We start from the raw sequence: 229,128 nt of genomic DNA on the forward strand, positions 1-229,128 counted from the left end.
GGCTGAGCGATGGCAACGCGGTCATGGCGTAAAAGATTCGTTTCGTGCACCAAGATTTGCCTGGCGGCTTTAGCGCGGTGGTCCCACCTGACCCCATGCCGAACTCAGAAGTGAAACGCCGTAGCGCCGATGGTAGTGTGGGGTCTCCCCATGCGAGAGTAGGGAACTGCCAGGCATTAAATAAGTGAAGAAGCCCCGCACGAAAGTGCGGGGCTTTTTTACGTCTGCACTTTGCCACGTTAAGCTGAAACATTTTCATTTTCTGCATCAAACCTCGACATCTTACATCGATCAGGCTAATGTTGGGCATCCAGATGTCTAAACGTTTATATGGTTGTAAGAGGTGAGCAGGTTATGCCAATCAGGGTTCCCGACGAATTACCGGCAGTGAATTTTTTGCGTGACGAAAATGTCTTTGTGATGACATCGTCGCGCGCCAGTGTTCAGGAGATCCGCCCGCTTAAAGTGCTCATACTGAATCTGATGCCGAAAAAGATCGAAACGGAGAATCAGTTTCTGCGTCTGCTTTCCAACTCGCCCTTACAGATCGATATTCAGCTGCTGCGCATCGACAGCCGTGAGTCACGCAATACACCCACTGAGCACCTCAACAACTTCTACTGCAATTTTGAAGATATCCAGCATGATAACTACGATGGCTTAATCGTGACAGGTGCGCCACTCGGGCTGGTTGATTTTAATGATGTCGCTTACTGGCCACAGATTCAGCGCGTTCTGCACTGGGCAAATGAGCATGTCACCTCAACCCTGTTTGTCTGTTGGGCGGTTCAGGCTGCGCTTAACATTCTGTATGGCATTCCCAAGCAAACCCGGCATAACAAACTGTCTGGCGTCTATGAGCATCAGATACTGCATCCCCATGCGTTACTGACCCGCGGTTTTGATGATAATTTCCTCGCACCGCACTCACGCTATGCTGATTTCCCCACCCATTTGATTACGGATTACACCGATCTTGAGCTGTTTGCTGAATCGGAAAAAACCGGGGCCTATCTGATGGCGAGTAAAGACAAACGTCTGGTGTTTGTTACCGGTCACCCGGAATATGATGCCCTGACGTTGTCTGGTGAGTATCATCGCGATTATGAAGCGGGGGTGAATCCGGAAGTCCCTTATAACTATTTCCCGCAGGATAATCCGGTATTGCCACCCCGCGCCACCTGGCGCAGTCACGGCAATCTGCTGTTCTCGAACTGGCTCAACTACTACGTTTACCAGATCACGCCGTTCGATCTGCGTCACATGAACCCAACGCTGGAATAGTCCCGTCTGAAGATCAACTGAACCGTGTTAGCCGATGGCAACACGGTTTTTTTTCGCCTTTAAAACGTTAACTGAAAGCGATTCCTTTAATGGATTAAAGTTTTATTGCAGATAAAACATCAGGATAGGTTAATTTGTATTTAAAAATGGAAATAGTTTTTGATTTAAAAAAATAAATGCTTATGCTCTGATCCTGTAGCTCACAAAATAAACACCGTGTGGATCCGCTGCTTTCGATCCTTTGAATACAGGAGAACGCCAGCATGACAGACTCAGTGATCAGCCATACCCTGATTTTCAGCCAGCCCTTTAGCCATGCAGAACAGCAGCTGTTAACGCCCGAGGCTGTTTCTTTTTTAGAGTCTCTGGTCGCACGCTTTGCACCGCAACGCGAAGTGCTGTTATCGGCTCGCCAGCAGCGTCAGCAGCAATATGACCAGGGCTATCTGCCAGACTTCGATATGGAAACGGCTTCCATAAGGGCCAGTGAATGGCGTATTCAATCTATTCCGGCAGATTTAGAAGATCGTCGGGTCGAGATCACCGGTCCACCCGATCGGAAAATGGTGATTAACGCCCTGAACTCAAACGTTAAAGTCTTTATGGCCGACTTTGAGGATTCGCTCTCTCCGGAGTGGTCAACGTTGATTGAAGGGCAGCTGACACTGCGCGAAGCAGTACAGGGCACCCTGAGTTATACCAGCGACAAGGGCAAAATTTATCAGCTCGGCGCTACCCCTGCGGTGCTGATGTGCCGGGTGCGTGGTCTGCATCTGTCAGAAAAACATGTCAGCTGGCAGGGGAAGGCAATTCCGGGCGGGCTGTTTGATTTCGCGCTCTATTTCTTCCACAACGTCCGGCCATTACTGGCCAAAGGCAGCGGGCCTTATTTCTATCTGCCGAAAACCGAGAGCTGGCAGGAGATCGCCTGGTGGCGTGAGATCTTCAGTTTCAGCGAGGATCAGTTCGATCTGCCGCGTGGCACGATCAAAGCCACTGTCCTGATCGAAACCTTACCCGCCGTGTTTCAGATGGATGAGATCCTGTGGAATCTGCGCGATCACATTGTTGGCCTCAACTGTGGCCGCTGGGATTACATCTTCAGCTATATCAAAACCCTGAAACAGCATGCGGATCGCGTGCTGCCGGATCGCCAGTCCGTCACCATGTCTCAGCCGTTTCTGGACGCTTATTCGCGACTGCTGATTAAAACCTGTCATCGGCGGGGGGCTTTTGCGATGGGCGGGATGTCAGCGCTGATCCCCGCTAAAGATCCCACGCGCAATGCCTGGGTACTGCAGCGCGTGACGGAAGATAAGCAGCGGGAGGCAGGTAACGGGCATGACGGCACCTGGATTGCTCATCCTGGTCTGGCAGAGACCGCGATGGCGGTCTTCAACGCTGCGCTGGGCGACCGGCCAAACCAGCTGCAGGTCATGCGGAAAGAGGATGCGCCGATCACAGCGGAGCAGTTGCTGGCGCCCTGTCAGGGTGAGCGCACCGAAGCCGGTATGCGCGCCAACATCCGTGTTGCGCTGCAATACCTTGAGGCGTGGATCAGCGGTAACGGCTGTGTCCCGATTGACGGACTGATGGAGGATGCCGCCACCGCTGAGATCGCACGCACCTCAATCTGGCAATGGATTCATCATCAGCAAATGCTGAACAACGGCCAGCAGGTCACAGCTGAACTGTTTCTGCGCTGGCTTAACGAAGAGCTGCATCTGCTGCAAAACGCGCTGGGCGAAGCCCACTTCAGCGCCGGTCGCTATGACGACGCGGCGCAGTTGATGGCTCAGATCACCACCGAGCGCGAGCTGGTTTCCTTTCTTACCCTGCCAGGCTATCGCCTGATCCCCTGAACAGAGGAGCTATTGCCATGACACGTACTCAACAAATCGATCAACTGGAACAACTCTGGCAGACCGCACGCTGGCAGGGCATTACCCGCCCTTACAGCGCAGCAGAGGTCGTCAATCTGCGCGGCTCGGTCTTGCCCGCCTGTACACTGGCAGAGCGCGGTGCGGAAAAATTATGGGCGTTGCTGAATGGCGAGGCGAAGAAAGGGTATATCAATAGCCTGGGTGCGCTGAGCGGCGGGCAGGCACTGCAGCAGGCCAAAGCGGGCATCGAAGCGATCTACCTTTCTGGCTGGCAGGTAGCGGCGGATGCCAACGTGGCGGGCCAGATGTATCCCGATCAGTCGCTCTACCCGGTGAACTCGGTGCCGGAAGTGGTGACGCGCATTAATCAGACTTTTCAGCGCGCCGATCAGATTCAGTGGTCCAGCGGCATTGAAGCGGGGGACAGCCGGCACACCGATTTCTTCCTGCCAATTGTGGCCGATGCTGAAGCCGGTTTTGGCGGTGTGCTGAATGCGTATGAGCTGATGAAGGCGATGATTCAGGCGGGCGCGGCGGCGGTCCACTTCGAAGATCAGCTGGCAGCGGTAAAAAAATGCGGTCACATGGGCGGCAAAGTTCTGGTACCGACTCAGGAAGCCATTCAGAAACTGGTGGCGGCACGGCTGGCTGCCGATGTGATGGGCGTGCCAACCGTGCTGCTGGCACGAACTGATGCCGACGCCGCCGATCTGATTACCTCAGACTGCGATGAATACGATCGTCCCTTTATCCAGGGCGACCGGACGGCAGAAGGCTTCTTCCGCACCCACGCCGGCATTGAACAGGCGATCAGTCGCGGGCTGGCCTATGCACCTTATGCTGACATCCTGTGGTGTGAAACCTCAACGCCGGATCTGGCGATGGCGCAGCGCTTTGCCGACGCCATTCATGCGCGTTTCCCCGGCAAGCTGCTGGCCTACAACTGTTCACCGTCGTTCAACTGGAAGAAGAACCTCGACGATCGCACCATCGCGAAGTTTCAGCAGGCGCTCAGCGACATGGGCTATCGCTTCCAGTTCATCACGCTGGCGGGCATCCACAGCATGTGGTTCAACATGTTTGATCTGGCCCACGCCTACGCCCAGGGCGAAGGGATGCGTCACTATGTTGAAAAGGTTCAGCAACCTGAGTTCGCTGCCCGCGATCGCGGTTACAGCTTCTCATCGCATCAGCAGGAGGTGGGCACCGGCTATTTTGATCAGGTAACCAATATCATTCAGGGCGGTAAGTCCTCGGTCACCGCGCTCACCGGTTCGACCGAAGAGCATCAGTTCTGACCCTTTTCCTCTGACTGATTCCCCGTCCGAAAACCGCGGGCGGGCGTTTACCGGAGCTGATTATGCCGCCACGCGAATCATTGATCGCCCACACTATCCTGCAGGGTTTTGATGCACAGTATGGTCGCTTTCTCGACATCACTGCTGGCGCGCAGCAGCGGTTTGAGCAGGCGGAATGGCAGGCGGTGCAACATGCCATGAAGGCCCGTATTCATCTCTATGACCATCACGTCAGCCTGGTTGCCGATCAACTGCGGGTGCTGAACGGTGCGGCCAGCTGGGATGAGATGTTCTGGCTGCGGGTTAAGGACCACTATCAAAGCCTGCTGCCCGGCTATCCACGGCATGAAATTGCCGAAAGCTTCTTTAATTCTGTCTACTGCCGGTTACATGGACATGCCGATCTGCAGCCTGACCGGCTGTTTATCTTCAGCTCTCAATCCCTGACCGCACCGGTCACACCTTTGCGCCCGTTATCGCGCCGTTATCAGCCGGAGCGGGGCTGGCTGGCACTGGTGGATCAGGTGTTGAGCGATTTACCGCTGACGTTGCCGTGGCAGCAGCGCGCTCGCGATGTCGGCTGGATTGTCCGCCACCTGCAGTCGCATTTTCCCCGGCTGAACCAGGGCTGGCTCGAGGTCAACAGTGAACTCTTCTATCGTAACAAAACCGCCTGGCTGGTGGCGCGGCTGCATCTGCCGGAAGGCATCTTGCCCTGTCTGCTGCCGATCCAGCGCAGTGAAACGGGCGAACTGTGGATCGACACCTGTCTGACCGATGTGAATGACGCCAGCATTGTCTTTGGTTTTGCCCGCGCCTATTTCATGGTTTATGCGCCGGTGCCTGCGGCGCTGGTCGCCTGGCTGCAACCGATTCTGCCTGGCAAAACCCTGGCGGAGCGCTATATGGCGATTGGCTGCCAGAAGCACGGTAAAACCGAGAGCTATCGCGAGTATCTTCAGGCGCTGGCAGAAAATAAGACGGCCTTTGAGATCGCACCCGGCGTGCGCGGCATGGTGATGCTGGTCTTCACGCTGCCGGGCTTTGACTGGGTGTTCAAGGTCATCAGGGATCGCTTCGCGCCGCAAAAAGAGGTGACGGAAGCGCAGGTCCGCGCCTGTTATCAGCAGGTCAAAGAGCACGATCGCGTGGGACGTATGGCGGATACGCAGGAGTTCGAACAGTTTGCGCTGCCGCTGTCGCGCATATCACCGGCGCTGCTGGCAGAGCTCCACGCCTGCGTGGCTGAGAAGCTGCATATTGAAGGCGAGCGCCTGATTATTCGTCACCTGTGGCTGGAGCGCCGTATGCAGCCGCTTAATCTCTACCTGGCCCAGGCAAATGCCGCAGAGCGGCGTCACGCGATTGAAGAGTATGGCAACGCCATCCGACAGCTGGCGGCGGCCAATATCTTTCCCGGAGACATGCTGTTTAAAAACTTCGGCATCACCCGCCATGGCCGGGTGATTTTTTACGATTACGATGAGATTCGCCCGATGCAGGAGCTGCACTTCCGGGAGGTGCCCGCGGCGCGCTATGAGGAGGATGAACTCAGCGCCGAGCCCTGGTACAGCGTCGGGCCGGACGATGTCTTCCCGGAAACCTTCCGCTATGCGTTATGCAGTGAAGCCGCTACCGGCGCATTGCTGTTGCAACTGCATCCGGAGATATTCGACGCCCGCTGGTGGCGCGCGCAGCAGCAGCGCATCGCCCAGGGCCATGTGGAAGAGGTGATCGCCTGGCGGCAGACGCAGCGTTTCAGCGTCTGCTACGGCGCAGATAAAGTTAACGACCGCTGTACGCCAGCGTAACCTGGCGCGCTTCGCGGATGACCAGTGCACCTAATTCAGTAATCCGATCGTCAGTCATGCGGGCGATGGGGCCGGAGATAGAGAGCGCGGCAAACGCCTCGCCATGTTCGTCATAGATTGGCGCGGCGACACAACGCAGTCCAAGCGCATGTTCTTCATCATCAAATGAGAAGCCCGCTTTGCGCACCAGCGCCAGATTCTCTTTCAGACTCTGCGGCGACATCAGGGTTTTCGGCGTGTAGTAATGCAATCCTTTCTGATGCAGCAGGGCGGTGACCTGCTCATCGCCCAGATGGGCCAGAAACGCTTTGCCTGCGCCAGACGCATGCATCGGCAGCTTGCCGCCAATCGGCGCGGACATTCGCATCAGCTGGGTACACTGCACCTGATCAATGATCACCGCCTGGTGATCGCTGAGATCCAGCACCGCCAGATTCACCGTTTCACCGGACTGCTCCATCAGGCTACGCAGCACCGGGTGTACCAGCGCCAGCAGGTTACGGCTCTGCAGGAAACTGCTGCCGACCACGAAGGCGTGTGCGCCGATCGTCCACAGCCCGAGATCGCCCACCTGCCGGACAAAACCCTGCTGCTGCATGGTGCTGAGCAGGCGATGCGTGGTGGAGTTAGGCAAACCCGCCTGCTGAGCCAGCTCGGTCAGCGCTACGCTGCCATGTGAGTCAGCAATCAGCTCCAGCAGCGTCAGGCCGCGGGTCAGCGATTGCACCTGACCGCCCGCGGGTGCGGCGACAGGGGTGCCACGGGGTTTCTTGCCGCGCTTAACAGGAACCGGGGTTGCCATCATTGTTTCTCCTTTTACATTGTGGAAATCATTTTCGTTTTAATCACACGCATTGCAAACGCTGGTTTTCTGGTCAGACCTGTACAGCCGTGAGCTGAAAATCTCTCAGTCGAGGTTACTTTGTCGCCTGACCAGCTTGTGCCAGAATGAAAAACGGGCTTTTCCGCCAGCAGACTGACGTGAATGGGGCAACAGTGAGCAATAAAATCGACGCGTTAAAACAGCAGCTCGCACAACGCATTATGGTGCTGGATGGTGGTATGGGCACCATGATCCAGAGCTATAAGCTGGAAGAAGAGGATTATCGCGGCAGCCGTTTTGCTGACTGGCCTTGCGATCTCAAAGGCAACAACGATCTGCTGGTGCTGAGTAAACCGGCGGTGATCCGCGAGATCCACGACGCCTATCTGGCGGCGGGTGCGGATATCCTCGAAACCAACACCTTTAACGCCACGTCGATTGCGATGGCGGATTACCAGATGGAAAGTTTATCGGCGGAGATCAATTTTGAAGCGGCCCGCCTGGCGCGAGCCTGCGCCGATGCGTGGACGGCGAAAACGCCGGATCGTCCGCGTTATGTTGCGGGTGTGCTCGGCCCGACCAACCGCACCTGCTCGATCTCACCCGACGTCAACGATCCTGCCTACCGTAACGTTACTTTTAATCAGCTGGTGGAGGCGTACCGCGAATCGACCCGCGCGCTGGTGGAGGGCGGTTCCGACATCATCATGATTGAAACGGTGTTCGATACGCTGAATGCCAAGGCGGCTATCTATGCGGTGCAGACCGAGATGGAAGCGCTTGGCGTGGCGCTGCCGCTGATGATCTCCGGCACTATCACCGACGCCTCCGGCCGAACGCTCTCCGGCCAGACCACCGAAGCTTTTTACAACTCGCTGCGTCACGCCGAACCGCTCTCTTTTGGCCTGAACTGCGCACTGGGACCCGACGAACTTCGTCAGTATGTGGCGGAACTGTCGCGCATCGCTGAAGGCTACGTGACCGCCCATCCCAACGCCGGTCTGCCCAATGCCTTTGGCGAATACGATCTGGATGCGGAACTGATGGCGCAGCAGATTGGTGAATGGGCCACCGCCGGATTCCTGAACATTATTGGCGGCTGCTGTGGCACCACACCGCAACATATCGCTGCCATGGTGGCGGCGGTTGAAGGCGTCGCACCGCGTCAGTTGCCGACGATCCCGGTGGCCTGCCGTCTCTCCGGTCTGGAGCCGCTTAACATCACCGCAGAGTCACTGTTTGTTAACGTCGGTGAGCGCACCAACGTCACCGGCTCGGCAAAATTTAAACGGCTGATCAAAGAAGAGAAGTATAACGAAGCGCTGGAAGTGGCGCTGCAGCAGGTGCAGAGCGGCGCGCAGATCATCGATATCAACATGGATGAAGGCATGCTCGACGCCGAGGCGGCGATGGTACGCTTTCTGAATCTGATTGCTGGCGAACCCGATATTGCCCGCGTGCCGATCATGATCGACTCCTCAAAATGGGAGGTGATTGAGAAAGGGTTGCAGTGCATTCAGGGCAAAGGGATCGTGAACTCAATTTCGATGAAAGAGGGTGAAGCGGCCTTTATCCATCATGCCCGTCAGGTCCGGCGTTACGGCGCGGCGATGGTGGTCATGGCGTTTGACGAAGTGGGTCAGGCGGATACCCGCGCCCGAAAAATTGAGATCTGCCGCCGTGCTTACCGGATCCTCACCGAACAGGTCGGCTTCCCGCCGGAAGATATAATCTTCGACCCCAACATCTTTGCGGTCGCCACCGGCATCGACGAACACAACAACTACGCCATGGATTTCATTGGTGCCTGCGAAGATATCAAGCGCGAGCTGCCCCATGCGATGATCTCCGGCGGCGTCTCCAACGTATCGTTTTCATTCCGTGGCAACGATCCGGTGCGTGAAGCGATACATGCCGTCTTTCTCTATTACGCCATCCGTAAAGGCATGGATATGGGCATCGTCAACGCAGGCCAGCTGGCGATTTATGATGATTTGCCGGCAGAACTGCGCGAGGCGGTAGAGGATGTGATTCTTAACCGGCGGGATGATGGCACCGAGCGGCTGCTGGCGCTGGCGGAGAAATACCGTGGCGGCAAAAGCGATGGCTCGCAGGAAAAACAGCTCGCGGAATGGCGCAGCTGGGACGTGGTGAAACGGCTGGAGTATTCGCTGGTCAAGGGGATCACCGAGTTTATCGAGCAGGATACCGAAGAGGCGCGCCAGCAGGTACCACGGCCGATAGAGGTGATTGAAGGCCCGCTGATGTCTGGCATGAACGTCGTCGGTGACCTGTTCGGTGAGGGCAAGATGTTCCTGCCGCAGGTGGTGAAATCGGCGCGCGTGATGAAGCAGGCGGTGGCGTATCTGGAGCCCTTTATCGAAGCCAGCAAAGAGGCGGGGCGCAGCAACGGTAAAATCGTGCTGGCCACGGTCAAAGGCGACGTACACGACATCGGGAAAAATATTGTCGGCGTGGTGCTGCAGTGTAATAACTACGAAATCATTGACCTTGGCGTGATGGTGCCGGGTGAAAAAATTCTTAAAACGGCGCGCGAAGTGAATGCGGACATCATCGGCTTATCAGGCCTGATTACGCCGTCGCTGGATGAGATGGTCAACATGGCGAAAGAGATGGAGCGTCAGGGCTTTACCTTACCGCTGCTGATTGGCGGCGCGACCACCTCGAAGGCGCATACCGCTGTCAAAATTGAGCAGCATTACAGTGGCCCGACGGTCTACGTGCAGAACGCCTCACGCACCGTTGGCGTGGTGTCGTCGCTGCTTTCCTCCACGTTAAAAGAGGATTTCGTCGCCCGAACCCGCAAAGAGTACGAGACCGTGCGCATTCAGCATGCACGCAAAAAGCCGCGCACGCCGCCGGTCTCGCTGCAGGCGGCGCGCGATAACGCCACCTCAATTGACTGGGAGAGTTACACGCCACCCGTGCCGCATCGTCCCGGGGTCAGTCAGGTGGAGGCCAGCATTGAAACGCTGCGCAACTACATCGACTGGACGCCGTTCTTTATGACCTGGTCGCTGGCGGGCAAATATCCCCGCATCATGGAGGATGAGGTGGTGGGTGAAGAGGCGCAGCGTCTGTTTGCCGATGCCAATGCGATGCTCGACAGATTAAGCCAGCAGTCGCTGCTGAAGCCACGTGGCGTGGTCGGTATTTTTCCGGCTAACCGGGTCGGCGATGATATTCATCTCTACAGTGATGAGCGGCGTGATGAGATTTTGTGTGTGAGTCATCACTTACGCCAGCAGACCGAAAAAACCGACTTCGCCAACTACTGTCTGGCGGATTTTTTGGCCCCGAAATCGAGCGGCAAAGCGGACTATCTCGGTGCTTTCGCGGTGACCGGCGGGCTGGAAGAGGATGCGCTGGCGGAGGCGTACGATCGTCAGCATGACGACTACAACAAGATCATGGTGAAAGCGCTGGCTGACCGTCTGGCGGAAGCCTTTGCCGAATACCTGCACGAGCGGGTACGTAAGGTGATCTGGGGCTTCGCGCCCAACGAAAATCTTAGCAATGAAGAGCTGATTCGGGAAAATTATCAGGGGATACGTCCGGCGCCAGGCTATCCGGCCTGCCCGGAGCACACTGAGAAAGCCGCCATCTGGCGTCTGCTGGCGGTGGAAGAACAGACCGGCATGAAGCTCACCGAATCCTTTGCCATGTGGCCGGGCGCGGCAGTCTCTGGCTGGTACTTCAGCCATCCTGACAGCCGCTATTTCGCCGTGGCGCAGATCCAGCGTGACCAGGTGGAAGATTATGCGGCACGCAAAGGGATGTCGGTTATGGAAGTGGAGCGCTGGCTGGCGCCGAATCTCGGCTACGACGCGGACTAAATAAAAAAGCGGCCTGAGGGCCGCTTCAGACTGCTGACAAATCCAGCTCCGGTTAAATCTGGCAGCAATAATGAAGAAACTCAACGCGCAGGGAACCCGGTCAGAGGAGGAAAGCGTCCCGCGCCAGGGACGGCGCGGGCCGAGCGGCCAGGGATGGCATTAGCGCCTTTCCGATCTGACCGGGTTCCCTGAGCAGGCGCGATCTCATTGCTATGCTTTGCTTCAGGTGTATGCTCCCTGAGCCTGCTTTCTGTTAACCGCATGAAACGGCCCTGAGGCCGCCATCTGCTTAGTTAAAGCGCGCGTCGCGATCGGACGTCAGATCATACAGCTGGTACTTGCGACCCAGCATCTGACCGCCATCACGCGTCAGCGGCACCCAGTTCACCTGCGCGCGACCGCGCGTTGGCGTCACAGTGAACAGATCCATTGGGATGGAGATATAGAAGCCTTTGGTGAAGTCGCCTTCGCCATACTCTTCAGACGAGACGTTGGTTTTGGTGGCATAGACACCCACCATCACGCCACTGTCGAAGCGCTTCGACACATCGACCGTCACGCCTTTATCTTTCGCCAGATACTGACCGACGCTGGTTTTCACCAGTACATCCTGCATGAACCATGGACGCCAGTAACCCGTCAGGTTGCCGGTTGAGGCTTTATAGCGATTGAACTGCATCATGTTGTCCCAGTCACGCTGACGGACATAGTTGGCATCGACGCCCACCGCCCAGTTCGCATCGACCGGACGATAGAGCAGCTCGCCGCCCACGCCGCCATACATCGTCTCCAGGTACCCGCCGTAAACCTGACCATAGAAGCCGTTACCGAGGTGGCCCATATAGTTCGCCTGCAGATCGTTAACGTAGACGTTGTTCTCAACGTAGTCGCGGATATGGGTACGCACGCGCGGCAGCGAAGAGTCCGCCGGTGCGCCGTTGTAGTTGAACTTGTCGTAGTTGTTGGCGAGGTTACCAAACAGACTACCGCCCACCAGCAGGTGATCCGTCAGCCAGTAATCAGCGCTGGCCATCACGCCGACCTGATACATATAGAAGCTTTCCGGGCCGCCCACCGACTGATTCAGCACCGGCGACAGACTGTAGTTCAGGCGATCCTGACGGATAAACATCCCCTGCTCAGTGGTACCCGGATCGACCGGTTCTTTGCGGGTCTGTTGCAGTGGCTGCTCATGGCCCAGCGGATAGCCTTCCAGATTGTTACGCAGGCTGGCGACCTGCGTCTCAGTCGTCACCTGTGGCATGTTAAAGCGCGACTCGGTGACATTGATGGTGTCGATGCCGTCAGGCAGGTGGTTCATGATGATGCGGTTCGCACGATCCACCCCTTCACGGGTATCGCGATACTTCGTCTGCTCGCCTGACACATAGATCGTGTGACCCTGAGTCTGAATACGCGGACCATCGAGACCGGCATTGTATTTCAGATCGGTCAGCTGAGTGCCCACCACCGTCGGCTCCAGCAACTTAGGTTGCGGCTGCGGATTGTAGGAAGGCTTCTCGCTGTCGATGTGCGCCTGACGCAGATCGTTGAAGTTGGTGCGAATGGTGACACCAAACATAAAGGTGTTACCGCGTTCGTAGCTGGCGTTGATGTCAGCCCAGTCGGTTACGCGATAAATCGCGCCGACGTTGAGCTTGCTGCGCTGCTCAAGGCGGCCAGCAAAGTCATTCTGGTAGTCGTTGCCCTCATACTCCATTTTAAGGCGCAGCGGCTGCCAGGGCGTCTGATACTCCACGCCGCCAAACAGCGCCGTCGGACCGTGGAACATCTGCGAGCCGTTGATTGAACCCGCTTCGCCCACCTGCGGACGCTGGCAATAGCTGTCGCTGTATGAGCAGAAGGGGTTCTTCACGGTGCCGCTATTGCCGAGATAGCCCCAGCCAAGCCCCAGGGTAAAGTCGAACGGTCCCCATGCTTTGGTCGCCACCAGGTATTCGCTGTCGAACAGACCGGTACCGCCCAGATCGCGGGTTCCCACCGCCACTTCCGGCAGCCAGAAGCCCTCCTGCCACAGACGGAGTTTCAGGTCGAAGGCTTTATCTTTATAGCTCTGCGTGCCGCTGAATTCTGAGACCGCACTGTACTGACGGGTGCGCACGTCGGTATACCGCACAGTGGTCTCCAGCCAGGGAAAGAGCTGCAGTGACGCGGAGTAGTATCGGTACTGATCGTTGTCGCGCGCGTTGAGGCTGAACTCGCCCTCTTTGGCCATGCGCGCCGTCGGCACCTGCATCAGACCCACGCCGCCGAAATCGGATTGTGAAGGGCCCACCGGCTCGGGCCAGGTGTCAGCCTGCGCCTGACAGGCTGCCGCCACGGAAACAGCCAACAGGCTGAAGAGATAACGTTTTTTCATCAGTCTGGTATCCGGTGAGTCAGTACGGAAAGGATGCGTTCATTAAGGTCTTCATAGCTGCCTGGCAGGCTCCATGACGAAAAGCCGAGCCAGATAATGCTGCCTGGCTCCACTTCCGCGTGGCGATGATTCCAGTAGGCAACCGGCACCTGCTGTGTGGCGCCTGAAGGTGCAATCACGGTGACAAAATTGCGTTCTGCCCCGGAGAGTGCGTCATGACCATCCAGATAGTCGCGTACTGATTTACCCGGCTGCCAGCTCACTTTGCCTGCGCCGCTCAGCGCGCCGAGCAGCAGTACAGAATCTGAGGGGGCCTGCAGATAGAGGTCATAGCTGCCTTCCAGCCGACGGTTGTCAGCCGGATGCAGACGGATCCAGTCCGGGTCGAGCGACGTGAACTGGCGACCTGCTACTTTGATGGCGCTCAGCTGGCGGATCACCTCATCAATGGCCGCCGCCCGATCGCCGCTGCTGTCGGCACGCCAGGCACGTAACGCGCCCAGCGTCTGTTGATAGTGCTGCTGTGCCACTGCGCTGGCACCGCGCTCGGCAATAAAGGTCGCACGCCAGTCAGTGTTGACCTGCAGTGGAGGCAGAGTCACCAGCTGGGAGAGATCCGCGACCTGGCTCAGCTCAGCCTGACCGCCGTTGTGCGGTGCATGAACGATAACCTGCGCAGTTGCCTGCGCTTCTGCGGCGCTGAACAGGCTCAGCCCGGCCAGCAAAAAAGTGATTTTTTTCATGATTTCGCCGGCTTCAGAATAGTGATATCTACAGGGAAGGCGTCTGCCGCCAGCATCTGATGGGCCTGCACCACATCGCCGCTGCTGTTATCGATCCAGAAGGTGTTTTCCCACTCGCGGTTACTGCTGTCGATGCTCACCTGCTCATGCCAGACGCGGCACGGAATGCGGTTGCCCGCCACGGTCAGGACTTCGTCGGTGCCGCGCTGGAAGGTTGAACGCACAGTCGCGCCGCGAACCTTGCCCTGTTCGGTCCACTGCACGATGCGGGTCCAGCCTGCACCGTTGCTGATATGCAGGCTGTCAGCGAGCGGATCCTGTTGCAGATTGCTGACGCTCAGCAGGTTATCCGGCAAGCCCAGGGTTTTAACCAGGCGGCCATGCTGTGTCACCAGCATCGCCTGATCCTGTGTCACCCATTTCTGCTGACCTTTCTCGTTGTAGCCGAGCACTACAAAAATGCGCGGACCTTCATTCAGGCGAGCATAGAGACTGGCATAGGGAAGATTGTTGACCTGTTGATCGGTAACGGTCACGTCGTCCGGACCGTTAACCGCAAGCAGCAGAGTCTGTTCAAGACCTTTTTGCGTTTGTGTACAGGCCTGCAGCAGCAGGCAAGCGAGCAGCAGAGGAAGTTGGCGCACTGTGTGTCCCTGATAAGTCATGCCAAAGTAAAAAATAACCACACAGGCGTGTGGTTATGTTTAAAGGTGCTCTGCCCGTCCCGTTCCGGCTGCAGAAATACAGGTTACGTGGCTCAGCGTCCTCACTCACCGAAGTCAGTGGTTCAGCCTCTGCCCGTTTGCTGCAGATCAGCAATCAGACGGGGGTCGGGCATCCATCAACGAGTGGTGCTCGTCGTGGTCGTGGTTGTTGTACCGGTATTTGCACCGTCACCACCGCCAGAAGCGGCAATGCCGAGCCCGACCAGCGCGCCAAGTGCACCGATACCCACAGCGGTCGACGTGCCAGCAGAGATTGCTCCCGCCTGCGCGCCAGCTGCGGTACCAGCTTCTTCCGGCGCAGCAAATGCGCTGGAAGAGACGGCAACGAAGATCAAGGCTGCACCGGCAACCATAGTTTTTTTCATAACAGCGTTTCCTGCATTGAGTGAATGAAGGATCTCTGTCCGCTGAGGTTGCAACGCAGTCAGACTGCGGCAAAATCGACAGACAGTCCCATTGCGGGCGCGTTCAGTATAGGGCAACAAAATATCAGAGTTCAGCACCGGAAAAACCAGGGTGAATAGCGGGGTGGGCGCGTGATTTAATTAGCTGGATTGGGGATAACTACTTTTTATATCGGAATATTTCGGGCTGATGCCAGATATTTCGCTGCTGGCGAATCAATTGCAAAGCGTAATGTTCTTTTTTATTAATATCTGGTACGGAATAAGAATAATCAGAATTTACTCAGGATTGCTGAAACTGAATATGATTATGAATCAATAGCTAACAATAGAGATTACCCGATTTCAGGACCATTTTATACTTTATGCTGGCCCGTTCAGCGCATCGATGTTCAGAATTATCTTAGGTTATTTTAAGACTTTTCCCTGACAACCCATGCTCTCCAACGATATAAACAGCCCATTCAGATGTAAAAACAGTCAAAAAAAGGGCGGCAAAGTGGCCGCCCGATGAAATTAACGCCGATTAACGCCAGGATTTATAGCGGTTAATTAAGGCATTAGTGGAGCTGTCGTGAGTGGTAACTTCGTCCTCGTTTTCCAGTTCCGGCAGAATACGGTTCGCCAGCTGCTTACCTAATTCCACACCCCACTGATCGAAAGTGAAGATATTCAGGATGGCACCCTGAGTGAAGATTTTGTGCTCATACAGGGCAATCAGCGCGCCCAGGCTGTAAGGGGTAATCTCACGCAGCAGGATGGAGTTAGTCGGGCGGTTACCTTCAAACACCTTGAACGGCACGATATGGGCTACAGACTCTGCAGATTTACCGGCATCGGTAAACTCTTTCTCTACGACGTCGCGTGACTTACCAAACGCCAGCGCTTCAGTCTGGGCAAAGAAGTTAGAGAGCAGCTTCGGATGGTGATCCGCGAGCGCATTATGGGTAATGGCCGGCGCAATAAAGTCGCACGGAACCAGCTTGGTACCCTGGTGGATCAGCTGATAAAACGCGTGCTGACCGTTGGTGCCAGGTTCGCCCCAGATGATTGGGCCAGTCTGGTAGTCCACCGGATGACCGGCACGATCCACATACTTGCCGTTTGACTCCATATTGCCCTGCTGGAAATAGGCGGCAAAGCGGTGCATGTACTGGTCGTAAGGCAGAATCGCTTCGGTTTCAGCACCAAAGAAATTGTTGTACCAGATGCCAATCAGTGCCAGCAGCACCGGCAGGTTCTGCTCAGCCGGCGCAGAGGCGAAGTGCTGGTCCATGGCATGTGCGCCGCTCAGCAGCTGCTCGAAGTTATCGAAACCAATCGAGAGAATGATCGACAGGCCGATCGCTGACCACAGTGAATAGCGGCCGCCAACCCAGTCCCAGAATTCAAACATGTTGTTGGTGTCGATACCAAATTCGCCCACCGCTTTGGCGTTGGTCGACAGCGCAGCAAAGTGTTTCGCTACGTGCTGCTGGTCGCCTGCCGTTTTCAGGAACCAGTCGCGCGCGCTGTGGGCGTTGGTCATGGTTTCCTGGGTGGTGAAGGTTTTCGATGCCACCAGGAACAGGGTGGTTTCCGGGCTGAGGTCTTTCAGCGTTTCGGCGATGTGGGTGCCGTCAACGTTAGAGACAAAATGCATGTTCAGATGGTTTTTGTACGGGCGCAGCGCTTCAGTCACCATAAACGGGCCGAGGTCAGAGCCGCCGATACCGATATTCACCACGTCGGTGATCGCTTTACCGGTATAGCCTTTCCATTCGCCGCTGATGATGCGCTCAGAGAAGCCTTTCATCTTATCCAGCACCGCGTTGACCTCTGGCATCACATCTTTGCCATCCACCAGAATCGGCGTGTTACTGCGGTTACGCAGCGCGACGTGCAGCACCGCACGATCTTCGGTGCGGTTAATCTTCTCACCCGAGAACATAGACTTAATGGCACCGCTCAGGTCGGTCTCTTTGGCCAGCGCCTGTAACTTATCGAGGGTTTCCTGGGTGATGCGGTTTTTGGAGAAATCCACCAGCATCTGATCATCAAAGGTGGCAGAGAATTTGGCAAAACGATCGGCATCCTGGGCGAACAGATCGGCAATTTCTACCGACTTCATCTGCTCAAAATGCTGTTGCAGCGCTTTCCAGGCTGCGGTTTGTGTCGGATTGATATTTTTCATGGCAACACTCTTGTTGATATTAAGAACCGTCATTCCATCGGAGGCACATCATGCCCGTTTAGCGTTTCAGTATGACCACAGTTGTAACTGAAAGGAAAAATTTTGTCAGCGCGCGCCGGACAGGCGATCTGAACGCCGCTGTTTATCGCCAGCATTCACTGGCGCGAACAGCCAGCGGACCGCAGAGGCAACGCGCGGTAAAGTGTGACGCGAAAGTCTGCGCAAAACGTTGTGCCGTATCAGGGATTGCTGCATGGGCTGAACCCATTAAGCACTGTAGCCGCTGCGACGCAGAGTCATTTGTTTTCTGATGCGGCGCTCCGGGCATCGCTGACATTGACAGCAGGTCCAGAAAAGGCTAGATCTATGCGCCTACTTGCGCACCTGTGCGCAAGCCAGAAGAGGCGCGTCGCCCAGGCAGTGTGTTGGAGGAACCGTATCCGGTGAAAACACATGATGGGGAGCGACGCCGAGGTGGGTCAGCACGCGGTGTGCTGCCTGTCGGCTACAGGGGCTGAATCCTCTGGGTTGTCACCAGAAACGTCTGCAGTCGACGTTTCGCAAGGTGGGGCGCTTCTGGGTGACTCGTCTATCCGATCTTGTCCGCCCGTTTCTGCTCTTTCCTTGTGCCTGGCTGAAAGAATGTTTCTCGACCCTTTCATCGGCGAGAACAAGATAACCTGACACGAGGTCCTACATGTCTCAAACACTGATAGTGGCAAAATTCGGCGGCACCAGCGTAGCCGATTTTGAAGCGATGAACCGCAGCGCCGATGTGGTGTTGCAGGACGCCAGCACGCGTCTGGTGGTGCTCTCTGCTTCGGCGGGCATTACTAATCTGCTGGTTGCGCTGGCTGAAGGCCAGCAGGCTCCTCAGCGCGCTGTGCTGCTTGATGATATCCGCCGTATCCAGTACGCCATTGTTGATCGCCTGCAGCGTCCGGAAGTGATCCGCGATGAAATCGATCGGATGATCGACAATATCAGCATGCTTTCCGAAGCCGCCTCACTGGCAACCTCGAATGCCCTGACCGATGAACTGGTCAGCCACGGTGAGCTGATGTCATCACTGCTGTTTGTGGAAATTCTGCGTGAACGCCAGGTTAACGCGGAGTGGTTCGATGTCCGCAAGGTAATGCGTACCGACGATCATTTTGGCCGGGCAGTACCGGATGTACAGGTGCTGGCGGAGCAGGCGACGGCGCAGTTACAGCCGCGCATTGAGCAGGCATTAGTTATTACTCAGGGTTTCATCGGCAGTGAAAGCGAAGGGCGCACCACCACCCTGGGTCGCGGCGGCAGTGATTACACCGCCGCGCTGCTGGGCGAAGCGCTGAACGCGGCGCGTGTGGATATCTGGACGGATGTACCGGGCATCTACACCACCGACCCGCGCGTGGTGCCGACGGCGAAGCGTATTGATGAAATTACTTTTGAAGAAGCCGCTGAAATGGCGACGTTCGGTGCGAAAGTGCTGCACCCGGCGACGCTGCTTCCCGCTGTACGCCGGGGTATTCCGGTATTTGTCGGTTCCAGTAAGGATCCGGCAGCCGGTGGAACCCGCGTCTGCAATGAAACCCGCAACCCGCCGCTGTTTCGGGCGCTGGCGTTACGCCGTAAGCAGACGCTGTTAACGCTGCACAGCCTTAACATGCTGCATACGTTTGGTTTTCTTGCTGAACTCTTCAATATTCTGGCGCGTCATAACGTCTCGGTTGACCTGATCACCACCTCCGAAGTGAGCGTGGCGCTGACGCTCGACACCACCGGATCGACCTCAACCAGTGCCAGCCTGCTGACCCAGGCTTTACTGACTGAACTTTCGTCGCTGTGCCGGGTTGAAGTGGAAGAAGATCTGGCGCTGGTGGCGATTATCGGTAACCAGCTGTCAAAAGCGTGCGGCGTCGGCAAAGAGGTGTTTGGTGTGCTCGACCCGTTCAACCTGCGGATGATTTGCTACGGTGCCAGCAGCTACAATCTCTGCTTCCTGGTGCCGGGCAACGATGCGGAAAGCGTGGTACGTACGCTGCATCGCAATCTGTTCGAGTAGGCTTCTGTGGCATTCAGGCCGCGTCAGCGCGGCCTGAAAAGCGGCAAAAAAGGTTCATATCTCCCTCATTACTCCCCGGCACGCGACTTCCGATAAATCCCATTAATACAGAAAGTTACAGCCTGTTATTGCCAAATGGCAATCCCTTTCTCTGCGCATTTCGTGCACCTGCATTGCGCTCCCTTTCCGCAGATTTATAATCCCGCCGCTGAATCAATTCACCCAAATTTAGGAAATATCATGAAAAGGTTAGTCGCAGAGGCGCTGGGTACCTTCGTGCTGGTGGCCGGCGGTTGTGGTAGTGCCGTGCTGTCAGCTGCGTTCCCGGAGCTGGGCATTGGCTTCATGGGCGTGGCGCTGGCTTTCGGGCTGAGCGTGCTGGTCATGGCGTATGCGGTCGGTCACATCTCAGGCGGGCACTTTAACCCGGCGGTGACCCTGGGATTAGTGGCAGGCGGACGTTTTCCCGCGTCTCAGGCCATTCCTTACATCATCGCGCAACTGGCTGGCGGCATTGCCGCTGGCGCGGTGCTCTATCTGATCGCCAGCGGTAAAGGTGACTTCAGTGCAGCGGCCAGCGGCTTTGCGGCGAATGGCTACGGTGAACACTCGCCGGGCGGCTTCAGCCTGCAGTCAGGTATGATCGCCGAAGGGGTGATGACCGCTATCTTCCTGATTGTGATTATGGGTGCCACCAGCGAACGCGCGCCGAAAGGCTTTGCACCTATTGCGATCGGCCTGGCGTTAACCCTGATCCACCTGATCAGCATTCCGGTAACCAATACCTCGGTTAACCCGGCACGCAGCACCGCGGCAGCCCTGTTCCAGGGTGACTGGGCGATCTCTCAGCTGTGGATGTTCTGGTTAATGCCGATTATCGGTGCCGTGATTGGTGGTTTGATCTACCGCGGTTTAGAGGAAAAAGCAGCGTAATTTCGTTAATATTCAGCGGATCGGCAGCAGTCGATCCGCATTTTCCCGCCTCGCCCCATCTTCGCCTTACGCCATGATAATGAAATGTTATGATCCGGCCTTCGTCACGGCAGTCGTTCCTGCATGATGACTCTCTATGGCAAATCTGCATAAAACATAACATTCTTATAAGGAAGTCTGGCTATGCTCGCCACGTTAACCCGCCTGTTCCCGCTCTGGGCCGTGCTGTTGTCTGTCGCCGCTTATTACTCTCCAGGTACGTTTCTCGGCATCGGACCCTGGGTCACTTATCTGCTGATGCTGATTATGTTCGGCATGGGTGTGACCCTGAATATCGACGATTTTAAACGGGTCCTGACCCGACCTGCGCCGGTGATTGCCGGAACCTTTCTGCACTATCTGGTGATGCCGTTAGCCGCCTGGGGACTGGCAAAACTGTTTCATATGCCGCCCGATCTGGCTGCCGGTATGATTCTGGTCGGCTCAGTTGCCAGCGGCACCGCCAGCAACGTCATGATCTATCTGGCGAAGGGGGATGTGGCGCTGTCGGTGACCATCTCGTCAGTCTCTGCGCTGGTGGGTGTGTTCGCCACGCCGCTGTTAACCCGCTTTTATGTTGATACCCACATTCAGGTTGACGTGGCTGGCATGCTGCTGAGCATCGTGAAGATCGTCGTGATCCCCATCTCCCTGGGACTGATCATTCATCACAGTATGAACAGCGTGGTTCGCCGGGTGGAACCCTGGCTGCCTGCGTTTTCGATGGTCTGTATTCTGCTGATCATCAGTGCGGTGGTGGCGGGCAGTCAGGCCTTTATTGGATCGGTGGGTCTGATGGTGATCGCGGCGGTGATCCTGCATAACGCGATTGGCCTGCTTGGCGGCTACTGGGGCGGCAAGCTGTTTGGCTTCGATGAGTCAACCTGCCGTACCCTGGCGCTGGAGGTCGGCATGCAAAACTCCGGTCTGGCGGCGACGCTGGGCAAACTCTACTTCTCACCACTGGCGGCATTGCCAGGCGCGCTGTTCTCGGTGTGGCACAACCTGTCAGGTTCACTGCTGGCGGGTTACTGGTCAGGAAAGCCGATTAAGAAGAAGTAACAGTGGCGGCGCATTATTACACTGCGCCGCATCTCACTGCTGCCGCGCCGGACGATCGCCGCTCCGGCGCGGCAGGTTATTCACTCCGCTCAGTTTTATTCATAGTCACGTTCATCGTCGGGCTGTTCCAGCACCGTGTAGGCCACACTACAAAACAGTGAATTCAGGCGCTTCATGTCGCCCAGTAAACCGAGATGCAGCGAACTGGTCTCAATACTCTGCACGTTCTTCTGGTGCAGGCGGTCAACATGCGCATGAGAGTAGCGGCGGATCATCAGACGGAAGCGATGTTTAGCGCGACGCAGACGTTTAGCGCTGGTGATATCGTGTGACAGAAACACCGACAGACTCATTCTGAGGTTAGCGATCAGCAGCTCATGCAGCTCCTGCAGCTCTTTTAATCCCTCGGCAGAGAACGCGCGGCCCGCTGCCAGCGACTTGTCAGCGACATCGCCGCTCATCCGCTCGATGATGTCCCCGGCCTGCTCCAGATTAAGCGACATTTCAATGATTTCACCCCAGCGACGCGAGTCCTCTTCGGGGAGATCCTCTTTTGGCATCCGCGCCAGATAGAGTTTGATGGCGGTATAGAGCACATCGACATCATCATCCAGCCTGCGCACCGTGCGTTCCTCGCGGGATTCGCCATGTACCACCTTATTAAACGCCTCCAGCATCTGCTCCAGCACGTCGCCCATGCGTAACGCTTCGCGGGCGGCATTCACCAGCGCCAGCGCCGGCGTATCCAGCGCGCTGCGATCGAGGTGCTTCGGCTTGAGGTGCAGGGCGTTATCCACGTCGTCGGCGATCATACGGCGACAGAGGCGCGCCATCAGGTCAGCAAACGGCACCATCGCCACGCAGCGGATCAGGTTGTAAAACACATGGAAGAAAATCACTAACTCTTCATCGTTGACCGGCAGCTTATCCAGCCACTCCGCCACAATATCGACAAACGGCAGGATGAACACACAGCCGATCAGCTTGAACAGCAGGCTGCCGAGCGCCACGCGCTTGCCCGCAGCATTCGAGCCGCTGGCGTTGATCATCGCCAGCAGGCCGCTACCGAGATTGGCACCAATCACCAGACAGAGCGCCACCTTAAACGAAATCACGCCGGTGGCGGTGAGCGTCGCGGTGATCAGCACCGCGGCCAGGCTGGAGTAACTGATGATGGCAAATACCGCCCCCAGCAGCGCATCGAGCATCACGTCGCCGGTCAGGCTGGAGAAAAGCACCTGGACACCGGCGGCCTGGGTAATCGGGCGAGCCGCTTCGACAATCAGCTGCAGCGCCAGCAATATCAGGCCCAGGCCGATACTGGCCCGGCCTAACTGACCCGCACGGGTCTGCTTGCGGCTGAGGAAGAACACCACGCCAAAGAAGATAAACAGCGGTGAGAGCCAGGAGAGATCAAATGTCAGGATACGCGCCATAATCGCGGTGCCGACATCCGCGCCAAGAATCACCACCAGCGCGGGCGTCAGGCTGACCAGATTCTGCGCCACAAAAGAGGTCACCAGCAGCGTGGTGGCGTTGCTGCTCTGCACCAGCGTGGTCACGCCAATGCCCGCCAGAAACGCCATCGGTTTTTTTTCTATGCTGCGACTCAGGACGCGGCGCAGATCGGCACCGTAGACCCGCATGATGCCGGTTCGTACGATATGCGTGCCCCAGACCAGCAGGGCCACCGCAGAGAGTAAATTAAGCAGGGTTAACACGTGGTGTCGCTCCTCGAATGTCAGGCTTAAAGCACAGACTGCCAGCCTGACGGAAGAGAGCAATCTGTGAAGGGGATTGCCGTGCTATGCGTGATTTTTTCCTGTGTTTTAAGCCACCTGGCGCAAAGTCGACATCTCCAATTGTAGACCAATCTTCCTGCCAGCGGGATGCAAATCCGCCGCCGATCGGTTAAGCACATCAACCGAAAGTTCCACATCATGCGCCCGGATACGATAGCGGATCACGTTGCCCAGCAGGCTGTGGCTGAGGATTTCCGCAGGAATGCCCTGGCCCGGCGCGGTGAACAGCATTGATTCCGGGCGAATGGCCACCTGGCTGTGGAAAGGCTGACCGGTCAGTCGCGTCGCCTGCTCAGCGCTCAGCAGGTTGTAGTTGCCAATAAATCCGGCGGCGAAGAGATCGACCGGTTGGGTATAGAGCGCTTCGGCATCGCCATTCTGCACGATTTTGCCCCGGTTCATCAGCACGATACGATCGGAGAGCGTCAGCGCCTCCTCCTGATCGTGGGTGACGAACAGGGTGGTGAGATTCAGCTCGCGCTGGATGCGCCGGATTTGATCGCGCAGATGGCGGCGAATACGCGCATCCAGCGCCGACAGCGGTTCATCCAGCAGCAGCAGACGCGGACGCGTCACCAGCGAACGTGCCAGTGCCACGCGCTGACACTGCCCGCCTGACAACTGGTGCGGATAACGGCGTGCATAATCATTGAGTTCAACCAGCTCCAGCACCTCCAGCACCCGCTGGCGAATCTGCGCTTCGGGCAGTTTCTGCATCTTCAGGCCAAATGCGACGTTCTTCTCTACCGTCATGTTGGGAAACAGCGCATAGCTCTGGAACACCATACCGATGGCGCGCTTCTGCGGGGCCAGCGGCACGATATCTTTGCCCTCCAGCCTGATTTCACCGCTGTCGACGCCGGTTAATCCCGCCAGACAACGCAGCAGCGTCGATTTACCGCAGCCGCTGGGGCCGAGCAGGGTGACAAATTCCCCTTCAGCGGCGCTGAAATCGATCTGCTCAAAAATGGGCGTGGGTCCATAGGACTTGTTCAGCTCTCTGACCTCAAGGTAACTCATATTCAGCCTCGTTCGGGATTCAGGGCGTTGGCCAGCCAGGTAACCAGCAGCACCACAAAGAAGTAGGAGATCACCAGGGCGCTGGTGAAGTGACCGCTGCCGTTACGCATGTTGAAGAGGTAAACCTGCAGGGTTTCATAGCGGTTGCCGACCAGCAGGTTAGCGAAGACAAATTCGCCAATCAGGAAGGAGAAAGAGAGCAGCACGGCAATCAGCATCCCTTTGCGCAGGTTGGGCAGCACGACCCACAGCGCCGCCTGCCAGGTGCTGGCACCCAGCAACTGCGCGGCATCAATCAGCTCTTTGAGGTTGATCGCCTGCATATTGTTCGCCAGCGCCCGGTAGATAAAGGGCAACGCGATAGTGAAATAACAGCCGATTAAGATCCACGGCGTGCCGGTCAGCATCAGCGGTGACGAAGAGTAGAGTTGCAGTAATCCCACTGACGACACCACCGGCGGCACGGCGAAAGGCATCAGGATCAGGACGTTCATCACCGCATCCAGTCGAGGAAAATAGTAAGCGATTACAAACATGGCAGGCATCACCAGCACCAGCGAGAACAGAAGCGCACCCAGGCAAATCAGCAGCGAATGGCTCAGCGCCGTCAGAAATCGCGGGTCGCTCCAGAGCTGGATGAACCACTTCAGGCTATAGCCCTGTGGCAGAATGGTGTTACTCCAGTCGGACGACAGTGCATAAAGCAGTGTGGCCAGTAAAGGCAGTGCCAGCAGGGTAAAGAGTAACCCGACCATTATCCGGTGATAGAGGTGCTCAGCACGTGACATGGCGGCTCCTTTCATGGCTGTTTCGCATTGAGATAGCTACGGCTCACCAGATACTGCTGCACCAGGGTGATCAGCGCCATAATCGCCACCAGCAGCATCGCCAGCGCACTACCGGTGTTGGGATCCAGCGAGATATCGCCGGAGACCAGCGCGGCAATGCGCACCGGCACCACGTTGAAATTACCCGTGGTCAGGGCATAAATCGTGGCGTAAGCGCCCAGCGCATTTGCCAGCAGGATCACAAAGGTCCCGAGCAGCGCCGGAAACAGAATCGGCAGGCCGATGTGCCACCAGTAGTGCCAGCGGCTGGCACCCAGCAGCGCAGCGGACTCCTGCCACTCTTTCTTCAGCCCGTCGAACGCCGGGTAGAGCAGCAGCACGCCCAGCGGGATCTGGAACCAGGTGTAGACCAGCACCATGCCATTGCGCGAGAAGAGTCTGAAGCTCTCAACCAGAACATAATGGCGCAACAGCAATGTCAGGCAGCCGTTCAGCCCCAGCAGAATCACAAAGGCAAACGCCAGCGGGACACCCGCAAAGTTGCTGGTCATATTGGTAAAAGCGATGAGAAAGCGCTGCAGTCGCCCGCCGCCGAGCTGATGCAGTGAATAGCCGGTGACCAGTGCAATCAGTAAGCCGTAGACGCTTGACCAGAGTGAGATATCCAGCGAAAAACGAAACGCCTGCTGGTAGAAGGGCGAGGTGAGAATGTCCTGATAGTTATCCCAGCCCCACTGGCTGTTCATCTCACTCCAGAAGCTGTTAATGGCGATCCACAACAGCGGTGCCAGCTGAAAGGCGACCCAGAACAGGGTGAACGGTAACAGCAGCAGCAGCGCGACTCCTTTTCCTCTCATCTCTTCGACTCCGCCAGCAGGCCGCGACAGACCGGCTTGTCATGCGCCACCTCAAGCAGTTCACACAGCGTGCCGCACAGATCGGTCTGCTGCGGTGCCAGGTCAGGCTGCAGCGAGAAAGCCCGGCCAAAGACAAACAGCGGCACCGTGGTCTCTTCCGGCAGAATGCCGCCGTGGGAGCGATCGTCATTCATGCCGTGATCGGCGGTCACCATCACCTGATAGCCCTCAGCCAGCCACAAGGGCATCCACTGCGACAGCAGGCCGTCGGCGATGCGTGCCCGGTTGCGGTACTGTGGCGAGAAGAGGCCCGATTTATGACCGGCATCGTCGATATTCATCGGGTGGATTAGCAGAAAATCGGGATCGTGACGCAGCCGCAGGCTCTCTGCATCTTCAAACAGATGCGAGTCGGGATAGCTATCATCAGAATAAAAATGGCCATACTGAATGGGCAGGTCCGGCGCGTCAGTGTGACGATCGCGCGCCGGAACGAACGGCGTTCGGTTATAAAGCTCACTCACCCAGTGGTAGGCCGCCGCCGCAGTCGTCAGTCCCGCCGATCGCGCAAAGTGAAAGATGCTACGCTCGCGACTTAACCGACTGACGCCATTATGAATAATGCCGCTTCTGACCGGCGGAACACCGGTCAGAATGCACTCATAAAGCGGGCGTGACAGCGAGGGTAATTCACAGGTCATACGGTAATAAAACCCGTTGCCCTGCGAACATTCGGCATGCAGGTAACCCATTGCATGTTGTGCGACCTGATTGCTCAGGCCGTCCAGCACTACCAGGATGGTCTTCATTCCGTTCTCCCTGCCGCGAATTACTGCTGCATGTTGATGATGACGTTTTCCTGCCACAGGCGCGGCAGCATTTTCGACGATTTATCCCAGGCAGCCTGATCCTTAACCGGACGGGCATTTTTATATTCAGATTGCGGCAGCAGGCGAGCCTGAACGTCCGCTGGCAGCGTCAGATGTTCAGCACGGATCGGACGGGCATAGCCCTTCGCCAGATTGATCTGTCCCTGGTCTGAGAAGATATATTCGCGCGTCAGTTTTGCGGCGTTAGGGTGTTTCGCATATTTGTTGATGACGGTGGTGTAGCCGGAGGTCACGGAGCCATCAGACGGGATCACCACTTCGTAGCGGTTTTTGTCGATCTGGTCCCGGTAGTTAAGGGCGTTAAAGTCCCACACCACCGCCATCTGCACTTCGCCTTTTTCGATATTGGCAATCACCGGATCGGTAACGCCAAGACGACCCTGTTTGGCCAGATCGGCAAAGAAAGCCAGCGCCGGTTTCAGGTTCTTCTCATCGCCACCTAAGGCGTAGTTTGCCGCCAGTACGCCGTTAGCCGCCTGAGCTGCCACGCCGACGTCACCGATAGTAACCACATACTTACCTTTTTTCAGATCGGCCCAGCTGTGGGGGATATCTTTAACCTGCTGCTTGTCGATCAGGAAGGCGATGGTGCCGGTATAGGCCAGCGCCCAGTGGCCATCTTTATCTTTAGCCCAGGCCGGAATCTGATCCCAGTGAGTGGGTTTATAGGGCTGGGTCACACCTTTAGCGACAGCGATCGGGCCAAAGGCGGCACCCACGTCACCGATGTCAGCGCTGGCGTTCTCTTTCTCTGCATCGAATTTCGCCAGCTCCTGCGCCGATGACATATCGGTATCGCTGTGCTTAAGGCCATATTTGCTGCTGATGTCGTTCCAGGTGTCTTTCCAGTTAGCCCAGCTATCCGGCATCCCGACGCTGTTGACCTGGCCTTCACTGCGTGCCGCTTTTTCCAGGGCGGCAAGGTCGTTATCGGCGGCCTGCGCAACGGGCAGGGTGAGCACTACAGCACTGGCTACTACAGAGGCGATAAACGCTTTCATCTCAGTTGCTCCGGGTGTAAGTTGATGGGCCTGGCTGGTCTAGTCCAGCAAGAACCGAGCCAATGTAGCCCCTGTATATGAACGATTTATGACAGGGCGGCGCTGTGCGGGGGATGGGCGATGAAAGATGTGACCCGTTCGCCTGTCACAGGCGCGTTTACCTGAACAGTAAGAGTGCGGAGTCGCACCAAAATGAGGCTACTGTTGTGGAGTCGATAGCACTCAAAACGGCGGATGCGATCGCCAGCGTCCTGCTGACGCGTATTCAGGCCGGAGAGTTCAGCGCCGGGCGACTGCCGGCGGAGCGTGCCTTAAGCGAAGCGTTCAGCACGACCCGGATTACCCTGCGGGAAGCACTGGGCAAGCTGGAAGCCCAGGGAATGATCTACCGGGAACTGCGTCGCGGCTGGTTTATCGCACCGCCGCGGCTGATCTATAACCCGCTGCATCACAGCCACTTTCATGCCATGGCAATGGAGCAGGGACGGCAGGCGGCCACCGAGGTCATCGCTGCCGAACAGGTCGCGGCGCACGACAGCGTGGCGACGGCGCTGCGGCTGGCCTCCGGTTCGTCGGTTTACTGCATCCGCCGCCTGCGGCGCATCGACGGGCGCGCGGTGCTCTATGTGGAACACTACCTCAATCCGCGTTTTTTCCCTGGTCTGCTTGATGAAGATTTGACCCGCTCACTGACCGATCTCTATGACCAGCGCTACGGCATTCGTTACGGCGGCGCGCGCTTCACCATCCTGCCCGGCCCGCTGCCGGAGGTCGCCGCACCCATGCTGAATGTGGCACCGGGCAGCCCCGGTTTGTTGATCACCCGCATCAATCGCAACCAGCAAAAAGAGGTGATTGATTGCGACTGTGAATACTGGCGTTACGATGCGCTCTGTGTTGATGTGGAGGCCTGAGGAGTTATTGTGATTTGCGTCACACTCGCGCATGATATCGCGCGCTAACAACTCCTTTTTTAAGGCGCAACATGAGTGACAAAAATCCTTTGGCCCGCCACCTTGCAACGGTACTGCAATGGGTGCTGAATCTGGGTCTGCTGAGTCTGGCGATCATCCTGATCGTCTTTTTAGGCAAAGAAACTATCCATCTGGCAAACGTGCTGTTTAACACCAGCGAGCAGTCATCCTCCTATCTGTTGATTGAGGGGATTGTCATTTATTTCCTCTACTTCGAATTTATTGCGTTGATTGTTAAGTACTTTCAGTCGGGATATCACTTTCCGCTGCGCTATTTTGTCTATATCGGTATCACGGCAATTATCCGCCTGATTATCGTCGACCATAAAAATCCCTTCGATACGCTCTGTTACTCTGCGGCGATTCTGATTCTGGTAATCACTCTGTGGCTGGCAAACAGCAACCGCCTGAAACGCGAGTAATCTCCCTGCCGTCTGTCATGACGGCAGGTGTTCGCATCGCGTCTCTGCGCTAAACTAGCGTCCTGAAAATTATTGGGAGTGGTGCTATGTCGCAAGACGCGCTCAGCTTATTACGTGCGCTCAACTGGCTTTCTCCGTCGCAGGCAACCCTTGCGCCGCCATTGCTCGACTGGCTGATGGAGGAGGATTCAATGACGCGCCGTTTTGAACAACATTGTCAGCGGGTCACGGTTCAGCCGCTGCGTGAAGGCTTTATCGACGCCAGCGAGTTGGGTGATGAAAAGGGCTTGTTGCCAGACGATCAACGCTTCTGGCTGCGTGAAGTGTTGCTGTTCGGCGACGATCAGCCCTGGCTGGCTGGCCGTACGCTGGTGCCGGAAAGCACCCTTAACGGGCCAGAAGCGATGCTGCAGCAGCTGGGCACCCGGCCGATGGGTCGCTATCTCTTCTCCTCTTCAACGCTGACCCGCGATTTTATTGAGCCGGGGCAGGTGGAGGGATTGTGGGGACGACGTTCACGCCTGCGTCTCTCCGGCAAACCCCTGTTGCTGACTGAACTGTTTTTACCGGCATCGCCGCTCTATCGCGATCTGGTCTGAGGATCCTGTGGTGCAAAATAGCTTAAGTATAAATAAATGGCGGGCCTACACGCGCCTGATGCGTATCGATAAGCCGATCGGTACGCTGCTGCTGATGTGGCCAACGCTCTGGGCATTATGGCTGGCTGACATGGCGATCCCGCCGCTGCCGGTGCTGGCGGTGTTTGTTGCCGGGGTCATCGTGATGCGTGCAGCTGGTTGTGTGATCAATGACTACGCCGATCGCAAAGTAGACGGTCATGTCGAACGCACGAAGCATCGGCCACTGGCCAGCGGCGCGGTGAGTGCAAAAGAGGCTAAGCTGCTGTTCGTGATCCTGGCTCTGGCGGCTTTTGCGCTGGTGCTGACCATGAACATGATGACGATTATGCTCTCAGTGGTGGGGCTGGCGCTGGCCTGGGTCTATCCCTTTATGAAGCGTTATACCCACCTGCCGCAGGTAGTGCTGGGTGCCGCCTTTGGCTGGGCCATTCCCATGGCATGGTCCGCAGTTAGTGAGTCCTTACCTCTGGTCTGCTGGCTGGTATTCATCGCCAACATCTGCTGGACGGTCGCCTATGACACTCAGTATGCGATGGTGGATCGGGATGATGACCTGAAAATTGGCGTGAAGTCGACCGCGATTCTCTTTGGCCGTTTCGACAAGCTAATCATTGGTCTGCTGCAACTGGCGACGCTGCTGCTGATGGCGCTGGTGGGCATCATGCTACATCTGAACAGCGCCTTCTACTGGACGCTATTACTGGCCGCCGCGCTGTTTGTTTATCAACAGAAGCTGATCGCCGGACGCGAGCGGCAACCCTGTTTTCAGGCTTTTCTCAATAATAACTATGTCGGGATGGTGCTGTTCCTCGGTGTGCTGATGAACACCCCGCCGTTCAGCCAGCTGTTCTGACAGGGGATTCAGGCACAAAAAAGGCGACCTCATGAGGTCGCCTTTTTACTATGCGCGCTGGGTCAGTCGTGCGCCACAGCGGTTTCAATCGTCATACGGACATCGCTGGTGACCAGGTCTGCCAGCATATGCCAGGTCGCCAGGGTCTGCGCAACATCGGCATCACCGCTGTCGCTGATATACCCTTCATCGCGCAGGGTCAGGACCAGTGAGGTAAAGACCGCTTTGTCGAAGAATTCCGGAGCATTGATACCGTGCAGCACCGACAGACGCTGTGCCAGCGTCCGGCTCTCTTTCTCCAGCGTACCGCGGTTAATCGTCGGCTTGGCGCTGAGAATGGAGAACGTAATAGCATAGCGCTGCAGTGTTTCACGCACACCGGCGGCCAGCAGTTGCAGTGTGCGATAGCGCGCTGAGGAAAAGCGCAATTCGCCGGCTTCGAGCGTAATCAGGCCCTGACGCGCCAGCTCCTGACTCAGTTCGGTCAGCAGTTGCGGCAGCTCATCGGTCTGCCAGCGCAGGAACAGCTCACTCTTCAGCATCGGGTAAATCAGGCTCACCTGACGCAGCAGTTCTGCTTCGCTCAGTGTCTGATGTTGCTGAACAATGGCGGCAATCAGCGACGGCATCACCAGCATGTGATGAATATTGTTGCGATAGTAGGTCATCAGTACCGCCTGCTCACGCGGCAGAATGATGATGTCGCCAATGCTGTCCTTTTCACTCTCAAACTTATTCATACCCATGGCGTGATCCAGCAGCGCTTCCGCTGAAAGATCGGGTACGGTCGCATTTGGCGAGTAAGGCACGTTGCGCAGCAACTGGGTATAGCACTCCAGTTGTTCAATCAGCTGTTCACGGGTTAGTGAGCGCTGACGTGACGCCAGCAGGGCGGTGACACAGAGGTTCATGGCGTTAGCCGCGCCCGCTTCATTGATACGCACCATCAGGCTGGCAGCAATATCGTTGACGGTTGGGGTTAACCAGCTGGGACGCTGCGGCTCAATCGGATCGATGGCATCGCGCCATTCCGGCACCCGCTTATTGAGATAGTTGACCAGCGGCAGGGGTTCGCCAAAGTTCACGTAACCCTGACCGAGATTGCGCAGCTTGCGTAAGCCGCGCACCATCTGCATGAAGCCCTCTTTCTCTTTCGCCGCGCCGCGCAGTTCTTTAGCGTAAGTGCCCACTTCCATCACGTGCTCATAGCCGATATAGATCGGCACCAGCGTGATGGGGCGATTTCCGCCACGCAGCATCGCCTGCAGCGTCATGGCTAAGGTGCCGGTTTTAGGATCCAGCAGGCGACCGGTTCGTGAACGGCCTCCTTCGACAAAGTACTCAACCGAATAGCCGCGGGTGAACAGCTCGCCGAGATATTCGCGGAATACCGTGGCGTAGAGCTTGTTGCCTTTAAAGGTACGACGAATAAAGAAAGCGCCCAGGCGACGGAAAATCGGGCCGGCTGGCCAGAAGTTGAGATTGATACCGGCTGCGATGTGCGGCGGCACCAGACCCTGATGATAGAGCACATAGGAGAGCAGCAGATAATCCATGTGGCTGCGATGGCACGGTACATAGACAATCTCGTGGCCATCCTGCGCCAGCTGGCGAACTTTTTCGCCGCCATTGACGTTGATGCCCTGATAGAGCCGACTCCAGAGCCAGCCCATCACGCGGTCAGTTACGCGGATGGCTTCATAGGAGAAGTTTGCCGCAATCTCCTCCATCATTTCGACGGCGTTCTGCTGCGCTTTCTCATGGGAGATTTTTTTGCTGCGAGCTTCATCTTCTACTGCTTTTTCAATCGCTTTGGATTGCAGCAGACGATTAAACAGATCCTGACGCGCCGGCAAGCGCGGGCCAATCGCCGCCAGCCGCTGGCGGGCAAAATGAATGCGCGCCACGCGAGCCAGCTTCTGGGCGATCGACTGATCCGTACCGTGTTCAGTTGCCATGCGGCGCAGCGACACCGTCGGCGAGAAGCGGACAAAACTGTCGCGCCCGTGCCAGATCACCGCAAAGAACTTCTGCACTCCGTTCAGCACCCGCAGGTGTGGCGTTGCTTCGCCCTGGACTTCACGTCCTGGTGCGCGGCCAAACATCACCGTGACCGGCAGCATCTGAATATCCAGCTTAGGGTTATTGCGATGCAGGTCCAGGTAATCGTGAAAAATTTTCACGGATTCAACGCTGGGCACAAAATAGGGGAAGACGCGAGGGCCATTGTGGATAAAGACGTGGCGCGGCAGCAGAGAACCATCAATCTCCAGCGGAGTGAGCGGGTCGGGCAGATGATGCCGCAGACACTGTGCGCGTAAAGTCAGTAAGTCGGCCTTCGAATCGTAAGGCAAAACATACATAATAGGTCGGGTCGGATCCAGACCATGTTCAGACACGGGATCGGCCGGAATGGCCTTACTTTTTACCAAAAACGACAGTGGTAAATTAAGCAGTTTGTAATAGAGTTTACGCCAACCTGACATAGACAACATGAAGCCTCTTGTTAGCAAAGCGCCGCAAGCATACCAGAAAGCGCAGCGAAGATCTGTGGTGGTGCCAATTGCACGCAGCCCAGACATTGACGTCAATCCGATGAAAGGGTTCCCACATCATGGCAAATAATGCCACCGGACTTATCAGAATAGTAAAAGCTGCAGGTTACTCATGGCAGGGACTGCGTGCCGCCTGGCAACATGAAGCGGCGTTTCGGCAGGAAGCGCTGGCTGCGCTGGCCGCTATTGTTATCGCGTGCTGGCTGGATGTCGATGTGGTCTCCCGCATCCTCATGATTGGGGCGGTGGTGCTGGTGGTCATTGTTGAAATCCTCAATAGCGCCATTGAAGCGGTGGTCGACCGCATCGGTCAGGAGCATCATCCGCTGGCGGGCCGGGCAAAAGACATGGGCTCGGCGGCAGTGCTGATCAGCATCTTACTGGCACTCTTCGTCTGGATCGCGCTGCTCTGGACACATTTGCGATAAGCCTTCCATAACGCGTCTGAGGGCGCGTTTTCCCTGACAATCGGTTTCCATTTCACCAATACCTGTATATACTCACAGCGACTGTATAAACAACCAGGGGGCGGGATGAAAGCATTAACCAGCAGGCAGCAGCAGGTCTATGACCTGATTCGCGACCATATTTCTTCAACGGGCATGCCGCCTACGCGTGCCGAGATCGCCGCGCAGCTGGGCTTCCGTTCGCCGAACGCGGCAGAAGAGCATCTGAAAGCGCTGGCGCGCAAAGGCGTCATCGAGATCGTTTCCGGTGCATCGCGCGGCATACGACTGTTAATGGAAGAAGAAGCCTCAGAAGGGCTACCGCTGATTGGCCGGGTTGCTGCCGGTGAGCCGATCATGGCGCAGGAACATATCGAAACCCACTACAAGGTCGATCCGGGCCTGTTTAAGCCGTCTGCTGACTTCCTGCTGCGCGTCAGCGGAATGTCGATGAAAGATATCGGGATTATGGATGGCGACCTGCTCGCGGTGCATAAAACCCAGGATGTGCGTAACGGCCAGGTTGTGGTTGCCCGCATTGATGATGAAGTCACCGTTAAGCGCTGGAAAAAGCAGGGTGCTATCGTGCATCTGCTGCCGGAAAACAGCGATTTTGACCCGATTGTTGTCGATACCCGTGCGCAGTCACTGACCATAGAAGGTCTGGCTGTTGGCGTGGTGCGCAACGGCGAGTGGCTCTGATTCTTCTGCCAGCGTGCATTCGCCTTCTCTGATGCTATTCTGTCTGCCCTAATTTTGTCGCTGCCTCTTTTGCGCAGCGACACTGAGCACGGAACGGCGAATGCGCTTTATTACGGCAACCGATAAAAATCTCTGGCGGCTTGCGCTGCCGATGATCCTTTCAAATATCACCGTTCCCTTACTGGGAGTGGTCGATACTGCAGTAATTGGTCATCTCGACAGCCCTGTCTATCTTGGCGGGGTTGCGGTCGGGACTACAGTGACCAGCTTCCTCTTTATGCTGCTGCTTTTCCTTCGAATGAGTACCACTGGCCTTACGGCGCAGGCATTTGGCGCTGGCGATAAAATGGCGCTGGCACGCGCGCTGACTCAGCCGCTGATCATTGCGCTGCTGGCGGGCGTACTGTTCATCGCTTTGCGTTATCCGATTATTCAGCTGTCGACCCATCTCGTTGGCGGCAATCCCGATGTACTCGAACAGGCGGCACTGTTTATTCAGATTCGCTGGCTCAGTGCGCCTGCCACGCTGGCAAACCTGGTCATTCTGGGCTGGCTGCTGGGCGTGCAGTATGCGCGCGCGCCGGTGATCCTGCTGGTGGTGGGCAACCTGGTTAACATCGTGCTCGATCTCTGGCTGGTGATGGGGCTGCACTGGGGTGTCGCGGGGGCGGCAACCGCCACGGCGCTGGCGGAATACATTACGCTGGTTGTCGGCAGCATCATGGTCTGGCGGGTGTTAAAACTGCGCGGAATTACGCTTAGCCTGTTGAAGCAGAGCTGGCGCGGTGACAGCGGCCGGCTGCTGCGACTGAACCGGGACATCATGCTGCGCTCTCTGATGCTGCAACTCTGTTTCGCCTCGCTGACCGTACTGGGTGCCCGGCTGGGTCCGGATGTGGTGGCGGTTAACGCAGTATTACTGATGTTCATCACTTTTACGGCTTACGCGCTGGATGGCTTTGCCTATGCGGTTGAAGCTTTTGCGGGTGAGGCGCATGGTGCAAAAGATGGCAGCAAACTCCTGCGCGTCTGGCACTCTGCCTGTCGGCAGGCGGTAGTGGTGGCGCTGTTCTTCTCGCTAATCTATGCCATTTTTGGCCCGCAGATCGTTACCCTGCTGACCTCTCTTCAGTCACTCCAGCAGACAGCGGACCGCTATCTGGTCTGGCAGATGATAATGCCGCTGATCGGCGTCTGGTGTTATCTGCTGGATGGCATGTTCATCGGAGCGACGCGCGGGCGTGAGATGCGTAACAGCATGGTAGTTGCCGCAGCAGGCTATTTTCTGACGCTGCTTAGCGTACCGGTGCTGGGTAACCATGGTCTTTGGCTGGCAGTCACGGTTTTCCTGGCGCTGCGCGGCCTGTCGCTGTGGCTCATCTGGCGTAAGCACTGGCGTCAGAACAGCTGGTTTGATGCCTGAGTCAGCCGTGGCTGCACGCAAGCCGATACGGATTATTCTGTATTATTCCACGGTTAATAAATTGGCTACTACAATTAACTCTATGCAGCGCAGTTAACCAGCGCTTTGTATCGTTATTTTGTTAAGTAGCAAGATAATCATTAAAACCCGAGGATTGGAGGTCTGCCATGAATAAAGATGAAGCAAGCGGCAACTGGAAGCAGTTCAAAGGCAAAATGAAAGAGAAATGGGGCAAGCTGACCGACGATGATATGCAGGTTATCGAAGGTAAACGCGATCAGCTGGTCGGCAAAATCCAGGAGCGTTACGGCTCTACGAAAGATGAAGCCGAGCGCGAAGTAACCGCCTGGGAAGGTCAGAACAAAGATCACCGCTGGTAATCAGACAATAGCTTGATAATCAGCTGAATGCGTTCCGGTGGGCCCTCACCGGAACCGCACAAGGATGTGCCGATTACCCGCGTTTCCCCCGCTTTTTACCCTCATCCTGATGGTCATGCTCGCAGCTTTCATGGTGCGTACAGGCTTCAACCGCAGCACAATTTTCACATAAACCATGCGCTTCAATCACGCTGTGGCGTAATGCAAACTGCGCTTCACCTGCCAGACCAGCAATAATCTTCTCTACGCCCTGCGCCTGCTTCTCTGTAACGGCGGCACAGCGGTCACAGACCAGCATCACCGATGTATGTGCTGGTGCCTCAAAATGGTGACACATGACGTAGCTGTTGTTGGATTCCACCCGATGAATGAAACCCTGCTCCAGCAGGAAATCGAGCGCCCGGTAAACCGTGGGTGGCTTGGCCTGCGGCTCGCTGACCCGGAGTTGATCCAGCAGATCGTAGGCGCTGATCGAGCCAGGCTGCTCGGCCATCAGGCGCAATACTTCAGCACGCTGCGAAGTCAGACGCACACCGCGCTGCAGGCACATCTTTTCGGCCTGAATCAAAATTTGCTGCGACGTCATGTTTGTCATGAAAATTCTCCGCTGGATAAGTGATGTTATTTTATCACACATAGTTTCGCGGCGCTGAGGTTGGTTTTCGTCTGAAAAAACAGCATCATTTGCCTGATAAAGCAGCATAATCAGAATTTAAGCCGTCTTCTATCTCAAATCTGACGACAAATCAGATCCATTCCGAATCCACCTGAAGCGGAATTTGTTGGCATTTTGCTTTGCATCTCACTGAGTTAAGAAGTAATGTTCAGAAAGACTTAAGAAAAGTCTGGCATTATTTGAAATATCCCAATGCAGTTTGAACAATTACAACGGTTTTTTGATTGGAAAACGTCCAATCCTTTGAATTAAGACACTGTTTCCTTTGAATTCACAGCAATAACGCGTTAGCCAGGGTTCACAATAGGGCTAACAAACTATTCAGTCATTGAATGTTTCAATGGCAATTTCTCAGGTGATGGCAGGCAAATGGTGAAAAAATCCGCTCAACGTTCAGCGCTGATCTACACGGCTGCAACGACCGCGCTTTTCCTTTCTTCTTCCGCCATGGCGGCAGGGACCTGGTATGATGCACGTAATGACGCCATGGGCGGCACCGGCGTAGCATCTTCTCTTTATGGCTCCGCAGTGCTGGCGAACCCGGCATTAATGACGCGCGCCAAACCCGACGATAGCGTCAGCATTATTTTTCCCTCAGCGGGCATTCAGGTGACCGACAAAGATCATCTGATCGACAAAGTGGATGACATCACCGATACCGTTGATCGCTACCGCGACGTGCTCAGTAATTTAACCTTCGCTGATTATCTGCGTGGCTATCCTGAAGTGCGCGCCGCCTCAGGCGATGTCGCCAACCAGCTAAATGATTTACGCGGCAACAAAGCGGACGGTAACGCCGGGGTTGCCCTGGCCGTCACTATCCCTGACGAGACGCTGCCTTTCGCCTTTATCACCAAAGCCTATGGCTCAGCACACGTGCGTGCCAATGTGGTCCAGAGCGATATCGACTATCTGCGCGGTGTGGCTAACGGCACAGTGCTTCCTCGTCCTGGCGATCAAAATAACCTGCGCTCCAGCGCGAATGGCTTAGCGGCGCTGGTCACCGATTATGGTGTGGCGGTGGCGCATGAGTTCACCATCGCTGGTCAGCCAGTATCGGTAGGCGTCACACCGAAAGTGCAGAAAACCTGGCTCTATAACTACACCGCCAGCATTTACAACTACGACAAAAGTGACATCAATAACAGCCAGTATCGCAGCACCGACACCGGCTTTAACGTTGATGCCGGCCTGGCGACCACCTTTGCTGAAAACTGGACGCTGGGTGTAACCGGACAGAACCTGGTTTCACGCGATCTGCAGACCAAAGAGGTCAATGGTTTCCGCGACACCTACCAGATCCGCCCGCTGGTCACCACCGGTCTGGCCTGGGATAAAGGTCCGTTTACCGTGACGGGCGATGTGGATCTGACTGAAACCAAACGCTTCAAAACTCAGGATAACAGCCAGTATGCGGCAGTGGGCGCGGAATACCGCGTACTTGACTGGCTGCAGCTGCGTGCAGGTTATCGTGCGGACATGCGTTCTAACGACGAAAATGTCGCTACGGCCGGTTTTGGCCTGTCACCGTTTAACAAAGCCGTCCATCTGGATCTGGCGGGCTCTGTAGGTGCTAACAACACCTGGGGCGCGATGATGCAGCTGGGCTTTAACTTCTAAGCGCGTTAATCAGACTGTTCGGGGGCGGGCGATGCACTATCGCCCGCCCTTGTGTTATCCTTGCACAGAATTCCATCACCCCTTAATTACCGGATTGTCTGCGCTTCATGCCTAATTTCTCTTCGCAACGTTTCTCTATCGCCCCTATGCTCGACTGGACCGATCGTCACTGTCGCTATTTTCATCGCCAGTTGACCGGTGACACGCTGCTCTACACCGAAATGGTGACTACGGGCGCAATCATTCATGGCAAAGGGGATTACCTGGCTTACAGTGAGGCTGAGCATCCGGTCGCGTTGCAGCTTGGCGGTAGCGATCCGGCGGCACTGGCGCAGTGCGCGAAGCTGGCAGAGCAGCGCGGTTACGATGAAGTGAATCTTAATGTCGGCTGTCCCTCTGATCGGGTGCAGAATGGCCGTTTCGGCGCCTGCCTGATGGCCGAGGCGAATCTGGTCGCAGATGCCGTTAAAGCGATGCGCGACGTGGTTTCAATTCCGGTCACGGTGAAAACCCGCATTGGTATCGATGAGCTGGACAGCTATGAATTCCTGACCGATTTTATCGGCACGGTGGCGGGACGCGGTGAGTGTGAGACATTTATCATTCATGCGCGTAAAGCCTGGCTCTCCGGCCTCAGCCCGAAAGAGAACCGCGAGATTCCACCGCTGGATTATCCCCGCGTCTATCAGCTGAAACGCGATTTTCCGCAACTGACTATCGCCCTCAATGGCGGCGTGAAAACCCTGGAAGAGGCACAGATCCATCTGCAACACCTTGACGGCGTGATGATGGGACGTGAAGCCTACCAAAACCCCGGCATTCTGGCGCAGGTCGATCAGACATTGTTTGGTCGTCAGCATCCGGCGGCGAACCCGGTTGAAGTGGTGCGCGCCATGTATCCCTATATTGAAGCGGAACTGGCGAAGGGGACGTATCTGGGACATGTCACGCGCCATATGCTGGGTCTGTTCCAGGGGATCCCGGGCGCCCGCCAGTGGCGACGCCATCTGAGTGAAAATGCCCACAAACCCGGTGCCGATGTCCGTGTGCTGGAGGCGGCGCTTGCGCTGGTAGCGGATAAAATCCCCCAGGAAGCCTGATCCGCAGTCCAACCCTGAAAAACCAGCCCTCAAGGCTGGTTTTTTTTACGCCAAAATATGGTTTTCCTGACCAGGTGGCGCACTTCTGTTTATCTCTTATCAGCAGAAAATCAATGAGTTAATTGTTGGCACGTTTTTTGTAATAGCTATAACAATCAATCTCAAAAAGGAGCGCTGACGTGGAAATTTTATTCGTATTGGGGTTTTTCCTGATGCTGTTGCTGACCGGCGTTTCGCTGTTAGGCGTGCTGGCGGCACTGGTGGTCGCAACCATCGTGATGTTTGTCGGTGGACTGTTTGCAATTGTTATTAAAGTGTTGCCGTGGCTGGTGCTGGCGGTGATTGCGGTCTGGCTGCATCGTGCCTTTTTTGGCGACAGCGATGAGCGAGCACGTCGCAAGCTGCGGCGTAAGATCAACAGGTTAGACCGCAAAGGCTGGCGCTAAATGCGGTGAAGATCACAGTGTGAGAGATTGGTCAGGGCTGATCTGCAATTAAACATATTTTTTACTTATGTTTTCTGGCAGGATGCCTGTCGTCAAATCGATGTGCCATCGACTAGACACGAATTCATCGCCGCTGTCCCTACACCAGCGCGAACAAAAAATAAAAAAAGAGAAGGGCTTCCCGCGGGAAGCCCTTTTTGTTGCTCACTATTATGGAATTAAGAGACAGGATCCCTGCGTGGCGCGGCTCTCCAGCATCTGGTGCGCTTTGCTGGCCTCTTTCAGCGCAAACTTCTGCTGCTCCGGCACATCAACTTTAATTGCGCCACTCGCCAGCAGCGAGAAAAGCTCGGCACTGGCGGTTTCCAGCTCCTGGCGGTTGGTGATATAGCCAAACAGTGAAGGGCGGGTCACAAACAGCGAGCCTTTCTTATTCAGAATGCCGAGATCTATCCCGGTCACCGGACCCGAAGCATTGCCAAAACTGACCATCAGCCCATGACGGCGCAATGAGTCCAGCGATGCTTCCCAGGTATCTTTGCCCACGGAGTCATAAACTACGCCCACTTTTTTCCCATCGGTCAGTTCGCTGACGCGTTGCGCAATATTCTCTTCGCGGTAGTTAATCGTCGCCCAGGCGCCGGCCTTTTTCGCCATCGCTGCCTTTTCTGCTGACCCGACTGTGCCAATCAAATGGGCACCCAGCGCTTTTGCCCACTGACAGGCAATTAACCCGACGCCGCCCGCTGCGGCATGAAACAGAAAGGTCTCACCGGCGCTGATTTTATAGGTCTGGCGCAGCAGATATTGTGTGGTCAGCCCTTTCAGGTAGCTGGCTGCGCCCTGCTCAAAGCTGATCGCCTCCGGGAGATGCATCAGGCGATCTTCCGCCACGTTGTGCACTTCGCTATAGGCCCCCATCGACGCCAGACAGTAGACCACGCGATCGCCGGGCTTAAATAATGTCACGCCACGTCCAACCCGCGACACCACGCCTGCGGCTTCTGTACCCAGGCCAGAGGGAAAAGCGGCGACCGGATAAAGCCCGCTGCGAACATAGGTATCGATGTAATTAATCCCGATAGCGCGATGTTCTACCTGCACTTCATGTTCGGCCGGGTCAGCAGGTTCAAAATCTGTCCACTCTAAAACGTCCGGGCCGCCCTGTGCGCTGAACTGAATACGCTTTGCCATTCTGACTCCTGTGATTGTTTCATCATGAGGGTGAGGCACGCACCCCAACTAAGGTATACTTGCGCGTCCCCACAGAAGATCGGTAATGCATTCACTATGGCAGGAAATAAACCCACCAACAAATCGAACGAAACGCAGGATCGCCAGCTCGCAGGCGTGAAAATGCCCCCGCATTCGCTGGAAGCGGAGCAGTCGGTGCTCGGTGGGTTAATGCTGGATAACGAGCGCTGGGACAATGTCTCTGAGCGCGTCGTCGCGAATGATTTTTTCAACCGCTCGCATCGGCTGATTTTTTCAGAGATGCAGCGGCTGCTGGAAAACAGCAAACCTATTGACCTGATTACGCTCTCCGAATCGCTGGAAACCCGTGGCGAACTGGAGATGGCGGGCGGCTTCGCCTATCTGGCGGAACTGGCGAAAAACACCCCGAGCGCGGCGAACATCGGCGCCTATGCTGACATCGTGCGCGAACGTGCGGTGGTGCGTGAGATGATCGCCGTCGCTAACCAGATTGCCGATGCCGGTTATGATCCGCAGGGGCGTAACAGCGAAGAGCTGCTCGACTTCGCGGAGTCGAACGTCTTTAAAATTGCGGAAGCGCGCGCGGATAAGGATGCTGGCCCGAAAAACATCGAGCAGATTCTGGAATCGACCGTTTCCCGTATCGAATCGCTCTATCAGACACCGCACGATGGCGTCACCGGCGTCGATACCGGCTATCAGGATCTGAATAAAAAGACCGCGGGCCTGCAGGGTTCTGATCTGATTATTGTTGCAGCACGTCCTTCGATGGGTAAAACCACCTTTGCGATGAACCTGTGCGAAAACGCCGCCATGCTGCAGGAAAAACCGGTGCTGATCTTCAGTCTGGAGATGCCCAGCGAGCAGATCATGATGCGTATGCTGGCGTCACTCTCCCGCGTCGATCAGACCCGCATCCGTACCGGGCAGCTGGATGATGAGGACTGGGCGCGTATTTCCGGCACCATGGGCATCCTGCTGGAGAAGAAGAACATGTACATTGATGACTCTTCCGGCCTGACGCCCACCGAAGTGCGTTCACGCGCCCGACGCATCTACCGTGAAAACGGTGGATTAAGCATGATCATGATCGACTATCTGCAGCTGATGCGCGTGCCGTCGCTGTCGGACAACCGTACGCTGGAAATTGCTGAGATCTCCCGCTCGCTGAAAGCACTGGCCAAAGAGCTGAACGTGCCGGTTGTGGCGCTGTCGCAGCTTAACCGCTCGCTGGAGCAGCGAGCCGATAAACGTCCGGTCAACTCGGATCTGCGTGAATCGGGCTCGATCGAGCAGGATGCGGATTTGATCATGTTTATCTATCGCGATGAGGTTTACCACGAAAACAGCGATCTTAAAGGGATCGCGGAGATCATTCTGGGTAAACAGCGTAACGGCCCGATCGGTACGGTACGCCTGACCTTTAACGGTCAGTGGTCACGCTTCGACAACTACGCTGGCCCGCAATACGACGACGAATAATCCCCGGTTTGTGCTGTCATGCACGATCTGTGCATGACAGCCCCCATCATCACAAAATAGTGTTGGACAACCTCTCGGGTTATCGGGTTATCTGTAACAAAGCGACGCCCATCACGCTGTGGAAACGGAATGACTCACGTAGACGATTACGACCTTAAAATCCTGACTTTATTACAATCCAACGGCCGTCTGACCAATCAGGAACTCAGCGATCTGGTCGGCCTTTCTGCCTCACAATGTTCCCGCCGTCGTATCAATCTGGAACAGGCTAATCTGATCCTGGGTTATCATGCCCGGCTGTCGCCCGATGCCATCGGGCTTGGCATGGTGGGATTGATTGAGGTGCGTTTAATTAACCACACCGCAGAATATGTTGAGAGCTTTCACCGGATGGTGGAGCAGGAACAGGCGATCGTGGATGCCTATAAAACCACCGGCGATGCGGACTATCTGCTTAAAGTGGCAGTGGCCGATCTCAATTCCCTTAGTGCGTTAATCAGCCAGTTAGTCGCGGGCCACCAGAGCGTTTCCCATGTGAAAACCTCGGTAGTGCTGGGACGCATGAAAGAGAACGGGCTGATGATGCTGCCTGAGCAGAAGACGCGCTAAAAAGGTGCGCGCTGTGCGCTTTTGGTGCACACTTGCGGCAATTAATGCGAAGAGCGCGCATAGAGTTAGACTTTAACGCATAGGTTGACGGTATCTGCCGGCATTTATGCACAAAGTTCTTTTTTAAAGCGCCTTAGATATCAATGGGATATCGCTGGCACCCGGTTTACAGCAGTTCAGTGCTGTGGCGATGGTGCGTTTTTTGCATCGAAACCGCATCCTTTGCACTGAGAAAACCCCATGGATAACATCGCAGAACCCTCCCGCGTCCCGCATTCGCGCATTGAAGATGCGCTGGCGATGGTGCTTGGCACCCTGATGGTCTCGTTCGGCGTCATTATGCTGAAACAGGCGGGGGCGCTGACCGGCAGCACCGCAGGCATCGCCTTTCTGATCAGCTACCTGTCGCCGCTTTCGTTCGGCAGCGCGTTTTTCCTGATCAACATCCCTTTTTACTGGCTGGCGGTAAAACGCATGGGCTGGGAGTTTACGCTGAAAACCTTCTGCGCCGTCGGTCTGGTGTCGCTGTTCACCCAGCTGCACCCGCTGTTCGTCCACTTTTCTGACCTTAACCCCTTCTATGCGACACTGTTCGGTAACGTCATCATGGGAATCGGGTTTATAGTGTTATTTCGTCATAAGGCGAGCCTGGGCGGCATCAATATTCTGGCGCTGTGGCTACAGGATCGCTTTGGGATCCGCGCGGGGAAGCTGCAAATGGTGGTCGATACCTGCGTCGTGCTGGCGTCACTCTTTGTGGTGAGTGGCCCCATCCTGCTCGCGTCGATTGCGGGTGCGGTGATCCTGAATCTGATTATTGCAATGAACCACCGTCCGGGACGCTATCGGGTTTAATCCGCCTCTTCCCTCTGGACCAATCATGGAGACCTACACCGTGTTTCAAAACGTTGATGCCTATGCTGGCGATCCGATTCTGTCGTTGATGGAAGCCTTCAAACAAGACCCACGCGAACACAAAGTTAACCTGAGTATCGGCCTCTATTACGACGAAAAGGGCATCATCCCGCAACTGAAGGCTGTAGCTGCTGCCGAAGAGCAGATCTATGCTGAGCCGCATCAGGCATCACTCTATCTGCCAATGGAAGGACTGAACAGCTACCGTAGTGCGATTGCACCGCTGCTGTTTGGTGCCGATCATCCGGTGTTAAACGCGGGCCGTATCGCCTCTATTCAGACGCTGGGCGGTTCTGGCGCGCTGAAAGTGGGCGCCGATTTCCTTAAGCGCTACTTCCCGCAGTCTGCGGTCTGGGTCAGCGATCCGACCTGGGAAAACCACGTCGCGATTTTTAATGGTGCAGGTTTTGAGGTAAATACCTATCCCTGGTATGACGCAGAGACCCACGGCGTGCGGTTTGATGCCTTTATCAGCACCCTGAAAACCCTGCCAGCGCAAAGCGTCGTGCTGCTGCATCCCTGCTGTCATAACCCGACCGGTGCTGACCTGACCGATGCGCAGTGGGATCAGACCGTTGAGGTGCTGAAAGCACAGCAGCTGATTCCTTTCCTGGATATCGCCTATCAGGGCTTTGGTGCCGGCATGCAGCAGGATGCCTATGCGCTGCGTGCAGTCGCGGCGGCGGGCCTGCCAGCCCTGGTGAGCAACTCCTTCTCCAAAATTTTCTCGCTCTATGGCGAGCGCGTGGGCGGTCTCTCTATCGTCTGTGACAGCGCCGAAGAGTCAGCGCGTGTGCTGGGCCAGTTAAAAGCCACGGTTCGCCGCAACTACTCCAGCCCGCCGAATTTCGGTGCGCAGGTTGTCGCGCGCGTACTCAACGATGACGAGTTGAAAGCCAGCTGGCTGGCTGAAGTGGAAGCGATGCGCTTACGCATTCTGGACATGCGTCAGTCGCTGGTGGACGTGCTGAGCACTGCACTGCCAGGTAAAAACTTCGACTACCTGCTGAAGCAGCGTGGCATGTTCAGCTACACCGGCCTGAGTGCGCAGCAGGTCGATCGTCTGCGCAACGAATTTGGCATCTATCTGGTGGGCAGCGGCCGCATGTGTGTGGCCGGTCTGAACAGCAAAAATGTGCATCAGGTGGCTGAAGCGTTTGCCGCCGTGATGTAACGGCCGCCAGGCTGTAAAAAAAACCGTCAGGGTGCTCTCTGGCGGTTTTTTTATGGGTCAGGGTTTACCTTTCGGCGACATGCTGCACACTTAAACGGGGTAACCGTTTCAGGAATAAGCTATGTGGCATCAACAAACTATTACGCTGAGCGCGAAGCCGCGCGGGTTTCATCTGGTCACCGATGAGATCGTGAACTCGCTCTCCGGACTGCGTGATATCAAAACCGGTCTGCTGCATCTGCTGTTGCAGCACACTTCGGCGTCGTTAACCTTAAATGAGAATTGCGACCCGACGGTGCGCAGCGACATGGAGCAGCATTTCATGCGGCACGTGCCGGAGAATGCGCCTTATCAGCACGATTACGAAGGGCGTGATGATATGCCGGCGCACATCAAATCGTCGATCTTAGGGGTTTCGTTGTTATTACCGGTTCAGCGGGGACGTCTGGTGCTGGGCACCTGGCAGGGTATCTGGCTGGGCGAGCATCGCATTGAGGGCGGTGCCAGGCGGATTGTCGCCACTTTACAAGGGGAATCGTAATGAATAACTCAGACTTTCTGACCTATTGCATGAGCAAGCCGGGCGCGGAGCAGAGCGTCCACAGTGACTGGAAAGCCACGCAGATTAAAAGCAACGGCGTGCTGTTTGCGATGGTACATGAGGCGAAAGGGCGGCCAGCGGTCTCGCTGAAATCGACGCCTGCGCTGGCCGAATTACTGCGCGAAGAGCATAGCGATATTATTCCCAGCGAGCATCTGAACAAGTCACACTGGAGCACGCTGTTCCTGGACGGTTCGCTGAAAGATTCGCAGATCTACTATCTGGTCGATGCCTCATTCCAGCAGGTTGCAACGGCCCGCTAAACGGCAATAAAAAACCCTCTTACCTGAGCAAGAGGGTTTTAGAGACCGCGGGTTACGCGGCAGGCTGCTCGCGCAGGGTATTAATGTCGATAACGAAGCGGTATTTCACATCGCTTTTCAGCATGCGCTCATAGGCTTCATTGATCTGGTCCATCGCGATCAGTTCAATGTCTGACGTAATGCCGTGCTCACCACAGAAATCGAGCATCTCCTGGGTCTCTGCGATACCGCCAATCAGTGAACCGGCGATGCTGCGACGCTTGAAGATCAGGTTAAATACCTGCGGTGCCGGGTGATCGTGCTCCGGTGCACCCACCAGCGTCATGTTGCCATCCAGCTTCAGCAGGGTGATGAAGGGGTTGAGATCGTGCTGAGCCGCAACAGTGTTCAGAATGAAGTCGAAGCTGTTGGCGTGCTGCGCCATCTGCTCCGGGTCTTTGGAGATCACGACTTCATCGGCACCCAGACGTTTGCCATCTTCAATTTTGGAAGGCGAGGTGGTGAACAGCACCACATGTGCGCCCATGGCATGGGCGATTTTCACGCCCATATGGCCCAGGCCGCCTAAGCCTACGATACCCACTTTCTTGCCCGGGCCGACATTCCAGTGGCGCAGCGGCGAGTAAGTGGTGATACCGGCACACAGCAGCGGTGCCACGCCCGCCAGCTCCAGGTTCTCGGGAATGCGCAGCACAAAGCTCTCATCAACCACCATCGACGTTGAGTAACCGCCGTAGGTAATGGCGCCGGTTTCACGATCTTCACCGTTATAGGTGCCAACAAAGCCGTTTTCACAATACTGCTCCAGACCCTGCTGACAGCTCGGACAGCTGCGGCACGAATCGACCATGCAGCCTACGCCGACCAGATCGCCGACTTTGTATTTCTGCGTCTGCGGGCCAACGGCCGTGACGCGACCGACAATTTCATGACCCGGAACCACGGGAAAAATGGTGTTTTTCCACTCATTACGGGCCTGATGCAGGTCTGAGTGGCAAACGCCACAGAACAGCACCTCAAGCTGAACGTCATGGGCGCGCAGCTCACGCGGCTTAAAATCGAACGGTGCCAGTTTGGATTTTGCATCCTGAGCAGCATACGCATGCGTAATATTCATGGTGTCTCCAGTTTCGATGTGTCGTGAGTGTTATTCGATGAAGTGCAGCAGCGTTGATGTGCTGCGAAAACAGGGCGACGCCAGGGGCGTGCCAAAGAGGAACCGCTTAAGGATAGTCAGCGTGGGGAAAAGCGTATATGCCTATACATGTCTGAATCTTGCCTGATTCTGCAATTTTCTGGCTGAATCGACAGGGGAGAGTAAAAGGCCCGCACGCGGCGGGCCTGACAGAATTACTTCTGTAACAGTGGCTTCAGGAAGCGCGCGGTATGTGATTTCTCACACTCCGCCACGGTTTCTGGCGTACCAGCCACCAGAATTTCACCGCCGCCGCTGCCGCCTTCCGGACCCAGGTCGACAATCCAGTCTGCAGTTTTGACCACATCCAGGTTGTGCTCAATCACCACGATGGTGTTGCCCTGATCGCGCAGCTTATGCAGCACTTCCAGCAGCTGCTGGATATCGGCAAAGTGCAGGCCGGTGGTCGGCTCATCCAGAATGTAGAGTGTCTGACCGGTGCCACGCTTCGACAGCTCACGCGCCAGCTTCACGCGCTGGGCTTCACCGCCGGAAAGAGTGGTCGCGGACTGACCGAGGCGGATGTAGGTGAGACCCACATCGATCAGCGTCTGCAACTTACGCGCCAGCGCCGGCACCGCATCGAAGAACTCACGTGCCTCTTCGATGGTCATCTCCAGCACTTCGTGAATGCTCTTGCCTTTGTACTTCACTTCCAGCGTTTCACGGTTATAGCGTTTGCCTTTGCACTGATCGCACGGCACATAAATGTCCGGCAGGAAGTGCATTTCGACTTTCAGCACGCCATCGCCCTGACAGGCTTCACAGCGTCCGCCACGCACGTTAAAGCTGAAGCGGCCCGGATTATAGCCGCGCGAACGCGCTTCCGGCACGCCCGCAAAGAGTTCACGCACCGGGGTGAAGATGCCGGTGTAGGTGGCCGGGTTGGAGCGCGGTGTACGACCAATCGGGCTCTGGTCGATGTCGATTACTTTGTCGAAGTGCTCCAGTCCCGCCACGTCACGGTAAGGTGCCGGTTCGGCGATGGTCGCGCCGTTCAGTGCCCGCTGGGCAATCGGGAAGAGCGTATCGTTGATCAGGGTCGATTTACCCGAGCCGGAAACACCGGTAATACAGGTGAACAGCCCGACCGGCAGCGTCAGCGTGACATCCTTGAGGTTGTTGCCGCGTGCGCCAGTAATCTTCAGTACTTTGGCCGGGTCGCCTTTGACGCGCTCCTCTGGCACTGCAATGCCACGCTTGCCGCTCAGGAACTGGCCGGTCAGTGACGCTTCCTGCGCCATGATCTGATCAACAGTGCCTTCAGCCACCACCTGGCCGCCATGTACGCCCGCACCCGGACCGATATCGATCACATGGTCAGCCGCACGAATCGCATCTTCATCATGCTCAACCACGATCACCGTGTTACCGAGGTCGCGCAGATGAATCAGGGTGCCGAGCAGACGTTCGTTGTCGCGCTGGTGCAGGCCGATTGAAGGCTCATCCAGCACATACATCACGCCGACCAGACCGGCACCGATCTGGCTGGCCAGACGGATACGCTGTGCTTCACCACCAGACAAGGTCTCGGCGGAACGCGACATCGAAAGATAGTTCAGGCCGACGTTGACCAGGAAGCTCAGGCGATCGCCAATCTCTTTCAAAATTTTCTCGGCGATCTGCGCACGCTGGCCGCTGAGTTTCATATTTTCAAAGAAGGACATCGCATGGCCGATGCTCATCTCAGAGATGGTCGGCAGCGTGGTGTTCTCCACGAAGACATGACGCGCTTCACGACGCAGACGGGTTCCTTCACAGCTGGCACAGGCGCGGTTGCTGATAAATTTCGCCAGCTCTTCGCGTACCGCTGAAGACTCGGTCTCTTTATAGCGGCGCTCCATGTTATTGAGTACGCCTTCAAACGGATGACGGCGTACCGAGGTGTCGCCGCGATCGTTGATGTACTTGAATTCGATGCTCTCTTTGCCTGATCCGTACAGAATCACTTTCTGTACGTTTTCTGGCAGGCTGCCGAACGACGCTTCGATATCAAAATCGAGGTGTTCCGCCAGCGAACGCAGCATCTGGAAGTAGTAGAAATTGCGGCGATCCCAGCCGCGGATTGCACCGCCCGCCAGCGAGAGTTCAGGATTCTGCACCACGCGGTCAGGATCAAAATATTGCTGTACGCCAAGGCCGTCACAGGTCGGACAGGCGCCCGCCGGGTTGTTAAACGAGAACAGGCGCGGCTCCAGCTCGCTCATGCTGTAACCACAGATCGGGCAGGCGAAGTTAGCCGAGAAGAGCAGCTCTTCTGCGGCGCTGTCATCCATGTCCGCCACGATGGCCGTCCCGCCGGAGAGCTCCAGCGTGGTCTCAAACGATTCCGCCAGGCGGGTTGCGAGATCTTCACGTACTTTAAAGCGGTCAATCACCACTTCAATGGTGTGCTTCTTCTGCAGCTCGAGTTTTGGCGGATCGGAGAGGTCACACACTTCGCCATCAATACGCGCACGGATATAACCTTGCGTCGCCAGATTCTCCAGCGTTTTGGTGTGCTCACCCTTACGATCTTTCACCACCGGCGCCAGCAGCATCAGGCGACGGCCTTCCGGCTGGGAGAGCACCTGATCGACCATCTGGCTGACGGTCTGCGCCGCCAGCGGCACATCATGATCCGGGCAGCGCGGTTCGCCAACGCGGGCAAACAGCAGACGCAGGTAATCATGGATCTCGGTGATGGTTCCCACGGTCGAGCGTGGGTTGTGTGAGGTGGATTTCTGTTCAATGGAAATGGCGGGCGACAAACCTTCGATATGATCGACGTCCGGCTTCTCCATTAACGAAAGAAACTGGCGCGCATACGCAGAGAGCGACTCCACATAGCGGCGCTGACCTTCCGCATACAGCGTATCAAACGCCAGTGAGGATTTACCGGAACCTGACAGGCCGGTTACCACAATGAGTTTGTCGCGTGGGATGGTCAGGTTGATGTTTTTCAAATTATGGGTGCGGGCACCACGAACTTCGATCTTATCCATTCACCTTTCCCGGATTAGCAGCACTCACCGCGCCTTGCCGACACGGCCAGAATAAACGTGTCATTATGGCACAAAAAATAGACTGAATAAATATCCAGTACTCTCAGCCTCTGGCGCGCAGCGGATTAAAACTGGAACCCCGCTCGAAAGTGGGAAACAGACCGCAGGACGTGTTAGAATTGATAGATTAGACTGTATGCATTAACTCATCGGGAGACAGCAACATGGCCAGTCGTGGCGTTAACAAAGTGATTCTTGTCGGGAATCTGGGTCAGGATCCGGAAGTACGTTATATGCCAAATGGTGGCGCTGTTGCCAACATTACGCTGGCTACGTCGGAAAGCTGGCGCGACAAGCAGACCGGTGAAAACAAAGAGATCACTGAGTGGCACCGTGTGGTGCTGTTTGGCAAACTGGCTGAAGTCGCGGGTGAATACCTGAAAAAAGGGTCGCAGGTCTATATCGAAGGCCAGCTGCGCACCCGTAAATGGCAGGATCAGGGTGGCCAGGAGCGTTACACCACCGAAGTCGTGGTTAACGTTGGTGGTACCATGCAGATGCTGGGTGGCCGTCAGCAGGGCGGTAATGCCGGTGCAGGCGCTCCAGCCGGTGGTGGCGCGCAGGGCGGTGGCAACAACAATGGCTGGGGTCAGCCGCAGCAGCCGCAGGGCAACAATAACCAGTTCAGTGGTGGCGCGCAGTCCCGTCCGCAGCCGCAGCCACAGAGCGCGCCGGCCAGCAACAACAACGAACCACCAATGGATTTCGACGACGATATTCCGTTCTGATTCCGTTGGCCAGAGAGTACAAAAAAAGCCCGCTTTGCGGGCTTTTTTTATGCGCGGCGTCTGGCGGCCAGCTACGACCATTCCGCCAGAATCGCCTCCGTGCTCAGCACACGTGGCACGTTGCCGGGGATCAGCAGTGAGGCCCACACATCATTGTGCTGGTTAATCAGTGCTTCGGCGCTGACCCAGCGGCGATCTGCCGTGGTGTGCGCATCGGCGGCAACGGTAATCGCATAGCCCGCACTGGCACCGACTTTTATCGTGGTATCCAGGCAGTAGTCAGTGGCACAACCGCACACCACAAATTCCTCTACCGCCAGCCTCTTTAACAGCGCGGCCAGGTCGGTGTGCCAGAAGCTGTCGCAGGCAGTTTTGGTCACATAGTGTGCGCCAGCAGGCTGAGCGATTTCTGGCAGCAGCTCGAAAGCCGCATTACCCTCGCACATCTCGCCTTCGCGGTGCTGGATAAATATTGTGATATCGGCGCGTTCGGTCAGCCGGTTAATCTGTGCAATCCTTCCCGCTGTGTCGAAGCGTGGCGTGCTGAAGACGCCATTCTGCATATCAATGACCACGACTACCCGCTGTGCCATGCTTAATCCCATCTGGTTTGAAAAAAGCAGTGTTACCTGAGGCATTGCGGAAAGCAATCTTTTGCATTTTCCCCCCTGTCACAGGCATGCTAAACCGACTGGTTAAATAAGGAGAGAGAAGTGGAAGGTGTTCCGGCGAGTTTTCCCTGTGAGAAAGACCGCGCCCGGTTTCAGCAACTCGCCGAGCTGCCCGGTGTGGAACTCTATCAGGCCCACATCTCCCGCTACGCATTTGAACCCCATACCCATGAAGCCTTTGGTATCGGCACCATTGAAGCGGGCGCGCAACGCTTTCGCTACCGCGGCACCGAATATACTGCGCCGGAGAACTCGCTGGTCATGATGAATCCGGATGAGCTGCATACCGGTGAGTCAGCGTGTGAAGAGGGCTGGCGCTACCAGATGATCTACATTCAGCCGCAGCTGATGGATGAACTGACCGGCGATCGCAGCTGGTGGTTCAACGAGGCGCTGTTGACCGATCCGCGCGTGGCGCGGCCGCTCTCCCGCACGCTGGCGACACTCTGGCAAGCGGAATCACCACTGGCGCGCCAGAGCCTGCTGGCTGAACTGCTGTTGCAGATTCGTCCGCTGGCACGCATGTCCTCACAGGGCAGACCGGATGCACGGCATCGTTTTGATCAGGTAAGAGATTTTCTGCGCGCAAACCTCGCAGAACCGGTGCGGCTGGATGAGCTGGCGGCGCTGGCCTCGCTTTCGCCGTGGCACTTCTTACGCGCCTTTCGTCAGCACTATCACGTTACGCCGCATCAGATGCTGATGGCTTTCCGGCTTTACGACGCCAAGCAAAGGCTGGCACAGGGTGAAGCGGCTGCCAGCGTTGCGGCGGCGGTGGGATTAACCGATCAGGCCCATCTGACCCGCGCCTTTGCAAACCGTTATGGCATCACGCCGGGCCGCTATCAAAAGCAGGTGCGCCAGCCCTGATACCACCGCAATCTGCTACAAGCATTCCCCGCCCGAACCCGCCACACTGAACGAAAAAGCTATATAAGGAAGAAATTATGTTTGCTGGTGTCATGTTTGCCGTCACCGCCGGACTGCTGTGGGGGCTGATCTTTGTCGGGCCGCTGCTGGTGCCTGACTATCCTGGCGCGCTGCAATCGGCGGGACGCTATGTGGCGTTTGGGCTGATTGCGCTGCCGCTGGCCTGGCACGGTCGTCATCGCCTGCGCAAGCTGGCCCGGGCTGACTGGCGTGAAGCGGTAAAGCTCTCGCTGGTGGGAAACCTCTTCTACTATGCGTTTCTGGCGAACGCCATTCAGCGCACTGGCGGGCCGGTCTCCACCATGATTATCGGCACGCTGCCGGTGGTGATCGCTGTGACGGCCAATCTCTGTTACGGCCATCTTGAAGGACGCCTGCCGTGGCGGCGGCTGTTTCCGGCACTGGTCATGATGGCGGCCGGATTACTCTGCGTGAATGCGGCGGAGCTACAGAGTCAGGGCCACACGCTTGATCTCAGCCGTTATCTGACCGGTATCGCGCTGGCGCTGCTGGCTGTGGTCTGCTGGACCTGGTATCCGCTGCGCAATGCCCGCTGGCTGCGTACACATCCCGAACTGCGGCCCTCGACCTGGGCAACAGCGCAGGGAGTCGTGACGCTGCCGATGGCGCTAATCATGTACGCGCTGGTCAGCGCGCAGCTTGCCTGGCAACAGCCGGCTTTTGCGCTACCGTTTGGGCCGCGTCCTGCAGTGTTTATCTCCCTGATGCTGGCGATTGGTCTGCTCTGTTCCTGGCTGGGGACCTTATGCTGGAACGCTGCCAGCCAGCGTCTTCCCACCGTACTGATGGGGCCACTGATTGTTTTTGAGATCCTTTTCGGCCTGTTGTGGACTTTTCTCTGGTATCAAAGCTGGCCACCCCTGCTCACCGTGACGGGGATTATTTGTCTGATGGCTGGTGTCCTGTGGGCAATGCGCATTAAACCGCAGCCTCTCGTCGTCGCGATTAAAGAGTAAACCGCGAAGATCGCCAAAAGACCTCTGCCGCGCGGATAACACGCCGCGCGGCTTTTTAAGATTAAACCCTACCCCGATTTGCTCGCTCTGCGGCAGATTTGTGCCGCGAAATCGATTTCATGCCTCTGCGTAATCGTGCCTTTATCCCCGAAAGCCTCTTTCATCCCCTGTTTGTCAGTGAAAAAACGGGACTGATGGTCTCCTGAACATAGCCATGTTTAGCGCTGCCAGGGAGGAACTGTTCAGATATCGGTCATTAATCAGGAAAAATCGCGCAGCATTATGGACGTTATGCTTTTATCAGCGGCTTTTTATTGCGGTATGGTCCTGAGAAAGGGAGGCTGAAAACCACTATTAACTTCACTCAGTAATGAATGAGTAAGAAAACTCCGCCGCTGCGTTAATAATTAAAGATTAATCTCTGGCATCAATGATGCGCAATGAAGAGAGCGAAAAGATAGACACATGACGTTAGTGATAAGGAGCAATAAACTATTTATCCTGGATTAATCCTGGAGAAAGTATATGCCATTAACCCATTCCCCGGAATTAAACGCAGCCGCAAAAATTTGAGTCAGGTCCAGCATTAACTCAAATGTATGGTGATTATTTTTTGCGCGATGTTTAAATTGGCTTAATGATATTGAGACGATTTAGTTCCGACGATTAGCTGGGCTTACGTAAGAAAGGGAGGGCCCAATCCCGCGTAAACGAGATTGGGAAGGGAAGAGTAGCCGTAGAATGCGAGACGTTTGCTGTTGTGAATCAATTTTACCGCAAAAAAAGAAGCTTAGCCGTGAAGCCATTCATTAGTTATAAATGGAGCGGAAAAGGGTGCCGCAATTGTCCTGTTAAATGATCTTCATCTCTTCTGGTAAGAACAAATCTCAGCGTTAAGTCTAAAAAGCGCGGTAGCATTGGGTTTAGCGGTTCTCCGTGCCTGACGGATAATGGTATACGCTGCGACTGATATCTAATAAGCGGCAGCTGCGACGGGTGCCGATGTCAAAGGTGGCCTGCAGGAAATCCACAGCCTGACGTTTTTCATTAGTGGTAAAGAAGTGCTTCAGAACGCTCTGCAGCATCTCTTTGTCCGAGTTGAGCGTCTGCAGTTCACGCGTAATGTTCTGCAGTTTTTCTTCCAGCTCTTTGATTTTTCTGCCTTCTTCCGAAGACAACCCAGAAAACTTCTTCTTCCAGCTGTAGAACGTGGCTTCAGAGATGCCTAACTCTTCACAAATCTCTCTGACTTTCACGCCCGATTCAGAAGCTTTAATGGCATTTGTGATTTGATCTTCGCTGTATCGTGACTTTCTCATAAATGCTCTTACCTTTCTTATCGATTAATGGATGAGAATGACTTTAATAATTTCTGGCACTGTAAGATTCTATTAAGGCAGTATTAAAGTGCGCGAATTGAATTGCGAAGCCTAAATTAAGATATTTAGAATAAATATCATCATGGGATAAATCTTATTTTATTCTTATCCGGTGGGCGTGCCTTCCTGGAGGGGGATTTTTGTTATAAATTCATCGCATCCAAAATACGAAAAAATTCTACGTACATTGGATATTTAGCCTGACCGACTTGATTAATATGGCGGGAAGGGCTCTTAAAGGTTGTTTTATTTTCAGCCTGAAATCGTTTCCATCTGAAGTGATTCGCGCCATTTATAATAAGAATTATCCTGAATTAACACTCCGGATCATGATTTACATCTCAATTTTCGGACCAGCTTGGTCTGAAGTCTTACATTTTCGCCAGGCCCACTGAGCGCTTATTAATTCGTTACAGGGATGTTGTACCGAAGCGGTTGTAGTTGAGTAATACTAAGGAAGAGTCGATGAAATTGAGCGTAATGTCTAATGCCGCCTGGATGATGTCTGAGAAGATCATCTCCGTTTTTGGCGTCATTTTTGTGACGTCTTACGTGGCGAAATCCTTTGGCCCAACGGTGTTTGGCCAGATGGCGTTTTCTACTTCACTATTTGCGATGGTGCAAACCGTTGCAATCTTTGGCACCGAAACCATTCTGTTTAAACGCGTCAGCAAAAATGCGTCAAAAGGCCTGCGCCTGATGACCATCGCCCGTACGATGAGAATGGTGCTGTTGCTGGTCACTTCGGTGCCAGTCTTAATCTGGGTCTGGTACAACATGCAGGAAAATTTCCTGGCGTTTGCACTGGCCTCATTTGTTGCCTCGGTTTTTGTCACCCAGGACACCTTCAGCGTTTATAACAACGCGCGTCTTGCCTCGCGTCTTAACACCATCGCCAACGCCGTGGGCATGCTGCTGAGTTTCGGCATCAGCTTCACCGTCGCCTGGCTGCGTCTTAATCCGCTCTGGCTGACGCTGTCGATTGTCGCAGTGACACTGGTGCCTTACCTGATTAAGCGTCACAACTTCTATCAGGACCATCAGGATCAGATGCCACCACGCGAAAAGCGCACGGCCTATCTGCGTTATCTGATGTATGCCGGTCTGCCGCTGGCGATCTCCAGCATCTTTATCTCTGTGCAGGTAAAAGCGGCGCAGATGTTCCTGGCAGGCACGGCACCCGCGCGCGACCTCGGGCTGTTTGCGGCGGCGAATACCATTTCCGCCTCATGGATTTTTATCCCGGTGGCGCTCATCACCTCCTGCTTCACTGAAATCTTCAGGGAGCGGGGCGAGGTCGCCATTAAGCTGGCTGCGCGGCTCAATGGCTATGTTATGGCGGTTTCATTGCTGATGCTGCTGATCATTTCGCTTTATGGCGAGCGGATCATCATTGCGTTGTACGGCCCGGAATTCACACAGTCAGGAAGTCTCATTACGTTGCTGTCGATAGCGACCAGCTTTTCGGCAATGGGGACCGTAGCGTATCGCTACATGGTCAAAGAGGGAGGATTTAACTACTTGCTGAGGAAAATCATCTGCCTGATGGTCATCAGTTTGCCGCTCTCCTGGTGGTTGATCCAGGGTCACGGCATCATGGGGGCCGCGTGGAGCGTTTTCCTTTCAGAACTTTTGTCCCTGACCGTAATGAATTACTTCTTTAAAAACGGCGTCATTCAAAAGATTCAGGTTTCCTCACTCAACTACAAAACATACAAATGAGGTCAGATATGCTCAAGTTGAAAGAAGAACTCAGAAGAAGTGTGCAGTATTTTATTAAGAAGATGCCCTGGGCTTATCAGGACCGCATCTACTACTTCCATAAGTTCAGAAAGCTGCCCAATCTGCGTCAGCCAAAAGTGTTCAACGAGAAGGTGTTGTATCGTAAGTTTATCTTCGGCGATTACCAGAGCTATGGTCGTCTGTCAGATAAGTACTCGGTGCGCGAATTCATTGCTGAAAAAATCGGTAATGAATACCTGATCCCGCTGGTACACGAAACCACTGACCCGACCACGCTGAACAGCTTACCCTGCTGGAAGGGGACGGTGATCAAGCCGAACCACGCCTCCAACATGGTAGAGATTCTGCTGGAGGAGCCGGACGCACTGCGCAAGCAGCAGATCATTCATGACTGCTATCGCTGGCTGAAGACCGACTTCGCCAACGAAGCGCGTGAGATTCACTATCGCTACATCAAGCCACGTATCCTGGTTGAGAAGTACATTGGTGATGGCAAAAGCGCGCCCATTGATTACAAGTTTCATATGTTCAATAAGCGTGATGGCAAGTTCGAATATGTGCTGCAGGTGATCTACAACCGCTGCCAGCCGCTGCTGTCGATGAATTTCTACGTGAATAACCTCAATGAGGCCTATCACAAGATTCGCGATACCGGTCTGGATGTCTCACCGATTATGCCGTCACTGGAACATGCGCTCGAACTGAGCAAGAAGCTGGCCAGTGATTTCGACTACGTGCGTGTGGACTGGTATATCCATGACGAGCGGATCTACTTTGGCGAACTGACCTTCACCCCAGGTGCAGGACTGGTCACCGGATTAGATCGTGGTTTAAATCAGATGATGGGAGATATGTGGATTCAGGACCGCCGCGGAACGCAGAGCCCGGGCGTTACAGTGCAGGATGTTAATATCCCTGCCATGTTGAAGAAAATTTAAGCACACACAGCAATATAAAAAACCCCGCTAAGCGGGGTTTTTTATGCGCAAAAATCAGGGCATCGGCCAGTCAGCAGGCGCCTGGCTCATCACATCGATAAAGGCATGCTTTGAGATTTCCAGAAAGTTATGCACGTTATCCATGCTCAGGGTAATGCCCATCAGACCGGTAACAAACCAGCAGGTCATGCCTAAACCAATCCCGCCACACATAAATGCCATCACGTGACGGCTATCCTGACGAAGTTTGGTTTTCAGGGTGCTGGCAAAAAACATCATGATTGCGCTCAGCAATTCCCAACGCATAACAAGTAAACTGGCGGTTAACGTAGCCATCGGCCGGACCTCAATATCAGTAAGTATTCCTGACAATCTGCGGACATCACCGGCGGCGGAAAAGTGTGTCAGGGGGTGCTTTTTCGCCGTCAACCCAGGTTCAAAGTGTGACTTGGGTCACATTATATCACCCGATTTTAAATTTTGAACAAAATTTGACTCTGGTATGGTAGCGGCGTGAGGGAATAGTGAGCAGTAGAAGAAGAACGGCGGGGAAATCAGTCAGATGCGCCCTGGCGGGCGCATCTGAGGGGTCAACGAACCGGACAGCACTCGCCGGTCGTGCGCTGGGTGAAGCTACTGATACCGTCATTGCAGCCAAAACTCAGCAGGCGAGGGCGCTGAATCGCCTGGCGGCGCATGGTATGGCGGTAAGCGGTAGGCGTCTGTGAAAACTGACGACGAAACACGCGGGAGAAGGTCTGCTGCGAGTCATAGCCATACTGCATCGCAATATCAAAAACCGGCCGCTGTGTCTGCGACAGGGCTTCTGCAGCCAGCGTCAGACGGCGCTCGCGAATATAGCCACCCAGCGTCTGCTTCGTTACCGAACGGAACATACGCTGCAGATGCCATTTCGAATAGCCCGATTTTGCGGCAACCTCATCGATCGACAGGCTCTTATCCAGGTTCTGGTCAATCCAGTGCGTCAGGGAATGAATGATCTCTTCTTGCATCATGGTCTCATCCTTCTGGTGCTTAATAAGCGGTAATGGGAGTTTAGTGGTTTTGATGGAGAGCGAGTATAATTCCTCAAGTTAACTTGAGGTAAAGAGCCTGATGAAAAAAGAACGCAACTATCCGAAACCGGTCTTAACACCGGGTGAAGTGGCGCGCCGCAGCGGTGTGGCGGTTTCGGCGCTGCACTTTTATGAGACAAAAGGACTTATTTTCAGCACCCGCAACAGCGGCAATCAGCGGCGATACAGCCGTGACGTGCTGCGACGCGTCGCGATTATCAAGATTGCGCAGCGTATCGGCATTCCGCTGGCAACGGTCAGTGACAGCCTGGATCACATTCCGCCTGACAAGCGTATGTCGACACCGGAGTGGGATGCGCTGACGCAGCACTGGCGCGAAGAGCTGGATAAGCGCATTGAAACCCTGACCCGCCTGCGTAATGACCTGGATGGCTGTATCGGCTGCGGCTGTTTGTCGATGCGCGACTGCCCGCTGCGCAATCCCGGCGACCGGCTGGGTCAGCAGGGCTCGGGTGCGGTGCTGCTTGACCCGGAACAGGATGATAAACATCCGGATGTGGAGTGACGTCTATACTTGGTGAAGGTCAAAACACAGGGAATCATGATGATCACCGTTCACCATCTTGAGAAATCGCGCTCACATCGGGTGCTGTGGCTGCTGGAAGAGCTGGAAGTGCCGTACCAGATTAAACGCTATCAACGCGAACCGACCATGCTGGCCCCGGAGGCGCTGAAAAAAGTGCATCCACTGGGAAAATCACCGGTCATTACCGACGGGAACCAGGTAGTGGCAGAGTCAGGTGCCATTCTCGAATATCTTGAAGAGAAATATGATCACGAGTTCCGGCTCAAAGTGAGTGATGAGGCATCACGACTGCAGTGCCGCTACTGGCTGCACTATGCCGAAGGCTCGCTGATGCCGCTGCTGGTGATGAAGCTGATCTTCGGTCAGATGGGTAAAGCACCGGTGCCGTGGCTGCTGCGCCCGGTCGGGGCGGCATTCGGTAAAGGCGTGCAGAAAGCGTTCCTGGATAAACAGCTTAAGCCACACATGCAGATGATCGAACAGCATCTGGCTGCAAATCCCTGGTTCGCCGGTCAGCGCTTCAGTATCGCTGATATCCAGATGAGCTTTCCGCTGCTGGCGCTTGCACGACGTGCCGGACTGGAGCAGATGCCCGCCAGCCAGAAATGGCTGCAGACTGTGCAACAGCGTGCCGCCTGGCAGCGCGCGATCGATCAGGGCGGCGAGCTTTCGCTGCCAGGTTAATTCCCCTCCTCCACTGGCGGGTCGTGTCTCATCACGGCTGCGCCAGTGCGCATCCCCCTGAAAATCGCGTTAACTTCAGGGCGTCAGCGTTTGACGTCGGCCTGGGCCACGTGGCTGCTGGCGACTTAAGCCTGATCTTTATGCTGAAGAATCTCCCTCTGACAGTTGAAAATGTGCCGCTAAACGCCGGATAATCGCATGCCTTTTTATCTGGCCGCTTCTGGCGGCCAACTATCTGCGGCAAGGTAAACGTTTGCCTGCCGGGTAAACCCGACAGTGACGCCGTCTACCCGCTTATTCCAGGGACAGCGATGGTCGCAGAGCGATCCACACAACAAAAATTTTTGAGGCTCAACTATGTCAACTGAATCACGCCCGGCCAGTGGAAAACTGGACGCCTGGTTCTCGATCTCGGCGCGCGGCAGCAGCGTGCGCCAGGAAATTCTGGCCGGACTTACCACCTTCCTGGCGATGGTCTACTCCGTTATCGTGGTGCCGGGAATGCTGGGCAAGGCCGGTTTTCCCCCTACTGCCGTGTTTGTCGCCACCTGCCTGGTTGCCAGCTTTGGTTCCATCATCATGGGACTGTGGGCCAATCTGCCGATGGCAATTGGCTGTGCAATCTCCTTAACCGCCTTTACCGCTTTCAGCCTCGTGCTGGGCCAGCACATCAGCGTGTCGGTTGCGCTGGGCGCGGTGTTCCTGATGGGCCTGTTGTTTACCCTGATCTCAGTGACCGGCATTCGAGCCTGGATCCTGCGTAACCTGCCGATGGGCGTGGCGCACGGCACTGGCGTCGGAATTGGCCTGTTTTTGCTGCTGATTGCGGCTGACGGTGTAGGCCTGGTCGTGAAAAACCCGGCACCGGGCCTGCCGGTGGCGCTGGGGCACTTCACCACTTTTCCGGTAATGATGACGCTGCTGGGACTGGCAGCAATTATTGGACTGGAGAAGCGCCGGATGCCCGGCGGTATACTCATGACAATTATCGCCATTTCGCTGTTGGGGCTGATTTTCGATCCGGCGGTGAGCTACAAAGGATTGTTTGCGCTGCCGAGCCTGCGTGATGCCAGCGGTGAGTCGCTGCTGTTCAGCCTCGACATTATGGGCGCGATGCAGCCGGTCGTGCTGCCAAGCGTGCTGGCACTGGTGATGACGGCGGTCTTTGACGCGACCGGCACCATTCGCGCGGTCGCGGGTCAGGCAAATCTGCTGGATAAACAGGGCCAGATTATCAATGGTGGCCGTGCGCTGACTAGCGACTCCGTCAGCAGCCTGTTCGCGGGTCTGGTGGGCGCGTCACCGGCTGCGGTTTATATCGAATCGGCGGCAGGAACGGCGGCGGGGGGTAAAACCGGTCTTACCGCGATTGTGGTCGGCCTGCTGTTCCTTGCCATTCTGTTTATGTCACCGCTGGCGTATCTGGTGCCGGCTTACGCCACCGCGCCTGCATTAATGTATGTGGGTTTGCTGATGCTCAGTAATGTGGCGAAAGTCGACTTTAATGATTTTGTCGATGCGATGTCGGGCCTGTTAACGGCGGTGATTATCGTGCTCACCTGTAACATCGTCACCGGCATTATGATCGGTTTCGCCAGCCTGGTCGTGGGGCGTCTCTTCGCGGGGGAATGGCGCAAGCTCAACGTCGGCACCGTCATTATTGCTATCGCGCTGGTGGCGTTTTACGCCGGTGGCTGGGCGATCTGACTGTACAACCGGGCGTGCGGCTGCACGTCCGGAATTTTTCACTATTTTCCCGCCCGGCGCACGCGTAGCTGACAATCTTCACCGCAGTTTGTTTTACACTTTAGCGCTTAACCAATGATTGAAAGAAACGACGCCTAAGGAAAGCATGGAAATCTTTTTTACAATTCTCATCATGACGCTGGTCGTGTCGCTCTCTGGCGTCGCGGCCCGCATTCTCCCTTTTCAGATCCCGTTGCCGCTGGTCCAGATCGCTGTTGGTGCGATGCTGGCCTGGCCAACTTTTGGTCTGCATGTCGACTTTGACCCGGAGCTGTTTCTGGTGCTGTTCATTCCGCCGCTGCTGTTTGCGGATGGCTGGAAGACGCCGATCAGTGAGTTCCTGCATCATGGTCGCGAGATAATTGGCTTAGCACTGGCGCTGGTCCTGATTACCGTGATCGGCATCGGCTATCTGATTTACTGGCTGGTACCAGGGATCCCGCTGATCCCTGCCTTTGCGCTGGCGGCGGTGCTGTCACCGACCGATGCCGTGGCGCTTTCCGGCATTGTCGGCGAGGGCCGCATTCCCAAGAAGATTATGTCGATCGTGCAGGGCGAAGCCCTGATGAATGACGCTTCGGGCCTGGTATCGCTGAAATTTGCTGTGGCAGTCGCCATGGGTACCATGGTGTTTACCTGGGGCGGTGCCAGCGTAGAGTTCCTGAAAGTGGCGGTGGGTGGTCTGATTGCGGGTGTCGCGATCTGCTGGCTCTACGGTAAGTCACTGCGCCTGCTCAGCCGCTGGAGCGGTGACGATCCGGCTACCCAGACCGTACTGCTGCTGCTGCTGCCGTTCGCCTCTTACCTGATTGCTGAACATCTGGGTGTCTCAGGCATCCTGGCGGCCGTGGCTGCCGGTATGACCATCACCCGTTCCGGTATTATTCGTCAGGCACCGCTGGCGATGCGCCTGCGTGCCAACAGCGTCTGGCAGATGCTGGAGTTCGTCTTTAACGGCATGGTCTTCCTGATGCTGGGCCTGCAGTTGCCGGATATTCTGCAGACCTCTGTTGATCAGGCGCAGGCCGATCCGAACGTCGAGCTCTGGATGCTGTTTGCCGATATCGGGCTGGTCTATGCCGCGCTGATGATCGTGCGTTTTGGCTGGCTGTGGATTATGCAGCGCTTCAGCAAACGCCTGCTGAAGAAGAAGCCGCTGGAGTTCTCCAACTACTCGTTGCGTGAACTGCTGATCGCCTCCTTTGCGGGTGTGCGCGGCGCGATTACCCTGGCCGGTGTCCTGTCGATTCCGCTGTTCCTGACCAACGGCGAGCCTTTCCCGGCGCGTTATGAACTGGTCTTTATCGCCACCGGCGTGATTCTCTTCTCGCTGTTGGTAGGGGTAGTGATTCTGCCGATTCTGCTGCGCGGCATTGATACTATTGATAAAGGCGCACACCGTCGCGAGTTGCAGAATGCGCGTGCGGTAATGGCAGGCGCAGCCATTGAGAGCCTGCACAAGATGGAAGAGCGGCTGGAGAATGAGTCGGAAGAGAACATCGATCCGGAGCTGCTTAAAGAGGTGAGTCTGCGGGTGATTGGCAACTTACGTCGTCGCGCTGAAGGGAAGAATGACCTTGAACACGCGCTGTTCGCCGAGAACCTGGAGCGTCGCTTCCGCCTGACCGGACTGCGTGCCGAACGTGCTGAGGTCTATCATCTGCGCGCCACCCAGCAAATCTCCAATGAGACGATGCAGAAGTTACTGCACGACCTGGATCTGCTGGAAGCGCTGCTGATCGAAAAAGAGGAGTAAGTCCTGACTGGCACGCCTGCGCGTTAATGCGGCGTGCCAGCCTTTCACACCGACAGGCGCGGCGGCTCATCCGGCCAATGCTCGCGACAACAGGCTATCCACGCCTGCGCACTGCGCGACAGATAACTCCCTTCCCGCCAGATCAATCCCAGACTCCACTTCAGCTCCGATTCCAGCGGCAGCCACAGCAGCGACTGCTTATCCAGCCGCTGACAGATCGGCTCCGGCAGAATCGCCAGCCCCATCTCCGCCTGCACCATCGCCGCCAGAAAATCCCACTGTCCGCTGCGAACCGCCACCGTTGGCGTCAGGTTGAGCCGCTGAAACGCCTGCATCAGCTGACGATTCAGCGAGAACTCCTCATTAAAAATCAGCAGTGGATGCTCTGCCAGTTCTGCCAGTCCAATCTGCTGGCGGCTGAGCCACTCCGGGCGACGCGGCAGCAGTACGCAGAGCGGATGATGCATCAGAGGCAGGGTGTTCAGCGGCAGCTCGGCATCGACCGGTAGCGCGGTCAGGGCGATATCCAGACTGCCCGCCAGCACCGCCTGCTGGACGGTCAGACCGCCGAACTCAGAGATTTTCAGCTTCACACCGGGATAGCGGCGGCGAAACGCGGAAATCGAACCGGCGATCTGCATACCGACCATCGGCGGAATACCCAGTCGCAGCTCACCGGTTTTGAGCTGGTTGATGTCACCAATCTCCGCTTCCAGCTGATGAAACTCCTGCAGGATCGCCAGGCCGCGCTGATAGACCGCCTGGCCGCTGTCGGTGAGGTGCAGACGACGACCATCGCGCAGGATCAGCGTGCAGCCCAGCTCCTCCTCCAGCTGGCGCAACATTTTGCTGATGGTCGGTTGCGTCACAAACAGCTTCTGCGCCGCACGGGTAAAGCTCTGCTGGCGTACGACTTCAGTAAAGTAACGCAGGGCGCGGACATCCATAACTATTCCTTTCAGGCATGATTTCGATAATTTTAATTCATTTTTTTCACCTTCTGTTGACGATTTATACTGGTGACATCAATTTAATCGGGGAGACAAGGTGATGGCGTTAGCGCTCACTTTACGCAGCAACCGCGCAGTGCAATGGCTCAGCCTGCCGCTCCAGCTGGGTTTCTATATCGGCCTGTTTATCGCCTGCGACCGGCTGGTGAGCTGGCTGCATCTGCCGCTGCCCGCCAATATCGTCGGGATGCTGCTGCTGCTGGCGTTAATCGTGACGCGGATTGTGCCGCTGAACTGGGTGAAAGCCGGATCACGCTGGCTGCTGGCCGAGATGCTGCTGTTCTTTATTCCGGCGGTGGTGGCGGTGGTGAACTATGGCGATCTGCTGCGGGTTGATGGCTGGCGCATCTGTGTGGTGATCGGCGTCAGTACGCTGCTGGTGCTGGCCTCGACTGCCTGGGTGGTGGACCGGCTTTATCAGTATGAAGTCGCGCGCGCCGCGCGTAAGCAGGATCCGCATGCGTGATTTTCTGCTCAGCCTGCTGTGTGTAGCCGTTACGCTGCTGGTTTATGCGCTGAATAAACGGCTTTACCGCCGCTGGCGGACGCTGCTGCTGATGCCACTGGTGATGACGCCGCTGGTGCTGGTGGCATTGCTGCTGCTGACGCATATCAGCTGGCAGGATTACATCGCCGAAAACCACTGGCTGCTCTGGCTGCTGGGGCCAGCGACGCTGGCGTTTGCGGTGCCGGTCTATGAGAACGTGGAGATTATTAAGCGCCACTGGCTGTCGCTGAGCGCGGGCGTAGTGACCGCGACGCTGGTCGCCGTCTGCAGTTCCGTCTGGCTGGCGCGACTGTTAACCCTGCCGGAGTCGATTCAGCGCAGCCTGGCCGTGCGCTCTATCACCACGCCGTTTGCGCTGGCTGCGGCGGGTCCGATTGGCGGGCAGCCCGATCTGGTAGCGCTGTTCGTGGTGATTACAGGCGTGTTTGGCATGGCAATCGGCGACGTGCTGTTTCTGCGGCTCGCCATTAAGCAGGGCGTGGCGAAAGGCGCGGGATTCGGTGCGGCGTCACACGGTGCCGGCACGGCACGCGCCTATCAGATTGGCGAGCAGGAGGGCGTGGTCGCCAGCCTGGTGATGATGCTCTCTGGCGTGGTGACCGTGGTGCTGGCCCCGCTGATTGGGCACCTGATGTGGACAATATAGGCTACACTCCGTCGCACAGACGCTGGTCTGCGCTGAGACACGTATTTTTACGTAAAGTTTTCCAGATTTTGTTGTCTCCCCATTTCAGGCTGTTAACCTTGCGGCCGAATTAATTGTCCTTTCACGGAGTGGAATCATGTTTAAGCAACTTGTTGCCGGGAGCGCCCTCGGGCTGGTTTTAATGAGCGGTGCCGCTCAGGCGATTGAAGGCAGTGTTGATGTCAGCGAACATAACACCAACCTGAATGTGGGTCTGGGCACCACAACACCCGGTCTGTTTCTGAAAGGTAACTGGCTGCGTAGCGACCATGACGGCAGCACCTACGGTGCCGGTCTGGGTTACAACGTTGATTTCGGACCGCTGCGTCTGGCGCCGACCGCAAAAGCGATCTTCACCCATCCTGAAGATGGAAAAGATGGATTTGCGGTGGCGCTGGGTGGTGCAGCACACTACAGCTTCAACAGCATGTGGGGCCTGTATGGCGAATATTATTACGCGCCAGAGTCTTTCACCGATCAGCTCGACAGCTATCAGGAAGCCGGTGGCGGCCTGAGCTTCACGCCGGTTTCACTGCTTAACCTGCGTGTGGGTTATCAGTACATCGAACTGAACAACAAAGATGGACGCAAAGATAACGTGCTGGTCGATGGCCCGTACGTGGGTGCATCGCTGCGCTTCTGATTCTGCTGCGCAAAAGAAGAGGGCGACTACTTCGGTAGCCGCCCTTTTTTATTGCCTGCTCTTTATGAACGAAAAGCCACGATCAGTGCGCTTTGCCCTGTTCGATGCCGGTGCCGGTCTGCGAGCGGATAAACTGTGCACGGAAGCGTGAACGTTCTTCTGCGCCCTGCTGCGAATGGTCGGTAATCGAGAAGATCCAGATGCCCACGAAGGCCACCGCCATGGAGAACAGCGCCGGATACTCATAGGGGAAAATCGCCTTCGCGTTGCCCAGCACCTGTACCCACACCGTCGGGCCGAGGATCATCAGGATGACGGCGGTCAGCAGACCGAGCCAGCCGCCTACCATCGCGCCGCGCGTTGTGAGTTTTGACCAGTACATCGACAGCAGGATGATCGGGAAGTTACAGCTGGCCGCAATCGAGAAGGCCAGCCCGACCATAAAGGCGATGTTCTGTTTCTCAAACAGAATACCCAGCGCAATCGCCACCACGCCCAGCGCCAGCACGGTAATTTTTGAAACCCGCAGTTCATCTTTCTCGCTCGCCTGACCTTTACGATACACGCTGGCGTAGAGGTCGTGAGACACCGCCGACGCACCTGCCAGGGTTAAGCCTGCGACAACGGCCAGAATCGTGGCGAAGGCAACCGCAGAGATAAAGCCCAGGAAGGTGCTGCCGCCCACGGCGTTCGCCAGATGTACCGCCGCCATATTGGTGCCGCCAATCAGCGCGCCGCTGGCATCTTTAAAGGCCGGGTTAGCGCCCACCAGCAGGATGGCGCCGAAGCCGATAATAAAGGTCAGGAAGTAGAAGTAGCCCATAAAACCGGTGGCCCAGAAGACGCTTTTACGTGCCTCTTTAGCATCCGCTACGGTAAAGAAACGCATCAGAATATGCGGCAATCCGGCCGTACCAAACATCAGCCCCAGCCCCAGAGACAGCGCCGAGATAGGATCTTTAACCAGTCCGCCAGGCTGCATAATCGCGATGCCTTTTGGATGGACCGCCATCGCTTCGGTGAACAGCGTATTAAAACTGAAACCGGTCGCCTTCATTACCATGACCGCCATGAAGGTGGCGCCAAACAGCAGCAGCACGGCTTTGATGATCTGCACCCAGGTGGTGGCTAGCATGCCGCCAAACAGCACATACATCACCATCAGAATGCCGACCAGGACTACCGCAACATGGTAGTTAAGGCCAAACAGCAGCTGGATCAGTTTACCGGCCCCGACCATCTGCGCGATCAGGTAGAGCGCCACGACCACCAGTGAGCCGCAGGCTGACAGGGTGCGGATCGGCATCTGCTTCAGACGATATGAGGCGACATCGGCAAACGTATAGCGACCCAGGTTACGCAGTCGCTCAGCGATTAAAAACAGAATCATCGGCCAGCCGACCAGGAAGCCGAGCGAGTAGATCAGTCCGTCATAACCGGAGGTGTAAACCAGCGCCGAAATGCCCAGGAACGAGGCGGCCGACATGAAGTCACCCGCCATCGCCAGGCCATTCTGGAAGCCAGTGATATTGCCGCCCGCGGTGTAGTAGTCATTACGTGATCGGGTGCGCTTTGAGGCCCAGTAAGTAATTCCCAGCGTGGCCCCGACGAAAATCGTAAACATGATAATCGCCTGGTAGTTGGTCGCCTGGCGCTGCACGGCACCGGTTATCGCATCGGCAGCCAGCGCTGAAAACGGCAGCATTAAGGCCAGCAGCCATAAGGTGAGACGAGTCATGATTTCACCTCGCTGAGGATCGCTTTCGTTAAACGGTCAAACTCACCGTTGGCACGCCAGACATAGACGCCGGTCAGCACAAACGACATCACAATCAGCCCGACCCCAATCGGGATACCGCGCGTGACGTTGGTGCCGGCATGCAGCGGGGTACCGAGCCAGCCGGGTGCAAACGCGATCAGCAGGATAAAGCCGACATAGAGCACCAGCATGATCAGCGACAGCAGCGTCGCGAACGCCTGGCGCTTACGGACTAACTCATGAAAAAGGGGATTACGCTCAATCTGTTGATTGATGGCATCCTGATTCGAAAGGGCGTCATTCATCACATTTTCTCCAGAGGGCTTGCAGGCGAGAACCTCGCGACAGGGCGCGGATTCAGCTGGTTATAATATTTGTGACTACCGAAACAGACTGCGTAGGGCGGGTGTGGCGGGAAGCGATCTTCCCGCCGGACAGCGTGCGCTTAAGGCATTTTGATCGACTGTTTCTCCTCAAGCAGTTTTTCTACTACGCCAGGATCGGCGAGCGTAGAAGTATCACCAAGATTACTGGTATCCCCGGTGGCAATTTTGCGCAGAATACGCCGCATGATTTTGCCGGAGCGGGTTTTCGGCAGTGAGTCGGTCCAGTGCAGTACATCCGGTGTGGCTATCGGGCCAATCTCTTTACGGACCCACTGGCGCACTTCGGTGTACAACTCCGGCGACGGCTCTTCGCCATGATTCAGCGTGATATAGGCATAAATCGCCTGGCCTTTGATGCTGTGCGGAATCCCCACTACCGCCGCTTCGGCAATTTTAGGGTGCGAGACCAGCGCCGATTCAATTTCGGCGGTGCCGAGTCGATGACCGGAAACATTGAGTACGTCATCGACGCGTCCGGTGATCCAGTAGTAGCCATCTTCATCACGACGGGCACCATCACCACTGAAGTAGACATTTTTAAAGGTAGAGAAGTAGGTCTGCTCGAAACGGTCGTGATCGCCATAGAGGGTACGTGCCTGACCCGGCCACGACTCGGTGATCACCAGATTGCCTTCACAGGCGCCTTCCTGTGGCTGACCTTCGTTATCCACCAGCGCGGGCTGCACGCCAAAGAACGGTCGGGTGGCGGAACCCGCTTTCAGCTCGGTCGCACCCGGCAGCGGCGTGATCATGAAGCCGCCGGTTTCGGTCTGCCACCAGGTATCAACAATCGGGCAGCGGCTGTTGCCGATTTTCTTGTAGTACCACTCCCAGGCTTCCGGGTTAATTGGCTCACCGACCGATCCCATAATGCGCAGGCTGCTGCGGTCGGTGCCGGCAATCGCCTTATCACCTTCCGCCATCAGCGCACGGATTGCAGTGGGCGCGGTGTAGAGCAGCGTGACTTTATGTTTATCGACCACTTCCGCCATACGGCTCGGCGTTGGCCAGTTTGGCACCCCTTCAAACATCAGTGTGGTGGCGCCACAGGCCAGCGGGCCATAAACCAGATAGCTGTGGCCCGTCACCCAGCCAACATCAGCGGTGCACCAGTAGATATCATCCTGATGGTAATCAAAGACGAACTTAAAGGTGGTCGCGGCATAGACCAGATACCCGCCGGTGGAGTGCAACACGCCTTTGGGTTTGCCGGTTGAACCGGAGGTATAAAGGATAAACAGCGGATCTTCCGCGCCGACTTCTGCGGCAGCGTGGTTGGTGCTCGCGTTCAGCATCAGGTCGTGCCACCACTGATCGCGGCCCTCAACCCAGCCCACATCTTTACCGGTGCGCTGGAACACCACCACATTTTTCACGCTGGTGACATTAGGATTTTTTAGCGCGTCATCGACATTTTTCTTCAGCGGAATGCTGCGACCGGCGCGGATCCCTTCATCGGCCGTGATTACCAGCGAGGCGCTGGAATCGACGATGCGGCCCGCGACCGCCTCCGGTGAGAAACCGCCAAAGATCACCGAGTGAACGGCACCGATACGCGCACAGGCCAGCATCGCTACTGCGGCTTCCGGCACCATCGGCATATAGATGGCCACCACGTCGCCTTTTTTCACTTCCAGCAGTTCCAGCACGTTGGCGAAGCGACAGACTTCGGCATGCAGCTGGCGGAAAGTCAGGGTTTTGCTTTCGCTGGCGTCGTCGCCTTCCCAGATAATCGCCGGGTGATCGCCGCGCGTGGCTAAATGACGGTCAAGGCAGTTTGCCGCCAGGTTGAGCGTGCCATCTTCGTACCAGCGAATGTTAATGTTACCTGGTGCAAACGAGCAGTTTTTCACTTTGCTGTAAGGCTTGATCCAGTCAAGGATTTTGCCCTGTTCGCCCCAGAAACTGTCTGGATCGTCGACAGATTGCTGATACATCGCCTGATACTGTTCTGCAGTAATCAGGGTGTTTGCTGCAATATTCTCTGGAACGGGATGTTTGTGTATTTGGCTCATGGCGGATCTCCTTGAAGATGTTAATGATATGTCAATCAATGGTTAATTAAAGCCTGCGCCAAAGCTTTGTTTCTTTTTTGCGCCACAGATCACGTGATACACATCCCCCGAGAAGCGTTAAGCCATTCTGATCTATCAGGTTAACGCTCTGGCGGCGCTGGAGAAGTAAGGCATCGCTTTTACGCTTTCATCCTGAATAAAAAGCGAGCAAACGCGCCGGATCAGTTTTTAATCGTTTCTGCATAGCTATGCGTAAATTCATCGAAGTAATACTTTTCATAACAGCAGGTTAGGGTTTTTCAGCTCCAGCAGCACTTTATGCTGCTTAGATGGTGAACTTTTAATCGGATCCGCCAGGGGTTGCATTTACCACAGTGAAAATGGTACTTATCTCGCCCCTGTTCTGCAGGTATCAACTCAGACCGCGTCTGAAAATGGGTATGGGAATCATCAGATTTTCATACGAGGCGCTGTTTCAAGACACCCTCTAATTTACCGGGCTTTTTGCTCACTCCCTGTGTGTATTGTCTTCTGCACCTTCGCAGTAGAGAGAAACGGGTTTTGACTGAGGAAATTACACGTTATGAAAGGTTTTAAAATCAGCCTGGCCTGGCAGATTCTGACAGCCCTGGTGCTTGGCATCGTTGTGGGTGCTGTGTTGCATAATCAGCCAGACAATCGTGAATGGTTAGTCACCAACATTCTCAGCCCGGCAGGCGATATCTTTATTCATCTTATCAAGATGATTGTGGTACCGATTGTGATTTCATCCCTGATTGTCGGCATCGCTGGCGTGGGTGATGCAAAGAAGCTGGGACGCATCGGCGTCAAAACGATTCTCTACTTTGAAGTGATCACCACCATTGCCATTGTGGTCGGTATTACGCTGGCCAACGTATTTCAACCCGGCACCGGCATTGATATGTCAACGCTGGCAACGGTGGACATCTCTAAATATGAAGCGACAACGGCAGAGGTACAGGGCGGTCCGCACAGCCTGGTCACCACCATTCTGTCGCTGATCCCGCAGAATATTTTCGCCTCAATGGCGAAGGGCGACATGCTGCCGATTATCTTTTTCTCGGTGCTGTTTGGTTTAGGCCTGTCGTCACTGCCGTCAGAACAGCGCGATCCGCTGGTGAACCTGTTCCGTGGCATTTCTGAAGCGATGTTTAAAGTGACGCACATGATCATGCGCTATGCCCCGGTGGGTGTGTTTGCGCTGATTGCAGTGACGATTGCTAACTTCGGCTTTGCCTCGCTCTGGCCGCTGGCTAAGCTGGTGTTGCTGGTTTACGCGGCGATTCTGTTCTTCGCCTTTGTGGTGCTGGGCGGAGTGGCGCGCTTCTGTAAGCTGCGGATTACCACGCTGATGCGTATCCTGAAGGATGAGCTGATTCTCTCTTACTCTACTTCCAGCTCGGAAACGGTGCTGCCGCGCATCATGGAGAAGATGGAAGCCTACGGCGCGCCGAAAGCGATCACCAGCTTCGTGGTGCCGACCGGTTATTCGTTTAATCTGGATGGTTCAACGCTTTATCAGAGTATCGCGGCGATCTTTATTGCGCAGCTGTACGGCATTGACCTGTCACTGACCGACGAGATTGTGCTGGTAATAACGCTGATGGTGACCTCGAAAGGTATCGCTGGCGTGCCAGGCGTCTCCTTCGTGGTGCTGCTGGCCACGCTGGGCAGCGTCGGCATTCCTCTGGAAGGTCTGGCGTTTATCGCCGGTGTTGACCGCATCATGGATATGGCGCGTACCGCGCTGAACGTGGTTGGTAATGCGCTGGCGGTGCTGGTGATTGCCCGCTGGGAAAACCAGTTCGACGTCGAAAAGGCGAAAGAGTATGAGCTGGAGCTGCGGACACAGACCGCAAGCTGAACACGGCATTAACGTAAGAATGGGCTCAACGAAAGTTGGGCCTTTTTTATGCGATTTTTCATGGCAGATATACAGGTTGACTGAAAATTAAAAGGTTATAATTTTATAACTAAAAACCATGTTTATACGACAGGGATATTGTGATTATGATTGATTATAGTTATATTCCGTTGCGGTGAGTTGACTGTGTTCTTTGACAACATGGAGTGTTGACGGATGCCAGAAATTAACTGGACGAAAAAGGCATTGAAACAGCTTTATGGGCTGCCTCAGAAAGAGGGCAACGCTATTGAAGATGCTGTAGAGGCGCTGGCTAAATGGCCGGATATTCCCCATCTGAAAGTCGAAAAGCTGACTGATGATAAACAGAAGTGAATGAAGCTGGTAGTAGGTCACTACCGCGTACTCTGGAAGATAGAGAAAGGTCAGCCAGTAGTGATAGATATACTTGAAGTCGTAAGAAGAACATCGACCACGTACAAAAAGCGCTAGCAGTGTGGCAGGAGCAATGTGCGTCATCAATAAGTTCTGTGCAGCCGGATTTAGCGTTCCGCAGCACAGGCAGACGATCAGACAGTTCCGCAGCACAGGCAGACGATCAGACAGTGTTGCCTGCCGTACCACTAAGGAGTGATTACCCATGAATGCTATACAGTTTCTGACGGACGAGCGCGGGAACCGCACTGGTGCTGTCATCCCTATAGAGCTGTTTAATAAGCTCATGGCTGAACGTCATTTAGATGATGTGTTTGAGTCTGTCCCGTATGAAGTGGGTCCAGACGATGATGAAACGATTCCTCACGATGTAATGAAAATCAGCCGACGGCAATCCGTTCCTTTGCATGTTGCCTGGCGTTTGCATCGTCACATGTCACAGGAAGAGGTGGCGAATAAACTGGGCATCACGCAGGCTGGCGTGTCGAAGTTAGAGTCGAGAAAGAAACCTCAAAAACAAACGCTTGAGAAGCTGGCTGCTTTATATGGCTGCAGAACGTCACAACTTTATATTGATTAAATGGATGCGCTTTTAACCTGCGATTGGTGGGTTTTAATTGTCTTTTGGATGAGTGACATAGGATGGGAGGCGAGGTCTTTGCAGGGAAAACAGTGCTCCGTTCAGTCGGATACCAGCAGTGACTGCGTAAAGTCGTCGAAAACCCATCCCTGGGGCCTCGGCCGCCGGTTCACTCACCTCATCCATGAGGCTCGCCCGCAAGCGGGCCAACGCTTTGCATTGTTCAAAAACGCTCCCGACGTTTTTGAACAATGCGGCGGACGCTTAACTCCGTCAATGCTGGTATCCGCCTTCTCATCCACCTCGGGTACAGATTGTCAGAAGGACAAAAACCAGGAAAGGACATCTTACTCCAGCAGGCCTTTTTCAACGTTTATGTCCGACTCAAGCCTCTTTTCAAACAGCAATAAAAAAGCCTGAGGGAAGAAAAGGTTCACCTGAAGAGTAAAGCGTCCCACGCCAGGGACAAAAACGCCGGGAGCGTTTTTGAACAACGCAGAGCGTTGGCCCGGCAACGGGCGCACCTCATGGATGAGGTGCGTAATCGCGTGGGCCGAGCGTCATGGATGACGAATGCGTCTTTACGATCAGGTGAACCTTTTCTGACCTGTACCGGTCTCCCAGCGATTCCACTCACATGCACCGCACCCAGGTCGTAATGCTTATACTCATCACTCAACCAATCTGATCCCCCGCAAGATGACTCACCCCACATCCATCGAAAAAAGATCTCACCCAATGAATTAATCATTCGTTATGATAGTTAGTAATTTGAATAATTTATTCCTTTGCGGAGCCCGCCATGAAACTCGACCTCAGCCAGATGATCACCGAAGGCCGCAACCCGGCCAGCCAGAATATTGACGAACTTTCCACCGAAGCGATGCTTCGCGTCATCAATGATGAAGATAAAAAGGTGGCGCTGGCGGTAGAGGCCATCGTGCCGCAGATTGCCGCCGCCGTTGACGCCATCTGCGCCGCATTCCAGGCCGGTGGACGACTGATCTATTGCGGCGCAGGCACCTCCGGTCGACTTGGCATACTGGATGCCAGCGAGTGCCCACCTACCTTTGGCACACCCCGCGAGCAGGTGATCGGCCTGATTGCAGGAGGCCATACCGCCATACTCCAGGCGGTAGAAAACGCGGAAGACAACCGGGAGCAGGGCGCGCAGGATCTGAAAGATATCCACTTCAGCCGCCACGATGTGCTGGTTGGCATCGCCGCCAGCGGTCGCACACCCTACGTACTGGGCGCGCTGGCATACGCGAACGAACTTGGCGCAACCACTGTATCGCTCACCTGTAATCCAGGCAGCGCCATGTCGCAGGTTGCCGCGATTGCGCTCACGCCGGTGGTCGGCCCCGAAGTGGTCACCGGGTCTTCCCGTATGAAAGCGGGCACGGCGCAAAAACTGGTACTCAACATGCTCACTACCGGGTCGATGATCCGCAGCGGAAAAGTGTACGGCAACCTGATGGTCGATGTGGAAGCCACCAATCAGAAACTGGTACAGCGTCAGGTTAACATCGTCATGCAGGCCACTGACTGTGATGAGGCGACGGCCAGCGCCGCGCTCACCGCCTGTGGCGGACACTGCAAAACCGCCATTCTGATGGTGCTGGCTGACCTGGCTGCCGATGAGGCGAAAGCGCTGCTCAGTCAGCATCAGGGCTTTATCCGTCAGGCTTTACAGGCAGCGGGAGCACGCTAATGGCCAGAATCACCGAGGCACTGTTGCGCGACATCCTGCAGGCGGTCGGTGGCGCGCAAAATATCGCGGCCTGTGGTCACTGCATGACGCGGCTCCGCCTGACGCTCAATCAGCCGGGAGAGAGTGATCTGGCACGGTTAAAAAGCCTGCCGGGTGTCTTAGGCGTTATCGACAGCGAGGCACAGTTGCAGATTGTGCTGGGGCCTGGCAAGGCGCAAACCGCCGCCGAGGGGATGCAGAACCTGCTGGCTCAGGGTGATACCGCGCTGGCACCGCAGGGCGAAACAGCGGAACTTCGCGTGCTGGCGCAGCAGCAGAAGCAGCAGCTAAAGGCGAAACAGACCAGCGGCGTGCATCAGTTCCTGTCGCGCTTCGCCACCATCTTCACTCCGCTGATTCCGGGCTTTATCGGCGCGGGGCTGCTGTTGGGATTTGCCACGCTGATTGAACAGAGTCTCCACCTCACTGCACCCGGTGACCACGCACCCTGGCTGCTGCATACCGTGGCGTACATGAAAGTCTTCGGTAAAGGGCTATTCACTTTTCTCAGCATCCTGATTGGCTACAACGCGCAAAAAGCGTTTGGCGGCAGCGGCGTCAATGGTGCAATCATCGCCTCGCTGTTTGTGCTCGGCTATGTGCCCACGGCTACCACCGGCTACTACAGCGGCATGGAAAACTTCTTTGGCCTGGCGATCGACCCGCGCGGCAACATTATTGGCGTGCTGATGGCGGCGATTATCGGGGCCTGGATTGAAAAACAGCTGCGTAAAATCATTCCCGACAATCTCGATATGATCCTCACCTCGTTGTTTACGCTGGTGATCACTGGCGCCATCACCTATCTGTTGATCATGCCGCTGGGCGGCGAACTGTTTAAAGGGATGTCGTGGCTGTTTATCCATCTCAATAACAATCCCTTTGGCTGTGCGCTGCTGGCCGGACTGTTCCTGATCGCGGTGATGTTCGGCATCCATCAGGGCTTTATTCCGGTTTACTTTGCGCTGATGGAAACCCAGGGGTTTAACTCGCTCTTCCCGATTCTGGCGATGGCGGGAGCAGGCCAGGTCGGCGCATCACTGGCGTTGTGGTGCAAAGCAGAAAAAGGGGCGCTGCTGCGGGCGCAGATCAAAGGCGCTATCGTGCCGGGGCTGCTTGGCGTCGGTGAACCGCTGATCTACGGCGTCACTTTGCCGCGCCTCAAGCCCTTTATCACCGCCTGCGGCGGTGGTGCGCTGGGCGGGTTCTTTATCGGGCTGGTGGCGTGGCTGGGTTTGCCGGTCGGGATGAACACGGTATTCGGACCCTCCGGCCTGGTCACGCTGCCACTGATGACCTCCAGCCAGGGGATCTTCGCTGGCATGGCGGTCTATCTGGCCGGGCTGATGGTGGCCTGGATCGGCGGATTCCTGCTCACCTGGTGGTTTGGCACCCGTAATGTCGACCTCAGCTGACCCGCTGCCGGAATTCTCCAGTCCGGCTAACGGATGGATAATCAACCAAAAATGTGAAAGCCGCTACAAAGCGGCTTTATTATTGCCACTAATTTAACTTAAACGCTAAAGAGTAGGCAGAAGCATGCCGAAAACATAAAAAAAGGTAATCGTTATCTCTCAGCCCACAGTTTTCATGCCGACACTCAGACCGTCGCGTGCAGGACGTCGGGTCTCCAAGGACTTTTGATGCGTAACAACCAGCCTGTCTCTCAGCGTGAATATCTGTTCGACGATAATGCGACACTGATGTCGACCACCGATCTTAACAGCCACATCACCTACGCTAACGACGCGTTTATTGAGGCGAGCGGCTTCACCGCCGACGAGATCAACGGCCAGCCGCATAACATGGTGCGTCACCCCGATATGCCATCAGAAGCGTTTGCCGACATGTGGGCGACGCTGAAACAGGGTGAACCCTGGACGGCACTGGTCAAGAACCGCCGTAAAAATGGCGATCACTACTGGGTGCGGGCCAACGCCATTCCGGTAGTACGCGACGGTAAAGTGCAGGGCTACATGTCGGTGCGCACCAAACCCACGGCAGAGGAAGTGCGTCAGACTGAGGTGCTCTATCAGGATTTTCGTGAAGGCCGCGCCAGAGGGCGACGTTTTCACAAAGGCCTGCTGGTTCGCAGCGGCTGGCGTCGTCCCGCCTCAATCCTGAAGACGCTGCCCCTTCGCTGGCGGATCCGCACAACGCTGCTGACGTTACTGCCCCTCTCGGTGGCAGGCGTCTGGGCGCTGGGCATGATGCCCACGGCACTGGCAGGCTTTACCGCGGGAATGGTTGCGCTGCTTCTGCTCTGCAGCCTGTGGCTGGAGCAGCAGATTTCACGCCCTATTGAGCGGATGTGCAAACAGGCGCTGAGCGTGGCAACCGGTGCCAGCCATAAAGTGGAGCAGATGGACCGCGTTGATGAGGTGGGTGTGACGCTGCGCGCCATCGGTCAGCTCGGATTGATGTTCCGCTGGCTGGTGGATGATGTCAGCGGCCAGGCGATCAACGTGCTGAGCGCCAGCGACGCCATCGCCCGCAGCAATAACGAACTCAGCCGCCGTACCGAACAGGCGGCTGCCAACGTGCAGCAGACTGCGGCCACCATGAACGAAATGACCGCCACGGTGAAGAGCAACACTGAAACTGCACATGAGGCGAATACCCTCTCAGCCGGCACCAGCCACGCTGCCAGCAAAGGCGGTGAGGTGATGACCGAAATGATGGGCATGATGGGCGAAATTGCTGACAGTTCAAAGCGGATTGCCAATATTACCAGCGTTATCGACGGGATTGCCTTCCAGACCAATATCCTGGCACTGAACGCCGCCGTGGAAGCGGCGCGGGCCGGTGAGCAGGGCAAAGGCTTTGCGGTGGTCGCCGGAGAAGTGCGCAGCCTGGCGCAGCGCAGCGCCAAAGCCGCGAGCGAAATCAAAATGCTGGTTGAAACCAGCGCCAGCCGGGTCAACTCGGGCAATGAGCACGCCAGCGCGGCAGGCCGCACGATGCAGGATATCGTGTCGCAGGTGCAGAATGTCACCGCACTGATCGCCCAGATCAGCGCCGCCACGGCCGAACAGGCGACCGCGCTCAGCGAAGTCAGTTCAGCGGTGGAAGATCTTGATGATATTACCCACCAGAACGCCGCCCGCGTGACAGAAAGCGCCGAGGCTTCAGGCCGCATGACTCATCAGGCTAACCGTCTGGTCGAAGCGATCAGCGTCTTTCGTTAAGAGAAGAGATTAAGCGGCCCGGTTAAGAGGCCAGCGCCTGCGTGCCGTCGCGTCCGGCACGCAGTGCGCCTGGTGACTGACCGACAATCCGTTTAAAGGCGCGACTGAATGCCGCAATCGAGCCGTAGCCGAGATGATAAGCCACGGCTTCCACCGCTTCACCGTTGTTCACAATCCGCTGCACCGCCAGCCGCATCCGCAACTCCGTCAGATAGCGCAGCGGCGTCATGCCGGTGGCATTGAGAAACCGTCCGGCAAACACTGAGCGCGAACAGCCTGCCACGCTGGCCAGCCGCGCCACCGTCCAGTTTTCGCCTGGCTCCCGATGCATCGCAGCAATCGCCTGACTCAGACGTGGATCGCGCATCGCCTGCACCAGCCCACTGCGCTCGCCGCAGCCGTTTTCTACCCAGCCGCGCACAATCAGCGCGGCAACCACGTCTGCCAGACGCGACAGAATCCCGGCGAATCCCGCCTGGCGGGTGAGCGACTCCCGCTCCATCGCCGCCAGAATCGGCTGAATCTCCGGGTATTGCGACAGCAGAGTACTCACCAGCATCACATCGGGCATGGTATTGATCAGCGGCTGCATGCCGCCGAGCTCAAACGCCATGCAGGCGCTGAACAACAGCACACTGTGCTCGTCATCACAGGCATCTTCCGGTGCTGCAATGGCGCAGACGCTGTCGCAGAGCGGCTTGCTCGCCATGTTCTTAATACACTGGCAGCTCGCCTCCTCACTGGAGATCAGGCTGTGGGGTTTGCCGTGCGGCACCAGCAGCGCATCGCCGCTGTTGAGCTGAAACACCTCGCCGGAGGCGCTGCGCACCATCAGTGAGCCGCGTCCGACAAAGTGGAACTGCGCCCGGCCCGGCGCGTGCTCATAACGCAGCCCGAACGGCGCGCTCACTGCGATACGCTGATAGTTCACGCCATAGAGGCGCATCCCCATCAGCAGCTCGCTGGTCAGATCTCCATAGTGGCTCATGTGATTCCAGACGAATTATCAAAAATGAAGGTGTAAGCATCATAGATCGTCCTGACACGGCGTTCTATGCTCACACTCACTTTTTTATCTTCCGGAGAAGCAGCATGAGTCTGACAACCGAAGTGGCTGATGAGGTTTCCTCGCCGACCCGTCCCGCGTGGGGCGCGGTATTTGCTATGGCATTTGGGGTGTTCAGCCTCATCACCGCCGAATTTTTACCCGTGAGTCTGCTGACGCCGATGGCTCACAGCCTGGGCGTATCCGAAGGCCAGGCGGGACAGACCGTCACCATCACCGCGCTGGTGGCGCTGTTTACCAGTCTGGTCACCGGCAGCGTCACGCGGCGCATCGACCGCCGCATCGTCATGCTGGTGTTTTCGCTGTTGCTGATCGCTTCGGCACTGATGGTGGCGTTTGCGGCTGACCTGACGGTGATCCTGCTGGCGCGGGTGCTGCTGGGTATGGCCATTGGCGGCTTCTGGACACTCTCAACCGCCATCACCATGCGCCTGGTTCCCACCGATCAGGTGCCGCGTGCGCTCTCTATCGTCTTCAGCGGTATCTCGCTGGCGACGATTATCGCTACGCCACTGGGCAGCTATCTCGGCGGACTGGTGGGCTGGCGCAACATCTTTATGCTGACTGCCGGACTGGGTGCGGTGGCGCTGCTGTGGCAGTTCTTTACCCTGCCCGCCATGCCGGCAGAGAACAAAGCCCGCAACGGCGGGGTGCTGGCGCTGCTGCGTATTGGTGTGATGCGCTGGGGAATGCTGGCGGTAATCATGATGTTTACCGGTCACTTCGCCTTCTTTACCTATCTGCGTCCATTTCTGGAAAGCGTTGCGCAGCTCAACCTCAATCAGCTGTCGCTGGTGCTGCTGGCCTTTGGTGTGGCGAACTTCTTTGGCACCTCGCTGGCCGGTTTCCTGGTCACCCGCAGCGTATCACTGACCCTGAGTGGCATGGCGCTGTTGATGAGTGTCACCGCGCTGCTGCTGGTGAGCTTTGGCGATGTCAGCTGGATGGTAGGTGCAGGCGTGGCGATCTGGGGTATGGCGTTTGGTTCGATGCCAACCGGCTGGTCAACCTGGATTTCGCGCGCGGTGCCGGATGATGCGGAGTCAGGCGGCGGTTTACTGGTTGCCACCATCCAACTGGCGATTACTGTCGGCGCGGCGGCGGGCGGCTGGATGTTTGACCTGCGCGGCGCAGGCGGTGTGTTCGTTGCCAGCGGAGTGCTGATGCTGCTGGCCGCGCTGACCATCTTCACCCGGGTACGACATCACGGTTAAATCCTCAAGGGCAGCAATATATGCTGCCTTTTTTTATGGGGGTAGATTATTAACCTTTTGAGTGATAACTGTGCGAAATGTGCTTTTTATCATCAATTTTACTGAACGAGTTAAGCAAAACCCTCCGCTTTTTACTGATCAACTTCCGGACTAATATATCTATCAACAAGGCAGCACGCCTTACCTGATAAAAATTAACCGAGGAATTGACCATGAAATCTATCAAAACTTTTGCAGCTGTTATCGCGCTTTCTGTTCTGCCATTCGCCAGCTTCGCCCAATCCGTGACCGCCATCGACTCTACGCTGGATGGTGCTGAAGCGAAAATCGCTGCGCAGGCTCAGGAAGCTGGTGCTTCATATAAAATCACTGAAGCTTACACCAACAACGGCGTTCACATGACCGCTGAGCTGCTGAAATAAATTAAGTTTTACCCTCTTGTGCTGACAGGACGCCTTTGGGCGTCCTGGCGGCGTTTATCCGCTAATAATCCTGTCCCTTTCCCCCCGAAATAATTATTATTCTCAAAAACAATTCTGCATCTGACTGCTGGTCAGCTGTTTCTGGTTGCAATGTCGGGCTTTCTTTTCACTGCGTCTGCAGTGGATTAACTATGGAGAAGTTATGAAAGCGATTACCAATACGTGCCGGACCCTGCGTCCGCTGTTACTGGCTACGGCCCTGTTCTCTGCCTCAGGATGGCTGGCGGTGCAGGCTGAAGATCTCAATCAGGCTGTGGGTAAAGGCGTCTATGAACTGGCAGTCAGCCCGAAAGATAACGCGCTGTTCGTGGCGACAGCGCAGAACAGCAGCGGTGACGGCGGCACAGTTTTCCGTCTCGACCCGGCTACGCTGGCGGTACAGCAGTCGATCAACACGGCGCTGAAATCGTTCGGCGCGGCGATCAACCCGCAAACCAACGTGCTCTACATCGGTAACACGGTTAACGGCTCGGTTACGGCCATTGACGCCAGCAGCGGCAAAGTGCTCAACACGCTGGTGCTGGATAGCCGTAAGCGCAGTGAGACAGTGCGCCCATTGCAGCCGCGTCAGGTGGCGGTTGATGCTAAAACTAACCGGGTTTATATCACCGGGCTGGGACCGCAAAGCGTGGTCTGGGTGGTGGATGGCAGCACGCTGAAGCTTGTCAGTACCATCCCGAATACCGGTAAAATGGGCACCGGCCTGGCGGTAGATTCAGACGCGCAGAAGGTCTACGTCACCAACGGTGATGGCGAACTGGTGACGATCAATGCGCGCACCAATGCCATTGAGAAAAAGCAGAAGATTGACGGAGATAAAGAGCACTTCTTCCTGAACATCGCGCTGGATACGCGCGGTCAGCGCGCCTTCCTGACAGATTCAAAGCAGGCGCAGGTGCTGGTGGTTGATCTGCGTAATCAGCAGGTGATTCAGCGGATTGATGTGCCGGAATCGCTGGCGGTGCTGTTTAATGGTGATCGCGATGAGCTTTATGTCACCCATCGCAAAGCGGGTGAAGTCAGCATCATCGACGCCAGCAGCTATAAGGTGAAGCGCACGGTGAAAACCCCGGCGCTGCCTAACAGTCTGGCACTCTCGGCAGACGGCAAGGTGCTTTATGTCAGCGTGAAGCAGCCTGGCTCGCGTAAGGCGCCGCCAAAAAATCCTGACAGCGTGATGCGTATTGCACTGTAAGGCGTGACGTCCCTGACACTGCTGTGTTGAAGCTGTTTTACATCCGGTCTTTGTAAACGAGAAAGCCACTCTGACGAGTGGCTTTTTTATTTAAACAGAATCGCTTTCGCCGTTTTGAGGGTTCAGATGCGAAAGGCCACTCTTTTTCCGGTCGGAAGTTCCACATCAAGACTGAGTTTTCCGCCCATTGCTTCGACATAGCGTTTCAGCGTGGCAACCTTAATCTCATTTCCGCGTTGCTCAATCTGAGCAACGGCAGGCTGACGCACGCCCATGGCCTCGGCGAGCGTCTTTTGTGATAACTGAAGCTCTTCGCGAATCATCTGAAGCCCGACTTCCAGAATCATTTCATCAGACATTTTTTTGATTCGCGCGTGACTCTCAGGGGAGAAGTCGGCGATAACATCATCCAGGGTTCTCATTAATTATTTCCCTTCTCCTGTTCAGCCAGCCAGGCTGAAAATTCATCGTCAGCGATGCGTATCATTCGGATATAAAAACGTTTGTCATGACTCTTATCTCCGGCACATAACACAATAGCCTGGCGGACAGGGTCAAATGCATAAAATGCCCGAATTGGCTTTCCTGAAAACTGTACGCGGAGTTCTTTCATATTCCTGTACTGCGAGCCCTTGAGAGTATCAGCATAAGGGCGAGGCAAATCAGGGCCGTATACTTTTAACTTTCCCAGATCCGCTAACATTTTTTCCTGCAGGGCTTCTTCCTGCTCACTTAGCCAGCTTTCAAAGCGCGGGCTCAGGAGTACGGTCCACATGACATACTTTCTTGTATATATTCCGTCATACAGGGTACAGATTATAAGCTACAGCTTATAAATTCAAGCCAGAGAACACGCATGACGGCTGATTTAAGCATTAAAAAAGCCCGCTTTTGCGGGCCAGGAGCAGCACATCTCTGCTGTTACAGGAGTCCTGCAGGTTCTTTGCGGGATGATCCGTGGCTGAGGAGAGTGGGGTGGAAATCGACCTGTGCCGCCATACTTAAGTAGTTACACCTCTTCCGACGCTTCGCGCATCATCTCATCGTGCGGAACATCATCCAGAATCTGCTCAAAGCTGCGCAGACGCTTATAGATCGACATCAGTTCGATCAGCGTCGACCAGGAGGCGATCAGATACTGGAACGAGCCGCGCACCTGATCAAACACGTTGGTGATCTGGTTGAGTAAGCCCAGCGTGATGGTGCCCGCCACAATGGATGGAAACAGCAGAAACAGACCAAACACGTTATCAACCTGCAGATAGAGAATGCGGGTGATGTTGAAGTAGAGATAGTGAAAGTAGAGACGGAAGTAGTTGACCCGCACCCGACTGAACAACTCCTGAACCGTCTGCGGTGTGGCGCGATCGGCATTGTCTTCGCCGTAGACCAGCTCTTTACGGTAGGCGGCTTCAACCCGCTGATTGCGGAACTCCAGCCCCGGCAGCTTGATCCCTACCAGCGCCAGCAAGCCAGTACCAAACACTGACCAGAGCACAGCGGCAATTACCAGTGCGTAAGGAATATTGCCGAGGATGGGAATATCTTTCACGTGATGGGAGAGCGCGACCAGCACCGGTAAAAACGCCACCAGCGTCATAATCGCCTGAATAAAACTGACACCCCAGTTTTCCAGCGTGGTCGCAAACCGCATGGTGTCTTCCTGCACACGCTGTGCGGCACCTTCGACATGACGCAGACGCTGCCAGTTGTGCATGTAGTAGTTATTCATGGCGCTACGCCAGCGGAAAACCCAGTGGCTGATAAAGAAGGAGTTGAGTACGCCAATCACCACCGCGATTAATGCGATGCCGAGAAAAGAGAAAACCTCATGGTAAAACTCCGCAATCTGCACCGATCCCGCTTTGGTTAACGCTTTCTGAATCAGATCATAAAACGGTCCATACCAGGCGTTAATGGCCACTCCGACCTGCACGCCAAACCAGGTCACAAAGATGATCAGCGCGGAGCCCCAGACTGACCAGCGTTGCCATGGATGCGCATCAATCAACCGCCAGGCCCCGGCAAAAATGGCTACCATGATCCAGTAATAGAGGTAGAACCAGAGCTGACTCACGGCGATAAAACGCGCTGCCGTCGTCGGCAGGGGCTGTTTCATTGCTGTTTCAAAGGTGGGCCAGATGCCGGGCAGATGCGCGGCAAAGCCGAACCAGGCAAAAATCGCTACTAAGCTCCAGACAGCCGCAGAGCTGAAAAACAGCGCTGGCCGCGGAAAAAAAGACTTAAACATAGGCACTCCGCTGTTGTGTGTTGCCTGTTATAACGTTTTTGACGGGTCGCTGTCTGTAGTCTGTTGTTTCTGCTAATGACAGGAGGGGGATAGATGTTAATGAAATTGTGCGGTTTTGTTTCCTGGAACTAAATCTTTGTGAATGGCAGTGTTACAATAGGTTGTTTGTTACCGGTAACAAACAGGCTCCTGGCCTGTATCTGCTGATAAAAACCATTACAACGCAACCACCTATTTTTTTCATACCGCCGGTCAGCGCGGGAATGAGGCAATGTCATGTCAGAACAAAAAAAGGGTCATTCACGCAGGGATTTTTTGCTGAAGACAATCACCCTGGCGCCTGCAATGGCGGTAGGTTCCACAGCGATGGGTGCACTCTCCCTGCCGCTGGCCACACAGGCGGCTGAAACCCCGGCCACGCCACAGCAGGCGCGCGACTACCAGCCGAACTGGTTCACCGCCGAAGAGTTTGCTTTTATTACCGCCGCCGTGGCACGACTTATCCCCAGCGATGAACGCGGGCCTGGTGCGCTGGAAGCGGGCGTGCCTGAGTTTATCGATCGTCAGATGAATACGCCGTATGCCACGGGGTCGAACTGGTATATGCAGGGGCCGTTTAACCCCGACCTGCCGAAAGAGCTGGGCTATCAGCTGCCGCTGGTGCCACAGCAGATCTACCGCCTCGGTCTGGCCGATGCCGATAATTACAGCAAAAAGCAGCACGGCAAGGTGTTCGCCCAGCTCAGTGGCGAGCAGCAGGATGCCTTACTGCAGGCGATGGAAAATGGCAGTGCTGAATTCAGCCAGCTGCCGGCAAAAGTTTTCTTTAGTTTCCTGTTGCAGAATACCCGTGAAGGCTTCTTCAGCGATCCTATACACGGCGGGAATCAGGGCATGGTCGGCTGGAAGCTGATTAACTTCCCTGGCGCACGCGCCGACTTTATGGACTGGGTAGAGCGCGGCGAACGTTATCCGTTCCCGTCAGTGTCGATTCGCGGGGAGAGAAGCTAAGCATGGCAAACGAAATGAAAAAAGTGGATGCGGTGATTGTCGGCTTCGGCTGGGCGGGTGCCATTATGGCGAAAGAGCTGACCGAAGCGGGCCTGAACGTGCTGGCGCTGGAGCGCGGACCGCATCGTGATACCTATCCCGATGGCTCCTATCCGCAGTCCATTGATGAGCTGACCTATAACGTCCGCAAAAAGCTTTTCCAGGATCTCTCCAAAAGCACCGTGACCATTCGTCATGATGCGTCGCAGACCGCAGTGCCCTATCGTCAGCTGGCGGCGTTTCTGCCCGGCACCGGCACCGGTGGCGCGGGTCTTCACTGGTCCGGCGTCCATTTCCGTGTCGATCCGGTTGAGTTGCGGATGCGCAGCCATTACGAAGAGCGCTACGGCAAGAACTTCATTCCGGAAGGCATGACGATTCAGGATTTTGGCGTCAGCTACGATGAGCTGGAGCCGTTCTTCGACAAAGCGGAAAAGGTTTTTGGCACCTCAGGCAGCGCCTGGAGTATCAAAGGCAAAGTGGTCGGCAAAGATACAGGCGGCAACCCGTTTGCACCCGATCGCTCAGATAACTTCCCGCTGCCCGCGCAGAAGCGCACTTACTCGGCGCAGCTGTTTGCTCAGGCGGCAGAGTCGGTCGGCTATCACCCTTACGATCTGCCGTCCGCCAATACCTCGGGTCCGTATACCAACACCTACGGCGCACAGATGGGGCCGTGCAACTTCTGCGGTTATTGCAGCGGCTACGCCTGCTACATGTATTCCAAGGCGTCGCCTAACGTCAATATCCTGCCTGCGCTGCGTCAGGAGCCGAAGTTTGAGCTGCGCAATAACTCTTATGTGCTGCGGGTCAATCTCAGCGATGACAAAACGCGTGCGACCGGCGTGACCTATGTGGATGGGCAGGGCCGCGAGCAGATTCAGCCCGCTGACCTGGTGATCCTCTCCGCCTTCCAGTTCCACAATGTTCACCTGATGCTGCTGTCGGGCATCGGCAAACCCTACAACCCGATTACCAACGAAGGGACCGTAGGTCGCAACTTCGCCTATCAGAACCTCTCTACGCTGAAGGCGCTGTTTGATAAGAACACCACCACTAATCCGTTTATCGGTGCGGGTGGCGCAGGCGTTGCGGTTGATGATTTCAACGCGGATAACTTCGACCACGGGCCGCTGGGCTTTGTTGGTGGTTCACCATTCTGGGTTAACCAGGCGGGCACCAAACCGATCTCCGGCCTGCCGGTGCCGGCGGGTACGCCCAACTGGGGCAGCAAATGGAAAGCGGCGGTGGCGGATACCTACACCCATCATCTGTCGATGGATGCGCACGGCGCCCACCAGTCTTATCGCGCCAACTACCTTGATCTCGATCCCAACTACAAAGATGCCTATGGACAGCCGCTGCTGCGCATGACCTTTGACTGGCAGGAGAACGACATCAAAATGGCGCAGTTCATGGTCGGCAAGATGCGCAATATCGCGGAAGCGATGAATCCGAAGATGATCATCGGCGGCGCGAAAAAGCCTGGCACCCATTTCGACTCCACGGTTTATCAGACTACCCACATCAGTGGCGGGGCGATCATGGGCGACGATCCAAAAACCAGTGCGGTTAACCGTTATCTGCAAAGCTGGGATGTGCCGAATGTGTTTGTACCGGGCGCATCGGCTTTCCCGCAGGGACTGGGCTACAACCCGACCGGCATGGTGGCGGCGCTGACCTACTGGTCAGCTAAAGCGATTCGCGAACACTACCTGAAAAACCCAGGCCCACTGGTGCAGGCATAAGGACATGGCGATGAAAAATGGCATTCTGGCTCTGATTCTTGGCTCCCTGACGTTCGCCGCCCTGGCGGAGAGCAGCCAGGACGATCTGGTTAAACGGGGTGAGTATCTGGCGCGAGCCGGTGACTGTGTGGCCTGCCACACCAGCAAAGGCGGCGCGGCCTTTGCCGGTGGGCTGCCGATGGCAACACCGATTGGCACCATCTACTCCACCAACATTACGCCCGATCCCGCGACTGGCATTGGCGAATACAGCTACGACGACTTCCAGAAAGCGGTGCGTCAGGGCGTGGCGAAAAATGGCGATACGCTCTATCCGGCGATGCCATATCCCTCTTATGCAGTGGTCAGCGATGAAGACATGAAGGCGCTTTACGCCTACTTCATGCATGGCGTCGCGCCGGTCGGGCAGCCAAACCGGGAGAGCGACATTCCCTGGCCGCTGTCGATGCGCTGGCCGCTGGCGATCTGGCGCGGGATTTTTGCGCCCGACGTGAAAGCGTTCCAGCCTGCAGCCCAGGAAGATCCGGTGCTGGCACGTGGTCGCTATCTGGTAGAAGGACTGGGTCACTGCGGGGCCTGTCACACGCCGCGCAGCATCACGATGCAGGAGAAGGCGCTGACCAACAATGAGGGCAGCGACTATCTGGCGGGTAGCAGCGCACCGATTGATGGCTGGACCGCCAGCAATCTGCGTGGTGACAACCGCGATGGACTGGGTCGCTGGAGCGAAGAGGACCTGCGTCAGTTCCTGCGTTATGGCCGCAACGATCAGACCGCAGCTTTTGGTGGCATGACCGACGTGGTGGAACACAGCCTGCAGCACCTGAGCGAGTCCGATATCACGGCGATTGCGCGCTATCTGAAGTCGCTGGGCGCGAAAGATCCCCATCAGGCAGCCTTCAGCGTCGATGACGCCACCGCCAAAGCGTTGTGGAAAGGTGACGACAGTGCGACGGGGGCAGCCACCTACGTCGACAGCTGTGCGGCGTGCCATAAAACCGATGGCAGCGGCTATAAACGTTTCTATCCGGCGCTGCGCGGTAATCCGGTGGTGCTGGCGGACGATCCGACCTCACTGATCCATATCGTGCTGGTGGGCGGACAGTTGCCTGGCGTAAATGGCGCGCCGTCGACCATTACTATGCCAGCATTTGGCTGGCGTCTTGACGATCAGCAGGTGGCGGACGTGGTAAACTTCGTGCGTAACAGCTGGGGCAACAAGGCGTCGGAGCCAGTCAGCGCGAAACAGGTCGCTGAGCTGCGTAAAGATGAGAAAGATCGGCTGGGCAGTGCAGATATCCGGGTACTGGAAGGCAAATAATCGGCAGTAAAAAAGGCCGTCATCATCAGGATGACGGCCTTTTCTTTTAGATATTCTCCAGATCGATACCGCGCGTTTTCGGCCCATAAATCCCTACCGACAGCATCACCATCACCATGCTCAGCACGATAAAGGTAATCACGCCTGGCGTACCGGCATACTGCAGGATCACCCCAATCAAAATACTGCTGAATACCGTAGAGAGACGGCTGAAGGAGTAGCAGAAGCCGACCGCCCGCGCACGAATATGGGTCGGGAAAATCTCGGTCTGATAGGCGTGGAAGCTGAAGGTCAGCCAGGCGTTGGACCAGGTGATCAGGAAGCCGCAGAGAATCAGCAATACCGGCTGCGTCTGGAAGGCGAACAGCGTGCCGAACACCACCGTCATCAGCGACGACAGGACAATCTGCCACTTATTTTCCAGCTTATCGGCGTAGCGACTACAGATCAGCGATCCCAGCGGATAGGCCAGCGTGATGAAGAAGGCATAAAGCAAACTGTGCGTCACCGTGGCACCTCGGCCTGACAGCAGCGCAGGCAGCCAGTTACCAAAGCCGAAAAAGCCGATCGCCTGGAAAAAATTCATCACCACCAGCATCAGGGTGCGCTTGCGGTAAGCGGGTGACCAGATCTCGCTGAAGCGCCCCCGTTTTGGCAGCTGCGCCGCGGCGTCGTCGGCTGAAAAAGCGGGTCCTGCCGGGATGCCGCAGCGTTGCTCCATCGTGGACAGCACCTGATGCGCCTCCTGATGACGACCCTGCTGCGCCAGCCAGCGCGCCGACTCCGGCAGGTTCCTGCGCACCAGCCAGATCACCAGCGAGCAGACCGCGCCCGCAATGACCACCCAGCGCCAGCCTTCAAGGCTGAACAGCGTTTGTGGAATTAGCCACCACGACATCAGCGCCACGGCCGGCACCGATAAAAACTGCACGAAAAAGGAGAAGGCAAAGGCGCGGCTGCGCAGATGGGTCGGCACCCATTCCGACAGATAGGTGTCGATGGTCACCAGCTCGACGCCCAGCCCGATCCCCACCAGAAAGCGGAACAGAATAATCATCTCTGCGCTCTGCTGGAACGCCATCAGCAGTGAAAACAGCCCGTACCACAGCAGCGCACACATAAAGGTGAGACGGCGACCAAAGCGGTCAGCGTAGGGTGCCAGCAGGCTGGCACCAAAAAACAGACCGAGAAAAGTGGCTGAGGCGAAGGCCGCCTGATCGGAGAAGCCCAGCACGCCTGCCGCACCCGTGTGAAATACGCCCGCCGACAGCAGGCCGGTACTGATGTAGCCGGTTTCAAACAGGTCATAAAGCTCAAAAAAGCCGCCCAGCGCCAGCAGCGTAATAAAGCGCCACAATCCGGCGGAGGAGGGCAGCGCATCAACACGAGCGGCTAAGCTGTTACGGGCCACCGATGAAGCGTTCATCGGTGGCAGGCTGGTGGAGGAGGTGGTCATGTCAGCGTGAACCTCAGGCAGTGTGGAGACGACTCGCAGCCGGTCGGAGGCTTATTAAAATAGTTAACCGTTAGCAAGCGAAGAAATAGCAGAATAGTCAATTCATCCGCCGTTGCCGAGAGGGTCGTTGCTGACTATTTAGCAACGTACGTTGCAGGTTTTGCCATCCGTGGCAGGCGCACTCCGGCAGCGGCGACCAGGCCAGAATCTGATTGCAGCGAACTCCGGACTGTCTCTCAGTCCGGTAACGCGGGGGCAGGAGCGCATGGATGCAAATGGCGTCCTTGCGTTATCATAGCCTTGCTTTATGACACCTTTTCACGGACGCGGAAAAAGCTGAGCTGAAGAAGCTGACACAATTACTGAAAGATGAGGTGTAACGTGAGTTTTTTTGACGAGCTGAAAGCATCGCTGGAAGAGGCTGTGGAGATCAAAAACGGTATCAGGGAGCCCGGTCGTGTTACCCGTTACGCGGTTGCCGACGTGAAGGCTATCCGGGCACAGCTTAACGTCTCACAGAGTGAGATGGCGACGGCATTGGGAACCAGCCTCGATACCATAAAGAGCTGGGAAGCCGGACGGCGTAACCCGACCGGGCTGGCAGCTAAAGTACTGGTCACTATCCAGAAAAACCCGGAATTTTTTAAGGAGCTGGCGGCGCAATGAGCCGTTGTTCCCTGCACGCCGTTTAACAAAAAATAAAACGTGCCACCGATGAAACATTCATCGGTGGCACTGTGCTTTATGGCAGTTTCGGCCAGACGCCTGGCCCGATCGGCAGACCCAGCAGATACCACACCAGCAGCAGCGCTATCCAGCTGATAAAGAACACCAGCGGATAGGGGAAGATCAGCACGTAATAGGTGCCGAGCTGCGCATCTTTCTGGTAACGCTGCAAAAAGGCGAGAAACAATGGCAGAAACGGCGACATCGGTGCCAGTGGCAGCACGGCGGAGTCGGCGATGCGGAAAATCATCTGGGCAAAGGCGGGATGGAAGCCGAGCAGCATAAACATCGGCACAAAGACCGGCGCCAGAATCGACCAGATGGCTGAACCGCTGGCGATAAACATGCAGAGAAACGCCGACAGGAACATCAGGCCGAGAAAAGCGGGCGCGCCGCTGACGCCTGCGCTCTCCAGCACATCAGTCAGCCCGATCGCCATGAATTTGCCCATGTTGCTCCAGTTGAAGAACGCCACGAACTGCGACAGCGGAAACACCATCACGATAAAACCCGCCATGCCCTTCATCGGATCGACCAGCAACAGCGGGATATCATCCGGACGGCGGATCTGTCGGGTGACCACGCCATAAGCAATCGCCACCACAAAGAAGAACAGAATGATGATCGGCACAATGCCCTGAATAAAAGGCGAGGGAATAATGGCGCCGGTGGCGGGATTGCGCAGCGGTGCATTTTCCGGCACCACCAGCAGCGCCATCAGGGCGATAAACAGCAGCGCGGCGATCCCGGCAGCCCGCAGACCGCGGTTTTCAAGCGGCGTCAGCGCCGCCAGCTTCTCGCCGTTGCCCTGCCACTTTGGCAGTCGCGGCTCGACAAATTTATCGGTCAGCAGCGCGCCCACAATCGTCAGCACAATCACCGACGTGGCCATAAAGAACCAGTTATCGATGACGCTGACATGCACCGTGTCGCTGACCGCTTTAGCCGCTTCAGTGCTGATGCCCGAGAGCAGCACATCGGTGGTGACAATCAGCAGGTTGGCGGTAAAGCCGGAGGCCACACCGGCAATGGCGGCCAGCAGGCCCGCCACCGGATGACGGCCCACCGCCAGAAAGATCAGTGCGCCCAGCGGCGGCATCACTACCAGCGCGGCATCCGAGGAGATATGGCTGAAAAAGGCGATAAACAGCACCATGTAGCTGGCATAACGGCGGCTGACGCGTGACGCCATCTTCACCATCAGCGACTGGAGCAGGCCGACCTTTTCCGCCAGTCCGGCACCAATCACCAGCGCCAGAATCGATCCCAGCGGGGTAAAGCTGCTGAAGTTTTTGATGATATTTGGCAGGATCCACTGAATGCCTGCGACGCTCAGCAGGTTATTCACCCGCACGATTTCGCCGTTGCTCGGGTTCTTCACCGCCAGATCCAGCGCGCTGATAATGGCGGTCGCCACCATCAGCACCACGATCAGATAGACAAACAGTAAAAACGGGTTGGGGACTTTATTCCCCACGCGCTCGATCCAGCTGAAGAGCCGGCCAGGACTGCGGTTCTCGGATGTTGCTTCCATGGTATTGGTTCTCGTCTTGTGTCCCTTTTATCGGCGGTAGCAAGGCCTGACGCCGGTCGCGTTGTGCGACAGGCGGTGAGTTCAGTTCCGGCACCGCTGAATCAGGGAAGTGTTTGCAATATTTTTTTATAGTGGTCCGTGTCAGAGACACGGCCGTTGGCTCATTCGGCCAGTTTTGTTGGTGTGATCCCCGCCGGGATCGGGCAGTGATAGGGCTGCGCGGCGCGTACCCGATCAAACTCGGCCCGGCAGCCAGCCAGCGCCTGCCGATCCGTTAACAGCGTTAGCACCGTGGCCGCCATCACTTTGCCCGCCAGAAACATCCCCTTATGCCCGATACTGGTGCGTCCCTGCGCCACCAGTTGCCAGGTGTGCAGCGGCGTGCCGAAGGTAAAGCAGGGCGCAAAACACTGTGCAGTCGGCGTCACCCAGCTGACATCGCCGACGTCGGTGGAGCCATAAAGCAGATCACGTGTGACCGCATAGGGCGCGACCTCATCCATAAACAGCTTGTCACCCAATTGTTCAGCCCAGGCGTGACCGGCTTCACCACCGGTTCGGGCGGCATTGAGCCGGGCATTGCGCAGATCGTCATCAGTGAGCGTGGCACGCAGTTCAGCCGCAAACGCGCGTTCTTCGTCGCTGTAGTCGGGCAAACCAAACTGATGCAAATAACGCTCCATGACCGCTTCCAGCGCGCGATTCGGCACGTAATCCGAGCAGGCTTTATCAAAACGTACGGTCAGCGTGGTGTCGGTCATCAGCGCTGCACCCCTGGCGATATTGATCACCCGTTCATAGATCGCCTGCGCCTGTGGCAGTTCCGGGGCGCGGATCAGGTAGAGCACCTCCGCATCGGCCTGCACCACGTTTGGCGAAACACCGCCGCTGTTGGTGATGGCGTAGTGCAGACGTGCCTCCTGAACAATATGCTCGCGCAGAAAATTGGCCCCGGTATTCATCAGCGTGACGGCATCCAGGGCGCTTCGGCCCAGATGGGGAGAATTGGCCGCGTGCGCCGCAACCCCTTTGAAACTGAACGCCGCCTGAATATTGGCGAGGGTGCGCAGATTGAACATGCCGCTGAACCCCTCCGGATGCCAGGTCACGGCGGCATCAACGTCGTCAAACAGCCCTTCGCGCACCATAAAAGTCTTGCCCGAACCGCCTTCTTCGCCAGGGCAGCCGTAAAAGCGAACCGTGCCACCCGTGTGATGCTGTTCCATCCAGGCTTTCACGGCGCAGGCCGCCGCAACACCTGCCGTGCCGAGCAGGTTGTGACCGCAGCCGTGTCCGTTGCCGTTGGCTTCCAGAGGTTGTGGCCGGGCGCAGCCCGCCTGCTGACTCAGGCCCGCCAGCGCATCGAACTCGCCAAGGATGGCAATCACCGGCTTGCCGCTGCCCGCACTGGCGATAAACGCTGTATCGATGCCACCCACGCCGCGTTCCACTCTGAATCCCTCTTCTGCCAGCGCATCAGAAAGCAGGGCTGACGAGCGGGTTTCGGCAAAGCGGGTCTCCGGTGTGTCCCAGATGGCGTCACTGAGCGTGCTGAAACGAAGCTGATGACGAGCGATATAGTCGGCAATAAAGTCTTCCATCATCGTGAGCCCCCATACTGCGCCTGGTTCAGCGCCAGCGTCGCCAGCAGCGTGATGGCGTCCGGCATCACCCGCTCATCAAAGTCGAATTTCGCATTGTGGTGACCCGCCGCCAGCTCACAGCCAAAAATGACGTAAGAGGCCTGACCGCCGCGCTGCTTTACCCGTTCCATCATGTAGGTCGCATCTTCCGAACCCGCCGCCTGCGCTTTACGATCGACCACGGAGTTGAAGATACCGAGCGAGTCCGCCTGCTGATGGATGAAATCAACCCATGGCTGCGTCGGGGTACAGCTGCGCGCGGCCCCCATCAGCGAGACCTGCTGCTCAACGCCATACATCGCCGCCGCACCGGCAATCACCCGCAGCGCCTGCTGATAGATGTCGTCGTTGACCTGATTGGTCACGCCACGGGTTTCGACTTTCAGCAGGGCGCAGTCGGCTACCACGTTGCGGCCGGTTCCCGCCTGCAGCACGCCCACGTTGACCCGTGCCACGCCGCCGCTGTGCTGGGTTAAACCATGCAGCGCCAGCGTTGCCTGTGCGGCGGCCAGCAGGGCATTACGCCCCTCTTCAGGACGACCGCCCGCATGGGCACCGACGCCGGTAAAGTGAACATCCAGCTTGGTAGTGGCGAGGAAGCTGTCGCTGCCGCACACCACTTCGCCTGCCGGTACGCCGGTTCCAATATGAATCGCGGTGAAGCGATCAACGTCATCGACCACGCCCGCCGCCACCATCGCTTTTGCGCCGCGAACACCCTCTTCGGCGGGCTGGAAGATCAGTTTAATCGTGCCGCTGAGCTGATCTTTCATCGCCATCAGCACCGAGGCGAGACCCAGCCCGATGGTGGTGTGGCCGTCATGTCCGCAGGCGTGCATCATGCCTGCGTTGCAGGAGGCGAACCCTTCACGCTGCGGCAGATGATCGTCAGCCTGACTCTCGTTGAGATCCAGGGCATCCATATCGACGCGGAAGCCCATCACCGGGCCAGGACGGCCGGTCTCGAGCGTTGCCACGATGCCGCAGAATCCGCCGGAGAAGTGGCTGATCCACTGCGGCAGCGCGCCCTGTTGCAGCGCGCGCGCTTCCTGCTGCTTCAGCACTGCCTCGTCGGGCAAGCCCATCCGCGCGTCGGCGTCGATGACCTCACGGCCCAGCTTCAGTTGATAACCGAGCTTATGCAGCTCTTCAGCGACGAAGGTGGCGGTGCGGAACTCCAGCCAGCCCGATTCGGCATAGTGATGGAAGTCGCGACGCCACTGTTGCAGCTGTGGCAGCCGGGCGCTGACGTGGTCTGAAAGGGGGTTCATCGGCTCTCTCCTCGTTGTTGATTTTTTATGCACTGTTCCGAATCTACACAATGGTATTGACCGGCATAAGATGCGAATATCTTGTGACTGATAAACAACGGTTATCGCAAAATTATGTCTGCCAATCTCAAGCTCCATCAGCTGCGCGCCTTCGTTGACGTGGCGCGACAGGGCAGTATCCGGGCGGCAAGCCGTCTTTCCGGGCTGTCACAACCGGCGTTAACCAAAGCGATTCAGGAACTGGAGCGCGAGCTGGGGGCAAAGCTGTTTATCCGCCGTCAACAGGGCGTGGTGTTAACCGATATCGGTGATAACTTTTTTCGGCATGCCAGCCTGGTGCTGGCGGAGTTGCGGGTCGCCGAAGAGGATATCCAGCAGCGGCTGGGACTGGGTGGCGGTCAGGTGAATATCGGCGTCGGTGGCAGCGTGGCGCGCACCATTATGCCGCAGGTGATTAACCAGTTTCATCGCGAATACCCGCTGGTGAAGGTGCGCATCGTCGAAGGCCAGCTGGTGTCGATGGTGCATGAACTGCGCCAGGGCGCGCTCGATTTCACCATTAATACCTACGATCAGAGCCATCTCGATCAGGAGCTGATGTATGAGCGGATGATGGATCGCGAGTACAAGGTGGTGGTGCGCAAAGGCCATCCGCTGGAAAAGGCGCGTTCTCTGGCGGAGTTACAGCAGGCGGACTGGACGATGCCAACGCCCAAAGGCAGTTACTACCGCTTGTTGCACGATCTGTTTGGCGAGCGCGGCATGGCCCCGAAAATCGTGGTGACCTGTGAAACTTTTATGGCCTGCACCAGCCTGGTGGCGCAAAGCGATTTCATCAGTATTCTGTCGGTCGACGTCATTGACGACCCGATTCTGGGTCGGTCGCTGGTGGCGCTGATGCTCGACGAACCCCTGCCGAAAGCGATTTTCTATCTGATCCAGCGCAAAGACACGACGCTGACCCCAATGAGCAGTTATATGGCACAACTCTTTCGCCGTTATTGCCAGTAAAATCAGTAAGTAAAGTCGATCGTCTACACTGTTAAGGTACTGAAAAAAATCCACCCGACAAATATAGAGGTTACGATGCAAGTCAGTCCTTATCTGTTTCTCTATGGCCGTTGCGAAGAGGCTATCGACTTTTACCTGCAGGCAACCGGGGGAGAGTTGCTCTCTAAAATGAAATTCGGTGATATGCCGGATCAGGGTGAGCAGGTCGGCGATCAGTCTGCCGCGCCGCAGCCGCCAGAAAAGATCATGCATGCCCAGCTGCGTATTGGTGACGGTGAGCTGATGCTGAGCGATGGCAACACCGATCAGCCGCCAGCGTCCGAGCATGCCGGTTACGCGGTCAGTCTCTCAACTAACGATGTCGAAAAGGGTAAAGCCTGGTTTGAGAAACTGTCGGCAGGCGGCAAGGTGACAACTGAGTGGCAGGAGACGTTCTGGTCGAACGGATTCGCGATGTTCATTGATAAGTTCAACATTCCATGGCGCATCAACGTCGAGAAGCCGCAGGAATAATCGGGCCAGCCGGCGTCGCAATTTGCGGCGCCGTATTAATTAATGGCAACTGCCCGGATTAAAGCGCGGCGGCGCTATTCAGGCCGCCGCACGTAATCAGAAGTTATAACCCGCCACCAGGTAGTAACCCCAGCCAGTCGATTTCACTTCAAACGGCCCATTGCCGAAGTTCAGCTCCTGACCATCCGCCCACTGTCCGCCGTTGTGGAAGTAACGCGCCACCGCAGAGAAGTGCCAGTGATCGTAACCCAGTGACAGAATATGGCTGGAGGCGATGGAGTTGCTGGTGCGTGATGAACCGCCTTTATCGCGGAGATCGGAACCCCAGTCGAAGTTGGTGAAGCCCACATAGCCCAGATTACCGCCCCACAGCGTGGTGATTGGCACAAAGTATTTCACCTTGAAGCGATAGCCATCCCAGCTGTTTTCATTCGCCGCACCGTAGTTTTCCCACTGATATTTGGCGTAGACGTTCAGCGACAGGCCGACATCGCTGTGCGTATCGATATCGGTGCCCAGACCCATATACCAGGTGTTCTGGCGGCTATCGCTGTTGCGGCCCATGTCGTAGATGTAGTTGTTAGCGAAATACCACTCTTTGAACGGACCAAAGGCCAGGCTGGTGCCGGTCAGTTTGTCGATAGAGAAGCGCGGCTCAATCTCCATAAACATCGGTGAACCGTGATCAAAAATGCCGTTGGCGTTGCTGTTGCCTGCGCCGAAGAAGTTGGTCAGGTCGAGGTAGCCATAAAAATCGAACCAGTCCTTCTTCGCAAACGCTTCATATTCCAGATAAACGTCGTTATTAAACTGCGGTCCGAAACGGGTGTGGTAGCTGCCTACCACGTTAACGCTCTGATGCCACCAGTCGGAGACATACTGCGGATCGCTTTCAGCGGCCTGCGCAGCACCACTCAATGAACATGCCAGCACGGCACCTGCTATCAACGTTTTAAATTTCATTATTATCAGCCACATGCTTTTGACCGCCGCACAGCAGACGCAGTCAGAGAGAAATCGGTCCCTTGATGGGAATGAGGGTTTCACAGCAAATAACAGCCAGTTCTTCAGCCCGCGTAGCGTGCCTGTAACAGATCGATAGAAAATAGATTTTGCTCACGTTTGTCAAAAAGTGTTGCATTACAATTCAGCTAAAATGTGATGCGCTTCACAATAATGACCAGGATCGAACGGAACCAGGCAACCGTTTACGTTGTCTGGTTCGTGATCAAACGGGCGGGATCAGGGAAGGGTGACGCGAACCTGCAAACCACAAATGGCACCCTGTGGCGTCAGGCAATTGGAAAGGGCGACGTGAATCTGATGCTTCTGTGCGACGTTGCGCACAATGGATAATCCCAGCCCGCTGCCCTGGGCTTTAACGTCAGGCGAACGGGTAAAACGGTCAAACGCGCGTTCGATAAAGGATTCCGGCATGCCTGGCCCGTTATCGACAATATCGACCACTGTTTTACCTGCGACCCGATGCAGCAGCACATCGACCAGGCTGCCCTCCGGCGTGTGCAACATGGCGTTACCAATCAGGTTATCGAACAGGCTGCGCAGCTCGGAACGGCTGGCCTGCAGACGATACTGCGTGGAGCCATTAAAGCCGATATCGATGCCGCGTTTATCTGCCACCACCATCAGCTGCTCAATGCTCTCTTTCAGCAGATCGTCCAGTTCGATATGCTCGACGCTGGCGACCACGCTCTGGTCATCCTGACGCGAGACATTGAGTAACTGCGTGACCAGATGACGGGTGCGTGTGACGCCCGCTTCCAGCTGGCTGAACTGTCGGCTCGCTTCGCCTGGCTGGATGTGCTGACGCAGATTTTCCAGCTGCAAGGTCACCGCCGTTACTGGCGTGCGCAGCTCATGCGCCGCATCTTCCAGGAACTGACGCTGCGACGACCAGGCCTCACGCAGCTTACTCAACAGCGAGTTGTAGGCGGCCACCAGCGGCAGGATCTCATCCGGCAAGCCTTCGGGTGAGACATTGTGCGGATGGTGCGTCTCCTGCGCGGCAATCTGACGCGAAGCGACCTGAAGATCCCGGGTGATCTTGCGCACCACCAGCCAGATCACCAGCAGTGACAGCGGCATCATCAGGATCAACGGAATGATCGCTGACAGCGCCCGCTTGACCATCAATGCCTTCATGTAGCTGAGGTTGTGCATCACCTGGATAGTTTTTATCTCGCTGCCAGGTAAGCCGGGCCGGGTATAGATGCGCCATTCGCAGTCGTCGCACTGACCCACATGCACGTCGCGATAGCCGCGTTGATTTTGCAGCGGAGCCTGCAGCTCCGGCCATGAGCTGGCCCGTAATTGCCCCCGATCGTCCCACAGCTGCACCACAAAGGCGCTCTTCGCCTTGTCCGGCGCAATAAGCATCGGCATCAGGGCGGGCATCTGTTTATTGGTGGACCAGGCATCAGCGATTTTTGCCAGCTGATCGTCCTTCATGGTGCCGACCATATCGCCGTAGCAGCTGAAGAAATACCAGGTGACGCCGCCGATCATCAGCAGATGAATAATCAGCAGCGTAGAGAGTAATTTGTTGCGTAATGAACGCATAAAGGTGAAGGGTTTCATATTGCCGGTACCCGCCAGCCCAGCCCGCGCACATTGCGGATCACGTCGTTATCCAGTTTGCGGCGCATCCCGTGGATCAGGACATCCACCGCGTTGCTGCTGACTTCATCGCCCCAGCCATAGATGCGATTTTCCAGCTGCTCGCGCGACAGAATAGCGCCTGGCCGCTCCAGCAGGGCGTAGAGCAGGGCATATTCGCGCGCCGTAAGCTGCTCGCGCTGTCCTTTGTAGAGCACTTCGCGGGTCATCATATCCAGCTGCACATCGCCGCTGCCCAGCACCGAGTCTGCTGCGCCGTGGCTGCGTCGGGTAATCGCGCGCATCCGGGCCATGACTTCCTGTAAATCGAACGGTTTAAGCAGGTAGTCGTCAGCGCCGCTGTCGAGTCCCTGAATCCGCTGCGCCACCGTGTCGCGTGCGGTAAGAATCAGCACCGGCGTGGCGTCGCCGCGCCCGCGCGCCCGGCGCAGTACCTGCAGGCCATCATCGCGCGGTAAGCCGAGATCGAGCAGCACGCAGCTGTAGCCGCCTTCGCTCCAGGCATTCTGGGCATAGATGCCATCACGCACCCAGTCCACCGACCAGCCCGCCCCCTCCAGTGCCTGCTGCAGGTTCGCGCCGATCATTTCATCATCTTCAACCAGTAACACGCGCATGGCTGATCTCCTTCAGAAAGATGAGGGGAGTTTACTCACCAATTGTTAGGCCAGAATTATCCGCCGTCATACTTCGCACTGTGGCGGCGTTGGCTGCTTTTGCTCACCCCAGTCACTGACTTATGTCAGCTCCTGGGGACTCACGCAGTTGCCGCCTTGCCACAGCACGAATTATTTCGCGGACCGCCGTCACCGGTATTTTATGGAGGAGTCAGGTGGCCTGATGTCCCCATCCATATCCATTGAGATGCCAGCGATTGCAAGCGTAAATGGGGTGACGTATATTTGAGCAACAGATTAATGCCAGACATTTCAGCGGTGAATAGTATGTCAGCCCAGGAAGCAAAAATCAGACATCAGCGCGAGTATCAGGAGCGTGTTGAAGCCGTCCGAAATGGTCAGGCTCCAGGCCGCGTGCTTGAAAAACGTCCTCAGGGTATTGTGCCTGCAAAAAGTGGACGCAGCCTCGCATTTTTCTGATGTCACGCCGTGCTGAAATCAGCCAGGTAGTAAAATAAGCTCATCATACAGGTGGGCTTTTTTTATGACATTGCACGCTATTCCTCCAGAAGAACAGATCCTTAAACTTAACCGTTATCTTATTGATAACGCCGGACAACTTCCGTCACCGGTTATTACTGTAGGCGGTCAGGCTGTTATGTACTGGTATCTGACCTACCTGCATCTTTATCCTGATCAGCCTGATGTAACATCCATAACCTCAATTGATGTTGATTATGTCACCCGAAAGGAAGGCGTTGATTTTCTGGCTCAGGAATATCAGCGATATCTCAAACATGTTGACGCCTGACAGGGCTGAATGCCCCCGTCACTTATGATGCAGAAATAAATTTGTCTGACTCAACGTTTTTATCTTCTGCCTTTTTTCAGCAGCAATCTCTTCACGAACTTTCACACTAAAGCCCCGCTGGCCGCGCGATTCCGCCTCCGTTTCCGCCGTTGCTAATTCTGCGCTAATTTTCTGCTAATTAAGGGATAAATTTTAGCAGGTAGAGTGGCTCCACTGCACATCAGCATCAACAGGAGGAACCATGAATCAGCGCGAGTTTATTCGGAGTTTGCTGGACTGGATTGAGAACAACTTAGGACACGATCTGCATCTGGATGAGGTGGCGCGCCGCTCGGGCTATTCGCGCTGGCATCTGCAACGGCTGTTTCGCCAGCATACCGGCTTTTCACTGGCAGAATATATCCGTCAGCGCCGTTTAACCGAGTCTGCGCTCACGTTGCTGAGCAGCAACGAAGCGATACTGCAGGTGGCGATGAACTATGGCTTTGATACCCAGCAGGCCTATACCCGCACGTTTAAAAACTACTTTATGGTGACGCCTGGCCAGTTGCGCCGTCAGCGTCGCGTCGAGCCGGATCGGCTGCTATTCCCTCTGGCGATGGCCAGCTGATGCCTGATAAGACCTTCCCGTCACAGCCTGCGGACGGGAAGGTCGGCCCGCGCTTTGCGCTTCTCTCCACTTGTTCTTCGCCTCGCCTTTTTTTACCCATCAGCCACAGTGACCCCGCCCGAACGTGTTAGTTTGTTGCCAGCATCCCTTTACTGTCGGAGTCGGGAAACATGGAAAACGGCGCGAATTTAACCGCCATGTTGGTATTTGCACGGGTTGTGGAATTACAGAGTTTCAGTGAGGCGGCACGCGCACTCGGCTTGTCCAAATCCCATGTCAGCCGGGAGATCGCCCGTCTGGAGCTGCGGCTCGGTATCCGGCTGCTGCAACGCACCACCCGGCGGCTGGCGCTGACCGAGCTGGGCCAGGCGTACTATCCCTACTGTGTGCGGATGCTGGCCGAAGTGCAGCGCGCCGAAGCCTTTGTGCAGCAGGTGCATCAGCAGCCCGCCGGCCATGTCAGGCTGCAGGCACCCGTCACGTTCGGCTGCCAGTGCATAGTCCCTGTTCTTAATCGCTTTCTGCGTCGGCATCTGCATATCAATGTCGATCTTGATCTGACCGATCGCAGTCACGATCGGCTGGATGATCAGGCGGATCTGGCGATTGTGATCCGATCCCGATCGCCACAGCAGGGCAATTTTCGGGTACTCAGCGAAATCGAGTGGGGGCTCTATGCCGCGCCCGCCTACCTGGCGCAGCGACCCGCTATCACGCATCCTGAGATGCTGCCACGCCACGACCTGCTGATGTTTCATGGTCCGGCGCACACCGCCGCACTGCCGTTCCGCCGTGATAAACAGCGGCTGGCACTGGATGTACGTAGCCGTTTTCGCGCCAATAACAGCATGGCGCTGCTCAATGCGGCACTGGCGGGGAGCGGCATCGCCTATCTGCCCTCCTACATGGCCCAGGAGGCGATGGCGCGCGGTGATATTCAGCAACTGCTGCCGGAGTGGCAGATGGATCGTCTGCAAAGTTATCTGCTGCTGCACGACACGCCTGAACCGGCGTCGCCCGTGACGCTGCTGTGCGATGCCCTGGTTGCGGCGCTGAATACAGGCTGATTGTTGCCTACTGACAACAATCAGCACCACAGAGTAACTATCCCGCCGCGACTGTTGTTACTCCGCTACGCCGGTTAGCCTGTATCCCTGATTACTCACCGGATATCATCATGCAACAGTCACCCGAAACTGCAGAGTTTCAGCACTGGCGACGTAACTTAGGGGTCTGCGTCGTCGGCTCTTTTACCACTATCGTGGCGATGACGCTGCTGCTGCCGTTCCTGCCGCTCTATGTTCAGCAACTCGGCGTTGAGCAGCCCGCCGCTATCGCCCGCTGGTCCGGCCTTGCCTACGGCGCGACCTTTTTCAGCGCCGCTCTGACTGCGCCGTTGTGGGGCAGGCTGGCTGACCGCTATGGTCGTAAGCTGATGCTGATTCGGGCCAGTCTCGGGATGGCGATTGCGATGTCGCTGATTGGCATGGCGACCGCGCCGTGGCAACTGGTGGCGCTGCGCCTGCTGGCGGGGCTGCTGGGCGGCTACGCATCGGGATCGACCATTCTGGTGGCGGCACAAACGCCGAAAGCGCAGACCGGCTGGGCGCTGGGGGTGTTGTCTTCCGGCATTATGGCCGGCAACGTGGTCGGACCGCTGCTGGGCGGTGTGCTACCGCCACTGATCGGGATTCGTCAGACTTTCTGGCTGACCGGCGCCGTGATTTTTCTCGCCTTCCTCGCCACCACCTTTTTACTCAAAGAGCAGCCACGTGCTCCCGCGACATCGCGCGCCAGCCAGCAACCGCATCCTGAAGCCGGGCCGGTTAATCACAGCCTGATACGGCTGATGTGGCTCTCTGGCATGTTGCTGATCTTCGCCAGCATGTCGATTGAGCCGATTATTACGCTTTACGTGGGCGAGTTTGTGCAGGGCGACCACCAGATTACCCTGATAGCCGGACTAGTGATGTCCGCGGCGGCGCTGGGCACGGTCCTGGCGGCACCACGACTGGGTCGGCTGGCCGATCGGGTAGGGCACTGGCGGGTGCTGACCGGCGGTTTAGTCGTTAGCGGGCTGCTGCTGATACCCCAGGCATTTATCACGGCGGCCTGGCAACTGGTGCTGCTGCGTTTTCTTATGGGGATGGCGCTGGGCGGGTTGATGCCGTGCATCACGGCGATCATTCGTCATAACGTGCCGGGTTCACAGGTTGGGCGGATGCTGGGATATTCGACATCGGCACAATATATCGGCCAGGTCAGCGGCCCGCTGTTCGGTGGACTGGTGGGCGGTGCATTCGGGATGCGGCCGGTGTTTCTGGCAACCTGCGTGGTGATGCTGTTTTGCGCCTGGCTCAACTGGCGTGGCATGAAAAAGTAGTGCGATCAAAAAAGGCGGACCGGAGTCCGCCTTAGTTTATTCACAGCTGCGTGAATTACTTCTGGTCTGGCAGCGCGTAGGCAATCACATAATCGCCCAGCCTGGTACCAAACGAGCCGTGACCCCCTGCCGCGATGACAACGTACTGCTTGCCATCCACTTCATAGGTCATTGGTGTCGCCTGGCCGCCTGCTGGCAGACGTGCCTGCCATAACAGTTCGCCGGTATCAGTGCTGAAAGCACGCAGGTAGTTATCTGCGGTCGCACCAATGAAGAACACCTTACCTGCGGTGGTGATAGGACCACCCAGCATCGGCATACCCATTTTGAACGGCAGCGGAACCGGTGCGCTATCGCGAACGGTACCGATACGCTGTTTCCACACCACGTTGTTGGTCTTCAGATCCACCGCGGAGATGTAACCCCAGGCAGGCTGTTTGCATGGCAGACCAAACGGTGACAGGAACGGGTTCAGCTCGACGCCATACGGCACGCCATACTGTGGCTGAATACCGGTTTCAGTACCTGAACCACCTTCAGCGCCTTTCGGCGGCTCAATCGGGTTGCCTGGGCCACGTGGAATCAGCTTAGAGACAAACGGCAGCGCCATTGGGTTAGCAATCGCGATCTGGCGATGAGGATCGACTGCGATGCCGCCCCATTCGAACATACCGAGGTTACCCGGGAACACCAGCGTACCCTGCTCAGATGGCGGGGTGAACGGACCTTCATAGCGCAGGCGCTTGAAGATCACGCGGCACACCAGTTGGTCAAACATCGTTGCGCCCCACATATCCTTGTCCGTGAGATTCTGTTTCGGACGGAAGGTCAGCTCAGAGTAGGGCTGAGTGGCGGCAACGTGATCGCCTTTAGCAGCACCCTGTGGCACTGGCGTTTCTGGCGCAGGCACGACTGGCTTGCCGGTACGGCGATCCAGTACAAAGATGTTGCCGGTTTTCGCTGGCGCGTAGACAACCGGTACGGTGTTGCCATCTTTGTCGGTGATGTCAGCCAGCGTAGGCTGCGACGGCAGATCCATATCCCACAGATCGTGATGCACAGTCTGATAAGACCAGACCAGCTTACCGGTGGTGGCGTTCAGGGCCAGCACGCTGCTTGCATAACGCTCCTGCTCTGGTGTGCGGTTACCGCCCCAGATATCCGGTGTGCTCACGCCCATCGGCAGGTAAACGGTATCCAGTTTCGGATCGTAAACTGCCGGTGCCCATGAGTTCGGAGAGTTCATGGTGAAGGTGTGTTCATCAGCCGGTATGGCATTAGGATCTTTTGCGCCTGGATCAAACACCCACAGCAGTTTGCCGGTATTCACATCAAAGCCACGAATCACGCCTGACGGCTCGCGGGTTGAGTAGTTATCGGTAACCGCACCCGCCATCACGATGGTGGTGTTAGTAATCACCGGCGGTGAGGTCGGCTCATACTGACCCGCAGTGGTGACAGGCTGTTTGTGTTGCAGATCCAGCTCGCCGTTAACGCCAAATGCCGGGCAGCGTTCGCCGGTCTCTGCGTCCAGTGCAAACAGACGACCATCGTTGACCGGCAGATAGATACGACGTGAACACAGCGCAGGTTGAGTGTTCGCTGCATCGGCGGCTGCCGGCACTTCGTGGTAAGAAACACCGCGACAGGTCACGTGCTGGAAGGTTGGGTTGACCTTCATGCCCGGATCAAACTTCCACTTCTGCTTACCGGTGGCCGCATCCAGTGCAAACAGGATCTGGTGTGGCGAACAGAGATAAAGCGTGTCGCGGATTTTAATCGGCGTGACTTCGTCGGTAATTTCACCCGGATCGTTAGGGGTTTTCATGTCGCCAGTCTGGAACTGCCAGGCAACCTGCAACTCTTTCACGTTCTGGTGATTAATCTGCTTCAGCGGAGAGAAACGGGTTCCCTGCTGATCACGCGCATAAGCGGGCCAGTCAGCGTCCGGGATGTTGCTCAGCGGCGCAGCCTGCGGGGCGTTGTCAGCGGTTTCTGGTACTGACCCGTTGATGACCTGCGGATCGTTGAATACCGCATAGGCCAGCACAATGGCACTGGCAATCAGCGCCACAGCCATGGTACCCAGCGCGGCTTTGCTGCCCGCATTGAAGCTGCGATAGACAAACGGCAGGATCAGCCAGACACCGAAGATCACCAGCACATCGGTGCGTGGTGCCAGTGCCCAGAAGTCGGTGCCCACTTCCCATACACCCCAGATCAGGGTGCCGATCAGCAGCAACGCATAGAGAACCAGCGCAGTGCTTTTACGACGGGAAAGCAGATAAGCGGTGATAAGCATCACCACACCGCCAAAAACGTAATACCAGGAACCACCAATGGCGGCTAACCAGCCACCGCCAATCAGCATAAACGCGCCCGTCAGCACTGCGAACAGCACCGTCAGGAAACGAATTACGCCAAAAGATGAGGAGTTTTTCCCCATAATATCGACCTCGTTTCGTTGCCATAAAACACACGAAAACAACCAGATAGGCTGTTTCCAGTTATCAAGTACAAATGATTAGGGTGTTCTGAAGTATCTCTTCCGTTAAGACAGACGATCCCTTTGTGTTAAATGTTATAGCAAAATCAGATCGAGGTTTGATTTTTTTGGCTTAAACCGCTTAACAACTGGAATAAAACGACATTTTATGGGGGATTAAAGGACGTTAAGCGCACCGCCGTGTGCCCTTAACGCCGGAAGGCAGGATTTGTGAATCAGCAGCTAATAAGATCGCCGTCCGAGCGTTGCTGTTGCCAGCCGCTGATATTTATCTCAGCAAACTGCTCAGCGGTTAAGGGCGGCGTATGACTTCGTACGATTACCTCTGCCCCTTTTTCACGAAACGTCGCCATAAAAAAGGGAAAGGTAAACTTCTCATAATTATCATTAAAGAAAGATTCGGTTAAAACAATTCCTGAAAAAGGAAAAGATTCCAGCAGTCGCCAGTCTGCACCCGGCGGCGCAAAATCATAAAGCCAGAAATCAAATTTCTTTGTTAATTCAAGCAGTGACGTACTGTGTGCTGCCAGACTGGAATAATTAATTCCAATCCGGACACGCGCATTTTGTAAATGCGTATAGGCATCCGGAACCGCGATCATTCCCCGTAATCGAATATCTTCCACCGGCACAACCATTAATGCTGCTTCAGTAGCAATTTGATTGTGTAATGAAATAATGTTGTTTGTATTAAGTATATTGCCGCTATCCTGGTTTTGCTGAAGATAAGGCACGCTATAACAAATGCCAGTGACATTACGCTTAACGTGATGGATTGGTTCAGTAACATAGGGGTTATATAAACTGTTTTTCATTATCTCTATGAAATTCAATAGAAAGGATTTGTTGTTAATTAAGCATATAAAAAGTCGCATTTTTCTAAACGCGTGAATAAATATAGATCACATGCTTAATCCAAATCATCCTTTTGTTGCCTGAGAAAGTAAATAAACCTGTTAGCAAAGAAACGATAATTCCTTTGGCGTCTGATGATGTGCTGGAATATATTCAATAGTCGGGACCAATAGGCTGGTAATAATCATGAGGGGTCTGACGCGCCTCGGCCGGACAGGGACGCTGCTTATCGCGCAGGGAGGCTGCGCTGGAGCCGCAGGCCTTCTGCTCGCATCCGGTCTGCTATCGTGAAGCCGACAATCACCACACCAATAACACCGCGCAACGACGCGGGTTTCCTCACCTGATTTGGGATAAGACATGGTATTTATGGCATCGGCAGCGGAAGAGTCGCTGTGGCGACATCGGACATTTGTCGCCTTCTGGGTGGCGCGTACCTGCTCATCATTTGGTTTTCAGATGTTCTCGGTCGCAATCAGCTGGCAGATCTATGCGCTGACCAACAGCGCGATGGCGTTAGGGATGATTGGCTTAATGCAGTTTCTGCCGTCGGTGTTGCTGGCGCTGCCAGCGGGCCATCTGGCGGATCAATATGACCGGCGGCGGATCGTGCTGTTGGGTCAGCTGGTGGAATTTGCCGCACTGCTGGCATTAGTGGTGCTTACCTTATTCCATACCCCCGATAAGACCGCGTTGTGGGGGCTGGTGTTTATGATTGCAGTGGCGAAAGCGCTGGAGTGGCCTGCGATGTCTTCGATGCTGCCGTCGCTGGTGCCACCTTCGATTCTGGCGCGTGCGATGGCGATGAACTCCGTGGGCGGTCAGGCAGCGGTTATCGTCGGGCCGACGATTGGCGGGCTGCTTTATGTCGCCGGGCCGCATGTGGTGTATGGCGTTTCCGGGCTATTTTATCTGGTTTCGCTGACGCTGGTGAGTCTGCTGCGTTATGAGCGTCCGGTGCAGGCTCGTCTGCCGATGAATATGAAGAATCTGTTTGCCGGGATTCACTTTATCCGTGAGCGCAAAGATGTACTTGGGGTAATTTCGCTCGATCTGTTTGCGGTGCTTTTGGGCGGTGCAACGGCGCTGCTGCCGATTTTTGCCAAAGATATTCTGCATACCGGGCCCTGGGGGTTGGGGATGTTGCGCGGCGCACCGTCGGTGGGAGCATTGCTGGTGGGCATCTGGCTGAGCCGTCACAAGCTGGAGAAGCATGTCGGGATGATTATGTTTGGCTCGGTGGCGGGCTTTGGCGTTGCGACGCTGGTGTTCGCGCTTTCCACGCAGTTATGGCTGTCGCTGGTGGCGCTCTGTGCATTGGGTGGCTTTGATATGGTGAGTATGGTGATCCGGGGTGCGCTGGTGCAGCTGGATACGCCGGACACCATGCGCGGTCGGGTGAATGCGGTTAACGCGATTTTCATTAATACGTCGAATCAGCTGGGCGAGTTTGAGTCTGGGTTGCTGGCAGCCTGGATGGGTGCGGCACCGGCGGCGGCGATTGGCGGCATCGGTACGCTGGTAGTGGTGGCGCTTTGGATGAAGTTGTTTCCGCATCTGCGACGGCGTCAGAAGCTGGAGAATGAGGTGGATCCGGTTTGAACAACCGATGCTGGTAAGGCAGATGCGGTTGTAGAATTGTGTGCAGGTTCAGGGAGCATGAGCCTTGCGCAAAAACGCAAAAGCGCCATCCATTCGCTGTGAGTATGTAAGTTGCCTCTGACTGAGACGCAAACCGGACGAACGCAAAGCTCCGGGACGCCTTTCAAAACGTTCCTGATTTACACGAAAACACGTTCCTTGCTATAACTTATCTCTCATCGGCAGGCCTGTGGCCTCCTCAGTCAGCTTAAGCGCTTATAGAGGGTTCCGTTATGAATCAGACTCACTCCATTCCGGAAATTTATAATCCTGATGTGCCGTATTCAGTAAAGTGCGAGATCGTGGCGCAGCTGTGCCGGGCGCTGGCTTCCCATAAAAACATCCCGGTTAGCGCCCTGAGAAAATATCTTCTGGAAAAAACTCACGTTGATTTCGAAAATCTGGAGGATAACCCGGTAGGAATGCTGCTGCTGTATGAGTACCTTCACTGCCAGCGCCCCTCGGTCTGCGCCCGGAATGAAAAAAACCTTCATTAAGCGCTGCCTTCAGCTTAATCAAATACGCCTTCGGAGAAGAGGGCTGGAGAAGGGGCGGTTGAGTTGTCGCTGGCAACGGTTTCCCGAGCCAGCTCAACCTCAATATTGTCACTGGCCCGAAGGCCAGTACAGGAAGTTACCAGTCATACTGCCATTAAAATCCTGGGGTCAGAGGGGGAGGCCGACCCGCAGGCTGGAGCCATCAGGCCCCGGTTTTTCCCAGGTTGGCGTCAAATGTTAGCCAGCTTTCACGCATGTCCACTACGCTGCGGGTTTTACGGGCCTCATCGATTTTTATTGCCGTGAGGCCTGCTTCCAGCGCGTCCACTACTGAAACTTTCAGCGGTGTTCCCTGTTTAATATGTTTAACGATCTCTTCAGCCATCAGCGCATCTGCGCCGTAATGGCCATCATACGCATTGCCGCTGTAGGCGGTATCGACCTCTTTCTCGCCGCTGCGTGCGTTGTGTACGCGGAAGTAATTTCGCACGAAGTCGCCTTCCGCCATGCCGTCGGTGCCCATGACACAGAAACGGCGGAACTCATCCGGCACATTCAGATTGGCGTGGAAGGCCAGCGTCGCGCCGCCTTCGTACTCAATCAAGGCAGTCTGGTAGTCGACAATATCGGCATCGCTGTCGAACACCGCATCGGTGCTCGACCAGCCGCTGGGCTTCACGTGATAAAGTTCTGAGTCAGCGGTGATAGCTCCCTGCGGCGCATGAGCGGGAGTAAAGGATTTCCGGCCACCAAAGCTGGCGACGCGGATCGGGCGCTCCTGCAACAGCCCCTGATAGAGATCGATGTCGTGACAGCATTTTTCCAGAATGTACGGACCGGCATATTTCTCCAGACGGCGCCAGTCGCGCTGAAAGAATGCGCCGTGATAAGGCTTGATATGTTCTGTCGCCTCAATCGAGGTGATCTCACCCAACTGACCCGCATCGCGTGCCGCCAGCAGATCGTGATAGAGCGGGGAATAGCGCAGTACCAGGCCGACCAGAATGCGCGCTTCGCCATACTGACGTACCAGCTTCGCCATTTCCATGGTCTGCTCTTCATTGATCACCACCGGCTTTTCGGTAAACACCGTGTAACCCGCTGCCAGCGCCTGACCCACATGCTCCAGATGCAGAAAGTTGGGAGAGCCAACCAGCACGACATCCATTCCGCCATGTTCCAGCAGAGCATCGATTGACGCAAAGGCCTGGCCGGGCGCGATACCAAAGCTGTGCAGATTAGGCAGTCCGGCAGGTGCCGGATCGTAATAACCCACTACCGAGAAGGCGTCGTCGGCTTTGCTGAACTCTTTGATCACGTGGGACAGTCGAAAGCCGAGACCGATAATGCCTACTTTCATGTTAAACCCCTGCTCCTGAAATCGCATGATGCATAGCCCGCCTGTGATCGGGCGCGCCTGTTGATAATCTGACCACCAACTTATTACGACAGAAAAACTAATGTCAATAACGCACTGCGCGTTTTGCGAGGGGGTTTTTGTTATCATGATGTAAAATAAGAAGAAAATTCAGATATGATTTTGCTATATTTATTTGTTATTGCGATTTAAGTTTTTTTATCCTATCGTTCGCTCATTATGGCTATAACCCTTAATCAGGGAAGGAAGCGCGTGCAACCACACTATCTTCTGGGCATTGATGGCGGCGGTACACAGTGTCGCGCGCGGTTAACCGACCTGCAGGGTCGCATGCTGGCGGAAGCCACCGGCGGGCCTGCCAACGTCTGGTCAGACTATGACGCGGCGCTGACCTGCGTCGGGCAGCTGATCGAACGGGTATTGTCACAGGCGGGATTAGCCCCGGAGGCGCTGGCGCAAACCGCGCTGGTCGCCGGATTAGCCGGTGCGAATGTCACCTCGGTACAGGCGCGGCTCGCCAGCTGGCAACCTGCCTGCGCGGCGTTACAGGTGGTCAGCGATGTGGAGATCGCCTGTGCGGGCGCCCATGGCGGCGCACCTGGCGCCGTCTTTATTATCGGCACCGGCAGTCAGGGAGCCGCGTGGGATGGCGAACAGTTTACGCTGCTTGGCGGCTGGGGCTTTGCCTTGTCTGACCAGGGATCGGGCGCTGAGCTGGGCCGTCGTGCGCTGCGGCTGGCGCTGCTGGCCCATGAAGCGATTATTACCCAGAGCGCTCTTACCCGGCAGCTGATGGCGCAGTTCGACCACAGTCCGGAAACCATGCTGCTCTGGACGCGCTCAGCGACGCCTGCAGACTGGGCCCGCGTGGTGCCACAGATTTTTGCGGCCGCCGACGCGGGCGATGGTCATGCACAGGATCTGCTGCATCAGACCGCAGCCGATATCGGCCTGATGGTCCGCCGTCTGACTGCCCTGAGCAGCGGACCCGTGGCGCTGATGGGGGGACTGGCCACGCCGATTCAGCGCTGGCTGGATGACGATATTCAGGCCCGGCTGGTGACGCCGCAGGGCGATGCCCTGAGCGGGGCGCTGATACTGGCGCAGCAGCTGACGCCTGCCCGATTACCGATCTGAAGCTGGCTGAGCATCCTCAGCCAGATAACCCGAGGAATTTATGACCGCTCCCAACGTAACCGCGCGCATTCTGCGGTTGATTGTTGAAAATGCGCCGATCAGCCAGTCAGACCTGAAAGTTCGTAGCGGACTGAGCATGTCGACCGTGTCGCAGGCGACTAATCGCCTGCTGGCGCAGGAAATCGTGCAGGAGCTGGGGCTGCGTCGCGTGTCGATGGGGCGGCCAAAAACGCTGCTTGGGCTCAATCCCGATCGCGCCAGCGTGATTGGCATTCAGCTCAATGCGGAACGCAACCTGATCGTCATGACCGATCTCAGCGGCAATCTGCTGGGCGAGCAGCAGATGCCGAAAGGCACGCTGACGCCGCGCCAGCTCGGCGATGCGCTGGCGAAATTCCTGCGCGGTGTTGAGGAGAAGCGGGTGGGCGCCATTGGCCTGGCACTGTCGGGACTGGTCGATGCCGAAAACGGCTACTGTATCCGATCCAAAGTGCTCGACTGGGACAACGTCCCGATTGCGCGCCTGCTGGAAGAGCGTTTTTCGCTGCCGGTGTTTATCGAGAATGACGCCAACGCCATGGCAATGGCGGCGCTGGTGTTTGGTCAGCTCGGCAACGCGCAGTCGGCGGTGATCGCCACCTACGGCAAAGGGATCGGGGCGGGCATCATCCTGAATCGTCAGCTCTACCGCGGTCGTCACGGCAAGGCGGGGGAGATTGGCAACGGGCTGGTGGGCGACGGCTCACTGCGTCTGCTGGAAGATGTCGCCTCATCGCGTGCCATTCTGCAACGGCTTGCTGACCAGGAACCGGTGGAAGGCCTCACGTTGCAGGCGCTGGATCAGCGGCCAACACCCGAGGTGCTGGCGGTGCTGGAAGAGGCAGGACGCGAGCTGGGAATTTCACTGGCGAACCTGTCGGTGGCTTACGATCCGGATGTGGTTTATCTGGCGATGGAGCCGCACATGGCGTCACGCATTCTGCTCGATCACATCACCCAGAGCTTCCAGGCCTACCGGCTTAAACTGACGCCGCACATGACGCCGCTGCAGTTCCTGACTGAATCGAACCGCATGTGGGCGCTGGGCGCGGCGGGTTTTGCCGTCAACCGGCTGCTTGATCTGCTGGCGGCGCAGGCCGATGAAGAGCCGGTTACCTGAGTTATCCCTCGAATAAAAACGGGCGCCGCGGCGCCCGTTTTTGTTTCCGCGCTTCCCTTAGCGCAGGCGCATTCCCTGCTCATCAAACAGCAGGCAGTGCGCGGCAGAAAAGCCCAGTTCAACCTGGGTTCCCAGATCGCGCGTGGTTGCTTCACGCTCTTCCACCACCAGCATCTCTTCACGCCCGATATCCAGGTAGAGATAGTTGGTGTGGCCCAGCATTTCGCCATAGGCCAGCTCGCCGTGAAAGCGCAATGCCTCCGGCGTCTGCGCGGCAGGCTGGAAATGCTCGGGACGAATCCCCAGCGTCACGGTTTGCCCCTCGCGGCAGTCGGCGGCGATTTTCAGCACCAGCCCCTCAATCTTCAGTTCCGGCACCCGCAGCTGCACTTCACCCTCGCCCGTGGCGCTGATTTCCGCCCGCAGGAAGTTCATTTTTGGCGAGCCGATAAAACCGGCGACAAACAGGTTATCCGGGTCGTGATAGAGCGTCAGCGGTGCGCCGACCTGCTCAATGCGGCCCTGACGCAGCACGACGATGCGGTCAGCCAGCGTCATCGCCTCCAGCTGATCGTGGGTGACATAAATCATGGTATTGCCGAGCGAGGCGTGCAGCCGCGCAATCTCAATCCGCATCTGCAAACGTAGCTCGGCATCGAGGTTAGAGAGCGGCTCATCGAACAGGAAGATACGCGGATGACGGATAATTGCCCGGCCAATCGCCACGCGCTGCCGTTGTCCGCCAGAGAGCGCGCGCGGCAGGCGGTCGAGCAGTTCGGTGAGATGCAGGCGGGCGGCCGTCCGGGCAATCGCCTCGTTGATCTCCGCTTTGGACTTTTTCATTACCTCAAGCGGATAGGCCAGGTTGCCGCGCACCGTCATGTTGGGGTAGAGCGCATAAGACTGAAACACCATAGCAATGCCGCGCTCGGTGGCGGGCTGCTGCGTCATGTCCTGCTCCTCAATCAGCAACTGACCGCTGCTGATCTCCTCCAGCCCGGCGATCATCCGCAGCAGTGTCGATTTGCCGCAGCCGGATGGCCCGACAAACACCACAAATTCGCCGCTGTTGATCGTCAGATCGATGCCATGAATGACATTAACGTGTTCATAAGACTTCTTCACATTCTGCAAGCGCAGGCTGGTCATCGGCTACCTCACTCAGAGTAACTGGCCCATGTAGATGGCATTGCTGCGCAGGATTGGGGTGAACCCCATGCGCTGATAAAAGGCACAGACCTGCTCATTCTGCAGGCTGACGCCAAGATGGACACCGCTGACACCGGCAGCGCGCAGCGCCGCCAGCTCATGCTCAATCATCCGGCGACCCCAGCCGCCTTTCTGTGCCGCCGGCAGCAGGTTGATATGCAGATGAGCGGGCCACTGCGTCACCAGCGTGTCAGCGGCCTGGTCAGGATGGCGTATTGAGTCGAGCACTTTGCTGTCGAGCGGCGCGCTGGCGCTGCGATCACGATATTTCTCCTGCAGCTGCGGCCACCATTCGGTCTGTAGCTGCGCTTCAAACGCGCGGGTATCGGGCGCGGCGACCACATAACCCTGCACCTCACCGTCCCGCTCCAGCACAAAAGCAAAGTCAGGCGCGAAACGCGCATAAGGCACAGCAAAACGCTGGCCGGGATAGTCAGGATCGGAATAGAGCGCGCGGGCATCGCCACCTGCATCGGCTGTTTCCAGGCAGATGCGGTAGAGCGCCGGGTAGTCCGCCGGGGTGGCCGGACGAATGACACCTTGATTCGCCATGGTGAATTCTCGTGAGTGAGTGAATCGGTCAGGGATTGAACAGATCCGCATATAAAAGTTACGTTAATGAAAGTGGACTTAGTTTTCAAGATAGAATAATTACCTTATCTCACTAACACGGGCGCTTCGGCAATGTTTACCGGCATCGGGATGCACAACTGTGATCGCCAACACGCCCGGATCGTGGCGGCTGGCAGCAGATTCACGGCCAGTGAAAGGGGAAAAGTGTGAGCGTGATAGGATTTTCGTATGTTTTATCAGGACGTTATTTTGCAATGATTGCACTGGCATCTCCTGCTGCAGAAAAAGTAGCTGGCGACGCACCGCCACGGTTAATCGCGTAAATGCCAGCGCAGTGTGCTGAATTTCACGCCATGCCGCTGTTTATTTGCGCGTGCTCACAGCGTTGTAATTCCCCGCGCAGGCTGTTTGACTTTATTTTTTTATTAAAGTAAGTATGAGTGAGTGCGTTTGTGTGCGGCTGCAGCCTGCAGGATGTCAGGCGGTGAGATGAAAGGATGCCGATCCTGGTCTGAAGAAGGTGAGCATAATGTCTGTTTCCTCCGTTCGTTCGTTCCGAATTCGCAATGTGGGTCGGCTGCTGGCAGCGGGCCTGCTGGCGGGCAGCGTCTCGCATGCCGCCCACGCCGCCGTTACCCTGAATGAGTGGGATATCTACAACTACCCGGAGCAGACTGCCGCGGTAGATGAAGGGATTAAAGAGTTTTCCCAGCAGAATCCCGGCATTGTGATTAACCGCTCGGTTCACTCCTTTGAAGATACCCGTATTCCTCTGAAGCTGGCGCTGACCGCCGGTGATGGCCCGCAGATCGCTCAGGTCAACCAGGGCGGCGGCGATATGGGCTCGCTGGTTAAAGATAAGCTGCTGCTGCCGCTCGACAGCTACGCCGCCAGCAACGGCTGGACCACACGCTTCCCGGACTCGATTCTGAAACGTAACCGCTGGTCAGACAGCGGCGAGTTCGGCAGCGGCAAACTCTATGGCGTCGCCAGCCTGGGCGAGATGGTCGGGCTCTATTACAACAAAGCGCTGCTGGATAAAGCAGGTATTGCCGTGCCGAAAACGCTGGCTGAGCTGGAAAGCGCGATGGCGAAACTGAAGCAGCAGGGCACCGCGCCGATGATGCTCGGTCTGCTGGATGGCAACATGGGCCAGCAGCTGCTCAGCACCCTGTGGCAGGCGCAGATTGAGAGCCACGACCGCAAGACGCTGGATAATCTGATTTACGATGTGGGCGGCACCTTCAAAGACAGCAAGCTGGTCAATGCCGCCTCTATGATGAAGAGCTGGACCGACAAAGGGTACTTCTTCCCTGGCTTCCAGGGCATCGGTCACGACGATGCGGCGACGCTGTTCCAGAACGGCCAGGCCGCGTTCCTGGTCAGCGGCACCTGGTATCTCGGCCAGTTTAAAGACAACAAAGATATTCACTTTGCCGCGATGCCTGCCGGTGAAGGCGTGAAGCAACCGCTGATGGTGGGCGGTACCGATCTGGCGTTCTCCATCACCAGCACTGCCAAAGGCAAAGATCAGCAGGAAGGTGCGGCGAAGTTCATCAACTATATGGTCTCTGATGCCATGGCGAACCGCTGGCTGAAGGTGGGCTTCCTGCCTGCCAGCACCAACAAAGCGGCGAAAATGCCAGCGGACAATCCGCTGCTGGCCGAGGCGTATCAGGTCTGGCTGACACTCAATGATTACGACGGTTTAGGCCACTACGTGGACTGGGCGACACCCACCATGAACGCCGAGCTGAATCAGAACGTTCAGCTGCTGCTGGCGGGCCGTCAGACACCCGATCAGATGGTAGTTAATTTTGATAACAACTATCAGCGTTACCTGAAAACACTGAAGCATTAAGCCGGAGGCCCGGCGAACAGCCGGGCCTGAGCCTCGTTCTGAACCACGAGTAGAGTTATGTTGAATTTAAGTGGCTGGCGTAATTTTCTCTATGTTCTGCCTGCGGTGCTGGTCTATGCGGTGTTTCTGCTGTTCCCGCTACTGGCCTCGCTGGGCATCAGTTTTACCGAATGGGACGGCACCTCGCTGCCGGTGTTTAGCGGCGTCAGCAACTATCTGCGGATGTTCAGCGATCCGGTGTTCTGGATTGCGCTGGGCAATAACGCCATCCTGATGCTGTTCTATACCCTGTTGCCGATTGGCGTCGGCCTGCTGCTCTGCAGCTTTCTGTATGACACGCGCAACAACAGCGAACGCAGCGTGCTGCGCATTCTCTTTTTCCTGCCCTACATCATGCCGATGGCGGTGCTGGGCGTGGTGTGGCGCTGGCTCTATAACCCGGCGTTTGGTCCGATCGACCAGATATTACGCGCAATCGGATTGCCCCAGCTGGCGCTCTCCTGGCTGGGTGATTTTACCTGGGCGCTGCCCGCCGTGGGTCTGGTCGCCACCTGGTACTTCTTCGGTTTCTGTCTGGTGCTGTTTATGGCGGGCCTGCAGCGCATGGATCCCTCACTGCTGGAAGCGGCCGATCTCGATGGCTCGTCGCGTCGCCAGAAGTTTATGCGCATTACGCTGCCAGGCCTGCGACCCGAGCTGCGGATTGCCCTGCTGCTGACGGTGATCGCCAGCCTGAAAGCCTTTGACCTGGTCTATGTGATGACGCAGGGCGGCCCGGGCACCTCCACCATGGTGACCAACATCTTTATGTATAAGCAGGGCTTTGATCTGCACTACTTTGGCTACGCCTCGTCGGTGGCGGTGTTCAGCATGGTCATTGTTTTAGGGATTAACTATCTGATCCATCTGGCCTTAAAGGAGCGTTACTGATGCGAAGCTCGCCGGTGATTTCACGCGCGCTGATCTGGATCGTGGCGCTGATGACGATTCTGCCGTTCCTGATGGCGCTGATGACGTCGTTCAAAACCCAGATGGAGCTGTTTCAGGGGGTCTTCACGCTGCCCGCCTCGCTGAATTTCAAAAACTACCTGACCGCGTGGCAACAGGGACACTTCAACGTCTACTTCCTCAACTCGGTGCTGGTGGTGATTCCGGTGGTGCTGTTCAGCGTGCTGCTGGGCATTCTGGCCGGGTTCGGTTTCGCGTGGCTGAAAATCCCTGGTAAAAAAGTCATCGGAGCGATGCTGGCGCTGGGGATGGTATTGCCGAGTGAAGCCTTTATCATTCCGCTCTATCACGAGCTGCGCTGGATGGGGCTGACCAACACCTATCTGGCGCTGATCCTGCCGCAAATCGCCCTGTCGCTGCCCTTTACCACGCTGATGATCGCCAGTGCTTTCCAGCAGGTGCCGAAAGAACTGGTGGAAGCGGCGGTAATGGATGGGGCATCGCGGGTCAAAATTCTGTGGGGCATTCTGGTGCCCGCTATCTGGCCGACCCTCTCAACGCTGGGGCTGCTGCTGTTTATCTGGACCTGGAATGAGTTCCTGATCCCGCTGATTCTGGTCAACAAGGATGAGTTACGCACACTGCCAATTGGCATGATGTTTTTCCAGAACAAAAACACCATCGACATTCCGGTGCTGATGGCGGGCGCGATGATTGTGATTATGCCGCTGATCGTGGTGTTCCTGATTTTCCAGCGCAAGTTCATCAGCGGCGTCACCGAAGGGGCCGTGAAGTAATCTGTGATAGCCCGCACGAAACGGCGCACTGGCGGCCAGACAAAGGTTTGCCGCGCCGTATCGTGCTGCAATTCCTCCTCCTCAATCCTGCGGGAGACGCATGATGCACCTTTCCCTTGCTGATTTTCACCCTGTCGCCGATGGCGAAACCCCGGACACGGCCGTGCTGCAACGCGCTATGGATCAGATTGCGGCGGCGGGCGGTGGCCGTCTGACCCTGCCTGCCGGGCGTTATCGCAGCGGCTGCCTGAATCTGCCCTCTGATTTTGAACTCCATCTTGAAGCGGGCGCGGTGCTGATCGCCAGTCAGCGGCTGGCTGATTACCAGGCGGTACAGGCGCTGAGCTGTGCTGAGAAGTCCCACAATGTGCTGCTCTATGCGCTGGGCCAGCGCAATATCACCATCAGCGGCACCGGCCGTATAGACGGTGACGGTGAAGCCTGGTTTGCCGCTGAGCGTGACGAGCAGGGCTATCGCCTGCCGCGTGCGGACCGGCCGCGGATCATTGTGTTTGAAGATTGCGAGCAGGTAACGCTGACCGCCTTTACCATCGTGCAGGCGCCAATGTGGACGGTGCATCTGGTGAGCTGTCGCCATGTGCATATCGACCACCTCACCATCGACAATGCCATGACCATGCCGAATACCGATGCGCTCGATATCGACAGTTGCGAAGCGGTGTTTGTCAGCAATAGCTATCTCAGTGCCGCCGATGATGCCATCTGCATCAAAACCACCCATAAACCGGCCGCGCTGCGGCGTCCGGCGCGGCAGATTATGATCACCAACTGCCTGCTGCGTAGCTACAGCTGCGCCTTTAAAATCGGCACTGAAACCTGGGATGATGTGGAAGATGTCACGGTGACCGGCTGCACCATTTTTGATTCCAACCGTGGCATTGGCATTCTGTCGCGTGACGGCGGCGCGATGCGGCGTCTGCTGTTCAGTAATCTGACTTTTGCCTGTCACCATGCGCCGCCCTGTCACTGGGGAAAAGCCGATCCGCTGCATATTTCGGTGCGCAGGCGCGATCCCGCCATTACGCCAGGCATCGTAGAGCAGGTGCAGTTCAGTAACGTTACGGGCGTGGCGGAAGGGGCGATTAACCTGCATGCCGCAGAACCGGGCTGGATACGCGATGTGGTCATCAGCCAGCTGCAAATGCGGCAGATCGTGGCACCGGTTGCACAGGGACACTATGACGTACGGCCGCCCTGTAATCCGGACTCCCCGACCGGCATGGGGCTGGATAACGCCTACAAACTTGACCCGAAAACCGGCGAAGCTTTTGGCGTAGAGCGCTATCCCGGCGGGCTGCCGGGCCTGTTTGCACGCGGGGTGGAGAACCTGCAACTGCACAGCCTGGCGATAGTACGGCCGGAACCGTTACCGCCAGGCTGGCACCCCGAGTGCGTGGTGCAGTTGCCGGACTAAATCACAGCGCGGCGGCGATGGCCATACCGAGCTGTTCGGTGCTGGCGCTGCCGCCGAGATCGCGCGTCAGGTGCTCACCCGCTGCCAGCGTGCGTTCAATCGCGTCTAACACCGCATCACCTGCCGCTTTGTAGCCGAGGTGCTCCAGCATCATCGCGCCACACCAGATCTGTCCGATGGGATTGGCGACGCCTTTACCGGCGATATCGGGCGCAGAACCGTGAACCGGTTCAAACAGGCTGGGGAACAGGCCTTCCGGGTTGATATTGGCCGAAGGGGCGATGCCGATAGTGCCGGTACAGGCCGGGCCGAGATCGGAGAGGATATCGCCAAACAGATTGCTGGCGACCACCACATCAAACCAGTCCGGATGCAGCACGAAGTTAGCGGTGAGAATATCGATGTGATACTTATCGACGCGAACATCGGGGAACTGACCGGCCATGGCTTCAACGCGGCTATCCCAGTAGGGCATGGTGATGGCAATGCCGTTCGATTTGGTGGCGGAGGTCAGGTGTTTCTTCGGCCGACTCTGCGCCAGCTGATAGGCAAACTTCAGGATGCGATCGACGCCGGTGCGCGTCATCACCGTCTCCTGAATCACCACTTCACGTTCGGTGCCGGGGAACATGGTGCCGCCGACGCTGGAGTATTCACCCTCCGTGTTTTCGCGTACCACATAGAAGTCGATATCGCCGGGCTGACGGTTCGCCAGCGGCGCTTTGACGCCTGGCATCAGTCGCACCGGACGCAGATTCACATATTGATCGAACTCCCGGCGGAACTGCAGCAGCGAGCCCCACAGTGAAACGTGGTCGGGCACCACATCGGGCCAGCCGACTGCGCCAAAATAGATCGCATCAAAGGCTTTCAGCTGTGGAAACCAGTCGTCAGGCAACATTTTGCCATGCTGCTGCCAGTAGTCGGCACTGGCGTAATCGAACCACTCCCAGCGCAGCGGAATGTTAAATTTCTCTGCGGCCGCATTCATTACACGGACGCCTTCCGGCATCACTTCTTTGCCGATGCCGTCGCCAGGGATCACGGCAACAGAGTGAATTTTGTCAGTCACAGGGTACCTTTCCGGTTGATGTTCGAATTGTGTACGCAGTATAACTGTCGCTTCCGGGGAAATAATGAGCCTGAAAGGCAATCCAGTGTTGAATAAAAGTAGAGAATCCCGCACCTCCACCGATGATTTAGCCTTCTTTGTTCGCCTGGCTGCGCTGGATAGCCTGACTGCGGCGGCGCGCGAACTGGGATTGTCGCTGGCGGCGGTAAGCAAACGTCTGAGCCAGCTGGAACAGCGGCTTGGTGTGCAACTCCTGCGCCGCACCACGCGACGACTGGAGCTGACGCCGGAAGGGCGCCGATATCTGGCGGGTGCGCGTCCGTTGCTGGATCAGCTGGCGGCGCTGGAAGAGGCGGTCAGCGGCGAAACCGCTCAGCTGCGCGGCACACTTAACATTAACGCCTCATTTGGCTTTGGCCGTCGGCATATTGCGCCCTGCGTCTCGGCTTTTGCCGCGCTGCACCCGGAACTCTCGCTGTCGCTGCAGCTCAGCAGCCAGCCACTTAATTTTCTTGATGCCCACATGGATATTGATATCCGCGTCGGGGAACCGCCCGACTCACGGCTGGTGGCGCGCAAACTGCGTACCAATCCGCGCATTCTCTGCTGCTCACCCGCCTATGCCGCCCGGCACGGTCTGCCGGAGACAGTGCGCGATCTGGCACAACACAACTGCATTTTACTGCGCCAGCACGACAGCGATTTTACCCTGTGGCGACTGACCAGCGGCGAACAGAGCATCAATCAGAAAGTGCGCGGCAGTCTGATCACCAACGATGGCGAAGTGGCGATGCGGCTGGCGATGGATGGGCATGGCATCTTGCTGCGTTCCTGGTGGGATGCGCAGCACAGTCTGGCGACGGGCGAACTGCTGCCGGTGTTACCCGACTGGCAGGCACCGGATGGCGATATTTTTGCGGTCTGGCAGGCGCAGCGTCAGCTTCCGGCGCGTATTACCGCATTTGTGGCGTTTCTGCAGAGCAATCTGCAATCGGTTGATTAGCCAGGCTTTTAAAGGCAGTTTCTGGCGCGGCCAGACGCCTGCGGACAATAAACATACCGCATTAAGCTGATTCGGTTGCGTCAGCGTGCCGCTGCGTTTACAGCGTTTTAGCGGCTGCGTATGATTCTTATTCTTTTTATTTCCAGCCTGTCCTCTGCGTTGTGGCCAGCCGGGAGCAGCAGGCAGATAGGGGAGTTAAGTATGAAAGCGTTGTTCAGTCCGCGTACAGCGGCACTTACACTGGCGATGGTGACCACCTTCAGCCTGACGGCGTGCCAGATGCCGGCGAAAAAAGTGGATGCCAGTGCGCCGGTGGTGATGCAGCCCTCCAGCCCGGATAACCTGATTCAGCGCGAGCTGGGTGAAGGTTTGTACGAGATGGCCTATCTGCCAGCAAAAAATGCCCTCTATGTCGCCAGCGCGCAGGGATTTAAAGATATCAGCGGCGGCATGATCTACCGTCTTGATGCTTCCACGCTGCAGAGCACCGGCGCGGGACACTTCGACCTGAAAAACTTTGGTCTGATCAGTGCGCCTGACGGCAGCGCACTCTACGCCACCAACACGCTGGATGGCGGTATCTCTAAGATCGATCCTGATAACGGTAAGGTGCTGAAGCGCCTGATGTTTGACGAGAAAAACGAGAAAGGCATGCCCTATGGCACGCGTGAAATCTTTCTGCATGACGGGCTGCTCTATGTCGGCGGCGTGGGCGATCCGGGCGTGATCTGGGTGGTTGATGCCAAAACCCTGACGCTGAAAACCCGGATAAAAAATGCCGGGAAGTGGGTCACAGGCATCATCTTCTCGCCGGTCAGCGACCGGATTTATGCGGCGAACGGCAGCGGAGAAATCCTGGTGATCAATCCGCGCAATAACAAAATCGAGCAGCGCCTGACGGCGGGTGACGGGCAGGAGTATCTGTTCCTGAATATGGCCGAGGATCCGGCAACCGGTCGCCTGTTTGTTACGGATAATTCAAAAGCGAAAAATACGCTGGTGTTTGATGAGCGCAGCGGCAAGGTCATTAAGCGTCTGAATCCGGGCGACTCACTAGGGATTAAGTTTAATGGCAAGCGCAATGAGATTTATATCAGCCAGCGCGAATCGAAGAAGGTGCTGCAGCTGGATGGCACCACCTATGAGGTGAAAAACAGCTGGTCATTTAATAGCCATCCCAACAGTCTGCTGGTCTCACCGGACGGGCAGACCCTGTTCGTCACCCTGAAGCAGGGCTTCAATGACGATCACAGCAGTCAGGGGCTGGATGGCGTGGCGCGTATCACACTGCAATAAGAAAAGGCGGCATCGCTGCCGCCTGTATCTTTACTTAGCCACACCTTCTACCAGCACCACGCGATAGTTCGCGCCTTTCAGACGGTGCGCTTTGGCAGCCTGATATTCCGGGCTGTCATACCAGGCATGTGCGGCTTCGCGGCTCGCGAATTCCAGAATCACCACGCCTTCCGCTTCCTGTCCTTCCAGCGTTTCCAGTTCGCCATAAAAGGCGAGAGGATTGATCTGATGATCGCCGCGAGCCTCGCCCGCTTTCTCGGCATAGATCGCCATTTCGTCCTGGTTCAGGGTGTTATCACGAATAAATACAACATATGCACTCACAGGTCTCTCCTTAAGCTTTTTTATCCTGGGTTTTGGTATCGAAGTCAGCGGCATCATGACGCTCGTGCAGCTGATCGGCCGGGTCGCCCATGACACGGTTGACCTTGCGGCCACGAATTACAGCAGGACGCAGCGCGATCTCTTTCGCCCAGCGCACCACATTTTTATAGGACTGCACATCCAGGAATTCGGCACCGCCATACTGGTCATTCAGCACCATGTTGCCGTACCACGGCCAGGTGGCGATATCAGCGATGGTGTAGTCATCACCGGCCAGATAGCGGTTATCTGCCAGCTGACGATCCAGCACGTCGAGCTGACGCTTCGCTTCCAGCGTGAAGCGGTTAATGGCGTACTCAATTTTTTCTGGCGCGTAGTGATAGAAATGACCGAAACCACCGCCCAGGTAAGGCGCTGAGCCCTGTAACCAGAAGAGCCAGTTCAGGGTTTCGGTGCGGCCAGCGATATCTTTCGGCAGGAAGTAGCCATACTTCTCCGCAAGATAGAGCAGGATGTTGCCCGATTCAAATACCCGAATCGGCGGCGTTGCTGAGTGGTCGCTCAGCGCCGGGATTTTCGAGTTCGGGTTTACGTCGACAAAACCGCTGGAGAACTGATCGCCTTCGCCGATACGGATCAGCCAGGCATCATATTCCGCATCGTTGACGTTAAGCGCCAGCAGCTCTTCCAGCAGGATGGTCACTTTCTGGCCGTTAGGCGTGCCAAGCGAATAGAGCTGTAAAGGATGCTTGCCGACCGGCAACGCTTTTTCATGGGTGGGACCAGCGAACGGACGATTAGTTTTAGCGCCGTTACCTTTGGCTTCAGGGTCCCAGGTCCAGACTTTTGCGGGCTGATATGCATTTTCCGACATAATGAAAGTTCGCCTTATGGTGTGGTATTGGTCTGGAGTGTAGCAGGTGCTGCGAAGGGGGTTTAACTCTGCTGGCTGCGCAAGGCCGTGCTGCAGGGGGCTGATGTCAGGCGGGCAGCGGCACAGGAGAAAAGTGAATAAAAGTGTGTCAGGCAGGTGGTTCGTTATCCTGAGCGGAGGTGGCCGTGCAGTCAGCAGCGACTGCACGGCAGGCAGGGTTACAGCAGTTCACGCTCAATCAGTTCGCGGGTTTCTACCGCCTGAACCTTCATCTTTTCCGGGTAGCCAAACAGAGACGCCGCGATGATCGGTTCACCGCCGACTTTATAACTGCGGGTGGCAAAGCCAGTGTCGCGCAGCGTTTTAAACAGGGTGTCGAAGTCCACTTCGCCTTCGCCCACGCCGACATGCTGGTGAATGGTGGCATCCACCCCTGGCGGGTTAACGATGTAGCGACAGTGTTTTGTATGGTTCATGGTGTCGGCGATCAGCATATGCGACAGATCGTCACCGGCATACTCCAGCATCGGTTTCACATCACCTTTGCCTTTGTCATAAAAGAAAGTGTGTGGCGCGCTGTAGATATACTTCACATTATCGCTGCGGAACGACTTCACGATATCCACGGTTTCGTTGTTCTCTTCGCAGAAATCCCACGGATGGGCCTGGATTTCGACGCGGATGCCTTCACGTTCGATGATCGGCAGCAGCTCTTCCATAGAGCGATAGAACATCTCTTCACAGATTTCCGGCTCGTTAGGCGTGCCGGAGAGCTCGGTGTTGATCACCTGCACACCCATCTCAACCGCAATCTCGATCATCCGCTTCCAGTTCTTCACCGCCGCCTGACGACGCAGCTCATCCGGGCCGGACCAGCGATAGACCACGATAAACGAGGAGATCTCCAGCCCGGTGGCGTTTAACGCATTCTTATACTCGGTGATGATTTCACGGCTGGCTTTAGGATGCTTATAAAACGGGTTGATCTGCGGATGCGGCGACTGTTCGATATATTTGTATCCCCAGTCGGCCACCTGATGAACCATACGGGTGATGCCTAAATCTTTAATCACATCCACATCAAAAGCGATTTTCATCTTTCTGCTCCGGGCACATTAAGGTTGCTGTTCTTCATTGAAGGTCACGCCAATCTGCTGCCTGACGTTGTCCATCGCGGCCAGGGTGGTAATCGCCTGGTCAAGCGAATGGATGGGCGAATCGATCCGGTTCTGGCCGATACACCAGGCGAAGTGGTTAATTTCATGACAGAGCTGTTCATAGCGGCTGGCAGGCTCCTGCCACTGCAGGCGATGACGCCGATCGCTGGAGGTCAGTGTGAAGTTACCGGGCGCATAGAACTGGCCCGCCAGTTCCAGCGTGGCCTCGCGTCCGGCGATCACCGCGCCGCCTGGCGTGTTGCTGAACAGGGTGGTATTCAGCACCGAATGCATGCCGTGCTGATGGGTAAACAGCATCGACGTCTGACCGTTTACACGCCCATCCGGGACGGACTGGCCCCGGGCGACGATCGTGTCAGGCGCACCGCCGCCAACAAACACGCTAAGCGCCACCAGATAGCTGCCCAGATCCAGCATCGGGCCGCCCGCCAGATCGGCATTGAAGATGCGATGATCCGGGGTGAAAAACTCGCCATGATCGGCAATCAGGGTGTGAACATCGCCGAGCACGCCATCCTCCAGCAGCTGACGGATAACGTCATATTTCGGTGTGAAGTTGCACCACATCGCCTCCATACAGAGCAGGTTCGCGGCAGCGGCAGCCTGTTTAAGCTGTGTCGCCTGCTGAGCATTCAGCGCCAGCGGCTTTTCAATTAGCAGATGCTTTCCGGCGGCAATCGCGCGCAGACCATCGGGAAAATGGTGGTTGTGGGGCGTAGCGATATAGACCGCATCCACATCCTCCCGCGCCAGCAGCACGTCGATACTGCCCGTGGCATGGCTGATTGACCATTTGTCGGCAAAGGCCTGCGCTTTTGCCGGGTCACGCGCAGCCACCGCGGTGATCTGCTGATGGGTATGCTTGCGCAGTGCATGGGCAAAATGGTCGGCGATCCAGCCCGGCCCGATAATGCCCCAGCGCAACTGTGGTACCTGGCTGGCAGCGGTCAGGCGTGGAACCGGAAGCGTTGAAGGGAACATAACTTTTCCTTTTGTACGTGCAGGCAGGTGCTGCTCAGGGCTCCACTATAGAAAGCCCGCCGTCGTCGCTCTAACCTTTTAATGATGTGATCCCATCAACCCGATCGGCGCAGGATTTTTATCCGTTTTAGCAAATGGGCGTTTTAAAGAGAATGCAGAAAGAAATGAATGTTTCATTTTGCGAGGACGATCAAGATTAACGCTGACTTTCTATCAAATAAATGAGAGGAAATGGCTGTGCCGCGATAGAGTGTTGATGTCTCAGACAACAGAATATATAGGCGTAGCCGTCAGCCAGCGCTACAGAGAGCAGAAGCAGGGAGAAGGATGATGTCAAAAGTGACGATGACCGCTATTGCGCAGGCGGCGGGCGTGGGCGTGGCCACCGTGGATCGGGTGCTGAATGGCCGCGCGCCGGTGCGCAGCGTGACCGAGCAGAAAGTGCTGGCTGCGGCCCGCGAGCTGGGCTATCACCTGACGCAGGCACACATCCGGACAACATCGCCGCTCGCTACGGCAACAGTTCGCGTGAGCTTTATCCTGCTGCCTGCCCGTTATTCGTTTTATCAGCAGCTGGGCGAGGTGCTGAAACAGCAGCTTAAGGTGCAGCAGCCACAGGGCAGCGAACCTGAATTCTGCTGGCATGATATTCATGAAGTGGAGGCGGTGGCGCACTCGCTGCGTCTGCTGGCACAGCGCAGTGATGTGATTGCGCTGGTGGCGCTGGATCATCCGCTGATTCGTCACGCGATTCAGGATGTGTCCCGACTGGGCGTGCGGGTTTACGCGCTGTTTTCTGATTTCTCGCCCTGTGAGCATGCGGGGTTTATCGGCATTGATAATCAGAAAGCGGGACGTACGGCGGCCTGGATGGCACAGCATCTGCTGCGTCAGCCGGGATGCGTTGGGGTGCTGCTGGGCGATCACCGCTTTACCTGCCAGGAGAGCAGCGAGATCAGTTTCCGCTCTTACCTGCGCGAGTCAGGCATCAGCCAGCGGGTACTGGAACCGTTAAAAACGCATGAGTCGGGTGAAGGAGGCTATCAGGCGACCCGGCAGTTGCTGGACACCCATGATGATCTGGTGATGATTTATGCGCCCTGCGGCGGCATAGAGGGCGTGGTGCAGGCGCTGCGTGACAGCGGACGCAGGCAGATCGATCTGCTGTGCCACGGTCCGCTGCCCGGCGATGAGCTGGCGCTGATTGATGGCACCATTACGCTGATGTTGCGCCATCGTATTGATGCCATGGCTGCGGCGGTGATCGCCACCTGCCTCAACAGCCGGATGGAACAGCGCGACCATTTTGCTCAGGTGACCGTACCCTTTGAAATCGTGACGCGTGAAAACCTGTAGAAAGAGCAGGTTAGCGGGTATTTGATAGAAAACTATCATATAAAGAAATATTTAAACGCGATCTCTATCAAAAAATGAAACTTTCATTGTTGTCTGAGATGAAATTTTCATTTGATACTGCCAGCAGTTCTCACTGCACAGGCAGATATCATGACCTTTCACATTGCTAATGCGCCCTGTAGCTGGGGCGTCGACGATCCCGCTAATCCCTGGCTGCCGCCATGGCAGAAAGTCCTGACCGAGGCCGCTCAGGCTGGCTATCCCAGTATTGAACTTGGCCCCTGGGGCTATCTGCCAGCGGATGCAGCCGAACTGACCCGGCAGCTTAATGCGCATCAGCTTTCGCTGGTGGCGGGTACGATTTTTGATGATTTGGTCAGTGAAGCGCATTTCCCTGAACTGGTGACGCTGACCCACAACCTGTGCCGTACCCTGGCCAGCGTACCAGCCGCCGTCAAAACGCCCGGCGCCAGCGCGCCTTATCTGGTGGTCATCGACTTCGGGAATCCGGAGCGGGCGAAATATGCCGGTCAGTCAGAAAAAGCGCCACGGCTCTCCGCTGACGACTGGCAGCGCATGATGCGACACATCACCATTCTGAGTGAGATTGCCTGGCAGGAGTATGGCGTGCGACCGGTGATCCATCCGCATGCGGGCGGCTGCATTGAGTTTGCCGATGAGCTTGCGCGGCTGGTCAGTGATATTCCGCATCAGGTGGCTGGTTTATGCCTGGATACCGGCCATCTCTATTACGCCGGGATGGATCCGATCGCTTCGCTGCAACAGTACTGGACCCGCATCGATTACCTCCACTTCAAAGACGTTAACCAGCGGGTCTGGCGAGACGCCCTCTCTCACGGACTCGACTTTTTCACTGCCTGCGCGCAGGGGGTGATGTGTCCGCTGGGGCAGGGCGCAATTGACTATCCGGCGGTGCGCACGCTGCTGACTGAGCGTAACTATCAGGGCTGGATCACCATCGAACAGGAGCGTGATCCGCGCCATGCCGACACCAGTCTGCGGGATGTTAAAGCCAGCCTGGACTATCTCCGATCAACAGGATTTTGAGGACAACAGCATGATTAACGGTAAAAAAGCGGCTAATCGCTCGCTGCGCTGGGGCATGATCGGCGGCGGCGGCACCAGCCAGATTGGGTATATCCATCGCTCTGCGGCACAGCGTGACGGAAACTTTGTGCTGCTGGCGGGGGCATTTGATATTGATGCCGCACGCGGGCGTGAGTTTGGTCAGGCGCTGGGTGTGGCACCGGACCGCTGTTATCCCGATTATGCCAGCCTGTTCGCCGGGGAAGCCGCGCGTGAAGATGGCATTGAGGCGGTGTCTGTCGCCACGCCTAATAATACTCATTTCGCCATTTGCCGCGCGGCGCTTAACGCCGGGCTGCATGTGGTGTGCGAGAAGCCCCTCTGTTTTACGGTCGAAGAGGCGGATGAGCTGGAGCAGCTGAGCCGGGAGAAGCAGAAGGTTGTTGGCGTCACCTACGGTTACGCCGGGCATCAGCTGGTTCATCAGGCCAGGGAAATGATCGCCGAAGGGGCTCTGGGTGAGATCCGCATCGTTAACATGCAGTTTGCTCACGGCTTCCATAATGAGGCGGTGGAGTTGCAGAGTGAAAGCACCCGCTGGCGGGTCGATCCGCGCTTTGTCGGCCCGAGTTACGTGTTAGGCGACCTGGCGACGCATCCGTTATTTATCGCAGAAACGATGTTGCCACAGCTGAAAGTGACGCGTCTGCTCTGTTCGCGTCAGAGCTTTGTCGCGTCGCGTGCGCCGCTGGAGGATAACGCCTTTGTGATGATGGAGTATGACAACGGCGCAGTCGGCACGTTATGGGCGTCGGCGGTGAATGCCGGATCGATGCACGGGCAGAAGATTCGGGTCGTCGGATCGAAAGCCAGTCTGGAGTGGTGGGATGAGCAGCCGAACCAGTTGCGCTATGAAGTGCAGGGCGAGCCTGTGCGCATTCTGGAGCGCGGCATGGGCTATCTTAATCCGCGCGCGCTGGAAGAGGACCGCATTGGCGGAGGGCATACCGAGGGGTTATTTGAAGCCTGGTCCAATCTTTATCGTCGCTTCGCACTGGCGATGGATGCCACCGATCGCCGTGACACCGACTTCCTGCAGGATTTCTGGTATCCCGACGTGCATGCCGGATTAATGGGCGTGCGCTGGGTCGCGCAGTGCGTGAAATCGGCGGATGCCGGTGCAGTGTGGGTGGCGTGCTGAAGCAGAGGGTGAGCCACAGGATGTGGCGAGTGTATCGAACCTTCGATAACGGGCTCGCTACACAAAAGCAAAAAACCCGCCAGAGGCGGGTTCTTTAAATATGGTGCCCGAACCCGGACAAAAATGCCGGGAGCATTTTTGCATCGCGCGGCTTCGCGCGACCCGGAGGGTGAGCCACAGGATGTGGCGAGTGTATCGAACCTTCGATAACGGGTTCGCTCCACAAAAGCAAAAACCCGCCAGAGGCGGGTTCTTTAAATTTTGGTGCCCGAACCCGGAATCGAACCAGGGACACGGGGATTTTCAATCCCCTGCTCTACCGACTGAGCTATTCGGGCAACGGGGCGCATTAAACCGTAAAGGCCGCGGGTCGTCAACGGCTTTCACCAAAAAACCCCTGGAAACGTGACTGATTGCCTGATTTTCAGTCAAAGCGGGTAAAACCTCAGGCCAGCGCGCCATTTTTACGACACAGCGCGATGCTGTAAACATCCTCCGCCAGCCGCTGTGCGGTGGCGACATCCTGCACATTGCGCTTCACCAGCAGCTTGCTGAGGCAGCCTTCAAGAATCAGCTCCATCTGATCGGCCACCATGCTGGGGTTGTCCAGCGCCTGCTCCACCAGAATGTCGTGGGTGAACTGCCATGAGCCGCGTTTCTGCTGTTCGGCCAGTTGATGGATGGGCTGATCGGGCTGCGGGTAGAAGCTACAGGCGGCAATAAACAGGCAGCCAGGAAAGCGTCCTTTGCTGACCTGCTCACTCAGGACCTCATAGCGTGCCATCAGCTTCTGGTCGGGCGACAGCGATTCATCCAGCAGGATCTGGCGTCGCCAGGTATCAATCTGCTGCCCGTGATAGCGCAGCGCATCGTAGAGCAGGGCGTCACGATCGGGCCAGAACTGCTGAAGCTGGTCATGGGTTAATTCGGATCCCGCCAGGGTTTCCAATGAGAGGGTGGCGGCGAGGCCGTTCTGTTCAAGCACATTCAATGCATGCTCGAGTATCTGTTCACGCTGCAAGTGACTCTCCTCTGGTATGCAGGCCCGGTAAGGCACCGGGCAATGACCTGACTCCAGTGTTGTTTACGGGGTAAGTTTCTGCAAATGCGCCCGGAACTCGGCGGCATTGAGAAACCCGGTGATGCGCGATCCGGCGATTTCGCGGCCCTGCGCATCAAAGAACAAAATCGTCGGTAAGCCCAGCACCTGAAGGTGCTGCAACAGCGCGTTGTCACTGGCGTTGTTGGCGGTGACGTTAGCCTGGAGCAGCTGTACCTGACTCAGGCTATCGCGCACGGCGCTGTCACTAAAGGTATATTTTTCAAACTCTTTACAGGCGACGCACCAGTCAGCGTAGAGATCAACCATGGTGATGCGGCCGCGGGCCTGCTGCAGCGCGCTATCAAGCTGCTGCGGCGTCTGGATAGTATGGAACGGCAGCGGTGCCACAGCCTGCTGCTGCGCCGGTCCGCCAAAGGCCCAGTCCTGCAACGGGCGTGCGCTGATCAGCGCAGCGGCCAGCATGATAATCTGCACTACGCGCCACTTACCACTGCTGGCGCGCAGGCTGACGCTGAACGCCCAGCCAAAGAACGCGACGCCGAGCAGGCTCCAGAGTCGCAATCCCCACGCATCGCCCAGCACCCGCTCCAGCAGGAAGACCGGCAGCGCCAGGATGACAAAACCAAAGCCCTCTTTAACGGTTTGCATCCACGGGCCGCTTTTCGGCAGCAGCCGGTTACCAAACAGGGTCACGGCGATCAGCGGTAATCCCATTCCGACCGCATAGAGCCACAGCGTCCCGGCACCGGCCCACAGATTTCCGCTCTGCGCGATGTAAAGCAGAATGGCGCTGAGCGGGGCCGTGGTGCAGGGCGAGCAGATCAAACCTGCCAGCGCGCCCATCAGGAAGACGCCGGGCAGCGAGCCACCCTGCTGACGATTACTCCACAGGGTCAGGCGGGTTTGCAGGCTGGCGGGCAGTTGCAGCGTAAACAGGCCGAACATCGACAGCGCCAGCACGATAAACAGCAGTGAGAGCGTGAACAGCACATAAGGATGCTGCAACGCGGCCTGGAAGCGCAGGCCCGCTGCCGCGACGACTACTCCCAGCAGCGTGTAGGTCAGCGCCATCCCCTGCACATAGACCATCGCCAGCGCGAACAGCCGGCCCAGCGAATAGTGGCGCTGTCCGCCAAGGATAATGCCGGAGATCAGCGGATACATCGGCAGTACGCAGGGCGTAAACGCGACACCGATACCAATCAGTAGCGCCCAGAGCGGCGAGAAAGGCAGCGGGCTGGCGGGCGCGGGCTGAGCGCTGACCGGCGGCGGTGCGCTGCTGGCGGTTACCGCACTTACCGGAACGCTGCGCGTCTCTGGCGGATAACAGAATCCGGCGGCGGCACAGCCCTGATAAGTCACACTGAGCGTGGCGCCGCTGGCCGCCTGTTGCAGCGTCACCGGCAGCGTCAGATCCTGCGGATAGATTTCACTTTTGCCGAAGAATTCATCTTCATGCGGCTGACCGGCCGGCAGCGTTAACGGCGCGATGGTCGCGTTCTGCGGTGTGATATGGATCTGCTGGCGATAGAGGTAGTAACCCGATTTCACTTTCCAGTGCAGGTTGAGCTGCGCGCCCTGCTGGTCGAAGTCAAAAGTAAAGGCCTGATCGACCGGCACAAAGCGACTGGTCCCCGGATTTGAAAAGAGTGAAGCGTGCGCCTGCAGGCCGATAAACAGCGTCAGCAGAAGCGTAATTAAGCGAGAGATGCGTGCAGCCATGACAAGTATTTACTGTCTCCATATTGAACCGGCAGCGCCAGCAGTTCGGGCACATCGTAAGGGTGAGCGTCTTGGAGCAGATCACACAGCGCCTGCTGATGATCGCTGTCGCATTTCAGCAGCATCTGGACTTCGTTGCTCTGCTCCATTTTTCCCTGCCAGAGATACCAGGAGGTGGCGCCCGGCAGCAGTGTGACACAGGCCGCCAGCCTGGCTTCCAGCGCTAAGCCAGCAAGGTGCTCCGCCGTGACCTGATCGGGTGTGGTGCAGAGGATAACGACAGCATTCATCCTGTGACTCCTGTTTTAAAGAGCGCCGATGATAGCATGCTCCATCCGTAACACGAGGAGTGCGCTTATAGCAGCAATCCGCCAAAAATGAAGCCAGAGAGCACCGACAGCGCAATGGCGATCACGCCGGGAATGATAAAGGCATGGTTAAACACATACTTGCCAATCCGGGTCGAACCCGTGTCATCCATCTCTACTGCGGCCAGCAGGGTCGGGTAGGTCGGCAGCACAAACAGCGCTGAAACCGCCGCGAAGGAAGCGATGGCAGTAAGCGGCGTAACGCCCAGCAGCAGCGCGGCGGGCATCAGCGCTTTGGTGGTCGCAGCCTGCGAGTAGAGCAGCATCGAGGCGAAGAACAGCACCAGCGCCAGCATCCACGGATAGGTTTTCAGCGTGTCGCCCGCCAGCATCTGAATCTCCGCCAGATGTGCCTTCACAAAGGTATCGCCCAGCCAGGCGACGCCCATCACGCAGATACAGGCGCTCATGCCGGACTTAAAGGTGCTGGCGCTGAGGATTTCGCTGGTGTCGAGTTTGCAGGTCAGGCTGATCAGCGTGGCGATGGTCAGCATAAACACCACAATCGCTTCATTGCGTGGCAGTGGCGGATTGACGATCAGCCCGACGCTGGCGCTGGTCGCGGTGGCATAAAGCACCACGGCCACAATGCCCGTCAGAAACAGCAGCACCGATTTTTTCGCGCCCGGTTTTGCCTGGTAGAGGCTGGCGCCGCGCAGCGTGACTTCGCCTTTGGCGAGACGCGCCTGATAAACCTCATCATCCTTTAGCTCACGGCCTAAGAAGTTAGTCACCAGAGCCGCCAGGAAGAGGCCCACCATGGTTGAGGGGATGGCAATCGCCAGCAGCGTGATATAGCTGACGCCGCGCGGCTCAAGCAAAGTGGCGAAGAAAACCACTGCGGCTGAAATGGGTGATGCGGTAATCGCGATCTGCGAAGCCACTACCGCAATCGACAGCGGCCGGGAAGGGCGAACGCCTTGCTCTTTCGCCACTTCGGCAATCACCGGTAATGTTGAGAACGCGGTATGTCCGGTACCGGCCAGTAGCGTCATCAGGTAGGTCACTAGTGGGGCCAGCAGCGTAACGTGGCGTGGATGGCGGCGCAGCAGGCGTTCCGCCAGACTCACCAGATAATCCATCCCGCCTGCCACCTGCATGGCGGCTATCGCGGCGATCACCGCCATGATGATTTCAATCACATCGAACGGAATAGCACCGGGTGCCATGCCAAATCCCAGCGTCAGGATCAGCACGCCCATTCCGCCTGCGAACCCGATACCAATGCCGCCAAGACGTGCGCCCAACCAGATCGCCATCAAGACGATAAGCAGCTCAACCACAAACATGAATGACTCCTGAAAGATAAACCGGTAATAGCCGGGTGTGCTGTTTAACAAAAAAAAAGGCACACCGTGTTGATCGCGGTGTGCCTTTGGTTAACCAGCGTCGGTTAAACCTTACTGTTCGTTTTCATCAGTATAACGTTTGGCTTTATAAACCGGGTACATCAGGTTCTGCACCGAGAAGATATCGTCCAGCTCACTTTCCGTCAGCAGGCCGCGCTCCAGCACGACTTCACGTACGCTTTTACCGGTTTCCGCACAGATTTTGCCGACGATGTCGCCGTTGTGGTGGCCGATGTAAGGGTTAAGGTAAGTCACGATACCAATCGAGTTGAAGACATAGGCTTCGCACACCGCGCGGTTGGCGGTAATGCCGTTGATGCACTTCTCCAGCAGGTTGTAGCAGGCGTTAGTCAGAATGCTGATCGACTCAAACAGCGCCTGGCCAATCACCGGCTCCATCACGTTGAGCTGCAGCTGGCCCGCTTCAGAGGCCATCGTCACGGTGATGTCGTTGCCAATCACTTTGAAGCAGACCTGGTTTACCACCTCCGGTACAACCGGATTGACCTTGGCGGGCATGATAGAGGAACCCGCCTGCAGCTCTGGCAGATTGATTTCATTCAGGCCTGCACGCGGGCCAGAGGAGAGCAGGCGCAGGTCGTTACAGATTTTAGAGAGCTTCACCGCCAGACGTTTCAGCGATGAATGGACCATCACATAGGCGCCGCAGTCGGAGGTTGCTTCAATCAGATCTTCCGCCGGCACCACCGGCAGGTTGCTGACTTCCGCCAGACGCTGTACCGCCAGGTGCTGATAGCCTTCCGGCGTGTTGAGGCGGGTGCCGATGGCGGTCGCGCCCAGGTTCACTTCCAGCAGCAGTTCAGCGGTACGCAGAATGCTTTTGGTCTCTTCGTTCAGCAGTACGCTGAAGGCGTGAAATTCCTGCCCGAGGGTCATCGGCACGGCATCCTGCAACTGGGTACGGCCCATTTTCAGGATGGTCTGGAATTCATCGGCTTTGTGCTGGAAGCCTTCGGCCAGCTGACTGATGCCATCAAGCAGTTTCAGTAGCGAGCTGTAGACCGCGATGCGGAAACCGGTTGGGTAGGCGTCGTTGGTGGACTGGCATTTGTTCACATGATCGTTGGGGTTGAGGTACTGATATTCCCCTTTCTGGTGGCCCATCAGCTCAAGGCCGATGTTCGCCAGCACTTCATTGGTGTTCATGTTGACCGAGGTTCCGGCACCGCCCTGATAAACATCCACGGGGAACTGGTCCATACAGCGGCCGTTGTTAAGCACTTCGTCGCAGGCCTTAATGATGGTATCGGCAATGTTGCGCGGGATGGTCTGCAGCTCTTTGTTGGCCATCGCCGCCGCTTTTTTTACCATCACCATGCCGCGGACAAATTCAGGTATGTCGCTGATTTTGCTGTTGCTGATATAAAAATTCTCAATCGCACGCAGAGTATGAACGCCATAATAGGCATCCGCCGGAACTTCGCGCATACCTAACAGGTCTTCTTCGATACGAATGTTGTTCGCCATGATAACCTTCTTGTTGTTGCCGCTAACCATCACAAAGGATGTGTTTATTTTGTCGTGGTGTACCCGTGCCGACATATTATCCGTCTTCATAGGGGCGTGTGCGATCATATTCTGATGCATATGAAAAGCACGCATGCAGATCACTTAATGCTGCAGCCTGGTTAACGATATGTGAAGTTGGTTACAAAATTAACCCCGCAGGATAAATTTGACAGGATCGGTTGAAAATGGCGGCTCGGGTGCCCATCTCTTTTCTTATCATCCTCAGGATGAACGCTTTCTGCTGACCGGCACGCTGCCGTTCAGCCCCTACTTACAGGAGAGTACGGTGCGCTGGATACCGTTATTAGTCTTTTTCGTTCTGGCCTGGATTGAGATTTCCCTCTTCATTCAGGTTGCACACGTCATGGGCGTGCTGCTTACCATGCTGTTGGTGGTCTTCACCTCGTGCATCGGCGTCTCGCTGGTCAAAAATCAGGGCATGAAAAACTTTATGCTGATGCAGGAGAAGCTGGCACGTAATGAAAGCCCGGCCAATGAGATGATCAAAAGCGTGTCGCTGATCATCGCCGGTTTCCTGCTGCTGCTGCCTGGTTTCTTTACCGACCTGCTGGGCCTGCTGCTGCTGCTGCCACCGGTGCAGAAACATCTGACGCTGAAGCTGATGCCTCATCTGCGCGTCTGGCGGGGGCCGGGAGCCGGTCCAGACAGCGGCTACACCATGGATGGCGAGTTCGAGCGTAAAGAGAGCGATCGCCTTGAGCATCATGACGATCACAAGGATCGTTAACCGCAGCTGTCACCTCTGAAAGCGCAACCTACGGGTTGCGTGAGATTGTTGAAAAGCCTGACCCGGCCAGCTGTGAGACCGGAGCCGCACAGGGAACAGGGTCAGATCGGAAAGTCGCAAAATCGTCATCCATGACTTCTCGGCCCGCGCCATCCGTGGCGCGGGCCGCTTTCCTCTTCTGACCCTGTTTCCTGCGCCCTGAGCTTAGCCGTTGCTGCCAGGGTCATCCTGTACTGAGTTTGTCAGCACGCTGGCGCAACCTACGGGTTGCGTTTTTTATCTGCCCCATCATCTGTTCAAAAAGCCATCACTTATCACTCACACGTAAAAAATTTGTTGTCCGCCCCCTTGAAAGTGGGTGGCAGCGGCCCTATCTCTCTGGTCACGAGGCCGGAAGCCATGCAGCCCGGTGTTCAACCCCAAAACTGAATGATTGGACTTCTCAAAGGAGAGCTATCAAATGAAAATTCGTCCATTGCACGATCGCGTTATCGTCAAGCGTAAAGAAGTTGAAGCTAAATCAGCTGGCGGCATCGTGCTGACCGGTTCCGCAGCCGGTAAATCCACCCGTGGTGAAGTACTGGCTGTCGGCAATGGCCGCATCCTTGAGAGTGGCGACATTAAGCCGCTGGACGTGAAGGTTGGCGACATCGTGATCTTCAGCGAAGGTTACGGCGCGAAAACCGAGAAAATCGACAACGAAGAGGTGCTTATCATCTCTGAGAGCGACATTCTGGCCGTTGTTGAAGCGTAATTTTTACGCGTAATTCACTGAACGAAACGAATTTAAGGGATATTTAAAGATGGCAGCTAAAGACGTAAAATTCGGTAATGACGCACGCGTAAAAATGCTGCGTGGCGTGAACGTACTGGCAGATGCAGTAAAAGTTACCCTGGGTCCTAAAGGCCGTAACGTAGTCCTGGATAAATCTTTTGGTGCACCGACCATCACTAAAGATGGTGTTTCTGTGGCACGTGAAATCGAGCTGGAAGACAAGTTCGAGAACATGGGCGCGCAGATGGTGAAAGAAGTTGCCTCTAAAGCGAACGACGCTGCGGGCGACGGTACCACCACTGCAACCGTACTGGCACAGTCTATCATCACCGAAGGCCTGAAAGCGGTCGCAGCGGGTATGAACCCGATGGACCTGAAGCGCGGTATTGACCAGGCTGTTATCGCTGCGGTTGAGAAACTGAAAGCGCTGTCTGTTCCTTGCTCTGACTCTAAAGCGATTGCGCAGGTAGGTACTATCTCTGCTAACTCCGATGAAACCGTGGGCCAGTTGATTGCTCAGGCGATGGAGAAAGTGGGTAAAGAAGGCGTGATCACCGTTGAAGAAGGCACCGGCCTGCAGGATGAGCTGGATGTGGTTGAAGGTATGCAGTTTGATCGCGGCTACCTGTCACCTTACTTCATCAACAAGCCAGAAACGGGTGCGATTGAACTGGAATCTCCGTTCATCCTGCTGGCTGACAAGAAAATCTCTAACATCCGTGAAATGCTGCCAGTGCTGGAAGCCGTTGCGAAAGCCGGCAAACCACTGCTGATCATCGCGGAAGATGTTGAAGGCGAAGCGCTGGCAACACTGGTGGTTAACACCATGCGCGGCATCGTGAAAGTGGCTGCGGTTAAAGCACCAGGCTTCGGCGACCGTCGTAAAGCTATGCTGCAGGATATCGCTATCCTGACCGGTGGTACCGTAATCTCTGAAGAGATCGGTATGGAACTGGAGAAAGCGGCTCTGGAAGATCTGGGCCAGGCAAAACGCGTTGTGATCAACAAAGACACCACCACCATCATCGACGGTGTGGGTGAAGAAGCGACAATTCAGGGCCGTGTAACCCAGATTCGTCAGCAGATCGAAGAAGCAACGTCTGACTACGACAAAGAAAAACTGCAGGAGCGCGTAGCGAAACTGGCAGGCGGCGTAGCCGTTCTGAAAGTAGGCGCAGCAACTGAAGTTGAAATGAAAGAGAAGAAAGCCCGCGTTGAAGATGCGCTGCACGCAACCCGTGCTGCCGTTGAAGAAGGTGTGGTTGCTGGTGGTGGTGTGGCGCTGGTTCGCGTGGCAGCACAGCTGGTTGATCTGCGCGGTCAGAACGAAGATCAGAACGTCGGTATCAAAGTTGCGCTGCGCGCGATGGAATCTCCACTGCGTCAGATCGTTTCTAACGCCGGTGAAGAGCCATCTGTTGTCGCTAACAACGTGAAAGCGGGCGACGGTAACTACGGTTACAACGCGCAGACTGAAGAGTACGGCAACATGATCGACTTCGGTATCCTGGATCCAACCAAAGTGACCCGTTCTGCTCTGCAGTACGCGGCCTCTGTTGCGGGTCTGATGATCACAACCGAATGTATGGTCACTGACCTGCCAAAAGGTGACGCACCTGATTTAGGCGGCGGCGCTGGCGGTATGGGTGGCATGGGCGGTATGGGCGGCATGATGTAATTGCCGTTGACTGCTTAAGTCATCAAAGAACCCCCGATCGGAAACGGTCGGGGGTTTTTCTTTTGGGTGGGAAAATAGTATAAGTAAGGCGCAATCGTTCGTCTTTCCTCTTGATATGTCACGCTGTCTGCGGCTGCGCCGACTGATCGACTGGCTTCATTTTATTCACCAGCATCGGCACGCTTGCCAGCCTGCAAGCGGCGTGAAATATTGAGACGATATAACGGGATAAGGGCAATGAATGTGCAGAAAGAAAAATCCTTTTTCTGCTACGCTGCCACCCGACTCTGATGATAATAAATGGGGATTACAATGCGGATTAACCTCTTGCTCGGACTGACGGCTGGCGCGTTATTGCTGGCGGGCTGCAGCAGCTCTACGCAACTCTCTTCAGCAGGACAGCGCGTGACGTTCACCGATCAGCAGCCTGGCAATACCTGTCAGCTTCTGGGCAATATTACCGGCTCTCAGAGCAACTGGCTGAGCGGTGCGGGCGGCGAAACCAGCGCACTGCGTGGCGCAGCAAACGACCTGCGCAATCGCGCAGCGGAGATGGGCGGTAACGTGATTTATGGGGCAACCAGTCCGACGCAGAACCTGTTATCCGCGTTTGCGCCACTCGACAGCAAAATGACCGGCCAGGTCTACAAGTGCCCATAATGTGAATCAGGCAGTCTGCCAAATTGAACCGGCCAGCCTTTTGCTGGCCGTTTTTATTCCTGACGTAACTGTAAATCTAACGGTGTTTTACTTGGCTCTCCGCCAATTTCACGCGCCAGCTTTGGCACCAGATAGCCGGAGACCTGTGACAGTAATGCACGCACCAGCTGGCGGGCCTCGTCATCTGACACAAAGAAATGCGCCGCACCCTGTACCTTATCCAGCACGTGCAGATAGTAGGGCAGAATGCCGGCATCAAATAGCGCATTGCTCAGGGTGGCCAGCGTCTGCGCATTATCGTTGATGCCACGCAACAGGACGCTCTGATTCAGCAGGGTCACTCCAGCACGCTTCAGGCTGCTCATCGCCTCACGCAGCTCATCATCAATCTCCTGGGCATGGTTGATGTGCGTCACCATCACCACCTGCAGATGCGTCTCGCTGAGCATCTGACAGAGCTGATCGGTAATGCGCGCCGGTATCACCACCGGTAAACGGCTGTGGATGCGCAGACGTTTCAGATGCGGGATCTGTTCCAGCGCGGCGATAAGCCAGGCGAGCTCATGATCTTTCGCCATCAGCGGATCGCCGCCGGAGAAAATGATCTCATCCAGCTCGGGATGATTGGCGATATAGTCCAGTGCAGCCTGCCAGCTACGCTTATTGCCGGGATTATCCTGATAGGGGAAATGACGACGGAAGCAGTAGCGACAGTTGACGGCGCAGCCGCCTTTTACCAACAATAAAGCCCGGTTTCGGTATTTATGCAGCAATCCAGGTACAACGTTGCTTTGTTCATCGAGCGGATCGGTGCTATAACCTGGCGCATCAGTGAATTCCTGGCGGCGGGTCAGTACCTGAAGCAGCAGCGGGTCGTGCGCATCGCCTTTTTTCATCCGGCGGATGAACGCATGCGGTACACGTAAGGCGAAAAGACGCCGCGCATCCGCACCTTCAGCCAGCTCAGTGTGCTGATCAAGGGCTAAAATCCGCAGTAATTCATCAGGTTCGGTGACAACATCCGCAAGTTGCTGCAACCAATCTTCTCTGGAAGGTGTTTTTAGGGTTACAATGTGTGCCATTTTTTTGGCTTAGTACCAGTGTCAATTTTCGTAGAGGGCCTTCATGGCGACTTATTCTAGCAACGATTTCCGTCCCGGTCTTAAAATCATGTTCGAAGGCGAGCCGTATGCCATCGAATCCAGTGAGTTCGTTAAACCGGGTAAAGGTCAGGCATTCGCGCGCGTTAAAATGCGTCGCCTGCTGACGGGTTCTCGCGTTGAGAAAACTTTTAAATCTACCGACTCCGCCGAAGGCGCTGACGTAGTAGATACCAACCTGAACTACCTGTACAACGACGGTGAGTTCTACCACTTCATGCATCCGGAAAGCTTTGAGCAGTTCCAGGTTGAAGAGAAGACGGTAAGCGATGCAGCGAAATGGCTGCAGGATAACGCTGAATGTATCGTTACGCTGTGGAACGGTCGTCCGATCGCCGTTCAGCCGCCGAACTTTATCGAAGCTGAAGTTATCGAAACCGATCCAGGCCTGAAAGGTGATACCGCAGGGACTGGCGGCAAGCCAGCTAAACTCTCTACCGGTGCCGTGGTGAAAGTGCCACTGTTCGTGCAAGAGGGCGAAGTGGTGAAAGTTGACACCCGCTCTGGCGAATACGTGTCACGCGTGAAATAAGATTCGCAGGCGCATCTTCTGGTGCGCCTTTTTCTTGTCTGAGAGAAAAAAATGATCAAGCTGGCAAAATTAATCGCGTTCGCGTTGCTGGTCTCCTCTGCGTTAAGCGCCTGCAACACATTCCACGGTTTTGGCGAAGATGTCTCTCACTTAGGTGGTGCCATTTCGCGGGCAGCAAAATGACCTTAACTGATTGTCCTTTTTAAAGTCTCGCCAGCAGCAACTGCCGGAAATCCGGCTATGCTTAAAGCGCTGTACTTTACATCCATCAAAAAGGACATTGTTATGTTAAAGAAAAGTATTGCTGCAATCTTCTCTGTACTGGTGCTCTCTTCCCTACTCACAGCTTGTAATACAACGCGTGGCGTAGGTGAAGATGTCGAAGCGGGCGGCCAGGCGATTCAGAACAGCACGAAGTAACCTGTTATTCCAACCGGTACGAAATGCTTTTCGTACCGGCTTGTCAGATTCTGCACTATTTCTGTTTTACCCAGATTAACTCTTCAACCGGGAAACCATCCCGACGCGCCTGATCAACCAGTTTCTCTTTTACGCCCGGCTCCAGTTGTGGTGTGCGTGACAGTATCCAGAGATAGTGGCGATTCGGTCCACATACCAGCGCATAGCGGTAGTCAGGATCGAGAGCAATCACGTTATAGCCGCCATAGAAGGGGCCGAAGAAAGAGACTTTCAGAGAAGCCCGCGTGGGTTCACCGGTGAAGTAGGCTTTGCCGACGCTCTCCTGCCAGCGCTGCTTTTTGACGTTATAGCCACGGTTGATTACCTTCAGGCCGCCATCTTCACGCGGGCTGTAGTTTGCCGTTACCTGTTCAAGGCCGCGCTCAAAAGGGTGGTTAAGGCGGGCAATCTCATACCACTGACCGAGATAGCGCTGGCTGTCAAAGTTATCTACGACCGTGACGTTCTTTGGCGGCGTAGTGCTGCAGGCGACAGAGAGAAAAGCACTCAGGCTGGCAACAACTGTTTTCCATGGAGACATAGTGGGATTCCTTTGTGATTTAACCGCTTAAGTATAGAAGCCGAAACGCTGTTTTTGGCAGTACGGGCACGAGATTGTTTGCCGCAGGCATTGCAGGTAGACTTCCCCCCCTAATTTGCATCAGGAGTCATCACCATGAGCGAAACGGCAAGCTGGCAACCAAGCGCATCCATCGCCAATTTGTTAAAACGCGCCGCTATTTTAGCAGAAGTGCGTCGTTTCTTTGCCGATCGCGGCGTGCTGGAAGTGGATACGCCGGCGATGAGCCAGGCCACCATTACCGATATCCATCTGGTGCCATTCCAGACGCGTTTTGTCGGGCCTGGCGCTGCGCAGGGGCGCGATCTCTGGCTGATGACCAGCCCGGAATATCATATGAAACGCCTGCTGGCGGCGGGCAGTGGCCCGATCTATCAGATGGCGCGCAGCTTCCGCAATGAAGAGGCAGGACGTCACCACAACCCGGAATTCACCATGCTGGAATGGTACCGGCCGCATTACGATATGTACCGTCTGATGAACGAAGTCGACGATCTGATGCAGCAGGTGCTGGAGTGTGACAGCGCTGAGTCGCTCTCCTATCAGCAGGCGTTTATCCGTCATCTTGAGCTGGATCCGCTGTCAGCGGATAAAGCGCAGTTGCGTGAAGCGGCAGAGAAGCTGGGTGAAGGCGAGCTGGCGCGTGCAGAAGAGGATCGCGATACCTTACTGATGCTGCTGTTTATGCTGGGTGTGGAACCGAAGATTGGTCAGGATAAACCCTGCTTCGTTTATCATTTCCCGGCCAGCCAGGCAGCCCTGGCGGAGATCAGCACCGAAGATCACCGCGTGGCCGAACGCTTTGAGGTCTATTACAAAGGCATTGAGCTGGCGAACGGTTTCCGTGAACTGACCGACAGCCGTGAGCAGCGTCAGCGTTTTGAGCAGGATAACCGTCGCCGTGCGGCGCGCGGCCTGCCTGTGCATCCTATTGATACGTATCTGCTGGATGCGCTGGCGCATGGCATGCCAGCCTGTTCCGGGGTCGCACTGGGTATCGATCGCCTGATCATGCTGGCGTTGAAAGCGGAGTCATTGAGCGATGTCATCGCGTTTCCGGTGGATCGCTGCTAATGGGTTAATCACAAACGATGGCGGATTAGAGGGGAAGGGTTGGCCCGGATGAAGAGCAAAGCGTCCGAGCCAGGATGGCGAGGCCGACCGCCATGGATGGCGGCCTTCTTTGCGATCAGCCGGGCCATCCCTGACCTGGCACAGGTTTCAGCTAACTGCTGCTGTCAGGAAACTCCTGAATGGTGACCGGCAGCGTCAGTTTCTGATCGTTTCGCAGTACCTGCACATCAATCACTGAACCCGGGCGAATTTCTGCCACCTGATCCATGGTTTCCTGCGCGGAGATGGCCGGCTTGCCGTTAACGCTGAGCAGCACATCGTTGGCCTGAATCCCGGCTTTATCCGCTGGCCCATCTGGCGTGACCACGCTGACAATAATGCCCTGAACCCGATCCAGATTGCTCCCCTGTCCATGCAGCGGCGGCAGCTCACGCCCGGTAATGCCGATATAGCCGCGGATCACCCGACCATCACGAATCAGCTTATCCATGATCTTCGAGGCTAAAACGGTTGGAATGGCGAAACCAATCCCTTCCGGGGTTTCACCATCACTACTTTTATCGAAGGTCAGGGTGTTAATGCCCATCAGCTCGCCTAGCGAGTTAATCAGCGCGCCGCCGGAGTTACCCTGATTGATTGACGCATCGGTCTGCAGGAAGTTCTGTCGGCCTGATGAGCTTAAGCCAACCCGGCCCGTGGCGCTGATAATGCCCTGCGTGACCGTCTGACCGAGGTTATAGGGGTTGCCGATAGCCATCACCACATCCCCGATATGCGCCTGGCGATTTGGATTGATGGGGATAACGGGCAGGCCGGAGGCCGTGATTTTCAGTACCGCCAGATCGGTCATGCCATCGGAACCCACCAGCGTCGCTTCAAAGAAGCGGCCATCCTGCAGCGCCACGATAATTTGATCGGCATTATTGATCACATGCTTATTGGTAAGGATGTAGCCTTTTGCATTCATGATCACCCCTGAACCCAGGGTCGTAATGCCACGGTTGTTGTTGCCGTGGGCGCTACGATTGTAAACGTTCACAACGGCAGGCACGGCGCGTCGCACCCCTTGATTGAAGCTAAAGGGCGTTTCGTCTGTAATATTTTCGTGGTTATAGAGGGCGTCGCTGCCCATACGCAGTGCAGGCAGTGCTGCGAGCAAAATACCCGCCACAATCAGGCCCAGCACCACGGCACGCAAAAGTTTAAGAAACATGGTGTTAAATTACGCCAGGGGAGATCGCAGGGGAGAATAGCATGAGAGCGGCGGACACACACGTGCTTGTGTCCGCCGTAATGCGAGGTTTATCTCAACAACAGATAGATACTTTCATCGCCGCGCACCACATTCAGTGCCAGTACCGGCGGTTTCCCTTCCAGTATTTTACGCATTTCTGCAATGGTCTGAACCCGGTTGCGGTTAACGCCGATAATCACATCATCTTTCTGCAGACCAACCTGTTCAGCCGGTGTGCCTTTTTCGATGGTATCGACCTTCACGCCTTTATCACCGGTTTTAGTCTGTCCATCACTCAGGGTTGCGCCCTGAAGCGCGGGTGACATCAGCTGTGCGCTGGCGGTGCTCTGTGCGCTCTGCTCCAGCGTAACGGTAACCGTTAATGGCTTACCTTCACGCAGCAGGCCAAGTTTAACCTGTTCACCTGGCGGCGTGGTTCCTACTTTCACGCGCAACTCAGCGAAGCTGGTAATCGGCTTGTCGTTGATCGACGTAATGATATCGCCTGACTTCACGCCCGCTTTCTGCGCGGCAGATTGCGGTAAGACTTCAGAGACAAAGGCGCCGCGCTGCGCATCGACATTGAATGCTTTAGCCATATCGGCTGTCATTTCAGTGCCTTTGATGCCGAGCTGACCGCGCTTCACTTCACCAAATTTAATCAGCTGCTGCGCGAGGTTCATCGCCATATCACTCGGGATAGCAAAGCCGATACCGATGTTACCGCCGCTGGAGGCGAGAATCGCAGTGTTGATACCGATCAGTTCACCATTAAGGTTGACCAGCGCACCGCCTGAGTTGCCACGGTTGATCGCGGCATCGGTCTGAATAAAGTTTTCCAGCCCTTCCAGGTTCAGGCCGCTACGGCCCAGTGCGGAGATAATACCGGAGGTGGCCGTCTGTCCCAGCCCGAACGGGTTACCGATCGCCACCGCGAAATCACCCACTTTCAGCTGGTCAGAGTCCGCGACTTTCACCTGCGTGAGGTTTTTTGCGCCCTGAATCTGAATCAGCGCGATATCGGTCTGCTCATCATGGCCAATCAGTTTGGCTTCATATTCACTGCCGTCGCCAAGCTGTACGTTGATTTTATCCGCACCGTTGACTACGTGATTGTTGGTGAGCACGTAGCCTTTCGCGGCATCGATGATCACGCCAGAACCTAAACCTTCAAACGGCTGTGGCTGACTATTTCCGCCAGGCATCTGACCAAAAAAACGCTTCAGCGGTTCAGGAATATCCTGAGCCTGTGCACCCGAATCAGTGCCTTCCACATGCACACTGACCACGGCAGGTAGCACTTTCTCCAGCATCGGTGCCAGACTCGGCAGCGGCTGGCCCGCAATTTGTGCTGGCAGCGTTGCCATCGCGTCTGGCGCGGCGGCAAGGCTCATCCCAATACTCAGGGCTAATGCGCTAAACAGGCGTGCTTGTTTTTTCATTGCTACAACGCTCTCGCTGCAAAAGGTGGGAGGAATTAATAAGTGTGACAGTCGTTTGCGGTCAGGGTTCGCAAAAACAGCGGGCGCAGACAGGCTGCGCCCCAAAAAGATTAGTCGCGGGCAGGGCGCTCGCCACGCAGTAAACCGGATGCGCCTTCAGAATAGTCGCGCGGCATCTGCACCGGCACCTGATCGTTGTCCGCTTCGGCTTCAGTCAGCTGATAGGCAAACGGATTTTTCTGGCCAGGCAGATTCGGCAGCAGGTCATTTGAGCCTTTTGCCATGTGCTGATAGAGCTGACGATAATCACGCGCCATGTTGTCCAGCAGCTCCGCGCTCTGCGCGAAGTGATTGGTCAGCTCTTCGCGATAATCCGCCAGCTCCGCTTTCGATTTTTCCAGCTCGTACTGCATGCTGCGCTGCTCACGCAGCTTTTTGTTGCCAAAACGCATGGCGACTGCGCCGACAATAATACCAACCACTAAACCAATTAGCCCGTATTCCCAGGTCATAATGACTCCCGTGTTATTTCCATTGTTCCGTAGGGCATTGCACCATTTCAATAATAGTCACTATACCCGTTAATCTTATGGATGTGGAACTCTGGAGCAGCATGGCTTAGTGTAGAACGGCCTTTTTTTCAGCAACCGTGGTATGAATCAGACACCATTCAGGGACTTTGAAACAACAATGCAAACCTCAACTCCGCTTGCACGCTATGAACAGGCGCTGTCGCAGGGCGAATTCAGGCCCGATGACGTACAACGTGAAGCGATTACCCGTTTAGACGCGCTGCAGCAGGCGCTGGTTGCCCGGCAACAATCCGCCGCGCCTGCCACATCCGGCCTGCTGGGTCGCCTGTCAAAATTGATCGGTAAAGAGAAAAACGAGACGCCACAACCGGTACGTGGACTCTATATGTGGGGCGGTGTCGGTCGCGGTAAGACCTGGGTCATGGATCTCTTTTTTCAGTCTATTCCTGGCGATCGCAAACTGCGTCTGCACTTCCACCGCTTTATGCTGCGGGTGCATGAAGAGCTGACGCAGCTTCAGGGGCAGAGCGATCCGTTACTGATTATTGCGGACAGATTCAAAGCAGAAACGGACATCCTCTGTTTTGATGAATTTTTTGTCTCCGATATCACCGATGCGATGCTGCTGGGCACGCTGATGGAAGCGCTGTTTGAACGCGGCATTGCGCTGGTGGCCACCTCGAACATTCCGCCTGATGATCTCTATCGTAATGGTCTGCAGCGCGCGCGCTTCCTGCCTGCCATCGAGCAGATCAAACGTCATTGTGATGTGATGAATGTGGATGCCGGTATCGACTACCGGTTACGCACGCTGACCTCCGCGCACCTGTGGAACTCTCCGCTGAACAAAGAGACGCACGCTGAAATGGCGCGGATGTTTAAAGCGCTGTCGGGCAGCCAGCCTGAAGATGCGCCGGTTCTGGAAATTAATCACCGCCAGATGCCGACGCTGGGCGTCAGCGAGGGCGTACTGGCGATTAATTTCACCACCCTGTGTGGCGAAGGGCGCAGCCAGCATGACTATATTGCGCTGTCGCGCCGTTTTCACAGCGTGCTGCTGTATGACGTGCCGGTGATGATCTACAAAACCGAAGATCAGGCACGGCGTTTCCTGGCACTGGTCGATGAGTTCTATGAACGGCATGTGAAGCTGGTGGTCGCGGCAGAAACGTCACTGACCGAGATTTATCAGGGCACGCGGCTGAAGTTTGAATACCAGCGCTGTTTATCCCGACTTCAGGAGATGCAGAGCGAAGAGTATCTGCGTTTACCGCACCTGCCGTGAGAATAATCGGGATAAATACCGAAATAGGGTTCGATTTTTGTAACCGACTTCTCTATAATCTTGCGACCCCACGTTACAGCAAAGGATTTTTTTCCCAAATCCTCTGTGTTCCAGTAACTCTATCCGAAGGGGTGGCTTGCTGGTCAAAATGGTCGTGTGAGCCTCATTCGTTTACTTAAGCGTTTGGGATTTCACCAACGTGTAACTTAATTTGGGTAAGCTTTTCGATGAAAACTTTTACAGCTAAACCAGAAACCGTCCAACGTGACTGGTTTGTAGTTGACGCAACGGGCAAAACTTTGGGTCGCCTGGCGACTGAACTGGCGCGCCGTCTGCGTGGTAAGCATAAAGCGGAATACACTCCGCACGTTGATACGGGTGATTACATCATCGTTCTGAACGCAGAAAAAGTTGCTGTAACCGGCAACAAGCGTACTGACAAGATCTACTATCACCACACTGGCCACATCGGTGGTATCAAACAGGCGACCTTTGAAGAGATGATTGCTCGCCGTCCTGAGCGTGTGATTGAGATCGCGGTTAAAGGCATGCTGCCGAAGGGCCCGCTGGGTCGTGCTATGTACCGTAAACTGAAAGTTTACGCAGGCAACGAGCACACCCATGCGGCACAGCAACCGCAAGTTCTTGACATTTAATCGGGATTAAAGGCAATGGCTGAAACTCAAAACTACGGCACTGGTCGCCGCAAAAGCTCTACCGCTCGCGTATTCATTAAGCCGGGTAGCGGTAACATCGTAATTAACCAACGTTCTCTGGAACAGTACTTCGGTCGCGAAACTGCCCGCATGGTAGTTCGTCAGCCGCTTGAGCTGCTGGACCTGGTTGGTAAATTCGATCTCTATGTCACTGTTAAAGGTGGCGGTATTTCTGGTCAGGCTGGTGCGATCCGTCACGGTATCACCCGCGCTCTGATGGAATACGACGAATCACTGCGTGGCGAGCTGCGTAAAGCTGGCTTCGTAACGCGTGATGCGCGTCAGGTTGAACGTAAGAAAGTCGGCCTGCGTAAAGCACGTCGTCGTCCTCAGTTCTCCAAGCGTTAATTGTTTGCAGCTCCGGCTGCGGCAATTGGCTCAAAAAACCCGCTTCGGCGGGTTTTTTATTTTCTGCCTTCCCATAAACTGTCCGCGAAAACCGTAACGCCGCGCTCAATTTACCTGCAAAGATTCATTCCACGCCCACAAGCAGCCTAAAATCTGGTAAACTCTGTGTCACTTTGCGCCCGCAGGCCGGTGCGTTATGCGCCTCCCCACTGTCGGGGCGTCAGTATCTGTGACGCAGCTAACCAGGTTGCGTGCGAGTTCGATAAGCAAGTGAGTCGCCGTGTGGTTGGCTATTCGCAGTATCTTTTTGTGAACAAACTTGGAGGTTTTCATGGCTGTCGCTGCCAACAAACGTTCGGTAATGACGCTGTTTTCTGGTCCTACTGACATTTTCAGCCATCAGGTACGTATCGTCCTGGCGGAGAAGGGTGTCAGCGTAGAGATCGAGCAGGTCGAAATGGATAACCTGCCGCAGGATCTGATTGACCTCAATCCGTATCGCACGGTACCGACGCTGGTAGATCGTGAGCTGACGCTGTATGAATCACGCATCATCATGGAATATTTAGATGAGCGCTTCCCGCATCCGCCACTGATGCCGGTTTATCCGGTTGCCCGTGGTGATAGCCGCCTGATGATGCACCGCATCGAGCAGGACTGGTATAGCCTGATGAGGAAAGTAGAGAACAGCAGCGGTCAGGAAGCGGAAGCGGCACGCAAGCAACTGCGTGAAGAGCTGCTGGCTATCGCGCCACTGTTTGGCCGTACGCCTTATTTCATGAGCGAAGAGTTCAGCCTGGTTGATTGCTATCTGGCTCCGCTGTTATGGCGTCTGCCGTCAATGGGTATCGATTTGATCGGCTCAGGTTCAAAAGAGCTGAAAGGTTACATGAATCGCGTATTTGAGCGTGACTCCTTCCTCGCTTCATTAACTGAAGCTGAACGTGAAATGCGGCTGCAAGCCCGGGCTTAACGTATGGAAATGTCGCAACTTACTGCACGTCGTCCCTATCTGCTGCGCGCCTTTTATGACTGGTTGCTCGACAATCAGCTGACGCCGCATCTGGTGGTCGACATAAATCTGCCGGGTGTGCAGGTGCCGCTGGAGTATGCGCGCGATGGTCAGATAGTCCTGAACATTGCGCCACGTGCTGTCGGTAACCTCGATCTGGCAAACGATCAGGTGTCGTTCAACGCCCGCTTTGGTGGCGTTCCTCGCCAGGTTAACGTGCCGATGGCGGCGATTCTGGCAATCTATGCGCGTGAAAATGGCGCCGGGACGATGTTTGAACCGGAACCGGCTTACGAGCTGGGCACGCATGAGGCGTCAGAGGGTCAGGAAGAGACTATGATGTCGGTGATTGATGGTGATCGTCCTGACGATGCCAGCGATGACGAGACACCGCCTGATGACGATCCACCGCCACGTGGTGGACGACCTTCACTGCGCGTAGTGAAATAGCAGTGACATAACAGCGAATACCCGTCCATCCGACGGGTATTTTTTTGCCTGTCGGCCATAAAAAAATCCGGCTGCCTGCGCAAGCCGGATTTTTTCAGCAGACCATCGCGATCAATAGACGTCGCGCAGGTAGCGCTTCTCTTTCTTCAGCTGATCGACATAGTCAGCAGCGCGCTCGGTGGAGAGACCACCAAACTGGCGAACCACTTCATACAGCGCATTATCCACATCCTTCGCCATACGCGATGCATCGCCACAGACGTAGAAGTAAGCCCCTTCCTGTAGCCAGGCATACAACTCAGCGCCCTGTTCAAGCATCCGGCTCTGCACGTAGATCTTCTTCTCCTGATCGCGTGAGAACGCCAGATCCAGACGCGTCAGTAAGCCATTATCGCGCCAGGCAAGTAATTCATCCTGATAGATAAAGTCATGTTCCTGATGCTGATCGCCGAAGAACAGCCAGTTTTTCCCCTGCGCGCCGGTTGCCTGGCGCTCCTGCAGGAAGGCACGGAATGGTGCGATACCGGTACCTGGTCCCACCATGATCAGCGGTGCGCTGTTGTTGGCAGGCACGCGGAACGATTTATTGGGTGAGATAAAGATGGCGGGCTTTTCACCGCGACGCACACGCTCGGCCAGGTAGGTTGAGCAGACGCCACCGCGATTACGGCCACCACTGTGATAGCGTACCGAGGCAACGGTCAGATGCACCTGGTCAGGATGGGCTTTAGAGCTGGATGAAATTGAGTAAGCGCGATGCTGCAGCGGACGCAGCAGCGCGACAAACTCGGGTACCGCCAGCGTGCGCGTCAGTTCAAGCTGCAGCAGGTCAAGGGTATCTTTGCCCCACAGCCACACGCCCAGCGCATCTTTATCATCATGCTGTAACACATGACGCAGCTCCTGGTTGGTGGTGTTCTGCCCGACCCATTCGATTAACTTGCGTGACGGCTCTGAGATCTCAAACTGATAGGTCAGCAGGTCGCCAAGGCTGCGATCAAAGCCGGGCACCGGCGTCTCGTAGTCCGCGTTAAGCTGGGTCAGCAGCAGGCTGACCAGCGACGGCTCGTTGACCGGAATTACGCCCAGCGCATCGCCCGCTTCATACTTCAGGCCGCTGTCAGACAGGTCGAACTCGAAATGACGAATATCTTTGGCTGACTGCTCGCCTGACAAACGCTTGTTGGTGATCAGCGCGGCGGCGTATGGATTGGATTTGTTGCTGCCTGGAATGACTGGCGCTTCAGGCGCGCTTTCCAGCACGGTGCCGCTGCTGCCCGCGCTGGCGGCAAACTGTGGCATTGAGCTGTTCAGCCACTCGCTGGAAGGCTCCTCAAAATCGATATCACAATCGATACGATCAACCACGCGTTTCGCGCCCAACTGCTCAAGACGCATATCAATGAATTTACCCGCCTGACAGAAGCCATCGTAGCCGGTATCGCCAATCGCCAGCACGGCGAAATGCATCTGCTCCAGACGCGGTGCGGTACTGGCAGAGATCGCGTCCCAGAACAGCTGCGCGTTGTCCGGCATTTCACCTTCGCCATAGGTCGAGGTGACGATCAGTACATGGCGCATGGTGGCAAATACGTCGAGATCGACATCGCCCAGCGCCTGAACCACCGGCACCAGACCTTTAGCGCGCGCAGATTTCGCTGCGGTCTGCGCCAGTGCTTCAGCATTGCCGGTCTGTGAGCCATAAAGAATGTGCAGTTGCGTCGTCGCGGCTGCGCTTGTGCCCGCGGCGGGTTGCTGCTTGTCTTCTAATACCAGCAAACGGGAGTGCAGACCCGCAAGAAAGCCAGCCAGCCAGTACTTCTGATCGCCATTAAAAGGTGCATCTTCTGGAATATAAGGAATTTTCATGGGTACTTTTACTCAATCCCGTTCTCGCCCGTCATCAGTGGCATTGTCCGGTGTGAAAGCGGTTCCGCTTTCCCGCGCCGCAGTGTGTGCGACAGGGGAGAGCGGTGCTGCATCTGTCCGGTACAACGATTAATCCGGGCAATGATCAATTAATAATATTCAGTTCAGCCTGATCAGTATCACTGTCAGGAGAGTTTACCCACCGCAGCGGCGATTTCCGGCAATGCCGCACGTGCAAACAGCTCTTCAAAGTCAGGCAGGTGGCCCAGCACTTCCCGGTTACAGGCATCCTGGTACATGATCCAGCCGTAGGTTGCCAGACTGTCCATGGAGCGGATGTTACGTTGCGTCAGCGCCGCTTTGTAATCTGACATGCGTTTGGTTCCAATCAGACTCGCCAGTTCATCATCGCTGTAGCTCTCGATAGCGGAACGGGCATGACGCTGCAGCTTGCTTATCAGCGAAAAGTCTTCCGTCATCAACAGATTACGGACCGCTTTTTCAACTGCCGCATCTTCAACCGGGGTGCCTTTCGGTAATTTGCCCAGCGCCAGCTGCTGGGCAAAACTCAGCACGGTGTAGTTGTTCAGCAGGACAAACATCTCCAGCGTATCGGTCGCGCCATAAGCCGGTACGGCACCGTTGGCGATGGTTTTACCCTGACGCCATGCGGCTTTAAACTTCGCCACCTGATGGCCTGCCAGCGCCGTCGACAGCTCTTCGAGCAGATCTTTGCGGCTCTTGGCTTTCAGAATCTCGCCGCCATCCTGATAGAGCAGCAGCGAGCGCGGCATCACGTAAACAAAGTGGTGACACTCCGTTTCCCAGTTCTCCAGCAGCCAGGCGGCACGCGGTGATTTGGTCGCCTCCAGATGCCAGTTCAGCATGGTCAGCACCGCCTGCTTGTGCACCTGGGCCATCTCATCCTGATCGGCAATCGAGCCGAACTGCACCGAATCACCGGCAGCATGGCTGGCCAGCGATCCATAGGGGTCGTACTGGTAGGCGAAGCCGCCGCTCATGCCGTTGCCAAATCCTTTACCGAAGGTGCCCAGGTTGAGGATGGCACCATTGGTCATATATTCGCAGCAGAAGTCACCGACGCCTTCAACCACGGCGGTGGCACCGGAGTTACGCACCGCGAAACGGTCACCGGCCTGGCCCTGCACGAACAGACGTCCGCCGGTCGCGCCAAACAGCGCAAAGTTACCAATAAGCACGTTGCCATCGGCATCCTGCGCGCCGCCGCCAGGCGACATCACGATCAGTTCGCCGCCACACTGTCCTTTGCCGACACCGTCGTTACAGGTGCCGTAATGGGTCAGCTGCATGCCATCGTTGCAGAAGGCGCCAAACGACTGACCGGCAGAACCGGTGGTGGAAATTTTTACGCTCTCAGGGGCCAGATAGCGACGACCGCGATCGTCAGTCATTACGGCAGGCATCGCCTGCAGCTGCTCAGAACTCAGCTGATGGTTCAGCATCCGCTCAATATCGATGGCCAGCTGGCCGCCGACACTTTTGTTTCGGTTATTCAGCACGATGTTGTTGCCCAGAGTGACGTCAGGATTTCCCTGATCCACCAGCGACAGCTTCAGTTGCTCAATCCAGACATCATCCAGCTCAAAATCTTTTTCCAGATAAACCGGCTTGTCGATTTTCAGCTCAGGCACCACGGTAAGCATGGCGCGTAAGTCGAGCTTGCCCACTTCCAGCGGGTGATCCATCAGGTGCAACAGGTCAGAGCGACCGCGTGCCTCACGCAGGGAACGCAGGCCCATACGCGCCAGGATTTCACGCACTTCATGCGCCACGTTGAGGAAATACTGCGCCAGCTGACGCGGATCGCCATCAAACGCTTCGGCATTCGTGGTTAAGCCAGCCGGGCACTTAACGTTACAGTTCTTCGCCATCACGCATTTCAGCATCATCAGCGCCGTCGTACCGAACTCAAAGCTGTCGCCGCCCAGCAGCGCAGATTTCACCACGTCGCTGCCGGTCTGCTGTGCGCCAGAGCAGCGCAGCAGCACTTTCTCACGCAGGCCGTTGGCGCACAGCGCCTGGTGGACTTCAGCGATGCCGATTTCAGCCACGCGTCCGGTATATTTCAGGCTGGTCACCGACGCAGCGCCGGTACCGCCGGTGTTACCCGCAACGTTAATCACGTCTGCACCGGCTTTGGCCACGCCGACCGCGATGGTGCCGATCCCTTCAGACGAGACCAGCTTGACGATAACCCGCACCCGCGCGGCTTTGCAGTCGTGGATCAACTGCGCCAGATCTTCGATGGAATAGGTGTCGTGATGCGGCGGCGGTGAGACCAGCTCGACGCCAGGCGTACCGCCACGCGCGGCAGCAATCTCGACGGTAACTTTGGCCGCCGGTAACTGACCACCTTCGCCAGGTTTCGCACCCTGACCAATTTTGATCTCCAGCTCTTCCAGCATCGGATCCGCCAGATAGGCAGCCCAGACGCCAAAACGACCCGAAGCCAGCTGTTTGATGCGTGAGGCACGGATGGTGCCGTGACGGGAGTAATGCTCGCCGCCTTCACCGCAGTTACTCATGCCGCCGACCATATTGGTGCCGTGCGCGACCGCTTCATGAGCGGGAGCCACCAGCGCACCGTGGCTCATCGCCCCGGAGGCAAAGGTACGGGTAATTTCACAGGCTGGCTGCACTTCGCTCAGTGGCAGTGAGGGCAGGGTGGTGAAGATACGTGACAGATAATCGGCCGCTTTACCGTAAGCGGTCACTTTCAGACCGCCAGTCACCACTTCGCTGCTTTCGATATCGTCGCCGAAGCGGGATTTCAGGGCGCGAGACAGGTTCTGCAGGCGTTCGCTCTCAGGCTTCAGTCCTTCAATCGCATCGGTCAGACGCAGCATAAAGTGATTCAGGCTGCCATCTACCGCTTCACACTCCATGCCACGAATGGCAAAGCCGTTGTTGGTCAGCGAGTAGCGTCCCAGCTTGCGGCGGAACTCCGCTTCGCTGTCGATGTGGGTCAGGTCAGCCGGGAATGTCAGGATGTCGCGCAGGGCCGCCGGGCGACGTTTACGCTCTTCATACATCAGGCTTGAGAACTGACGGTAATCAGCAGTAATCGCGAAATTATTGATCACCTCATCCGGGATGCGCTCAAAGCTGCTGTCTTTAAAGGTCTCAGGCTTGATGCCAAACGCATTATCCAGTTTAGCCAGCGTCATCAGGCGGATGAAGTTGTCCTCTTCGCGCGCTTTGTCGGCAAAGCGAATCGGTTCTTCGGTCATATCGATAAAGGTCCGCACGGCGATGGTGCCGTAGGAGTGACCTGCGCCTTCTGCACGCTCTTTGAACAGGCCCAGCAACGGAACTTCAGATTCGCCCTGAATCTTCAGTGCGCTCTGGTGCCAGTCAACGGCCATCTGCGCGATCGTCGCGAAGCCTGCGCCGCCCACCGGCGTTTTGATATTCGGGAAATATTTTTTCAGCACCGGATCATCGGTGTTGAGGAAGTTAGGCTCAAAGAACTCGCCGCTGCTGTAGCTCTCAACGGTACAGAGGCCCACTTTGCCCATGGTTTTCATCAGTGCTTTTTCAGCCGCTTTGGCATAGCGCTTAAAGGCTTTGTTACCTTCTTCACCTTCACCAAATTTCTCCTCTGCGCGCATCTGTACGCCCAGCGGATAGATAGCTGACGCCCCAAAGCCAAGCGTGGCGGCAATGTGGTGCGACGAGATGCTCTGGCCGCTTTCAACCACCAGAGAAACATCCAGACGCAACCCTTCCTTTATCAGGCGCTGGTTGATGGCGGAAACCACCAGCAGCATCGGGATCGCGGCGTGCTTTGAAGAGATATGGCGATCGGTAAGTACGGCGATGCCACCCTGGGTACGGGCAAAATCAACCACCTGTTGCGCCAGGTCATCAATCGCTTTTTCCAGGGCATTCGCGTTCGCGGTGGTGCTCAGCAGATCTTTGCCGATCACCGGCTCATAGAGCATCTCAAAGCGGGCATAAGGTGCGATGGTCTGCTCGCGTAAACGCAGCATATCGAGGTGGCTGAGAATCGGGGTCGGCACCACAATCTGACGGCCTTTGCTGCGGCCCAGATGGGGTTTTGCCCCCAGCGCGACACGCAACGTCATGCCATCCACTTCGCGGATTGAGTCCAGCGGCGGGTTGGTGACCTGCGCAAAGCGCTGAGAGAAGTAGTGCGCCATGCCGCCTTCATGATCGGATAAGCCGTTGATGGCGTTGCCGTAACCCATCGCGGAGATCTTCTCTGCGCCGGTATTCAGCATCGGGTCCATCATAAACTTGAAGCTTTCCTGGTTGTAGTAGTAGGCAACAAAGCGCTGATACGTTTTCAGATCGCCACGATAACGCAGCGGTGAACCCTGTTGTTCTGCCGGGATCTCGGGCAGATCGTCAAGACCGACGCGCGCTTCACGCAGCAACGCCGAATAATCTTTCTCTGCGGCCAGTTTTTCCAGCGCCTGCAGCGTGGTATAGCTGCGTTTTTCACGGTGATCGAAATAGAGCATACCGCCCGCTTCGATACGCCCACGACGCAACACGCTTTCAGGTGGGAAGGCGATCTGGCCGGCTTCCGACATCGCACCGATATAGTCAGCGGTTTCCACTGAACGCAGGGGACGCAGACCCAGACGATCAAGACGCGCGCCAATTACTTCGCCATTACCAAAGATTAAGGCAGCAGGGCCGTCGTTCTTCTCTTCATACAGCGAGAAGTACTCCAGCATGTCACGCACTTCTGGCGACAGCGCGCTGTCGTTTTCCCAGGCGGGCGGCATCATCGACACCACGGCGGTGATCAGATCGAGGTCATCTTCCATCAGACGGCTGTGGATGCTCTGATCCAGGCGCGAACTGTCGGACTGGCCTTTAGGCCGCACGATGGTCTTGCCACGGGCCAGTGCCAGCGCGGACTCAGCGATGCGGTTTTTACGGTCAGTGTTCAGCTCGCCGTTGTGCGCCATCAGGCGGAACGGCTGCGCCATCGTGGTATGGGGATCGGTGTTAGTGGAGAAGCGGGTGTGGAAAAACAGCCCGCGCACCTGATGATCGGGATCGGTCAGATCTTTGAAGTAAGGGATCACTTCATTGGAATTCAGACGGGCTTTGAACACCTGCGTGCGTGACGACAGCGACAGCGGATAGAGGCCGCCAAATTCGCTTTCGGTAAAGGCACGGGCTTCAATGGTTAACAGGGCGCGGTAGATGCGTTTTTCGAAGTCGTTCTGATCAACTACATCCTGTGGCGCAGTGAAAATCCACTGCAGAATCGGTAACTGGAACTGCGCGGCTGCCGGGCGCGTCACGCTGCTGTCGAGCGGCATGTCACGCTTCATGAGTACCGGCAGACCAAAGCTGCTGAGGGTTTCATCCACCAGACGTTCGGCATTCGCGCGCAGCTCAGCATCTTTCGGCACAAAGAAGTTACCGATACCAAAGCGTCCCGCTTCCAGCGGCTGGCCGGTAATTTTGCGGAAGAATTGCAGCGAAAGATCAACGTTGACCCCCGCGCCGTCGCCAACGCCTTCCGCTGACATGCCGCCGCGGTGAGGCACCGTACACAGGGCGCTGTGCGCCATCTGCAGAATCTCGTGGGTCTGCTCGCCGTCCTTACGCGTAATGAAACCTACACCACAGCTGTCACTGCCTGCTGTCGGATCATACAAGCCATAGGATTGAGGTTTTTTAGTGGACATTGAGGGTCTCCTTAAACTGCTTTGACATTACCTGCACTGTTTCAGGGTCTGAGCGCAACGGGGGCGCTATTATTTTCATCGCCATGCTCTGTCGAGCGCGCGTCATAGCCCTGAGCATTTCTCTCCAGACATCGGTAAAACGTCCTTAATTGAGCTGCTCTCTGATTTCCGGTCTCTTAAAGGAGATGACTTAAACCACGCGGGAGTCTTCTTGTTGCATAGATATGCCGAGACAATGGCCCGTCTGGAAAGCTTTCAGCGGATTTCCAACTTATCGGGAAAGCGTAATCAGGTCAAATAGGGCGGTCAGACGGGATTATCATGCGTTTTATCTGATTAAGTGTATGAATTTAATGCTTTTTAAGGTTTAAAATGTATCACTCTGGTGCCTGGCGACAGGCCGATAAATGTGAACTGACTCACTGTAGTGCAGGCGTCAGATCTCTGCACCATGCTGGTGACAGGGTGTTAAGCAGCATTAAATGCTGTTCAGCACCCATGATGCATAGCATGTATCTGTTTTTCTTATGTCCGGCTATTTGAATGAAACCGCGGTTGGTTATAAGAAAAATTAATCAGCATGGGCATGCTTAAAACAGCATTAAAGATGAATGCCTATGCATATAAAAGGGTGTGCCTGTGCAACAGGACGCTGCCAGGATATTGAAAAAAGGCCGTACAGAGAAATCGGTGATTCGCTGGCGGCCTTACAGATTATTCATTTGGCACAGTCAGTCAAGGGTTTTAACCGCTTTGTCCTTAACGTCGCCGATCGGCGAGGCTGCTGCACCATAAAAGCGCATTTGATCCCTTATCTCCACGCGACGTGCTGCGACGGCAGCGGGTTAACTGCGCTATTATGAGGCTGTTTCTCTTCCAGGGAGTTGTTATGAAACAAATTCGTCTGTTGGCGCAGTACTACGTTGATTTAATGGTGAAGCTTGGACTGGTGAGGTTCTCGCTGCTGCTGGCGTCTGCGCTGGTGGTGCTGGCGATGATTGTCCAGATGGCGGTCACGATGGTACTGCGGGGCCATGTCGAGAGCATTGACGTGGTGCGTTCGGTCTTCTTCGGGCTGCTGATCACGCCCTGGGCGGTCTATTTCCTCTCGGTGGTGGTCGATCAGCTGGAGGAGTCACGGCAACGCCTGGCACGGCTGGTGGATAAGCTGGAAGAGATGCGTACCCGCGATCTGGAACTCAATCAGCAGATGAAAGAGACCATTACGCAGCTGAATCAGGAGATCAGCGATCGTAAAAAGGCGGAGCTGGCACGCGAACAGGTGATGGATAAGCTGCGTGAAGAGGTAACGCGTCGTGAGCAGGCACAGATTGAGCTGGAACAGCAATCCTCCTTCCTGCGCTCCTTCCTGGATGCCTCGCCTGACCTGGTGTTCTATCGCAACATCGATAAACAGTTCTCCGGCTGCAACCGCGCGATGGAGCTACTGACCGGCAAAAGCGAAAAGCAGCTGATTGGCCTGACGCCGCGCGATATCTATGATGATGAAGCGGCCACTAAGGTGCTGGAAACGGACGAAAAGGTATTCCGCCACAATGTCTCGCTGACCTATGAACAGTGGCTGCAATATCCCGACGGACGCAAAGCCTGCTTCGAGATCCGTAAAGTGCCTTACTACGACCGCGTGGGTAAGCGCAGCGGATTGATGGGCTTTGGCCGCGATATAACCGAACGTAAGCGCTATCAGGACGCGTTAGAGAACGCCAGCCGGGAGAAGACCACCTTTATCTCTACGATCAGCCACGAGCTTCGTACGCCGCTTAATGGCATTGTCGGCCTGAGCCGCATCCTGCTGGACACCGACCTTAATCAGGAACAGCTGAAATACCTGAAAACCATCCACGTCTCTGCCATCACGCTGGGCAACATCTTCAATGATGTGATTGAGGTGGACAAAATCGAGCGCCGTAAAGTACAGCTGGATAATCAGCCGCTCGACTTCACCGGTTTCCTGGCCGATTTAGAAAACCTCTCTGGTTTGCTGGCACAGCCGAAAGGCCTGAAGTTTGTGCTCGCGCCGCAACTGCCGCTGCCGCATATGATTTCGACGGATGGAACGCGTCTGCGCCAGATTCTGTGGAACCTGATTGGTAACGCCGTGAAGTTCACCCAGCAGGGCGAGATCGTGGTGCGGGTAACCTATGAGCAGGACGAGACGCTGCGCTTTGAGGTGCAGGACTCCGGCATGGGTATCCGTCAGGAGGAGCAGGACAAGATCTTCGCTATGTATTATCAGGTCAAAGATCAGCATGGTGGTAAACCGGCTACCGGTACCGGCATCGGACTGGCAGTATCACGCCGCCTGGCGCAGGCGATGGGCGGTGATATCCGCGTGCACAGTGCGCCGGGACAGGGTTCCTGCTTCACTGTAGAGATTAAAGCGCCACGCATTGCTGAAGAGGTGGAGGATGAAGGCGTGGACGACAGCCTGCCACTGCCTGCGCTGCACGTGCTGCTGGTTGAAGATATTGAGCTCAATGTGATTGTCGCGCGCTCGGTACTGGAGAAGCTGGGCTGCAGTGTAGAGGTCGCCATGACCGGCAGCGAGGCGCTGGCGATGTTTGACCCGCTGGAGTTTGACCTGGTGCTGCTGGACATTCAACTGCCCGATATGACCGGGCTGGATGTCTCACGTGCGATTCGCCAGCAGTACCAGGGAACGCATCTGCCCCCGCTGGTTGCTCTTACCGCCAATGTCCTCAAAGACAAAAAAGAGTACTTCGACGCGGGAATGGATGACGTGCTCAGCAAACCGCTGGCAGTGCCGGCACTCACTGCGATGATTAAAAAGTACTGGGATTATCAGGCAGAACCGGAAGAGGAGATCGCTGATGTCAGCGATGACAAAACCCGGATGCTGCTGGATGTCGCGATGCTCGAACAGTATATCGAGCTGGTTGGTCCCAGCCTGATTACCCAAAGCCTGACGATGTTTGAAAAGATGATGCCGGACTACCTTGCGGTGCTGGAGTCGAATCTGATGGCGCGCGATCAGAAAGGCATTGCTGAAGAGGGACACAAAATTAAAGGGGCGGCGGGTTCGGTCGGGCTGCAGCGTTTGCAGATGCTGGCGAAACAGATTCAGAGTCCGGAGTTACCGGCGTGGTGGGACAATGTAGGTGAATGGATTGATGAGCTGAAGCATGAATGGCGACACGATGTGCAGGTATTACGCGACTGGGTGGCAGAGCAGGATAAGTGATACCCCGGAAAAAAATGACCCCAGCCGAGGCCGGGGTGCGCGAAATACTGCGCCAACACCAGGGAAATCATTGCGGCCGCTATGATTTGAATAATTAATGCAGCCGCAGGGTATTGGTTAACACTGTCATCACCTTAGCAAATCCATCTTCTCATGCGACAAGATTCATTAAAATTTGTGATATTGAGCAGCGTTTAAATACAGAAAACATTAATTTGGCAACACAGTCAAGTAAGGAATTAATTTCTGTGCTGTGTTGCTGCTATTTTAATCAGTTTTACGCTTTTTCGTGTAGTTTTAATGCTGCCGGGCAGGGAAACTGAGGCTGAGCAGCACCAAAGTGAGCCGCCGTTAACATTTGCCTTTTGAGTGAGGCTAACGCGCTGATATTGCAAGCGCGCTGCCTGAAATGACACGAATTATCCAAAACGATTTGGAATGATAAAAAAGAATCTAAAAGTTTGTCCTTCTGTCGTTCTGCTATCAGGGTTATTACTGGAAGGAAATAGTGCCATTCTGGCAACCCGTGACTCCATTAAGCGCTGCTTATTTATCCGTTATAACGATAATTCTGATTAACCTTTGGGCGCGGCAGGATTAAGAAAATAATAACAGTTAAGCATGGTAAATGATTCATGCGGGCGCTTATTACTCATGATTAAGTGTTTATCTGGAAAGATGCTAAGCAATGGCAATGAATGGAACCGATTCCTTTTTTGCGGAAGTACTTGAACTATTTCGAACTGTTGCAGCATGTTGATGCAAAATGATTGAATAAAGTCTGGAAACAGCCTGTCAGTTTTCAGCGATAATCGTAAAAAGGCTGCTTTTTTAGCAGTGATTACATGAGTGATTGATTAACGTCTGAAACAAGTGTGGGAAGATTGCATGAACAAGCATAAAGGAAGCGTCGGACAGCGTATCAGACGTATTGTTGGTCGTATCGTACTGGTGTGGCTGGGAATATGGCTGGCGGGCATTTTACTCTTTTCGTTCTTACCCGTGCCGTTCTCAGCGGTGATGGCTGAACGACAGATCGGAGCCTGGTTACGCGGTGATTTTAGTTATGTCGCCCATTCAGACTGGGTCGGCCATGACGAGATTTCGCCCTGGATGGGGCTGGCCGTTATCGCCTCAGAAGATCAAAAGTTTCCCACCCATTGGGGCTTTGATGTGGCGGCGATTGAGTCTGTACTGGATAACAGCGATAGCCGGATGCGTGGGGCGTCCACGCTGTCTCAACAGACGGCGAAGAATCTGTTCCTCTGGGATGGTCGCAGCTGGGTGCGTAAAGGTCTGGAAGCGGGTCTGACGGTAGGAATTGAAACGGTCTGGACGAAGCGGCGTATTTTAACCGTCTATCTCAATATTGCGGAGTTCGGGCCCGGCATCTTTGGCGTTGAGGCGGCTTCTCAGCGCTACTTCCATAAGCCTGCCAGCCGGCTGACCGCAGCAGATGCCGCCTTACTGGCAGCGGTGCTGCCTAATCCGATACGTTATCGTGCTGCTGCACCCTCAGGCTACGTCAGAGAGCGGCAGCAGTGGATACTGCGTCAGATGCGCCAGCTTGGTGGGGAAGGCTTCCTGCAGCGTAATCAGCTCGACTAAGCATTAATCTTCATCGAAACCCGCTTCAAATAACTCAATGACCGCTGCCAGCGCCGGGATCTCCTCCGGGCCGCTGGCTTCAATCTCAATGTGGCCGCCTTTTGCCGAGTCGAGCATCAGCAGCGCAATCACGCTGCTGGCTTCGGCTTCAGTGCCCGCTTCATTACGCAGTAATACTTCGGCATCAAAGCTCTGCACCAGCTCAAATAACTTCATCGCCGGACGTGCATGCATGCCCAGCTTATTTTTGATTTCTACAGTTTGTCTGACGGTCATGATTTGCGCTTTTCCAGCGTACGATGGCGTGACTGCACATTCTTACCCCGTGAACGGAAGTAATCTGCCAGCTGTTCTGCAATATAGACTGAGCGGTGTTTACCGCCGGTGCAGCCAATCGCCACGGTAAGATAGCTACGGTTATTGGTCTCCAGCATCGGCAGCCAGAGTTCAAGGTAGCTGCGCGTCTGGTAGATAAAATTATGCACTTCAGTGTGGCGATCAAGGAAGGCCGCCACAGGACGATCGAGGCCGGTCATCGGGCGCAGTTTGGGATCCCAGTGGGGGTTGGGCAGAAAGCGCACGTCAAATACATAGTCAGCGTCAATCGGAATGCCATGCTTGAAGCCAAACGACTCAAACACCATGGTCAGCTCACGTTCACGCTTGCCCAGCAGGCGGGTACGCAGCATCTCTGCCAGCTCGTGCACCGACATCTCTGAGGTGTCGATGATCAGATCGGCACGCGAACGAAGTGGCTCCAGCAGATCGCTCTCTTCATCAATCGCGCTCTCCAGCGAGAGGTTTTTGCTGGAGAGGGGATGCAGACGGCGCGTATCGCTGTAACGACGAATCAGGGTGTTGCGATCGGCGTCGAGAAACAGCAGCTGAGGGGAAAATGTATCAGGCAGATTATTCAGTGCGGTTTCAAAAATTTCCGGGGATTCGGGCATATTACGCACGTCGATGCTGACCGCCGCCGAAATATTGCGCTCAGCCAGCGAGTTAGCTAACTCAGGCAGCAGCACGACCGGCAGGTTATCAACGCAGTAGAACCCCATATCTTCCAGCGCACGGAGCGCCACTGACTTCCCCGAGCCTGAACGACCGCTAACGATCATCAGCACCATGACCTTCTCTCCCGTTTTAAAACCGGCACCGGGCCGGTAAAGACGCGTTACTGCTCCGACTGGACTTCCGTAATAATGGCATAGAGCTCTTCATCACTCTGCGCTGCGCGCAGACGACGGCAAACCGTTTTATCTGCCAGACGCTTTGCCACCAGTGACAGGGTGTGCAGATGTGTTTTGCACTGGTCAGCCGGGACCAGTAAGGCAAACAACAGATCGACCGGCTGGTTGTCGACGGCATCAAACGCAATCGGCTGTTCGAGGCTGATAAACACCCCAACCGCGCGCAGCGTATCCTCTTCCAGCTTGCCGTGCGGGATGGCTATCCCGTTACCAATACCGGTACTGCCCATGCGTTCGCGGGTCAGGATCGCTTCGAAAAGCGTCTGGTGCGGCAGGTTGAGCTGCTTAGCGGCCAGTTCGCTGATGATTTCCAGCGCACGTTTTTTGCTCTGGCAGTGGACGCCGCTGCGGGTGCAGTCTGGCGAAAGCACTGTGCTCAATTCCAGTGTGAGATCGTTGTTCATTATCGTTTCACTTGCGTGTTCACCAGGCCATTCACCGCCAGCGCGTATTGACGCGTGTGACAAACGGCGCCTGCTCAGATGACAAAACGGGGCGGATTATCCGCCCCATCCTGTCGGCTCTGCGCGCCAGGCGCGCGTCGCTAGCGTGAAGGTTAGTGTTTTTTCAGTTTATCTTTGTGTTTGGTCAGCTGACGGGTGAGCTTATCGATCAGTCCGTCAATGGCCGCATACATATCTTCCGCTTCGGATGTGGCGTGCAGCTCGCCACCATTCACGTGTAGTGTTGCGTCAGCCACCTGCGTGACTTTCTCAACCTTCAGGACAATATAGACCTGATTGATATGTTCAAAATAGTGTTCCAGTTTGGCAAATTTACCGTTGACGAATTCACGCAGAGGTGGAGTGATTTCAACGTGTTGCCCGGTCAGGTTCAGCTGCATAGGTCTTCCTTCTCATTTCTTTCAAACCAGTTGTTTACGCTGGTTCGATGGCGGGATGGATAAAGACTCACGATATTTGGCGACGGTACGCCGTGCCACCATGATCCCCTGATCAGATAACATGGAGGTCAGTTTACTGTCGCTCAAGGGTTTGGCTGGATTTTCCGCCGAAATTAATTTTTTCACCAGGGCACGAATCGCGGTAGAGGAGGCTTCACCGCCACCTTCCGTATTAACGTGACTGGAGAAAAAGTACTTCAGTTCAAAAATGCCACGCGGGCTGTGCAGATACTTCTGCGTGGTAACGCGGGAGATGGTCGATTCGTGCATCTCAACGGCCTGGGCGATATCCGCCAGCACCATCGGGCGCATAAATTCTTCACCCTGCTCGAAAAAGGCCTGCTGCTGCTCAACAATACAGCGCGTCACTTTCAGCAGGGTATCATTGCGGCTTTCCAGACTCTTAATCAGCCAGCGGGCTTCCTGCAGATTACTGCGAATGAACTGGCTGTCGCTGTCGTTCCGCGTCGCGCCGCTCATTGCCGCATAGTGCTGATTGATCTTCAGGCGTGGCACGCTATCGGCATTGAGTTCAACCGTCCAGCGGCTGCCGATCTTACGCACCAGCACATCGGGAATGACATATTCTGGTTCGCCGGTGTTGATCGACTGACCCGGACGCGGGTCCAGCGACTGAATCAGCAGCATCGCCTCTTTCAGCACCTCTTCTTTGAGGCGTGTGACCCGCATCAGGCTGCGGAAATCGTGGTTTGCCAGCAGATCGAGATGTTCGCTGACGATCAGGCGCGCCTCTGCCAGCATCGGCGTTTCGGGCGCATATTGTGAAAGCTGCACAAGCAGGCAGTCACGCAGGTCGCGCGCGCCAACACCAATCGGGTCAAAGCGCTGGATGCGTTTCAGCACCGCTTCAACTTCATCCGCTTCGAGCTCATCATCGCCGATGCTGTCAAGGATCTCCTCAAGCGAAACGGTGAGATACCCGGTGTCATCAATAGCATCGACAATAGAGGTGGCAATGGCGCGATCGGTATCGCTGAACGGCGTCAGGCCGACCTGCCACATCAGATAATCCTGCAGCGACTGGGTTGTTTCGCCCTGATAAACCGGTAACTCATCATCCTGGTAATCGGTGCCGGTGCCGGAAGGCGTACCCGCGGTGTAGATCTCATCCCAGGTCGCATCCAGCGGCAGTTCATCAGGCATCTCTTTCTGCTCAAGCGCTTCGCGTGTATCCAGCGCCTCGGCCTCTGAAGACTCCCGTGAATCGATCTCTTCATGCAGGTCAGTCTGCTCAAGCAGCGGATTACTTTCCAGCGCAAGCTGAAGCTCCTGCTGGAGTTCAAGCGTAGAGAGTTGCAGCAGGCGAATCGCCTGTTGCAATTGCGGAGTCATTGCCAGCTGTTGGCTGAACCTGAGTTGTAAACCTTGCTTCATAGACAGGATGATCGTTCCCAGGTAAACATCGGTATTAACGACACCTTATCAGAGTCTGAACTCTTCACCCAAATAAACCCGCTTAACCTGCTCATCCGCAAGAATTTCATTCGGTGTGCCGTGTGCGATCAGGTGCCCCTGGCTGACGATATAAGCCCGCTCACAGACCGCTAACGTTTCGCGTACGTTATGGTCGGTAATCAGCACACCGAGGCCGCTGTCACGCAGATGCTCAATGATCTTCTTAATGTCGATAACGGAGATGGGGTCAACACCGGCAAAAGGTTCATCCAGCAGGATAAATTTAGGATTAGCCGCCAGCGCCCGCGCAATCTCAACACGACGTCGCTCACCACCCGAAAGTGCCTGGCCCATGCTGTCGCGCAGGTGCTCAATGTGAAACTCTTCCATCAGCTCACGGGCACGATCCTGGCGTTGCTCTTCGGTCAGGTCGTCACGGATCTGCAAGACCGCCATCAGGTTATCGTAGACGCTGAGGCGACGGAAGATCGATGCCTCCTGCGGCAGATAGCCGATGCCACGACGCGCACGGGCATGCAGCGGCAGGATGCTGATATCTTCATCATCAATAATAATGCGGCCAGCGTCACGCGGCACAATGCCCACTACCATGTAAAAGGTGGTGGTTTTACCGGCACCGTTCGGGCCCAGCAGGCCGACAATCTCGCCGGATTTGACCTGCAGGCTGACATCTTCTACCACGCGACGGCCCTTATATGCCTTCGCCAGGTTTTCTGCGATTAATGTGGCCATAGCTATCAGTTACTCTTCTTTCCGCTGTTGGACGAACCTTTGTCCTGAAGTTGCGACGGCACCAGTACAGTCGTGACGCGCTTGTTCTGACCCTGACTGAAAGCCTGCATTTTCTGCTCTTTCACCAGGTAGGTAATACGATCGCCTTTGATGTTGCTGTCCTGCTGCTCAATGAACGCATTGCCGGTCAGTTCAACGAAATCATTAGCCAGTTCATAGTGCAGTTTTGCGGCATGACCCTGTACCGGCTTACCGCTGTCCTGCATCTGATAGAAGGTGGCGGGATTACCGTAGGCGTCAACGATGGTTTTCTTGCTGTCGCCGCCCGGACGGGTCACCACGACTTTATCTGCCGTGATTTTAATTGAGCCCTGCGTCACGATGACATTGCCGGTAAAGGTCGCGACATTGCCTTGCAAATCCAGCGCCTGATTCTGCGAGTCAATATTGACGGGCTTGTCCGAGTCACCGGTCAGAGCCAGCGCCGGAACGCTGGTTGCCAGCAGCATGCTGGCCAGTAAAAGCTTCAGGCTATTTTTGTTCATTTTGAATTTCATAAGAGGTTTTGACCTTCTCGATTAACTCGGCGTTTTTTGTCCGTAAATTGCCGCGCATTTTCATGCCGGTGGAGTTAAAACTGCGGCCATACAATGTCACCTGGTCATCAGAGGTAACGTCCTGAGTGACAAGATTAATCTGGGCGTTATCGGTTTTGATCCGCTCAAGCTGAGAATCCTGCGTCAGCGTATTCAGCTCAACATGGCCATACAGGTAAAGCATACGATCTTTGGTGAGCTTTGCTTTATCCGCGCGTAACGTCCAGGTAGGGATTTTGTTCTCATCAAAGGTGGTCATGACCGGATTGTCGAACCAGCTCAGTTCATCATCCGAGAAATAGGTCACTTTGTCAGAGACCAGTTTATATGACAGCGCGCCCTGCGGGTTATAAACCACAGTGTGTGAATCAGCACTGGTGTAGGTCGGTGACTGACTGTCCGTCCCGACTGGCGTGCCATCGTCATCCTGGTTAGTAAGATTCCAGCCGATCAAAACCAGTGCAATCAAGGTCAGAATCAGCGTTATCCAACGCCTGCTTTTACTCATACTGATTGCCCTTTGGCATCCTCAAATTTGTTCTGCGCCATTAAGATCAGGTCACATACTTCGCGAACTGCACCGCGTCCACCGGCAATCCGCGTGACATAATGCGCGCGCGGCAACAGGATCGGATGTGCATCCGCCACCGCCACGCTTAAACCCACTTTCGCCATAACCGGCCAGTCGATCAGATCGTCACCAATGTAGGCGACCTGGTCGTCGGAAAGAGACAGTTTATCCAGAAGTTCACGATAGGCCAAAAGCTTATCCGATTGTCCCTGATAAAGATGACGGATGCCGAGCGTTTTGCAGCGATCTTCCATCAGACGGGCATTGCGGCCGGTAATAATAGCCACTTCCACATCGGAGGTCAGCAAACAGCGAACGCCGTAACCGTCCCGCACGTTGAATGCCTTCAGCTCTTCGCCATTATTCCCCATGTAGATCACTCCGTCGGACATCACGCCATCGACATCGCAGATCAGCAGACGAATTCTGCTGGCGCGCGCCATAACGTCAGCGCTGACCGGGCCGTAGCAGGTTTCAATCGGGTGGGTTGCCTGTTGCATTTTCTCTTCCTGTTCAGACTACGCCAGCGCGCAGCATGTCATGCATATGTACCACACCGAGCAGATGGTCGTCATCGGCCACCAGAATCGAGGTAATGTTTTTGGTCTGCATCAGGTTCAGGGCTTCCACCGCCAGCATATTAGGCCGGACGCGGATGCCACCTGGCGTCATCACTTCCCCGATGGTGGCGCGCTGGAAATCGATGCCCATATCAAAGATGCGGCGCAGGTCACCATCGGTAAAGATACCTTCAATTTTCATCAGGTCGTCGACGATCACCGTCAGCCCCAGATTTTTGCGGGTAATCTCCAGCAGCGCATCGCGCAGCGAGGCGTCCCGTGTGACGTGCGGCAGCTCATCGCCACTGTGCATGATATCAGCCACATGCAGCAGCAGTTTACGGCCCAGCGCACCACCAGGATGGGACAAAGCAAAGTCTTCGGCGGTGAAGCCGCGCGCTTCCAGCAGCGAAACCGCCAGCGCGTCACCCATCACCAGCGTGGCCGTGGTGCTGGTGGTCGGTGCCAGACCCAGCGGGCAGGCTTCCTGCGGAACATGGACACACAGATGCACATCGGCAACCCGGCCCATCGCACTGTCAGGCCTTCCGGTCATGCAGATCAGCGTAATGTGCTGACGCTTTAAAACCGGAATCAGCGCGAGGATTTCGTTCGACTCACCGCTGTTGGAGATGGCGATGACCACATCATTTTTGCTCACCATGCCCAGATCGCCATGGCTGGCTTCGGCCGGATGAACAAAAAAAGCGGGCGTGCCGGTACTGGCAAAGGTCGCCGCCATTTTTTTGCCGATATGGCCAGACTTGCCCATGCCCATCACCACCACTTTACCCTGACAGGCGTAGATCAGGGCGCAGGCGCGGGCGAAATCGTCGTTAATATATTGATCGAGTTGTTCCAGACCTTCGCGCTCAATGCGCAGTACGGTTTTCCCCGCCTGCTGGAAATCAAATGCTGTTGGTTGCTGATATGACATAGTGAGTCTGTCCTTGTTAGCCGTCCATGAATGCCGGCTGCATCCACAGCAGCGTCACCCAGACGAAGAAACCACAGAGTAAAAATAAGCCTGCCGTACGGCCAACGCGGCGGCGACGTAGCAGGCAGAGCAGGGCAAACAGCACGCTGACTCCCAGCATCACCCAGTAATCACGGGCGAAGGCGTGATAATCGACACTGCCAGGGTGAATCAGCGCCGGCAGACCCAGCACAATGGCAATATTATAAATGTTGGCGCCGATAAGATTGCCGATCGCGATATCATCTTCGCCTTTCAGCGCACCGGCAATAACCGTTGCCAGCTCGGGCAGGCTGGTGCCCACGGCGATCAGCGTCAGGCCCATCACCAGTTCGCTGACGCCAAAATAGTCGGCAAACGCAGTGGCATTGTCGATCACCATTCGTGTCGACATCGGCAGGATAATCAGCGCGACGGCCAGCCAGAGAAAGGCCACCGTATTTCCGCTCTCTTCGCGTGGCAGCTCGGCCAGCTGCTCGCGGGTCAGGGTGTCGTTGTTATCCCGTTCTGCTTTACGCGCAATGCGAATTACCACCATCAGATAAATCGCGGCAATGGCGATCAGGCCTATTCCATCCAGTCGACTAAGCTGATTGTCAAACAGCATGAAACCGCTGAGCAGGGTAACCAGCAACATTAACGGCAGTTCACGGCGTATCAGATTAGAATGGACGCTGAGCGGGTGCATAAGCGCAGCGGCACCCAGGATGAGTAAAATATTGGTAATATTCGAGCCGAGCGCGGTGCCAACAGCAAGATCCATCTGGCCATGCTGCGCGGCGGAAAAGGAGAGGATCATCTCTGGCAGCGAGGTGCCGATGCTGACAACGGTCATGCCAATAATCAGTGGCGGGATGCCAAATGATCGACACAGTATAGAGGCGCTAAACACCAGACGATCGGCACCATATGCCAGTAAAAGCAAACCGATAATCAGCAGTGCAGAAGCTACGAACATGAAAAATCCTTGCGTAAAAACCCAGGCCGGCAATGCCTTTCCCGACCGGTTTAAGGTTCTGTTTGGCGAGACAGGCGCTGATTTTGACCGTCCGGACGGCAAAAGTAAATTTAATGACCATTTTCGCCAAATCTTAGCGGTAAGTTTCTGTAAAGCTATCGTGAATCAGGACCGAACAGGCTACCATCGTACCCCATGTTTACGCCCGATCCTTACAAGAGGTTATAATGATCCAGCAGCAATCGAATCTGGTTGAGGTTCGTGGCGTGAGTTTTTCGCGCGGAGATCGCACCATCTTCGATGACATTTCGCTGACCGTGCCAAAAGGCAAAGTGACGGCGATAATGGGGCCGTCGGGGATAGGAAAAACCACGCTGCTACGCTTGATTGGGGGGCAACTTCAGCCGACCAGCGGTGAAATCTTTTTCCGTGGTGAAAACATTCCGTCACTGTCTCGCACTAAATTGTACGAAGCGCGCAAAAAAATGAGCATGCTGTTCCAGTCTGGCGCGCTGTTTACTGACCTGACGGTCTATGAAAATGTTGCCTGGCCGCTGCGTGAACATACCCGTCTGCCTCCTCCGCTGCTGCACAGCACTGTGCTGATGAAGCTGGAAGCGGTGGGTCTGCGTGGCGCGGCCCAGCTGAAGCCCGCGGAGCTGTCGGGCGGAATGGCGCGTCGTGTGGCACTGGCGCGCGCTATTGCGCTGGAGCCGGAACTGATCATGTTTGATGAGCCTTTCGTCGGTCAGGATCCGATCACGATGGGCGTGCTGGTAAAACTCATTGATGAACTGAACCATGCTCTGGGCCTGACCTGTATTGTGGTCTCGCACGACGTACCGGAAGTACTGAGTATTGCGGACTATGCCTATATCGTGGCCGGACAAAAAATTATCGCACACGGCACCACGCCGGAGTTGCGAGCGAACAATGACCCGCGCGTTCGCCAGTTTATTGATGGCGATGCGGATGGTCCGGTTCCCTTCCGTTTTCCTGCCGGCGACTATCTCGCTGATTTAACCGGCTCAGGGAGTAACTAAACTGATGGTGTTGAAGGCGCTGGCGACATTTGGACGTCAGGGAATTGAAACGTGCGCCAGTTTTGGACGCGCAGGACTCATGCTCTTTCATGCGCTGGTGGGCAAGCCAGCGTTCCGCAGACACACGCCGCTACTGATTAAACAACTTTATAGCGTCGGCGTGCTGTCGCTGCTGATCATCGTGGTTTCCGGTCTGTTTATCGGCATGGTGCTTGGCCTTCAGGGTTATCTGGTCTTAAACACCTATGGCGCGGAAACCAGCCTCGGTATGCTGGTGGCGTTGTCATTGCTGCGCGAACTGGGGCCGGTTGTGACCGCGCTGCTGTTCGCCGGACGGGCAGGGTCTGCGCTGACCGCCGAAATCGGCCTGATGAAGGCCACCGAACAGCTCTCCAGTATGGAGATGATGGCGGTTGACCCGTTGCGCCGGGTGGTCTCGCCGCGCTTCTGGGCCGGTTTTATCAGTATGCCGTTACTGACGCTGATTTTTACCGCGGTAGGGATTGCCGGTGGGGCGCTGGTCGGGGTGAGCTGGAAAGGGATTGATCCTGGTTTCTTCTGGTCGGCGATGCAGAATGCCGTCGATTTTCGTGCCGATGTGGTTAACTGCCTGATTAAAAGTGCGGTATTTGCCATTACCGTGACGTGGATTGCGCTGTTTAACGGCTATGATGCGATTCCAACCTCTGAAGGGATCAGTCGCGCGACGACGCGCACTGTGGTGCACGCGTCACTGGCGGTGCTCGGATTGGATTTTGTGCTGACAGCACTGATGTTTGGGAATTGATGCAATGCAAAGCAAAAAAAGCGAAATCTGGGTTGGCATATTTATGATTATGGCGTTGCTGGCGGCGCTGTTTCTCGCGCTGCGCGTCGCCGATTTAAAGTCAATGGGCACCGAGCCGACGTGGAAGCTCTACGCCACCTTTGACAATATTGGTGGTCTCAAAGCCAGTTCGCCGGTCAAGATTGGTGGGGTGGTGATTGGCCGGGTGACCGACATTGAGTTAGAGCCGAAAACGCTGCTGCCGCGTGTCACCATGGACATCAGCGATCAGTATGCGAATAAAATTTCAGACACCAGCTCGCTGGCGGTTCGCACTCAGGGACTACTGGGTGAGCAATTCCTGGCACTCAATTTAGGATTTGACGATCCTGAACTGGGTTCGGCGATGCTGAAAGATGGCGATACGCTGCGCGATACGAAATCCGCCATGGTGCTCGAAGACCTGATCGGTCAGTTCCTTTATAAGAGCGGCGATAATAAACAAAACAGTGAAAACAAGGATGCGCAGGAAGGCGACAGTGCTGCGCCTGCGGCACCGGCTCAACCTTAAAGAAGAGGGTATACCATGTTTAAACGTTTACTGATGATTGCCATGCTGGTGGTTGCGGTACCGCTGACGGCAACCGCAGCCGATCAGAGCAACCCTTACAAACTGATGAATGAAGCGGCGCAAAAGACGTTCACCCGTCTGAAAAACGAGCAGCCGAAAATCAAGCAGGACCCTAACTACCTGCGTCAGATTGTGCGTCAGGAGCTGCTGCCTTATGTACAGATCAAATATGCGGGCGCGTTAGTGCTGGGCCGCTACTATCGTGATTCGACGCCCGCTCAGCGTGAAGCCTACTTCAGCGCCTTTGGTGACTATCTGGCGCAGGCTTATGGTCAGGCACTGGCACTGTACAACGGACAGAGCTACCAGATTCAACCTGAGCAGCCGTTAGGCGATGCCCAGATTGTCGCTATTCGCGTTTCCATTATCGATCCAAATGGCCGTCCACCGGTTCGCCTCGACTTCCAGTGGCGTAAAAACAGCCAGAGCGGTAACTGGCAGGCGTATGACATGATCGCTGAAGGCGTCAGCATGATCACCACCAAACAAAATGAGTGGAGCGATCTTTTACGTACCAAAGGTATCGATGGTCTGACGGCGCAGCTGAAATCTTCTGCGGCACAGCCAATCACGCTGGATAAACAACAATAATGCACGAATCGTTACGCTGGGAGCGGGAAGCCAGCACGCTATTACTGAAAGGCGAACTGGATCGCGACACGCTGATGAGCCTGTGGCAGCAACGTGAAACGCTGATTAAAGATGTCGATACCATCGACGTCGCGGCGCTGGAGCGTGTGGACTCTTCCGGGCTTGCCCTGCTGGTGCACCTGCGGGAAATCGCGCGGGCACAGGGTATTACCCCTCGCTTTACGGGCATCAGCGACAAACTGCATTCGCTGATAACGCTTTACAATCTGCAACAGATTATTGTTTCTGCGGATAAAAGCGCCTGATATCCGGTTGTTATGCTAAGCCCCTGTTTTCAACAGGGGCTTTTGCGTATTTAAGAGTCAGCCGCTTTCCTCTACTATGTCAGCCTTATTATTATTAAGTGAAGTTAAGCCCAATGGAAAACAGTGAAATTCAGGCCGTGCTGATGGCAGCATTGCCTTTAGACGAAGTGCATGTGATGAGCAATGATGGCAGCCATTTTCAGGTGATCGCCGTAGGCGAACTGTTTGGCGAACTGAGCCGCGTGAAAAAGCAGCAGGCTGTCTACGTGCCGCTGATGGAATTTATCGCGGATAACCGCATTCATGCTGTCTCTATCAAAACCTATACTCCCGCTGAATGGGCGCGTGACCGTAAACTCAACGGTTTCTGATCCCCAGCGGGGTGAACTCGTCGCTGGCGAGTCCAATCTTTAGCTAGTTAATTGAGAGCCGTGTTAATGGACAAATTTCGTGTGCAAGGCCCCACCCGCTTAAGTGGTGAAGTAACCATTTCCGGGGCAAAGAACGCCGCGCTTCCTATTCTGTTTGCTGCGCTGCTGGCTGAAGAGCCGGTCGAGATCCAGAATGTGCCAAAGCTGCGCGACATTGATACCACCATGAAGCTGCTGAGCCAGCTGGGTGCGAAGGTGGAACGCAACGGTTCTGTGCATGTCGATGCCAGCGCGGTAGATGTATTTTGTGCGCCTTACGATCTGGTCAAAACTATGCGTGCCTCAATCTGGGCGCTGGGCCCGCTGGTGGCGCGTTTTGGTCAGGGTCAGGTTTCCCTGCCGGGTGGCTGCGCTATCGGCGCGCGTCCGGTTGATCTGCACATTACCGGTCTTGAACAGCTGGGTGCCGAGATCAAGCTGGAAGAGGGCTACGTGAAAGCGTCAGTCAATGGCCGCCTGAAGGGCGCACTGATTGTCATGGACAAAATCAGCGTCGGCGCGACCGTGACCATCATGAGTGCTGCGACGCTGGCGACCGGTACCACCGTGATTGAGAATGCGGCGCGTGAGCCGGAAATTGTCGATACCGCCAACTTCCTTAACACCCTGGGCGCCAGAATCAGTGGTGCAGGCAGCGATAAAATCACCATCGAAGGCGTAGAGCGTCTGGGTGGCGGTGTTTATCGTGTCCTGCCGGATCGTATCGAAACCGGTACCTTCCTGGTGGCTGCGGCCATTTCAGGTGGCAAACTGATGTGTCACAAAACCCAGCCGGATACGCTGGATGCTGTGCTGGCCAAGCTGCGTGATGCGGGGGCCGATATCGAAACCGGCGAAGACTGGATCAGTCTGGATATGCACGGCAAGCGGCCAAAAGCGGTCAACGTGCGCACTGCACCGCATCCAGGTTTCCCGACCGATATGCAGGCGCAGTTCACACTGTTAAACATGGTCGCGGAAGGCACGGGCGTAATTACCGAAACCATCTTCGAAAACCGTTTCATGCATATCCCGGAACTGATTCGTATGGGCGGACATGCTGAGATTGAGAGCAACACGGCGATCTGTCATGGGGTTGAAACCCTGTCAGGTGCGCAGGTGATGGCGACCGATTTGCGTGCGTCTGCCAGCCTGGTTCTGGCCGGTTGTATTGCGGAAGGAACGACGTTTGTTGATCGCATTTATCACATCGATCGTGGCTATGAGCACATCGAAGATAAGCTGAAAGCCATGGGCGCAAACATCGAGCGCGTCAGCGAAGAGTAATCCCGCAGATGCTCTGAAAGAGCCAGCCCCCTTTGGGGGCTGGTTTTTTTTCGCCTGAGGATCGCCTGAGTTTTCAGGCGGTATCGGAATGATCGACAGGCGCCCGGATACGTTTTCTGCGATCCAGCAGGCAGTGGGTCTCGGGATCGTAATAGCGGCTGGGCCAGATCTCACAAGGATGAACCTTGATCGCGTCAGCGATCAACCATTCGCCCTTGGGCCATGGACGCGTGAGCGCATTAGCCAGCGTTGATGAACTGAGACCTGCTGCGCGTGACAGCGCCGCGAGTGTCATTCCACGCTTATGCAGCGCCGCGATAATGTCAGCCGGGTGCCAGTCTTCCATCCTTTTTTGCATATCCTGTTCTCCTTTTCCCTGTCATTGCGTCGTCCAGCAGGACGTGAGCTTTCCTTTTTACCGTTATCTGGAAAGATTGAGGTTTTTATAGCAAATAGTTCCCATTAGTTTCCAGTAATATTTGGATCCAGCATCTGATCTGTGGGGTGGCATGCAAAAGGAGTGCAACAGCTAAGAGATAACAAAAAGAAGTGAGAGCAGGGACGTAAAAACGGAGCCTGTCAGGCTCCGTGAGGGATCAGAAATCGCGCTGAACTGACATGTGCGCCAGCGACTCCAGCGCACTGCGCCACGGCGATTCGGGCAGAATACGCAAGGCGTCAATGGCTTTATCCGCTTCCTGTTCGGCGCGGCTGCGCGTCCATTCGAGTGAACCACACTGATTCATCGCTTCCAGTACCGGTTCCAGCAGATGGCGGCCATTTCCCTGCTCAATGGCTTCACGGATCATCTTCGCCTGCTCAGGTGAGCCGTGCTGCATAGCATGCAGCAGTGGCAGCGTGGGTTTGCCTTCACTCAGATCATCGCCGGTATTTTTGCCCAGCGTCTCGCCATCAGCACTGTAATCCAGTAAGTCGTCAATTAACTGGAAAGCGGTGCCCAGATAGCGTCCATAATCCTGTAGCGCTTTTTCCTCTTCAGGTGTGGCTTCAGCCAGTATCGCCGAGGCCTGCGAGGCCGCTTCAAACAGACGCGCGGTCTTGCTGTAAATCACGCGCATGTAGCTCTCTTCGGTGATGTCGGGATCGTTGACGTTCATCAGCTGCAGGACTTCGCCCTCAGCAATCACGTTTACCGCTTCTGACATCAGCGCCAGGATACGCAGCGAACCCATGCTGGTCATCATCTGGAAGGCGCGGGTGTAAATAAAATCACCGACCAGCACGCTTGCCGCATTGCCAAACGCCGCGTTCGCGGTCGCTTTGCCACGACGCATATCGGATTCATCCACGACATCGTCATGCAGCAGCGTGGCGGTGTGGATAAATTCGATCAGCGCCGCATTGGTCACGTGAAGATCGCCCTTGTAGCCCATGGCACGTGCGGATAGCACGGCAATCATGGGACGGATACGCTTGCCCCCACCACTGATGATGTAGTAGCCCAACTGGTTGATGAGCGAGACATCTGAATTCAGCTGGTCGAGGATGGTCTGGTTAACGGCAGCCATATCCTGTGCGGTTAATTCATTAATCTGTTCTAAGTTCATTCGTCTTTTCAGCTATGACTCGTTATCTCTGCCATGGTAAGTGCTTTTACCCAGCCAGCGTTCAGGTAATCTGTTACTGATTGTACTTGAATTTTCTGCCTGAGAAACGGTTGCATTCAGCCTGTGTTTTTTTTCTGCAAGAGTGTGCAAAGTGCTCTTGTCTTCTTCTGGAGTTTTGCGTAGAATTCGCGCCCTATTGTGAATATTTAGCGCGCCGCCTGATGAACTAAAAGGCAAGCGCAGAAGCGGAGTTTTATATGTACGCGGTTTTCCAAAGTGGTGGTAAACAACACCGAGTAAGCGAAGGTCAGACCGTTCGCCTGGAAAAGCTGGACATCGCAACCGGTGAAACGATTGAGTTTGACCAGGTTCTGATGATTGCTAATGGCGAAGACGTGAAAATCGGCGCGCCACTGGTTTCAGGCGGAATGATCAAGGCAGAAGTTGTTGCTCACGGTCGTGGCGAGAAAATTAAGATCGTTAAGTTTCGTCGTCGTAAGCACTACCGTAAGCAAGCAGGCCATCGCCAGTGGTTCACTGATGTGAAAATCACTGGTATCACGGCATAAGAGGAGATCTGACAAATGGCACATAAAAAGGCTGGTGGTTCGACTCGAAATGGTCGTGACTCCAATGCAAAACGTCTGGGTGTAAAACGTTTCGGTGGCGAATCTGTTCTGGCAGGTAGCATCATCGTTCGTCAGCGTGGCACCAAATTCCACGCCGGTACCAATGTAGGTTGTGGTCGTGACCACACCCTGTTTGCTACCGCAGACGGTAAAGTACAGTTCGAAGTTAAAGGTCCGAACAACCGTAAATACATCAGCATCGTTGCTGAGTAAGGTTGTCGTGACGCAGACGTTTAACGTCTGAACGCACGAATTGAAGGCCCCGCAGCTCCTGCGGGGCTTTTTACATTCTGCGGTCTGTTGCGGTAAAAGCGACGCATCACAAAAGTTTGCTGTACACTTTATGTACGCACTGGCGAAAGCCAATCCTGATTTATCCGCCGCTGGTCAGCGCAGAAGACCCTGGCGGACCCGTCTGCAGAGTGCTGCAGGCGATTGTGTGACGGAGATAGAAAATGAAGTTTGTAGATGAAGCGACAATTTTGGTCGTCGCCGGTGATGGCGGTAATGGTTGCGTAAGCTTCCGCCGCGAAAAATATATCCCGAGAGGCGGCCCTGATGGGGGTGATGGCGGTGACGGCGGTGACGTTTATCTGATCGCTGATGAAAACCTCAACACCCTTATCGATTATCGTTTCGAAAAATCTTTCCGCGCCGAGCGTGGGCAGAACGGCCAGAGCCGCGACTGTACTGGCAAACGCGGTAAAGATATCGAAGTTAAAGTGCCGGTCGGCACCCGGGTTATCGATCAGGGTACCGGCGAGACACTGGGCGACATGACGCGTCACGGCCAGAAACTGATGGTCGGCAAAGGCGGCTGGCATGGCCTGGGTAACACCCGCTTTAAATCATCTGTAAACCGCAGTCCGCGCCAGAAAACCATGGGTACCCCAGGTGAAAAGCGCGATCTGCAGCTGGAGCTGATGCTGCTGGCAGATGTCGGGATGCTGGGCTTACCGAATGCCGGTAAATCGACCTTTATCCGTGCCGTATCGGCAGCGAAGCCAAAAGTGGCGGACTATCCGTTTACCACGCTGGTGCCGAGCCTGGGCGTGGTTCGTATGGACAGCGAGCAGAGCTTCGTCGTGGCCGATATCCCTGGCCTGATTGAAGGCGCAGCCGATGGCGCAGGCCTCGGCATTCGCTTCCTGAAGCACCTTGAGCGCTGCCGCGTATTGCTGCACCTGATCGACATCGACCCCATTGATGAAAGCGATCCGGTTGAAAATGCCCGCATCATTCTCGGCGAGCTGGAAAAGTACAGCGAGAAGCTGTTCAACAAGCCACGCTGGCTGGTCTTCAACAAAATTGATCTGATCAGTGAAGAAGAGGCGCAGTCACGGGCTAAAGCGGTGGCTGAAGCACTGGGCTGGGAAGATAAGTATTACCTGATTTCTGCCGCAAGCCGTACCGGTGTCAACGAACTCTGCTGGGACGTGATGAGCTTCATCAACGCTAACCCGAAAGAAGCGGAGCTTGAAGAGAAGCAGCCGGAGAAAGTGGAGTTCATGTGGGACGATTACCACAAAGAAACCATTGAAAACACGGTTGAAGTGGAAGATGAAGAGTGGGATGACGACTGGGATGATGAAGACGACGAAGGCGTTGAAATTATCTATCAGCGTTAACCGATCGCCTGCTACAGCGTGATATGCAATGCCCCCTTTCAGGCCTGAAAGAGGGCATTGTTCTTTCTGCAGCTAGCTCATCACCGCCACACTCAGTCGCGCACTGCAGCACAGCTGATCCCGACCGTTCCGAATCTCAATCTGCCAGCTCTGACTGCGTTTACCCAGATGCAGTGGACGGCAAGTTCCCCGCACCAGACCGGCAGAAACCGCACGATGATGGCTGGCATTCACTTCTACGCCAACCACGCTGCTGCCTTCCTCAACCGCCAGATATCCGGCAATTGAGCCCATCGACTCCGCCAGCACCACGGACGCACCGCCATGCAGCAGCCCGAACGGCTGTTGCGTACGGGCATCGACCGGCATCGTCGCTTCCAGATAATCATCACCTATCAGGGTAAAAACGATACCCAGATGGGCCACCAGAGAGTTCTCACCCAGCGCATTCAGGGCGGGAAGATCAATGGATCGCTTCCAGATCGCTGTCATCATCAGGCTCCCAGGGTTGCGCCACCATCAACCACAATATCCTGCAGCGTCACATGGCTGGCAAGATCCGACGCGAGAAACAGTACGGTGGCTGCAATTTCCTGCGGCTGCGCGATCTTGCCCAGCGGGATACCCAGCTTGAACTGATCCGGGAAGCCGGCAATCATCTCCTGCTCACCCGTCGGTGTGTGCCACAGGCTGCGCTGCATATCGGTGTCGGTAGAACCCGGTGAAACGATGTTGCAGCGGACGCCATAGGGCGCCATCTCCAGACCCACGGTCTGACAGAGACTGCGCAGCGCCGCTTTTGAAGCACCATAAGCGGACATGCCGATACGCGGGGCGTGAGCCGAATTAGACGCGACGGTGACGATGGCACCGGTGCGCTGTTCGCGAAAGCGTGGCAATGTCTGCTGGAACAGATTAAACGCGCCGCCCGCATTGACGTTAAGACACGCCTGCCAGTCGGCAAACGACAGCTCATCGGTGGCACCAATCCGTAAGATACCGGCTGCGTTGACCAGCACATCAATGCGCGGTTGCACGGCCAATACGCGCTGGCAGATCGTTTTGACCTGCGCCGGATCGGCCACATCCATCGTGTGGCAGGGAAACGGGTAATCATGGCCCTTGAAACGTTGATCAAAGGCCTCAACCTGTGCGCCAGCCTGATGAAAGGCTAACGCAGTATGATAGCCGATGCCCTGGCCGGCACCGGTTACCCAGACGATTTTACCGCTGAAGTCGAATGTGTGGCTCATTTCGCCGGCTCCCGCGTCAGCAGCGCCCACCAGCCATCAATGCTCGGATTTTTCGCCAGGCTGACGAAATCGATATCACGATGTACCTGACGCCAGCGTGCCGCCAGCGCCATCACGCGTACTGAGTCCAGACCGTAATCAATCAGGTTTTCATCATCTTCCGGCACCTCATCATCTTCCAGCAGCGGCAGGATCAACGCGCGCAAATCATCTTTGCTGAGTGGCACAGGCATCAGATCGGCGGTCATCACCACTTTTCCGCTACGGCCCGCGGTGTAGGTCAGCGCCATCATATGTTCCTCACGGCTGAAGTCAGCCAGCGCATCGGCCACCATGAACGGCTGAATATTGCGCATAAACGCATCGGTGGCGGTGGTCAGGCAGCCAATATGGGCATAGACGCCGGTGATAATCAGCTGATCGCGGCCCATCTCCTGCAGGATCGACTCCAGCGGCGAGCGGTGAAATGCACTGTAGCGCCATTTGGTCAGGACCTGATCGTCCTCATCCGGTGCCAGCGCATCCACGATCTTCTGCTGATCGGGATGTTTATTCAGGCCCGGTCCCCACATGTCGTTGAGCAGCGCACGATCTTCATCGCTCTGCGCGTTTGGCTGAGCGGTGTAAAACACCGGAATACCCTGCGCTTTGCAGTAGCGACGCAGGCGGGCAATATTGTCGACTACCTGCTCAACCAGCGGGCTATTTTCGCCCCAGAAGTTGAGAAAATAGCGCTGCATATCGTGGATCAGCAGGGCGGCACGGTCCGGCTCCAGCATCCATTTCACTTTGTTGTTGGGCAACTCGGTGGCGGCTGGCAGCGGATAAGAGGTCAGTTGTGGAATAGCCATTGAAAATCTCCGGACAGATCAGGCTTGCGCTTGTTGATCGGCAAGTTGTTGGCGCAGACGTTTTTTGTCCACCTTTCCGACCGCGGTCAGCGGCAGGGCATCTACGCAGGTAATACGGTCAGGCAGCTTAAATTCTGCCACGCCAAGTTCACGCAGGTGACGACGCAGCGCCACCGGTTTAACCGGCTGACGGGTAACGATAAAGGCACAGCTCTTTTCACCCATCAGCTCGTCGCTCATGGAGACCAGCGCAGCGTGGATCACATCCGCATGGCGCTGCAGCAGGTTTTCGATCTCTTCGGCTGCGATCTTTTCGCCGCCCCGGTTGATCTGATCTTTCTCCCGGCCCTGCACGATGATGTTGCCAGAGGGCGTGATCTCAATCAGATCGCCAGAGCAGTAAAAGCCCTGGTCATCGAAGCTGGCGGCGTTATGTTCCGGGCTGTTGTAGTAGCCGCGGAAGGTATAAGGACCACGCGTCATCAGGCGACCGATGGAGCCTGCTGGCAATGGGTTACCCTGATCGTCGGCGACCCATACCTCGTCATCCGGGGAGATCGGGCGTCCCTGCGTGGTGAGAATGGTCTGCTCATCGTCATCCAGTCGGGTGTAGTTCACCAGACCTTCCGCCATACCAAATACTTGCTGCAGGGTGCAGCCGATCTCGTTCTGGATGCGCGCGGCCAGCGTTTCACCCAGCTTTGCGCCACCGACCTGAATGCGTTGCAGCGAGGCCAGCGCAGCATTGCTGCCCCATTCCTGAATCGCCTGCAGCCAGAGACTGGCGGCGGGCGGGACCAGGCCGGTATCGGTGACCTGATGCTTTTCAATCAGCGGGAAGCAGAGCGTTGCGCTGGGATCGGCGGCTAAGATCACCTGTCCGCCCGCGTAAAAAACGCCCAGCGCGCCCGGCGAACTCATCGGGAAGTTATGCGCGGCGGGCAGGGCGATCAGGTAGCGGGTGTCGGCGGTAACATCGCAGATAACGTCACTCTCACGGATGCTGTAGTAGTAATCATTATGGGTACGTGGGATCAGTTTCGGTGTACCGGTACTGCCACCCGACAGCTGGAAAAAGGCGACTTCATCGCCTGCGGTCGGGGTTGCGATGAAGTTGCCCGCGGGTTCAGCCAGCAGGGCGTCGAGGCTGTTTTCCGTCTGAGCGTCATTACGCAGGATCACCTGTTGGAGTGAAGGCTGATCGCGGCGAAGTTGCGTAATAAACACATCATCGGCGAACAGTGCGTGGCTGCGATCGGCAATTAACAGGCTCGGCGAAATCTGACTGGCATAGGCGGCCAGTTCAGTGCGCTGATGGCTGAACAGGGCGTTAACCGGGGCAACGCCGATTTTGAACAGGGCAAACAGCGTCAGGTAAAACTCAGCCACGTTGCCAAGCTGCACCAGCGCCGTATCGCCTGACTTCAGGCCGCGACGCTGCAATGCCGCGGCCAGGTTGTCACTCAGCGCCGCCAGCTGGCGATAGGTAAATTGTCGTTCGCCATCAATCACCGCCACGCTCTCGCTGTCGCGATGACGTTCCAGGATGTCGGTCATCGGCAGATCGAGCCAGTAGCCTTTTTCACGGTAACGTGCGGCCAGATCGTCCGGCCAGCGGCTGTAGGAAATCGTCATACAGGTTCCTTTATTGCAGTCCAAAAGCGCGAAGCATGGTGTCGAGTTTGACGCCGGTTTCACGCCATTCTGATTCAGGTTGTGAGTCCGCTACGATGCCTGCGCCCGCAAACAGCCGCACCCGCGGGCCATTCACCGTACCGCAGCGAATGGTGACGACCCATTCGCCATTGCCCTGATCGTCACACCAGCCGACGATGCCGCCAAACAGCTGACGTTCAAATGGCTCCAGTCGCTGAATCAGCGTCTGAGCACGCTGATGCGGGAAGCCGCTGAGGGCCGGTGTCGGATGCAGCAGACAGGCCAGTGACAGCGCATTTTCGCGATCGTCCAGCACGTCACCCTGAATCTGCGTAGCGAGATGCCACAATGTTGCAGTGGTCAGCAGTGAGGGTGTCTCGGGGACCGACAGCAGGCGGCTGCGCGGTTGCAGCGTCGCGCGCATCGCATCCGTGACCAGCTTATGCTCATGACGATTTTTTGCTGAGTGCATCAGGCTGTCGCCAGAGGCCTGGTCACGCTGCGGATCGCGATGACGCGGCGCTGAACCGGCCAGCGGACAGGAGCTGAACTGGCGGCCCTGCTTACGAATCATCAGTTCCGGGCTGGCGCCAACCAGCGCGCCGCCATCGGGCAGCGGCAGATGAAAGTGATAGCTGTTAGGGTTCTGCGCCACGATGCGCTGCATCAGGGCGGCCGTATCAACCGGCTGTTCCGCCACGATATCCATCAGCCGCGACAACACCACTTTATCCAGATCGCCGCGCTGCGTAGCCGCCACTGCCTGCGCAACCATGTCGATGAAAATGTCATGGTCCGGCACCGCCGTGCGGCGACGTACCTGCGGCAGTTCAGCCTCAGAGTGAGAGGCACTGGCGTTGAGATCGTCACGGTTAAAGGTCTGATACGACTCAGGGATAAACAGCGCAGCGGGCTGATCCACGTCGAAGGGGATTGCACCCACCAGAATGGGATGGGCAATGCCCTGTTTTCTGGCTGAAGCAAAATGGTGCTGTAGTTGCTGCTGAAACTCCCCTGTCAGCTGCTCACCCTGCCTTACCGGCGCGGTAAGGGTAGTAAAACAGCCCTGTGTGGTCAGGCTTTGCCAGGGAGAGGTAAACAGAAAGCCACGGCAGAGTGCCGGGAAATCCTGCAACAAGGGATGTTCAAACGCCAGCGATTCCACCATAATTTCCACCTATAAATGATAAGATAACTAATAATGATTATCATTTGTATTGTGGGCCAGTAACCTACGTTGATTAGCCGAAAGTGTCAATAATTACGCGGCGATTCAGCTGGCATGGCCGGTTAAATCAGCACAAATGGTCTCTCTCTTTTTCCGGGTAAAAGTGGACGAAAATCTATGAGTAAACATGGTGTCACATCGGCGATAGCGCTGTTTTTCCTGAGCATCAGCCTGTTCAGCATTACCGCTGCTGCCCAGACCGGCTGGCCGCGAACTGTCGCCGGGACAACAGGCAATATCACACTGACCCAGGCACCGATGCGTATCGTTTCGACCAGCGTTACCCTGACCGGCTCGCTGCTGGCGATTGATGCGCCGGTCGTCGCCAGTGGCGCAACCGCACCCGGCAGTCGGCTGGCTGATAAGCAGGGATTCTTCCGTCAGTGGGGCGAAGTGGCCAAACAGCGCGGCGTAAAACGTCTCTACATTGGTGAGCCCAGTGCAGAAGCGATTGCTGCTGAAGCGCCAGACCTGATTGTGGTCAGCGCCACCGGGAATGATTCGGCGATCAAACTGGTCGATCAGCTTGCGGCGATTGCGCCGGTGCTGGTGGTGAATTACGACGATAAAAGCTGGCAGCAACTGGTGACGTTGCTGGGGGAGGCGACCGGGCATGAAGCGGAAGCTGCCGCCCGGAAAGCTGAGTTTGATGCGCGAGAAAAGGCTCTGAAAGCGAAGCTGACCCTGCCGCCGCAGCCGGTTTCAGCGATGGTGTGGAACGGTGATGGCCGGGCAGTCAATCTGTGGACGGATGCGTCGGCGCAGGGGAAGTTACTGCAGCAACTGGGCTTCACTCTGGCGACGCCGCCGGCCACTCTTCAGTCTGGTCACAGCATGGGACAGCGTAAAGATATCCTGCAACTGTCAGGAGAAAATCTGGCGGCAGGCCTTAATGGTCAATCATATCTGCTGTTTGCCGCCGAAGAGCCCACCGCCGCACAGGTGATGAGCAACCCTTTCCTGGCGCAGACCCCAGCGGTGCGCGCAAAAGCGGTCTATGCGCTGGGGCTGGATAGCTTCCGGCTCGACTACTACAGCGCCAGCAATTTGCTGACGCGGCTGGAGACGCTGTTCGTTAAATCATGATCCCGTTTCCGCCGGTGCAGGCGGTTGATAGCGACGCAGACGCGCCATCAGCAGCCACATGATGATGCCCAGCACGGTGGCTGCCAGACCAGCCAGGCTGGCAGCCTGCTGCGGCAACAGCAGTGAACCCATCGCGCCAATCATCGCTGCACCTATCGCATCGCCGGTGACATTCTGCGCTGTCCAGAGGCTGTTGATCCTGCCGAGCAGCGCATCTGGCGTCAGCGTCTGGATCATCGCGTACTGCACCAGGCTGTTGATGGCACTGAAATAGCCAAAGACCGCGAGGCAGACCAGACTCGCGCTGAACCACGGCATCAGGCTGAACAGAGCCAGCGCGACGAAAGCAGCAATAGCACTCGCCAGAATCAGGCGGCCCGGCTGCGGTGATTGTGCCAGCCGTCCGCTGGTGAGCGCACCTGTGGCAGCACCCAGCGGAACAGCGGCATACATCAGCCCTAACTCCGTCACGCCGACCTGCCAGTGTGGCGCCAGCGCCGGATAGAGCACGCGCACCGCACTGGCTAACGTCACCAGCGCGCCGACCAGCGCCGCCATGCCAACAATCGGGCTGGCAAACAGGAATTGCACGCCGCTGGCCAGTGCTTTCAGCGGATGTTCACGCGGCTGCGGCGGTGGCGCCAGCCGCGGCAACCGCAGCAGGGTTAACACCGTCAGCAACGTGCCGAACGCCGCCAGTCCGTAGTTCCACGCCACACCGCCCTGCGCGATGACCAGTCCGGCAATGGCGGGTGAGAGAATCGCGCCAAATCGCACCGTCAGCATGGTAATCGCACCTGCTTTCATCAGGTTTTCACGCCCGACCAGCGCCGGCGTCGCCGCCAGCAGCGCGGTGACGCCTATCGCGCCGAAAAAACCATCCCACAGTCCCAGCACAAAGACGGCGATCACCGACGGCGAAGGGAGCAGGGCATTGATGCATAAGGCGACAAAGCCCAGGCCACAGGTGGATCGGGCAAACAGGATCAGACGTCGGCGCTCATAGCGATCCGCCAGCACGCCGCCGGTCAGCAGGCCGATAAACATGCCGGCACCGGCCAGCGTCACCGCCAGACCCACCAGCAGCGGCGACTGCGTTAGCTGCTGAATCTGAACCGGTACCGCCACCGCCAGCATGCCGAGAGCAACGATGGAGATAAAGCGGGCGATAAAAATGGCGCGAAAGGCGGGGTGGGTTCTCAGCAGGCTGAGATCGATAAAGTGGGAGGGTTTGTTCATAACGTCGCTTTTTTGCACCCATTTTCCTCATCATTGAGTCCGGGAGTCATGGTAACATACAAAAAATCACTAATAACGATAACAAGTATCATTATCATAATGACTCGTGCTGCGATCTCAATGAATCGGTGAAGGTTTAAACGTTATGCGTCAACTTCGTGCAATAGCAGGTTCAGGGATGCTGCTGTTGTTGCTTCTCGCGCTCAGCCTGATGCTGGGTGCCAAATCTATCCCCTTTCATGATGTCACGCAGGCCTTATTCAGCGACTGTAACCGCGTCGATTGTGTCATCGTGCGCGATGCCCGACTGCCGCGCACCCTGGCGGGTCTGCTGGCCGGGATCAGTTTAGGTCTGGCGGGCGCGCTGATGCAGAGCCTGACGCGCAATCCGCTGGCCGATCCCGGCATTCTCGGTATCAACGCCGGTGCGGGCTTTGCGGTGGTGCTGGGCATCGCCCTGTCTGGCGCTGACTCCCCCGCGGACTGGCTTGGCTTTGCCTTTACGGGCGCACTGCTGGCCTCCCTGCTGGTGGCGCTGACCGGTGCGCTGGGCGGTGGCCGCGTTAATTCGGTGCGTCTGACGCTGGCAGGCGTGGCGCTGGGCGCGGTGCTGGAGGGGTTAACCTCTGGTTTATCGCTACTCAATCCTGACATCTACGATCATCTGCGTTTCTGGCACAGTGGCTCGCTGGATATCCGCAATTTTGCCATTCTGCGCACCACCTTTCCGGCGGTAGTCGCCGGTAGCCTGCTGGCGCTGCTGCTGGCGCGTTCGCTCAACAGCCTGAGTATGGGCGGTGATATGGCGACCGCGCTGGGTACCCGGGTGATGCGTACCCAGCTGGTGGGATTACTGGCTATTGCGCTGCTGAGTGGGGCGGCGACAGCCGCTGTCGGCCCCATCGCGTTTGTCGGCTTAATGACGCCACATCTGGCCCGCTGGCTGCTGGGTAACGATCATCGCTGGATGCTGCCCGGAACCCTTCTTATCACCCCCTGTTTGCTGCTGGCCGCCGATATTCTGGGACGGCTGCTGGTACCGGGCGAACTGCGCGTGTCGATTGTCACGGCCATACTGGGCGCGCCGATGCTGATTGTGCTGGTGCGCCGCAAGTCGGGAAGAGGGCAGCTATGAAACGGGTGATGATTAATGCGCTGATGCTGCTGGTGGCCTGCGGGGTGCTGACCTTTCTGAGCATTACGCGCGGCACCTTACCGATCTCCGCCAGCCAGTTGTGGGCCCTTATCAACGGCGAGGCGGCGCGTAACATACAGCTGATTGTACTGGAGTGGCGACTGCCGCGTGTCATGATGGCGCTGCTGATTGGTGCGGCACTGGGCGTCAGCGGGGCAATTTTTCAGTCGCTGCTGCGCAACCCGCTGGGCAGCCCCGATATTCTGGGTTTCAATACCGGCGCTTACAGCGGCGTGCTGGTGGCACTGGTGCTGTTCCAGCAAAACATGGAGGGCATGACGCTGGCGGCACTGCTTGGCGGACTGCTCACGGCGAGCGTGGTCTGGCTGTTCAGCTGGCGCAACGGCGTGGAGACCTTTCGTCTGATCATTGTGGGCATCAGCGTGCGGGCGCTGATGATGGCGCTGAACAGCTGGCTGATTATCAGCGCCTCACTGGAGGCGGCACTGAGCGCCGGGCTCTGGAGCGCCGGTTCACTCAACGGCATTACCTGGGCGAAAACGACGCCGGTGATTACCGTGCTGCTGCTGGCGCTGCTGGCGACAAGCATGCTGGCCCGGCGCATGCGTCTGCTGGAGATGGGTGACGACACCGCCTGCGCGCTGGGCGTACCGGTTGAACGCAGCCGCGTTTTGCTGATGCTGACGGGCGTGATCCTCACCGCCGCCTCTACCGCGCTGGTCGGTCCTGTCTCCTTTATTGCGCTGCTGGCACCGCAGATTGCTCGTCGGCTGTGTGGCGGTATCAAAGGCGCGCTGCCGCTGGCTGCCTTGTGCGGCGCGCTGCTGTTAACCGCCGCGGATTACACCGCGCAGCACTTTTTCCTGCCTTATCAGCTGCCGGTTGGCGTCATCACGGTTAGCCTGGGCGGACTCTATCTGATTGCTTTACTGGTACGGGAGGCGCGACGCCAATGACAGTGAAAACACGTTTGCAGGGCGACGCGCTGACGCTGGGGTATGACAAAAAAATCGTGGCGGAGAATCTCACCGTCGCGATCCCCGACGGTGAACTGACCGTTATTATTGGCCCCAATGCCTGCGGAAAGTCGACGCTGCTGCGTACCTTAAGCCGCCTGGTCTCGCCCCTGAAAGGCCAGGTGCTGCTGGATGGCAATGCGATTGCTCACTACGCTACCAAAGAGGTGGCGCGTCGGCTGGGGCTGCTACCGCAAAGCTCGAATGCACCAGCGGGCATCAGCGTCAGCGAACTGGTCGCGCGCGGGCGTTATCCGCACCAGTCGCTGTTTGGTCGCTGGCGACAGGAAGATGAGACGGCTGTTCAGCAGGCAATGCAGGCTACTGGCGTGGCAGATTTGGCGCAGCAGCAGGTTGATACGCTCTCTGGCGGCCAGCGGCAGCGGGTGTGGATTGCGATGGTGCTGGCTCAGCAGACGCCACTGTTGCTGCTGGATGAACCGACCACCTGGCTCGACATCGCCCATCAGATTGAGTTGCTGGAATTAATGCAGGATCTCAATCAGCAGCATGGCCGTACGCTGGTGGTGGTGCTGCACGATCTCAATCAGGCGTGCCGCTATGCCAGCCATCTGATTGCGATGCGAGACGGGAAAATCATTGCCGAAGGGAAACCGGCGGAGATCGTCACGCCGGAACTGATAGAAGCGATCTACGGCCTGCGCTGCATCATCATTAACGATCCGGTGGCCGGTACGCCGATGATTGTGCCGCTGGGAAGAGGCTGACCTGCGCTTTCTCCACCCGAAGAAAGCGTAAAGTCAGAACGGTTCAGGGATTCAGCGACGCCAGGCACTGCTGCAGTCGTGGCCCAATCTGTTCGAACATGCGCGGTGAGATGATCTCGACGTGCGCACAGTCCAGCGGCCAGATAGTCAGCTCGCCGACATAGGGCGCCCAGGCGCGGCGCGCATCCTGACCGGGCTGCTGCGTCTGTTCCGCCAGGAACAGAGTTGCGTGTCCGGTGAAGCGGGCACTGCGCGCTGTTGCCAGCAGGCGCACTGAACTGGCGTAATTGGCTTCAATGGTGGTAAACAGTGCCTCCATTCCTTCACCGGCCTGCTGCCGTTGCGCAGCGATAAACTGCTCGCGCTCACGATTAACCTCTTCCAGCACCGCCGGATCCAGCACGTTTTCACCGCGCCGTTCATCCCAGTTCTGCGTCTCCGGCGGCCAGGTATCCAGCAGTCCGAGGAAGGCAACGGTTTCACCTTCGGCCTCCAGCCGCGCGGCGATACCCTGCGCCAGCGTGCCGCCCAGCGAGTAGCCCAGGAAATAGTATGGCCCCTGTGGCTGCTGCTGACGCACCGTCGCCAGATGCGCCTCACACACCGCGTCAAGGTGCTGCGCCTGGTTCAGCGGGCTGGCGGTGTCGGGTGACTGAATGCCGAGTAGCGACCAGCGTGCATCCAGATAGCGCTGCAACACGCTGAACTGCCAGGCAAAACCGGAGGCGGGATGGAAGCAGAACAGCGTCGGGCCAGTGCTGCGTCGCAAGGGTAATACCGCTTCAAATCCGGCGCGAGCCACATCCGCGGGCTCGCTGCTGAGCAGTGCCGCCAGCTTTTCTACCGTGGATGCCACCATAATCTGGCCCACTGACACAGGCTGATTCAGCGTCCGGCGCAGCTGTGCTGCCAGCCGCATCGCCAGCAGCGAGTGGCCGCCCAGCGAGAAGAAATCATCCTGGGCGCTCACCGGTTCGCACTCCAGCAGCCTGGCAAACGCCTGTGCCAGTGTCGTTTCGAGTCCGGGATGCGGCGCGCGACCAGCCAGCGCTGCCTGCGTTTGCGGCAGCGGCAACGCTTTGCGATCCAGTTTACCGTTGCTGCTGAGCGGTAACGCCGCCAGCTGAACAATCGCCACCGGCACCATATGCGCCGGTAACTGTGTGGCCAGAGTCTGACGCATTGCGTCGGTATCGATCGGGCCATCAGCCACCACATAGCCGACCAGCTGGCGGGCATCGCCCTGCTGATCGCTGCTGCTCCCCAGCACCACCGCATGTGTGACGGCCTGCTCAATGCCAGGTAGCGCAGCCATGGCGTGGTCGATCTCGTTCAGCTCGATACGCTGTCCGCGAATTTTAAGCTGATCGTCGCTGCGGCCCAGATACTCCACCGCACCATCCGGCAGCCAGCGCGCCACATCACCGGTGCGGTACATCCGGGAGCCTTGACCCCACGGATCGGCGACAAACCGGCTGGCAGTAAGGTCGGGACGATCAAGATAGCCATGTGCCAGCTGCACGCCGGTCAGATAGAGATCGCCAGCCACGCCCGGTGGCACCGGCTGCAGACGCGCATCCAGAATCCGTAAGCCGGTGTTCCAGACCGGGAAGCCAATCGGCACGCTGGCCCCTTCGACGGCCGCCAGCTCCGGGCCAAAGGCCGGATAGTAGCTGACATCAACCGCCGCTTCGGTCGGGCCATAAAGATTATGCAAGGGCACACGGGTCAGCGCCTGCCACTGGCGCGATAACTCTGCGGGCAGCGCTTCGCCGCTACAGAAAACCCGGCGCAGGGTGGCGCAGCGCGCTATCGCGTCACCTTCCTGCAACGAAGCGACAAAAGCAGCCAGCATCGACGGAACAAAATGGGTGGTGGTCACGCGGTAGCGTGCAAACAGCTGCTGCAGCGCGTCCGGGTCGCGATGAGCATCGGGCGGAGCCATCACCAGCCGTGCGCCGACGATGAGCGGCCAGAAGAACTCCCATACCGAAACATCAAAGCTGCTCGGGGTTTTCTGCAACACCACATCATCGCTGCCGAGCGGATAGCGATCCTGCATCCATAACAGACGGTTGACGATCGCCTCATGACTGACCAGCACCCCTTTTGGCCGACCGGTCGAGCCGGAGGTATAGATGATGTATGCGCCATCCTGTGGACGCGGGGCCTGCATCAGCACGCTATCAACGGGTGTTAACAGCGCGTCGTAAAACAGCGGCGCGACGGGTGAGAGTGCCGCCAGCCGCTCGGCCAGTTCACGACAGGTGATCAGCGTTTTCGGCGCGGCATCTTCCAGCATCATCTGTAACCGATCGTCCGGGTAGCCGGTATCAAGCGGCAGCCAGGTTGCCCCCACGCTGACGATCGCCTGCAGCGCGAGCGATAAAAAGACCGAACGCGGCAGCGCTACGGCGACGATATCACCCGGCGTCACTCCCTGCGCAATCAGCTGTTGCCCCAGCGCGGCGACCTGCTGCTGCATCTGTTGATAGTCAAGCTGATGCCCCTCATCTGCCAGTGCCGGAGCGCGCGGCGAACGCTGTGCCTGACGGAGCAGCAGGCTGCTCAGGGTTTCTGCGGGCAGCATTACGGCAGTCTGGTTGATTGCCGCGAGCTGCTGATGCTCTTCCGGCATCAGCATGTCCAGCTCGCCACAGGCACTGGCTGGCCGGACGGCAAGCTGCTGAAGCAGCAGGCCAAAGCGGCTGGCATGTTGTTTCAGCGTTGTGTCGCTGTAGCGCTGTGCATTAGCCAGTAGCTCCAGCGTCAGGTCGCCCTGTTCGCTGAGGTAGATAGCAATTTCCAGATCGCGTACCGGTCCTGACGCCAGCTGATGAGTTATGCCTTTGATGCCAGCGAAATCGAGCTGGTAATCAAACATCTTCAGATTGATTACCGGCCCATAGAGCGGATCGCTGTCGCCGGAGCGACCCAGATCGCGCTGCACCTGTTCAGCGTCGTAGCGCTGATGGCGACGCATTTTTTTGACTTCGCCCGCCAGACGCCCGGCCAGTGCCGTCAGCGGCTGTGCCGGATCGTAATGCACCGCCATTGGCAGCACGTTAATCACCGGACCGGTGGCGCAGAGCGCGGCCGAGCCGATGCGGCGCATAAAGATGAAACCGGCGGCGAACGCATGCTGGCCGGTGAGGCGCGCCAGCCATAAGGCCACCAGCGCAAAGGCGGTATCCGCAGCACTGAGGTTGTGCTGCCCGGTGTGCGTCAGCAAAGCCTGAAAAGTGTCGCGATCCACGGCAAACGTGTGGCGCAGCAGGTCGGTGCTGGCGCTCTCACCGGCCAGCGGCAGAGCGGACAACGAGGCGGGCGCAGGTAGCTGCGCGCCTTTCTCCAGCCAGAACTGGCGATCGCGCTGCCAGCCCGAAGATTGCTGATAGCGCTGATATTCATCAACGACGTCGCTGAACGGCACGAACGGGCTTGGCTCCGGCGTGTCGCCGCGCTGCCAGGCGCTGTAGAGATTGGCGATACGGCGGGTCAGGGCGGTGAAACTAAAACCATCGACCACCAGATGATGGTATCGCTGATACCAGTACCAGTGATCCTCATCCAGCCGAAACAGGCTGTGATGGTAGAGCGGCGCGCCGCTCAGCACCCGCAGATCGCCGGTCATATCCTGCTGCATCAGCGCACGTGCTTCGGCCTCCGGATCGGCGGCATCGCGCAGATCGATCACCTCAGGCTCGCGGAAAGCCTGGGGTTCAGGCCACTGTAGCGGTTCACCCTCCTGCTCGCCAAAGGCCATATTCAGTGTGTCCGCTTCCTGCATGCCAGCAATTATGGCCCGTGACAGCAGCGCGCTGTTCAGCGCACCGCGCAGTTCGACAAAATGCGCCACGGCGTAAGCATTGGAATAGGGCGATAGCTGGTCAGCGATCCAGATTCCGGGCTGAGCGGCCACCAGCGGCAGCGTTTTTTGTTCTGTCTGCGGGTTGAGGGTGATCTCAGACATTTTCGCCTCTGTCCTGCGTCATAACCGGACGGATATCGTGCCAGTTTTCATTCAGCCAGCTCAGACAGTCAGCCTGTGGCCCGGGGCCAAACACCGGCTGCCATCCTGCCGGAACCGCACAAAAGGCGGGCCATAAACTGTACTGCTGCTGATCGTTCTTCAGCACCTGACAATCCTGTTGCGGATCGTCGAAAGGGTTAAGTTGTTGCATGTCGGTCTCCTGTCCGCAGTCACCGGGCGCGCTAACGCCGCTGTCCTGCATAGATATCTTTCAGTGGCGCGCAGAAGGCGGAATATAAGCGGGTTAGGGCTATTGCCACATGGCTTTAAGGCCTGCCAGCAGTCCGCCGCGCCAGCACAGCGCATCGTGACCGCCTTCGACCGGGTGATAGCTGACCTGATGTCCGGCAGCGTTCAGATCGCGCTGAAACTGCTGGTTTGCTGCCAGAATCAACCGTTCGCGTCGTCCCGCTTCCAGGTAGAAGCGGCGAGGGGGCGCCTGCAGTAAGCCCTGTTGTAACTGCTGTGGCAGCCAGCCATTGGGATCGCCGCGCGCGGGCCACCAGAGCGACCCGGAGAGGCTGATCGCCCCAGCAAAGGTTTCCGGCCAGGTCAGGGTGGCGTAAGCGGCAGAAAGGCCGCCAAAACTTTGTCCCGCTACCAGCGTGCTGTCGGCACGAAACGGCGCCCAGCGCTGAACCTGCGGCAACAGCTCGTGCTGAATCGCCAGCCAGAAGTCAGGGTTACAGGTCAGCTCACGCGTGCGGTGTTCGCGGTCGATGATGTCGATCATGACATAGACCGCAGGGGGCAGTTCGCCCGCCTCTGTCAGTTGCTGAAGCGGGCCGGCAACCGGCATGTTCTGTGCCCAGAACTGACCATCCAGCAGCAGTACCAGCGGACGATCGCCTGCACTGGCGTCTCCGGTGACAGAGATCCAGATCTGACGCTGGTTCCCCAGCCGTTCGCTGCGCCACAAATAGTGTTGCAGCGGAATATCGGCGGCACGGCCTTCATCAACTGCACGCCACACCTGCTGATCCGGCGCGTGTGGCAGGTGCAGTGGCGAGACTCTCATTCCGCGTCCACCCGCCCAGCTTCGCAAAGGATTCAGCGGGTCGCTTTGCGCCTGCGGGAATTTCTGACTCCACCACTGGCGCACTGCCTGCATATCGGCCTGCCCGGTAAACGTCTCTTCCTGACTATCAGGAATCAGGCAGTAGCTGCCGCGCCAGTCAGCGGGCAGGGCGGTTTGCCACCACCAGACATCGGTATCGGGAACAGGCGTTAATGAGGAGGGGACCGCTGAATGATGATGATCGGTTACGCCGGTAATATTGATCCAGACGCGCCGGGTATCGGAGTGCTGCGTGTCACCCTGGGGATCGCGCCAGAAAAAGGTGACCTGACAGGTTCCCTTTTCGCCAGCTTCAACCAGAGGAATGCCCCGTTGCTGCTGCTGTTGCCACCAGCGTTCACTGCCGGTTTCTTCATTTAACCACGTCATACGCGCCATCTTTCGATCACCCTTGATTAGGGTCATGCATGTTATGAATAATAGTATTGATAATTATTTGCATTTGCAATAGGGTGTTTCCGCCCGACAGGGAGCGCGCGCATCCTCTCTGCCGCACCGGCTTTCAGACTGATGCAAAGCGGTTCTGACGCTGGCCCGGCGACAAGGGGAAAACGTTGCAGGCAAGGTTATTACTTTTTTACCGGCACGCCGGCAGTGGCATCCTCGCCGGCACTCCAGGAACAGAAAAATGAAAAAGTTATCCCGGCTTTCGTTAGCCATTATGATTGAACTGGGTTTCACCGCCTCTCTCATTTCTGCCGGTGCCGTGGCTGCTGAAGCCACCCGCGAACCGGCTATCGACAGCAGCACCTCCGATACCCTCCACGACGACACCATGATGGTGACCGCCGCCGAGCAGACGTTGCAGGCACCTGGCGTGTCGACCATCACCGCCGACGAAATTAAAAAACATCCACCCGCACGCGATGTCGCCGAAATTATTCGCACCATGCCTGGCGTCAATCTGACCGGTAACTCCACCAGCGGCCAGCGCGGAAACAATCGCCAGATCGATATCCGCGGCATGGGGCCGGAAAATACCCTGATTCTGATCGATGGATTGCCGGTGACCAGCCGCAACGCGGTTCGGCTTGGCTGGCGTGGCGAGCGTGATACGCGCGGCGACACTAACTGGGTGCCGCCAGAGATCATTGATCGCATTGAGGTGATCCGCGGTCCGGCAGCGGCCCGTTACGGTAACGGTGCAGCGGGCGGCGTGGTGAACATCATCACTAAAAAAGAGATGGATAATCAGTGGCACGGCTCATGGAGCGCCTATTACAACGTGCCGGAACACAAGGAGGAGGGCGCGACCCGTCGCACCAACTTCAGCCTTGAAGGGCCGCTAGGCGATGATGTCAGTTTCCGGCTCTATGGCGGTCTGGCAAAAACGCAGGCTGATGCTTACGACATTAATGAAGGGCACGCCGCAGACCGCACCGGCAGTTACGCCGGATCGTACCCGGCGGGCCGGGAAGGCTCGATCAACAAAGATATTCATGGCCTGCTGCGCTGGGCATTTGCGCCGATGCAGACGCTGGAAGTGGGGGCCGGTTACAGTCGTCAGGGCAACCTCTATGCCGGGGACACGCAGAACACCAATACCAACGCCCTGGTGAAAAGCAAATATGGTGACGAGACCAACCGGCTCTATCGGCAGAACTTTTCTGTTAAGTGGACCGGTGCCTGGGACAATGGCATCAGCACCAATACCTACGCGCAATATGAGAACACCCGCAACGCGCGTCTGAATGAGGGGCTGGCAGGCGGCACCGAAGGCATCTTCGCCAACAGCAACTTCAATACCATCCAGCTGGATGATGTGTTGCTGCACAGTGAGATCAGTGTGCCGTTTGAATGGCTGGTGAACCAGACCGCGACTTTCGGGACGGAATGGAATCAGCAGCGGATGAAGGATCCTTCATCGACGACTCAGGCCGCCAGCTACGGGTCGATTCCCGGTATCGCTACGACCGGCCGCACACCCTATTCACAGGCGGAAATCTTCTCGCTGTTTGCCGAAGACAATATTGAGCTGACCGACAGCACCATGCTGACGCCGGGCCTGCGCTTCGATCACCATTCGATTGTCGGCGATAACTGGAGCCCGTCGCTCAACCTGTCACAGGGATTAGGCGATGAGTTCACCCTGAAAATGGGTATTGCGCGCGCCTATAAAGCCCCGAGCCTCTATCAGACCAACCCGAACTATCTGCTCTACAGCAATGGTCAGGGCTGCGCCGCCAGTGCCGGTGCCTGTTATCTGATGGGTAATGACGATCTGAAAGCGGAAAACAGCATCAATAAAGAGATTGGGGTCGAATGGAAGCGCGACGGCTACCAGGCGGGCCTGACCTGGTTCCGCAACGACTACCGTAACAAGATCGAGGCTGGCACGGCGCCAACCGGCACCGCATCTAACGGCAAAACCGACATCTACAAATGGGAAAATGTGCCCAAAGCGGTCGTCGAGGGGCTGGAAGGCACGGTCAATGTCCCATTCTCTGACAGCGTGACGTGGAACAATAACTTCACTTACATGTTGCAGAGTAAGAATAAAGAGACCGGCGATCGTCTGTCGATTATTCCGGAATATACGCTCAATTCGACGCTGAGCTGGCAGGCGATGCAGGACCTCTCCCTGCAAACGACCCTGACCTGGTACGGTAAACAGGTACCGAAGAAATATGACTATAAAGGTAACGCCGTTACCGGTAGCGCCACCGATCAGGTGAGCCCCTATTCGGTTGTGGGCATGAGCGGCACCTATGACGTTAATAAATATGCCAGCGTCACCGTGGGTATCGACAACCTGTTCGACAAGCGCCATTTCCGGCAGGGCAACGCGCAGACCACCGGCAATGCCACCACCGGAGCGTGGCTCTATGGCGCAGGGGCCAATACCTTTAACGAGTCGGGCCGCACCTGGTATATGAGCGTGAATACCCGCTTCTGATGGACGGGCAATAAAAAGCGCAGCGGTTGACCTGACCGCTGCGCTTTTTTCATGACTGAATAATCAGTTGTTCTGATTGATATCGCGGTAGAGACGGCTCTCAAATCGCACCAGCGGAATACGGCGGGTACGCTGATCTTCCGGCGGGACCGCATAACCGGAAAGGAACTGAACGAACGCCACCCGCGCACCACTGGAAGTAGTAATAAAGCCCGCCAGGTTATAGACGCCCTGCAGTGAACCGGTTTTCGCCGAGACTTTGCCATCCAGCCCCGCCTCATGCAGCCCGCCGCGATACTGCAGCGTGCCGTCGTAACCTGCCAGCGGCAGCATCGAAATATAATCCAGCGTGTTGTCATTCTTCGCAATGAACTGCAATACCTGCATCATGGTTTGCGGCGAAATCAGGTCATGGCGGGAGAGACCTGAACCATCCACCTGAATGCTATTACCCATGTCGACATTGGCTTTGGCTTTCAGGATGCGGCGAACGGCATCCTGTCCGGCGCGGAACGTGCCGGGCACATTGAAGTAGTGATGGCCAATGGTGCGAAACACCGTGTCGGCAATCATGTTGTCTGACTTCTTCAGCATGGTGTGCAGCAGCGTATGCAGCGGCGCGGACTGGGTCGATGCCAGCACGGTACCCGGTTCGGTGACCTGCGTCTGTCGCACCAGATGCCCGCTATAGTCAATCTCAGACGACCGCAGTTCCGCCTTGAGGATTTCGCCAGCCCAGGCCGCGCCATCCTGCACCGCAAATGCCAGCGGCAGCGGTTCCGCGCGCTGGCGCATACAGCCCGTGAGGGTGTAACGGTTCAGCTCGCCCGGCACCACATCCAGCTCGCAATATTGCCCTTCGCCGCTGTTGCGGCCAATGGTGCGCACCTGGCTGTACATATGCGCCGGATAATAGGAGGCGATACGTACAAAGGCATTCTCACCCGGCGTATTAGCACTGTAGAGCGAAACCGAGAAGCAGTTTTTATCAACGATTGCCGCACCCGGCGGAGCACTGAAGCACTGGGTCATATCGTTCCACGGCCAGCCCGGCGCCATATCGTGACTGGCAAAAACGGAGGTGTCGATAACCAGATTGCCTTTGATATGGTTAATGCCCTGCTTCTTTATCGCCGCCACCATGTTGCGCAGATCCTGACGGCTTAAGGTGGGATCACCGCCGAAACGTGCAACTAAATCGCCGTTCAGGGTGCCATCGATAATGGCGCCGCGAGTCTCAAAAGTGGTCTGAAAACGGAAGTCGCCACCCAGCTCCAGCAATGCTGCCAGCGCCGTCACCACTTTCATGGTACTGGCGGGCAGGGCCATCTGTTTTCCGTGATAATCAATAATCGGTGTTGATGCGCCTACTTTTTGTACCATCAGCGCCAGATTGGCGCCGTCTGGCAGGTACTGCATGTATTCATCAACTGGCGCTGCGTGTGCCTGCAGCATAAATGCGCAGCTTAATCCGGTAACAAGTCGTGAAAATCGCATAATCTCGCGGTAACTGGCAGGTGAGGGCGTCAATACTACGTCGCTGGACGGTGCAAAGTAAACGATGACCCGCAGGGAACTCTGGGGTAAAATACGTATCAAATTGCAAAACTCTTTTCTGGCCTGGAAGCATCTCCGGGTCAGGATTCTTTTATTTGCAAAAACGGGCTAATGCGCCGCAGAACGCTTTTTTCTGCAGTCACCGGTCAGGATGACATCGTTAAACAGGAAAGATGGCGAGGAGCTTAAATGAATCAGATTCCGATGACGTTAAGAGGCGCTGAAAGATTGCGCGAAGAGCTGAACGAGCTGAAAACCGTGAAGCGCCCGCGCATTATCGCCTCTATCGCTGATGCACGCGAACATGGCGATTTAAAAGAGAACGCGGAATATCACGCTGCGCGTGAAGAGCAGGGTTTTTGCGAAGGCCGTATTCAGGAGATTGAAGCCAAACTCTCCAATGCGCAGGTTATCGACGTCACTCAGATGCCGAAAACCGGACGCGTGATTTTCGGTGCCACCGTTACCGTGCTGAACGTCGAAACCGACGAAGAAGCCACGTATCGCATTGTGGGCGATGACGAAGCGGACTTTAAGCAAAATCTGATTTCGGTCAATTCGCCGATGGCGCGTGGCCTGGTGGGTAAAGAGGCCGATGACGTGGCTATCGTGAAAACCCCGGGCGGCGACGTTGAGTATGAAATCCTGAAGGTGGAATACCTTTAAGATGTTGCTACGCTTTGAAAAGCGTTAAAGCACAATGTAAAGAAAGGAAAAAGGCCGCATTGCGGCCTTTTATCTGAGGTAAGAGCATGTCACTTTCTTTGCCCACTTAGCGTGGCAGAGAAATTTTGCTCTCTTTAGAGGGGCGATACAGCACCAGCGTTTTGCCGATCACCTGTACGTTGCTGGCACCGGTCTCACGCACGATAGCCTCAACGATCAGCTGCTTCGTTTCACGATCTTCCGAGGCAATTTTTACCTTGATCAGTTCGTGATGCGACAGAGCCTGCTCGATTTCGGCCAGCACGCCTTCAGTCAGGCCATTGCCACCCAGCATAACCACTGGCTTGAGCGGATGGGCGAGGCCCTTGAGGTGCTGTTTTTGTTTGGTACTTAGATTCATCGTAGTTTTTTACTTACTCAGGGATTGAAAACGGTTCATTCTACCGCCATCTCGGGTATATCACCAAATCGACGCAACCCATTGCGTGCAGGTTTATCGCTACGATGACGATTTAGTTGGAAATATTATGACGGGTAAAAAGCGTTCGGCCAGCTCCGGCCGCTGGCTTCAGGAACACTTTAGCGATAAATATGTGCTCCAGGCGCATAAAAAAGGGTTGCGTTCGCGCGCCTGGTTTAAACTTGATGAAATACAACAGGGTGACAAGCTTTTCAAACCCGGCATGACCGTGGTAGATCTGGGTGCTGCACCCGGTGGCTGGTCGCAATATGTGGTACAGCAAATTGGGAACAAAGGGCGAGTCATTGCCTGTGATATCCTGCCAATGGATCCGATAGTCGGTGTCGATTTCCTTCAGGGCGATTTTCGTGAAGAATCGGTGGTCAATGCGCTGCTTGAACGCGTTGGCGATCAAAAAGTTCAGGTTGTCATGTCCGATATGGCGCCGAATATGAGTGGTACACCTGCCGTAGATATTCCCCGGTCGATGTATTTAGTCGAGCTGGCGCTGGAGATGTGTCGGGATATCCTGGCACCTGGCGGCAGTTTTGTAGTGAAAGTGTTTCAGGGAGATGGCTTCGATGAATACCTGCGGGAAATTCGCTCCCTGTTTACGAAAGTGAAAATTCGTAAGCCGGACGCTTCACGTTCACGTTCACGTGAAGTGTATATTGTGGCGACTGGGCGCAAACTATAACCAAATTGCTGGAGAAGTCCGCAGTTTTGCTGCGATTCCATGTATGCGGGATCTATAGTACCCTACGCTATCTGTTAACACCGTTGTAATATGAGGTTAATCCCTTGAGTGACATGGCGAAAAACCTGATTCTCTGGTTAGTCATCGCGGTCGTGCTGATGTCAGTATTCCAGAGCTTTGGGCCCAGCGAGTCGAATGGCCGTCGGGTTGATTATTCAACCTTCCTGTCGGAAGTGAACCAGGATCAGGTCCGCGAGGCACGTATTAACGGGCGTGAAATTAACGTCGTTAAAAAAGACAGCAATAAATACACGACCTACATTCCTGTCAACGATCCCAAGTTGCTCGATAACCTCTTGACCAAAAACGTCAAAGTGGTTGGCGAACCGCCGGAAGAACCAAGCCTGCTGGCTTCAATCTTCATTTCGTGGTTCCCGATGTTGCTGCTGATCGGTGTGTGGATCTTCTTTATGCGTCAGATGCAGGGCGGCGGCGGTAAGGGCGCGATGTCCTTCGGCAAGAGCAAAGCCCGCATGTTGACGGAAGACCAGATTAAAACCACTTTCGCCGACGTAGCAGGTTGTGACGAAGCGAAAGATGAAGTTGCTGAGCTGGTGGAATATCTGCGTGAGCCAAGCCGTTTCCAGAAGCTGGGCGGTAAGATTCCAAAAGGCGTTCTGATGGTGGGGCCACCGGGTACCGGTAAAACCTTGCTGGCAAAAGCGATTGCCGGTGAAGCGAAGGTGCCTTTCTTTACCATCTCCGGTTCTGACTTTGTGGAAATGTTTGTCGGTGTCGGTGCATCTCGTGTGCGTGACATGTTCGAACAGGCCAAAAAAGCGGCTCCGTGCATCATCTTTATCGATGAGATCGACGCAGTCGGTCGTCAGCGTGGCGCCGGTTTAGGCGGTGGACATGACGAACGTGAGCAGACGCTGAACCAGATGCTGGTTGAGATGGATGGTTTCGAAGGTAACGAAGGTATCATCGTTATCGCCGCAACTAACCGTCCTGACGTACTGGACCCTGCGCTCCTGCGTCCAGGGCGCTTTGACCGTCAGGTTGTTGTTGGCCTGCCAGATGTTCGCGGTCGTGAGCAGATCCTGAAAGTGCATATGCGTCGTGTGCCGCTGGCAACTGATGTTGATGCAGCAATCATTGCACGTGGTACGCCAGGCTTCTCGGGTGCCGATCTGGCCAACCTTGTTAACGAAGCAGCGCTGTTCGCGGCCCGTTCAAACAAGCGTGTGGTTTCGATGGTGGAGTTCGAGAAAGCGAAAGACAAAATCATGATGGGTGCGGAACGTCGCTCCATGGTGATGACGGAATCGCAGAAAGAGTCAACTGCCTACCACGAAGCAGGCCACGCCATTATTGGTCGCCTGGTGCCAGAGCATGACCCGGTTCATAAAGTAACGATTATCCCGCGCGGTCGCGCACTGGGTGTGACCTTCTTCCTGCCTGAAGGCGACGCGATCAGCGCCAGCCGTCAGAAACTGGAAAGCCAGATCTCAACGCTTTACGGCGGTCGTCTGGCAGAAGAGATCATCTATGGTGCAGAACGTGTTTCTACCGGTGCGTCCAACGATATTAAAGTTGCGACCAATCTGGCACGTAACATGGTGACGCAGTGGGGCTTCTCTGAAAAACTGGGCCCGTTGCTCTATGCAGAAGAAGAGGGTGAAGTGTTCCTTGGACGTTCTGTCGCGAAAGCGAAACATATGTCTGATGAAACGGCCCGCATCATCGACCAGGAAGTTAAGCACCTGATCGACAGCAACTACCAGCGTGCTCGTCAGATTCTGGGTGAGAACATGGACATCCTTCACGCGATGAAAGACGCGCTGATGAAGTATGAAACCATTGATGCACCGCAGATCGACGACCTGATGGCGCGCCGCGAAGTGCGTCCGCCAGCGGGCTGGGAAGATCCAGGCAGCAACTCAGACAGCAACGGTACGCCAAAGGCGCCACGTCCGGTTGATGAACCGCGTACGCCAAACCCAGGCAATACCATGTCAGAGCAGTACAACAAATAAGACGCAACATCGTCAGACAAAACCCCGGCTGGTCCGGGGTTTTTTACATCCAGATATTGATCAGCAAGGAGTTTCCACCATGAAGTTGTTCGCTCGTGATTCCCATCTCGATTTATCTTTTCCACATGTGATGGGCATTCTTAACGTCACGCCGGACTCCTTTTCAGATGGTGGAAAGCATAACGCGCTGGTCGATGCGCTGACGCATACCAATGAGATGGTCAATGCAGGCGCAACCATCATTGATGTGGGTGGGGAATCAACCCGTCCTGGCGCGGATGAAGTGAGTGTGGAGGAGGAGCTGGAGCGGGTGATTCCGGTCATCGATGCCATTGCCCAGCGTTTCGAAGTCTGGATTTCAGTGGACACCTCTAAAGCCGATGTCATCCGGGAAGCCGCGCGAGTGGGTGCTCACATCATTAACGACGTGCGTTCACTTTCCGAACCCGGAGCACTGGAAGCCGCCGCCTCGACCGGGCTGCCCGTCTGTTTAATGCATATGCAGGGCGAACCGCGCACCATGCAGCAGGCACCGGTTTACGAAAATATTTTAAGCGAAGTGGACACTTACTTCGCTCAGCAGATAGCGCGCTGCGAAGCAGCGGGCATTAAAAAAGAGCGTCTGATACTCGACCCGGGCTTCGGTTTCGGTAAAAATCTCAGCCACAATTATGAACTGCTGGCTCATCTTGGCGATTTTCACCACTTCGGCCTGCCGCTGTTAGTGGGGATGTCGCGTAAATCGATGATTGGCCAGCTGTTAAACGTCGGCCCGTCACAGCGTTTAACCGGCAGCCTGAGTTGCGCGGTGATTGCTGCTATGCAGGGCGCGCAGATTATTCGCGCCCATGATGTAAAAGAGACGGCTGAAGCGATGCGCGTGGTCGAAGCGACCCGAAGAGCAAAAGGAGTATCATGAGTAATCGTAAATATTTCGGTACAGACGGCATTCGTGGCAAAGTCGGTGAAGCACCCATCACCCCCGATTTCGTCCTGAAGCTGGGCTGGGCCGCAGGTAAAGTGCTGGCGCGCCACGGTTCAAAGAAGATCATCATCGGTAAAGATACCCGTATCTCTGGCTATATGCTGGAGTCCGCGCTGGAAGCCGGTCTCGCCGCAGCAGGCCTGACGGCCGCCTTTACCGGCCCGATGCCGACACCAGCCATCGCCTATCTGACCCGTACTTTCCGCGCAGAGGCGGGCATTGTGATTTCAGCGTCACATAACCCGTTTGACGACAACGGGATTAAATTCTTCTCGTCCGAGGGCACCAAACTGCCCGATGACGTCGAAGAGGCGATTGAGCTGGAGATGGAAAAGCCGATTACCTGCGTTGAATCAGCGCAGTTAGGCCGCGCCAGCCGCATCGTCGATGCAGCAGGGCGTTACATTGAGTTCTGCAAAGGCACTTTCCCCAGCGAACTGAATCTGAATGGCCTGAAAATTGTGGTCGACTGCGCCAATGGCGCCACCTACCACATTGCGCCGAATGTATTGCGTGAACTGGGCGCGACGGTGATTGCTATCGGTGTCCAGCCAGACGGCATGAACATCAACAAAGAGTGCGGTGCCACCGATCTCAAACTGCTGCAGCAGCGCGTGCTGGCGGAGAAGGCCGATATCGGCCTGGCCTACGACGGTGACGGCGATCGCATCATGATGATTGACCATCTGGGTGACAAAGTTGATGGCGACCAGATCCTCTACATCATTGCGCGTGAGGCCCTGCGTCAGGGACAGCTTCGTGGCGGCGTGGTGGGTACGCTGATGAGTAACATGGGGCTGGAGTTAGCGCTGAAACAGCTTGGCATTCCGTTTACCCGTGCCAAAGTCGGTGACCGTTATGTACTGGAAAAGATGCAGGAGAAGGGCTGGCGTCTCGGTGCAGAGAACTCCGGTCATGTGATCCTGCTGGATAAAACCACAACCGGTGACGGTATCGTTGCAAGTTTGCAAGTGCTCACTGCGATGGTGCGTAATCACATGAGCCTGCACGATCTCTGTAGTGGCATGAAGATGCTGCCGCAGGTTCTGGTTAACGTACGCTTTGCGGGCGAACATGATCCGCTTCAGAGTGACGCGGTAAAAGCTGTCACGGCTGAAGTGGAAAAAGCGCTGGCGGGTCGCGGACGCGTTCTGCTGCGTAAATCAGGTACTGAGCCATTAATTCGTGTCATGGTCGAAGGCGAAAATGAGGCGCAGGTCACCGAACTGGCGAATCGCATCGCCGACCAGGTCAAGGCCGTTTAAGACAGTAACAGGCGGTCTGCAGGGTGCTGAACTGCCTGTAAAATCACCGGGATGGCGTTTTTTTCTGCAAACAGTATGGGTAGTAAAAATTGCACTTGCAGAGATATGCGCCTTTGGTTAGTATTCACACCCGCTTCTGATGGGTGATGACGAGACTCCCCATCAATACTGGTTGAAGCTTTAACTGTACGATTACCGTGCAAGGAACAGGATGATATGTACCAAGCTCTTTTAGTAGTTTTCCTTATTGTAGCTATCGCCCTCGTGGGTATGATCATGCTGCAGCAAGGCAAAGGCGCTGATATGGGAGCCTCATTCGGTGCAGGCGCATCCGGTACGGTGTTTGGTTCTTCGGGTTCAGGTAACTTCATGACTCGTACAACCGGCATCTTAGCAGCGCTGTTTTTCATCATCAGCCTGGTTCTGGGTAATCTGAACAGCAATAAAGCGTCTAAAGGAAGCGAGTGGGAAAATCTTTCTGCGCCGGCGCAGTCTTCTCAACAGACTGAAAAGCCAGCTCAACCGGTAACGCCGGGCAGCGATATTCCTAAGTAAGGTCGTCAGCACAACGAATCGTTGTGGTCAGTGCAGTGCCGTGGTGGTGGAATTGGTAGACACGCTACCTTGAGGTGGTAGTGCCCGATTGGGCTTACGGGTTCAAGTCCCGTCCTCGGTACCAAATAGCAGTATCCCTTGCATTTTATGCAGGTCTGGCGTATTATTCGCCACGTTTTCGGACGCGGGGTGGAGCAGCCTGGTAGCTCGTCGGGCTCATAACCCGAAGGTCGTCGGTTCAAATCCGGCCCCCGCAACCAATTTTCCCTTTGAGTTCTTTTTCAAATATACTGTATGCATCGACGGACGCATTCACGGTTATTTTTTGAAAGAAAATTCTTTGGATGGAGTCCGGGCCGCATTGCGGCATACAGGGTCCAGTGATTAAAAGCCCCGAATATTCGGGGTTTTTTGTTATTAGCGAATCGTAATACTGGGCTATAGGCCCTTTTTTTATGTCTTGGGGGTGGGCTTGTCCACATTAGAGCAAAAATTGACAGAGTTGGTATCGGCTCCCGTAGAAGCGCTGGGTTACGAACTGGTTGGAATTGAATTCGTTCGTAGTCGCACATCTATCCTGCGCATCTATATTGATAGTGAAGATGGCATCAATGTCGATGATTGCGCCGATGTCAGCCACCAGGTAAGTGCGGTAATGGATGTTGAAGATCCCATTACGGTCCCTTACAACCTAGAAGTCTCTTCACCGGGACTCGATCGTCCTCTGTTCACTGCAGAACACTACACCCGCTTTATGGGTGAAGAAGTGAGTCTGGTGTTGCGTATGGCCGTGCAGAACCGCCGTAAATGGCAGGGAACCATTAAGTCAGTTGATGGCGAGATGATCACGGTGCACGTTGAGGGTAGCGATGAAGTGTTCGCACTGAGTAATATTCAGAAAGCGAACCTGGTCCCCCACTTTTAAAAGTCCGGATTGAGGCTAACCAGGATGAACAAAGAGATCTTAGCTGTTGTAGAAGCCGTTTCTAACGAAAAAGCCCTGCCGCGTGAGAAAATCTTCGAAGCGCTGGAGAGCGCGCTGGCGACTGCGACCAAGAAAAAGTACGAGCAGGAAATTGAGGTACGCGTCAGCATTGATCGCCGCAGTGGCGATTTCGATACTTTCCGCCGCTGGGAAATCGTAGAAGAGGTGACACAGCCGACGCGCGAGATCACGCTGGATGCGGCCCGCTTCGAAGATGAAGCATTCAATCTGGGCGAATATGTCGAAGATCAGATTGAATCGGTCACCTTTGACCGTATCACCACCCAGACCGCTAAGCAGGTTATCGTGCAAAAAGTGCGCGAAGCTGAGCGCGCAATGGTGGTTGATCAGTTCCGTGAGCAGGAAGGCGAAATTATCACGGGCGTGGTGAAGAAAGTTAACCGCGACAACATCTCCCTCGACTTAGGCAGCAATGCCGAAGCGGTGATTCTGCGCGAAGATATGCTGCCGCGTGAAAACTTCCGTCCAGGCGACCGTATTCGTGGCGTACTCTACTCTGTACGTCCGGAAGCGCGTGGCGCGCAACTGTTCGTGACGCGTTCTAAACCAGAAATGCTGATTGAACTGTTCCGCATCGAGGTGCCAGAAATTGGCGAAGAACTGATTGAAATTAAAGCCGCTGCCCGTGATCCGGGTTCGCGCGCTAAAATTGCAGTCAAAACCAACGACAAACGTATTGATCCGGTGGGTGCCTGTGTGGGCATGCGCGGCGCGCGTGTTCAGGCAGTTTCCAGTGAACTGGGCGGCGAGCGTATCGATATCGTGCTGTGGGACGATAACCCGGCGCAGTTTGTTATTAACGCCATGGCTCCGGCCGATGTGGCGTCAATCGTGGTTGATGAAGATAACCACACCATGGATATCGCCGTAGAAGCTGGCAATCTGGCTCAGGCGATCGGCCGTAACGGCCAAAACGTGCGTCTCGCTTCACAGCTGAGTGGCTGGGAGCTGAACGTGATGACCGTCGATGATCTGCAGGCTAAGCATCAGGCTGAAGCACATGCAGCGATCGATATGTTCACTAAACATCTCGACATCGACGAAGAGTTCGCCACCGTACTGGTGGAAGAGGGCTTCTCCTCGCTGGAAGAGCTGGCATACGTGCCAATCAACGAGCTGCTGGAAGTCGACGGCCTCGACGAAGAGACCATTGAAGCCCTGCGTGAACGAGCAAAAAATGCGTTAACCACCCTGGCACTGGCGAAAGAAGAGAGTCTTGGAAATCAGGAGCCCGCTGAGGATCTTCTGAATCTTGAAGGCCTCGATCGTGCGCTGGCGTTCCGCCTGGCGTCGAAAGGCGTTTGCACGCTGGAAGATCTCGCTGAGCAAGGTGTTGACGATCTGACGGATATTGAAGGCATGTCTGATGAACAAGCCGGCGCGCTGATTATGGCCGCACGTAATATCTGCTGGTTCGGCGATGACGCGTAATAACAGGAAGGAACAGCATGACAGATGTAACCGTAAAATCGCTGGCCGCAGAAATTCAGACTCCGGTCGATCGCCTGGTACAGCAATTTGCTGATGCGGGGATCCCTAAGTCTGAAAATGACGCGGTGACCCAGCAAGAGAAAGAAACCTTACTATCTCATCTGAACCGTGAACACGGTCAGGTCGGTTCAGCTAAGCTGACGCTGCAGCGTAAAACGCGCAGCACCTTGAATATTCCAGGCACCGGGGGTAAAAGTAAGTCGGTGCAAATTGAAGTCCGCAAAAAGCGTACCTATGTGAAGGGTGATGCAGAGGCTGAGCAAGCTCAGGCAGAAGCTGAAGCCGAGGCGCAGCGTGAAGCGGAAGAGCAGGCGCAACGCGAGGCTGAAGAAAAAGCCCGTCGCGAAGCTGAACAGAAAGCGCAACGTGAAGCCGAAGATAAAGCCAGGCGCGAAGCCGCTGACAAGGCCAAACGTGCAGCAGCGGAAAATGAAAAAGTGACAAATCAACCTACCGACGAAGTGACCAGGGCTGCGCAATCAGACAAAGCCCGTCGCGAAGCTGAAGCTGCCGAACTGAAGCGTAAAGCTGAAGAAGAAGCCCGCCGTAAGCTTGAAGAGGCTGCCCGCCTCGTAGCAGAAGAAGCCCGCCGTCTGGCTGAAGAGAAATCAGCTGAATGGGAAAAACCGGAAGAAGAGGATAAAGGCGACTATCACGTCACCACTTCGACCCATGCCCGTCAGGCGGAAGACGAAAACGACCGTCAGGTTGAAGCAGGTCGTGCGCGTGCGCGTACTACGGCTAAAGCTGCGCGTCCGGCGAAAAAAGGCAACAAACACTCTGAAGCCAAAACTGACCGTGAAGAAGCGCGTGCGCAGGTTCGTGGTGGTAAAGGCGGCAAGCATCGCAAACCTAGCGCACTGCAGCAGGGCTTCAACAAGCCAGCGCAGGCCGTTAACCGCGATGTTGTGATTGGCGAAACTATCACCGTAGCCGAACTGGCTAACAAAATGGCGGTGAAAGGTTCTCTGGTCATTAAAGCGATGATGAGAATGGGCGCCATGGCGACCATCAACCAGGTCATCGACCAGGAAACTGCACAGCTCGTTGCCGAAGAGATGGGCCACAAAGTGACCCTGCGTCGTGAGAACGAGCTGGAAGAAGCGGTAATGGACGATCGTGATACTGATGCTGCGCAGGAGTCTCGTGCTCCGGTTGTCACCATCATGGGCCACGTCGACCACGGTAAAACGTCCCTGCTGGACTATATCCGTTCCACTAAAATCGCCTCTGGCGAAGCGGGCGGTATTACTCAGCACATCGGTGCTTACCACGTTGAAACCGACAACGGTATGGTCACCTTCCTGGATACCCCGGGCCACGCCGCGTTTACCGCGATGCGTGCACGTGGTGCGCAGGCGACCGATATCGTTATCCTGGTGGTTGCAGCAGACGATGGCGTGATGCCACAGACTGTCGAAGCTATTCAGCACGCCAAAGCCGCTAAAGTGCCGGTTGTGGTTGCAGTGAACAAGTGCGATAAGCCAGAAGCGGATCCGGATCGTGTTAAAAACGAACTGACTCAGTACGGTATCATTCCGGAAGAGTGGGGCGGCGAAAACATGTTCGTTAATGTCTCTGCGAAAGCGGGTACCGGCATTGATGACCTGTTAAACGCTATCCTGCTGCAGGCGGAAGTGCTGGAGCTGACCGCTATCCGTGAAGGTATGGCGAGCGGCGTGGTGATCGAATCGTTCCTCGACAAAGGTCGTGGTCCGGTTGCCACCGTGCTGGTACGTGAAGGTACGCTGAACAAAGGCGACATCGTTCTTTGTGGTTTCGAATATGGCCGCGTTCGTGCAATGCGTGACGAACTGGGTCGCGAAGTCATGGAAGCGGGTCCATCTATCCCGGTTGAGATTCTGGGCCTGTCCGGCGTGCCGGCTGCGGGTGATGAAGCGACCGTGGTACGTGACGAGAAGAAAGCACGTGAAGTTGCGCTCTATCGTCAGGGCAAATTCCGCGAAGTTAAACTGGCTCGCCAGCAGAAATCTAAGCTCGAGAACATGTTTGCTAACATGACCGAAGGCGAAGTGTCTGAACTGAACATCGTTCTGAAAGCGGACGTTCAGGGTTCTGTGGAAGCAATCTCCGACTCCCTGCAGAAACTCTCCACCGACGAAGTGAAGGTGAAGATTGTGGGTTCAGGCGTGGGCGGGATTACCGAAACCGATGCGACCCTGGCTGCTGCCTCTAACGCCATCCTCCTTGGCTTCAACGTTCGTGCCGATGCCTCTGCGCGTCGCGTCATTGACGCAGAAAGCCTGGATCTGCGCTACTACTCTGTCATCTATAACCTGATTGACGAAGTTAAAGCGGCGATGAGCGGCATGCTGGCACCAGAGTACAAACAGCAGATCATCGGTCTGGCTGCGGTGCGCGATGTGTTCAAATCACCGAAGTTTGGCGCGATTGCCGGTTGTATGGTGACGGAAGGTAACATCAAGCGTCACAATCCAATCCGTGTCCTGCGCGACAACGTGGTAATTTACGAAGGCGAGCTGGAATCTCTGCGTCGCTTTAAAGATGACGTCAACGAAGTGCGTAACGGCATGGAGTGCGGTATCGGCGTGAAGAACTACAACGACGTTCGCGTTGGCGATATGATCGAAGTGTTTGAAATCATCGAAATTAAACGCACCATCGAGTAATAGACTGCTGATGTGTTGCAATTTGGGAGGCCTCTGGCCTCCCGAATTATTTGGGAGAAATAATGATGGCGAAAGAATTTGGTCGCCCGCAGCGCGTTTCACAAGAGCTGCAAAAAGAGATTGCGATGATCCTGCAGCGTGAGATCAAAGATCCACGTCTTGGCATGATGGTCACCGTATCTGGCGTTGAAGTCTCACGCGATCTCGCTTACGCAAAAGTGTTCGTGACTTTCCTTAACGACAAAGATGAAGAAGCGATTAAACATGGCCTGAAAGCGCTGAAAGAAGCGTCAGGTTATATCCGCATTCTGCTGGGCAAAGCGATGCGTCTGCGTATCGTGCCTGAGCTGACTTTCTTCTACGACAACTCGTTAGTCGAAGGGATGCGCATGTCCAATCTCGTCACCAGCGTCGTGAAGAACGATACTGAACGCCGTGGTCCGGACGCCACTGGCGATGACGAGGAGGCGTAATGAGTCGTCCGCGTCGTCGCGGTCGCGACGTCCATGGCGTGTTGTTGCTGGATAAGCCACAAGGCGTCTCGTCGAATGATGTCCTGCAGAAAGTGAAGCGTATCTTTAACGCGAATCGCGCAGGACATACCGGCGCGCTGGATCCTCTGGCTACCGGCATGTTGCCGATCTGCCTGGGTGAAGCGACTAAGTTTTCGCAGTATCTGCTCGATTCCGACAAACGCTATCGCGTGATTGCCCGACTGGGCGAGCGGACCGACACGTCAGACGCCGATGGCAACATCGTGCAGACGCGTCCGGTCAGCTTCAGTCAGGCCGATCTGGACAGTGCTCTGGAGAGCTTCCGTGGCGAAACGCTGCAGGTGCCTTCGATGTTTTCGGCACTGAAGCATCAGGGACGCCCGCTGTATGAATATGCGCGTCAGGGCATTGAGATTGCGCGTGAACCGCGTCCGATCACTGTCTATGAACTGCAATTTATTCGCTGGCAGGATAACGAGCTGGAGCTGGAAATTCACTGCTCCAAAGGCACCTATATCCGCACCATCATCGATGACCTGGGCGAAAAGCTGGGATGCGGTGCGCACGTGATTATGCTGCGTCGCGTTCAGGTTGCCCGTTATCCGTATGAAAGGATGGTGACGCTGGAACAGCTCAACACCCTGCTGACGGAAGCCACAGAAGCCGGCATTCCACTGGAAACGCAGCTCGATCCGCTGTTGTTGCCAATGGACAGCCCCGCCTCTGATTTCCCTGAAGTGAATATCCCGCCTGCCGTGGCAGATTTCTTCCGCCAGGGACAGCCGGTACAGGCCAGCAATGCGCCTGCGCAGGGGCTGGTAAGGGTATCGGAAGGCGAAGCGCGTAAGTTTATCGGTATGGCAGAAATTGCCGACGATGGCCGGCTTGCGCCACGTCGTTTAGTGGTTGAGTATCAGGATTGAGCCAGGCGTTCACTTTTCGCTGATGGGGCATTTGCGTTGCTATCGGGCGCAGAGTAGAATAGCGCGGCTTTAAATCGGGATGCTGAATTAGAGATCGGCACCCATACATTCATTTATTACTGGAGTTTATTATGTCTCTAAGCGTAGAAGCTAAAGCAGAGATCGTTGCTAAATATGGCCGTGGTGCTAACGACAGCGGTTCAACTGAAGTTCAGGTTGCCCTGTTGACCGCGCAGATTACCCATCTGCAGGGTCACTTCTCTGAGCACAAAAAAGACCACCACAGCCGCCGCGGTCTGCTGCGCATGGTATCTCAGCGTCGTAAGCTGCTGGACTACCTGAAGCGTAAAGACGTTGCACGCTACAGCAGCCTGATCGAAAGTCTCGGTCTGCGTCGCTAAGTCTGAAGAATCTGATCGTCGGGGCATTATGCGGGCTTTTGCACTCTGTGCAGCTTACGATCAGATTTGTGCGAGTTTCGTGAAGAGGGGGCCTTTATGGCCCCTTTTTTCGAGCAATCGGCAGCAATCCGGACCAAACTGATGTATTGTTGCTTAGTGTGATCTTTAGTTTGCAGAATTTCGCGCGGCTAATGAGAGGCTTTACCGCAGGGGCGGTCGAGGGTTGTCATTAGTCGCGAGGATGCAACTGAAGATTGGTAATCAATGGCGGGCTACAGATAGCCATGCCCCGAAGTTAAGGACTTTGATTTTGCTGAATCCGATCGTACGCAAATTCCAATATGGTCAACATACCGTCACGCTGGAAACCGGCATGATGGCTCGCCAGGCGACAGCCGCTGTTATGGTGAGCATGGACGATACTGCAGTATTCGTCACTGTAGTAGGTCAGAAAAAATCTAAACCAGGTCAGGATTTCTTCCCACTGACCGTGAACTATCAGGAGCGTACTTACGCTGCTGGTCGTATCCCAGGCAGCTTCTTCCGTCGTGAAGGCCGTCCAAGCGAAGGCGAAACCCTGATTTCGCGTCTGATTGACCGCCCGATTCGTCCGCTGTTCCCGGAAGGTTTTGTTAACGAAGTTCAGGTTATCGCCACTGTTGTCTCTGTGAACCCACAGGTTCATCCGGACATCGTTGCCATGATCGGTGCTTCTGCTGCACTGGCGCTTTCTGGTCTGCCGTTCAATGGCCCAATTGGTTCTGCGCGTGTTGGTTACATCAACGATCAATATGTCCTGAACCCAACCGCAGATGAGCTGAAACAGTCTCGTCTGGATCTGGTGGTTGCCGGTACGCAGAATGCCGTTCTGATGGTTGAATCTGAAGCTGAGATCCTGTCAGAAGAGCAGATGCTGGGCGCCGTGGTCTTTGGTCACGACCAGCAGCAGATTGTTATCGAAAACATTAATGCTCTGGTTGCTGAAGCGGGCAAACCACGCTGGGACTGGCAGCCAGAAGCGGCCAATACCGCACTGATTTCTCGCGTTGCTGCCCTGGCAGAAGCGCGCATCAGCGATGCTTACCGCATCACTGACAAGCAGGAGCGTTACACCCAGGTTGGCGTCATTAAAGACGAAACCATCGCTGCGCTGCTGGCTGAAGATGAAACGCTGGATGGTTCAGAAATCGGCGACATCGTGCATAGCCTTGAAAAAACCGTCGTTCGTACTCGCATCCTGAATGGCGAGCCACGCATCGATGGTCGTGAAAAAGATATGATCCGGGGTCTGGACGTGCGTACTGGCGTATTGCCACGTACACACGGTTCATCACTGTTCACCCGTGGTGAGACGCAGGCACTGGTTACTGCAACGCTGGGTACGACCCGCGATGCGCAGAACCTTGATGAGCTGATGGGCGAACGTACCGACAGCTTCCTGTTCCATTACAACTTCCCTCCATACTCTGTCGGCGAAACCGGCATGGTAGGTTCGCCGAAGCGACGTGAGATTGGTCACGGTCGTCTGGCGAAGCGCGGCGTGTTAGCGGTAATGCCTAAAGCGGAAGATTTCCCTTACACCATTCGTGTTGTTTCTGAAATCACCGAATCTAACGGCTCTTCTTCAATGGCCTCTGTCTGCGGTGCCTCACTGGCGCTGATGGATGCAGGTGTGCCAATCAAAGCCGCCGTTGCCGGTATCGCAATGGGTCTGGTGAAAGAAGATGAGAAGTTTGTTGTTCTGTCTGACATCCTGGGCGATGAAGATCACCTGGGCGACATGGACTTCAAAGTAGCCGGTAGCCGTGAAGGTATCACCGCGCTGCAGATGGACATCAAAATCGAAGGCATCACGCGTGAAATCATGCAGGAAGCGCTGAACCAGGCCCGGGGTGCACGTCTGCACATTCTGGGCGTTATGGAACAGGCTATCAGCACGCCGCGTACTGAGATTTCTGAATTCGCACCACGCATTTACACCATCAAAATCAGCTCTGACAAGATCAAAGATGTGATCGGTAAAGGCGGCTCAGTGATTCGTGCACTGACCGAAGAGACCGGCACAACGATTGAAATTGAAGATGACGGCACCGTGAAAATCGCTGCGACTGATGGTCTGAAAGCGAAAGAAGCGATTCGTCGTATCGAAGAGATTACCGCAGAGATCGAAGTGGGCCGCGTTTACAGTGGTAAAGTGACCCGTATCGTTGACTTCGGCGCTTTCGTTGCAATCGGCGGCGGTAAAGAAGGTCTGGTTCACATTTCACAAATCGCTGATAAGCGCGTTGAGAAAGTGACCGACTATCTGCAGATGGGTCAGGAAGTACCGGTTAAGGTGATGGAAGTTGATCGCCAGGGCCGTGTACGCCTGAGCATCAAAGAAGCGACAGAATCTAAGCCGCAGGCTGAAGAAGCTGTCGCGGTGACCACGCCTGACGCTGCTGAATAAGTCGTTGCTGATTTGCCCCTCTCTGCCTGGCAGAGAGGGGCGTTTGTATCATCGCGAGGGCGGGAATCCTTGTGCACAGCAGGCGGATGACAGGATGGTTATCCCAATGTTTGTATTCGGGAGTGGGAAATGAAGCCTTTTCTGCGCTGGTGTTTTGTTGCGACAGCTTTGACGCTGGCAGGATGCAGCAACTCCAATTGGCGTAAGAACGAAGTTCTTGCAGTGCCTTTACAGCCCACACTGCAGCAGGAAGTGATACTGGCGCGCATGGAACAAATTCTTGCCAGTCGCGCTCTCACCGATGATGAACGCGCACAGCTGTTATATGAGCGCGGAGTGTTGTATGATAGTTTAGGTCTGCGGGCATTAGCGCGGAACGATTTTTCGCAAGCGCTGTCTATAAGACCAGATATGCCCGAAGTGTTTAACTACTTAGGCATATATTTAACGCAGGCGGGCAACTTTGATGCCGCCTATGAAGCGTTTGATTCTGTACTTGAGCTTGATCCAACTTACAACTATGCGCATTTAAACCGTGGCATCGCCCTCTATTACGGCGGTCGATACAAGTTAGCGCAAGATGATCTGCTGGCGTTTTATCAAGACGATCCTAACGATCCTTTCCGCAGTTTGTGGCTCTATCTCGTTGAACGTGAGATGGATGTCGACAAGGCAAAAGTCGCGCTTCAACAGCGTCACGACAAAGCGGTCAGAGATCAATGGGGATGGAATATTGTCGAGTTCTACCTTGGAGATATCAACGAGAAAACGTTGATGGAAAGTCTCAAGGCGGACGCAACGGATAACACCTCGCTCGCTGAACATCTCAGTGAAACCAACTTCTATTTAGGTAAGTACTACCTAAGTCTGGGGGAGAAGGACGACGCGAAAGCGTTGTTCAAACTGGCGGTGGCCAACAACGTCAATAACTTTGTTGAACACCGATACGCATTGTTGGAACTGGCGCAACTCGGCCAGGCACAAGACGATTTATCAGAATCTGACCAGCAATAGCTGACGAACTTAATTTGCCTGTAAAACCTGTTAAGTCATCATCTTAAAGGATGAAGGCTTTTCTGTTCGTCAAAACTTTTAATTTGAGCCGGTTCACACTTTTTGATGAAAATGACTGAAAGTTTTCACGACGAGTTATGTAGACTGGCCGCCGCAATCTAAGAGGCACGTGTACTACATGACTGATATTCAAACCACTTTTGCTGACCTTGGCCTGAACGCCGACATCCTTGAATCACTGAATGGCATGGGCTACGTAAAGCCATCCCCAATCCAGGCTGAGTGTATTCCTCACCTGCTGGCGGGCCGTGACGTGTTAGGCATGGCGCAGACCGGGAGTGGTAAAACCGCGGCGTTCTCTCTGCCGCTGTTACATAACATTGATCCTACTGTTAAAGCGCCACAAATCCTGGTGCTGGCACCTACCCGCGAACTGGCGGTACAGGTTGCTGAAGCAGTTACCGAATTCTCTAAACACATGCGTGGCCTGAACGTGGTTGCCCTTTACGGCGGCCAGCGTTATGACGTGCAGCTGCGCGCACTGCGTCAGGGACCACAGGTTGTTGTGGGTACGCCTGGCCGTCTGCTTGACCACCTGAAACGCGGCACGTTAGACCTTTCTAACCTGCGTGGCCTGGTGCTGGATGAAGCAGACGAAATGCTGCGCATGGGCTTCATCGAAGACGTTGAAACCATCATGGCGCAAATTCCAGCCGATCATCAGACCGCGCTGTTCTCTGCAACCATGCCGGAAGCGATTCGTCGTATCACCAAACGCTTCATGAAAGATCCACAGGAAGTGCGTATTCAGTCAAGTCTGACCACGCGTCCTGATATCAGCCAGAGCTACTGGACCGCTTACGGTCGTAAAACAGACGCACTGGTTCGCTTCCTGGAAGCAGAAGACTTTGATGCTGCCATCATCTTCGTGCGTACCAAAAACGCAACCATGGAAGTGGCAGAAGCACTGGAACGTAGTGGCTATAACAGCGCCGCGCTGAACGGTGATATGAACCAGGCTCTGCGTGAGCAGACGCTTGAGCGCCTGAAAGATGGTCGTCTCGACATTCTGATTGCAACCGACGTTGCGGCCCGTGGCCTGGACGTTGAGCGCATCAGCCTGGTTGTTAACTACGACATCCCGATGGACTCAGAATCTTACGTTCACCGTATCGGCCGTACCGGTCGTGCTGGTCGTGCTGGCCGTGCGCTGCTGTTCGTTGAGAACCGCGAACGCCGTCTGCTGCGTAACATCGAACGTACCATGAAGCTGACCATTCCTGAGGTAGAACTGCCTAACGCAGAACTGCTGGGTGAGCGTCGTCTGGCTAAGTTTGCTGCTAAAGTTCAGCAGCAGCTGGAAAGCAGCGATCTGGATCAGTACCGTGCTCTGCTGGCTAAAATGCAGCCAGAAGACGAAATGGATCTGGAAACACTGGCAGCCGCACTGCTGAAGATGGCACAGGGCGAACGTCCTCTGATTCTGCCACCAGAAGCACCGCGTCCGGCACGTCGCGAATACCGCGATCGTGACGAGCGTGATGGCCGTCGTGACAGCCGTGAAGCGCGTGGCGATTCTCGTGCTCCGCGTGAAAACCGCGAAAGCCGTGATGGCGATCGTCCACGTCGCGAACGTCGTGATGTTGGCGAAATGCAGCTGTACCGCATCGAAGTAGGCCGCGATGATGGTGTTGAAGTTCGTCACATCGTTGGCGCTATCGCTAACGAAGGCGACATCAGCAGCCGTTACATCGGTAACATCAAGCTGTTCGGTACCCACTCGACTATCGAGCTGCCGAAAGGCATGCCAGGCGATGTGCTGCAGCACTTTACCCGTACCCGTATTCTGAACAAGCCGATGAATATGCAGTTACTGGGTGATGCACAGCCGAACGAAGGCCGTGGTGACCGTCGTCCAGCTGGTGCTGGCGGTGAGCGTCGCAGCGGTCCAGGTGCAGGCGGTCCGGGCGCAGCTAACCGTGAAGGTGGTCGTCGCTTCTCTTCTGAACGCCGTGAAGGTGGTCGTGAAGGCGGCGGACGTACTTTCAACCGTGAAGGTAGCCGTGGTCCACGTCGTGAAGAGGGCGCAGCCGCCGCTCCACGTCGTCGTGATGCATAACGACTTAGCGTCGTAACAAAAAGGGAAGCCAATGGCTTCCCTTTTTTTATGCCTGTCAGGCACCGCCGCTAATCATCACGCGCTCGCCGCTGACCCAGGCGGACTCTTCAGAGGCCAGAAACAGCGCAACCTGCGCCACATCTTCCGGCAGACCAAAGCGTCCCAGCGGCGTGGCTGCCAGCAGTTGCGCTTTGAGCTGTGGGCTCATTCTCTTCGCGGCCAGTAATCCCTCCGTCAGAATCATGCCTGATGCCAGGGCGTTAACCCGGATGTTCTTTGCGCCCAGCTCGCGCGCCAGTCCCTGGGTCAGGGTATCCACTGCGCCTTTGGTTGCCGCCCAGAGCACGGAACCTGGCGTGCTGTTTTTACTGTTCAGGGCGCTGAGATTAATAATGCTGCCGCCGTGCGCCGGGAAGTGATGAATCGCCTGCTGACAGACCATCAGCGTACCCAGCAGGTTAACGTTAATCTGCTGCTGCATCTCTTCCAGCGTCAGCGCCGCAAACTCGCCGTGATGAAAGCTGCCCGCATTGTTCACCACAATGTCGGGCGCGCCGAAGCACTCTGCGGTGGTGGCGAAGAGCCGTTCCACATCCTGCAGGAGAGAGATATCTGCCTGTACCGCCACGGCTTCACTGCCCAGGTTGGCGATATCGCTGACCACGTCAGCCGCTCCCACTTCATCCTGACGATAATTGACCACGACGCGGGCGCCAGCCGCGGCAAAAGCGATGGCAATCGCCGCACCAATGCCTTTTGAGGCGCCTGTTACCAGCGCGATTTTATTCTGCAGTGCCTTCATTATGTTGTTCTCCGCCGTAATGATTGCGTCGAAAGACTATGCGCGCTGGTGCCGAAAAGCGGGTAGTGCAATCCTGCAAGCTTCTTGCACGATCCTGCAAAAGTAACGCAACGGGCCAGGTATTCCGCTCAGCGTCAGGTAATATCAGCACAGATAGCGGGAGGGGAGAACACAGTGACAGAGAGTGAGAAGTGGCAGGGGCTGGCGCAGTTAATTGCCCGTCATGCTCCGGAGGATGGGCGGCATTCCAGCGCCATAGATTGCCTGTTTTTTGGCCGGGTTTCAGCACCGACTGAGCCAATGCACTTTGCTCAATGGGCCAGTTTTGCCCTGGTGGCACAGGGCGGTAAGGCGCTGCATATCGGTGATGAGGTGCTGCACTATGGTCCGGGCGATCTGCTGCTGGTGACGCTGGATATGCCGGTGCGCGCCTGCGTCACCGTCGCCACGCCGGAAAAACCCAATCTGGGGATTGGTATTGCCATCAATGAATCCCGGCTGATGCGCTACCTCGAACAGTTTCCCCCGACGCTGCCGCTGGTGACACCAGACAGTGAACGCGGCGTCACCGTGCATAAGGTCTCACCTTTGCTGGTGGATGCGGTTATCCGGCTGGTACGCCTGCTTGACCATCCTGAGGACATTGAGGCGCTGGCCCCGCTCATTGAGCAGGAGATTTTCTATCGGCTGCTGACCGGGCCGGAAGGTTCGCGCATCCTGAATATGGCGCTGGCTGAGCGGCCGGGCAACCGGGTCGCGCAGGCTGCCCGCTGGCTGCGGGAAAACTTTCATCAGCCGCTGAAGATCGATCGGCTCGCCAGCAGTGTCGGCATGAGCATCTCTTCGCTGCATCATCACTTCAAAGCCGTGACGGCTATGACGCCGATGCAATACCAGAAACAACTGCGGCTGAATGAGGCGCGACGTTTGATGATGGTGGAAAAGCTGGATGCCGGTACGGCAGGCTATCGGGTGGGGTATCAGAGCGCGTCACAGTTCAGCCGGGAGTATCGCCGCCTGTATGGGCAATCTCCGGCCAGGGATAGTCGTCAGCTGGCGGTGAGCCCGGAGAGATTGCGCCCACCGCAGAACTGATTACAGGCTGTTAGCCGCTTCCATCGCAATGGCGAAGGAGCGCAGGCGCGCTTCGGAATCAAAAATCTGGCCATTGACCATAATTTCATCCGCCTGGGTTTCACGCATCAGCGAGGCCAGCCCATGACGCACTTTGTCCGTATCGCCGACCAGCGACATGCTGAGCGCCTGCTGTACACCATACTGTTCTGATGGCGACCAGAGGTTATCCATGTTTTCAACCGGTGCCGGTAACGGGCCCGGTTTGCCGCGACGCAGGTTAATAAACTGCTGCTGCTGCGAGGTAAACAGGAAGCGCGCATCACGCTCACTGTCTGCGGCGATCACGTTAATGCAGACCATGGCATAAGGCTTGTCGAGACGCGCCGATGGCTGGAAGTTTTCGCGGTAGACGTGCAGCGCCTGGAACAGCTGGTCAGGGGCAAAATGGGAGGCAAACGCAAACGGCAGGCCCATTTTCGCTGAAAGCTGTGCGCTGTAGAGACTGGAGCCGAGCAGCCAGACCGGGATCTGCAGGCCCAGACCGGGTACCGGCTGCACCGGCGGCTGCGCATCCGCTTCGGCATCGAACCAGCTAATCAGTTCAGCCACATCCTCGGGGAACGTGTCGATGTGCATGTTGGCCTGATGACGGCGTAGTGCCATCATGGTGCGCTGGTCAGAACCTGGCGCGCGACCTAAGCCGAGATCGATACGGCCAGGATAGAGAGAGGCCAGCGTACCAAACTGCTCGGCGATTACCAGCGGCGCATGGTTAGGCAACATAATGCCGCCGGAGCCCAGCTTCAGAGTCTCGGTATTCGCCGCCAGATAGCCAATCAGCACGGAGGTGGCTGCGCTGGCAATCCCCGTCATGTTGTGATGTTCAGCCAGCCAGTAGCGTTGATAGCCCAGTTTTTCAGCCTGACGCGCCAGCGCCAGCGAATTATGGAACGCATCCCGAGCGGTCGCGCCCTGTGGAATCGGCGCGAGATCCAGCACGGACAGGCGAAGAGGTTTTTTATCAGACATGACTACTCCCGTTGTATGGCGCAGGCGTTAAGTTAAAGCCTGCACCATTTAGTATTACGCATCATTCCTTATATTAAAACTGCTAACCTCAGCAGGAATATAGCCGGTATGTGCTTTTATTCAGGATGCCAGCGTCATGCCCGCCAGTTTGCGCCAGTAACCGTTACAATCACTGCCTTTCGCGACCATTAGCGGAGCGTGACCGTTTTCATTGGCGCGGAAACGGTCGATCTCTGCCAGCGTCGTCACATCCTGCGGCGAGAGCCGTATGCAATCGACCTGGCCGTGCATACCAGCCAGATCGTTACCCAGGTTATAACAGTAGCCGCTCATGGTCTGAATGCCATTGAGGACGAACACCTGCTGCCCCTCCTGGGAGTTGACGCGCCGGCCTGTCGGATAGTTGATACAGCAGGTTTCGCAATCATCTTTCGCGCGGTTTTCCGAGCGGGCGGTGAAGCAGCGCGCTGAGAGCGCCAGCGGCAGATGACCGTAGCCCAGCACCTCCACCTCAAACTGCTGCCGGATACCCCGCGTCTCGCACTGCTCCAGCAGCTGTAGCAGCCAGTCACGTGACATCTCCACCGGCATACACCAGCGCGTCATGCCCTCTTTGACCAGCAGCTGCAGCGTGTCGGCGTTGTAAACATTGAGCGTCGGACCCGCGACAAAGGGCAGATGACGCTCAGCGGCCATGTTTACCGTGCCGATATCATTGGCTTCAATCAGGAAATCACCGTTCTCTACGTAACGCTGCAGCTCTTTCAGCTCAGAGGGCGATTGCAGCAGCGCCAGCGTGCTCAGCACCACCTGTTTGCCGCTGGCCGCGAGTTCACGAGCCAGCGCCATCCAGCGGGCATAGGGCGTGGCGCGACGTTTACTGCACACCGCTTCGCCAAGGTAGATAATATCCGCGCTACTGCGGGCAGCCTGCTGGTAAAAATCTTCCAGCGTATCGGTCGGCCAGTACCAGAGCACCGGCCCAAGGGCATATTGCATCATGACTCCTTATTGCCATTCACGGTGATAAGCACCCAGCGTGGTTTGCGAACCTTCTGAGAGATCGCCCAGCGTCTGCATCCACTGTGGTGCAACTTCAAACTGTTCCGGCTGCGCCTTGCAGCGATCAATTGCCTGACGCCAGACGCACGCCACGTCAGCGACATAGGCAGGGCTGCGCTGACGGCCTTCGATTTTCACCGAGGCGATGCCAGCCCGCAGCAGTTCCGGCAGCAGCTCCAGCGTGTTCAGACTGGTGGGCTCCTCGAGCACGTGATAACGCTTGTCGTTAACCATATAGCGTCCTTTGCAAAGTGTCGGATAACCCGCGCTTTCGTCCGGGGCGTAGCGATCGATCAACACTTCATTAAGACGTGACTCCATGCCCTGCGGCGTCTGCTGCCAGCGCACAAACTTCGCCGGAGAGCAGGCACCGGCGCTGTTAGGTGATTCACCGGTCAGCCAGGAAGAGAGGTAGCAGCGGCCTTCCGCCATGATGCACAGGCTGCCAAAGGCGAACACCTCCAGCGGCACCGGCGTGCTGCGCGCCAGCTGTTTAACCTGGTGAATCGACAGCACGCGCGGCAGCACCACACGCTGCAGATTGAAGTGGCGATGGTAAAAGCGAATCGCCTCCAGATTGGTTGCCGAAGCCTGTACAGAAAGATGACGTTCAACCTGGGGATAGCGCGTCGCGGCATACTCCAGCGTGGCGATATCCGCCAGGATCAGCGCGTCGGCTCCGTTTTGCGCCGCCACATCAATCGCCCGCTGCCAGCGGCCCATGCCATCCGGATGGGCAAAGGTGTTGATCGCGACATGCAGTTTGCGGCGATGCTGATGAAGATAACGCGCGGCTTCGGCTAGTTTCTTATCGGTGAAATTCAGACCCGCAAAATGACGGGCATTGGTGTCATCTTTCAGCCCCACATACACCGCATCAGCGCCATTCTCTACAGCGGTGCGCACTGCGGGTAAGTTTCCTGCCGGGCAGAGCAGTTCCATAGATATTCCTCTCAACATGCAGATGGGCGTCGAGTCTAGGCATCTGGTCCGGGCTGCGTGTTGATTTGGGGCAGTGAAATTCAAATTCATCCGCCCGGCGGCGCTTTTTTTACCTGCATGGCAGCGGTTTTTATTGATCTCAGAGGAGGCGCGCAGAAAAGGATATGGCAATATACGTAAAATTTTCTGAAGGGAGTGACGAAAGTGTTAGAGCGGATACATGCCCATTGTGTGAAAAACGGTCCTAAAATCTTAGGGTTACCCGCTGCGTTCACCCCATTCCCGATCAAAAAGTTGCTTCTGCAACAACTCTTAAACTGGCAATTTCGTCATGCTTTGGCTGAAGGTGAGTTAGACTTTCTGGATGGTCGCCTGCTGGGTATTGAAATTGCCGATCTCAATCTGCAATGGATAACCACGCTGCAGGACGGCCGACTGGCGGTATTGCAACAGTCCGAAGCGGATGTCTGGTTTCGGGGCAATGCCAATGATCTGTTGCTGGTGGCAGCACGTAAAGCAGATCCCGACATGCTGTTCTTTCAACGCCGGCTGGTGATTGAAGGTGACACTGAACTGGGACTTGAGGTGAAGAACGTAATGGATGCTATTGAACCCGAGGCTATGCCCACCGCGTTACGCACGGCAATTGAGCAGATGGCGGCATTTGTCGACGCCGGCATGAAACAGGACGCGAAGGCCGCTCAGGCGCGCGCAGGTGCTGCATGTTGATTCGTAGTGAAATTGGCGTGGATGCCGCAGGCATCGACGCGCTGCTCAGACGCTGCTTCAGTACCTCTGCAGAGGCGGAACTGACTCAGGCGCTGCGTGAAGATGGCTTGCTGACCTTAGGCGTGGTCGCGACGGATGACGAGGGACAGGTGCTGGGTTATGCCGCATTCAGTCCGGTCAGCGTTCAGGGTGAAGATCGCGGCTGGGTTGGGCTGGCACCGCTGGCCGTCGATGAGACGCTGCGCGGTCAGGGTATTGCCAGCAAGCTGATCTATGAGGGGCTGGATACGCTCAATGAATTTGGCTACAGCGCGGTAGTGGTGCTGGGCGATCCGGCGCTGTTCAACCGTTTTGGTTTTGAACCGGCGGCACGCCACGGCCTGCGCAGCCGCTGGCCGGGTACAGAGGCAACGTTCCAGGTCTACCGTCTGGCCGATAATGCGTATGACGGGGCGGAAGGGCAGATCGACTACGCCGAACCCTTTAATCGCCAGCCGTAATACCCAGCCAGCTCTCCAGACAGCCGGGCTGGCCCGCCACCAGCAGTAATTTCTGCTGGCGGGTCAGTTGCTTGACCTGATACTCCAGCCTGGAGGCGCTGGCGCGATCGCCCGCGTCACAGTGAAACACCAGGTCCAGCGGCCCTTTGCCGCGCAGCGCGCGGGCGCCGCGTCCGCTCTGGTGCTGAGCGACCCGACGCACCACATCCGTGGTGATACCGGTGTACAGGCTCCCTTTCGCCGTACGGACGATGTAGAGTTGCCACTGCTGACTCATCGCAATCATTTCCCAAAAAAAGGTGCCGGGCAGTGTAGCGCGCTTCACTCTCCGGTGCACCGCCAGGAGTTTATCTTGTCCGATCACGCCCATCTGGTTCGCTATCTAAGAAAGCAGCATGTGCTTTCACTCTGCTGTACCGCCGACGATCAACTGTGGTGCGCTAACTGCTACTACGTCTTTGACGAGACGCGCATGGCCTTCTGGATCATGACGGAACCCGATACCCGCCACGGTGAGTTAATGGTGCAGAATCCGCAGGTTGCGGGCACCGTCAATGGCCAGCCCAGAAGTGTGCTGCTGATTAAAGGCGTGCAGTATCGTGGCCATGTCAAACGGCTGGAAGAGTCAACAGAGCAGATCGCCAGAGCCGCTTACCAGAAACGTTTTCCGGTCTCACGCAAAGTGTCGGCACCGCTGTGGGAGATTGTGCTGGATGAAGTGAAGATGACGGATAATGCGCTGGGATTCGGCAAGAAAATTGCCTGGCAGCGGGAGAAATAGAAACGCCCTTTTCAGCAGAAAAGGGCGTCGCGGCTTACAGCGCTTCGAGGATCCGCAGGGATTCACGATTAAAGGCCGGTAAATCGGCCGGGGTGCGGCTGGTGACCAGCTTATCGTCGTCTACTACCACTTCCTTATCATGGAAGTCGGCACCGGCATTGATCAGGTCAATGGCAACGGCTTTAACGGTTGTCATCTTGCGACCGCGCACGCCGTTAGCGCTAATCAGCAGCTGTGGCCCGTGGCAGATGGCAAAAATTGGCTTGCCGCTGGCGACAAACTCTTTGGTAAAAGCAACAAAACGATCGTCGCCGCGCAGGGCATCGGGCGAGTGACCGCCAGGCAGGAGCAGGGCGTCAAATTCAGCCGGGCTGACGTCATCAATGCTGCGATCGATGGTCACTTCCGCTTCGCCTTTCTTGCCTTTAACGACATTACCGGCTTGTTTCTCAATGGTAACCACCTCAAAACCAGCGCGTTTGTAAACTTCCGCAGGTGAGGTAAATTCTGAGTCTTCAAATTCATCGGTAATTAAAACCGCCACTTTCTTGCTCATTTTTTCCTCCTTCAGCATGTGGAGCGCGAGACGCGCTTTCCGGATAACGCTATAAGCCTGGTCGCTGAGAGTGAGAACGCAAGCCAGCCCGTTAAGATCAGCTATCTTTTAACCAGTCAGCAGTGAAATAAGGATGAATCTGAGATGAATCGCGTATTACTGACCGGTGCCACCGGCTTAGTCGGGTCGCATCTGCTGCGCTTACTGATTGAGGATCCACGCGTCGATGAGATCATCGCGCCAACCCGTCGGCCACTGCCCGCGATGAACAAGGTGGTGAATCCGGTTGAGGCCGATCTCACCGATGTCCTCGGGCCGCTGCAAAGTTCGCTGGACACGGTGTTCTGCTGCCTGGGCACCACGCGTAAGCAGGCGGGCAGTAAACAGGCTTTTATCCACGTTGATTACACCCTGGTGGTGGACAGCGGGTTAAGCGGATTACGTCTGGGGGCGAAGCAGATGCTGGTGGTCAGTGCGCACGGGGCCAGTCGTCACTCGCCGTTTTTGTACAATCGCGTCAAAGGCGAAATGGAGAATGCGCTGCGCCATCAGGGCTGGCCGCGCCTGACGCTGGTGCGGCCTTCATTGCTGCTTGGGGATCGTGCGCAGAAGCGCCGGGGTGAAAGCCTGGCGGGACCGCTGTTTTCGCTGCTGCCGGGCAACTGGCGGGCGGTCAGCGCGCACGACGTGGCACGCTGTCTGCACCAGCAGGCTTTTACGCCGGGGAGTGAGAGCGTCAATATCATTGAGTCCGGCGAAATCCCGCGCCACTCAGCGTAACTGCCAGATAATCTGATTACGGCTGCCGCGCCATTGCAGCGTGGCATCCTTCTCCTCTTCGACAAAACGGCCATCGATCAGCACGTCGAGATAGGCCAGCACAGCGCGCTGCGCCGCATTCAGCTCCTGCATCCGGTAACCGGTCCAGAGCCAGATATCTTTACCGGGACACGTCTGTCGCACCCGTTTCACCAGACGGCGAATGTGCGGCACGTTATGCGGATGCAGCGGATCGCCACCACTCAGCGACAATCCCTGGCGCGGAATGCGGGTGTCCTGCAAATCCGCCAGCAGTTGCTCCTCCATCGCAAGCGTAAAGGGCACGCCGGAATCAAGCCGCCAGGTGCTCTGGTTGTAGCAGCCGCGACACTGATGTTCGCAACCAGCGACAAACAGCGTGCAGCGGGTGCCAGGTCCATTAACGATATCCACATCATAGTAGCGATGGATATGCATCATCCCAGCGGTCCTTCAGACAGATGCTTCACCCGACGCTGCACTTCCTGCTGTTTACCGGCATTAAAGGGCCGCGCATCCGGGCTGCCCAGATAGCCGCAGACCCGCCGGGTGACGGAGACGCGCGCCGGATCGTGGTTGCCGCAATTCGGACAGGTGAAGCCGCGGCTGGTACAGGTGAACTCGCCGTTGAAGCCGCACTCGTAGCACTCATCAATCGGGGTATTAGTGCCGTAATAGGGCACGCGGTCGTAGCTGTAATCCCAGACATCCTCCAGCGCCTTGAGGTTGTGCTGCACATTCGGGTATTCGCCGTAACAGATGAATCCGCCATTCGCCAGCGGCGGATAGGGCGCTTCAAAGTCGATTTTGTCGTAAGGATTGACCTTCTTCTCAACGTCGAGATGGAAGCTGTTGGTGTAGTAGCCCTTGTCGGTAACGCCTGGCACCAGGCCAAACTGCGCCGCATCAAGACGGCAGAAGCGGTCGCACAGATTCTCGCTTGGCGTGCTGTAAAGGCTGAACCCATAGCCTGTTTCAGCTTTCCAGCGCTCGGTGGCATCGCGCATGTAAGCAATGATCTCCACGCCTTTGGCGCGCAGAGCCGCGTCATCGTAAGGATGCTGATGACCGCCGCTGAGCGCATTCAGGGTTTCATGCAGGCCGATATAGCCCAGCGACAGCGACGCACGGCCATTACGGAAAATAGGGCCGACTTCATCATCCGCATTCAGCCGAACGCCACAGGCGCCTTCCATATAGAGGATGGGCGCGACGCGCGCTTTGGTCTTCTCCAGCCGCGCCACCCGCGTCATCAGCGCCCGCTTAGCCAGCTGCAGTCGCGCATCGAGCAGCGTCCAGAAGCGCGTTTCATCCCCGCCCGCTTCCAGTGCGATGCGCGGCAGGTTCAGGCTGATCACCCCGATATTGTTGCGGCCCTCATGAATCTGCTCGCCGTTCTCTTCATAAACGCCAAGGAAGCTACGGCAGCCCATTG

Annotated in this window: 211 protein-coding genes, 3 tRNA genes, 1 rRNA gene and 1 riboswitch (1 of these 216 only partly in view); of the genes, 123 read left to right on the forward strand and 92 right to left on the reverse strand. The window is 56.1% G+C overall.

Annotation, left to right across the window (positions count from 1 at the left end; all coding sequences use genetic code 11):
- The first annotated feature begins 59 nt into the window (after positions 1-59).
- The 5 genes from rrf to aceK all read left to right on the forward strand — a co-directional run bounded on the left by rrf (position 60) and on the right by aceK (position 6,276).
- Positions 60-175: ribosomal RNA gene (gene rrf / locus ACO6VX_RS14715) — 5S ribosomal RNA — on the forward strand.
- A gap of 179 nt (positions 176-354) precedes the next feature.
- A complete protein-coding gene (gene metA / locus ACO6VX_RS14720) occupies positions 355-1,284 on the forward strand; it encodes a homoserine O-succinyltransferase MetA (protein WP_422431710.1) in 930 nt (309 codons plus the stop codon).
- Positions 1,285-1,547: 263 nt separating this feature from the next.
- Positions 1,548-3,146, forward strand: a complete 1,599-nt coding sequence (gene aceB, locus ACO6VX_RS14725; protein WP_167430313.1) for a malate synthase A — start codon at positions 1,548-1,550, stop codon at positions 3,144-3,146.
- 17 nt (positions 3,147-3,163) lie between these two features.
- Positions 3,164-4,465, forward strand: a complete 1,302-nt coding sequence (aceA, locus tag ACO6VX_RS14730) for an isocitrate lyase (protein ID WP_010672196.1) — start codon at positions 3,164-3,166, stop codon at positions 4,463-4,465.
- Positions 4,466-4,527: 62 nt separating this feature from the next.
- The gene (aceK, locus tag ACO6VX_RS14735) at positions 4,528-6,276 is read left to right on the forward strand and encodes a bifunctional isocitrate dehydrogenase kinase/phosphatase (RefSeq protein ID WP_250488984.1); all 1,749 of its coding nucleotides are present in this window, start codon (positions 4,528-4,530) and stop codon (positions 6,274-6,276) included.
- Here the strand turns inward: aceK and iclR are convergent.
- Positions 6,251-7,078 carry a glyoxylate bypass operon transcriptional repressor IclR gene (gene iclR / locus ACO6VX_RS14740; RefSeq protein ID WP_010252683.1) on the reverse strand — a complete coding sequence of 276 codons (828 nt, stop codon included), beginning with the start codon at positions 7,076-7,078 and terminating at the stop codon, positions 6,251-6,253. The genes aceK and iclR overlap by 26 nt on opposite strands.
- Positions 7,079-7,272: 194 nt before the next feature.
- Between iclR and metH the strand changes: the two genes are divergently transcribed.
- Positions 7,273-10,956, forward strand: a complete 3,684-nt coding sequence (gene metH, locus ACO6VX_RS14745; RefSeq protein WP_422458221.1) for a methionine synthase — start codon at positions 7,273-7,275, stop codon at positions 10,954-10,956.
- Positions 10,957-11,245: 289 nt separating this feature from the next.
- On the opposite strand, the gene ACO6VX_RS14750 is transcribed toward metH, so the two are convergent.
- The 5 genes from ACO6VX_RS14750 to pgi all read right to left on the reverse strand — a co-directional run bounded on the left by ACO6VX_RS14750 (position 11,246) and on the right by pgi (position 17,381).
- Entirely contained in the window at positions 11,246-13,336 is a 2,091-nt protein-coding gene (locus ACO6VX_RS14750) for a YjbH domain-containing protein (RefSeq protein ID WP_010672199.1), read from the reverse strand.
- Entirely contained in the window at positions 13,336-14,079 is a 744-nt protein-coding gene (locus tag ACO6VX_RS14755; RefSeq protein ID WP_010252675.1) for a capsule biosynthesis GfcC family protein, read from the reverse strand. Before ACO6VX_RS14755 ends, ACO6VX_RS14750 begins: the two co-directional genes overlap by 1 nt.
- A complete protein-coding gene (locus tag ACO6VX_RS14760; RefSeq protein ID WP_010672200.1) occupies positions 14,076-14,723 on the reverse strand; it encodes a YjbF family lipoprotein in 648 nt (215 codons plus the stop codon). Before ACO6VX_RS14760 ends, ACO6VX_RS14755 begins: the two co-directional genes overlap by 4 nt.
- A 197-nt stretch (positions 14,724-14,920) precedes the next feature.
- Positions 14,921-15,169, reverse strand: coding sequence for an exopolysaccharide production protein YjbE (gene yjbE, locus ACO6VX_RS14765; protein WP_010252668.1), 249 nt, complete (start codon positions 15,167-15,169; stop codon positions 14,921-14,923).
- Positions 15,170-15,734: 565 nt separating this feature from the next.
- Positions 15,735-17,381, reverse strand: coding sequence for a glucose-6-phosphate isomerase (gene pgi, locus ACO6VX_RS14770; RefSeq protein ID WP_010672201.1), 1,647 nt, complete (start codon positions 17,379-17,381; stop codon positions 15,735-15,737).
- A 391-nt stretch (positions 17,382-17,772) separates the two neighbouring features.
- Positions 17,773-17,965, forward strand: a riboswitch (Lysine riboswitch).
- Positions 17,966-18,078: 113 nt separating this feature from the next.
- Between pgi and lysC the strand changes: the two genes are divergently transcribed.
- From lysC to panS, 3 genes are all read left to right on the forward strand, one after another.
- The gene (gene lysC / locus ACO6VX_RS14775) at positions 18,079-19,431 is read left to right on the forward strand and encodes a lysine-sensitive aspartokinase 3 (protein ID WP_022625207.1); all 1,353 of its coding nucleotides are present in this window, start codon (positions 18,079-18,081) and stop codon (positions 19,429-19,431) included.
- Between the two features lie 240 nt (positions 19,432-19,671).
- Positions 19,672-20,364, forward strand: a complete 693-nt coding sequence (gene aqpZ / locus ACO6VX_RS14780; protein ID WP_010672203.1) for an aquaporin Z — start codon at positions 19,672-19,674, stop codon at positions 20,362-20,364.
- A gap of 183 nt (positions 20,365-20,547) precedes the next feature.
- The gene (gene panS, locus ACO6VX_RS14785) at positions 20,548-21,465 is read left to right on the forward strand and encodes a ketopantoate/pantoate/pantothenate transporter PanS (RefSeq protein WP_010252655.1); all 918 of its coding nucleotides are present in this window, start codon (positions 20,548-20,550) and stop codon (positions 21,463-21,465) included.
- 95 nt (positions 21,466-21,560) lie between these two features.
- Here the strand turns inward: panS and ACO6VX_RS14790 are convergent, their stop codons facing one another.
- From ACO6VX_RS14790 to ACO6VX_RS14815, 6 genes are all read right to left on the reverse strand, one after another.
- A complete protein-coding gene (locus tag ACO6VX_RS14790; RefSeq protein ID WP_010672204.1) occupies positions 21,561-23,186 on the reverse strand; it encodes a Na/Pi cotransporter family protein in 1,626 nt (541 codons plus the stop codon).
- A gap of 108 nt (positions 23,187-23,294) precedes the next feature.
- Positions 23,295-24,287 carry an ABC transporter ATP-binding protein gene (locus tag ACO6VX_RS14795; protein ID WP_010252646.1) on the reverse strand — a complete coding sequence of 331 codons (993 nt, stop codon included), beginning with the start codon at positions 24,285-24,287 and terminating at the stop codon, positions 23,295-23,297.
- A gap of 2 nt (positions 24,288-24,289) precedes the next feature.
- Positions 24,290-25,075, reverse strand: coding sequence for an ABC transporter permease (locus tag ACO6VX_RS14800; RefSeq protein ID WP_422431719.1), 786 nt, complete (start codon positions 25,073-25,075; stop codon positions 24,290-24,292).
- A gap of 11 nt (positions 25,076-25,086) precedes the next feature.
- On the reverse strand, positions 25,087-25,932 hold the full coding sequence (locus tag ACO6VX_RS14805) for an ABC transporter permease (protein WP_422431721.1): 846 nt from the start codon (positions 25,930-25,932) through the stop codon (positions 25,087-25,089).
- Complete coding sequence (locus ACO6VX_RS14810; protein ID WP_422431723.1) at positions 25,929-26,741, reverse strand: alkaline phosphatase family protein; 813 nt, start codon at positions 26,739-26,741, stop codon at positions 25,929-25,931. Before ACO6VX_RS14810 ends, ACO6VX_RS14805 begins: the two co-directional genes overlap by 4 nt.
- 20 nt (positions 26,742-26,761) lie before the next feature.
- Positions 26,762-27,823, reverse strand: coding sequence for an ABC transporter substrate-binding protein (locus ACO6VX_RS14815; RefSeq protein WP_010252250.1), 1,062 nt, complete (start codon positions 27,821-27,823; stop codon positions 26,762-26,764).
- A 206-nt stretch (positions 27,824-28,029) separates the two neighbouring features.
- On the opposite strand from ACO6VX_RS14815, the gene ACO6VX_RS14820 reads away from it, so the two are divergent.
- The 4 genes from ACO6VX_RS14820 to ubiA all read left to right on the forward strand — a co-directional run bounded on the left by ACO6VX_RS14820 (position 28,030) and on the right by ubiA (position 30,713).
- Positions 28,030-28,737, forward strand: a complete 708-nt coding sequence (locus ACO6VX_RS14820; RefSeq protein WP_022625213.1) for a UTRA domain-containing protein — start codon at positions 28,030-28,032, stop codon at positions 28,735-28,737.
- Positions 28,738-28,808: 71 nt separating this feature from the next.
- A complete protein-coding gene (gene psiE, locus ACO6VX_RS14825) occupies positions 28,809-29,219 on the forward strand; it encodes a phosphate-starvation-inducible protein PsiE (protein WP_010252246.1) in 411 nt (136 codons plus the stop codon).
- A gap of 86 nt (positions 29,220-29,305) precedes the next feature.
- Positions 29,306-29,818, forward strand: a complete 513-nt coding sequence (gene ubiC, locus ACO6VX_RS14830) for a chorismate lyase (protein WP_422431726.1) — start codon at positions 29,306-29,308, stop codon at positions 29,816-29,818.
- Between the two features lie 10 nt (positions 29,819-29,828).
- Positions 29,829-30,713, forward strand: coding sequence for a 4-hydroxybenzoate octaprenyltransferase (gene ubiA / locus ACO6VX_RS14835; RefSeq protein WP_122889185.1), 885 nt, complete (start codon positions 29,829-29,831; stop codon positions 30,711-30,713).
- A 62-nt stretch (positions 30,714-30,775) separates the two neighbouring features.
- Here the strand turns inward: ubiA and plsB are convergent, their stop codons facing one another.
- Positions 30,776-33,199 (reverse strand): glycerol-3-phosphate 1-O-acyltransferase PlsB, encoded by a 2,424-nt coding sequence (gene plsB, locus ACO6VX_RS14840; RefSeq protein ID WP_031591803.1) that lies wholly within the window; start codon positions 33,197-33,199, stop codon positions 30,776-30,778.
- A 128-nt stretch (positions 33,200-33,327) separates the two neighbouring features.
- Between plsB and ACO6VX_RS14845 the strand changes: the two genes are divergently transcribed.
- The 4 genes from ACO6VX_RS14845 (at position 33,328) to ACO6VX_RS14860 (ending at position 36,219) form a co-directional block, all read left to right on the forward strand.
- Positions 33,328-33,696: a diacylglycerol kinase gene (locus ACO6VX_RS14845; RefSeq protein WP_010252234.1), complete on the forward strand. Its 369-nt coding sequence runs from the start codon at positions 33,328-33,330 to the stop codon at positions 33,694-33,696.
- A gap of 105 nt (positions 33,697-33,801) precedes the next feature.
- The gene (gene lexA / locus ACO6VX_RS14850; RefSeq protein ID WP_010252231.1) at positions 33,802-34,416 is read left to right on the forward strand and encodes a transcriptional repressor LexA; all 615 of its coding nucleotides are present in this window, start codon (positions 33,802-33,804) and stop codon (positions 34,414-34,416) included.
- Positions 34,417-34,516: 100 nt separating this feature from the next.
- Positions 34,517-35,839, forward strand: a complete 1,323-nt coding sequence (gene dinF / locus ACO6VX_RS14855) for an MATE family efflux transporter DinF (protein WP_010672211.1) — start codon at positions 34,517-34,519, stop codon at positions 35,837-35,839.
- A 167-nt stretch (positions 35,840-36,006) separates the two neighbouring features.
- Positions 36,007-36,219 (forward strand): CsbD family protein, encoded by a 213-nt coding sequence (locus ACO6VX_RS14860; RefSeq protein ID WP_010672212.1) that lies wholly within the window; start codon positions 36,007-36,009, stop codon positions 36,217-36,219.
- 73 nt (positions 36,220-36,292) lie between these two features.
- Here the strand turns inward: ACO6VX_RS14860 and zur are convergent, their stop codons facing one another.
- Positions 36,293-36,814, reverse strand: coding sequence for a zinc uptake transcriptional repressor Zur (zur, locus tag ACO6VX_RS14865; RefSeq protein WP_010252202.1), 522 nt, complete (start codon positions 36,812-36,814; stop codon positions 36,293-36,295).
- A 450-nt stretch (positions 36,815-37,264) separates the two neighbouring features.
- On the opposite strand from zur, the gene ACO6VX_RS14870 reads away from it, so the two are divergent.
- The 3 genes from ACO6VX_RS14870 (at position 37,265) to pspG (ending at position 40,061) form a co-directional block, all read left to right on the forward strand.
- Positions 37,265-38,515, forward strand: a complete 1,251-nt coding sequence (locus ACO6VX_RS14870; RefSeq protein WP_336999799.1) for a conjugal transfer protein TraF — start codon at positions 37,265-37,267, stop codon at positions 38,513-38,515.
- Positions 38,516-38,622: 107 nt separating this feature from the next.
- Positions 38,623-39,615: a tRNA dihydrouridine(20/20a) synthase DusA gene (gene dusA, locus ACO6VX_RS14875; protein ID WP_010672214.1), complete on the forward strand. Its 993-nt coding sequence runs from the start codon at positions 38,623-38,625 to the stop codon at positions 39,613-39,615.
- A 179-nt stretch (positions 39,616-39,794) separates the two neighbouring features.
- The gene (gene pspG / locus ACO6VX_RS14880) at positions 39,795-40,061 is read left to right on the forward strand and encodes an envelope stress response protein PspG (protein WP_010252199.1); all 267 of its coding nucleotides are present in this window, start codon (positions 39,795-39,797) and stop codon (positions 40,059-40,061) included.
- Positions 40,062-40,271: 210 nt separating this feature from the next.
- Here the strand turns inward: pspG and ACO6VX_RS14885 are convergent, their stop codons facing one another.
- A complete protein-coding gene (locus ACO6VX_RS14885; RefSeq protein ID WP_031591790.1) occupies positions 40,272-41,255 on the reverse strand; it encodes a quinone oxidoreductase in 984 nt (327 codons plus the stop codon).
- A gap of 96 nt (positions 41,256-41,351) precedes the next feature.
- Here ACO6VX_RS14885 and dnaB point away from each other — a divergent pair, with 96 nt between their 5' ends.
- The 6 genes from dnaB (at position 41,352) to ACO6VX_RS14915 (ending at position 46,320) form a co-directional block, all read left to right on the forward strand.
- The gene (gene dnaB / locus ACO6VX_RS14890; protein ID WP_010252197.1) at positions 41,352-42,758 is read left to right on the forward strand and encodes a replicative DNA helicase; all 1,407 of its coding nucleotides are present in this window, start codon (positions 41,352-41,354) and stop codon (positions 42,756-42,758) included.
- A gap of 129 nt (positions 42,759-42,887) precedes the next feature.
- Positions 42,888-43,367, forward strand: coding sequence for an Lrp/AsnC family transcriptional regulator (locus ACO6VX_RS14895; protein WP_010252196.1), 480 nt, complete (start codon positions 42,888-42,890; stop codon positions 43,365-43,367).
- Positions 43,368-43,607: 240 nt separating this feature from the next.
- Positions 43,608-44,222: a YitT family protein gene (locus ACO6VX_RS14900; RefSeq protein ID WP_010672216.1), complete on the forward strand. Its 615-nt coding sequence runs from the start codon at positions 43,608-43,610 to the stop codon at positions 44,220-44,222.
- Positions 44,223-44,262: 40 nt separating this feature from the next.
- Complete coding sequence (locus ACO6VX_RS14905) at positions 44,263-45,456, forward strand: aromatic amino acid transaminase (RefSeq protein ID WP_010252191.1); 1,194 nt, start codon at positions 44,263-44,265, stop codon at positions 45,454-45,456.
- A gap of 121 nt (positions 45,457-45,577) precedes the next feature.
- A complete protein-coding gene (locus ACO6VX_RS14910) occupies positions 45,578-45,997 on the forward strand; it encodes a secondary thiamine-phosphate synthase enzyme YjbQ (protein ID WP_010252188.1) in 420 nt (139 codons plus the stop codon).
- Complete coding sequence (locus ACO6VX_RS14915) at positions 45,997-46,320, forward strand: MmcQ/YjbR family DNA-binding protein (protein ID WP_089414666.1); 324 nt, start codon at positions 45,997-45,999, stop codon at positions 46,318-46,320. The genes ACO6VX_RS14910 and ACO6VX_RS14915 overlap by 1 nt, the downstream gene beginning before the upstream one ends.
- Before the next feature lie 52 nt (positions 46,321-46,372).
- Here the strand turns inward: ACO6VX_RS14915 and ACO6VX_RS14920 are convergent, their stop codons facing one another.
- On the reverse strand, positions 46,373-47,437 hold the full coding sequence (locus ACO6VX_RS14920; protein ID WP_003855747.1) for an NAD(P)-dependent alcohol dehydrogenase: 1,065 nt from the start codon (positions 47,435-47,437) through the stop codon (positions 46,373-46,375).
- 233 nt (positions 47,438-47,670) lie between these two features.
- On the reverse strand, positions 47,671-50,499 hold the full coding sequence (gene uvrA, locus ACO6VX_RS14925) for an excinuclease ABC subunit UvrA (protein WP_010252182.1): 2,829 nt from the start codon (positions 50,497-50,499) through the stop codon (positions 47,671-47,673).
- A 224-nt stretch (positions 50,500-50,723) separates the two neighbouring features.
- On the opposite strand from uvrA, the gene ssb1 reads away from it, so the two are divergent.
- Positions 50,724-51,287, forward strand: coding sequence for a single-stranded DNA-binding protein SSB1 (gene ssb1 / locus ACO6VX_RS14930; RefSeq protein WP_010252180.1), 564 nt, complete (start codon positions 50,724-50,726; stop codon positions 51,285-51,287).
- A 71-nt stretch (positions 51,288-51,358) separates the two neighbouring features.
- On the opposite strand, the gene ACO6VX_RS14935 is transcribed toward ssb1, so the two are convergent.
- Positions 51,359-51,880, reverse strand: a complete 522-nt coding sequence (locus ACO6VX_RS14935) for an isochorismatase family protein (protein ID WP_029519657.1) — start codon at positions 51,878-51,880, stop codon at positions 51,359-51,361.
- Positions 51,881-52,000: 120 nt separating this feature from the next.
- On the opposite strand from ACO6VX_RS14935, the gene ACO6VX_RS14940 reads away from it, so the two are divergent.
- Together ACO6VX_RS14940 and ACO6VX_RS14945 are read left to right on the forward strand one after the other, a co-directional pair.
- Positions 52,001-52,828, forward strand: a complete 828-nt coding sequence (locus ACO6VX_RS14940; protein ID WP_187492508.1) for an AraC family transcriptional regulator — start codon at positions 52,001-52,003, stop codon at positions 52,826-52,828.
- 77 nt (positions 52,829-52,905) lie between these two features.
- On the forward strand, positions 52,906-53,865 hold the full coding sequence (locus tag ACO6VX_RS14945) for a DMT family transporter (RefSeq protein WP_033769445.1): 960 nt from the start codon (positions 52,906-52,908) through the stop codon (positions 53,863-53,865).
- 923 nt (positions 53,866-54,788) lie between these two features.
- Here the strand turns inward: ACO6VX_RS14945 and ACO6VX_RS14950 are convergent.
- Positions 54,789-55,184: a transposase gene (locus ACO6VX_RS14950; protein ID WP_003855733.1), complete on the reverse strand. Its 396-nt coding sequence runs from the start codon at positions 55,182-55,184 to the stop codon at positions 54,789-54,791.
- A 525-nt stretch (positions 55,185-55,709) separates the two neighbouring features.
- Between ACO6VX_RS14950 and ACO6VX_RS14955 the strand changes: the two genes are divergently transcribed.
- Together ACO6VX_RS14955 and ACO6VX_RS14960 are read left to right on the forward strand one after the other, a co-directional pair.
- Positions 55,710-56,966: an oligosaccharide flippase family protein gene (locus ACO6VX_RS14955; protein WP_010252170.1), complete on the forward strand. Its 1,257-nt coding sequence runs from the start codon at positions 55,710-55,712 to the stop codon at positions 56,964-56,966.
- An 8-nt stretch (positions 56,967-56,974) separates the two neighbouring features.
- Positions 56,975-57,925 (forward strand): ATP-grasp fold amidoligase family protein, encoded by a 951-nt coding sequence (locus ACO6VX_RS14960; RefSeq protein WP_010252168.1) that lies wholly within the window; start codon positions 56,975-56,977, stop codon positions 57,923-57,925.
- A gap of 54 nt (positions 57,926-57,979) precedes the next feature.
- Here the strand turns inward: ACO6VX_RS14960 and ACO6VX_RS14965 are convergent, their stop codons facing one another.
- Together ACO6VX_RS14965 and soxS are read right to left on the reverse strand one after the other, a co-directional pair.
- Complete coding sequence (locus ACO6VX_RS14965; RefSeq protein ID WP_010252166.1) at positions 57,980-58,261, reverse strand: YjcB family protein; 282 nt, start codon at positions 58,259-58,261, stop codon at positions 57,980-57,982.
- Between the two features lie 254 nt (positions 58,262-58,515).
- Positions 58,516-58,941 (reverse strand): superoxide response transcriptional regulator SoxS, encoded by a 426-nt coding sequence (soxS, locus tag ACO6VX_RS14970; RefSeq protein ID WP_010252163.1) that lies wholly within the window; start codon positions 58,939-58,941, stop codon positions 58,516-58,518.
- A 100-nt stretch (positions 58,942-59,041) separates the two neighbouring features.
- On the opposite strand from soxS, the gene soxR reads away from it, so the two are divergent.
- The 4 genes from soxR (at position 59,042) to ACO6VX_RS14990 (ending at position 63,734) form a co-directional block, all read left to right on the forward strand.
- Positions 59,042-59,527: a redox-sensitive transcriptional activator SoxR gene (gene soxR / locus ACO6VX_RS14975; RefSeq protein ID WP_010252161.1), complete on the forward strand. Its 486-nt coding sequence runs from the start codon at positions 59,042-59,044 to the stop codon at positions 59,525-59,527.
- 39 nt (positions 59,528-59,566) lie between these two features.
- A complete protein-coding gene (locus tag ACO6VX_RS14980; RefSeq protein WP_010252159.1) occupies positions 59,567-60,232 on the forward strand; it encodes a glutathione S-transferase family protein in 666 nt (221 codons plus the stop codon).
- 357 nt (positions 60,233-60,589) lie between these two features.
- The gene (locus tag ACO6VX_RS14985; protein ID WP_089414665.1) at positions 60,590-61,939 is read left to right on the forward strand and encodes an NCS2 family permease; all 1,350 of its coding nucleotides are present in this window, start codon (positions 60,590-60,592) and stop codon (positions 61,937-61,939) included.
- 145 nt (positions 61,940-62,084) lie between these two features.
- Positions 62,085-63,734 carry a Na+/H+ antiporter gene (locus tag ACO6VX_RS14990; protein ID WP_010252155.1) on the forward strand — a complete coding sequence of 550 codons (1,650 nt, stop codon included), beginning with the start codon at positions 62,085-62,087 and terminating at the stop codon, positions 63,732-63,734.
- A gap of 44 nt (positions 63,735-63,778) precedes the next feature.
- Here the strand turns inward: ACO6VX_RS14990 and ACO6VX_RS14995 are convergent, their stop codons facing one another.
- The gene (locus ACO6VX_RS14995; protein WP_010252153.1) at positions 63,779-64,681 is read right to left on the reverse strand and encodes a LysR family transcriptional regulator; all 903 of its coding nucleotides are present in this window, start codon (positions 64,679-64,681) and stop codon (positions 63,779-63,781) included.
- 103 nt (positions 64,682-64,784) lie between these two features.
- On the opposite strand from ACO6VX_RS14995, the gene ACO6VX_RS15000 reads away from it, so the two are divergent.
- The 3 genes from ACO6VX_RS15000 to ACO6VX_RS15010 all read left to right on the forward strand — a co-directional run bounded on the left by ACO6VX_RS15000 (position 64,785) and on the right by ACO6VX_RS15010 (position 66,580).
- Positions 64,785-65,210, forward strand: coding sequence for a CidA/LrgA family protein (locus ACO6VX_RS15000; protein ID WP_010672051.1), 426 nt, complete (start codon positions 64,785-64,787; stop codon positions 65,208-65,210).
- The gene (locus tag ACO6VX_RS15005; protein WP_010252149.1) at positions 65,203-65,898 is read left to right on the forward strand and encodes an LrgB family protein; all 696 of its coding nucleotides are present in this window, start codon (positions 65,203-65,205) and stop codon (positions 65,896-65,898) included. Before ACO6VX_RS15000 ends, ACO6VX_RS15005 begins: the two co-directional genes overlap by 8 nt.
- A gap of 136 nt (positions 65,899-66,034) precedes the next feature.
- Positions 66,035-66,580 carry a YfaZ family outer membrane protein gene (locus ACO6VX_RS15010; protein ID WP_010252147.1) on the forward strand — a complete coding sequence of 182 codons (546 nt, stop codon included), beginning with the start codon at positions 66,035-66,037 and terminating at the stop codon, positions 66,578-66,580.
- 82 nt (positions 66,581-66,662) lie between these two features.
- Here the strand turns inward: ACO6VX_RS15010 and ACO6VX_RS15015 are convergent, their stop codons facing one another.
- From ACO6VX_RS15015 to acs, 3 genes are all read right to left on the reverse strand, one after another.
- The gene (locus ACO6VX_RS15015; RefSeq protein ID WP_010252145.1) at positions 66,663-68,318 is read right to left on the reverse strand and encodes a cation acetate symporter; all 1,656 of its coding nucleotides are present in this window, start codon (positions 68,316-68,318) and stop codon (positions 66,663-66,665) included.
- Positions 68,315-68,644 (reverse strand): DUF485 domain-containing protein, encoded by a 330-nt coding sequence (locus ACO6VX_RS15020; protein WP_010252143.1) that lies wholly within the window; start codon positions 68,642-68,644, stop codon positions 68,315-68,317. The genes ACO6VX_RS15015 and ACO6VX_RS15020 overlap by 4 nt, the downstream gene beginning before the upstream one ends.
- Before the next feature lie 140 nt (positions 68,645-68,784).
- On the reverse strand, positions 68,785-70,740 hold the full coding sequence (acs, locus tag ACO6VX_RS15025; RefSeq protein ID WP_010252142.1) for an acetate--CoA ligase: 1,956 nt from the start codon (positions 70,738-70,740) through the stop codon (positions 68,785-68,787).
- Between the two features lie 583 nt (positions 70,741-71,323).
- Here acs and gltP point away from each other — a divergent pair.
- From gltP to ACO6VX_RS15055, 6 genes are all read left to right on the forward strand, one after another.
- Positions 71,324-72,625: a glutamate/aspartate:proton symporter GltP gene (gltP, locus tag ACO6VX_RS15030; RefSeq protein WP_010252141.1), complete on the forward strand. Its 1,302-nt coding sequence runs from the start codon at positions 71,324-71,326 to the stop codon at positions 72,623-72,625.
- Between the two features lie 216 nt (positions 72,626-72,841).
- Positions 72,842-73,000 carry a hypothetical protein gene (locus tag ACO6VX_RS15035; protein ID WP_346463150.1) on the forward strand — a complete coding sequence of 53 codons (159 nt, stop codon included), beginning with the start codon at positions 72,842-72,844 and terminating at the stop codon, positions 72,998-73,000.
- Between the two features lie 265 nt (positions 73,001-73,265).
- Complete coding sequence (locus ACO6VX_RS15040; RefSeq protein WP_022625226.1) at positions 73,266-73,640, forward strand: helix-turn-helix domain-containing protein; 375 nt, start codon at positions 73,266-73,268, stop codon at positions 73,638-73,640.
- An 802-nt stretch (positions 73,641-74,442) separates the two neighbouring features.
- Positions 74,443-75,354 carry an N-acetylmuramic acid 6-phosphate etherase gene (gene murQ, locus ACO6VX_RS15045; protein WP_010252133.1) on the forward strand — a complete coding sequence of 304 codons (912 nt, stop codon included), beginning with the start codon at positions 74,443-74,445 and terminating at the stop codon, positions 75,352-75,354.
- Positions 75,354-76,808, forward strand: a complete 1,455-nt coding sequence (gene murP / locus ACO6VX_RS15050) for a PTS N-acetylmuramic acid transporter subunit IIBC (protein WP_060681533.1) — start codon at positions 75,354-75,356, stop codon at positions 76,806-76,808. Before murQ ends, murP begins: the two co-directional genes overlap by 1 nt.
- 228 nt (positions 76,809-77,036) lie before the next feature.
- Positions 77,037-78,581, forward strand: a complete 1,545-nt coding sequence (locus ACO6VX_RS15055; RefSeq protein WP_060681534.1) for a methyl-accepting chemotaxis protein — start codon at positions 77,037-77,039, stop codon at positions 78,579-78,581.
- Positions 78,582-78,603: 22 nt separating this feature from the next.
- On the opposite strand, the gene ACO6VX_RS15060 is transcribed toward ACO6VX_RS15055, so the two are convergent.
- A complete protein-coding gene (locus ACO6VX_RS15060) occupies positions 78,604-79,569 on the reverse strand; it encodes an AraC family transcriptional regulator (protein WP_010252125.1) in 966 nt (321 codons plus the stop codon).
- 104 nt (positions 79,570-79,673) lie between these two features.
- On the opposite strand from ACO6VX_RS15060, the gene ACO6VX_RS15065 reads away from it, so the two are divergent.
- From ACO6VX_RS15065 to ACO6VX_RS15075, 3 genes are all read left to right on the forward strand, one after another.
- The gene (locus ACO6VX_RS15065) at positions 79,674-80,861 is read left to right on the forward strand and encodes an MFS transporter (protein WP_010252123.1); all 1,188 of its coding nucleotides are present in this window, start codon (positions 79,674-79,676) and stop codon (positions 80,859-80,861) included.
- A 212-nt stretch (positions 80,862-81,073) separates the two neighbouring features.
- The gene (locus tag ACO6VX_RS15070) at positions 81,074-81,283 is read left to right on the forward strand and encodes a DUF1471 domain-containing protein (RefSeq protein ID WP_009092571.1); all 210 of its coding nucleotides are present in this window, start codon (positions 81,074-81,076) and stop codon (positions 81,281-81,283) included.
- A 202-nt stretch (positions 81,284-81,485) separates the two neighbouring features.
- Complete coding sequence (locus ACO6VX_RS15075; RefSeq protein ID WP_060681537.1) at positions 81,486-82,538, forward strand: YncE family protein; 1,053 nt, start codon at positions 81,486-81,488, stop codon at positions 82,536-82,538.
- Positions 82,539-82,660: 122 nt separating this feature from the next.
- Here the strand turns inward: ACO6VX_RS15075 and ACO6VX_RS15080 are convergent, their stop codons facing one another.
- The 3 genes from ACO6VX_RS15080 to sbmA form a co-directional block, all read right to left on the reverse strand.
- Positions 82,661-82,960, reverse strand: a complete 300-nt coding sequence (locus tag ACO6VX_RS15080; protein WP_346461653.1) for a helix-turn-helix domain-containing protein — start codon at positions 82,958-82,960, stop codon at positions 82,661-82,663.
- Positions 82,960-83,313, reverse strand: a complete 354-nt coding sequence (locus ACO6VX_RS15085) for a type II toxin-antitoxin system RelE/ParE family toxin (RefSeq protein WP_010672045.1) — start codon at positions 83,311-83,313, stop codon at positions 82,960-82,962. Before ACO6VX_RS15085 ends, ACO6VX_RS15080 begins: the two co-directional genes overlap by 1 nt.
- A 234-nt stretch (positions 83,314-83,547) precedes the next feature.
- Positions 83,548-84,789, reverse strand: coding sequence for a peptide antibiotic transporter SbmA (gene sbmA / locus ACO6VX_RS15090; RefSeq protein ID WP_010672044.1), 1,242 nt, complete (start codon positions 84,787-84,789; stop codon positions 83,548-83,550).
- Between the two features lie 276 nt (positions 84,790-85,065).
- Here sbmA and ACO6VX_RS15095 point away from each other — a divergent pair, with 276 nt between their 5' ends.
- The 3 genes from ACO6VX_RS15095 to ACO6VX_RS15105 are packed head-to-tail and all read left to right on the forward strand — an operon-like array spanning position 85,066 to position 88,908.
- Positions 85,066-85,800, forward strand: a complete 735-nt coding sequence (locus ACO6VX_RS15095) for a gluconate 2-dehydrogenase subunit 3 family protein (RefSeq protein ID WP_010672043.1) — start codon at positions 85,066-85,068, stop codon at positions 85,798-85,800.
- A gap of 2 nt (positions 85,801-85,802) precedes the next feature.
- Entirely contained in the window at positions 85,803-87,587 is a 1,785-nt protein-coding gene (locus ACO6VX_RS15100) for a GMC family oxidoreductase (protein ID WP_010252112.1), read from the forward strand.
- A 10-nt stretch (positions 87,588-87,597) separates the two neighbouring features.
- Complete coding sequence (locus tag ACO6VX_RS15105) at positions 87,598-88,908, forward strand: c-type cytochrome (protein ID WP_033780611.1); 1,311 nt, start codon at positions 87,598-87,600, stop codon at positions 88,906-88,908.
- A 46-nt stretch (positions 88,909-88,954) separates the two neighbouring features.
- On the opposite strand, the gene ACO6VX_RS15110 is transcribed toward ACO6VX_RS15105, so the two are convergent.
- Positions 88,955-90,364: an MFS transporter gene (locus ACO6VX_RS15110; RefSeq protein ID WP_010252107.1), complete on the reverse strand. Its 1,410-nt coding sequence runs from the start codon at positions 90,362-90,364 to the stop codon at positions 88,955-88,957.
- A 381-nt stretch (positions 90,365-90,745) separates the two neighbouring features.
- Between ACO6VX_RS15110 and nadS the strand changes: the two genes are divergently transcribed.
- Positions 90,746-91,030 (forward strand): NadS family protein, encoded by a 285-nt coding sequence (gene nadS / locus ACO6VX_RS15115; protein WP_022625237.1) that lies wholly within the window; start codon positions 90,746-90,748, stop codon positions 91,028-91,030.
- Positions 91,031-91,106: 76 nt separating this feature from the next.
- Here the strand turns inward: nadS and abgT are convergent, their stop codons facing one another.
- The 3 genes from abgT to ACO6VX_RS15130 form a co-directional block, all read right to left on the reverse strand.
- Positions 91,107-92,624: a p-aminobenzoyl-glutamate transporter gene (abgT, locus tag ACO6VX_RS15120; RefSeq protein WP_422431752.1), complete on the reverse strand. Its 1,518-nt coding sequence runs from the start codon at positions 92,622-92,624 to the stop codon at positions 91,107-91,109.
- A 161-nt stretch (positions 92,625-92,785) separates the two neighbouring features.
- Positions 92,786-94,228 (reverse strand): M20 family metallopeptidase, encoded by a 1,443-nt coding sequence (locus ACO6VX_RS15125; RefSeq protein ID WP_061901845.1) that lies wholly within the window; start codon positions 94,226-94,228, stop codon positions 92,786-92,788.
- On the reverse strand, positions 94,225-95,538 hold the full coding sequence (locus ACO6VX_RS15130; protein ID WP_422431754.1) for a M20 family metallo-hydrolase: 1,314 nt from the start codon (positions 95,536-95,538) through the stop codon (positions 94,225-94,227). The genes ACO6VX_RS15125 and ACO6VX_RS15130 overlap by 4 nt, the downstream gene beginning before the upstream one ends.
- A 114-nt stretch (positions 95,539-95,652) precedes the next feature.
- Between ACO6VX_RS15130 and ACO6VX_RS15135 the strand changes: the two genes are divergently transcribed.
- Positions 95,653-96,549 (forward strand): LysR family transcriptional regulator, encoded by an 897-nt coding sequence (locus ACO6VX_RS15135; protein WP_193585620.1) that lies wholly within the window; start codon positions 95,653-95,655, stop codon positions 96,547-96,549.
- Between the two features lie 75 nt (positions 96,550-96,624).
- A complete protein-coding gene (gene yjdN, locus ACO6VX_RS15140) occupies positions 96,625-97,062 on the forward strand; it encodes a VOC family metalloprotein YjdN (protein ID WP_022625240.1) in 438 nt (145 codons plus the stop codon).
- A gap of 96 nt (positions 97,063-97,158) precedes the next feature.
- Here yjdN and ACO6VX_RS15145 read toward each other — a convergent pair whose 3' ends face one another.
- The 3 genes from ACO6VX_RS15145 to ACO6VX_RS15155 form a co-directional block, all read right to left on the reverse strand.
- Entirely contained in the window at positions 97,159-98,025 is an 867-nt protein-coding gene (locus ACO6VX_RS15145; protein ID WP_010252090.1) for a nucleoside-specific channel-forming protein Tsx, read from the reverse strand.
- 279 nt (positions 98,026-98,304) lie between these two features.
- Positions 98,305-99,660 (reverse strand): sensor histidine kinase, encoded by a 1,356-nt coding sequence (locus ACO6VX_RS15150; RefSeq protein WP_010252088.1) that lies wholly within the window; start codon positions 99,658-99,660, stop codon positions 98,305-98,307.
- On the reverse strand, positions 99,657-100,316 hold the full coding sequence (locus tag ACO6VX_RS15155) for a response regulator (protein ID WP_010252086.1): 660 nt from the start codon (positions 100,314-100,316) through the stop codon (positions 99,657-99,659). Before ACO6VX_RS15155 ends, ACO6VX_RS15150 begins: the two co-directional genes overlap by 4 nt.
- Positions 100,317-100,860: 544 nt before the next feature.
- On the opposite strand from ACO6VX_RS15155, the gene ACO6VX_RS15160 reads away from it, so the two are divergent.
- From ACO6VX_RS15160 to ACO6VX_RS15175, 4 genes are all read left to right on the forward strand, one after another.
- A complete protein-coding gene (locus ACO6VX_RS15160; RefSeq protein ID WP_010252074.1) occupies positions 100,861-101,127 on the forward strand; it encodes a hypothetical protein in 267 nt (88 codons plus the stop codon).
- A gap of 241 nt (positions 101,128-101,368) precedes the next feature.
- Positions 101,369-101,737 carry a helix-turn-helix domain-containing protein gene (locus ACO6VX_RS15165; RefSeq protein ID WP_009092546.1) on the forward strand — a complete coding sequence of 123 codons (369 nt, stop codon included), beginning with the start codon at positions 101,369-101,371 and terminating at the stop codon, positions 101,735-101,737.
- 170 nt (positions 101,738-101,907) lie between these two features.
- A complete protein-coding gene (locus tag ACO6VX_RS15170) occupies positions 101,908-102,804 on the forward strand; it encodes a LysR family transcriptional regulator (RefSeq protein WP_132499352.1) in 897 nt (298 codons plus the stop codon).
- Between the two features lie 110 nt (positions 102,805-102,914).
- Positions 102,915-104,120 (forward strand): MFS transporter, encoded by a 1,206-nt coding sequence (locus ACO6VX_RS15175; protein WP_010252067.1) that lies wholly within the window; start codon positions 102,915-102,917, stop codon positions 104,118-104,120.
- Between the two features lie 55 nt (positions 104,121-104,175).
- Here the strand turns inward: ACO6VX_RS15175 and ACO6VX_RS15180 are convergent, their stop codons facing one another.
- On the reverse strand, positions 104,176-106,566 hold the full coding sequence (locus tag ACO6VX_RS15180; RefSeq protein WP_010252065.1) for a glucose/quinate/shikimate family membrane-bound PQQ-dependent dehydrogenase: 2,391 nt from the start codon (positions 106,564-106,566) through the stop codon (positions 104,176-104,178).
- A 275-nt stretch (positions 106,567-106,841) separates the two neighbouring features.
- Positions 106,842-107,441 carry a hypothetical protein gene (locus ACO6VX_RS15185; protein ID WP_029519503.1) on the reverse strand — a complete coding sequence of 200 codons (600 nt, stop codon included), beginning with the start codon at positions 107,439-107,441 and terminating at the stop codon, positions 106,842-106,844.
- Positions 107,442-107,841: 400 nt separating this feature from the next.
- Between ACO6VX_RS15185 and ACO6VX_RS15190 the strand changes: the two genes are divergently transcribed.
- Positions 107,842-109,083, forward strand: coding sequence for an MFS transporter (locus ACO6VX_RS15190; protein WP_163799172.1), 1,242 nt, complete (start codon positions 107,842-107,844; stop codon positions 109,081-109,083).
- A gap of 323 nt (positions 109,084-109,406) precedes the next feature.
- Here ACO6VX_RS15190 and ACO6VX_RS15195 read toward each other — a convergent pair whose 3' ends face one another.
- Together ACO6VX_RS15195 and ACO6VX_RS15200 are read right to left on the reverse strand one after the other, a co-directional pair.
- Positions 109,407-109,616, reverse strand: a complete 210-nt coding sequence (locus tag ACO6VX_RS15195; RefSeq protein WP_010252057.1) for a hypothetical protein — start codon at positions 109,614-109,616, stop codon at positions 109,407-109,409.
- Positions 109,617-109,821: 205 nt separating this feature from the next.
- Positions 109,822-110,979, reverse strand: a complete 1,158-nt coding sequence (locus ACO6VX_RS15200) for a Gfo/Idh/MocA family protein (protein WP_010252054.1) — start codon at positions 110,977-110,979, stop codon at positions 109,822-109,824.
- 270 nt (positions 110,980-111,249) lie between these two features.
- On the opposite strand from ACO6VX_RS15200, the gene ACO6VX_RS15205 reads away from it, so the two are divergent.
- Both ACO6VX_RS15205 and ACO6VX_RS15210 read left to right on the forward strand, forming a co-directional pair.
- Positions 111,250-112,134, forward strand: coding sequence for a BadF/BadG/BcrA/BcrD ATPase family protein (locus ACO6VX_RS15205; RefSeq protein ID WP_191924142.1), 885 nt, complete (start codon positions 111,250-111,252; stop codon positions 112,132-112,134).
- 40 nt (positions 112,135-112,174) lie between these two features.
- Positions 112,175-113,293: an ROK family transcriptional regulator gene (locus ACO6VX_RS15210; RefSeq protein ID WP_022625245.1), complete on the forward strand. Its 1,119-nt coding sequence runs from the start codon at positions 112,175-112,177 to the stop codon at positions 113,291-113,293.
- Positions 113,294-113,350: 57 nt separating this feature from the next.
- Here ACO6VX_RS15210 and ACO6VX_RS15215 read toward each other — a convergent pair whose 3' ends face one another.
- Both ACO6VX_RS15215 and ACO6VX_RS15220 read right to left on the reverse strand, forming a co-directional pair.
- Entirely contained in the window at positions 113,351-114,442 is a 1,092-nt protein-coding gene (locus ACO6VX_RS15215; RefSeq protein WP_010252048.1) for an ABC transporter ATP-binding protein, read from the reverse strand.
- A gap of 12 nt (positions 114,443-114,454) precedes the next feature.
- Entirely contained in the window at positions 114,455-115,054 is a 600-nt protein-coding gene (locus tag ACO6VX_RS15220; RefSeq protein ID WP_191917321.1) for a GNAT family N-acetyltransferase, read from the reverse strand.
- A gap of 550 nt (positions 115,055-115,604) precedes the next feature.
- On the opposite strand from ACO6VX_RS15220, the gene ACO6VX_RS15225 reads away from it, so the two are divergent.
- The 4 genes from ACO6VX_RS15225 (at position 115,605) to ACO6VX_RS15240 (ending at position 120,116) form a co-directional block, all read left to right on the forward strand.
- The gene (locus tag ACO6VX_RS15225; protein ID WP_010252044.1) at positions 115,605-116,936 is read left to right on the forward strand and encodes an extracellular solute-binding protein; all 1,332 of its coding nucleotides are present in this window, start codon (positions 115,605-115,607) and stop codon (positions 116,934-116,936) included.
- Positions 116,937-116,993: 57 nt separating this feature from the next.
- A complete protein-coding gene (locus tag ACO6VX_RS15230) occupies positions 116,994-117,866 on the forward strand; it encodes a carbohydrate ABC transporter permease (RefSeq protein WP_010252041.1) in 873 nt (290 codons plus the stop codon).
- Complete coding sequence (locus ACO6VX_RS15235; protein WP_187506874.1) at positions 117,866-118,681, forward strand: carbohydrate ABC transporter permease; 816 nt, start codon at positions 117,866-117,868, stop codon at positions 118,679-118,681. Before ACO6VX_RS15230 ends, ACO6VX_RS15235 begins: the two co-directional genes overlap by 1 nt.
- Before the next feature lie 103 nt (positions 118,682-118,784).
- Positions 118,785-120,116 carry a glycoside hydrolase family 28 protein gene (locus ACO6VX_RS15240; protein WP_129063227.1) on the forward strand — a complete coding sequence of 444 codons (1,332 nt, stop codon included), beginning with the start codon at positions 118,785-118,787 and terminating at the stop codon, positions 120,114-120,116.
- Position 120,117: 1 nt separating this feature from the next.
- Here the strand turns inward: ACO6VX_RS15240 and ACO6VX_RS15245 are convergent, their stop codons facing one another.
- Positions 120,118-121,188: a tartrate dehydrogenase gene (locus ACO6VX_RS15245; protein WP_033787519.1), complete on the reverse strand. Its 1,071-nt coding sequence runs from the start codon at positions 121,186-121,188 to the stop codon at positions 120,118-120,120.
- A 64-nt stretch (positions 121,189-121,252) separates the two neighbouring features.
- Between ACO6VX_RS15245 and ACO6VX_RS15250 the strand changes: the two genes are divergently transcribed.
- Positions 121,253-122,191 carry a LysR family transcriptional regulator gene (locus ACO6VX_RS15250; protein WP_022625248.1) on the forward strand — a complete coding sequence of 313 codons (939 nt, stop codon included), beginning with the start codon at positions 121,253-121,255 and terminating at the stop codon, positions 122,189-122,191.
- Between the two features lie 201 nt (positions 122,192-122,392).
- Positions 122,393-123,487: a YncE family protein gene (locus ACO6VX_RS15255; RefSeq protein ID WP_062759354.1), complete on the forward strand. Its 1,095-nt coding sequence runs from the start codon at positions 122,393-122,395 to the stop codon at positions 123,485-123,487.
- 30 nt (positions 123,488-123,517) lie between these two features.
- On the opposite strand, the gene ACO6VX_RS15260 is transcribed toward ACO6VX_RS15255, so the two are convergent.
- From ACO6VX_RS15260 to ACO6VX_RS15275, 4 genes are all read right to left on the reverse strand, one after another.
- Positions 123,518-123,811 carry a DUF1330 domain-containing protein gene (locus ACO6VX_RS15260; protein ID WP_010252030.1) on the reverse strand — a complete coding sequence of 98 codons (294 nt, stop codon included), beginning with the start codon at positions 123,809-123,811 and terminating at the stop codon, positions 123,518-123,520.
- Positions 123,812-123,821: 10 nt separating this feature from the next.
- The gene (gene yghU, locus ACO6VX_RS15265) at positions 123,822-124,685 is read right to left on the reverse strand and encodes a glutathione-dependent disulfide-bond oxidoreductase (protein ID WP_010252027.1); all 864 of its coding nucleotides are present in this window, start codon (positions 124,683-124,685) and stop codon (positions 123,822-123,824) included.
- A 218-nt stretch (positions 124,686-124,903) separates the two neighbouring features.
- Positions 124,904-125,782, reverse strand: a complete 879-nt coding sequence (locus ACO6VX_RS15270) for a sugar phosphate isomerase/epimerase family protein (RefSeq protein WP_010252025.1) — start codon at positions 125,780-125,782, stop codon at positions 124,904-124,906.
- 18 nt (positions 125,783-125,800) lie between these two features.
- Complete coding sequence (locus ACO6VX_RS15275; RefSeq protein ID WP_022625251.1) at positions 125,801-126,844, reverse strand: Gfo/Idh/MocA family protein; 1,044 nt, start codon at positions 126,842-126,844, stop codon at positions 125,801-125,803.
- 330 nt (positions 126,845-127,174) lie between these two features.
- Between ACO6VX_RS15275 and ACO6VX_RS15280 the strand changes: the two genes are divergently transcribed.
- The 3 genes from ACO6VX_RS15280 to ACO6VX_RS15290 all read left to right on the forward strand — a co-directional run bounded on the left by ACO6VX_RS15280 (position 127,175) and on the right by ACO6VX_RS15290 (position 130,448).
- Entirely contained in the window at positions 127,175-128,200 is a 1,026-nt protein-coding gene (locus tag ACO6VX_RS15280; protein ID WP_422431769.1) for a LacI family DNA-binding transcriptional regulator, read from the forward strand.
- Between the two features lie 150 nt (positions 128,201-128,350).
- Positions 128,351-129,268 carry a TIM barrel protein gene (locus ACO6VX_RS15285; RefSeq protein WP_422431771.1) on the forward strand — a complete coding sequence of 306 codons (918 nt, stop codon included), beginning with the start codon at positions 128,351-128,353 and terminating at the stop codon, positions 129,266-129,268.
- A gap of 10 nt (positions 129,269-129,278) precedes the next feature.
- Positions 129,279-130,448, forward strand: coding sequence for a Gfo/Idh/MocA family protein (locus tag ACO6VX_RS15290; protein WP_010252017.1), 1,170 nt, complete (start codon positions 129,279-129,281; stop codon positions 130,446-130,448).
- A gap of 262 nt (positions 130,449-130,710) precedes the next feature.
- Here the strand turns inward: ACO6VX_RS15290 and ACO6VX_RS15295 are convergent.
- The 6 genes from ACO6VX_RS15295 to aspA all read right to left on the reverse strand — a co-directional run bounded on the left by ACO6VX_RS15295 (position 130,711) and on the right by aspA (position 136,438).
- Positions 130,711-130,786: transfer RNA gene (locus ACO6VX_RS15295), tRNA-Phe, on the reverse strand.
- A gap of 107 nt (positions 130,787-130,893) precedes the next feature.
- A complete protein-coding gene (dicD, locus tag ACO6VX_RS15300) occupies positions 130,894-131,469 on the reverse strand; it encodes a division control transcriptional repressor DicD (RefSeq protein ID WP_010672020.1) in 576 nt (191 codons plus the stop codon).
- A 63-nt stretch (positions 131,470-131,532) separates the two neighbouring features.
- Positions 131,533-133,233, reverse strand: a complete 1,701-nt coding sequence (locus tag ACO6VX_RS15305) for a protein-disulfide reductase DsbD (protein WP_187515186.1) — start codon at positions 133,231-133,233, stop codon at positions 131,533-131,535.
- Positions 133,209-133,523: a divalent cation tolerance protein CutA gene (cutA, locus tag ACO6VX_RS15310; RefSeq protein ID WP_422458183.1), complete on the reverse strand. Its 315-nt coding sequence runs from the start codon at positions 133,521-133,523 to the stop codon at positions 133,209-133,211. Before cutA ends, ACO6VX_RS15305 begins: the two co-directional genes overlap by 25 nt.
- 65 nt (positions 133,524-133,588) lie before the next feature.
- Positions 133,589-134,890 carry an anaerobic C4-dicarboxylate transporter gene (locus tag ACO6VX_RS15315; RefSeq protein WP_010252002.1) on the reverse strand — a complete coding sequence of 434 codons (1,302 nt, stop codon included), beginning with the start codon at positions 134,888-134,890 and terminating at the stop codon, positions 133,589-133,591.
- A 111-nt stretch (positions 134,891-135,001) separates the two neighbouring features.
- Positions 135,002-136,438 carry an aspartate ammonia-lyase gene (gene aspA, locus ACO6VX_RS15320; protein ID WP_010251996.1) on the reverse strand — a complete coding sequence of 479 codons (1,437 nt, stop codon included), beginning with the start codon at positions 136,436-136,438 and terminating at the stop codon, positions 135,002-135,004.
- Between the two features lie 328 nt (positions 136,439-136,766).
- On the opposite strand from aspA, the gene ACO6VX_RS15325 reads away from it, so the two are divergent.
- From ACO6VX_RS15325 to ACO6VX_RS15340, 4 genes are all read left to right on the forward strand, one after another.
- Entirely contained in the window at positions 136,767-137,228 is a 462-nt protein-coding gene (locus tag ACO6VX_RS15325) for an FxsA family protein (protein WP_181955364.1), read from the forward strand.
- Between the two features lie 460 nt (positions 137,229-137,688).
- A complete protein-coding gene (locus ACO6VX_RS15330) occupies positions 137,689-137,982 on the forward strand; it encodes a co-chaperone GroES (RefSeq protein ID WP_010251990.1) in 294 nt (97 codons plus the stop codon).
- Positions 137,983-138,031: 49 nt separating this feature from the next.
- Positions 138,032-139,681, forward strand: coding sequence for a chaperonin GroEL (gene groL / locus ACO6VX_RS15335; RefSeq protein ID WP_010251987.1), 1,650 nt, complete (start codon positions 138,032-138,034; stop codon positions 139,679-139,681).
- A gap of 312 nt (positions 139,682-139,993) precedes the next feature.
- A complete protein-coding gene (locus ACO6VX_RS15340) occupies positions 139,994-140,341 on the forward strand; it encodes a DUF4156 domain-containing protein (RefSeq protein ID WP_010251983.1) in 348 nt (115 codons plus the stop codon).
- Positions 140,342-140,394: 53 nt separating this feature from the next.
- Here the strand turns inward: ACO6VX_RS15340 and epmB are convergent, their stop codons facing one another.
- A complete protein-coding gene (gene epmB / locus ACO6VX_RS15345; RefSeq protein WP_033770862.1) occupies positions 140,395-141,423 on the reverse strand; it encodes an EF-P beta-lysylation protein EpmB in 1,029 nt (342 codons plus the stop codon).
- A 43-nt stretch (positions 141,424-141,466) separates the two neighbouring features.
- Between epmB and efp the strand changes: the two genes are divergently transcribed.
- The 3 genes from efp to ACO6VX_RS15360 all read left to right on the forward strand — a co-directional run bounded on the left by efp (position 141,467) and on the right by ACO6VX_RS15360 (position 142,453).
- Positions 141,467-142,033: an elongation factor P gene (efp, locus tag ACO6VX_RS15350; protein ID WP_010251979.1), complete on the forward strand. Its 567-nt coding sequence runs from the start codon at positions 141,467-141,469 to the stop codon at positions 142,031-142,033.
- Between the two features lie 51 nt (positions 142,034-142,084).
- Positions 142,085-142,216 carry an entericidin A/B family lipoprotein gene (locus tag ACO6VX_RS15355; RefSeq protein WP_003848306.1) on the forward strand — a complete coding sequence of 44 codons (132 nt, stop codon included), beginning with the start codon at positions 142,085-142,087 and terminating at the stop codon, positions 142,214-142,216.
- A gap of 102 nt (positions 142,217-142,318) precedes the next feature.
- Positions 142,319-142,453 (forward strand): entericidin A/B family lipoprotein, encoded by a 135-nt coding sequence (locus ACO6VX_RS15360; RefSeq protein ID WP_003848302.1) that lies wholly within the window; start codon positions 142,319-142,321, stop codon positions 142,451-142,453.
- A 55-nt stretch (positions 142,454-142,508) separates the two neighbouring features.
- Here the strand turns inward: ACO6VX_RS15360 and ACO6VX_RS15365 are convergent, their stop codons facing one another.
- Entirely contained in the window at positions 142,509-143,033 is a 525-nt protein-coding gene (locus ACO6VX_RS15365) for a lipocalin family protein (RefSeq protein ID WP_010672015.1), read from the reverse strand.
- A 135-nt stretch (positions 143,034-143,168) separates the two neighbouring features.
- On the opposite strand from ACO6VX_RS15365, the gene epmA reads away from it, so the two are divergent.
- A complete protein-coding gene (gene epmA / locus ACO6VX_RS15370; protein ID WP_003848297.1) occupies positions 143,169-144,146 on the forward strand; it encodes an elongation factor P--(R)-beta-lysine ligase in 978 nt (325 codons plus the stop codon).
- Between the two features lie 151 nt (positions 144,147-144,297).
- Here the strand turns inward: epmA and degS are convergent, their stop codons facing one another.
- The 3 genes from degS to zapG all read right to left on the reverse strand — a co-directional run bounded on the left by degS (position 144,298) and on the right by zapG (position 147,334).
- Complete coding sequence (gene degS, locus ACO6VX_RS15375) at positions 144,298-145,359, reverse strand: outer membrane-stress sensor serine endopeptidase DegS (RefSeq protein WP_010251964.1); 1,062 nt, start codon at positions 145,357-145,359, stop codon at positions 144,298-144,300.
- Positions 145,360-145,448: 89 nt separating this feature from the next.
- Entirely contained in the window at positions 145,449-146,822 is a 1,374-nt protein-coding gene (degQ, locus tag ACO6VX_RS15380; protein WP_010251960.1) for a serine endoprotease DegQ, read from the reverse strand.
- Positions 146,823-146,932: 110 nt separating this feature from the next.
- Complete coding sequence (gene zapG / locus ACO6VX_RS15385) at positions 146,933-147,334, reverse strand: Z-ring associated protein ZapG (protein WP_003848291.1); 402 nt, start codon at positions 147,332-147,334, stop codon at positions 146,933-146,935.
- 178 nt (positions 147,335-147,512) lie between these two features.
- Between zapG and zapE the strand changes: the two genes are divergently transcribed.
- The 5 genes from zapE to sspB all read left to right on the forward strand — a co-directional run bounded on the left by zapE (position 147,513) and on the right by sspB (position 151,166).
- The gene (gene zapE / locus ACO6VX_RS15390; RefSeq protein ID WP_022625259.1) at positions 147,513-148,640 is read left to right on the forward strand and encodes a cell division protein ZapE; all 1,128 of its coding nucleotides are present in this window, start codon (positions 147,513-147,515) and stop codon (positions 148,638-148,640) included.
- Between the two features lie 227 nt (positions 148,641-148,867).
- Positions 148,868-149,296 carry a 50S ribosomal protein L13 gene (gene rplM / locus ACO6VX_RS15395; protein WP_008925400.1) on the forward strand — a complete coding sequence of 143 codons (429 nt, stop codon included), beginning with the start codon at positions 148,868-148,870 and terminating at the stop codon, positions 149,294-149,296.
- Positions 149,297-149,311: 15 nt separating this feature from the next.
- Complete coding sequence (gene rpsI / locus ACO6VX_RS15400; RefSeq protein WP_008925401.1) at positions 149,312-149,704, forward strand: 30S ribosomal protein S9; 393 nt, start codon at positions 149,312-149,314, stop codon at positions 149,702-149,704.
- Positions 149,705-150,035: 331 nt separating this feature from the next.
- The gene (gene sspA, locus ACO6VX_RS15405) at positions 150,036-150,677 is read left to right on the forward strand and encodes a stringent starvation protein SspA (protein ID WP_009092481.1); all 642 of its coding nucleotides are present in this window, start codon (positions 150,036-150,038) and stop codon (positions 150,675-150,677) included.
- Between the two features lie 3 nt (positions 150,678-150,680).
- Positions 150,681-151,166: a ClpXP protease specificity-enhancing factor gene (sspB, locus tag ACO6VX_RS15410; protein ID WP_010251939.1), complete on the forward strand. Its 486-nt coding sequence runs from the start codon at positions 150,681-150,683 to the stop codon at positions 151,164-151,166.
- A gap of 111 nt (positions 151,167-151,277) precedes the next feature.
- On the opposite strand, the gene ACO6VX_RS15415 is transcribed toward sspB, so the two are convergent.
- A complete protein-coding gene (locus ACO6VX_RS15415; protein WP_010251935.1) occupies positions 151,278-153,035 on the reverse strand; it encodes a sulfite reductase subunit alpha in 1,758 nt (585 codons plus the stop codon).
- A 185-nt stretch (positions 153,036-153,220) separates the two neighbouring features.
- The gene (locus ACO6VX_RS15420; RefSeq protein WP_187495395.1) at positions 153,221-158,752 is read right to left on the reverse strand and encodes a glutamate synthase-related protein; all 5,532 of its coding nucleotides are present in this window, start codon (positions 158,750-158,752) and stop codon (positions 153,221-153,223) included.
- Between the two features lie 889 nt (positions 158,753-159,641).
- Between ACO6VX_RS15420 and arcB the strand changes: the two genes are divergently transcribed.
- Positions 159,642-161,975: an aerobic respiration two-component sensor histidine kinase ArcB gene (arcB, locus tag ACO6VX_RS15425; RefSeq protein ID WP_010251930.1), complete on the forward strand. Its 2,334-nt coding sequence runs from the start codon at positions 159,642-159,644 to the stop codon at positions 161,973-161,975.
- Between the two features lie 888 nt (positions 161,976-162,863).
- Entirely contained in the window at positions 162,864-163,583 is a 720-nt protein-coding gene (mtgA, locus tag ACO6VX_RS15430) for a monofunctional biosynthetic peptidoglycan transglycosylase (RefSeq protein WP_010251926.1), read from the forward strand.
- A 3-nt stretch (positions 163,584-163,586) separates the two neighbouring features.
- Here the strand turns inward: mtgA and npr are convergent, their stop codons facing one another.
- The 11 genes from npr to ACO6VX_RS15485 form a co-directional block, all read right to left on the reverse strand.
- Positions 163,587-163,859: a PTS phosphocarrier protein NPr gene (npr, locus tag ACO6VX_RS15435; protein WP_010251923.1), complete on the reverse strand. Its 273-nt coding sequence runs from the start codon at positions 163,857-163,859 to the stop codon at positions 163,587-163,589.
- The gene (rapZ, locus tag ACO6VX_RS15440; protein ID WP_010251920.1) at positions 163,856-164,710 is read right to left on the reverse strand and encodes an RNase adapter RapZ; all 855 of its coding nucleotides are present in this window, start codon (positions 164,708-164,710) and stop codon (positions 163,856-163,858) included. Before rapZ ends, npr begins: the two co-directional genes overlap by 4 nt.
- Positions 164,711-164,757: 47 nt before the next feature.
- Complete coding sequence (gene ptsN / locus ACO6VX_RS15445; protein WP_010251916.1) at positions 164,758-165,237, reverse strand: PTS IIA-like nitrogen regulatory protein PtsN; 480 nt, start codon at positions 165,235-165,237, stop codon at positions 164,758-164,760.
- 152 nt (positions 165,238-165,389) lie between these two features.
- Positions 165,390-165,677 carry a ribosome hibernation promoting factor gene (gene hpf, locus ACO6VX_RS15450; protein ID WP_010251913.1) on the reverse strand — a complete coding sequence of 96 codons (288 nt, stop codon included), beginning with the start codon at positions 165,675-165,677 and terminating at the stop codon, positions 165,390-165,392.
- Between the two features lie 21 nt (positions 165,678-165,698).
- Entirely contained in the window at positions 165,699-167,132 is a 1,434-nt protein-coding gene (gene rpoN / locus ACO6VX_RS15455) for an RNA polymerase factor sigma-54 (protein WP_010251911.1), read from the reverse strand.
- Positions 167,133-167,180: 48 nt separating this feature from the next.
- Positions 167,181-167,906: an LPS export ABC transporter ATP-binding protein gene (gene lptB / locus ACO6VX_RS15460; protein ID WP_003851107.1), complete on the reverse strand. Its 726-nt coding sequence runs from the start codon at positions 167,904-167,906 to the stop codon at positions 167,181-167,183.
- Positions 167,907-167,911: 5 nt separating this feature from the next.
- Positions 167,912-168,463: a lipopolysaccharide ABC transporter substrate-binding protein LptA gene (lptA, locus tag ACO6VX_RS15465; RefSeq protein WP_010672013.1), complete on the reverse strand. Its 552-nt coding sequence runs from the start codon at positions 168,461-168,463 to the stop codon at positions 167,912-167,914.
- Positions 168,438-169,010: an LPS export ABC transporter periplasmic protein LptC gene (gene lptC / locus ACO6VX_RS15470; RefSeq protein WP_010251907.1), complete on the reverse strand. Its 573-nt coding sequence runs from the start codon at positions 169,008-169,010 to the stop codon at positions 168,438-168,440. The genes lptA and lptC overlap by 26 nt, the downstream gene beginning before the upstream one ends.
- Positions 169,007-169,573, reverse strand: a complete 567-nt coding sequence (gene kdsC, locus ACO6VX_RS15475) for a 3-deoxy-manno-octulosonate-8-phosphatase KdsC (protein WP_010251905.1) — start codon at positions 169,571-169,573, stop codon at positions 169,007-169,009. Before kdsC ends, lptC begins: the two co-directional genes overlap by 4 nt.
- Positions 169,574-169,586: 13 nt before the next feature.
- Entirely contained in the window at positions 169,587-170,570 is a 984-nt protein-coding gene (gene kdsD, locus ACO6VX_RS15480; protein WP_010251903.1) for an arabinose-5-phosphate isomerase KdsD, read from the reverse strand.
- Between the two features lie 16 nt (positions 170,571-170,586).
- Complete coding sequence (locus ACO6VX_RS15485; protein WP_010251901.1) at positions 170,587-171,567, reverse strand: calcium/sodium antiporter; 981 nt, start codon at positions 171,565-171,567, stop codon at positions 170,587-170,589.
- On the opposite strand from ACO6VX_RS15485, the gene ACO6VX_RS15490 reads away from it, so the two are divergent.
- From ACO6VX_RS15490 to murA, 8 genes are all read left to right on the forward strand, one after another.
- Positions 171,566-171,823, forward strand: coding sequence for a hypothetical protein (locus ACO6VX_RS15490; RefSeq protein ID WP_124889623.1), 258 nt, complete (start codon positions 171,566-171,568; stop codon positions 171,821-171,823). The genes ACO6VX_RS15485 and ACO6VX_RS15490 overlap by 2 nt on opposite strands.
- The gene (mlaF, locus tag ACO6VX_RS15495) at positions 171,795-172,610 is read left to right on the forward strand and encodes a phospholipid ABC transporter ATP-binding protein MlaF (protein ID WP_010251897.1); all 816 of its coding nucleotides are present in this window, start codon (positions 171,795-171,797) and stop codon (positions 172,608-172,610) included. The genes ACO6VX_RS15490 and mlaF overlap by 29 nt, the downstream gene beginning before the upstream one ends.
- Positions 172,611-172,614: 4 nt before the next feature.
- On the forward strand, positions 172,615-173,397 hold the full coding sequence (gene mlaE / locus ACO6VX_RS15500) for a lipid asymmetry maintenance ABC transporter permease subunit MlaE (RefSeq protein ID WP_010251894.1): 783 nt from the start codon (positions 172,615-172,617) through the stop codon (positions 173,395-173,397).
- A 4-nt stretch (positions 173,398-173,401) separates the two neighbouring features.
- Entirely contained in the window at positions 173,402-173,947 is a 546-nt protein-coding gene (mlaD, locus tag ACO6VX_RS15505) for an outer membrane lipid asymmetry maintenance protein MlaD (protein ID WP_010251890.1), read from the forward strand.
- 15 nt (positions 173,948-173,962) lie between these two features.
- Complete coding sequence (gene mlaC, locus ACO6VX_RS15510) at positions 173,963-174,598, forward strand: phospholipid-binding protein MlaC (protein WP_010251887.1); 636 nt, start codon at positions 173,963-173,965, stop codon at positions 174,596-174,598.
- A complete protein-coding gene (mlaB, locus tag ACO6VX_RS15515) occupies positions 174,598-174,903 on the forward strand; it encodes a lipid asymmetry maintenance protein MlaB (protein WP_010251883.1) in 306 nt (101 codons plus the stop codon). The genes mlaC and mlaB overlap by 1 nt, the downstream gene beginning before the upstream one ends.
- A 113-nt stretch (positions 174,904-175,016) precedes the next feature.
- Positions 175,017-175,274, forward strand: coding sequence for a BolA family iron metabolism protein IbaG (ibaG, locus tag ACO6VX_RS15520; protein WP_266093815.1), 258 nt, complete (start codon positions 175,017-175,019; stop codon positions 175,272-175,274).
- A 66-nt stretch (positions 175,275-175,340) separates the two neighbouring features.
- Positions 175,341-176,600, forward strand: coding sequence for a UDP-N-acetylglucosamine 1-carboxyvinyltransferase (gene murA, locus ACO6VX_RS15525; RefSeq protein WP_422458184.1), 1,260 nt, complete (start codon positions 175,341-175,343; stop codon positions 176,598-176,600).
- Positions 176,601-176,673: 73 nt separating this feature from the next.
- On the opposite strand, the gene ACO6VX_RS15530 is transcribed toward murA, so the two are convergent.
- Both ACO6VX_RS15530 and ispB read right to left on the reverse strand, forming a co-directional pair.
- Positions 176,674-176,958, reverse strand: a complete 285-nt coding sequence (locus tag ACO6VX_RS15530; protein WP_022625265.1) for a helix-turn-helix domain-containing protein — start codon at positions 176,956-176,958, stop codon at positions 176,674-176,676.
- Between the two features lie 238 nt (positions 176,959-177,196).
- Positions 177,197-178,168: an octaprenyl diphosphate synthase gene (ispB, locus tag ACO6VX_RS15535; RefSeq protein WP_031592018.1), complete on the reverse strand. Its 972-nt coding sequence runs from the start codon at positions 178,166-178,168 to the stop codon at positions 177,197-177,199.
- A 257-nt stretch (positions 178,169-178,425) separates the two neighbouring features.
- Between ispB and rplU the strand changes: the two genes are divergently transcribed.
- The 3 genes from rplU to cgtA all read left to right on the forward strand — a co-directional run bounded on the left by rplU (position 178,426) and on the right by cgtA (position 180,425).
- Positions 178,426-178,737 (forward strand): 50S ribosomal protein L21, encoded by a 312-nt coding sequence (rplU, locus tag ACO6VX_RS15540; RefSeq protein WP_008925416.1) that lies wholly within the window; start codon positions 178,426-178,428, stop codon positions 178,735-178,737.
- 15 nt (positions 178,738-178,752) lie between these two features.
- Positions 178,753-179,010, forward strand: a complete 258-nt coding sequence (rpmA, locus tag ACO6VX_RS15545; protein ID WP_003851093.1) for a 50S ribosomal protein L27 — start codon at positions 178,753-178,755, stop codon at positions 179,008-179,010.
- Positions 179,011-179,252: 242 nt separating this feature from the next.
- Entirely contained in the window at positions 179,253-180,425 is a 1,173-nt protein-coding gene (gene cgtA / locus ACO6VX_RS15550) for an Obg family GTPase CgtA (protein WP_003851092.1), read from the forward strand.
- A gap of 72 nt (positions 180,426-180,497) precedes the next feature.
- Here the strand turns inward: cgtA and ACO6VX_RS15555 are convergent, their stop codons facing one another.
- The 5 genes from ACO6VX_RS15555 to ACO6VX_RS15575 are packed head-to-tail and all read right to left on the reverse strand — an operon-like array spanning position 180,498 to position 185,353.
- Positions 180,498-180,917: a hotdog fold thioesterase gene (locus ACO6VX_RS15555; protein ID WP_422458222.1), complete on the reverse strand. Its 420-nt coding sequence runs from the start codon at positions 180,915-180,917 to the stop codon at positions 180,498-180,500.
- A 2-nt stretch (positions 180,918-180,919) separates the two neighbouring features.
- Complete coding sequence (gene dhbA / locus ACO6VX_RS15560) at positions 180,920-181,678, reverse strand: 2,3-dihydro-2,3-dihydroxybenzoate dehydrogenase (RefSeq protein WP_422458185.1); 759 nt, start codon at positions 181,676-181,678, stop codon at positions 180,920-180,922.
- Positions 181,675-182,529 (reverse strand): isochorismatase family protein, encoded by an 855-nt coding sequence (locus ACO6VX_RS15565; protein WP_052271178.1) that lies wholly within the window; start codon positions 182,527-182,529, stop codon positions 181,675-181,677. The genes dhbA and ACO6VX_RS15565 overlap by 4 nt, the downstream gene beginning before the upstream one ends.
- A gap of 18 nt (positions 182,530-182,547) precedes the next feature.
- Positions 182,548-184,164: a (2,3-dihydroxybenzoyl)adenylate synthase gene (locus tag ACO6VX_RS15570; RefSeq protein WP_060681572.1), complete on the reverse strand. Its 1,617-nt coding sequence runs from the start codon at positions 184,162-184,164 to the stop codon at positions 182,548-182,550.
- Positions 184,165-184,174: 10 nt separating this feature from the next.
- Complete coding sequence (locus ACO6VX_RS15575) at positions 184,175-185,353, reverse strand: isochorismate synthase (protein WP_422458186.1); 1,179 nt, start codon at positions 185,351-185,353, stop codon at positions 184,175-184,177.
- 177 nt (positions 185,354-185,530) lie between these two features.
- Here ACO6VX_RS15575 and fepB point away from each other — a divergent pair, with 177 nt between their 5' ends.
- Positions 185,531-186,499: a Fe2+-enterobactin ABC transporter substrate-binding protein gene (gene fepB / locus ACO6VX_RS15580; RefSeq protein WP_033780461.1), complete on the forward strand. Its 969-nt coding sequence runs from the start codon at positions 185,531-185,533 to the stop codon at positions 186,497-186,499.
- Here fepB and entS read toward each other — a convergent pair.
- Positions 186,494-187,738 carry an enterobactin transporter EntS gene (gene entS / locus ACO6VX_RS15585; RefSeq protein ID WP_033770868.1) on the reverse strand — a complete coding sequence of 415 codons (1,245 nt, stop codon included), beginning with the start codon at positions 187,736-187,738 and terminating at the stop codon, positions 186,494-186,496. The genes fepB and entS overlap by 6 nt on opposite strands.
- Before the next feature lie 145 nt (positions 187,739-187,883).
- On the opposite strand from entS, the gene fepD reads away from it, so the two are divergent.
- The 3 genes from fepD to ACO6VX_RS15600 are packed head-to-tail and all read left to right on the forward strand — an operon-like array spanning position 187,884 to position 190,638.
- Positions 187,884-188,873, forward strand: coding sequence for a Fe(3+)-siderophore ABC transporter permease (fepD, locus tag ACO6VX_RS15590; RefSeq protein WP_346464684.1), 990 nt, complete (start codon positions 187,884-187,886; stop codon positions 188,871-188,873).
- A complete protein-coding gene (fepG, locus tag ACO6VX_RS15595) occupies positions 188,870-189,850 on the forward strand; it encodes an iron-enterobactin ABC transporter permease (protein WP_422458187.1) in 981 nt (326 codons plus the stop codon). Before fepD ends, fepG begins: the two co-directional genes overlap by 4 nt.
- Positions 189,847-190,638: an ATP-binding cassette domain-containing protein gene (locus ACO6VX_RS15600; protein WP_022625275.1), complete on the forward strand. Its 792-nt coding sequence runs from the start codon at positions 189,847-189,849 to the stop codon at positions 190,636-190,638. Before fepG ends, ACO6VX_RS15600 begins: the two co-directional genes overlap by 4 nt.
- A 43-nt stretch (positions 190,639-190,681) precedes the next feature.
- On the opposite strand, the gene ACO6VX_RS15605 is transcribed toward ACO6VX_RS15600, so the two are convergent.
- From ACO6VX_RS15605 to fes, 3 genes are all read right to left on the reverse strand, one after another.
- Positions 190,682-194,611, reverse strand: coding sequence for an enterobactin synthase subunit F (locus ACO6VX_RS15605; RefSeq protein ID WP_422458188.1), 3,930 nt, complete (start codon positions 194,609-194,611; stop codon positions 190,682-190,684).
- Positions 194,604-194,822, reverse strand: coding sequence for an MbtH family protein (locus ACO6VX_RS15610; protein ID WP_029519500.1), 219 nt, complete (start codon positions 194,820-194,822; stop codon positions 194,604-194,606). The genes ACO6VX_RS15605 and ACO6VX_RS15610 overlap by 8 nt, the downstream gene beginning before the upstream one ends.
- Positions 194,823-194,921: 99 nt before the next feature.
- Positions 194,922-196,127 carry an enterochelin esterase gene (gene fes, locus ACO6VX_RS15615; protein ID WP_422458189.1) on the reverse strand — a complete coding sequence of 402 codons (1,206 nt, stop codon included), beginning with the start codon at positions 196,125-196,127 and terminating at the stop codon, positions 194,922-194,924.
- A 250-nt stretch (positions 196,128-196,377) separates the two neighbouring features.
- On the opposite strand from fes, the gene ACO6VX_RS15620 reads away from it, so the two are divergent.
- Positions 196,378-198,645 (forward strand): TonB-dependent siderophore receptor, encoded by a 2,268-nt coding sequence (locus tag ACO6VX_RS15620; RefSeq protein WP_033769500.1) that lies wholly within the window; start codon positions 196,378-196,380, stop codon positions 198,643-198,645.
- Positions 198,646-198,708: 63 nt separating this feature from the next.
- Here the strand turns inward: ACO6VX_RS15620 and dacB are convergent, their stop codons facing one another.
- Positions 198,709-200,142: a serine-type D-Ala-D-Ala carboxypeptidase gene (gene dacB, locus ACO6VX_RS15625; protein ID WP_010251813.1), complete on the reverse strand. Its 1,434-nt coding sequence runs from the start codon at positions 200,140-200,142 to the stop codon at positions 198,709-198,711.
- A 249-nt stretch (positions 200,143-200,391) separates the two neighbouring features.
- Between dacB and greA the strand changes: the two genes are divergently transcribed.
- Complete coding sequence (gene greA / locus ACO6VX_RS15630) at positions 200,392-200,868, forward strand: transcription elongation factor GreA (protein ID WP_010251811.1); 477 nt, start codon at positions 200,392-200,394, stop codon at positions 200,866-200,868.
- A gap of 106 nt (positions 200,869-200,974) precedes the next feature.
- Here the strand turns inward: greA and yhbY are convergent, their stop codons facing one another.
- Complete coding sequence (yhbY, locus tag ACO6VX_RS15635; protein WP_010251809.1) at positions 200,975-201,268, reverse strand: ribosome assembly RNA-binding protein YhbY; 294 nt, start codon at positions 201,266-201,268, stop codon at positions 200,975-200,977.
- A gap of 127 nt (positions 201,269-201,395) precedes the next feature.
- Here yhbY and rlmE point away from each other — a divergent pair, with 127 nt between their 5' ends.
- From rlmE to ACO6VX_RS15720, 17 genes are all read left to right on the forward strand, one after another.
- A complete protein-coding gene (gene rlmE, locus ACO6VX_RS15640) occupies positions 201,396-202,025 on the forward strand; it encodes a 23S rRNA (uridine(2552)-2'-O)-methyltransferase RlmE (protein WP_010251807.1) in 630 nt (209 codons plus the stop codon).
- A gap of 113 nt (positions 202,026-202,138) precedes the next feature.
- Positions 202,139-204,064 carry an ATP-dependent zinc metalloprotease FtsH gene (gene ftsH / locus ACO6VX_RS15645; RefSeq protein ID WP_010251805.1) on the forward strand — a complete coding sequence of 642 codons (1,926 nt, stop codon included), beginning with the start codon at positions 202,139-202,141 and terminating at the stop codon, positions 204,062-204,064.
- 79 nt (positions 204,065-204,143) lie between these two features.
- Positions 204,144-204,983, forward strand: coding sequence for a dihydropteroate synthase (folP, locus tag ACO6VX_RS15650; RefSeq protein WP_010671999.1), 840 nt, complete (start codon positions 204,144-204,146; stop codon positions 204,981-204,983).
- Positions 204,980-206,314, forward strand: coding sequence for a phosphoglucosamine mutase (gene glmM / locus ACO6VX_RS15655; RefSeq protein ID WP_010251799.1), 1,335 nt, complete (start codon positions 204,980-204,982; stop codon positions 206,312-206,314). The genes folP and glmM overlap by 4 nt, the downstream gene beginning before the upstream one ends.
- A gap of 216 nt (positions 206,315-206,530) precedes the next feature.
- Positions 206,531-206,869: a preprotein translocase subunit SecG gene (gene secG, locus ACO6VX_RS15660; protein WP_010251798.1), complete on the forward strand. Its 339-nt coding sequence runs from the start codon at positions 206,531-206,533 to the stop codon at positions 206,867-206,869.
- 37 nt (positions 206,870-206,906) lie between these two features.
- Positions 206,907-206,993: transfer RNA gene (locus ACO6VX_RS15665), tRNA-Leu, on the forward strand.
- A gap of 59 nt (positions 206,994-207,052) precedes the next feature.
- Positions 207,053-207,129: transfer RNA gene (locus ACO6VX_RS15670), tRNA-Met, on the forward strand.
- A gap of 212 nt (positions 207,130-207,341) precedes the next feature.
- Positions 207,342-207,794, forward strand: coding sequence for a ribosome maturation factor RimP (rimP, locus tag ACO6VX_RS15675; RefSeq protein WP_010251795.1), 453 nt, complete (start codon positions 207,342-207,344; stop codon positions 207,792-207,794).
- A 24-nt stretch (positions 207,795-207,818) separates the two neighbouring features.
- A complete protein-coding gene (gene nusA / locus ACO6VX_RS15680; protein ID WP_010251792.1) occupies positions 207,819-209,306 on the forward strand; it encodes a transcription termination factor NusA in 1,488 nt (495 codons plus the stop codon).
- A 17-nt stretch (positions 209,307-209,323) separates the two neighbouring features.
- The gene (infB, locus tag ACO6VX_RS15685; RefSeq protein WP_010251789.1) at positions 209,324-212,017 is read left to right on the forward strand and encodes a translation initiation factor IF-2; all 2,694 of its coding nucleotides are present in this window, start codon (positions 209,324-209,326) and stop codon (positions 212,015-212,017) included.
- A 65-nt stretch (positions 212,018-212,082) separates the two neighbouring features.
- Complete coding sequence (gene rbfA / locus ACO6VX_RS15690) at positions 212,083-212,490, forward strand: 30S ribosome-binding factor RbfA (RefSeq protein ID WP_010251785.1); 408 nt, start codon at positions 212,083-212,085, stop codon at positions 212,488-212,490.
- Positions 212,490-213,434 carry a tRNA pseudouridine(55) synthase TruB gene (gene truB / locus ACO6VX_RS15695; RefSeq protein ID WP_010251781.1) on the forward strand — a complete coding sequence of 315 codons (945 nt, stop codon included), beginning with the start codon at positions 212,490-212,492 and terminating at the stop codon, positions 213,432-213,434. Before rbfA ends, truB begins: the two co-directional genes overlap by 1 nt.
- 131 nt (positions 213,435-213,565) lie before the next feature.
- Complete coding sequence (gene rpsO / locus ACO6VX_RS15700; RefSeq protein WP_003851063.1) at positions 213,566-213,835, forward strand: 30S ribosomal protein S15; 270 nt, start codon at positions 213,566-213,568, stop codon at positions 213,833-213,835.
- Between the two features lie 310 nt (positions 213,836-214,145).
- Positions 214,146-216,284: a polyribonucleotide nucleotidyltransferase gene (gene pnp / locus ACO6VX_RS15705; RefSeq protein WP_010251767.1), complete on the forward strand. Its 2,139-nt coding sequence runs from the start codon at positions 214,146-214,148 to the stop codon at positions 216,282-216,284.
- 129 nt (positions 216,285-216,413) lie between these two features.
- Positions 216,414-217,298, forward strand: coding sequence for a lipoprotein NlpI (gene nlpI / locus ACO6VX_RS15710; protein WP_010251765.1), 885 nt, complete (start codon positions 216,414-216,416; stop codon positions 217,296-217,298).
- A 105-nt stretch (positions 217,299-217,403) separates the two neighbouring features.
- Entirely contained in the window at positions 217,404-217,460 is a 57-nt protein-coding gene (gene yrbN, locus ACO6VX_RS15715) for a protein YrbN (RefSeq protein WP_098053093.1), read from the forward strand.
- A 16-nt stretch (positions 217,461-217,476) separates the two neighbouring features.
- A complete protein-coding gene (locus ACO6VX_RS15720) occupies positions 217,477-219,417 on the forward strand; it encodes a DEAD/DEAH family ATP-dependent RNA helicase (RefSeq protein ID WP_010251762.1) in 1,941 nt (646 codons plus the stop codon).
- Between the two features lie 55 nt (positions 219,418-219,472).
- Here the strand turns inward: ACO6VX_RS15720 and ACO6VX_RS15725 are convergent, their stop codons facing one another.
- On the reverse strand, positions 219,473-220,219 hold the full coding sequence (locus ACO6VX_RS15725; protein WP_422458190.1) for an SDR family NAD(P)-dependent oxidoreductase: 747 nt from the start codon (positions 220,217-220,219) through the stop codon (positions 219,473-219,475).
- Between the two features lie 174 nt (positions 220,220-220,393).
- Here ACO6VX_RS15725 and ACO6VX_RS15730 point away from each other — a divergent pair, with 174 nt between their 5' ends.
- Complete coding sequence (locus tag ACO6VX_RS15730; protein ID WP_022625283.1) at positions 220,394-221,314, forward strand: AraC family transcriptional regulator; 921 nt, start codon at positions 220,394-220,396, stop codon at positions 221,312-221,314.
- Here the strand turns inward: ACO6VX_RS15730 and ACO6VX_RS15735 are convergent, their stop codons facing one another.
- The 3 genes from ACO6VX_RS15735 to ubiU form a co-directional block, all read right to left on the reverse strand.
- The gene (locus tag ACO6VX_RS15735) at positions 221,315-222,325 is read right to left on the reverse strand and encodes a luciferase-like monooxygenase (RefSeq protein ID WP_010251755.1); all 1,011 of its coding nucleotides are present in this window, start codon (positions 222,323-222,325) and stop codon (positions 221,315-221,317) included.
- Between the two features lie 120 nt (positions 222,326-222,445).
- A complete protein-coding gene (locus ACO6VX_RS15740; RefSeq protein ID WP_422458191.1) occupies positions 222,446-223,324 on the reverse strand; it encodes a U32 family peptidase in 879 nt (292 codons plus the stop codon).
- A gap of 9 nt (positions 223,325-223,333) precedes the next feature.
- Positions 223,334-224,329: a ubiquinone anaerobic biosynthesis protein UbiU gene (ubiU, locus tag ACO6VX_RS15745; RefSeq protein ID WP_422458192.1), complete on the reverse strand. Its 996-nt coding sequence runs from the start codon at positions 224,327-224,329 to the stop codon at positions 223,334-223,336.
- A gap of 204 nt (positions 224,330-224,533) precedes the next feature.
- Here ubiU and ubiT point away from each other — a divergent pair, with 204 nt between their 5' ends.
- The gene (ubiT, locus tag ACO6VX_RS15750) at positions 224,534-225,058 is read left to right on the forward strand and encodes a ubiquinone anaerobic biosynthesis accessory factor UbiT (protein ID WP_163763152.1); all 525 of its coding nucleotides are present in this window, start codon (positions 224,534-224,536) and stop codon (positions 225,056-225,058) included.
- Positions 225,052-225,558, forward strand: a complete 507-nt coding sequence (locus ACO6VX_RS15755) for a GNAT family N-acetyltransferase (RefSeq protein WP_010251747.1) — start codon at positions 225,052-225,054, stop codon at positions 225,556-225,558. Before ubiT ends, ACO6VX_RS15755 begins: the two co-directional genes overlap by 7 nt.
- Here the strand turns inward: ACO6VX_RS15755 and ACO6VX_RS15760 are convergent.
- A complete protein-coding gene (locus ACO6VX_RS15760; protein WP_031292823.1) occupies positions 225,542-225,835 on the reverse strand; it encodes a GIY-YIG nuclease family protein in 294 nt (97 codons plus the stop codon). The two genes, ACO6VX_RS15755 and ACO6VX_RS15760, sit on opposite strands and share 17 nt — an antisense overlap.
- A 75-nt stretch (positions 225,836-225,910) precedes the next feature.
- On the opposite strand from ACO6VX_RS15760, the gene ACO6VX_RS15765 reads away from it, so the two are divergent.
- Entirely contained in the window at positions 225,911-226,339 is a 429-nt protein-coding gene (locus ACO6VX_RS15765) for a YhbP family protein (RefSeq protein WP_033780617.1), read from the forward strand.
- A 34-nt stretch (positions 226,340-226,373) separates the two neighbouring features.
- On the opposite strand, the gene ACO6VX_RS15770 is transcribed toward ACO6VX_RS15765, so the two are convergent.
- On the reverse strand, positions 226,374-226,895 hold the full coding sequence (locus tag ACO6VX_RS15770; RefSeq protein ID WP_010251739.1) for a type 1 glutamine amidotransferase domain-containing protein: 522 nt from the start codon (positions 226,893-226,895) through the stop codon (positions 226,374-226,376).
- 144 nt (positions 226,896-227,039) lie between these two features.
- On the opposite strand from ACO6VX_RS15770, the gene ACO6VX_RS15775 reads away from it, so the two are divergent.
- On the forward strand, positions 227,040-227,675 hold the full coding sequence (locus tag ACO6VX_RS15775; RefSeq protein WP_033759652.1) for an NAD(P)H-binding protein: 636 nt from the start codon (positions 227,040-227,042) through the stop codon (positions 227,673-227,675).
- Here ACO6VX_RS15775 and nrdG read toward each other — a convergent pair.
- Both nrdG and nrdD read right to left on the reverse strand, forming a co-directional pair.
- Positions 227,667-228,134 (reverse strand): anaerobic ribonucleoside-triphosphate reductase-activating protein, encoded by a 468-nt coding sequence (gene nrdG / locus ACO6VX_RS15780; protein ID WP_346455483.1) that lies wholly within the window; start codon positions 228,132-228,134, stop codon positions 227,667-227,669. The genes ACO6VX_RS15775 and nrdG overlap by 9 nt on opposite strands.
- Positions 228,131-229,128: the end of an anaerobic ribonucleoside-triphosphate reductase gene (gene nrdD, locus ACO6VX_RS15785; RefSeq protein ID WP_422458193.1), read on the reverse strand. 1,141 nt of this gene lie beyond the right edge of the window; 998 of the gene's 2,139 nt are visible here — the last part of the coding sequence; its start codon lies off the right edge, out of view — the gene reads right to left on this strand; it ends in the stop codon at positions 228,131-228,133. Before nrdD ends, nrdG begins: the two co-directional genes overlap by 4 nt.

Origin of the sequence: Pantoea sp. BJFS-204 (genome assembly GCF_049310725.1) — a bacterium.
GTDB lineage: Bacteria > Pseudomonadota > Gammaproteobacteria > Enterobacterales > Enterobacteriaceae > Pantoea > Pantoea agglomerans.

Excerpts from the sequence above, each read along its gene's own strand:
- ACO6VX_RS15290 (WP_010252017.1), top strand. The coding sequence starts at position 129,279 with ATGATTAACGGTAAAAAAGCGGCTAATCGCTCGCTGCGCTGGGGCATG.
- ACO6VX_RS15760 (WP_031292823.1), bottom strand. The coding sequence starts at position 225,835 with ATGAGTCAGCAGTGGCAACTCTACATCGTCCGTACGGCGAAAGGGAGC.
- lysC (WP_022625207.1), top strand. The coding sequence starts at position 18,079 with ATGTCTCAAACACTGATAGTGGCAAAATTCGGCGGCACCAGCGTAGCC.
- sspB (WP_010251939.1), top strand. The coding sequence starts at position 150,681 with ATGGAAATGTCGCAACTTACTGCACGTCGTCCCTATCTGCTGCGCGCC.
- ACO6VX_RS15085 (WP_010672045.1), bottom strand. The coding sequence starts at position 83,313 with ATGTGGACCGTACTCCTGAGCCCGCGCTTTGAAAGCTGGCTAAGTGAG.
- psiE (WP_010252246.1), top strand. The coding sequence starts at position 28,809 with ATGAGTGACAAAAATCCTTTGGCCCGCCACCTTGCAACGGTACTGCAA.
- ACO6VX_RS14985 (WP_089414665.1), top strand. The coding sequence starts at position 60,590 with ATGTCAACTGAATCACGCCCGGCCAGTGGAAAACTGGACGCCTGGTTC.
- cutA (WP_422458183.1), bottom strand. The coding sequence starts at position 133,523 with ATGAATGCTGTCGTTATCCTCTGCACCACACCCGATCAGGTCACGGCG.
- fepB (WP_033780461.1), top strand. The coding sequence starts at position 185,531 with ATGAGTAAACATGGTGTCACATCGGCGATAGCGCTGTTTTTCCTGAGC.
- ACO6VX_RS15735 (WP_010251755.1), bottom strand. The coding sequence starts at position 222,325 with ATGTCTGATAAAAAACCTCTTCGCCTGTCCGTGCTGGATCTCGCGCCG.
- ACO6VX_RS15235 (WP_187506874.1), top strand. The coding sequence starts at position 117,866 with ATGCGAAGCTCGCCGGTGATTTCACGCGCGCTGATCTGGATCGTGGCG.
- ACO6VX_RS14960 (WP_010252168.1), top strand. The coding sequence starts at position 56,975 with ATGCTCAAGTTGAAAGAAGAACTCAGAAGAAGTGTGCAGTATTTTATT.
- ACO6VX_RS14750 (WP_010672199.1), bottom strand. The coding sequence starts at position 13,336 with ATGAAAAAACGTTATCTCTTCAGCCTGTTGGCTGTTTCCGTGGCGGCA.
- ACO6VX_RS15355 (WP_003848306.1), top strand. The coding sequence starts at position 142,085 with ATGATCAAGCTGGCAAAATTAATCGCGTTCGCGTTGCTGGTCTCCTCT.
- ACO6VX_RS14800 (WP_422431719.1), bottom strand. The coding sequence starts at position 25,075 with ATGTCACGTGCTGAGCACCTCTATCACCGGATAATGGTCGGGTTACTC.
- acs (WP_010252142.1), bottom strand. The coding sequence starts at position 70,740 with ATGAGCCAAATACACAAACATCCCGTTCCAGAGAATATTGCAGCAAAC.
- ACO6VX_RS15135 (WP_193585620.1), top strand. The coding sequence starts at position 95,653 with ATGTCTGCCAATCTCAAGCTCCATCAGCTGCGCGCCTTCGTTGACGTG.
- aceA (WP_010672196.1), top strand. The coding sequence starts at position 3,164 with ATGACACGTACTCAACAAATCGATCAACTGGAACAACTCTGGCAGACC.
- ACO6VX_RS15605 (WP_422458188.1), bottom strand. The coding sequence starts at position 194,611 with ATGTCTGAGATCACCCTCAACCCGCAGACAGAACAAAAAACGCTGCCG.
- nlpI (WP_010251765.1), top strand. The coding sequence starts at position 216,414 with ATGAAGCCTTTTCTGCGCTGGTGTTTTGTTGCGACAGCTTTGACGCTG.
- yjbE (WP_010252668.1), bottom strand. The coding sequence starts at position 15,169 with ATGAAAAAAACTATGGTTGCCGGTGCAGCCTTGATCTTCGTTGCCGTC.
- rpmA (WP_003851093.1), top strand. The coding sequence starts at position 178,753 with ATGGCACATAAAAAGGCTGGTGGTTCGACTCGAAATGGTCGTGACTCC.
- folP (WP_010671999.1), top strand. The coding sequence starts at position 204,144 with ATGAAGTTGTTCGCTCGTGATTCCCATCTCGATTTATCTTTTCCACAT.
- fes (WP_422458189.1), bottom strand. The coding sequence starts at position 196,127 with ATGGCGCGTATGACGTGGTTAAATGAAGAAACCGGCAGTGAACGCTGG.
- ACO6VX_RS15065 (WP_010252123.1), top strand. The coding sequence starts at position 79,674 with ATGAGTCTGACAACCGAAGTGGCTGATGAGGTTTCCTCGCCGACCCGT.
- ACO6VX_RS15010 (WP_010252147.1), top strand. The coding sequence starts at position 66,035 with ATGTTTAAGCAACTTGTTGCCGGGAGCGCCCTCGGGCTGGTTTTAATG.
- ACO6VX_RS15095 (WP_010672043.1), top strand. The coding sequence starts at position 85,066 with ATGTCAGAACAAAAAAAGGGTCATTCACGCAGGGATTTTTTGCTGAAG.
- ACO6VX_RS15100 (WP_010252112.1), top strand. The coding sequence starts at position 85,803 with ATGGCAAACGAAATGAAAAAAGTGGATGCGGTGATTGTCGGCTTCGGC.
- efp (WP_010251979.1), top strand. The coding sequence starts at position 141,467 with ATGGCGACTTATTCTAGCAACGATTTCCGTCCCGGTCTTAAAATCATG.
- ACO6VX_RS15270 (WP_010252025.1), bottom strand. The coding sequence starts at position 125,782 with ATGAAAATCGCTTTTGATGTGGATGTGATTAAAGATTTAGGCATCACC.
- ubiC (WP_422431726.1), top strand. The coding sequence starts at position 29,306 with ATGTCGCAAGACGCGCTCAGCTTATTACGTGCGCTCAACTGGCTTTCT.
- ACO6VX_RS15200 (WP_010252054.1), bottom strand. The coding sequence starts at position 110,979 with ATGAAAGTAGGCATTATCGGTCTCGGCTTTCGACTGTCCCACGTGATC.
- ACO6VX_RS15110 (WP_010252107.1), bottom strand. The coding sequence starts at position 90,364 with ATGACCACCTCCTCCACCAGCCTGCCACCGATGAACGCTTCATCGGTG.
- ACO6VX_RS15210 (WP_022625245.1), top strand. The coding sequence starts at position 112,175 with ATGACCGCTCCCAACGTAACCGCGCGCATTCTGCGGTTGATTGTTGAA.
- truB (WP_010251781.1), top strand. The coding sequence starts at position 212,490 with ATGAGTCGTCCGCGTCGTCGCGGTCGCGACGTCCATGGCGTGTTGTTG.
- ACO6VX_RS14945 (WP_033769445.1), top strand. The coding sequence starts at position 52,906 with ATGTTTGCTGGTGTCATGTTTGCCGTCACCGCCGGACTGCTGTGGGGG.
- ACO6VX_RS15125 (WP_061901845.1), bottom strand. The coding sequence starts at position 94,228 with ATGATGGAAGACTTTATTGCCGACTATATCGCTCGTCATCAGCTTCGT.
- infB (WP_010251789.1), top strand. The coding sequence starts at position 209,324 with ATGACAGATGTAACCGTAAAATCGCTGGCCGCAGAAATTCAGACTCCG.
- mlaC (WP_010251887.1), top strand. The coding sequence starts at position 173,963 with ATGTTTAAACGTTTACTGATGATTGCCATGCTGGTGGTTGCGGTACCG.
- rpoN (WP_010251911.1), bottom strand. The coding sequence starts at position 167,132 with ATGAAGCAAGGTTTACAACTCAGGTTCAGCCAACAGCTGGCAATGACT.
- zapE (WP_022625259.1), top strand. The coding sequence starts at position 147,513 with ATGCAAACCTCAACTCCGCTTGCACGCTATGAACAGGCGCTGTCGCAG.
- ssb1 (WP_010252180.1), top strand. The coding sequence starts at position 50,724 with ATGGCCAGTCGTGGCGTTAACAAAGTGATTCTTGTCGGGAATCTGGGT.
- ACO6VX_RS15490 (WP_124889623.1), top strand. The coding sequence starts at position 171,566 with ATGAAAAATCCTTGCGTAAAAACCCAGGCCGGCAATGCCTTTCCCGAC.
- ACO6VX_RS15285 (WP_422431771.1), top strand. The coding sequence starts at position 128,351 with ATGACCTTTCACATTGCTAATGCGCCCTGTAGCTGGGGCGTCGACGAT.
- ACO6VX_RS14995 (WP_010252153.1), bottom strand. The coding sequence starts at position 64,681 with ATGGATGTCCGCGCCCTGCGTTACTTTACTGAAGTCGTACGCCAGCAG.
- kdsD (WP_010251903.1), bottom strand. The coding sequence starts at position 170,570 with ATGTCATATCAGCAACCAACAGCATTTGATTTCCAGCAGGCGGGGAAA.
- ACO6VX_RS15570 (WP_060681572.1), bottom strand. The coding sequence starts at position 184,164 with ATGACGATTTCCTACAGCCGCTGGCCGGACGATCTGGCCGCACGTTAC.
- entS (WP_033770868.1), bottom strand. The coding sequence starts at position 187,738 with ATGAACAAACCCTCCCACTTTATCGATCTCAGCCTGCTGAGAACCCAC.
- yjdN (WP_022625240.1), top strand. The coding sequence starts at position 96,625 with ATGCAAGTCAGTCCTTATCTGTTTCTCTATGGCCGTTGCGAAGAGGCT.
- ACO6VX_RS14910 (WP_010252188.1), top strand. The coding sequence starts at position 45,578 with ATGTGGCATCAACAAACTATTACGCTGAGCGCGAAGCCGCGCGGGTTT.
- ACO6VX_RS15330 (WP_010251990.1), top strand. The coding sequence starts at position 137,689 with ATGAAAATTCGTCCATTGCACGATCGCGTTATCGTCAAGCGTAAAGAA.
- ACO6VX_RS15250 (WP_022625248.1), top strand. The coding sequence starts at position 121,253 with ATGAGCCTGAAAGGCAATCCAGTGTTGAATAAAAGTAGAGAATCCCGC.
- mtgA (WP_010251926.1), top strand. The coding sequence starts at position 162,864 with ATGAACAAGCATAAAGGAAGCGTCGGACAGCGTATCAGACGTATTGTT.
- dacB (WP_010251813.1), bottom strand. The coding sequence starts at position 200,142 with ATGCGATTTTCACGACTTGTTACCGGATTAAGCTGCGCATTTATGCTG.
- degQ (WP_010251960.1), bottom strand. The coding sequence starts at position 146,822 with ATGAAAAAACAAGCACGCCTGTTTAGCGCATTAGCCCTGAGTATTGGG.
- murQ (WP_010252133.1), top strand. The coding sequence starts at position 74,443 with ATGAAACTCGACCTCAGCCAGATGATCACCGAAGGCCGCAACCCGGCC.
- ACO6VX_RS15175 (WP_010252067.1), top strand. The coding sequence starts at position 102,915 with ATGCAACAGTCACCCGAAACTGCAGAGTTTCAGCACTGGCGACGTAAC.
- ibaG (WP_266093815.1), top strand. The coding sequence starts at position 175,017 with ATGGAAAACAGTGAAATTCAGGCCGTGCTGATGGCAGCATTGCCTTTA.
- ACO6VX_RS14815 (WP_010252250.1), bottom strand. The coding sequence starts at position 27,823 with ATGAAAGCGTTTATCGCCTCTGTAGTAGCCAGTGCTGTAGTGCTCACC.
- ftsH (WP_010251805.1), top strand. The coding sequence starts at position 202,139 with ATGGCGAAAAACCTGATTCTCTGGTTAGTCATCGCGGTCGTGCTGATG.
- rplU (WP_008925416.1), top strand. The coding sequence starts at position 178,426 with ATGTACGCGGTTTTCCAAAGTGGTGGTAAACAACACCGAGTAAGCGAA.
- npr (WP_010251923.1), bottom strand. The coding sequence starts at position 163,859 with ATGACCGTCAGACAAACTGTAGAAATCAAAAATAAGCTGGGCATGCAT.
- groL (WP_010251987.1), top strand. The coding sequence starts at position 138,032 with ATGGCAGCTAAAGACGTAAAATTCGGTAATGACGCACGCGTAAAAATG.
- sbmA (WP_010672044.1), bottom strand. The coding sequence starts at position 84,789 with ATGTTTAAGTCTTTTTTTCCGCGGCCAGCGCTGTTTTTCAGCTCTGCG.
- ACO6VX_RS15215 (WP_010252048.1), bottom strand. The coding sequence starts at position 114,442 with ATGACCAGCCTGCGCTTGCAGAATGTGAAGAAGTCTTATGAACACGTT.
- ACO6VX_RS15620 (WP_033769500.1), top strand. The coding sequence starts at position 196,378 with ATGAAAAAGTTATCCCGGCTTTCGTTAGCCATTATGATTGAACTGGGT.
- ACO6VX_RS15185 (WP_029519503.1), bottom strand. The coding sequence starts at position 107,441 with ATGAAAAACAGTTTATATAACCCCTATGTTACTGAACCAATCCATCAC.
- ACO6VX_RS15070 (WP_009092571.1), top strand. The coding sequence starts at position 81,074 with ATGAAATCTATCAAAACTTTTGCAGCTGTTATCGCGCTTTCTGTTCTG.
- lptB (WP_003851107.1), bottom strand. The coding sequence starts at position 167,906 with ATGGCCACATTAATCGCAGAAAACCTGGCGAAGGCATATAAGGGCCGT.
- ACO6VX_RS14845 (WP_010252234.1), top strand. The coding sequence starts at position 33,328 with ATGGCAAATAATGCCACCGGACTTATCAGAATAGTAAAAGCTGCAGGT.
- nusA (WP_010251792.1), top strand. The coding sequence starts at position 207,819 with ATGAACAAAGAGATCTTAGCTGTTGTAGAAGCCGTTTCTAACGAAAAA.
- rpsI (WP_008925401.1), top strand. The coding sequence starts at position 149,312 with ATGGCTGAAACTCAAAACTACGGCACTGGTCGCCGCAAAAGCTCTACC.
- zur (WP_010252202.1), bottom strand. The coding sequence starts at position 36,814 with ATGACAAACATGACGTCGCAGCAAATTTTGATTCAGGCCGAAAAGATG.
- mlaD (WP_010251890.1), top strand. The coding sequence starts at position 173,402 with ATGCAAAGCAAAAAAAGCGAAATCTGGGTTGGCATATTTATGATTATG.
- ACO6VX_RS14935 (WP_029519657.1), bottom strand. The coding sequence starts at position 51,880 with ATGGCACAGCGGGTAGTCGTGGTCATTGATATGCAGAATGGCGTCTTC.
- ACO6VX_RS15105 (WP_033780611.1), top strand. The coding sequence starts at position 87,598 with ATGAAAAATGGCATTCTGGCTCTGATTCTTGGCTCCCTGACGTTCGCC.
- ACO6VX_RS14915 (WP_089414666.1), top strand. The coding sequence starts at position 45,997 with ATGAATAACTCAGACTTTCTGACCTATTGCATGAGCAAGCCGGGCGCG.
- mlaE (WP_010251894.1), top strand. The coding sequence starts at position 172,615 with ATGGTGTTGAAGGCGCTGGCGACATTTGGACGTCAGGGAATTGAAACG.
- ACO6VX_RS15775 (WP_033759652.1), top strand. The coding sequence starts at position 227,040 with ATGAATCGCGTATTACTGACCGGTGCCACCGGCTTAGTCGGGTCGCAT.
- secG (WP_010251798.1), top strand. The coding sequence starts at position 206,531 with ATGTACCAAGCTCTTTTAGTAGTTTTCCTTATTGTAGCTATCGCCCTC.
- aceB (WP_167430313.1), top strand. The coding sequence starts at position 1,548 with ATGACAGACTCAGTGATCAGCCATACCCTGATTTTCAGCCAGCCCTTT.
- ACO6VX_RS15035 (WP_346463150.1), top strand. The coding sequence starts at position 72,842 with ATGCCAGAAATTAACTGGACGAAAAAGGCATTGAAACAGCTTTATGGG.
- ACO6VX_RS14950 (WP_003855733.1), bottom strand. The coding sequence starts at position 55,184 with ATGAGAAAGTCACGATACAGCGAAGATCAAATCACAAATGCCATTAAA.
- pgi (WP_010672201.1), bottom strand. The coding sequence starts at position 17,381 with ATGAAAAATATCAATCCGACACAAACCGCAGCCTGGAAAGCGCTGCAA.
- ACO6VX_RS15485 (WP_010251901.1), bottom strand. The coding sequence starts at position 171,567 with ATGTTCGTAGCTTCTGCACTGCTGATTATCGGTTTGCTTTTACTGGCA.
- ACO6VX_RS15275 (WP_022625251.1), bottom strand. The coding sequence starts at position 126,844 with ATGTTCCCTTCAACGCTTCCGGTTCCACGCCTGACCGCTGCCAGCCAG.
- abgT (WP_422431752.1), bottom strand. The coding sequence starts at position 92,624 with ATGGAAGCAACATCCGAGAACCGCAGTCCTGGCCGGCTCTTCAGCTGG.
- greA (WP_010251811.1), top strand. The coding sequence starts at position 200,392 with ATGAATCAGATTCCGATGACGTTAAGAGGCGCTGAAAGATTGCGCGAA.
- mlaF (WP_010251897.1), top strand. The coding sequence starts at position 171,795 with ATGATCCAGCAGCAATCGAATCTGGTTGAGGTTCGTGGCGTGAGTTTT.
- ACO6VX_RS15725 (WP_422458190.1), bottom strand. The coding sequence starts at position 220,219 with ATGAAGGCACTGCAGAATAAAATCGCGCTGGTAACAGGCGCCTCAAAA.
- plsB (WP_031591803.1), bottom strand. The coding sequence starts at position 33,199 with ATGTCAGGTTGGCGTAAACTCTATTACAAACTGCTTAATTTACCACTG.
- cgtA (WP_003851092.1), top strand. The coding sequence starts at position 179,253 with ATGAAGTTTGTAGATGAAGCGACAATTTTGGTCGTCGCCGGTGATGGC.
- ACO6VX_RS15230 (WP_010252041.1), top strand. The coding sequence starts at position 116,994 with ATGTTGAATTTAAGTGGCTGGCGTAATTTTCTCTATGTTCTGCCTGCG.
- ACO6VX_RS15340 (WP_010251983.1), top strand. The coding sequence starts at position 139,994 with ATGCGGATTAACCTCTTGCTCGGACTGACGGCTGGCGCGTTATTGCTG.
- ACO6VX_RS14965 (WP_010252166.1), bottom strand. The coding sequence starts at position 58,261 with ATGGCTACGTTAACCGCCAGTTTACTTGTTATGCGTTGGGAATTGCTG.
- ACO6VX_RS15195 (WP_010252057.1), bottom strand. The coding sequence starts at position 109,616 with ATGAAGGTTTTTTTCATTCCGGGCGCAGACCGAGGGGCGCTGGCAGTG.
- epmB (WP_033770862.1), bottom strand. The coding sequence starts at position 141,423 with ATGGCACACATTGTAACCCTAAAAACACCTTCCAGAGAAGATTGGTTG.
- gltP (WP_010252141.1), top strand. The coding sequence starts at position 71,324 with ATGAAAGGTTTTAAAATCAGCCTGGCCTGGCAGATTCTGACAGCCCTG.
- ACO6VX_RS14885 (WP_031591790.1), bottom strand. The coding sequence starts at position 41,255 with ATGGCAAAGCGTATTCAGTTCAGCGCACAGGGCGGCCCGGACGTTTTA.
- lptA (WP_010672013.1), bottom strand. The coding sequence starts at position 168,463 with ATGAAATTCAAAATGAACAAAAATAGCCTGAAGCTTTTACTGGCCAGC.
- ACO6VX_RS15565 (WP_052271178.1), bottom strand. The coding sequence starts at position 182,529 with ATGGCTATTCCACAACTGACCTCTTATCCGCTGCCAGCCGCCACCGAG.
- ACO6VX_RS15240 (WP_129063227.1), top strand. The coding sequence starts at position 118,785 with ATGCACCTTTCCCTTGCTGATTTTCACCCTGTCGCCGATGGCGAAACC.
- ACO6VX_RS15180 (WP_010252065.1), bottom strand. The coding sequence starts at position 106,566 with ATGGGGAAAAACTCCTCATCTTTTGGCGTAATTCGTTTCCTGACGGTG.
- iclR (WP_010252683.1), bottom strand. The coding sequence starts at position 7,078 with ATGGCAACCCCGGTTCCTGTTAAGCGCGGCAAGAAACCCCGTGGCACC.
- ACO6VX_RS14810 (WP_422431723.1), bottom strand. The coding sequence starts at position 26,741 with ATGAAGACCATCCTGGTAGTGCTGGACGGCCTGAGCAATCAGGTCGCA.
- ubiU (WP_422458192.1), bottom strand. The coding sequence starts at position 224,329 with ATGGAACTGCTCTGCCCGGCAGGAAACTTACCCGCAGTGCGCACCGCT.
- ACO6VX_RS15160 (WP_010252074.1), top strand. The coding sequence starts at position 100,861 with ATGACATTGCACGCTATTCCTCCAGAAGAACAGATCCTTAAACTTAAC.
- aqpZ (WP_010672203.1), top strand. The coding sequence starts at position 19,672 with ATGAAAAGGTTAGTCGCAGAGGCGCTGGGTACCTTCGTGCTGGTGGCC.
- ACO6VX_RS14955 (WP_010252170.1), top strand. The coding sequence starts at position 55,710 with ATGAAATTGAGCGTAATGTCTAATGCCGCCTGGATGATGTCTGAGAAG.
- ACO6VX_RS15170 (WP_132499352.1), top strand. The coding sequence starts at position 101,908 with ATGGAAAACGGCGCGAATTTAACCGCCATGTTGGTATTTGCACGGGTT.
- sspA (WP_009092481.1), top strand. The coding sequence starts at position 150,036 with ATGGCTGTCGCTGCCAACAAACGTTCGGTAATGACGCTGTTTTCTGGT.
- lexA (WP_010252231.1), top strand. The coding sequence starts at position 33,802 with ATGAAAGCATTAACCAGCAGGCAGCAGCAGGTCTATGACCTGATTCGC.
- ACO6VX_RS15040 (WP_022625226.1), top strand. The coding sequence starts at position 73,266 with ATGAATGCTATACAGTTTCTGACGGACGAGCGCGGGAACCGCACTGGT.
- ACO6VX_RS15415 (WP_010251935.1), bottom strand. The coding sequence starts at position 153,035 with ATGAAAATTCCTTATATTCCAGAAGATGCACCTTTTAATGGCGATCAG.
- ACO6VX_RS14895 (WP_010252196.1), top strand. The coding sequence starts at position 42,888 with ATGACTCACGTAGACGATTACGACCTTAAAATCCTGACTTTATTACAA.
- ACO6VX_RS15755 (WP_010251747.1), top strand. The coding sequence starts at position 225,052 with ATGTTGATTCGTAGTGAAATTGGCGTGGATGCCGCAGGCATCGACGCG.
- ACO6VX_RS15575 (WP_422458186.1), bottom strand. The coding sequence starts at position 185,353 with ATGGTGGAATCGCTGGCGTTTGAACATCCCTTGTTGCAGGATTTCCCG.
- rbfA (WP_010251785.1), top strand. The coding sequence starts at position 212,083 with ATGGCGAAAGAATTTGGTCGCCCGCAGCGCGTTTCACAAGAGCTGCAA.
- soxS (WP_010252163.1), bottom strand. The coding sequence starts at position 58,941 with ATGATGCAAGAAGAGATCATTCATTCCCTGACGCACTGGATTGACCAG.
- ptsN (WP_010251916.1), bottom strand. The coding sequence starts at position 165,237 with ATGAACAACGATCTCACACTGGAATTGAGCACAGTGCTTTCGCCAGAC.
- ACO6VX_RS15360 (WP_003848302.1), top strand. The coding sequence starts at position 142,319 with ATGTTAAAGAAAAGTATTGCTGCAATCTTCTCTGTACTGGTGCTCTCT.
- ACO6VX_RS15005 (WP_010252149.1), top strand. The coding sequence starts at position 65,203 with ATGCGTGATTTTCTGCTCAGCCTGCTGTGTGTAGCCGTTACGCTGCTG.
- ACO6VX_RS15600 (WP_022625275.1), top strand. The coding sequence starts at position 189,847 with ATGACAGTGAAAACACGTTTGCAGGGCGACGCGCTGACGCTGGGGTAT.
- rlmE (WP_010251807.1), top strand. The coding sequence starts at position 201,396 with ATGACGGGTAAAAAGCGTTCGGCCAGCTCCGGCCGCTGGCTTCAGGAA.
- ACO6VX_RS14900 (WP_010672216.1), top strand. The coding sequence starts at position 43,608 with ATGGATAACATCGCAGAACCCTCCCGCGTCCCGCATTCGCGCATTGAA.
- rapZ (WP_010251920.1), bottom strand. The coding sequence starts at position 164,710 with ATGGTGCTGATGATCGTTAGCGGTCGTTCAGGCTCGGGGAAGTCAGTG.
- ACO6VX_RS15145 (WP_010252090.1), bottom strand. The coding sequence starts at position 98,025 with ATGAAATTTAAAACGTTGATAGCAGGTGCCGTGCTGGCATGTTCATTG.
- soxR (WP_010252161.1), top strand. The coding sequence starts at position 59,042 with ATGAAAAAAGAACGCAACTATCCGAAACCGGTCTTAACACCGGGTGAA.
- ACO6VX_RS15165 (WP_009092546.1), top strand. The coding sequence starts at position 101,369 with ATGAATCAGCGCGAGTTTATTCGGAGTTTGCTGGACTGGATTGAGAAC.
- ACO6VX_RS15305 (WP_187515186.1), bottom strand. The coding sequence starts at position 133,233 with ATGGCTGCACGCATCTCTCGCTTAATTACGCTTCTGCTGACGCTGTTT.
- ACO6VX_RS15610 (WP_029519500.1), bottom strand. The coding sequence starts at position 194,822 with ATGCAACAACTTAACCCTTTCGACGATCCGCAACAGGATTGTCAGGTG.
- yghU (WP_010252027.1), bottom strand. The coding sequence starts at position 124,685 with ATGTCGGAAAATGCATATCAGCCCGCAAAAGTCTGGACCTGGGACCCT.
- ACO6VX_RS15155 (WP_010252086.1), bottom strand. The coding sequence starts at position 100,316 with ATGCGCGTGTTACTGGTTGAAGATGATGAAATGATCGGCGCGAACCTG.
- ACO6VX_RS15080 (WP_346461653.1), bottom strand. The coding sequence starts at position 82,960 with ATGAGAACCCTGGATGATGTTATCGCCGACTTCTCCCCTGAGAGTCAC.
- kdsC (WP_010251905.1), bottom strand. The coding sequence starts at position 169,573 with ATGCAACAGGCAACCCACCCGATTGAAACCTGCTACGGCCCGGTCAGC.
- epmA (WP_003848297.1), top strand. The coding sequence starts at position 143,169 with ATGAGCGAAACGGCAAGCTGGCAACCAAGCGCATCCATCGCCAATTTG.
- fepG (WP_422458187.1), top strand. The coding sequence starts at position 188,870 with ATGAAACGGGTGATGATTAATGCGCTGATGCTGCTGGTGGCCTGCGGG.
- zapG (WP_003848291.1), bottom strand. The coding sequence starts at position 147,334 with ATGACCTGGGAATACGGGCTAATTGGTTTAGTGGTTGGTATTATTGTC.
- ACO6VX_RS15770 (WP_010251739.1), bottom strand. The coding sequence starts at position 226,895 with ATGAGCAAGAAAGTGGCGGTTTTAATTACCGATGAATTTGAAGACTCA.
- ACO6VX_RS15060 (WP_010252125.1), bottom strand. The coding sequence starts at position 79,569 with ATGAGCCACTATGGAGATCTGACCAGCGAGCTGCTGATGGGGATGCGC.
- ACO6VX_RS14755 (WP_010252675.1), bottom strand. The coding sequence starts at position 14,079 with ATGAAAAAAATCACTTTTTTGCTGGCCGGGCTGAGCCTGTTCAGCGCC.
- aspA (WP_010251996.1), bottom strand. The coding sequence starts at position 136,438 with ATGGCGAACAACATTCGTATCGAAGAAGACCTGTTAGGTATGCGCGAA.
- ACO6VX_RS14860 (WP_010672212.1), top strand. The coding sequence starts at position 36,007 with ATGAATAAAGATGAAGCAAGCGGCAACTGGAAGCAGTTCAAAGGCAAA.
- ACO6VX_RS15000 (WP_010672051.1), top strand. The coding sequence starts at position 64,785 with ATGGCGTTAGCGCTCACTTTACGCAGCAACCGCGCAGTGCAATGGCTC.
- panS (WP_010252655.1), top strand. The coding sequence starts at position 20,548 with ATGCTCGCCACGTTAACCCGCCTGTTCCCGCTCTGGGCCGTGCTGTTG.
- dusA (WP_010672214.1), top strand. The coding sequence starts at position 38,623 with ATGCCTAATTTCTCTTCGCAACGTTTCTCTATCGCCCCTATGCTCGAC.
- dnaB (WP_010252197.1), top strand. The coding sequence starts at position 41,352 with ATGGCAGGAAATAAACCCACCAACAAATCGAACGAAACGCAGGATCGC.
- ACO6VX_RS15255 (WP_062759354.1), top strand. The coding sequence starts at position 122,393 with ATGAAAGCGTTGTTCAGTCCGCGTACAGCGGCACTTACACTGGCGATG.
- ACO6VX_RS15280 (WP_422431769.1), top strand. The coding sequence starts at position 127,175 with ATGTCAAAAGTGACGATGACCGCTATTGCGCAGGCGGCGGGCGTGGGC.
- ACO6VX_RS14980 (WP_010252159.1), top strand. The coding sequence starts at position 59,567 with ATGATCACCGTTCACCATCTTGAGAAATCGCGCTCACATCGGGTGCTG.
- ACO6VX_RS15720 (WP_010251762.1), top strand. The coding sequence starts at position 217,477 with ATGACTGATATTCAAACCACTTTTGCTGACCTTGGCCTGAACGCCGAC.
- ACO6VX_RS14920 (WP_003855747.1), bottom strand. The coding sequence starts at position 47,437 with ATGAATATTACGCATGCGTATGCTGCTCAGGATGCAAAATCCAAACTG.
- murP (WP_060681533.1), top strand. The coding sequence starts at position 75,354 with ATGGCCAGAATCACCGAGGCACTGTTGCGCGACATCCTGCAGGCGGTC.
- ACO6VX_RS15225 (WP_010252044.1), top strand. The coding sequence starts at position 115,605 with ATGTCTGTTTCCTCCGTTCGTTCGTTCCGAATTCGCAATGTGGGTCGG.
- dinF (WP_010672211.1), top strand. The coding sequence starts at position 34,517 with ATGCGCTTTATTACGGCAACCGATAAAAATCTCTGGCGGCTTGCGCTG.
- ACO6VX_RS15740 (WP_422458191.1), bottom strand. The coding sequence starts at position 223,324 with ATGCAATATGCCCTTGGGCCGGTGCTCTGGTACTGGCCGACCGATACG.
- ACO6VX_RS15020 (WP_010252143.1), bottom strand. The coding sequence starts at position 68,644 with ATGAATGACGCCCTTTCGAATCAGGATGCCATCAATCAACAGATTGAG.
- lptC (WP_010251907.1), bottom strand. The coding sequence starts at position 169,010 with ATGAGTAAAAGCAGGCGTTGGATAACGCTGATTCTGACCTTGATTGCA.
- ACO6VX_RS15530 (WP_022625265.1), bottom strand. The coding sequence starts at position 176,958 with ATGCAAAAAAGGATGGAAGACTGGCACCCGGCTGACATTATCGCGGCG.
- ACO6VX_RS15315 (WP_010252002.1), bottom strand. The coding sequence starts at position 134,890 with ATGTTTGTGGTTGAGCTGCTTATCGTCTTGATGGCGATCTGGTTGGGC.
- ACO6VX_RS15075 (WP_060681537.1), top strand. The coding sequence starts at position 81,486 with ATGAAAGCGATTACCAATACGTGCCGGACCCTGCGTCCGCTGTTACTG.
- uvrA (WP_010252182.1), bottom strand. The coding sequence starts at position 50,499 with ATGGATAAGATCGAAGTTCGTGGTGCCCGCACCCATAATTTGAAAAAC.
- metA (WP_422431710.1), top strand. The coding sequence starts at position 355 with ATGCCAATCAGGGTTCCCGACGAATTACCGGCAGTGAATTTTTTGCGT.
- ACO6VX_RS15150 (WP_010252088.1), bottom strand. The coding sequence starts at position 99,660 with ATGAAACCCTTCACCTTTATGCGTTCATTACGCAACAAATTACTCTCT.
- ACO6VX_RS15130 (WP_422431754.1), bottom strand. The coding sequence starts at position 95,538 with ATGAACCCCCTTTCAGACCACGTCAGCGCCCGGCTGCCACAGCTGCAA.
- ACO6VX_RS15055 (WP_060681534.1), top strand. The coding sequence starts at position 77,037 with ATGCGTAACAACCAGCCTGTCTCTCAGCGTGAATATCTGTTCGACGAT.
- hpf (WP_010251913.1), bottom strand. The coding sequence starts at position 165,677 with ATGCAGCTGAACCTGACCGGGCAACACGTTGAAATCACTCCACCTCTG.
- mlaB (WP_010251883.1), top strand. The coding sequence starts at position 174,598 with ATGCACGAATCGTTACGCTGGGAGCGGGAAGCCAGCACGCTATTACTG.
- ACO6VX_RS15365 (WP_010672015.1), bottom strand. The coding sequence starts at position 143,033 with ATGTCTCCATGGAAAACAGTTGTTGCCAGCCTGAGTGCTTTTCTCTCT.
- yhbY (WP_010251809.1), bottom strand. The coding sequence starts at position 201,268 with ATGAATCTAAGTACCAAACAAAAACAGCACCTCAAGGGCCTCGCCCAT.
- nrdG (WP_346455483.1), bottom strand. The coding sequence starts at position 228,134 with ATGATGCATATCCATCGCTACTATGATGTGGATATCGTTAATGGACCT.
- fepD (WP_346464684.1), top strand. The coding sequence starts at position 187,884 with ATGCGTCAACTTCGTGCAATAGCAGGTTCAGGGATGCTGCTGTTGTTG.
- ACO6VX_RS15190 (WP_163799172.1), top strand. The coding sequence starts at position 107,842 with ATGGTATTTATGGCATCGGCAGCGGAAGAGTCGCTGTGGCGACATCGG.
- ACO6VX_RS15220 (WP_191917321.1), bottom strand. The coding sequence starts at position 115,054 with ATGGCGAATCAAGGTGTCATTCGTCCGGCCACCCCGGCGGACTACCCG.
- rpsO (WP_003851063.1), top strand. The coding sequence starts at position 213,566 with ATGTCTCTAAGCGTAGAAGCTAAAGCAGAGATCGTTGCTAAATATGGC.
- ACO6VX_RS14990 (WP_010252155.1), top strand. The coding sequence starts at position 62,085 with ATGGAAATCTTTTTTACAATTCTCATCATGACGCTGGTCGTGTCGCTC.
- ispB (WP_031592018.1), bottom strand. The coding sequence starts at position 178,168 with ATGAACTTAGAACAGATTAATGAATTAACCGCACAGGATATGGCTGCC.
- arcB (WP_010251930.1), top strand. The coding sequence starts at position 159,642 with ATGAAACAAATTCGTCTGTTGGCGCAGTACTACGTTGATTTAATGGTG.
- ACO6VX_RS14805 (WP_422431721.1), bottom strand. The coding sequence starts at position 25,932 with ATGAGAGGAAAAGGAGTCGCGCTGCTGCTGCTGTTACCGTTCACCCTG.
- glmM (WP_010251799.1), top strand. The coding sequence starts at position 204,980 with ATGAGTAATCGTAAATATTTCGGTACAGACGGCATTCGTGGCAAAGTC.
- ACO6VX_RS15015 (WP_010252145.1), bottom strand. The coding sequence starts at position 68,318 with ATGACTCGTCTCACCTTATGGCTGCTGGCCTTAATGCTGCCGTTTTCA.
- ACO6VX_RS14870 (WP_336999799.1), top strand. The coding sequence starts at position 37,265 with ATGGTGAAAAAATCCGCTCAACGTTCAGCGCTGATCTACACGGCTGCA.
- dhbA (WP_422458185.1), bottom strand. The coding sequence starts at position 181,678 with ATGAGCCACACATTCGACTTCAGCGGTAAAATCGTCTGGGTAACCGGT.
- ACO6VX_RS14795 (WP_010252646.1), bottom strand. The coding sequence starts at position 24,287 with ATGAGTTACCTTGAGGTCAGAGAGCTGAACAAGTCCTATGGACCCACG.
- aceK (WP_250488984.1), top strand. The coding sequence starts at position 4,528 with ATGCCGCCACGCGAATCATTGATCGCCCACACTATCCTGCAGGGTTTT.
- ACO6VX_RS15420 (WP_187495395.1), bottom strand. The coding sequence starts at position 158,752 with ATGTCCACTAAAAAACCTCAATCCTATGGCTTGTATGATCCGACAGCA.
- rplM (WP_008925400.1), top strand. The coding sequence starts at position 148,868 with ATGAAAACTTTTACAGCTAAACCAGAAACCGTCCAACGTGACTGGTTT.
- murA (WP_422458184.1), top strand. The coding sequence starts at position 175,341 with ATGGACAAATTTCGTGTGCAAGGCCCCACCCGCTTAAGTGGTGAAGTA.
- degS (WP_010251964.1), bottom strand. The coding sequence starts at position 145,359 with ATGTTTCTTAAACTTTTGCGTGCCGTGGTGCTGGGCCTGATTGTGGCG.
- ACO6VX_RS15555 (WP_422458222.1), bottom strand. The coding sequence starts at position 180,917 with ATGACAGCGATCTGGAAGCGATCCATTGATCTTCCCGCCCTGAATGCG.